Here is a 230,686-nt window from a genome sequence, read left to right on the forward strand (position 1 = left end):
CATTTACATCAATTCTACGAGATAAAATATGTTCAGTTTGAACCCTTGTAATCGTTGCTGTCTCCTCAGTTTCTATTTCGATTTTTGGCCCGAAAAATGCTGGTTGCTCTTTGAGACTTGACAATGACATGCTTAGTCCACCAATGGCTGCTCCAAGCGGAATGTATTTTTCACCAAAGAAGGAAGCGACCGCTGCAGTAGGACTGTTTCTTACAAGATTTCCTAGCTGATTCCGATAATCCTGTTTAATTTCAGCAACTTTATTTAAAACATCATTTTTATATCCAATATGACCGTTTCCAAACATATCTGCCATTGCTATAGTTTCTTTAATTATCGCAACAGCGGCTTAGCCTTAATTATGGGCTGAGCAGGTTTTTTATATGTTGAGGACTGTGCAACAGAATATGTGCCTTTATCTAAATTAAATTTTGCAGGAACACCTTCCAATCCATCGAGATCAATATTTTCAATCGGATTATTACTCGCAAACTGATAAGGTGTCAGCTCTGGATATTCAGCAGTTATCGGATCCACACTCCTAAACCTACCCAACCTTGCATCATAAATCCGCATGCCATAATCCTGTTGGCCATTTACTTCAGCATCATTCTCCTTGCCGTTAAAGCCGTAACGGTAGGCTTGTGCACCTGGATTTGTAAAATCGCGGCCTTTCATCGCCATACCAAAGGCATAATAATCGCCAGCGGTTAATACTTCGGCTTTAAAACCTCCGCTTACCGGTATCTGCTTATCGGTAATGGTAGCCATAGTATTGCCCAAATGGTTATTTAACTCGTAGGTAATGTTACCTGTAGTTGCCCATACATCGCCTCCGCTCTGTACCGCTAAATTAATGTTTGGTTTCCACATACCCAAACGGCTGCTGCCATATAAATCCTGTTCGCGCCAGTTGCTGGTATTGCCCGCATTATCATAAACAGCTAAGGCATTGCCCTGGGCATCGCGCACATAAAAGGTGCTGGCTCCATTGCCTACCTGTTTACTTACGCGGTTTCCGGCAGCATCGTAAGTATATACTATATTTCCTGAGTTTTTGGTAATCTGTTTAATCTTGCCATAAACGCTCCACTGTATATTGGTTATGCCTTCGCCGGTGTCTCCAGTTAAATTGCCAATCAAATCGTAAGTATAGTTGCTGTTGCCAATATCGGTTCCGTTGGTTATGCCTTCTGTATCGGTTACACTTAACAATTGATTGTTTTTTAATCTGCCATTGGCATCTGTGTTATAATGATAGCTCAGATTATCCATTGGTCCGCTCTGGCTGTTACGGCTAAGCGATGAGATGTTTCCGTTTGCATCATAAATAAAGCTTTCTTTAAAAGCCGAGTTAGCGGCATCGAAACTCCAGTCGTTAACTCCGCCTAATGCTTGTTGATTTACATTTTTTAAACGGTTTAATTGATCGTAACCATAGGTATAACCAACTGTTGCACCATTGTTTATTTCAGCTATGGCATAGGTACTGTTGCTAATGTTACCGTTATAAAAGTTACGGCCAGCGATATTGCCGTTGTTGGCCTGGTGTTTATAATTAAAGGCATTGCCCGCAACAATTGGGCTATAATCTCCCTGGTAGTAGCCCAGGCTATAGGCCAGGGCATCTTTAGCGATGTCAGTTCCATCATTACCTATATCATTGGTATTTAAAGTGCTTCCGTTTACCCCTTTAAGCCAGCCTTGCAAAGTATAGGCATAATCTACACCCTGTACCAAAGCACCCTCAGGGCCAAGCTCCATACGGGCTAACGGGCCATGCAGGTAATATTGGTAACTGGCATTTAAGCGTTGGTACGGGGCACTTAAAGTGCTGCCAAAACCATAACTCGATACATTGGCCTGCGTAGCGGTATAGGCTTTGGTTAAGCGGTTTTCGGCATCGTATTCATATTTATAGTAAAAGCGGTCTTTAAAAGCTGCAGTTGATGGATCGGGGTTATGCTGGTAAGCCAGAAAGTTTACCTTGCCGCTTACCAAATCGTATTCGTAGTCGAGGCGTTTTAAACCCAATCCTTTTACCTGTTGGTACAGCGTTTTTACATTGCCGGCCACATCGTAGCTGTAATAGGTTGCATTAAAATTAACATCGCTACCATTTTCACGGTAAATGCTGGCCGTTACACGCTTACGTAGGTTATTTTGTGTTAAACCTATAACCGAACCGCTAATGGTGCTTGGGGCATCGTAAACGGTATTGGTAATCTGGCTGTTTGTACCACTAAAATTTATATTCAGTATATCAAACTGATCTAAAAACTTACCGTTACTATTTACCAGGTAACCAGGCGCACCCAGGCTATATCCGTTATGTTTCTGCCCAACTTCAGTAATACGGCCAAGGGTTTCATCGTACCGGGTATAACTGTAATCGTTATTATCCAGCTGTTTAGCATTTTGACTAAATGTTAAACGGCTTAATTTATCGTACCAAAATTTGCTGATACCTCCATCAGGTGTACTTTGCTGCACTACTTGGTTAGTGGCATTGTAGGTATAGGTAGTGGTTAATACATGTGCAGGGTAAATGCCATGAAACTGTGTTTCTTGTGTACTGTTATCGGCAATGGTAGTAGGATCGCCGGGAGCTGGCACATTGAAACGGTAGTTGTAGGGGTTGTTTACATCTACTACTCCAAAACAAGGGCTATTTGCATTTTTGGCAATTTCATCGCCCGTCATTAACCTGTTCTGGTATATCCTTAGATATTTTAGCAAAGCAAAATTATCGGGCATTACCACATTACCTGAGCCATTGGTGCTAATGGCCCAACCACAACCTGCGGCTGGTGCGCCTGTTACAGCTGCATATTGCTTGCCATTAATCCAGATCTGTAATGCACCCCTAGCTAAATCTGCTCCCTGAACTACAATATGGCTCCAGGGCTGCAGTGGTATTATACTACTTACATCGGCCGTAACATGGTTGCTTAAGGTAATGGCTACACTGCTTGCTGCGGTTTGGTTTAGAGTAAAAATATCAACATTTACCAGGTTTCCATTCTGGCATGCCTGTAACAGGTATTTCATATCTGGAGTAGTGGCAATAAACTGCCTTGCGCCAGGATTACCTGCATATAACCACATTTCGATGGCATTATTTCCTGTTCCCTGCAAGGCTGTACTTAAACTTCCTAATGCGGTATTACGATCTGATGCTGTTGCAGGGCCATTGTAATTACAGTTTTCATTTACCAAGCCATCGCGATTGCGGCCTACTTCTTTTATTTCGGTATCGCCTAATAACACTACACCTTCTGGCGGCACGGTGCGTACAAGATTGCCTGCCAAATCGTAGTAGTACAGGGTATAGTGATAGAGCTGTTGTTCGGCCTGTAAACGTACATTTGCCTTGGCCGAAGCAGCTGTGCTGATGTAGGCATTTATAAATTTGGCTCTTTCTTCGGCTATGTAGGCATTGTATAATTCTTCACCCTGACTAAATGCTACATTAATTAAGGAACGGGCGCAGGCAAAAACATCTTCCGGCACGGGTACAAATGGAGGTTCGTTGCAAAGCATAGCTTTATTGCTATCATCGGCAAAAGATTTATACTGATCGTAACCCATTACAAAACCAAACTTGTAATTCATAAAATTGGTTAGTATGGTTGGATAATTGCTCCAGCTGGTATTGGGGGTGCTTGTAAACAAACTGTTCATTTCGGCCAGCGCTGTATTATATTCGCCTTTGGTAATGCAACCATTTGCCTTTGGCTGCAAAAACACAGGTAGCTGAATATCTTTCGCCAATAAATATCTACAATTATTACAACCATTTAGCAGCGTATCTAACGCGCCCTGAGTAAGGGTCATGGCATTACCGTATGTATTTTTTAGATAGGTAAAAAGTGGCTGACCATTAGCTGCATTAGTTAAAGCCGTTATTTTATCACAGATATCAGATGAGGTAGCTGAAATAACCATATCTGTGGCCTGCTGTTTTACTTCGCTAGGATAAAAACCATCTAATAGCCAAGGGTTAAGATCATTGGTAAAGGGATTATTCGCATTTAAACCTAAAGTATATTTAATTACATCAACAACATTTGAGCAGGCATGACCATTAATCATCAAGGCAGGGTTATTATCTGTTACTGCAAAGCTGCTTGCACCAAAAGGATGCTCAAAATCGCCACCACGGCTACACAATTCAATTAAATTCGCCCTTAGTTGCTGGGTTAAATTAGCATAATTAACCAGTCCGGGCGCCAGTTTTTCCATCCAGGTATCGGCATTGCCAGTACAGGCATCAGTAAGTTGTGCCGCCAGATCAGCATGAACCTTAGTATCTTGCTGGCCATCATCCAGGGTAGGTATGGTATAATCTACATTATCAAAACGGCTGATTTTTGATGAATAAACATTGCATGGCGTTGACGTTGGAATATAATTGGGGTTTAGAAAATTTGGGAAGCCAGTACCACCAAGACCATAACTTATCTCTACTGTCGAATTAGGATACCATGCATAATTGTTAGGGCCGTAAATATAAAAATCATCATAATATCGTACGGTTTTAGAATACTCTGCTCCCAGGCTACCCAATGGATCATGTTGCCAGGTATTCAGATTAAAAATAACCCTGCAGTCAAAGTAATCTCTGTAGTATTCACCTCCATTAGTTCCTCCATTGGTATATGTGTTACCATCAACAAATACAGCATTTGACCAGGTATAATTACCTGAATAATACTCCCATACATTATCGTAGCTTACAGGGGCACTGTTGCTCATCAGGTTTACAATATCAATATGGCTATGAAATGTTCCTCTTGTAAAATAAACATATCCTCCACTTAAAGGCCTTTCGATAGAAAAATTACTAACAACCGAATTAGGATCAGAGGTACCTCCCCTAACATACATAATATCTTGCAGCCCGTTATAAATCGAATCGTATGTAGTAAAACTTACCTCACCTGTTTGGTCATAACCGCTTAAATCACGCACGGTATGTGTACCCGGATTAGTCGGTGGCGCCAAACTAACCGGTGTACCAATCGTGCAAGCGGATGTGCCACAATATGCTTTACTTACCTTGGCCACATACTTATTTTTAAGGTCGAGATACATTCTGCGGTACATTTCCCATTCTCTATCATTTACACGACAAGAATTGTTTGGGGTACAATTTGTCCAATTATCGGTATCATTGCTTGTATTGGTGTTGCCATTGGTACAGTAGAGCATAAAATCTACTACCTGGCTTAAATTTTTAACCGCATAAGGGCGCGCCAACACATTGCTGCTGTAATTAGCTAAATCGGCTGCCATATTATTGATTTCTCCTGCTCCTAATCCTCCATTAAAGAAAGGATCGTTGTTTAACAACCAATTTGAAGCATTGGTATAACTATATCCCGCTACCGCAGCCGTTTTTTCTTCAAGTTTATTGTCCCATATTTTACTGGCAACATTTAAACCACAGAACAAAAGCTTGCAGTGTTCTGGATGGTACTGTAAAAATTGCTCGGCCCAAATAGGTTTCCAGTATTTCACTAAATCTTCGAGCGTAAAGCCAGTAGCATAAGGCGTAGTTACCTTTCCATCTACTTTGGTTACCTGATATTCTGGATCAGTTACATTATCATTATCATTAAAAACACCATGTTTAAAATAGATTTTAAGCACATTAATGCTAAGCTCTGTTAGGTTTCCATTGGCATCAAGGGGTGCATATTGCCCGCCAGGAGAAACATCGGCAAGCATTGGTTTTCTGTATATATCGCAAGGTGAAGCTGGTGTGCTGGCACATGCAGTCTCCAGGGAATTTACATAAGAATTAAGTACCGCATATAATCCGCTGATATAAGTAGCGTAATCTAAAAGATTATCGCGTTCGCCAAGGCTATCGAGTCTTGCGTTAAACATGGCGGTAAACTCAACCTGCGAACCTAAATTTTCTTTTGCAGTTTTACAATCAGAAAAACACCCGCTGAAGTCGGCCTTGGCCAATTGTTGTAAAACATAAAATTGTTTCTTCTTTAATGTACCATTTCCCTGTCCCTCTGTTACGTAAGCTTTGGTATATTTCTCAATTACGTCTTTGCTTAGCTTTAAATCGAAAGTAATGTAATATGCTCCTATCTTATTAAAATTTATGGCTAAGCTACCAGTAGCTAATCCTATAGCCGTTTGGTCAGAAGTTTTTGATCCAATGGCTATTGTTGGAGGCGGTAAAACAGTCGAAGTGGGATAAATGGTATTTCCACAATCGTCTTTTACAGTAATCTGCAAATCATAATAGGCATTACTATATGGCTGAAATGCTCCTCCTGGGTATCTACTGATAAGTTTCTCTACATCATACGAGATAGTAGCCGGACCAGTAAAAGTTGCATTATAAGTAGCGGTTGCGCTTAAATTTAAATTGCTGCCACTAAAAACAAATTGCTTAGGATTTATGAGGTCTACATTAACCTGTTGAGACGAAGGTTTATTGGGTAAAGCATCTACATTAGCTGGTGTACCAGCTGCCAATGCTGTAGCGATTGTTTTACCTGCTGCATTTACATAACTTACCGATGTTTGTCCGTTTGCATCTATCACTGTATTTTTAAGATAGTGATCTGCATAACCTACATCATTTCCAAATAATCGGTCTAACTCCCACTGACTTGGTCTATCGTAAAAATATTGTGTGGTATGTTTTTCAGTTTGCCCTGGTTGAAAAACCTGACCAACACCTCCCTGAGATTTTATTCTGCCGGTGTTATCTGGTGTATACTCTGTAACCGAGATGGGATAACCTCCTGCATTGGGAATATATTTATTATATAGTTTTTGACTATATGGCGCAGTTGATAAAAACTGGTTATTACCCGAATAGTATTTAGATGCACCATATTCAGTACTTAACGGATCAGGCGTAATTTCGCAATTTACAATATTTAGGTTAGCGAAGTTGTAACTGGCACCAGCATTGTTTCTATTAAATGCTGGAAAATAGTGTAGGTATTGAACAGCAGTATTTTCATCTTTAAACGGCGCCGGTAATATGCTTGCTGCAGTACGGCCAAACTTATCGTAAATATTTTCCTGTACTACAGCAACATTATCGAAATTGTTAAGTGTAGCGGTTTGCCGGTTGCGTAAAGTACCATCAAAATAACTAACTACTTCTTTTTTCTTTCCATCTTCGGCGTAAGTTGCTGCGTATTGCCAATTTAAATTTTGCTGATGCCAGGGGGTTTCCCATACTGCATATGAGATATCATCCTCTTTCTTATAAAACCAATTACCCTCATCTCTAAGCCCATCGGGCATATAGGCAACCTGCCTCATCCTAACGGCAATGTACTTGGAATTGTAAATTAATGAAATGGTATAATTTTCCTGGTGTGTGGTAACCCTAGTGGCATTATTACGGAACATTTGGGCAATTTGCTCATTATCATAGTAATTACCTTGATGAAGAGCAGCGGCCATTTGTCCAAATTCACCATCTTCATCTATGGGTACCCATTCTATATCGTATTCTTGGGCACCAACAATAGGAGACCACGACAATGCAAGCTGATGATTATTATTTGTTGGTGCACTTGATGTACTTAAACGTTGCATAGCTCCACCAGAACCACTCCCTTGAGTTGTTTGTCCGTTTATACCTAGAAATAGGTACTTTTTAAAAGCATAAGTACGATCTATATTAATCTGATTGGTTAATTGCAGAACTGGTGGAAGCTGATTGCCATATTCAGGACTGCTAATATCCAATACATATACCTTTACATAGTATCCGTTTTCGAAAGCATAAGTGGCAGTTCCTTTATAGGTAGCGCCTGATTTTTTATCGTAGTTAACTAAAAGAAATGCCGAATCAATACGTGTTGGCTCTACCTGTGTTGGGCTGCTAAAATATTCTACCCTGAACTTTAATTTGCAGCTGAAAGACTGGCTAATATTTTGATCTGCTAAAATCTGTAACGTAATTGCGTTGTGTACCGATATGTTGGTAATTTCGCTCCAGTTAAAGGCTGGATTTTTAAATTTCTCATCCTTTACTAAAACCGAATCGCCGACTTTGATTGTGCCTTTCAAAAAATTTTGATAAGGTTCTACAGCAGCAAATACATGTTGTTGAAGGAGCAACAACAAGGATAAAGCAAAAATAAACCGAAGTGTTTTTAACATATTCTTTTTTTATTCTGATACTTAATATTTTTGTAGCTAATTGTTTAGCCTATTTATTCTTTAATTAGATTTGCTTCTGTCAGCTGAAATAATGCAAATTAAATTTCGAAATGATTGGTACCGTCTTAACGGGCTCAATAATCCTTAAATAGATCCTTCATCATACCAATACTTATAAAATGATAGCTATAAATTGTAGTCGATCATTTAACTTACCGCAGCTCGGGAAGTACTATTAATTCGTAATCCTTATACTTTTCTGCGGGTACATAGCTCTGTGGCTGTTTTTTTTCAACAAAGCGGCCTACATGGAATAAACTTGCATTTACCTGTGTGTCGGTCATAATTTCGAAACTGACCTTTTTATCTTTTTTATTGTTTAGGGGATCATCAAAATTACTTAAGCGCATTACAATCTTATTTGGCTTTAACGTAAGCGAATCGTAGGTTAACTCATATAATTTGCAGGTAATGTGCGTCGGGTTTATCAGAGAAATAGTCCAATATTGTTTATCTGTACGCCTATCCCATAACTGGTATTTCTCCTCTTTAAACTGCTTTATCAGGTTAGATAGATCTGGAAAAACTAGCGGTGCCATCTCCCCCTTATTTTTGCCCAACATTATCTTTTTCTGGGCATGATCAACATAAACGAGTAGGCCATCCGCATTTATGGTTTCTGTTTGTCCTGATTGATAATAATATTGATCACCCTGTTTTTGATATATATAACCCAGATTGTGAAGGTTCTGAGTAGAATCTACAGGATTTGTAATGTTAATTTTTCCTGTTACTTTAAACTTCACGCCACTCGGATTAACCATTACCGAAATCTTAGTGAATTTTTCTACCAGTTTGGGATCAATATCTGTCTCCTTTTGCACGATGGCCGTTGTTGGCCAATCGTTGTGCTGTGTGAATCCCTTGATCAGGCTTGTTCCACCATAAGCAATTAAGCAGATGCCAAAAACAGAAATGCCAATAAAAAATATACTTTTATAAATTCTTTTCATCTTAATTACTTGCTGTTATTCTTTTACGGTATGAAGAATGGTTTTCTTTAATAGTTGCTATTCCCCTTTCGGTTTCTTTTTTCACACGGATTAATGAGCCTTCATCATCATACTCATAAAATGTAGCAAAAGCATTTTCATCAAGCTCAGCCATCAGCTTGTAATTCTTCTCATTATACACATAGGTTTTCATATGTGCATCATTAGGATGGATACGGATATCATCCAAATAAACCACAGTACCACTAGTTGGATAGATGTTTACGTCAAAGCGGTTGTTGCCAGAGCTAGAGGGAAGACTGAAGGTACCTACAACCTGTTTCCAACCTTCTACGGCTGCTTTAAAGTTAAGGTATACGGGAGTAGATGCATTGGCATTACCCACATTTACAGCAACCCTAATATCTCTATCCAGCGGTTGATTATCCTTGATCCAAAATGAGATAAGATAGGGATTGCCCGGCTTTGGCTCGAAGCCGCTGGGGTAAAGGCCGAAAGTAGGCATTAAGCTAAACTCGTACTTGCTGGTTTTTGTCAGGTAGGGCTTATTAACATCTTTTTGCTCGGTGAAATGTTTTTTGGTTGATAACCGAATGCCGGTATTTGGCAACCGTAGAGAATAATTACCAGAGTGTGCCTCAGCAGATACCCTAAATGTATTGTCGCCGGGATAAGCAACAAAAGGCTGTCCATTTATTAAAGTAAGCTCTTTTGTCGCGCTCGTGTCGGGCACAGTATTCATTCTAGAAACATCCTCAAAACTATTCGAGAAAATTTCTCTCCTCATGGCATTCGATGCTACAGCGGAAGGCAGTGCGCCGGCAAAATCGAAACTGGCAGCACTATATCTTTTTAAAGCATCCTGATTTTCTGCTTCCTGACCGTATTTATCGTATTGCTTAATGGTATTGGTACTCACCCATTTTGTAGCAGATGTATTGGTAACCCAATCGCCATTTTGAACAATCCAATACGACTTAAAAAAGTTTAGATAACCTGAATTCGATACGTTTATACCTTTTTTACCTGATGTTAAAATATTATCATAAGACCTGTTTTCCTGATAAACATTCTGCTGATATGGTCGCCAGTTTCCTTTCATCCCATGAACAAAGGGATTAAAATAGGTTTCATAGGTAAAACGCCATGTTTTGACACCATTAATCGTTCTAAAGGTTTGAAAATTTAATTGATTAGCGAGTAGATTTCCAGTAGAAAAAACAGTATTTAGGCTTGAAGCACTTGTTGCAGTTCTTAACTCGTTTTCGGTATTTTTATATATTTCAACCGACATAACCCCTGGATTTTCGGCCCAACTGTTATGTGGATTATATATATACCCATAATGGTCTATATTATAGCCTTCAATTTCTATCGTATGATATCCTTCATTCAAATATTTCGAACGAAGTGACCAGTAGTCAGTATTGTTAAAGCTATTATCGATAAAGTTGACCTCATCAATTTTTATATTTAATCTATCATCACCGGCAAAACCTACATAATAGTAATCACTTTTATCAACATAAAAAGTTGTTTTAAATCCGATAGCTTCGTTAAGACTTTCAGGTATGCCTGTGTCTGGCCAGATGCCCGTATTGCTTTCTCTATGTCTTAGATAATCGTTATTGAATCTGGCCCATTCACCTTCCAAATCCCCTTCGCCAAAACTTTCTACGTAAATACGGCAATTTTGCGAACCATGACCGGAATGTGTAGGTGCCAATATATATTTAAACTGACTTAATTTATTTTCCTTAATTTCAGTAGCCTGGCCTGTTCCGTCTACAGGCCATTCATCACTGTAAACTGTTGATGAGGCATTAAATACTTTTAGCGCTGAAAGCTCATTTGATGAAGCAATAGAGAGTACACCATCTTGAATAGGGTTATTTAGGCAGACAATGTTTTGTGCACTGGCATCTAATATATTTCGGAAACCTGAGCGCACTACTTTGAAGCTGTGATTTAAATCACCCCCTGTAATTGATGATAATCTTGCTCCTTTCTTATCTACAAGAATTTTACTCGGCTCAGCCCAAAAATATAATGGGCTTCCATCTATATTAACTGCCGGCCTATTATCTACAGCCCAATAATGCAGGCCTGTACCAAGATTCACCAATTCGTCTCCCTGGGTTAATAGATAACCATGCGGGCTAACCTCAAAATTGTTATTAAGTGTTACATTTTGCAGTAACATGCCAATATTTTGATAAGCCCCCCCCATTCTACGGTATGGCCAATATGCTGGTAGGTTTACGGTATAATAATTTTTGTTAAATTCATTCTGTGTTTTGGTAACCAACGGCGCCCCTGTAGTACCATCATAAGCTACATTTTCTACTGTTATTGAAGAGCCGTTCTCCTTTTTAGTAACTTTTGATAATATTCCATTGGTTTGTATAACCTTTACCGCGCATGCAGATCGGAATAATTTATATTCGTTGTTTGCATTTACAGGAAGATGCGGAAGCGGCACAATAATGAACCCAACGTGTATTATATCTGCACCGATACCAACTGATGTACCAGAATTTATACTCTCCTGCTCCCTAAAGTCGGTAAAGAACTCTATATCCCTGCCAACCACTGCATCAACTACATCTCCATTACGCTTTACAACTTTAACTTTATTGTTAAGTTTTAAAGATTTTTCTTTTTCATTATCTACCTGGTAGTGGTACTCATTAGAAGAAATTTCTGCTGAAGAAGCGTTAAATACCCGATCTGCACTGGGCTTGCCATGCATATCATTTAACTCAATACTATATCCTTGAGACATGGTTTGCTCTTCGATACTTTCTGTTTGAAACCAGGAGTATTGAGCTTTTGGTCTGGAATTTTGGGATTCGATAGGCAAAACAGTAACCCTGACAGGAAAATCTTTAGCGGTGTAAAATTCGTGTACGGTATAACCTGTTGCCGGAATATTGGGCTGCGCACCCGTGCCTTCCAAATCTTTTACAACAATTCTGCTATAACCAACGCTTGGTGCGGGGTATAATGATTCGCCAAAAGGTGCTTCTAGCTCAAAAAAGTTATTTACGGCGCCTTTTATTTTTTGAATGTAGGGTATGGGTTGTTTTAATGCATTCTCATCGTTTCCAACAGAGGGCTCGTAAGTTGCAACACCACTACTAATAGTACGTCCATCATCACCTTTTGTGGTATACTCATAACGCTGACCATAAGTACCTTTTGGAGCCTTTCCATCAGTAAATGTGTCCCAATCATCCTCGATCTGGATCTGTTTCACCCTTGCACCACCTCCTGTTTTGGATGTACTTGCTTTAGCGATTCTGGCAAAACTTTGGGCCGGATAAAAATTCTCACAGAAGCCTTTTCCTCCTCCTCTCGCAGCCCTGCTGTAAAAACCTTGCCATAGTTCGCTCAAATTTCTTGTCGCACTTGAAATTGCTTTCCATACTGCAGCTATACCAGGAGTACCATTTGATACCCTATTTTCATATCCGGGATAGGCATATCTAGGATATTCGTTTTTTAATTTTTGCCAGGCAGCAAAACGGATTGGATTAGTGGTTACCTCATCTTCCGTAACGTCTGCAAGTTCAATAGTTGCATGATTGTTTGAAACATTTACATGCTTTACCTTGGCGTATGCCGATACAAAATCGTTATCGTTTCCTTCGCTAGGTGCATTTGAGGTGCTCATTTTAATGGCCGATTTCGTATATATATAATCTGAACCATTTAGATATACCCTTTTAAACCAATCAGTTGCATCTCCTGTATCTGTTTCAGGAGGAGTTGAATCGATAGGTAAAACGATCGAATTATGGGTATCGGTTATGTTTTTCCCCGCAACAAAGTCAAAAGGCACCATGGTTGTAGCCTTTTTATCCTGTACATAAGCATAATCATCAGCTTCATAGGTTACATTAATCTTTCCTCCTGAAGGTAGTTCAATTCTATTTAGATGCCATAAAGCTGCTGCCTGATCAGCTCTTTCCCTGTTTTGATCTGAATAAGGATATTGTTCGTTGTTTAATGAACCGTAGTTGTTAGCTTGATTTTTATATACACCCCATCGGTCTACCATTTGAGCGCCATAAGCTGCGTTCGCGTCATAATGAAAAACATAGGGATGATTAGCTCCTTTTTGTGTAGAGCCATATTCGAACCACACTTGCTCTAAAGTAAGTTTTCCTCCTCCATTAACAGTATTTGGTACACCAGGACAAAGATTGTAGTTATATTTAAACTTTATCACCTTAATGGGCCTATCCATATTGGCTCTACTATACAACCGTATTTCTCTTAAACGTTTCTGTCTTACAGACGGATCTTTAGCCCCATCAACATTCTGAACACCTAATGCATCCTCTCTATCCTCGGTTATGAAATAGGCAATTTTTGTTTTTGATTCGATAGAATGAACATAATATATCTCCTTCTCTCCATAAATAATACTCCCTTTATCGTCTTTAGGATCGGCAAGTAAACCTCTATTTAAAGCAGCCTCAGGATTGCTACCTAAATTATATGGCGTGCGCCATTTATAGGAATCAATTTTAGAATAATTAAATTTAATAGCTGTACCATTATCATCAGGGGTAATGCCATCCCCTTCTTTATCCACATAATCAGGAGAGAGTATACCGGTTAAGAGGTAGCTACTGGCATAGCCAGGCTGCGTATCCCAATGAAAATAGTTATCAGTGCCATTAACCCCAGATGTGTTAACATTATATAAATTACTAGAAGAGACCCGTCCATTTGTATTATTTACACCATTATCAACGGCAAAGGTAATTTCTTCCTGTCGTTTATTATAAACAGGCAAACCATATACACTTCTTTGTCCTTGCTCATTTAAAACAGTTATTTCGGAAATATGGTGTGCCTTTCTGAATTCGTTATTTATCCGGCTACTAGAATCGGGGATGATAGATAAATTTGGATAAAACGCCCCGAAATTATTAAACGGATAATTTTTTATCATTTTATCTAACCCAGCCTTACTTGCTTCGGCAGCTGTAAGATAACTTATTGCTGTACTTTGTTCTTGTCTCTTATTCTTTTCAATCCGATCGTTTACCTGATAGATGTTACTGGCAATAGAATTGCTCGTTTTAAATGCTGCATTTGCAGTTTTTCCCCAGGTATTTATCATTAAAGGTTCTGTACCATGGATTTTATCATGCATGGCTACATCTTCAATATTCTTTTCATCAGGTTTACGAAAAAACACGTGTTGTTTTTGAGGTTCATTAATGTCTTGATCTTGAAAATCACCTTTAGTTGCATATGCATTATCCCGGGTCCATTTCCCTGTTGTATTCGTTGCGGATTGCTTAAATAGCGTAAACCCAATATGCGTATTGGTAAAACCAAATCCCAAATCAACACCGAAAGAATTATTTTTTGAGCCGTCTACCGCCTGATTATCGTAAAACATACCTGATCCACCCCGGTAAAGCCTAAATTGACCCGAGCCCACTTGGCTATTGAAAGTAAAGATATCGGGTGTTGCAATGGGCAAAGCCAGATTTGGTAATTCTGGGATGATAGGATTTTCTTTCTCCCTGATAAAATCATGCAGTGCGTTTACATCGTTTTTCCCTCTTTCTGAATACAAAAAGCCATATTCCGGATTTTTCGCATGATGATTTGCAACCCACAGCTTTTTCCAATAACCTGTAGCACCACCACCCCAAAAGATAGCGGTCTCTGATGGACCAGCATCTACGCTAAATGAATAATTTTCAGAAGCGTAAGCTTTTTGCACCTTAAGTTGTATAGGTTCTGTATTGTAAGAAACCGATCCATTAAAAACATTTAAAGCAGCTGAGTTAGCGCCAAAATTGAATGTTTTTAAACCCGCCCTACTATTATAACCTAAACTGGAAGTGAGGCCAGAATTTATGGCTTGTTTTTCATCTCTATTACTAGCAATTGAGGCAGAGATATATGGTGAAACGTCTACTCCCGAAGCTGTATTTGATAAAACCCCGAGCCCTAAATTAGAAGTAAGCAGGCCGCTACTTCCAAATGAATACGATATACCAGCATTGGCTCCGATTTCTGCTCCAATACCTGTATAATTGTCGCTAAAAATACCGAACGTAAATGAACCGCTAATTTTAAGTTTTTTACCAGCCAGGTCTTTTGTTTCTGAAGCTAAGCGGTTTACGTACTTACCTCTTACTTCCATTTTTCCCGTTAGCCTTCCTCCAACGGTAATTCTATCCCTATTCTGCTGCTCGGTTAAAAGTAAATCTCCATTAAAATCGTCGGGTATACCTCTTAGTTGCCTATTAATGGAACCCACATTTAAATTCCAACCTAAGCCAACCCAACTGGCCTCATCATCCATACTTACGCCCGATTGATAATTTAAATTAACAGGATAACCATCTATATCCATTAAAGGGATATTATACTTAAAATCGCCACTAAAAACATCAACCATATCAGAAACACCAGCTGGTTGAAAAGATTGGCTTTCTGGTTGTGATGGTCCGGATGTCAAAGCATAAGCTGAAAATGGTTCAATTAAATTTAAAACCCAAACGGCCAATAAAACTCTGGCAATTTTTTTTGTATTACTCCTAAATCTATTATTCATTCTACTTTACCCTCAATTGATAGGTTTTTCCATTAATATTTTTTGCACTAAAAACAAATGTCCCTACTGTTTCTGCTATTTCTACCTTATCAAATAGCACCACATATTCAAAGCAATTTTTTATTCCATTGGCTACTGGAACAACACCAACTGGATATATTTTTTCAAGACCTTTTAACTTGTAAAAACTGCTATCCTGCCCATAGGCCATCACCTCAATTATTTTTTTTGCACCTTGATCGCTCAATTTCATCTGATTAAAAATCCGTACCTGATAGGCTATTTTCGTTGAATCGTCTACAGCATCTTCTTGTTTTACCTGTATCATTAAATCTTTATCCTGCTGTTTAACTGAAGTAGTTTTTCTTTTGCAGGCAGATAAAGCAAGCATAAACAGTACTATAAAATATATTTTCCTCATTCTATGTTCTTATAAATAAATCTTAAACTTTTTGGTGTACCATCTGGTAAGTAGGCTGTCATTACATATGAATAACCTTCTTTAAATGAAAAATTACGACTAAGGTCTATGTTAATTTTGTTCTGGCCCTTTTTCAGTTTAATGGTTGGTAGGCTTCTTATCTTTGATTTGGGATCAGTTGTACATACAATGTTAAAACGCAACTTTTGTTCTTGATAAGAGTTAATCATAGAAAATCGAATAAAACCTTCTGCTATATAAAAATTACCCTTAACCAAATTCTCTATATCCCTATATCCATAATCAGTTGGGATAACCGCGCTCACCGTATCCTGACAATTCACCTCAAACGACCAGACATCTGATCGGTTGATGATGGTTTGATCGCGGTAGGCGCTTACCTGCCAGGCATATTTTTTACCGGCAACCAATTCTTTTGAATTTGGCGGATAAACCAATAAATTGGCTACTATACCTTTCTGGTTTACAATCGGCAGGTTATAATTTAAGGCTTCAACCGCATTCTGTTTATCTTTAATCTCGACGAGCATGACCTGATAAAGCAAACCATCCATTTTGGGTATAGAGGGCTGCCAGGTAAGCAATGGGCGTTTTTCACAAATATCATCTTTATCATAGGGTTCAATCAGATCTAAAGGTGCTGGTGGTGTAATTTCGTGGTTAAAGGTTTGATCGATAATGATCTCTTCGCTTGAAGAAGCTGAATAAATATTAAACGAATATTCGTAATCGCCCTGCGGAAAGTATTGGTTACGCCTGATAAAGTTTGCGGTTGCATTCTGCGCCATTGCCAGGCTGGCTGTACGGGCCACTCCGGAAGGAATAATATTGTTGCCTGGTGCGATGGTAAATACCCCAGTTTGTATGGTGGCAATTTTTCCGGCACGTGCTTCTGTTACTGTAATGTTCATCCTTACCGATTTCATACCGGAAGCATTGTATATTGATGCCCTGAAAAGGCCATTTAGCGTAGTGCCGTATACCTCTGGAACAAACACAATACTGGTTTGAGCTGAAACAGCTGTGCTGATGGAAATAAAAAAACAAATAATCTTAATTTAAGCTTGCTCATTGTTTATCGAGATAATAGTGTATAGATATTTCTCCCCTGTTGGTAGAAAAAAGATCAGGATAAGTCGGGGTAATCAAGTTTTTGCGGATATCTACATATGCCGAGATATCAAAATGTTTCTTTAGCATAAACTGGATACTTTGTTTAATGCCGGCCTGGCGTGCCAGCTTCTGATTATCGAGATAACTCAATCCGCTCGACATTGAAACACCTCTGAATAACTGGTATTGTAGCGAAGCATCTGAATTGAGCATATTGCCCAATATGGTATTGGCATTCAGTTCACGGTTATAAAAAAGGTTTCCAGAAAGTGAAAAAGCTTTAAATACTACTGTTTGTACATAGTTTAGCTGTAAAAGACTAGAATTACCCAATGATAAAGGATTAGCTATTTCTTGTTGTGCAATACTTATATGGCTAAAACCGCGTTGACCAAAGAGTTTATAATTTGAATTGAGATCGAGCTGAAGTTTTTTAGAAGCATAAACAGGGGTATTGCCCTGCGATACCTTATCCACACCATTATCAATATATTTTAAACCTAAATTGGCCGACCGGGAAATGCGGAACCTCGAATCGATCTGAATGTTGTGGTTGCTCCAATGTGAATTGTCGGCAGCACTAATCGGCATATTCTTGAAATCAGAACGTAGCGAAAGTGTCATTTTCTTATGAAAAAAATCTTTACGGATATTACCACCAAACCTTAAATTTAGATTACCGATGCCCTGTTGCCCTGGATTTTGGAAACCAGAACCTGCATAATTAACAAATACAGTGCTTCTTAATCCAAGTTTTTTAGAATCGATGGCGTGGTTTAGGCCAACCGACATGGTTTGAAGAAAATCATCCCTGAAATAATTTCCATTGGTATTTCTATCAATCATTAACTGATCCGGACCAAATGCAGCGAGCTCTTTATACTGGGTAGAAGATTTAGACACATCGAAGGTAAGGGTACCTGCCTTACTAAAGTTAAAAGCCTGACTAAGGGTAAACACCATGTTATTGCGCGGCAATGAATTTTGTGCAAAGCCAATATTACCGTTAAACTGCCTATCATAAGTGCCTATCCAAGAAAGCTTACCTGAGCCGAATGAAAAATTGGTAGTAGGTACACTTAAATAACTGTATAGTTTTGGAATAGCATAGGTAGAGGCATTAAAACCAACATCTTTTGTTGAATTAAGGTCGCGGTTTGTACTCAGTCCCACACTAACCGGCCCTCTTGGGGTACGCAGAGAGAAATTGAACCCGTTTAAAAAAAGATCGCGGTTAAGGAAACTGCCGGGCAATTGATGACCAAAATTACCCGCCTGGAATTCGCGCAACTGGGCATAACCTTTTTGTAAGAAGCCCATATCCTTTCCTTTGGCTAGCTCTGACACAAAAAAGTTTTCGAGTTCGCGCTGAGAGATTTTACCCTGGGCAACTTTTTCGAGCAATTCGAGTTTTTCGGGATCGAGCCCGCTCTCGTAAACCGATTGCTGGACTTTTTGGATTTCGGTAAACAGTTCCTGCTTTTTAGCATTTAAAAGGTTGGTAAGCGAATCCTGCCCATGTTGGCTAAGCTGTTTGCTCCCATTCTGCGCCTGATTTTTAATTTCATCTGTAAACTCGTTCAATTTCCCTTTCAGTTCCAATTCATCCATTTTAAGCATGCTCCTTAAATTTTGTGGATTGTTTAAATAGGCCTGCAGTTTTGGGGAAGCAGAAAGATCGATGTTTTTAGCAATTTTACCCTCTATCTTTTTGCGAAGAAAAGATTCGGCAGTTTGTCCGCTTAATATGTTTTTGCGCAGATTACGGTACTTATCCAGGTCGGCCTTAAAAAACTCGTTAAAGCTGGGTTTAGGTAAATTGAATTTAAAAAGATTGCCCTGATCGAACCTAAAATCGCGCATGGCGGTATAATTATTGGCCAACGAAAGATCGATTGGGATATTGTATATTTTTAGCTGCCCCGCAAAGGTTACGTTGTTCAACAGGTTTTTACCATTGGCAGGGTTCTGTGTTTTGATGTATTGGGTTTCATTTCCGATTGAAACATCACTTAATTGGATCTTATTTCCTTTTTTAAGACTGTCCTTTTTTAATAGCTTGGCAATATCCGATTGTTTGATACGCTGATCAGCCTGTGCCAACACTGACTTTTTAGTGGCCTGGATTTTTTCCATAGCCAAAGAATCTACTTTGGAAAGTTTCTTCTTCCCAAATTTAAGCGTATCGATGAGGGTCTGCTTCGTTTTGGTGTATTGCGCTGCAACATCTGCTGAAATATTTGCAGGTTGCACCTTAAGATTCTTCTTCAGGGAATCTTTTTTTATTATACCGGTTAAACCTGATGGATCAAAACGTTCTTTTATCTGTGTGGCGATCGCTTTCTTGGCTGTTTCGATTTTCTGTGCGGCCAGCGAATCCAATTTCGGGATTTTCTTCTTGCCCGATTTCAGGCTATCTGCTACGGCCTGCCCAGTTGAGGGAAGCTGCGCAAAAAGCTGTACCGATTGCAGACAAAAGAATACCAGTACAGTAACTGTTATTACGGCTTTGTTCATACATTAAATTTAGCATAGCGCTTTATTAAAGGCTTTTCCCTGGCATTTAGGGTAAGACAGAAATAGACATTAATAAAGCGTTATTTAGTTTGTTTGGGAGTTTGAGAACTCAATTTCGAATATCATGATAAAAATGGCGGCAAAAAAACTCAATAAAGCCCTTTTCCACAAACAGGAACTTTCTGCTGACGAAAGTGACCTAATGTTTGATGAAACTCCCAATATTCAATCTGCATGATTGCAAAAACCTGGTTAATCTTCTGCCTACTGCGTCCATATAATGTGTCTGTAAACTTCATAATCATCATTTTTTTAAATTTCTTTGCTTGTTTTTTCTGGATTTAACCGTTGGCCTTAGTTGTTTGGCACTGGTACTATTACAGTTTAACTGTTGCATTTTCAAGGACTTAATTTCCTTGTCCTGTTCAATCAGATGGAGGGTGAGCTCTTCGATCTTTTTAAGTAGAATTTTGTTCATCTCGCCAAGTTCAATTCCGTTCTTTTCTGCTTCTCTGGCCGAAGGAACCTCTGGCAGGTGTTTGTACACCTGTATAAATTTTTCAAGCTCAGGTAAGGGTAGCAGCTCATATTTTGGCGCAAAAACATAATCGGGCATTGCATCAACATCAACCCTGATCTCTCTGGCCCTGATCTTTCCGTTTACTGTTAGCTTCTCGGAGGGTAGATCAGTCCCTATACCCACACTTCCATCAATTACATTCAGGTTGCCAACATAAGTATGGGCATTGTCTCTTATCGTATTAAAGATGGTCACTATGCCACCGTTATCATTCAAGTTGTCGTCACTGATAGAACCAAGTTCCAATGAGCCTGCTAAAAAGTTGCTCACTTTAAAAACCCCCAAATCTGCACCTATTGCCGCTTTTACCCATATTTGGCTTTCTCCTCCAAAATTTAATAGCGCAAACTGCGGTTGCAGCCATGCTGCATAGCCCATACTATGATGCTCCTGAATAGAAAAATTCTGTGAATTGATAAACTGTATCCTTCCCGATACCAATGAAGGCTTATGTGCTGTGGTATGTTTATACGTGTACTCAAATTCGCTGTGCAAACCACCAACTTTAGCCACCAGATACCATTTTCCATCAGCAGGTAAACTGAACTGCTGGGCAGATAAGCTCATACCGCTAAAGAGAGCTAAGATTAAAATGTATAAATGTTTCATTTGATTTTTCCTTTAAGTTCGGATATTTCCTTTTGCTGCCTAGCCAATACTTCGGCCTGCTCGTTCATTTTACGCTCGTGTTCGATCAGGTGTAAAGTGAGTTCTTCTATCTTTTTGAGCAGCAACTTATTCATTTCACCAACGGCCATACCGTCTTTTTCAAACTCCTTTGCTGATGGAATTTCGGGCAAATGTTTATTAACCTTGATATACTGTTCAATTTCGCCAAGTGAAAGCTTACGATAATTTTCTTCAAAAACATAATCTGGTGCACCCTGGCCGTCAACCCGAATTTCGCGGGCTTTGATTTTGCCGTTAACCGTAAGTTTTTCACTAGGGTTGTTCATGCCAATCCCTACGTTACCAGCACTGTTCCAAATGCCACCGGGCAGTTTAATATTAGGAGCACCAAAACCACCATCGTAGCCCAATTCTATCGTTCCATTCCCTACGCGGATAAAATCGACCCTTGATCCAGAATCGTGGAAACCAATAGTGGAATAATCTAAACCATTGAGCAACATGGTGGTTTTACTAGCCCAATCGCTAATGACTGGTGACGAATTTTCTAAAATATTGCCAAGGCTCAAATAACCGTCTGTATTGTGAATAACACTATTGCTGCCCAATACCATTGCACCACCCTGTACATGTAATTTTGCACCTGCATAAGCTGTACCCGTGCCGATACCAATATTTCCACTAGGGCTAATAGAAAGCCCATTAGAAAATTGATTGTTAGCATAAAGTGCCAAACCATTGTATGTAGTAATCATTGCTGTACCATTATGGTCATCACCTGTAATAGTCATTTTTCCTCCCCAGAGATCGAATTTCTCCCGGGGGCTGGGTGTTCCTAAACCTAAAAAACCATTAGCGGCAACACGTAACACCTCACGATTGGCCTGATCAAAGGGACTGGTATGTATAGCCAAGCCAACACTACGGTTAAACCCTAAACCAGGATCTTCACTTACCGCGTAAATACCCACACTTTTTTCTGGTGTTAGCTGATCGGCATCATTTCTTCCAAAAAGCTGAATACCCCATTTATATCCTGCGCCATTCGTTCCTCCCGGATTGGCACTGGTATAAGGTGTTTGGATAAGTAATAAATTATCTATTGTTGAGCCAGATGCGTTGCCATCGGTAAAAGCATCCATTTTCCTGATATGCAGTTTAGCAAAGGGGGTAGGCGTACCAACACCCACACTACCGGCAAAATAGCCCTGTCCATCTGCCCTTACACTAAAAAGGCGGTTACCAGCCGTTACGCCATCAAAATAAAAATTATGAGCACCATTTGGATTATCAGTTAAAGCCCTGAAAATGCCAGCCCCATAACTATATGTACTTCCCAATTGATGGCCTGTAAAAAAAGACTGCCCAGCAGAGGTTTCAATATTGATATTGCCCGAACTGAGTACACCATTACTTTCGGTAAGTATTCTTAACCAGGGTTGTTGAGGATTACCATTGGTTTTGCGTAAATAGAAATTCTGATCAAAAAAACTCCCAGCCATCTGCATGGCATAATTATTAACCTCATTGGAATGTCTTACATCAAGCAAATGCCACCAGCTTGAAGCGCCTGCGGGGTAATTTACCGGCGACTCCGTTTCAAAAAAGCCCGAAACGGCACCAGCATTACCCTGTAAGCCCGCGTCGTTACGTACACCAGTTTGTGCCATAACACCCTGTATTCCAAAAAGAAAAAAAATGATAAAATACTTTAATCTAACACACATTATTTATTAATTTTTAGTAGTTTTTCTATTTCCGTTAAGCGCTCTGCCTGGCTTTTCAATTCTTTTTCCTTTTCAATTAAATGCAGGGTGAGTTCTTCTATTTTTTTCAGCAGGAGTTTATTCATTTCACCAACAGCCATTCCGTCGCGTTCGAATTCTTTTGCAGAAGGTACTTCTGGAAGATGTTTGTTCAAACGGATGTATTTTTCAACCTCGGCAAGTGAAAGTTTATGATAGGTATCTTCAAATACATAGTCAGGCGCACCCTGCCCGTCAACCCGAATTTCGCGAGCCTTGATTTTTCCTTCAACAGTAAGTTTTTCTGCCGGCATCAATGTGCCAATACCAACGTTACCGTTTGGCCATATGGTCATTCGGGTCTGTAGACCATCGCCTTCACGAGTGTAAAACTTCAGGCCTCCCCTGTCAACATGCTGTCCAACTCCATAGTAAGCCTCTACCCTTGCATTTTCTATCCCGAAATCTGAATTGAAAAACCCTAGGCTGCCATAATCATGGTCTGCTCCAGAGGTATTGGGATTTGGAGTATCTGCCCTACTAAGAGCGAGATTGGCATAGGTATGGTTGTTTTTTGCCGTTATACTGGCAAAGGTCTCTCCTTGTGAAGGGATACCCAAAAAATTCCGAAGACTCGTTACATCAAACTTTCGGACAAATTCATCACCCGAAGAGGCAAAAATCCCGGTAAGCGCTGTTGAGCCCACTTCAAGCATGGCCTGAGTCCTGAAATAGTTAGCTTTTATATGACCTCCATCGTCTCTTCTTGCCATCGTATAGGCATTAGCATCATAAGCGTAGCCTACAAAAGCAGAATTCCCAAGTTCCGAAATCAAGGCTAAACGATCCCAAGATGTGTGCTGTATACCGGCGCCCCAATCCCAGTTATTCCTTACCCATACCGCATTACTGGCAGTTTCAAACATTAGCTGGGCATTTCTGGAAGGTTGCCCTAAGCTGATTACCTTAAAATTAGAACTGGTTACCGAACCGTGAGGCGTATTGGTAAGTGTTCCTCCCGCTGTTTCAAATTCATATAGACCAGGTTCCTGATAGGCATTAAAATCTGTGCTTCCGGGCACATAAGTGCTCAATGCATATGGGCCAACAAATGTCCTCATAGAAACAACAGGGGGCGAATGATCTGCAGGTACGCTGATATCCCGTAAAGAATAGATATTTATCTTATTCCGACCTAATGTTTTATTTTTATTAATGGATCCAGCATCAGCCAAGAAATAACTATACTGTTGCGAAAATACAACAGTCGCATTGCACATCAATAAGATATAAAACAATATTCCCTTGATTTTCATTAGTTTTTATTTTTTATACTTTTAGCCTCAGTACTTTTTTTCAGTTTATCGATATCCATCTGCTGTTGACGGATCATTTTTTCCTGATCAATTAAATGCAGCGTGAGTTCTTCTATCTTTTTTAGCAGCAGCTTATTCATCTCTCCAATGGCCATTCCATTGCGTTCGAATTCTTTTGCAGAAGGTACTTCTGGAAGATGTTTGTTCAAACGGATGTATTTTTCAACCTCTGCAAGTGAAAGTTTATGATAGGTATCTTCAAATACATAGTCAGGTGCTCCCTGGCCATCAACGTGTATTTCAAGAGTTTTGATTTTGCCGTTAACCGTAAGTTTTTCGGTTGGATTTAAGGTATTAACACCTACATTACCATTACCAGCTATTATGATATCATCGCCATAAAACCATTCGGCAGGTTTACCATTTTTATTAAATGCTCTACGCGTCCCTAAAATCATTTTCCCTGTAGCATCGCCATTGTTACTATTTCCAGCTACCGTAATAATCCTTCCCTGGCCCCAAGGATTACTTCCATCAACTGAAGCCGGCACAACAAATTCTATCTGTGCACCCCTATCGGCTATTCTGCCACCTGTATTTGCCTGTACAATTAAGCCAGTACCAGCAAACTGATAGTTATTACCACCATCTATTGTTGCATAAGCGCCATTGAGATGTAGTAAACCCAATGGATTAACGGTGCCAATGCCTACGTTACCTACGTTGAAATAACTTGGAATGATATTGTTATTGGCAAGCTGGATGACCGGATTTCCACCACTATTGGCGTTTGTAATTCTTAAGCCATTACTAAAACGGTGAGTGGCCCAACCGTCATTCAGGTCAACAATATCTCCATCATCAGCAAGCTTTATTCCCCCGCCCGTAATATTGCCTGTTGATACTAACAGGTTACCTGAAACAGCAACATCACCACCGGCAACTTCTAATTTTGATGTAGGATTAGCGGTACCAATCCCAATAAAGCGGTTGTCTGCGCGGATATGAAAAATGTCGTTATATTGAATATTATTATAGTGATTGCTTATTGTAAAGTCATTCCCTGAATAATCTGTATACCCCAGCGCCCAGTTTCCATTATAATTTCCAACAGAGGGATCATTTTTTGCGAGACGTACCCCTCCCCAACCATTCGGCTTAACAATCAATAATCCTTCGGCCCAGGGAGCATATTTTGCCAGTATTTTCACATCATCCTCGAAAATACCGGTACCGTTTACATGAAGTCTAGCATTAGCATTCATGGTACCAAGCCCAAGGTTACCTGCCCCATCCAAATGAAAGCGGGGAATACCCTGCGTAAATAGTTTTATCCCTTGAAATCCCGATAAATAAGCGTAGGGAGGAACACCATTTCCTTCCCCGTACCAACCTAAACCGTAATGAGATACATCTTTACCTAAGTAATTAAATCGATCTGGAGGATTGTAGGCCACTGCAGGTATATGCACACCTGCCTCAAAGGTTTGGGCAAAGCAAAAACTGTGAATATGGATCAAAAAAATGATTAACAAAAAACTTAAAAGTTTTTTGTTAGAAAGGGTACAGAAATAGGCTTGGTCCATCATGATTTTTTTCATTTTTATACCATAGTATAACAGCCTCAACATTTAACATGAGCTAACTGCACATTACTATCCATTACATAAAAAATATTTAGGGTAGGTCGACTCATTTTTATACGTTTATGATCGATCTATCCAGTAATTAGTTTGTTTGTGGAGTGGAGAACTCCGGATCGAAGATGAGAGAAAAAAAAGAGATTTTATATAGCCAAGCTCTTCCATTACACGTAAGTGGTATTATGATACCACGAATACGATAAAATGTATGATGAAACCTGTTTTTTACCAATCGTACCTTGCAGATTATTGTATTAAACTTTAACATGAAATTTAACTGTATTACAGTTTATAATGATTCTGCAAGCCTGGATTTGCTGTTTGACTATATTATGCTGATTATTAGTTCGTAGAATACTGATATTATTATCAAACCATGAATCTTCTTTTACCTGAAAATTGCCAATAGGGTTTAAAGTAATCACCGCTGCAGTGCCAGAATCTGGAAAAGCATTTTAAGCATTTGCAACGACAACAGTGAATACAAAAACAGAAATTACGAGCGCTATAAATTTCATTTCTTAAAGGATTTTAGTGTTTTCTCTAATTCAGTGATCTTTAAACGTTGGGCATCCAATAAGTCTCCTTGCTTTTCATTTAGTTTGTGCTCCTCAATGATATACAAAGTGAGTTCTTCAATTTTCTTGAGTAACAATTTATTCATTTCTCCCAGTTCCAATCCATTCTTTTCAGCTTCAATAGCGCTGGGTATTTCTGGCAAGTGTTTGTTCTTTTTAATATAACTTTCTAACTCCTCCAACGGTCCAACCTTATAATCCTCTTCAAAAACATAATCAGGCATACCCAGCGCATCAACACGGATTTCCCGTGCTCTGATTTTACCATTAACGGTAAGTTTTTCGCTTGGTGCAGTTGTACCAATGCCAACATTGCCTTTGTGGTATACATTACCCATTGCATCAAAAGAATGATACAAATTTCCACTGTAGTTTCCACAACCATAGCCCGCACAAGAGTTTCCATAGATTCTAAAAGATTCCGTTTCATCATCATTAAGCTGAAGCTCTAACCAATTGGTATTCGATGCACCTTGAACTTTCCTTAACCGGTAAGGATCGGAGTCATCTCCACCATCTGCATTTCTAAAGGCAATCTCAGGCGTGCTAATAATTCCTCTTACATCCAAAGCTGTTGAGGGTGATGATGTACCAATTCCAATATTTCCATTTCCATTCATAGTCATGAGTTCATTTTCCGCACCCTGATTATTATGGTTATAAAAAGTAAATCCGCCATTAGATCCACCTCCTCCCTGATTGGAAATAAAACTTGCCTCACCCCTACCACCCGACCGGTTAAAACCGATTAACATTTTTCCTGTTCCGTTCAGATAGCCAAGGTTTCCGATAGCTGAATTCGGATCGATGTTACCACCAAATACGGCAGCTCCCGAAACCTCTAAGGCCGCTGCTGGATCCTGCGTTCCTATCCCAAGCCTGCTAGAAGAAAAAAAGCTTGGAGTATTAATAGAGTTAGACAACTGGATTACAGGTGTCCCTCCAGAATTTGCATTATTAATCCTAATTCCATTGCTGAAACGATGGGTTGCCCAACCGTCATTCATGTCAACCATATCACCATCATCACCCAATTTAATTCCTCCTCCTGTTGCATTATTAGCAGAAACATAAAGAGAACCAAACGATCTGATGTCGCCTGCCACATCAAGTTTAAAAGCCGGATTCTGATTGGCTATCCCGATATTACCTGTTGGCAGCATAAAAAGCCCCTCAGTTGTTGCATTGCTATCGCCAGGCTGCAAACCGAAGGTACTCGAGTTGTTTAGCAGACCTAAACCATAAACCATGTAGCTGTTTCGGATTAGCGATATATGAAATAAATTCCCTTGCTGAGCAGGGCGCACAACCTGCAAAAAACCATACCTGGATGGGTCGTAAGCATCTCCAACATCAAGCGAAGAATTAATCCTGACCCCGTTAGTGGTTGTATTGCCCCGATCGGTTACACTTTGTAAGGTTTCTTGCGCATTCAATTGCAAAAAACCACCAAAAACGGCTAAAACGATGCATGTTAATCTCAATTTGTAATTTGATTCGCGTTTCATTCTTTAATATTTTATCTGTGCTACTAATTAATAATTAATCCTACTTATTTGATATATCATGTACACTAAATGAACACGTTATTTCCAACAACCGGTAATCAATCGGTAAGCATTTAGTTTGTTTGTGAAGCTTGAGAACTCCAGATCGAAGATGAACGAAAAAAAAGAAATTTTATACTGCTAACCCCTGCTATTACACGTAAGTGGCATTATGACACCATGAATAGGACAAAATGTAGGATGAAACTGTCATTTTTTTGTTATTCAGGTTTACAGATTATATATTTGATCTACAATAGCTCTCCTTATATGAAATTTAACTGTATTGCAGTGGATGATGATCCCGCAAACTTAGAACTACTATGTGATTACCTCACCACACTTGATAATTACGAACTCATAGAAAGCTTTACCGACCCTATAAAAGCGATGAACCATATTGTTGCTGGAGATAATGTTGATATTGTTTTTATGGACATTGAAATGCCAGGTCTTTCTGGAATAGATTTAGCTAAGATTATCCGGAGTAAAACAAGAAACCTGATTTTTACAACAGCCCATTCTAAATACGCACTAGATGCATTTGAAATCGAAGCTGATGCTTTTCTCCTCAAACCTTTCTCTCTAGGCCATTTTGCCACAGTATTGCATAAATTACAAAGCAGACGTATTCTCCCTATCCAAGAGAAGAAAAAAATTGATGATCAGTATTTCTTTATTAAAAGTAAAAATGATAAATCGAAATTGGTGAAAATCAGGTTTGATGAAATTATAGCAATAGAAAGTATTCAGAATTACATTTCAATATATACCACTCAAAAAACTGTTGTGGCACACATTACCCTTATAAAAATTAAAGAGATACTTAAGAATAATAACTCATTTATTCAGATACATAGATCATTTATTATCTCAAGAAACTATCTAGAGGAAATAGAAAACAACCTGGTAAGAATGAAAAACGATCTATTGCTAACTATTGGAGAGAATTACCGAGATGAACTTATCGGTTTTGTAAAAACAAAAACAATTAGGACTGGCCGGAATTAGTAGATTAGGAAAATACGTTAACTTTTAAGGGAAAATTGCTACTATAATTTCCCCTTTAACTCAATATTTGCTTCAAAATGCCTTATCGATGTTTAAAAGGATGTTCGATAAACTTCTGATTAGCCTGTAGACGTTTTCTTTTTTTATCACGTGAACGAAGGTGTTTCTTTAGGTTATCAATTTTCAAAATTGTTGATAAAACGCCTGTTAATCTGTCCTTAAATCCATTTCGAATAGGTTAATTTTGTAATTGATATGAATACGCCCGACCCGGACAACCAACTTCTTTTAGATTTTTTAGCCACCACCAACCAACCTGTTTTTTTAACCGGTAAAGCTGGAACGGGTAAAACTACCCTCCTACGCAAAATTAGGGATACCACAAAAAAGAATTTCGCCATTGTTGCACCTACAGCTGTTGCGGCAATAAATGCTGGTGGCGTAACACTTCACTCCTTTTTTCAAATTCCTTTCGGCCCTTTGGTTCCGGTTGTTGATGAAAATGCTGAAACGAATTTTAAATACTCTGCTGAAAAAACAAGGTTATTACGCTGCCTTGATTTATTGATCATTGATGAGATTAGTATGGTTAGGGTTGATCTGATTGATTTTATCGACCGTACTTTAAAACGTGTTAAGGGTGCTAACCGTCCATTTGGCGGCGTTCAGGTATTAATGATCGGCGATCTTTACCAGCTCTCTCCTATTTTTCATGATGCCTGGCATATCCTGGGCAATTACTATTCCAGTCCCTATTTTTTCGATAGCTTGGTTTTCAGGTCTACGCCAATGCTTACGTTTACCTTAGATAAAGTTTACCGTCAATCAGACCCCATATTTCTTGATATTTTGAACGGAATGCGAGAAAATAGTCTCAGTGCTGACCTTCTTGCCAAACTGAATGAACGTTACGACCCATCTTTAGATCAGGAATGGAAAGATGATTACATTACTTTAACTACACACAACCAATTGGTTAACGAAATTAACCAGGGTTGTTTAGATAAATTACCCGGAGAAATTTTCGAATTCAATGCGGCCGTAAGTGGCGATTTCCCTAAAGATGCCTATCCTACCGATGAAAAACTCCAGTTAAAGCTGGGTGCACAGGTTATCTTTATCAAAAATGATTCATCGGGGAAAAAGCAGTTTTACAATGGGAAAGCGGCAAAAATTACAGCAATTAGCGAAGATTCGATAAAAGTAACTTTCACGAACAGTAGCAGGGAAATCGAAGTAGAAAAAGAAATCTGGCAAAATGTTAAATATAGCCTGAGCGATGAAGAAAATAAAATTGACGAAACCAGCACCGGATCATTCGCTCAATACCCGTTTAAACTGGCTTGGGCCATTACTGTACACAAAAGCCAGGGATTAACTTTCGATCAGGCGATAGTTGATGTGAGCACTGCATTTACCCACGGACAGGCTTACGTAGCACTGAGCCGTTGCAGAAGCTTGGAAGGACTTATCCTAAAATCGCCTGTAGTTTCCGAAAATATCATTACCGATGCCAAAGTAATCAGTTTTACAAAAGCCGCTCACCAAAATAAACCTACGGCCGATCTGCTGGCCCGTTATACGCAGCAATATGCCTGGGGGCTGATTCATGAGCTGCTGGATTTCTCACTGGTTGCCAAAGATTGGGAAAAACTCGGGCGCTCCAAACTAATCGACAAAGACGAGAAGAATGCCTTTTTATCTATTTACGAACAAGGAAACCAGATTCTTCAGCACGAGATCTTTAAAGTAGCCAGGAATTTTATTGCAAAGGAATTTTCGAAAATAAACACCGATGAAAATCCGGCAAATGAAACTGCTTTTATGGAACGTTTGCAGAAAGCGTCTGATTATTTCGTTCCAAAGCTGGAACAACTCATTACCTTAATGGCAAGAATTGTGGCCATCAACTTTTATAATGATACACACTCGGATAAATTGCTTACGGTATTAAATGATTGTAAAGATGCCCTTGAGATCAAGCTGGCTTTATTTAAAATTTCGTGGACCCCATTTTCAATCAAAGATTATATCAGTACTCTGCACGCAGCAGGCAATAAACAGCCAGAGAAAAAATCGGTTAAACCAAGCATTAAGCCCAAAGAGATTTCCAATCCGCAGGTTTATAAAAACCTGGTCGAATGGCGCAAAACAATCGCGCAGCAGCGTGGCACCCCCGATTATGCCATACTTTCTGACCTAGCATTACTTTCTATTGCCGAAAAAATGCCCAGAACTACCGACCAGCTGGCGGCCCTTAAAAGCGTAGGCATTGGCAATGCAAAAGAACTCGGCCAACAGATTACCCGCATTGTAAACGCCCATTTAGGCACCAGCGAGTTATTTTAAAAAAATTTAGTTCTTCACGCTTTTTTTAATACTTTCGCAACCCCATTTTAGCCGCCAGCCACAGCATATCAAACCATGAGTAAGTTTTTATACGGAATCGATTTTGGAACAACCAATTCGGCACTTTCCATTTATGATGAAGAAAAGAAAGAAATTGTAGATACGATTTCTATCCCTTCATTGATTTATTTTACAGAAGTAAAAAGTCTTGTTGATGGCGAAAGCCATATTGTTGGCGAAAAAGCAATAGATGCCTACCTGAGCGATGGCATGAAAGGCCGTTTTATCAAATCCATCAAACAAATCCTCTCGAGAACTACTTTTACCGAAACCCGTATCCACAATAAAAGATATACAGCATCCGATCTGGTAACGTTAATTCTTAAAGATTTGAAAGCGAAAGCTGATCAGATTATTGGTGAAGATTGCCAAAAAGCCATTATAGGCCGACCGGTTTTCTTTGATGACGACAATACGATGAAAGATACCCTGGCACAAACCAGGTTAAAAAAGGCAGCAGAAAGTGCCGGTTTTACCAATGTCCGTTTTCAATTTGAACCTATCGGTGCAGCCTTTGCCTACGAAAAAACCATCAGTAAGAAAGAACGCGTTTTAGTAGCCGATTTAGGTGGAGGTACAACAGATTTTACCTACCTGATTCTCGATCCGGATAAAGTTGGCAGCAAAGACCGTAAAAACGACATGATTGCATCTGGCGGTATCTACATTGGAGGCGATAGTCTTGATTCTGCATTTATGTGGGATAAAGGCACACCATATTTCGGAAAAAACACCCTATATGAGGCTACACCTGGCAAAGTTTTAAATGTACCTAAATCGCTTTTTGCAAATATTTGCACCTGGGATAAAATGAACTTTTTTAACGGTTTAAAAATTCAGAAAGAGATGGAGGAATATTATTATTACTCAGGAAACGATCCGAAATTTAAAAATCTGATCACCTTGATCGAAAACAACCTGGGTTATTCCCTGTTCAGATCGATAGAGAAAACTAAGATTGAACTTTCTGACCAACTTCATTCTACCTTCGCCTACAGCAATATGGAAATCGAGATTAATGAGAATATTTCGCTCGGGCAGTATAATTCCATCATCGAAAAAGACATTGATAAAATCGATACTTACCTGGATCAGTTTATGGAAACATACAAAATCAACCCTGTTGACATTGATTGTTTGTTTTTAACCGGAGGAACATCGATGGTTTCGGCCGTACAAAATCTGTTTAAAACCAAATTTCCTCACATTCCATTAAACTCTGGCGATAATTTTAAAAGTGTAGCCAAAGGACTAGCCTATAGCGGTTATCTGTTTGAGGATTAATTATACAACCTGTCATTCTGAACGAAGAATCCTAGGACGCTGCAAGAAGAAATGCTGATTTGGATTTGGAGCGCAAGGGTTTGCAAGATGCAGAAACCCTTGTTCCTAAACCAGATTGAGCGGAATAGCCCGCAGCGCAGCGAGGACTATAAGCGAAAGCGAGACTGAAGCTGCCAAGAACCACCGGATGCTCATTTCCTGACTCTATTTCGATCGGTGAGACACCTACCGATAGGATAAGGCTTTATGGTACTTGGAGACAGAAACCATAGCGATGGGGATAAATAGATTTATTATTTGGAGCGCAATGCCTGTACAAAACACTCCCTTTTTTCCCGTTTTTCGCTTTTACGCTTCGCTTCCTCGTACCTCGTTGCTGCAGGGTAACGCTGCAACCGGGGCTAGGTGGCTAATTCATTATTTCATTTTTAGGGTTTGTAAGGTGCAGAAACCCTTGTTCCTAAACCAGATTGAACGGAATAGCCCGCAGCGCAGCGAGGACTATAAGTGAAAGCGGGACTGAAGCTGCCAAGAACCACCGGATGCTCATTTCCTCATTTTAAAACACTAATATTTCGGTCAGCGACGACAGAGGACAAGGGAAACATTTCCTAATGCCTATTGTATTAGATATTACCAGTTGACATGTTCTACCCGCACAAAACTCATTTTCTTTACGTTACTTCACCACCTCATCATCTATTTTTCAATTTCCGACCATTCAAAGAGCGGATTTTCTGATGGCGTTTTAGCCTGTTTCATTAAAGCATAGAGTACTTTAACTGTTTCAGGATTTTTTGCCGCAATATTATTCTTTTCGCTGATATCAGCTTTTAAATTATACAGTTCTAACTTTTCGGCAGTACCTTTTTCTTTAAAACGGATCAATTTCCAATCGCCTTTGGTTAAAGCTTCTTTCAAACCGCTTTCATTAAACTGCCAGTAGAAATATTCATGTTCTTTAACTGCTTTTTTGCCACTTAATAATGGAGAGAACGATAAGCCATCTATATTTTTGGGTGATGTTGTACCCGTAAGATCATCGATCGTTGGCAGTACATCCCAAAATGCCCATGGCGTAGGATTAACCTGCCCCGCCGCAATTTTGCCAGGCGCTCTTACAATCAGTGGTATGCGGATCCCTCCTTCGTACAAATCTCTTTTTACGCCCCTAAATTCGCCACTACTGTTAAAAAATACCGGATCAGCACCACCTTCTTTATGCGGGCCATTATCACTGGTAAAGAAAATGTAGGTATCGTTATCCAAACCTAATTTTTTGATCAACGCTACAATAGTACCTACATCGGCATCAAGCTTATTTACCATTGCCGCAAAAGTAGCATGTGGCTGCGCCTGACTGTTGTAGTTTCCTTTTTTCTCAAAAGGAGTTTCGGGCGGAAATTTACTCGAACCATCTGCATTCTGGAACCTCTTCAATAGTGTTGCAGGTACTTTTAACTCCGCATGTGGAACTGTTAACGGCAGGTATAAAAAGAAAGGCTGATCTTTATTGGCATTAATAAAATCAACAGCTTTATTTACAATCAAGTCTTCAGTATATTTTGTAGTATCAACAGGTACTTCTACTGTTTTACCGCCAACAATTTCGTACAAATGGTTAGTGTAATAATGGTGTGCATGCGATTGATCCAAGTATCCGTAAAAACTATCAAAACCTTTTAAATGTGGCGCACCTTTGCTGTCTTCATCACCTAAACCCCATTTACCAAACATACCTGTTTTATAGCCGTTTCCTTTTAAGCGTTCGGCCAGGGTAGTATCTTGCGCACGTAGCGCAGCAAGGCCATCTTTGGCTTTTGCATTACCTCTTATCCAGGCGTGTCCATGGTATAACCCGTCATCAGCGCACACCTTGAAGGTGCGCAAACGGTATTTCCAGAGTAGAAACGTGTAAACTTAATTCCTTCTTCGGTAAGCTTATCCAGATTTGGCGTAGGGATTTTAGAATTCGGATTAAAGCTGTGTACGTTACCATAACCCAAATCATCGGCCAGTATAAAAATAATATTGGGTTTCTTTTTACCTTGTGCCTTTACAGCAATAAAACTCGCCATTAGCATAGCAAAAGCTATAAATTTGAATGCATTTAGTAAGGAAAAAGATTTCGTAAACGCTTGCTTCATCATGATTATATTTTCGGTAAATATAATTTTTTTCAAATAGACTATAAGTTTACTAGTTTTTTATATTACTCGTGCAAAACCAACGTAGATACCGAATTGTAAATGCTGAAATACAACCACGTAACATATTTAAGAATATTTTTCTTCTTTAGATTAAGATTTTATAATTTAGCAGACGTAAAAATTGGTGCGGCTGATAAAATAGATGCAGTAAGCAAAACTTTACGCGTTAGGCGCGCAAGCAATTAATGTGGTGAGGTCTGGAATACCTGTTCATCTAGAAGAGATGAAATCAAGCTGATGAACATTTCTTTGGCAGACGCACCAATTTTTCATTCAATTTAGGTTAGGCGGCTAAATTGTGATACCGAGATGCCTTTGTGCCGCCTAAAACTCGTACTAAAATTGGTGGTTTGTTCAAAACCCAATAATTCAGCTATTTCATCAACTGTATAATCACTATGAAGCAACAATTCTTCGGCTTCGCGCATAATACGATCTTTGATGAGCACTGTTAGGCTTTTCCCGAGCACACGATCTAAAAATTTATTTAATTTACCTGAACTCATGCCCATGCCTTCTGCATAAAATTGAATGGACCTTTCTTGCTTATAAAATTGTTCTAAAATTGCCCTAAACCTTAATACCTGCTGTAAATCATCTAAAGTTAAAGCAGCAAGATAGCCATCTAAACCAGCTGTAAAACCCAGAAATAACGATAAATATTGTGCTAAAAAGGGCATATCTTTTTTAATATTGATCTCTCTTTTTAGCTGATCGAGTAAACTATAAGTTTTAATTGATTTGTGCGAATCAAGATCCCTGAAAGATAAATTTAAGAAGAGATTCTTAGCCTGAGGATCTAAGTGCTGAAGTAAAAATTCTGCATACAATAAACTGCTAAAACTTAGCCAATAACCTGAAGTAATTTCTCCATCGAGCCTAACCAGGCCTTCTTCCGGAATAAAAAAAATCCTACCTTTTAACAGGGGATAATCGCCAGAATTCATACATAAAAAGCCATTTCCCTCGCGTACAATCAACATACGCATAGGGTATATTGCATGCAATGCATGTTCTCTTTTAAAAAAACCGTTAATTGGCTCTAGCTGTATCATAAAAACTTAAGGATAAACAACAGTAAGATCAAATTTATCAGATTTGGTTACAAGTTGCTAAAATAAATTTATTATAATGATAAAATGCTATCTGCAATACGGGTTAAACATCAAATCGCTAAATCATCATCAATCTTTCAGTTCAAGAATCAACACATTTATTGCAATTGATAATGTTTGGTGCAATTCAAAAGAAACTTTTATCCCCCTTCTTAAATTAAATCCATTTATTAAGCCGTTTTGATAAAATAGAACTTCTTCTCCAATATCGCTCATGATTTTTCCAAAACCCTCATTTTCATTATAATATTCTATTGTACCTTTTGCGCTTGTCACCATTTTTCGACACTTTTGTATTAACTATTTGTTTAGCCCATCAAAAAATTGTGCCAAATAATAATAGACTTACAAATAAAATAGGATACAAGAAACATTCCTTAATAACTATTTTACACAGATAGCACAATTACCTTAATGGCCTCTACACCATTCTGCGTAAATTCAATATCAAACTGAACTATATTATTAGGTTTAATGGGATCGACCACACCGTGGGCAAAAACACTTACTTCTCTCCCTCCATTTGATGGTGTAATACTGCCAACACCTTCTTTTTGGTTATAAAACTTTACTGTACCTAACCTCATCGAATTACTGAATCAGTTTTACATTAACTGCAATAGAACCTTTTTTCCCTTGTTCGATTTCGAACTCTACCCGGTTATTCTGACTTATTTTATCAGTTAAACCTGTAACGTGAACAAAAACTTCTTCCCCGTCTTCTGTTATGATGAAACCAAAACCTTTAGATTCATTATAAAATTTTACTGTTCCCTGCATTTTGATTTAGATTTTAAACCATAAACATACAAAAAACCAAAAAGATTTACTTATTAAATAGATTTCCATACTAAATCGATAGATCAAGCTATAACTAACGATGATTTTAGTGTTGGCATAACCAAAACATATGTAAAAAAGCCAAAGACAGAATTTATAGCTTTCCTATTTTTTATATATGATACACTCAGCATTAATAAATAAATAGGATTTGAATAAAAACATCGATAAAAACAAGCAATATTTTACCAGTATCGAAATTTCGATTGGCATACAATAAGCTGTTAGTCTATATTTATCATTGCATAGTCCAGCAATCCCTAAATTAATAAGGGACTGATGTAAACACCAAAAATGAATTCTGTTTTTTATTCGGATACCGAATTTTGCCGCATCATCAAAATAAACCATTCAAGGAGAAAAATTTCTCCTGAAAAAGTATTTGAAAATTGAACTAACCCTTTTTTCCGCTAAAAATCACAAAGAAAACACTAAAACCACCTAAAAGGAAAACTATTCCAAGAATCAAATTTACTTTATCGCCCATTCCGTAATTTACAGATTAAAATGACAATGACAATAGTCTGACATAAAATAAAACTTAGGGTTGTACGATTTTAAGCTAGATTACTTTTTCATGCAGGTTCTGATGGGTTTGATTTTGTAATGATATAAGCTGATCATTAACCCCGATTTGCAAATTTTAAATCTCTCCGGCCTAAAAGACTCGAGCCCCCGTTCGCATAAATTTTGATACAATACCACTACCTATAAAACTATATCCTATATTTAATAAAAATCCATTAACCAAATAAATGAAAACAACTTTTACCCTACTGTTATCTGCTATTGCATTAGTATTTATATCGGCAACAACACTAAACAAAAACATTTACGAGCATAAGGCTTTCGAATTTTTTCCTAAACATAAAATAGACACACCAGATCAGGACCGCTTTGTAAAAGTTACCCTGGCACAAGGAGAATTTACTGAACCTACCGAAATGACCATCCTCCCTAACCTGGATATTTTGGTAGCACAGCGCAGAGGTGAAGTATTGATTTATAAAAATCAGACTAAAAAAATTAAAGAAGCAGGCAAGCTTGATGTTTATTTTAAAACGAGCACTCCAGGAGTAAATGCAGAAGAAGGTTTGTTGGGCATGGCTGCAGATCCAAAATTTGCGGTTAATAAATATATCTACCTTTTCTACAGTCCGTTTGATAAATCGGTAAACCGACTATCCAGATTTAAGTTAATAAACGATCAGATTGTAAAAGAATCAGAAAAGGTCATTTTAGAATTTTATTCTCAACGCGAAATCTGCTGCCACACCGGTGGCTCTATTGCTTTTGGATCTGATAATTTATTGTATGTTTCAACAGGCGACAACTCTACTCCTTTTGATGCACCTAAACAACAATATGTAAATAAAGGCTATGCCCCGCTCGACAACAGAAAGGGATTTGAACAGTACGATGCCAGGAGATCGGCTGGAAACACCAACGATTTACGGGGCAAAATTTTAAGGATTAAAGTAAACGAAGATGGAACTTACAGCATTCCTGATGGTAACCTTTTTTCTAAAAACGATCCAAAAGCCAGACCAGAAATTTATGTTATGGGGAACAGAAACCCTTATCGTATTTCTGTTGATCAGAAAACTAACTTTTTATACTGGGGCGAGGTTGGGCCTGATGCGAGTAATGATGATGATTTAAGAGGTCCTAGAGGCTACGATGAAGTAAACCAGGCCCGTAAAGCGGGTAATTTTGGTTGGCCCTTATTTATTGGCAATAACTATCCTTATAAAGCTTACGATTATACCAATGGAACAAACGGGAATGCATTTGATCCTGCAAAACCAATTAATAACTCGCCAAACAATACGGGATTGGAACAACTTCCGCCAGCACAACCTGCTTATATCTGGTATCCATATGGCGAATCGAAAGAATTTCCACAGGTTGGTGCAGGTGGCCGCACGGCAATGGCCGGTCCGGTGTATTATGCCACGGCAAATTCAGCATATCCGGCTTATTATAACGGAAAACTGATCATTTATGAATGGGTACGTGGATGGGTTAAAGCAGTTACGATGAATGCGCAGGGCGATTACCTGAGCATGGAGCCCTTTATGTCTAAAGTCTCTTTAGCAGCACCTATTGATATGGAATTGGGGCCTGATGGGAAATTATACATCCTCGAGTATGGCAAAGGATGGTTTACCAAAAATCCTGATGCTGCAATTACCAGAATCGATTACCTGAAAGGCAACCGCCCACCTTTAGTTGTAAGCCTGAACATTGCAAAAACCAGTGGTTTGCTCCCTTATAAAATGACGGCAACTGTTACCGCTAAAGATCCTGATGGTGATCCTTTAACTTATGTATGGAACTTAGGAAAAGGAATAACCAAAGTAACCACTACGCCAACCCTTCAGTATACTTATACTAAAACAGGCGAATATCCGGTAAGCGTTACCGTAATAGATAATAGTAAAGCCTCGGCAAAGAGCCAGGTAATACCGGTTTTTGCAGGTAACGAATACCCAATTGTAAATATTGACTTAGCTGGAAATAAGAGTTTTTACTTCCCTAATAAACCGGTTGATTATAAAGTTTTAGTAAGCGATAAAGGTGCTAAAGTGAATAACAATCGTATATACATTTCAAATACTTATACCGAAGGAACCGATTTAGCTGGCGCACAATTAGGGCACCAACAGGCCGCACAAACTATGATTGGCAAAGTACTAATGCTAAAATCTGATTGTAGTACCTGCCACAAAGAATCGGCTGTTTCTATCGGGCCAGCCTTTGAAAAAATTGCAGCAAAATATAAGAACGATAGTAAAGCGGTTGATTATCTGGCTTCAAAAGTGATTGGCGGTAGCCACGGCGTATGGGGAGAAGTACCAATGCCTGCACATAGCACTATGAAAGAAGCTGAAGTGAAAAAAATTACGGAGTGGATTATGACTTTGGGTAATAAGGAAGCTGTTAAAGCATCGCTCCCAACTTCTGGCAAAATTGTTCCGTCAGCAGCTACTGATAAAAAGAAATCGGTACTAACCCTGAAAGCAACTTATACGGATGCAGGTGCTGTGGGTTTAAAACCTTTAACCACTACAAATGTCATCAATCTTAAAAGCAGTATCATTGATGCCGATGATATTAAAGATTTTGGAGGTTTTCAGCGAAAAGATGTTTTTGGAGGTGAAAAACTTGTCTTAACTAAGGATAATGGCTGGTTAGCCATTAAAAATATCGATTTAACTGGCATTTCGGGCTTTGGTTTTTCTTTCTTAAACCTTGATCAAGGTGCTGATGGAGAAATTGAAATCCGGTTGGATGATAGTAAAGGCATTATGATCGGAAAATCTACTTTTAGAAAAAGTATCCCGATCAATATGCTTTCGGATGGAAAATTTCATTCTATTTATTTTATATTCAAAGAATTAACAACGAATGACAAAAAGAATAGGCCAATTATCCAATCGATAACAGTAGAGCCGAAATAGGTCTATAAATAAAATTATTTTGATGCTGCGTCATTCCCGCGAAGGCGGGAATCTTAATGCAAATAGAAAATACCACTAAAGCATTAAGATTCCCAATCAAGTTGGGAATGACGCATCTACAAAGTATTACTATCCAATTAAGCACTTCGGGTTTTTTATTGTAAAAAAATGCCGATTAATACCCTTCATTAAATCAGCAATAATATCTTTGCAGCAAATCCCGATGATTTACATGCAAAACATTAAAAACATTATTTTCGATTACGGAAACGTAATATTTGATATCGATTTCAGAATTGCTCAGGCTTCTTTTCAAAAATTGGGTATTACCGATATTGAAAATTTCTTTGCCCACAAAGCACACAATAAACTATTTGATGATTTTGAAACAGGTGCAATTTCTCCTGCCGAGTTTAGAGCAGGAATTAGAAAAGCTGCAGGAAAGCCAGAATTAACCGACCAGCAGATTGATGATGCATGGAACAGCCTTTTAATTGGAACCATACAGCAAAACCACGATTTATTGCTTGAAGTAAAAGAAAAATACCGTACTTTTTTGTTAAGCAACAACAACGAAATCCACTACGACTGGATCATCAATTACCTGCAAGCAACCTTCCAGATCAATAATTACGATGATTATTTTGAGAAAGCTTATTTCTCCCAGCACATGAAACTGCGTAAACCCAATACCAATATTTTTGAACAGGTATTAAAGGAAAATAATCTCGATCCGGCCGAAACCTTATTTATAGACGACAGCCCTCAACATATTGAAGGCGCCAAAAAAGTAGGATTAAATGCATTATTAATGACCGAAAAACCGGCACAACTGGGCGCCTTTTTAAAAGCGAACGGAATTTTGTAAATTAGTATATGTCGGAAAAAAAGTTTAAGTCGCTAAAAGAGTTCTACCCTTTTTACTTATCAGAACATAGCAATACCACATCGCGTATTTTACATTTTATCGGTACCGGATTGGTTTGCCTGGCTTTCTTTACCGGCTTTCTTTTTCACAATTGGCATTTCTTTCTGGCCATACCCGTATTGGGATATGGTTTTGCATGGGTTGGGCATTTCTTTTTCGAGAAAAACAAGCCTGCTACTTTTCAATATCCAGGTTATAGTTTAGCTAGTGATTTTATCCTTTTTTACGACCTGTTAACGGGAAAACAATCTTTTGTAGTGAAGAAATAGTTTTCAGTAGTTTAAAAAACTACCTTTCAACATAAACTCGATTGAAGCGGCATCCCCCAATCCTTCATTGGGGATATAGCGCAAAGCGAGGTTGCATGTTCCGAAGGACTACTGCATGTTCATTTCCAAAAAAATAATGATAATTATAAGATATGAAAGATGCTGATCCCGATGCAAAATCGGGACAGTATGACGATGCGTAAACAAAAACAGTTGGCAATTTTCAATTGGCAGTATCAATTACCGCCCAAAACTGAAAACGACCAACTGTGAACTGAAAACTGAACTACAGTTTCCTTCTTTTTAATTCTCTTTCAATCAAACCTAACTCACGGCCTGTTTGTCCGGCCACCGAAGTATTTTCTTGTGCTCTTCTGAATAAATAAGGCATTACCGCTTTAATTGGCCCGTAAGGAACATATTTTGCCACATTATAATTAGAATCAGCAAGATTAAAGCTTAAGTTATCACTCATCCCCAACAACTGGGCAAAATATACATGAGGATGATTATGCGTTATATTTTTTTCCTCCAAAAGGTAAGTTAATAAGCGGCTGCTATCTTCATTGTGCGTTCCGGCAACAATGGCAATGTCTTCAATATGATCAACACAATAACGTAAAGATTCATTGTAATCGCGGTCTGAAGCTGCCTTATCTGGCTGAATTGGCGAAGGATATCCCATTTCTGCTGCACGTTTACGTTCTTTTTCCATATAGGCACCCCGAACCATTTTCACGCCCAGAATAAAACCATCAGCTTTGGCAATCAAATGGTCGGCTTTCATATCGGCTAACTTATCATGACGGTACATTTGGTAAGTATTGTAAACAATAATCCGTTCACGGTTAAATTTACGCATCATCGCTAAGGCCAATTCGTCGATTGTATCCTGAATCCAGGTTTCCTCAGCATCGATCATAATTGGTACGCCTTTATCGAAAGCTGTTTGGCAAATCATTTCGCAACGTTGTTTTACCTTCTCATACTCAGCCACTTCACTGGCATTTAGGGTTTCTTTAGCATCTAGTTTTTGCAATAAGGCAAAACGGCCAATTCCGGTAATTTTGAAAACCGTAATCGGAATTTTAACATCACCATCAGCACGGATAATGGTACGGATAATTTCGGCACAGGTTTCGTCAAAAACCTGCTCTTCTTCTTCTCCTTCTACCGAATAATCTAAAATGGTGCCTACACCACCTTTATGTAGTTGTTCAATGGCCTTATCACATTCGGCAATGGTTTCGCCACCGCAAAACTGCTGAAAAATAGTTGCTTTAATAGCGCCCTGGATCGGCAAACCGATATTTAAAAAGAAGTTTGTAATGGCCGGACCAACTTTAGTAAGAAAATTACTTCCGATCATTTTAAAAAGCCAGTATGCTTTTTTTAGTTCGTGGTTAGATTTTTGACGGAAAGCTATTTCCGTGTTGTCGAAATTTGGTTGTTTGTTGGGGGATAAGTCCATTTTTACTTTAATAATAAGTCAGATTGGTGCAAAATTATAAAAAGCATTGGTTGTTAAAACTAAAAACCTCTAAATAATCGTATTTTTGCAGAAAATGATACAATTCAAATTAGAGGGCGAATTTATTCCATTAATCCAACTGCTAAAAGCAAGTGGATTGGTTGGCAGTGGCGGTGATGCCCAAACCGTTGTTGAGGATGGTTTAGTAAAAACTAACGGTGAGGTCGAATTCCGCAAACGCTATAAGGTTAGAGTTGGAGATATTATTACTTTTGGCGAAAATAAAATAGAAATTATTTAATGGAACCACTAACCAGCGCAGGCCACACCCTTTATTTCGAAAGCAGTTTAACAGCACTAAAAACACTTTTAGAAAGCAATAAATACAGCAAAGTTTTTGTACTAGCTGATGAGCATACCAGCGAGATCTGCTTACCGCTATTCCAGTCACTTTTAGATGATTTTTCGGAATTTGATCTGATCGAAACTTCAGCAGGAGAAGAAAATAAAAATATTGATTTTTGTATCGGTATCTGGAAAACCCTTTTGGATTTTGAAGCCGACCGCAAAAGTTTGATGATTAATTTAGGTGGTGGCGTGATTACCGATATGGGTGGATTTATTGCTTCAACTTATAAAAGAGGTATAGATTTTATCAATATACCCACTACCCTTTTATCGCAGGTGGATGCTTCGGTAGGTGGCAAAACAGGGATCGATATCGACAATGTAAAAAACATGGTAGGTACCTTTACCTTGCCACAAATGGTTTTTATCGAAACTGCATTCTTAAAAACATTACCACAGCGCGAGCTGTTATCGGGCTTTGCCGAAATGATTAAACATGGCTTGATTTATGATAAGCCATATTACGAAAAATTAAAAGAAAGTAATTACTTAACCCCTTCGGCAGAAGATATTTATCGGTCTGTAGAAATTAAAAACGAGGTGGTTACTATCGATCCGCATGAAAAAAACCTGCGTAAGATTTTAAACTTCGGGCACACTATTGGGCATGCCATAGAAGGTTATTCTTTAGCGAATGACGAGAATCCTTTAACACATGGCGAAGCCATTGCCATCGGATTTGTTTGTGAGGCAGCTTTATCAATCAAAAACAGCACGCTAACGAAAGCGGAACTGAATGATATTAGCGGATATATCTTATCGTTATATCCTAAATACCAGATTAAAAAAGAAAGCTTCGATACCCTTTTAGAATTGATGCAGAGCGACAAAAAGAATGAAGATGGAAACATCCTCTTTTCGCTTTTAGAAAGCACAGGTAAATGCACGTTTAACTGCCGTGTAAGTACAGCTGATATTTTAAGCAGTTTAGATTATTATAACAGTTTATAAAATGAATTTTACCGGAAGTGATATTTCTGTTATCGGGCTATTTGGTTTCGTAATCGTTTTAACCTTGGTTGAAATGTATTTCAGCTATGCGCACGACAGAAAATTATATACCAAACGCGATACCTGGACGAACATTTACCTGATGACGGCCGCTATTGTGATTAATTTAGCAACAAAAACAGGTACTTTTTTTCTACTGCAATACTGTTATCAATTCCGTTTGTTCCAAATCCATAACATTTGGATTTACTGGTTTGTTTTGATTTTAGCGCAAGATTTCCTATATTGGTTTTTGCATACAGTTGGCCATTACGTACGCTTTTTCTGGGCGATGCACGTTACGCATCACTCGTCTGAACATTTCAACTTAACCACCGGGTTCCGTTCAACCGTTTTCGAGCCATTGTACCGTGTTTTCTTTTATTTGCCCCTGGCTTTTATGGGTTTCACCGCTGTTGATATCCTTTTTGCTTACCTGGTGACCCAAATTTATGGCAACCTGGTTCACACACAGTACAACATTAAGCTTCCCAAATGGTACGGGTATATTTTCGTAACGCCATCACACCATCGCGTGCACCATGCCAGTAATGTACGTTACTTAGATAAAAACATGGGTATGGTTTTAATTCTTTGGGACAGATGGTTCGGCACTTTTCAAGAAGAGTTACCAGAAGATGTGGTTAAATACGGTTTAACTACTCAGCCTGAAGATACTGGTGCGGTTAATATTATTTTCCACGAGTTTATTGCATTGAGTGCTGATGTTAAAAAAGCGCCAACTTTTATGGATAAAGTGAAATACATTTTTAATCCGCCTGGATGGAGCCATGATGGAAGCACCAAAATTGCTAAAATTATGCAACAGGAATTACGTGAGGAGGAACAGAAAAGATACGAAGCACTGCAACAGGACAAAGTAAAAGGGCTTAATGATCGAGGAGAATTAAGTTCTACAGGATAAAAATAATCTAAAGGTCTGTGTCTCCACAGACCTTTTTTGTTAATATTTCATTTACTTTTTTAGCCACAGATGCACGCAGATAAACAATGAAGAATTTTAGTATTCGAAAAATCTGTCATTCCCAGCGCAGCGAAGAATCGATAACTGTGGTGAACAGGTGTTTCATCGTTTGCATGTACTTCATTACGCTTTTATTGATAGTACTCAATTAGTACAGTCGTCATTCCCGCGCAGGTGGGAATCTTAATACTTTTGCATTAAGATTCCCAATCAAGTTGGAAATGACGATCTCGCGCTTCTGATCATGTCTAATCAATTTTCTAACCCTAACCATATAAAAATCCGTTTTTAAGCCATTTCAAGAAGCAAAAAGACCTATCAATAAACTAGTCCATTTTTAACAAAATTAAATTTTATTAAAAATATTTTCAATTTCCTATTGACAAATTAAATTTTGTTACTACATTTGGCTCAACAAAAAAAGAAATGCAAATTACAAACACATATTACTTTGGTTACTTTTACTATTTTAGTGAGAGCCGGGGCTAATATGCAAAAAGATATATAACAATATTAAAATGTATAAAAAAGTCCCGGCAAACAGCCGGGACTTTTTTGTTTTAACGCAAAAATGGAAACGACAAAACGAGTAGCAATTCAGGGTATTAAAGCATCTTTCCACGAGGAGGCCGCCTACAAATTCTTTGGTAAAGACATTGAAACGGTTGAGTGTAATTCTTTTAAAGAAACCTGCGACAAACTAGAGCAAAACGATGCCGATTTCGTAGTAATGGCTATCGAAAACTCTATCGCCGGCAGTTTATTACCAAACTATACACTGATCAGAGATTTTGGTTTTTCGGTTGTGGGAGAGGTTTACTTACCTATCCAATTGCACTTAATGGCATTACCAGGTGTAAAGTTTGAGGATATTAAAGTGGTTACTTCGCACCCTATTGCCATCCGCCAGTGTATCGATTTCTTTTACGATTATCCGCACATTAAAATTGTAGAGAGCAACGATACTGCTGCCTGTGCAAAAAGGATCCAGGAAGAGCAATTAACCGATACCATGGCCATTGCAAACAGTTTAGCTGCAGAACTTTACAGTTTGAATATCTTAGAACGCCGGGTAGAATCGAACAAGAAAAACTATACCCGTTTTCTGATTCTTAAAAAAGATAAAACAGACGAAGGAAAGAAGATAAACAAAGCATCGATCTGTTTCCAGGTTGGCCACAAGGCAGGCTCACTGGCAACGGTGTTAAATATTTTCGCAGAACAGGATGTAAGCTTAACAAAAATACAATCTATGCCTGTTTTAGGTAAAAGAAACGAGTATTACTTTTACGTCGATTTAGAATGGCCAAGTACCGAAAAATATGATAAGGCCATTAGAAAGGCATTAAAATATACGTCGAACTTTAACATCCTGGGCGAGTACCAGAAGAACGATAAAGTATAAACAGCTAGCCGTAAACAATTTTCAGTTGACAATTCAATATAACAATTAAACAATATAAAATATAACCCGGACTTCCGACTGTGGACTAAGGACTTTAAACAACCCCATCATCATGAAACTTAATTTAAACATTCAACCTCTAAACACCTGGTTAAACGTAAACAACGAGCCATTAATCATTTCTGGCCCTTGTAGCGCTGAAACTGAAGAGCAATTATTAACTACAGCGCACTTATTGGCTGCTACCGGTAAAGTATCGGTATTGAGAGCTGGTATCTGGAAACCACGTACCCGTCCGGGAGAATTTGAAGGTATCGGAAGTATCGGTCTAGAGTGGTTAAAACGTGCTAAAGCAGAAACAGGTTTACCAACGGCGGTAGAGGTTGCAAATGCAAAACACGTTGAAGAAGCTTTAGCAGCTGGTGTAGATATCCTTTGGATTGGTGCACGTTCTACTGTAAATCCTTTCACCGTTCAGGAAATTGCTGATGCTTTAAAAGGCCATGATGTTCCGGTATTGATCAAAAACCCGGTTAACCCCGATTTACAGTTATGGATTGGTGCAATTGAGCGTATCAATGGTGCAGGAATTACCAAAATCGGTGCTATTCATCGCGGTTTCTCTTCATTCGAGAAAAGTTCATTCCGTAACGAGCCAATGTGGGAACTTGCTATCCAATTAAAAACGCTTTGCCCTGAATTACCGATCATTAACGATCCAAGTCACATTTGCGGTAACCGCGAGTTAATCCCATACATTTCTCAAAAAGCATTAGATTTAGATATGCAGGGTTTAATGATCGAATCTCACGTAGATCCTTCAGTTGCCTGGACAGATGCTAAACAACAAGTTACACCAGCTGCTTTAGCTGAATTGGTTGACCGTTTAACTGTTCGTGAACCAGAGGTTGCAAACGAAGCTTCTGCTGATAAATTAGCCGAATTACGTAAGTCAATCGATAAAATTGACGATATCCTATTGCAGAAATTAGGCGAACGTATGTCTATCGTAGCAAAAATTGGTGAGTTTAAACGCGATAACCAGGTAACTATTTTACAGGTTAACCGTTGGGATGCCATTATTCAAAAAGGCCAGGCTTTTGCAAAAGCTTTAAAATTAGATTTAAACTTTACCGAAAAATTCTTAGAATTGGTACACGGTGAGTCGATCCGTAAGCAAACTGAAATTATGAATGCTGGTAAAGCTGAGCAAGGTATTGCTGCAGAGCAACATACTGAAGTTAAAGCATAATAAAGGTGGAGGGTTGAAGGTTGAAGATGGAGGGTAAAACCAAAGCTGAAAACCAAATGCCAGGAATCTAGCATTGCTGTCATCCTGAGCCTGTCGAAGGACTTATAATTATTTCGACAACTCAACATGATATTAAAACAAATATAATGTGGTGTCAGATGGAAACATCTGACACTTACATTTGAGCATAAAACAGAATAAAATGTCGAAAAACGCCTTAGTTTCTTTTAAAGGAACCAAGAATATTAATACGGAAATCCAATTAACAGGCTCGAAAAGCGAATGCAACAGAGCTTTAATTATTAGCGCTTTAAGCAAGAAACTGGTTAAAGTTGAAAACCTTTCCAATGCTGCCGATACGGTAACTTTAAATGGCATCCTTAATCATCTTGAAGAAGAATTAGAAGTAGAAATCCAGGAATCAAAAACAGTTGATGTTGGCCCTGCAGGAACCGCTATGCGTTTCTTATCGGCTTATCTTTCGGCTAAAAACGGCAATTTCTTACTTACCGGGACCGAACGCATGAAACAGCGCCCCATTGGTATTTTGGCAGAGGCTTTAAAAACCATCGGCGCTGATATTTCTTATGCAGAAGCTGAAGGTTTCCCACCATTGAACATTGTTGGCCCTTTAAACCAAAAAACTGCTGAAGTTAAAATTAAAGGCGATATCAGCAGTCAATATATTTCGGCCTTGCTGATGATTGCCCCTATCCTACCTCAGGGTTTAACTTTAGAAATTGAAGGTGAGCTTACCTCTAAACCATATGTAGATATGACTTTAGATATGTTGGCTGAAGTTGGCATTGCGCATTCTTGGAACGGAAATTCAATTTCTATTAAACCACAGGCTTTTAAACCAGGCAATTTGGTTGTAGAGCCCGATTGGAGTGCAGCATCGTACTGGTATAGCATTGCAGCATTAGCTGATGAAGCAGAAATTAGTTTACCTGCATTAAAAGAAAAAAGTTTGCAGGGCGATAGCCAGATCAAAAATATCATGAAGATTTTTGGTATTGCTACCAGCAAAACCGATAATGGAATTGCCATTAGCAATTTAGGGCTCACTTTAGATACAAAAGAAGTTCTAGACTTAAAAACCTGTCCGGATTTAGCACAAACTATTGTAGTTATTGCAGCAGCTTTGGGCAAAAACATGGCCTTTACAGGCTTAGAAACCTTAAAAATCAAAGAAACAGACCGTATTGCAGCCCTTCAGAACGAATTGGCGAAAATAGGTGTTACTTTTACAGAAGATAATCTGGTTTATACTTTAAACACAGACAACCTTCACTTTCCCGATAAAGTTACTTTTGCAACCTACGAGGACCACCGTATGGCAATGGCTTTTGCTCCTCTTGCCCTTTTGATCAACGAAGTTGAAATTGAAGAAATGCAGGTAGTAGAAAAATCTTATCCTTATTATTGGGAAGATTTGAAAAAAGCGGGATTTGATGTTAATATCAAGTAGCAAGAAGGAAGTATCAAAAACCAAGTATTAAGATTGGGTGTTAAAATCCAATCAAGAATTTAATCAATCTATAATTCAATCAAAAATAATGGCAGGCAACTCATTCGGACAACTATTTCGCATCACAACCTTTGGCGAATCTCATGGCGTAGCCATTGGGGTAATTATTGATGGCTGTCCGGCGCAATTAGATATCGATATGGATTTTATCCAATCAGAACTTGACAAACGTAAACCAGGTCAATCCAAAATCACCACTCAAAGAAAAGAAAGCGATACCGTTCAGATTTTATCGGGTGTATTTGAAGGGAAAAGTACCGGTACGCCAATTGCACTTTTAATTCCTAACGAAGATCAACGGTCAAAAGATTACGGTCATAATGTAGATGTTTACCGCCCCAGCCATGCCGATTATGTTTACGATGCAAAATATGGCATCCGCGATCACCGCGGTGGCGGCCGTTCTTCTGCCCGCGAAACTGCTGCCCGTGTAGCTGCAGGAGCCATTGCAAAACTATTTTTAAAGCAACAGGGCATAGAAATTTTCGCACACGTAACTTCAGTAGGCACAATAGAAGCGCCTAATTTAGAAAGCAATGATTTATCTGATTTATTGCAAATTAGAGAAGAAAATATTGTGCGTTGTGCTGATCCTGCAACTGCACACGAAATGATTGAATTTATTGATTCGGTTCGTAAAGATGGCGATACCGTTGGCGGAAAAATAGGCTGTATAGTAAAAGGCTGCCCTGCCGGCTTAGGCGAACCTGTTTTTGATAAATTGCATGCCGATTTAGGCAAAGCCATGCTCAGCATTAATGCCGTTCATGGTTTCGAATACGGCTCTGGTTTTGCCGGAAGCGAATTAAGAGGATCACAGCACAATGATATCCCTCAGCCAAAAGCTGCTGATTCGAAAGTTTTTAAAACCACAACCAATTATGCTGGAGGTATTTTAGGTGGCATTTCTAACGGAATGGACATTACCTTTAAAGTGGCATTTAAACCTGTAGCAACCATTATGCATAACCAACAAACCATAAATGCAGCTGGCGAAGCTTCGGAAATTAAAGGTAAAGGCCGCCATGATCCTTGTGTGGTACCCAGAGCTGTAGTAATTGTTGAAGCCATGGCAGCACTCGTTTTAGCCGATCAATTTTTAAGAAACAAAGCAAGCATTATTTAATTTTTGTTAATGAGAACCATCACCTTCTTATTGCTATTAATCAGCATGAATAGCTTTGCACAAAGTTATGCTGAACAGATCTCAAAACATCGTGAAACCTATAAACAGGATTTCATTAAAGATGGGCGGTCACCGCTCAAGAAAAACGACCTGCAAAACCTTCACTTTTATGATGCAGACAGTGCGTATAAAATTTTGGCTGACGTAGAAATACTGAAGAATGAAAAGGTTTTCAAAATGCCTACTTTTAACGGCTCTAGTAGCGATTATTATAAATATGCACATGTAAATTTCGTTCTGAATGACAAAAAAATTCAGATGACTTTATATAAAAGTGTTTCTTTATCAACCAACCCAGTTTATAAAGACCACCTCTTTCTGCCTTTTACTGATGAAACCAATAATAAGGAAACTTATGGAGGAGGCAGGTATATCGATCTAGATGCAAAAGAAATCATAGATAATCACATCGAAATCGATTTTAATAAAGCCTACAATCCTTATTGTGCCTATAGCGACGGATACCGTTGCCCTGTACCACCAGAAGAAAACGACCTACAATTGGCCATAAAAGCTGGCGAGAAATTATACACTGGCGAAAAGAAACATCAAAAATAAATTTAACTTTGCGTTATTGATAGAACTTTAGCTAGACTGTATTATAACCTATATTTTAGCGTAACTTTAACCAAAAATACCTGTTCTATAAATAAATTATATATCCTATATCTAAATGACGTACAGCTGCTTAATTGTTGATGATAATGAAATTGAAAGAGATGCAATAGAAATGCATCTTAAAAAAATCCCATCATTAAATATTATTGCTGTTTGTAGTAATGGTATAGAAGCTTCCCAAATTTTATCAACCACTTCTGTGGACATTGTTTATTCTGATATTGATATGCCGGAGCTTTCAGGTATGGATTTACTAAAGAGCCTAAAAAAGCAACCGTTATTTATTTTTATCACGTCATTTAGCGAATACGCGGCAGAAAGCTTTAACCTGGATGCCCTGGATTTTATTGTTAAGCCCGCAACATTCGAGCGCATATTAAAAGCTACCAATAAAGCAATCGAATATATTGAATTGAGGAAACAAGTAAATAAACTTCCAGCTGAAAATTTAAACGACTACGATAAAAAAGACGATGATTATTTCTTTTTTAGGGAAACAAAAGGCATAACCAAGCTGAAATATAATGATGTAATTTATATTGAAAGTATGGGCGATTTTTCAAAGCTGTTTACCAGTATCGACAAACATGTTATTTTGGTAAGCCTAAAAAATCTAGAAAAACAACTGCCTTCGAAAATTTTCTCAAGGGTACACAAACAGTACATCATTAATATCAACCACATTGCAACCTTAACCAATCATGAGGTTCATTTAGATCATAACTTTCTGGTTCCGATAAGTGCCACTAACAGGCAGGAATTATTGGAAAAATCAATTGACAAGAAAATTCTGTCTAGATTTTTAAAATAAGTTATTTCTGCAAGATTATTTTAAAATAACTTCCACCTTCAGGATTAATATCAGCGCTAATTTTACCATCCATCATGCTAATAAAGGTTCTGCAGAGCAATAAACCTAAACCAGTACCTTTTTCTTTATTTGTACCCAAGGTGCTCATCCCCGCACCTAAATAACCTGGCTTATTAAAATGTTCCACCTGTACAGGGGTTAAACCGATGCCTGTATCCGAAACTTTAATTTCTAACGCATTTCCAACAGGACGAGCACTAGCTGTGATGGTACCACCATTTGGCGTAAATTTAATTGCATTACTGATGATATTGCGAATAACCAGTATGAACATGTTCGAATCTGCTTTACAAAATGTTTTGGCTGGCACTAAATTCTGAATAGCCAAATGCTTTTGATTAGCGTTATCGTGCAAAGAAAGAATAACGTCATTAATCAGGTCATGAACGTCCAATGATTCTAAATACGGGTTAAAACCCTGCATCTGGCTGGCTGCCCAATTGAGAAGGTTCTCCATCATTGTGGAGGTATAAGTGAGGTTATTTTTTAGTGACGCAGCGTATCTGTTTAACTTATCCTGCTCGATATTTCCACCTTCTAACAACTGCATAAAGGAAATTAATGAATTAACAGGTGTACGCATATCATGGCTTACTACACTAAAAATGCGGTCTTTAACTTTACTTAACTGCTCTAATTCTCGTTTTTGCGTATTGATAATCTTATTCAGCCTTGTTGTTTTGCGCTGGTTAAAAAATATAACAACGGCAATAATCAGAATAAGTGTTGTGGCTATGGTAAGGAATAATTTAACACGTTCATCAAATTTAATCTGCTGTACCTGTTTACTAATCTGTTTATCCTTTAGTCCGGCTGCTAGCTGTGCCGCAAATTTAGCATTAGCAAATTTGCTATCCTGGGCCAAACGCTGGATATCGAGATCAGCTTTTGCTTTTTGAAAAGTTAGCAGACCCAACGCTTTTTCTTTATCACTCAATACTAATTGTTGCCTCTTTAGTGCAAGTTCCTGTTCTCGTCTTTTTAACTCCCCTTCTGTCAGTTTTTGCTTCAATAAATAGTTGCGCTCTTTAATGCCAAAATCGAGCTGCATTTGCCTTCTGGTAATTTCTTTTTCCTTTTCCTGGTCGAAAATTTTATCTCTAACAGCAATATACTGCCTGTAATAGGCTAAAGATTTGTTATAATCTTTTTGTTTTTCATATACGGCACTTAGTCCTAGAGTAGATTGTTTTTCAATATCCAGTAGTCTGTTATCTTCTGCAATTTTTAAGCTATTATTGAGTAATATGATTGCATTTTCAAAATCATTTTCTTTTTGGTAAAAGTTTCCCAAAGCATATAAACTTGATGCATAAGCTTCTTTATCTTCTCCTGTTTTATTTAACTCAACCGATTTTTGATACGATTTTAACGCCGCATCCTTTTGCCCTATTGAAGCGTACAAATCGGCCAGATCCCGTTTAACGGTAGCTATTAAGCCCATATCTCCAATAGCTTCTGATACCTTCAACGATTTGTTGTAATATGCCAAGGCCAGTTTTATTTTCTGGCTGGGCATTACATTCATCTCCTTTAATTCACGTTCAGAAGCTTCAAAATAATTGGTTCCGATCAGGCCATAAACAACCGCTACACCTCTAGTATTTTCGCCATCTTTAGCAAATACTTTTAGCGCCATGTTCATGTAAACCAATGCCTGACTCTGATTTCCCAAACTTTGGTAAATAGTAGAGATATTGGTATAACAACTGGCCATATCGGTTTCATTGCCCATTTTTTCGTAGATAGCTATGGCCTTTTGATTAACTTCCAGTGATTTAACATAATCAGGAATGCTGCTATATAAAGCGCCCAGGTTGAGGTAAGTACCCGCTACCATATCCAAATTTCCTACTGAAGAAAACTCATTAACGGCATAATTATAGTTTTCTTCTGCTTTTTGATAATCAGACCTTCCATGATACATTAAACCCCTCCGGTAATAAGCCATGGCAGAGAATTTTTTCAGATTTTTCTCATGCGAAAGCTGAATGGTTTTATCCACATATTCTTCTGCTTTCTCTACATTTTTCATCCGCATGTATTGGCGGTAAACCTCCGTCAATATTTTGATCTTAGTAGAATCTAATTTTAGATTCTTTAAATTTAAACTTAAAAGGCTATCCAGTTTTTTCTGCGGTGCACCCACCTGACCAAAGCTGGCTGTGCACAAAAATGAAAAAAAGAGGAACAGCATGCCTTTTTTAAAAAAACATGTTTTACTAACTAACTGAGCATTTACAAGATAGCGCTTCATTTTCAGATCAAACTAATAACTTGTTTTTATCGGAAAACACGAAAAATCTTGAAAACTACAGCGTTTTAAATCCGGGATGAGATAAAACATTCTGAAATAACAAAATAGTGTTTGATTTATAAAAGTAAATAAAAAACTGATCAATAGGTAACGAGTTTTTTACCTTTTCATCAAAATCTCAAATCATTTAAGCATAAACAAAATAAGAAACTGATTGTAAACCTTTTAAATTATTCAGATCATTAAATTTTATACCCTAGTTATTACTTTATTAAAAAAGTGAAGGATATTTTACTGGGTTTGCATCATGCATCATCTGGTAAATGGTTTCGATTACATCATCAACTGATGGTTTACTGAAATAATCACCATCCGATCCAAATGGCGGACGATGCGCTTTAGCCGATAATGTTTTCGGCTGACCATCTAAATGGAAATAACCTTTTTGTTCTTCCAGTACCTTTTGCAGTATATATGCAGATGCACCTCCTGGAACATCTTCATCTACAACCAATAATTTACTTGTTTTGGCAAGAGAATTTACACAAACCTGGGTAGTATCAAAAGGTAAAAGCGTTTGCGGATCTATAATTTCTACAGAAATACCCAACAAGCTCAATTCTTCTGCTGCCTCCTGAACAATTCTTAAAGAAGAACCATAGGATATTACTGTAATATCGGTTCCTTCTTCTAAAACCTCTGCTTTGCCTAATGGAACAGTAAAATCGCCAACATTACTAGGTAGTTTTTCTTTAAGCCTGTAACCGTTTAAACACTCAATTACTATTGCAGGTTCATCAGCCCTAAAGAGGGTGTTGTACATTCCGGCAGCTTGGGTCATATTTCTTGGTACGCATAAATGCATTCCTCTTAAAGAACCTAAAATCATGCTGATTGGTGAGCCTGAATGCCAGATTCCTTCCAATCGATGACCACGGGTACGTACAATAACCGGTGCTTTTTGAATCCCTTTGGTGCGATAGGAAAGCGATGCTAAATCGTCGCTAAGAACATTCAATGCAAAAATTAAATAATCAAGATATTGTATTTCGGCAATCGGCTTTAAGCCCCTCATGGCTAAGCCTATACCCTGCCCCATAATGGTCATTTCTCTAATTCCGGTATCGGTAATTCTCAATTCACCATATTTGGCCTGCAAACCTGCAAAACCCTGATTTACATCACCAATATTTCCTAAATCTTCTCCAAAAGCAACTAAACGTGGATCGCGCGCAAAGTTTTCGTTAAAACAGGCATTAAGTACTTCCCTACCGTCAACCATTTTCGATTGCTCATCATATGCTGCATTAACCACAGCAATCATATCCGGGCTTTCTTTACCGTCTGTGTGTAGTTTAGAGTTGTAACGGTCGTAATTAAACTTATCTTGTTGTTTATACCATGTTAACAGCTCATTGCGCTCCGGAGAGCTAAAACCAGCCGATAAACGTATCGCTTTTCGTGCAGCAGTATATACTTCCCGACGTTGTGCATCTGCAGTTGAAGCCAAATTTGCAGCAATTTTAGCCAGTTCAGGTTGATGTTTAGCTATACCACTAATTAAATCAACAACTTGTTTTTGTTCTGGTTTAATACTATCCAGAAACTCATTCCAGGCTTCTTTTTGTGCATTACGTACATAAACCTTTGCATCTTTTTCAACCGCTGCAATTTCTTCTTCGGTTGCTACCGCCGAATCGAGCATCCAGGCCCGCATTTTCAGGATACAATCATGCTCATTTTCCCAAGCCAAACGGTCTTTTGATTTGTACCTTTCGTGCGAACCAGAGGTGGAGTGCCCCTGGGGCTGAGTAAGTTCGGTAACGTGAATTAAAACAGGCACATGTTCTTCTCTACAAACATTTATTGCTTTTTCGTACACCTCGCATAAAGCTGGATAATCCCAGCCCTTTACTTTATAAATTTCATATCCCGGCTGATCAGCATCACGCTGAAAACCTTTTAAAACTTCTGAGATATCTTCTTTTGTAGTTTGGTATTTTGCCGGAACCGAAATGCCATAGGCGTCATCCCAAATCGAGATGGCCATGGGGATCTGCAAAACACCTGCAGCATTAATGGCTTCAAAAAATACCCCTTCCGAAGTTGATGCGTTACCAATAGTACCAAAAGCAACCTCATTTCCGTTTACAGAAAAGTGTTTTAAGTAATCGAGCTCTTTATTCTGTCTGAATAATTTAGATGCATAAGCTAAACCTACCAAACGGGCCATCTGGCCACCTGTTGGAGAAATATCTGACGAGCAGTTTTTAATCTGCGTTAAATCGTTCCAGCTGCCATCTTCATTAACAGATTTTGTTGCAAAATGGCAGTTCATTTGCCTCCCACCCGAAAATGGATCGGCTCCATCAGTGGGATTGGCATAAAGCTGTGCAAAAAATTCTTTAATAGTGGAAATGCCTGTTGCAAAGGCAAAAGTTTGATCGCGGTAATAACCCGAGCGCCAATCGCCGTTTTTAAAAGCTTTTGCCATGGCAACCTGGGGCACCTCTTTACCATCACCAAAAATTCCAAATTTAGCCTTCCCTGTTAATACTTCCCTACGGCCTAAAATGCTGGCCTGCCTACTTTCAAAGGCTATTTTATAGTCGTTTATGACGATAGATTTAAAATCGTTAAAACTGAGTTCGGAAGCATCAATAGTGTTGGTCATCAATTTTTCATTCGGCATAGTAATCAAAGATTGGTTGCGGCAAATATATACAAAATTAAAAGTTTGCCTTTATCCTCCATTGTAAAATTATATATGGATTTGTAAAATATATTTGGAATAGTTTTTGTTTTAATATGAAAACATTAAATTTGTTTTAGAATTTTAAAAAATAAATTACAACCACATAACATGAAAAAGATCTTAGTATTATTCGCTTTTGTTTTAGGTTTAAGTGTTGCTGTAAATGCACAAACTAAACCTGCAGAGTTTAAATTCGAATCGGAAACTCACGATTTCGGTAAAATTGTTTTGAACAAACCAGTAACTTACGATTTTAAATACACCAATATTGGCGAAGAGCCTTTAATTATCACTAAAGCTGAAGCAAGCTGTGGCTGTACAGTACCTAAATACACTTCTACGCCATTAAAAAAAGGCGAAACTGGTGTAATTTCGGTAACGTTTAACGCTGCTGCTGGTCCATCAACTTTTTCGAAAGCCGTAACCATTACTTCAAATGCTAAAACACCAATTAAAGTGCTTTACATCAAAGGTGAAACGGTTGCAGCAGCTTCAAAATAATTTTTTTAAACGATAATATTTAAAAAGTCCCGATTTTCATCGGGACTTTTTTATTTTTGTGCCATGCCAAAAATTTCACAAAAAGGTGTGCAGATGCCTGCATCGCCAATCAGAAAGTTAACTCCATTTGCAGATCAAGCTAAAAAAGATGGTAAAAAAGTTTTCCATTTAAATATTGGTCAACCAGATATAGAAACGCCAGAAGGAATGTTAAACGCCATCAAAAACATTGATTTTAATGTTTGGGCCTACACTCCATCAGAAGGTACACTTGCATACCGTTTAAAACTTACCGAGTACTACAATAAACTAGGCTACAATATTACACCAGAAAATATATTGGTAACAGTTGGTGGCTCTGAAGCCATTACCATAGCCATGCAAACCTGTGTAAACGAGGGCGATGAAATTATCATTCCGGAACCTTTTTATGCCAATTACAATGGCTTCGCCTGTATGAGCAATGTGGTTGTAAAACCAATACTTTCTTATATTGAAAATGGTTTTGCATTACCACCGATTGCCGAATTCGAAAAATTGATTACTGAAAAAACCAAGGCGATTATTATCTGTAATCCCAACAATCCTACTGGTTATTTGTATTCAAGAGCAGAATTAGAGGCTTTAAAAACACTTTGCGTTAAATACGATCTATTTTTATTCTCAGATGAAGCTTATCGCGAATTCTGTTATGATGGAAGGGAATTTATCTCGCCCATGCACTTGGACGGCTTAGATGAAAATGTTGTTATTATGGATACGGTTTCTAAACGTTACAGCGCTTGTGGTGCACGTTTAGGCTGTTTAATTACCAAAAATAAAGACGTTATTGCATCAGGGTTAAAATTTGCACAGGCAAGATTAAGCCCAGGTATGGTTGAACAAATTGCCGGTGCCGCAGCTGTAGATACGCCAGATAGTTATTTTGAAAAAGTAAATACTGAATATACTTTACGCCGTGATACTTTGGTTGGCCGGTTAAATCATATTGAAGGCGTTTTCTGTCCTAATCCAGGTGGTGCATTTTATGTAGTAGCAAAATTCCCTATTGATGATGCCGATAAATTCTGTCAGTGGATTTTAGAGGACTTTAGCCACAATAACCAAACGGTAATGATGGCGCCGGCAACCGGGTTCTACTCTACCCCTGGTTCTGGTAAAAACGAGGTTCGTATGGCATATGTATTAAATACCGACGATTTAAATGCTGCTATGGACTGTTTGGAAATAGCATTGAAGCAATATCCAGGAAGAATAGGTTAATTGTAAAAATTATTAAACCGATTAATTGTTGAGCACAGACTCAGTTTTAACAATTAATCGGTTTAAACAGTTAAGGAGGTACAGTTAATTTTATATTTTGCATATCTAGCAATAAAAAACAACCCTAAATAACTGCAAAAAAGCAGAACTAAGGGAGTTTAATCCCACTACTCATCCGCTTCTGGTGCATAGGAACTAATCCGATAACCACTCCATTTTAGCAAGGCAATAAGCGTACTGCAACGGTTTTGCGATCACGACAGCATTTAATATCAAAACCCATCCTAATGACCGGGTGATAACCCTGATCGTTATCCCAAAGGATGATTATTTTAATAATTGTTTATTCAGGAGAGATTTTAGGCGTAATAAAAAACAGAAATCAGACTGGTTCTTTTATTAATGAATGCAGAAGAGATCCATCCTATAGAACTGGCGTTTGCTTATAAATTGACTAAAAGCAAACAGATAATCTTATGTTATGGGTCTTGACGGAGAGAGAAAAGTGGGCTTCCCAAACCATAACCTCATAATGTTTCTCACGCCTTACGTTGAAATGGAATTACAGCAGAAGCCCACTCTTATTTTGGAAAGCTAAAGGTAGCAATTCCGCTATAAGAAATGGGATAAAATCTGCTGTCCTGCTCCAACGGCGTGAGATTTGAGGTTGCAAGACTCTTAATTTTACCTTTACTGGTTTTATTTTTTTATTAGGTAAATATAGATAAAAAAAGCCAAATGTCAAGTAATTGCATGACGATTTAAAATAAAATATAAAAGACATTGCCAATTATATTTTTATTAGCAATGAAATGATTAGTGAGAAAGAAAAAATAGTCCTGAAAAAATTCGGTCAGCATTTAAAATCGTTAAAGGAGAAACAGAAACTTTCTTATCGTGAATTTTATAAGAGAAGTGGAGTTAATACCGGAGATATTATTAAATATGAAAATGGAGAAACCAGCCCAAGTTTTATTACAATAATGAGATTGGCAATAGGTTTAAAAATCCATCCAACAGCACTTCTTGATTTTAATTTTGGAATAGACTTTAGCGCTGGGCTGGAATAGTATAAGTCTTCACAATATAGTAGCAAATATGAAGATATGAGCCATCAAAGGAGGAAATAGCAAATTACGCAACGCTAACTATTAAAATAAAATCACCAAAGCGGGAAAAACGATCTTGATAGCATACTAAAGAGTATCCGAAACTAGTATCAAAATAATTAATCAAAGTTTTCCTTTAACACGCTCTCGTTTTTCGTGGCTTAAAGGTTATTTACTTCAAAACCGCGATAGCTAAGCATTTCCGCATTATGCGAAACAATTAGGCGAAGTTTTAATCTTTCGATGATTGCTTTGGCTTGAGCAATATTTCTTTGCATATCGTTTATTCCCCTAATTTCAATTCCCCCAGACATTAGTTTAAATTTGCTGGGCTCAAACTTATCAATAAATTGCTGTAGATCTGGGCTAATCTTTGCCTGACTGTTTTGCATAATCAATTATTAATCTTTTGCCACAAAGCAAGACAAATCGTTTTAACTTATCAGCATTTTCATATTAACTTATTAAGAAATGTTAACAAGCACTTTCTTTCCTGTAATCACTTCCCTTGCATTGATAATTGAGGTTATTTCAATCAACATACAGATCGATAATTAATTCTAAATCTAGCCGCATGACATAAACATGACGTTACCTTAACTTTCAGGTGATATACAGCCAATAGTTTTGCCGTAAAACCTGGACATGCGCACGATAAAAAGATTGACTGAACTCAATTACTATTTCTTTACTGCAATGTCAATACTTCTGTTGGCACTCATCTTTAATTTTAGCTTTTCTAAAATAGATGGCTTCCTCATTTTTAACTGGTTTCATCCAACCTGGCTGGATATTTTTTTTAAGTATGTTACTAATCTCGGAGATGGCTTAATCAGCATTCTGGCTGCGGCTATTCTGCTAGCATTTCGGAAAAAGAAAAAAGCAATTACTGTGGCTCTTGCTTATATTTATTCGGGACTGCTTATCCAGATCGCAAAAAGGATATTCCACATGCCACGGCCGAAATATTTTTTCGAGCAAACTTTATTTCAGTATACTCATTTTGTTGATGGGGTAAAAATGCATGATCAAAATTCTTTTCCTTCAGGTCATACCGCATCTGCTTTTGCCTTGGCCACAGTATTGGTTTTGGTTTTCAGGAAAAAGAAAATCTCTCCTTATTGTTTATTTTTCGCATTTTTAATCGGTTATTCACGCATATACCTGGCACAACATTTTCTTATTGATGTATTTTTTGGTGCAATAACCGGTATAATCTGCGCAGTGGTGAGCTATCATCAAGTATACGATCTTCAACTTTTCAGATCGGCTAAGCTAAACAGAAGATATAAACAGCTTAAAATTACCAATCAGGCTAACCCCATTTAAGTGAAAGAAATACCTGTTAAACTTTGGCTTTTTATAATGGTTATGACTGTGATCAAAGTGATCATAGCCTCAACAATTGCCCTTGGAAACGACGAGGTATATTATTGGACATATGCTTTAAATCTGGAATGGAGTTATTTTGATCACCCTCCATTTGTGGCGTGGTTAATTAGAACAACAACTGCAAATTTATATATCCACAACGAATTAGCGGTTCGGCTAGGTGCCATAATATCATCCACAATAGGTACAATAATTGTATATAAAATAGGTAAATTACTCCTTAATAACCGTGTTGGCTGGTGGGCTGTTTTGCTTTATTCTTCGTCTTTTTACTGCAGCATTATTGCGGGGACATTTATTTTGCCAGATGGCCCTCAAATGGTTTTCTGGTTGTGGAGTATCTTTTTGCTGCTTAAAATTACCAAATCTGTTCACCAGGGTTTACCCACATTAAGTCTCTGGTGCTGGTTCGGGGTGGCAACAGGTCTTTGTATGATGTGTAAAATTCATGGTGTCTACCTGTGGGTGGCCGTTGTACTGTTCGCTCTGTTTAGCAATAGAAAATTGATGGCGCAAAAAGGCATGTATTTTTCTGCCTTAATTAGTTTAATTATGGTATCTCCATTCATCATCTGGAATATCCAGCATCATTTCATCACCTATACCTATCACAGTAACCGGGTTAGCCTGTTCCATGCTGGCATAAATCCATTGGCTTTCGCCAGAGAAATCAGCGGCCAAATATTTTACAACAATCCTATTGTTTTTTTTCTGGCATGGATTGCAGTTTTTAGCTTCATCAAAACCAAACACCATCTTAAAAGCGAAATACAGCTGCTATTATATTGTGCGCTACCACTTATTGCTACGCTGGTTTTTCTTTCCATTTTTAGAGATACATTGCCGCATTGGTCTGGCCCAGCCTATAGCTGTTTAATATTTCTCTCGGCATTGAAACTGGAGTCTTTTACCTTATCAAAAGTAAAAGCCATTATTGCTGCTAGTATGCTGTTTTTCTTGTTCGTAGTAAGTGCAGGTCTTATCGCAATTAATTTTTACAAGGGCACACTTTCACCGCAAAAAGACCCCATGCATTTAGGCACGGGCGATCCCACCTTAGATTTATACGGCTGGAAAGAGACTGGAAGAATAGTTGACTCTGTTTACCATGCAGATAATAAATTATCGCAAAGGAATAAGACAGTCAGAACTATTGTGATTACAAAGTGGTTTCCTGCAGCACATTTAGATTTTTATGTTTGCATCAGAACTGGTCTGCAAACCTATGGCCTTGGAGAAATATTCGATCTTCACCAGTATTATTGGTCGAACCAAAACAAACAGAAATTATCTGTTGGCGACAACGCATATTACATTGTCCCTTCTAATCTTTACGATGAAAACAGTATAAATTTTATCAAATCTCAATTTAAAAATTGCAAACCACCAATTATTGCACCTGTTTTCAGAAACGGTGTTATTTGCAAAAACATCTTATTATTTAGGTTAAATGGCTATAAAAGATAGTACAATTGCAACTATAACGAACTAATATTAATGTTTAAAATCTAATTGCACCAGAGCTGAAAATGCAATAAATTAGCATAGAAATTAAAGTCAATCTGATTTGGCAATTAGCGAACCTCTTCCTAAAAATTTAGATGATACCCAATAACAAAGTATATCCGCTAAGCATACTGTTCCTGACGCTTTTATTCAGTTCTCTATCTTCAGTAGGGCAGATTGTACTCCATGATAAAAAATTTCATGTAGACACTAAAATATTTTCGCAAACCGATTCAGGCGCACTGAAATTAGATATTTATTACAGTGGCAAAATAACAGAAACTAAGCCAACAGTACTTTTTGTATTTGGCGGAGGTTTTGTAATGGGGCGCAGAGACAGCAAGTTATTTGATCAATACTTTAACGCTTTAATAGCGCATGACTATAAAGTAGTTTCAGTTGACTATCGACTAGGTCTTAAGGGCAAGAAATTCCCCAGCCCATTTAATACTTCTAATTTAAAGGCAGCTATTGATACCGCTACTGCAGATGTTTTCGACGCGACAGCTTATCTGATCAAAAACGCAAAAGAACTCGGTATCGATACGGCTATGATCATCCTATCAGGATCAAGTGCGGGTGCTATTACGGCACTACATGCCGATTATAACAAGCGAAATGCGACAGCGTTATCGGCTAAACTTCCACCGCATTTTCAATACAAAGGCGTAATTTCTTTTGCCGGCGCAATATTAAGTTATCATGGCGCCCCCAAATATGCCATAACTCCAGCACCTACCATGCTTTTCCATGGTACAGCCGATAAACTTGTACCCTATAACAAAGTGAGATTACTTAACAGGGGCTTTTTTGGCTCCAAGTATCTTGCACGCACTTTCAGTAAAAACGGGTACCCTTATTACTTTCAGTATGTGCAAAATATGGGGCACGAGATAGCTGGTTCACCGATGGTTGAAAACCTGCCAGATATTTTGTGGTTTATAGAAAATTACATCATTAAACAAAAACGCTACTTTATGGAAGTAGACTTTAAAGATGCCGACAAAAAACCTACTTTTAGCATACCACCTGCTTTAAAAAAGAGGTAGCGTAGCGTGCTTCTTTATCTTAAGGTCAATATCAAAAACTATCTCTTTATCTTAACAGATTAGTTTTCATGTTCTCCGGCCTCCCCGGTCAGTATCTTTTCCATTTCTATCATCATCTGCTCGGCCAGGCGTTGTTTAGCTTGCAATTTAGAAAGATAAGCATCTGCAAATGTTACTTCAAGCTCATCCATAATAAAAGCATATTTTGCCTTAAGTTCTATAAGATCAATCTGAAGCTTCTTGGAAAGATTTTGCATGCTACAAAGCTAAAAAAAGGGAGGTTATAATTTCAGATAAAGCTCTTATTTTTCTTTTTTTAAAAAAAATACACCAAATAGACAAACTCATTAAAACAATCTCCTAATTCTTTCGTTTATAAATTGATTCCGGCGTGGTTTCCGGAATAGTTTGTTTGGTTAGTTGATTAGGGATCACTCCCAAAGTGAATCCCTTTTCTTTTTTACGAAGCTTTCTATCTATTGAGCATAGTTTCCAGCCAATATTTTCTAAATTCAGCCTTTCAAATCGATTATACAATGGAAGAAATCAGATGGGGCATTATTGGATGCGGAGATGTGACTGAAGTAAAAAGTGGACCAGCTTTTAATAAGGTAAACAACTCCAAACTTGTTGCTGTAATGCGCCGCGATGCAAAGAAAGCTGCTGACTATGCCAGGCGACACCAAGTGCCTAAATGGTATGATAATGCTTCTCAACTAATTAACGACCCGGAGGTGAATGCCATTTACATTGCTACACCACCCCTACAGCACGAAGCTTACACTATTGAGGCTTTAAAAGCCGGCAAGCCAGTATATGTAGAAAAACCCATGACTTTAGATGCCAAAGCTGCTCAACGCATGACTGATGCCGCCAACAAATTAAATGTGAAGCTTTGCGTAGCTCATTACCGCCGGGCTCAACCCATGTTTTTGAAAGTTAAAGAACTATTGGCTACACATACCATTGGCGATATCCGTTTAGTCCGTTTAAAAATGCTCCAATCGCCGAACCCCACGCTTATTGCAAAAACAGCCGATAATTGGCGGATCAATCCGGCCATTTCTGGTGGTGGTTTATTCCATGATCTGGCTCCGCATCAATTAGACCTGATGACTTATTATTTCGGCGCTGTGAAAAATGCGATGGGCATTGCCACCAGGCAGCAGGAAAACACCGAGGTGGATGATCTGGTTGTGGGTAATATCCTGTTCCAAAACGGAGTTGTTTTCACTGGTAGCTGGTGTTTCTCTGTAGCAACACAAGATCTGGCTGATGTTTGTGTAATTTATGGTTCAAAAGGTCAAATCAATTTCCCTATGTTTGGCAACAAAATTACGGTTACTGCCAATGAAACAGAAGAATTTATATTTGAGCCTTTACAGCATGTACAACAACCTATGATTGAAAAAGTAGTTAATTATTTTTTAGGTAAAGGAGAAAATCCATGCAGTGGTGAAGATGCACTAATAACCATGAAGTTAATGGATGATTTTACGCGGAAGTAAGAATAATTCGACGAAGGATCATTTTAATTGAACCATGTTAGATATAAAAGGGTACTTCTTGTTTTTAGTTTATGCGATATAAATGGCTTAAAGTCAGTTTATACTATTTTTTTTCGCTCTTTATCTGTCATAATCCTAAAATTATTGAGAAACTGAAATCTACGTATTATGATGCCTATAATTCTATTGTAAAACGATTTCTTACAGTTTTGTGAAGAGGTGGCATCTTTCTTATCTAATAAATATGGTAAAATATTCTTAGGTATTCTCCAAAAATCAGGAGGAGGATTTTCTTTGAAAATAAACAGATAAAGTTTTAATGTTTCCAAATACCAATCCTGATGTTTATTGTATTCTACAATCCCACCCACATTGGGATAATGATGTAAATTCCGACCCAAAACCAATGGGCAGAATTTTTCCCAGTACTCTACCGTATATAGCAGGTGCATATGCCATACCTTATCAACCACAACAGAAGGCGATGCCCCGTTCTGCGATATGCAACAGAGATATACAAAACGCTTATACTCTGCTATCGCCAATAAAGTGAACCGCCTTGTCCACCCCTCGGTAACTGCTAATTTGCGTGAAAAAGGGATTGCAAAATCTTCATTATCTGGCGAATAGGCATAAATTCGTTGCCACAAAGGATCGTCTGCATAATTTACCTCTCTTTCATCAGGTAATATCGTGATATATTCAGGTTTCATCATCAACTATTTAGCAGCCACAAGAAACTGAAGATTCATAGATATAAACGGTTTTGGGATAATAATACCTGTTAAGCAACTGGCAGAAATCGTCGAACCTTTCCTGTAGGTTAGTGTCCAATAAATTTAATGTAAAATCCAATGCAGGTGAGGGGCCAAAAGAAACCGAAAGTTCACGGTTAACAATCTGTATATCGGTTATAACCTTCCATTGGATAAGGGCAGCATGCTCATAGTAATGAAGTCCTTCTTCACAAACCATTAATAGCACTGTTTTTTCTTCACGCTGAGCCCAATAACCCACTACCCTTACGGTTACTAATATAAAAGTTAGTATAGCAGAAGCATAAAGGGAGATAGATAAGTTCCTTTTATCTTCCGAAAAAAAGGAAATAATAACCATAACAATAAATGAAAATAAAAACAAGGTGGCCGTACAAGAACAATTTCCAGGGTCCCAAGCCTTTTTATACAAAATCATTTCATCTTTTACCATAAGCCTCAAAATCTGAAGATAAGAAAATAACAGATAAAAAGCTGAATTTTAGCGCTAAAAGTCTTAGCATTGATCGATCAATGCTAAAACAAAAACAACCATTCTTGTTGCCACAGCTTAAATTTGTAGAAGCTGAAAGCCAATCGATTGCTATTATTAACAGCCTAAAGTTTAGAAAGCAAAAGTTTTACCGAGGCTCTTTTTTGATAGTTTGGGTCGAAATGAACATATTTAATTTTCCCTGAACGATCGATAATGTAAGTTGCAGGAACGGGTAAAGTATGTCGGGTATTCCCATTGTTATCTTCTAAATTTATACCATAGCCCTTGTATTTGGTAAAGGTAGCTTCATCCATAACAAAATTAACATTGTAGGCCTTCATAATCTCATCGTCTTTATCCTGAAGGATAGAAAAGCCAGCATTTGTTTTTTTTATGGTTTTATCAATGTTTTCTTTCGTTTCGGGTGTAACGCCGATCACGTAAGCATCTTTTCCACTTAATAAGTTTAAAGAATCTTGCAGCTCTTTAATGTGTTTATTACAGTATGGGCACCATTGACCGCGATAAAAAAACAGTACAACAGAACGGTGCGCTTTAACTGCACTTTTCAAACTCACGGTTTTACCGTTTTGGTCAACTCCGCTAAACATAGGCGCTTTATCACCCTCCTTTAAACCTTTTTGTGCTTTTGTTTGCAGCGATAATACAACAGCTAACGCTGTAAATAAGATAATCCTTTTCATGTTGTCTTTATGTTTTTTCTTCTTAGTCGAATCAGCAGTATTAACCTTACAGCTAAATTAATTTTTATTGATTTCTTTTTCAATCTTCTCCGTTAATGTTTTTTTAAAGGCTTTATCCAGTTTAAAATCGCCGTTTTCAAAACCTACAAACAACTTATTAATCAATATACTCTGCCGCTGATAAATTTTGCATACCGAACAGCCTGCCAGGTGTATATGCAATTGTAGTGTTTCGGCAGCGGTAATTTTTCCGGCAATTCTTTTTTCGATCAAAAAAGTAGCTTGTTTACAGTTATAGATTATATTTCTCAGCGCACTCGTCATATCAGTTCCATTTTTTTTGAAGGCAGGCCCTCAGGTTAAGTTTTGTGCGGTGCATAATTACCCAGAAATTAGCCGCAGTGAGTTTAAGTTCGTTACAGATTAGCTCGGAGGCCAGATCATCCATGTGTTTCATCGAGAATACCGAGAACCATAATCCGGGAAGTTTGGCCAAACATTCATTCAATATGCTACTCAGCTCTTTCATCATCAAAGGATTGCCTACCTCCAAGCCAAATGCTCTCGGATAGTCTTTTTCAGTCCAATGTCCTGATTCCGCATCAAAAAAATCCTGCCGTTCATCTTCTACATTTATTATCTTTAAATTAATAGCAGATTGTTTTCGGTAAAAATCGGCAATCTTGTTTTTAAGGATGGCTGTTAACCATGTTTTTTCCTTACTATTGCCCTCAAAACCATCTAATCGCTGCAAACCTGCCAAAAAGGTATCCTGCACCAGATCTTTGGCCACATCTTCATCCCTTAATCTCGACATGGCAAAGCCATAGAGGTAATCGGCATATTTTTCAACCCAGCTTAGTGGGTCTGAATAATGGCTCTTGACTGCATATTCCTTATCCGTTTCGTTTTGCATATTTTGGTATTATCTTATTTAAATATACTCCTTAATTTATTGGTTGTACGAGATGAAATAACCTTACAAATTATTTTATTTTTTTTAGAGGTGCTTGTTTAACTGATTGGTCTAAAAAAAATCATCCTGATTTAAAGTAATTTCTAAAGTTGTACGTCTACTCTTGATAACAAACCTAAAAACATTTTATTATGATAGCCGTTTTCAAAACAAATGTATCCACGGATAGCGAATTAAACGTAATCAGCCCATTGCTGAACAGCCGTTTCAAAGAAATTAAATGGAATATCGATTTATGGGATTCTGATAAAATCCTTCGGGTAGATTCGCCAAGAGATTGGACAAAAGAAATTACCGAGCTCTTTAACAGCATTGGTTTGCGCTGTATTAACCTCGAAATTTTTCATTCAGCGCCTTTTTAAACCTATTTTTCTTTAAAAAGAGTATGGATTCTGCTGCTTAAAAACTCCTTCAGGTTTAATTGTTGCAGCCTCGTTATTGGGATTGCTTCCATAAGGCATATCTTACGGCGTTCTTTTGACCATTTTGTAATAGATTATCGTTAAATTGCATCATCTATTGCATCAATCCCTAATGAAAGAAATTACCGATATCATAAAGGCATATCAAAAGGCAACGAAAGAAAAGAAAAAAACAGCCCTCGCAACAGTAGTTAAGGTAGAAGGTTCTTCTTATCGCAGGCCAGGTGCCAGGATGCTGATTACTGAAGATGGCCAATTAACAGGAGCCATTAGCGGCGGTTGTTTAGAAGGCGATGCCTTACGGAAAGCACTTTCGGCAATAGTACAGCAAGAAAACAAACTCATTACTTACGATACTACAGACGAAGATGATGCCAAATTTGGTGTACAGTTGGGCTGCAATGGCATTGTACACATTCTGTTCGAACCCATTATAGAAACGGACGACTTAAACCCCATCGCTATTTTAACCGCTTTACAAAGCAAAAGGGAAAACGCTGTATTGGTTACACTTTTTTCGTTAGCGGATAAGTTGCAATTGGGCACGAGCATGCTTTTTAGAAATAAACCTATCCTATCTAAAATCCCAAAATCAATCAGTGATGAAGCAATTAAGGATATCCAAAAAGTTTCTGAAAATAAACTGCAACATTTAAGGTCTATGAACTCGGCAGTCAACAGATTGATGCCTTTCTGGAGTTTATCCAACCTCCAATTTCATTAATTATAGCAGGTGCGGGCAATGATGCACAGCCTTTGGCAGAAATGGCTTACCTTTTAGGCTGGGAAGTAACTGTGATAGATGGAAGGCCTGCCCACGCCACACTTCAACGTTTTCCAAATGCAACCAAGGTTTTAGTGAGTAAAGCCGAAAATGTGTTACCACAAATTCAGATAGATGGGCAAACAGCTTTTGTACTGATGACACATAATTACAGCTACGATCTCGAACTACTTAAATATCTATTGGGTACAAATGCACCATATATTGGCACACTAGGGCCTAAGAAAAAGCTAATCAGAATGTTAGATGAACTGGATTTAGCAACCCCAATAAACGAAACACGAGTGCACGGGCCCATAGGGCTTGATATTGGCGCAGAAACCGCAGAAGAAATTGCCATTTCTATCCTCGCAGAGATTAAATCCGTTTTTACCGGGGCATCGGCTATATTCTTAAAAGAGAAGAAAAAACCGATCCACGTTTACGAATAAAAAAATAATTAAGCAATTGAAAACGGGCATCATCATATTGGCAGCAGGCAACTCTTCACGTTTAGGAAGACCAAAACAGCTTTTGGACTACAAAGGAAAAACACTCTTAAAAACGATAATAAATGAAGCTTTAGAAACAAATTGCAAACCTGTTATTGTTGTTTTAGGTGCATATGCGAAAGAAATAGCCGGCCAACATCAGCATGACCAGATTAACTTCGTTATTAATGAAAGCTGGAAAAATGGAATGGCCTCAAGTATTGTTGCCGGACTTTCAACCTTGGTTAAAAAAAATAGTGAAATTGAAAGCATCATTATTGCTATAGCTGACCAGCCTTTTATAAAAATGAGTAACTTTAATAACTTAATCGAAAAGCAGAAAGAAACAGGCAAAAATATCATTGCCAGTGCATATAATGAAACGATTGGAACTCCTGTTCTCTTCAAAAAAGACTACTTTGAAGCACTTTTATCGCTTAAAGGGAGCGAAGGGGCAAAAAGCATATTAAAGCAGTATCCGCAGGATCTGGAAACAGTAGCTTTCGAGCATGGAGGAATTGATATTGATACAGAAACAGATTACAATAATTTAATTAGCCAGCAATGATAGCAGATTCTTTTGGAAGAGTACACGATTACCTACGGATATCACTTACAGATAACTGCAATTTTCGCTGCTTTTATTGCATGCCCGAAGAAGAATACGACTTCACCCCTGCTTCCCGGCTCATGCAAACCGAAGAAATTATTAAGCTGGCAGAAGTTTTTGTAGCCAATGGCGTAAAAAAAATCAGGCTTACGGGCGGTGAACCATTGGTGAGAAAAGATGCTGCTCAAATTATTGCGGCATTGGGTAAACTTCCGGTTGAGCTTGTAATTACCACAAACGGAACCCGCATTGCAGAAATGTTGCCTGTATTAAAAGAAGCAGGTATTAAAACCATTAACATTAGTCTGGATACATTACAGCCTGAGAAGTTCTTTATGATTACCCGAAGGGATGTTTTCCATCAGGTACGCAGCAATATCGAACTGCTTTTGCAGCATAAAATAAGGGTGAAAGTAAATATGGTGGTGATGAAAGGCCTTAACGACAACGAAATTAACGATTTCATCAGTTGGACCAAACACAACCCCATCCAGATCAGGTTTATTGAGTTCATGCCCTTTAGCGGTAATAAATGGACGAGCAATAAAATGTTTTCTTTAGATGAAATCCTATCCGTGGTTGAAAAAGATTTCACCGTATTACCTGTTAAAGGAGAACCGCACGATACGGCCAAAAGTTTCATGATCCCTGGTCACGAAGGTTCGTTTGCCATTATCAGCACCATGACCAATCCTTTTTGCGATACCTGTAACCGCATGCGCCTAACCGCAGATGGCAAACTCAAAAACTGCCTGTTTTCGGATAGCGAAACCGATCTGCTTACTGCATTGCGGAAAAATGAAGATGTGCTTCCGTTAATCCAAGCGACTATATGGAGCAAAAAGAAAGCATTAGGCGGGCAGTTGGCGGGTGATTTCGAAAAAATTGATGCAACTACTATTCAAAACAGAAGTATGATTACCATTGGAGGATAAAATTTTCATGATCAGCGTAAAAGAAGCAAAACACCTCATTTCTCAACATATAAAAGCATTAAATCCCATTTCTATTGACTTGGCAAAAGCATCAGGGCTCATTCTTGCAGCCGATGTTTATGCAAAATATGATATTCCCGCATTTAGCCAGTCAGCAATGGATGGCTATGCGTTAAAGTTTGAAGATCGCGAACAAGAGCTCAGCGTGGTTGGCGAAATGGCTGCTGGAACAGCAACTAACATTACAATCCAAAAGGGCGAAACCAGTAGAATATTTACAGGTGCTCCGCTGCCCAAAGGTGCCGACACCGTAGTGATGCAGGAAAAAATTACAAGGATAGATGGAAAAATCACCTTACAGGATCCCAATTTAAAACCTGGCTTAAATGTACGCGATAAGGGTTCGGAGATAAAAGCTAGCGCATTGGCTATGGAAAAGGGGGATTTTCTTAGTCCTGCCGCTATTGGCTTTCTGGCAGGGATTGGCATTAACGAAGTTAGCGTTTATCCCATGCCAAAAATTTCGATTATTGTAACGGGAAAAGAATTACAGCAACCGGGTAAGCCTCTTGAATTTGGACAGGTTTATGAATCGAATTCCTATTCTCTTTCTGCTGCTTTAAAACTTGAAGGGATTGAACAGGTTGCCGTTTATGAAGCTGACGATGATCTCGGGATCTTAAAAAACGTACTACTAAATGCAACAGCAAACAGCGATGTTGTTCTGTTGACAGGAGGTGTAAGTGTTGGCGATTATGATTTCGTAATTGAAGCAGCCTCACATTGCGGCATCAAACAGATTTTTCATAAAGTGAAACAGAAACCAGGTAAACCTTTGTACTTTGGCACAAAAGATCAGAAGCTAATATTCGGACTTCCAGGCAACCCTTCATCTGTACTCAGCTGTTATTATAATTACGTATTACCATCCATAAAATCCTTATCACATCAAAACAATAGTGTTATTGAGGTTCAGGCAGCGCTTACACATCCCTATTCCAAGCCTGCGGGACTAACACATTTCCTAAAAGGCAAATATGAAAATGGACTGGTCACCCCGCTCAGTGCGCAAGAATCTTACCGATTAAGCTCCTTTGCACAGGCCAATTGCCTCATCTGCCTCGATGAAATACAAGAACACTTTAATAAAAGTGACATCCTAACTGTAATGATTTTACCAAACTAAACCATGCAAGAAAGTTTTATACTCTTTTACTGTTTACTTTTTATTGTTGCTTTTTTATATGCTTCAGTAGGGCATGGCGGAGCAAGCGGCTATCTTGCATTAATGGCTATTTTTGCTGTTTCGCCCGCCATCATGAAGCCTACGGCATTATTGCTTAATCTGTTTGTTTCTTCCACTTCCTTTATCCAGTTTTATCGCGGTGGCCACTTTAAGTGGAAAACCTTTTGGCCTTTTGCCGTTGCCTCTATACCACTCTCTTTTGTGGGCGGTATGATGGTTATTGAAAGTTCCATTTATAAAAAGATTTTAGGGTTGCTTTTACTCATCCCGGTCATCCGTTTTTTCTTCTTTAAAAATACCGATCCTAAAGATTTCAAACCATCAAATATTCCTTTATCACTTACTATTGGCGGAATTATCGGTTTGCTTTCGGGCATGATCGGCATTGGGGGCGGAATTATCCTTTCCCCTGTCCTATTATTGTTAAAGTGGACAGATCAAAAGCAGACGGCGGCAATTAGTGCAGCGTTCATCTTTGTTAACTCAGTTGCTGGTTTAGGCGGCCAGCTGATTAAAGGCTTCCAATTTAACAGCCACATGCTCGCTTATGTTGGGGTAGCTTTTGTTGGTGGCATTTGCGGCGCTTATTTTGGCGCTTTAAAATTCCCGCAAACCGTTTTAAAAAATGTTCTGGCATGTGTATTGGCACTAGCTGCTTATAAATTACTATTTACACATGCGTAATATGAAATACCTTTTCATCGCCGTATTATTTTTAAGTTTTGTAGCAAATGCCCAAGAAAGCAAGCAATTTATAATCGAAGGGAAGGTTAAAAAGCCATTAACAATCACTCTAGACAATTTAAGTACTTATAAATCCGTTAATTTGGATAGTATGACGATTTTTAACCATTTGATGCAACGTAAAAACAGTATCAAAAACATTAAAGGTGTGCTTTTAAAAGATATTTTGGCCAAAGTAGAAATAGACGCTGTTTCACCAAAAACACTTAGCGAATACTACCTTGTTTTTACCGCAACTGATAACTATAAAGTAGTGTATTCGTGGAACGAAATTTTTAATTCACCAACCGGAAACCAACTGATGGTTTTAAGTAATTATGATACCGATCCAGTCAAGACTGAAAAAGGGAATATCGCCATTATTACACCCAGCGATTTCGCTACAGGAAGAAGATTTGTAAAAGGATTGAGTAAAATCAGCATCTTACAGGTAAATTAGCACCATGGAAATCGAAATAATCAGTTTTGGCCAAATTACCGAATTCATCAAGAATCAAAAGGTTGATATTGCAGGCATTCGCGATACCGATACATTTAAACAATACCTCGAAGATCGATTTCCAGCCTTAAAAGGTATGAAATACAAACTTGCCTTGAATAAAAATATTGTTCAACAGAATACGGAAATTTTAAACCAGGCTACAATAGCCATAATGCCACCTTTTTCTGGTGGTTAAGCAATATGAGTGCAGAGCGATACAATAGGCAGATTATCCTTAAAGGGTTTGGGGAGGAAGCACAACAAAAGCTTTTAAGGGCAAAGGTACTTGTTATTGGCGCTGGAGGTTTGGGCTGTCCTGCGCTGCAATACCTGGCTGCTGCTGGCATTGGCCATATTGGCATTGTTGATGATGATACCATTTCATTATCCAATTTACATAGACAAATTCTTTTTACTACAGCCGATATCGGAAAGCCGAAAGTAGAGATTGCGGCAAAGCGCCTGCAGGAAATGAATACCCAGATCGGTATTATCCGTCATCCAATCCGTTTGCAGAAAAACAATATCCTCGATATTCTATCCAGATATGATTACATATTAGATGGTACAGACAATTTCGAATCCAGATACCTGATTAACGATGCCTGTGCACTGCTTAACAAACCACTTATATTTGCCGCAGTTTCGGGTTTTGAGGGGCAGTTAGCCATATTTAACGCTCCAGATCATTTTACTCCCAGCACCAATTACCGCGATATCTTCCCCATTCCCCCGATAAAGGAGAAATAGCCAATTGTGCCGAAAATGGTATTTTAGGTGTATTACCAGGTATATTGGGTACCATGGCAGCCGCAGAAACCATCAAACTGATTGCCAAAATTGGGCAGCCGTTAACCAATAAAATATTAAGTTATAATTTACTCACACAAGAACAATACACCATCAATATCAGTCACGGAGGCGGTTATATCCTGCCTAAAAATGTTGATGAATTTTTAAATATGGATTATCAGGATACCAGCGAAGGACCACAGGGGTATATAGAAATTGATGCCAGCGAACTGGTTAAACTTCAACAGTTAGAATCGACAATTTTAATCGATGTACGTGAAAGGCACGAAGTACCGATATTGGATAAACAAATCTTTACACAGGTCCCAATGTCGGAGTTTGGCGCTTTTATGAGCAAAGAGTTTTACCAAAAACATGTGGTTTTAATCTGCCAGCATGGAATCAGAAGTGTAGCAGCAGCAGAGGCCATGCAGGAAAAATACGGTGATGCCAAAAAGATTTACAGTTTAAAAGGTGGTATTGTAAAATGGAGAGATCATTTTCTCAAACCCTAACATGAGCGAAAAAAAAGTTAAAAACATATTTGTTGATGGTTCAATAGCACCTGCTTTTATAGCCGATAGCATTGCCAAGCACAATAGCAAAACAGCTATTGGTGGCCATAGTATTTTTATGGGCCAGGTGAGAAAAGATGAAATTAACGGCAAATTTGTTGCAGCAATTGATTATACCGCATACGAAGACCTCGCGCTTGAAAAAATGCATCAGATCAGGGAAGATATTTTCCAAAAATATCCATTAAACTGTATGCACATTTATCATAGCTTAGGCAGGGTTAAAGCAGGCGAGATCTGCCTCTTCGTTTTTACTTCATCGGCACACCGCAAACCTGCAATAGCAGCCTGTAGTGAAGTAGTAGACCGATTAAAAGCTGAATTACCGATCTGGGGAAAAGAAATATTCGAAGACGAAACCCACCAGTGGAAAGAAAATATTTAATATGGTAAACATCACAAAAAAATCCAATACCTTAAGGATTGCCATTGCAACCGCTACTGTAAAGGTATCGAAACAGGAAACCATTGATGCCGTTGAGCAACGCAAAATTCCCAAAGGTGATGTATTTGAATTTGCCCGTGCAGCAGGATTATTCGGCGTAAAAAAAACAAGCGACGTGATTCCGGATTGTCATCCGCTTCCGATTGAATACACTGCTATTACTTACGAAATTGTGGGTTTAACCATCATTATTAATGTTGAAGTACATACCATTTACAAAACAGGTGTAGAAGTTGAAGCGATGCATGGTGCCTCGGTTACGGCCTTAACCATGTACGATATGTTAAAACCAATTGACAAGGGAGTCGAAATCGAAAATATCAGGTTATTAAAAAAATCGGGAGGAAAATCTGACCTTAAAAATGCGAAATTCCCTGAAATAAAAGCTGCAGTAGTAGTCTGTTCAGACTCTATTTTCGAAAATAAAGCACAGGATAGCGCTGGCAAAGCAATTATTTCGAGGCTCACCCAATGGGAAATCAATGCTGAGAAATATGAAATCGTACCCGACGAAATCAATATCATCCGGAATAAAGCCAGTGAGTTAAGTAAAAGCGGCTATCATCTGATCATTTTTACAGGAGGAACCGGCCTTTCACCACGCGATGTAACTCCTGAAGCCATTGCGCCTTTAATTGACAGGAACATTGAAGGGATTATGGAAGCCGCCCGCCGTTATGGCCAGGAACGCATGCCTTATGCTATGCTTTCGCGTGGTGTAGCAGGTTTTATTGGTGAGACATTGGTGCTTACTTTCCCAGGCTCGAAAGGTGGTGCAGAAGAAAGTATGGATGCGCTTTTCCCACAGGTTTTACATTTGTTTAAGGTTATTAAAGGGGAAAAACATTGATCCTAGACTTTATTAACCAGATTGAAAATCCGGGGCATAGATCAAGATCAACAATATTAAATCTAAACAGCAAAAATATTTTTTGTGATAAAAAATTAAGTCCTACTTTTGCGGCATGTCGTCTAAATATAAGATTTTATACTTTTTCCAGAATTCTGATACTGCTATTCTAGAAATTCAACGTCTTGGTTTGCCCGAGAATGCTGATGCAGAAGCGACCTACCACTGGCTTTACTTTGATAAAATTACAGGCTCTTTGATTAAATTATGGTTCAGATCGATGGATTCTTCTACCGAAATTGAAGAACGCTATTTTGAACAGGGTTATCTTAAATTTAATAAAACAGAGGCTACATACATCGAAAAGCACAATTCTTCGCAACAAAAACTCAATAATATGGGCAATAGAGCTATTGGAGATGAAATAAGTGTTTTATTAGAAAATTATCTGAAATAATTTAAGCCATCTCTGGCAGTTCTGATTCTAAACCAACTTTATTTAGAGGATAACGGGAGGCATGAAAATCCTGAAGCGACTGACAAAAACCAGGGTACCATTCTTGTTTTTGCATACTTTCTAAAAGTTGTGCACAGGCGAGTACATCAGCATCAGCCTGGTGCAGTGCCTGGGCTACAAAATTAACCACATTCCAAATACCTTCCATCATAAAAAACCTAAAGGCAGATAGAATTGCAGACCATTGCACTTTTTTAGCCAGTAGTAAAAAGAAACGCGATACAGGGCTGCACAAACGTTTAAAAGCCATGTAATCATCTTCGGCGCCCTCCAGGTTTAAAAGGCCATCACTGTAGGGCAGATTTACAATTTCTGCAGCAATTTTATCACGACCATAGAAATAAACACTGCCTGCACAAATGGAAGATATCGATATTAACGCCAGATGATCGTAGATTTCGGGATGCATTTTCAACTTTCCATTACGTACAAATACTAATCCGCCCTTTTTTGCAGTGCCAGCTTGTGTATTCATAGCTGATAAACTTAAAAGCTCAAATTCGCCTGCAAAATTAAGTGCCATTACAAACTGTGCCGCAGCCATAAAAGTACCCCGATCTAGCGGTTTATTGTTTATAACAGGTTCCTGAATTGAAAAAATAGAAAGTTGCAAAAATATTTAATTTGTTTGGTTCCGGCCGAGTAGATCGACATTGGCAAAAATAAAAATCCAATTCAAAAAACAACGATATAGATAGTGAGTTAAGTTGATCAGAATGGTAATCAACTAGAAATGAGCAGGAAATTTTTTCAACCTTTTTGTTCAGTAAATCGTATCCCTAAGTTCGATAGTGTAATAAAGTATCCGTGCAAAAAAAAAGCAGGACTAAATCCTGCTCAAAATCTTTTGGGGAAGAATTAAACAACTCTTACTTTCACTGCATTAAGGCCTTTTTTGCCTTCTTGAACTTCATATTCAACTGTATCATTTTCTCTGATTTCGTCAATCAGGCCTGATGCATGCACAAAAATCTCAGATCCGCTTTCTTCTTTAATAAAGCCAAAGCCTTTTTCTGAGTTAAAAAATTTTACTGTTCCGTTTTTCATTATACTGGATGTTTTTAAATTAAAAACCAAAAATAGGATTAAAACCCAAAAACCAAAATTACTGGCAAACAAAATTGCTAATTATGCACAAAAAGATTTACAACTGTAAAAATTATTGCTGCTATTTTACAGTCTAAGCTTTTAACCGTGAATGTTTGCGGGTTAAAAAGATTTTCCCTGCGTAATAGAAGAATACCAATTAATTGGGTGCGACCTTAAATTCATGCCATCACTTTCAATATGATACAAGATAATAGGCATACTAAAATCGACAAAACGTTCTACCTGTCTGGAAAGTTTACCGAGAAAATCCATGCTCGATATGCCCTCCTTTAAATGAACGTAAATTACACTGCCTGTTTTAAACTCAAAGCGTTCTACCACTCCTGGCCACTCTGTTTTTATCCTGGTGAGGAAAGCTTTGATTTTGGTTTCTTCTTTTAGATTTTCCATAAGCTTATCAGGTTTTTTTAATATATGCTAATTTAAAAAATTATTCCAAATTAGGTTAATTGTAACAGGACCTATACAATTCTGGATATTAAAATTCAACTCCTGTGATTCGCTAGCCTAAACTTTTTTCAGAGGCTTAAATACAAGAAAGATTTCTCTAAATGCTCCGGTAAATATGAAAGCTGTTTTGATAATTGGACTATGAACGGGCAAAAGTTCTGTCATAGGGTTATTCAAACACAGATTTATTAAAATGGGATTGTATGTATAAAATACTTTGTTACTCCCTTTCAAAACTAGACAATAGATGAAATTAAAAAAGCCCTTCAATCCTGAGAGGGCTTTTTCATAGTCGTCTATCCCTATAAGTAGGAATTTCAAAACTAATTAATGCTTTTTATATTTTTTGGGGTTGAATAAACTGAACAGATTTTTTTTTTGGCTTAATTCATCTTTATTTTTTCAGCTAAATATGCCATTTAAACGACTATAATACATTATTACTCTACTCCCTTTGCATTAGTAGGAATAACATACAGCGATTTTGAAGCCGTAATAAAAAGCAAGTTTTTATCTTTTCCACCAAAACAAACATTACCACACCACTGTTCAGGCACTTCAATATGACCGATTTGTTCGCCTGTTGGTTTGTAAATATTCACCCCTTTTCCGGTTACATAAATATTTCCCTCACTATCTAAAGTCATCCCGTCAGAATGCTGGTTAAGAATAAGTTGTCTGTCTGCTAATTTGGCATCGGTACCAATACGATAACGATAAGTTTTATTCGCATCCATATCGGCCACATACAAAAATTTACCATCTGGAGTACCTACAATACCATTAGGTTTAATCACATCATTAGCAACGATAACAGCTTCTTTTTTCCCTTTTGGCAGATAGTATACCTTTTGGCCTTGAATCTCCGGTGCTTTTCTACTCCAGTAATCGCGCTGATAATAAGGATCGGTAAAATATATTCCACCTTTAGCATCCAACCAGATATCGTTCGGACCATTTACCTTTTTACCTTCATAATCGCTGAAGAGCACTTTTATCTTCTTGTTTTTATCGATAGACCAGATCTGGTTATGTTCGTCGGCACACACAATCAAGTTTCCTTTCTTATCAAAATAAGTTCCGTTTGCCCTACCCGATTTATCCATATATAAACTCAAATTACCATCAATGTCGTATTTCCAGATCTTATCGTTAGGTTGATCAGTAAAAAAAACGTTTCCCTGTTTATCAACAGATGCACCTTCAGTAAACTTAAACTGCGACGAAATCAACTTTAAACTATCCTGGACAAAAAGGTTTTTTCCTGCACTTTGTGCAAATGAAATGGTGCTTAAGGCTATGAAGGCAAAAAAGACGAAATATTTTTTCATTTTTATTTTTTAAAAAAACCTGATAGGTTTATAACGATATCAACTTACCCGTTTTCCTTTCAGCAACATATTTAATGCATCGTTCAGCGTTCCGGCTTTTTGCACTTCGCCTTCATTTACAAAATAAATTTCGTCGGCATTTTCAATAGTATTTAAACGGTGAGCAATAATTACCAATGTAGTTTCTTTTGATAGTTTATTTAAAATGCTTCCCAAAAGTTGTTCGGTTATGGTATCGATATTGGCTGTAGCTTCATCAAGAATCAATAATTCAGGATTTCTAAGCACGGCACGCATAAAAGCTATCAGTTGTTTCTGTCCCAAACTGATACTATCTGATGCTGAAGTAATCTGTGTATTTAATCCTTCATCAAATATGGCTAAAAGTGCATTCAGGTTGGCCTCTTCAATTATTTTCTCCAGCTGCTCATCACTTACCTCCTTATATAAACTGTTGCCATATAAAATATTCTCTTTTACTGATCCAGTAAATAAAAATGGCTCTTGCAATATGAAACCGATTTTTTGTGTCCGTTCTTCTGCAGAAAATGAACGGATATCCCTGCCATTTAATAAAACAGTTCCTTTTGTGGCATCGTATAAACGGGAAATTAATGAAGCAGTTGTAGTTTTCCCACCTCCGGTTGGTCCAATTAGGGCGTAAGTTTTACCTTTTTCGAACCTTAAGTTAATGTTATGCAGGATTTCTTTACTATCATCATAAGAAAAATGAACATTTTTAAACTCGAGCAAAGCAGCATCTGAGGTAATATTTTCGTCAACTTTAACCTGTTTTAAGTTACTCTCTAATGATAAGATCTGTGATATCCTGTCCCAACCTGCCATGGCAACCTGAAAACTGGTCCAAAGTGCGGCCAACTGCCTCAGTGGATTATAAAAATTGGTGGTATAAGAAATATAACTCACCAATAAGCCCAAGGTGAAATTGCCCTTAGAAATTAAATAAACACCAAAAAGTAAGGTAATTAGTTGTGCAATACTCGATAATAGCCCATAAACAGGTACAAAAATATTGTTGGCCAAACCTGCACCAATCGCCGTTTTATAATTTTCGGTATTGGCTTCGTTAAAACGTTTCCTAAAATAATCTCTGCGGTTAAAGGCAATAATCACTTTAAAGTTGTTCAGGCTTTCCTGTATTTCGGCGCTCATTCCGCCAACACTTTTTAAATTTTTAGCATTTTTTCCCTTTACCCAAGGCGATAAAGCCACTGTAAAAAGAACAATTACAACCGCCGGCGAAAGTGTTGCCGCACCAAGTTCCGTGTTAATTGAAAGCAGGAAAATACCTGCGCCGATCATGGTTACAATACTGCCTATAAACTGCATTAGCGACTGCGAGAAAAACTGGTTCAGCTTATCGGTATCGTTATTCACCCTCGAAATCAGATCACCTGCTTTATTCTGGTTAAAAAAAGAAACAGGTAATTCCTGTAATTTATTAAAAATGGCATTACGTAAAGTGTATAACATCCGCTGGCCTACTCCGCCCATTAACCTGGTTTGAGTGTAACCGGTTACCATGGCAATCATATACATTACCAATAGTATACCACCAAAAACAAGAACACCATGAAACTGTTTAGTGCGGATATAAGTATCAACTGTATGGCCGACCAACAATGGCCCTAAAAGCAATAAGCCTGAATTTACCAAAATGGCAATCAGTGCCAGCCAAAGGTTTTTACGTTCGACTGAAATGAGTTTAAGCAGGCTTTTCAGTGCTTTAAAAGTAGATTGCTTTTCCTGCCTGGTACTAAGCTGGTTAAGATTGTAGTTCATAATTACTGGTGCTCTGTTGTGAATTGTAAATCTGAACATATTCCGGACTGCTTTTCAGCAATTCCTGATGGGTTCCTTCTGCAATGATTTCGCCCTGCATCAGCAAGATCACTTTATCGTAATGTTCAACAGAAGCTATTTTTTGTGTAATGGAAAGTAAAGTTAAACCTGGATAATTTTGTTGGATGTTCTCTAAAATCCTTTTCTCCGTATTGGTATCAACACGGGCCGTAAAATCATCAAGCAATAAGATCTTCGGATTCACCGCTAAAGCCCTGGCCAGCATAATCCGTTGTTTTTGTCCACCCGAAAGGCTGTTTCCCCGTTCAGAAACAATGGTGTTCAACTGATCGGGTAAAGCGCTTACAAAATCTTTAAGTTCGGCAGTAGCAATGGCCTTAGCCAGCGATTCGTCTGTAACGGTATCGCTAAAGGCAATATTTTCCCTAATGCTCATGTTGAACATAATGCTGTCCTGAAATACAAAACCAACCTGTTGATGGAAATTCTCCTGATTGTATTGTTTAATCTCTTTACCATCAAACAATACCAATCCCGAATCGGCATCTATCAAACCTGTTAAAATATAGAGCAATTGTGTTTTACCCGCAGCCGTAGGCCCAATAATGGCCGTTTTAGAGCCCGCTTTTGCAGAAAACGAAACCGATTTTAAAACCGGTTTTTGACCGAAATTCATGTTAACATCTTTCACTTCCACATCGCCCTTTAATTGTGTTGTCAGCGTACCTGGATGTTTAACCTCGATAGCATTCAGCACACTTTCTATCCGCTGATACGATGCTGTAGCCTGTGCAATAACATTGCTCATAAAACCGATTACCAAAATAGGAAATATGATGAGCGTGAGGTAACTGCTAAAAGCCGTAAACTCTCCCAACGTCATCGAATTGGTAATTACAAAATGACCGCCCAGCACCAAAATGCACAAACCAGATAAATTGGCTGTAAAAACAATAACTGGGATCAAGGCTGCAAACATCCGCAGAATGGATATCCCTAAATCTCTCGCTTTGGCATTTGCATCTAAAAATTTATTGTATTCTAAAGTTTGAGAGTTAATTACCCTTATTAAAGCTGAACCTAAAATACTTTCGCTGATTACTTTGTTCAACCAATCGATCACTTCCCTGCTCTTTTTGAAAAGCACTTTTACCTTGCTTAATACATAAAAAAATGCACCGCCAATAATCGGCACAATCGCAATTACACAAAGTGCAAGTTTCCAGTTGATCATTAAGAGCAAAATACTCGCCCCAACAATTAAAAATATAGATGAACAGATAGAAACGATAGCCTGCGAAACAAACATTTTGATCGAATCGGCATCGGCCGTAAGGTTAGTCAACAGCTTTGAGGGGTTAGCCTGAATAATGTAGGCATGGCTTTGTCTCGAAATCTGATCAGACAGCCTTGTTCTTAAATCTCTTGCTACACGTTCAGAAGCATAGGTTTGTACAATGCTCTGTAAATAAGTAAAAATAAAAACCAGAACAATGGCCAGCGAAAATTGAAGCAAGATGGATTGAAGATTGAAAGTTTTGTTGGTATAAGAATCGATACCACCGGCAATAATCTTTGGTAAGAGTAAGTTGATGCCGTTACTGAGCAATGCAAACAGGATTAGCATAAAAATTAAGCCCCTGTAGTTTCCAAGTAAACTGAAAATACTTGGCTTTTTGGCTTCTTTGGTTTTTTCCATATCAAATGAAGATACCTTAAATTGTAGGTTCCAAATTTAGCCGAATTAATTGATATCGATTGTAAGAAAGATATTAAGGAAGAAATATATTTATGAATGAGCGAAATAACTGTACAAGAATTAGGTCCATTCAGTCATTCGCTCATTCAACAATTAACCGATTTAACGGTTTAAACAATTAACCACTTATTTACTTTCCTTCAAAACCATATCAATGGTAATGGCAGTGGCCACAATTGCTACCTTCTGGTTGCTTTCCGCATAACTGGGATCGATAGAAACATTGTATTTATCGGCTGTGGTAAAAACTTCTTTCAAAGCGCCAGCCCATTTTTTATTTATTTTGCCCATTTCGGCACCTACATTATTGGTAATGCTGAAATTCCAGGCTTTCCAATCGCCAGATATTTTTGCAATCTCCTCGCCCGATGTCGGGCTCGAAATGGTAAAAGTTGGCTTGAAGAATTTAAATTTTTGTTTAATAATACCCACTTCAACACCTAAGGGATCGGTAACGATAATTTTCGACATCCAGAATGTCCAGCCTCTGGTAATGGTAGCCTGCAACTGGTCGTTGGTATCGGTAATTTCTAATTTAAAAGGCATCATTCGCTTATCAACCAACAAGGTTAGAACCTTGTGCCAGCCAGAAATACGCTGTTTAATAATCCCGATCTGAGCACCCTGATCGTTGTAAACTTTGTACTCGTTCGCAAACTTTAAAAAGTTTACTTTCTCGTCAATAAAATATTCATCGCTTAAAAAAAATGGAGGAATCTGCTTGTTCATATTGTAGATTTAATATTAGATAAGTTGCGAAAATATATATTTTTTTCGATTACAAGATCAAATAAGGTGTCTTCGTGGGTCGTCATTCCCAACTTGATTGGGAATCTTAAAACTTTAGCTAGGTTTACATATCGCTTTAAGATTCCCGCCTGCGCGGGAATGACGACCGTTCTTCTATAATCTGTTGCTGGTAGCCATTGCGCAAGGCCGAAGTAAAGAACATTTTTTCTGTTTTGCTCCGGTACCTTTCCAACAGATTTAAAACCAATTTGCAACTAAACATTGCTACCTTTGCAGCAAAAGCCATTGAAGAAAATGGTTAAACCCAAAACAAATGATTGAAATAGGAAAATACAACGAGTTAAGGATTTTAAGCAAAACAGAAGCCGGATTAAACTTAACCGACGGCGATAAACTAGTGGTACTGCCTTACCAATATGTTCCAAATGGTGTAGAAATTGGCGATAACATTAATGTTTTTGTATTTGTGCAAAAAGACGGCCGCTTAACAGGAACTACTCAAAAGGCATATGCCGAAGTGGGCGATTTTGCTTTTTTGAAAGTAGTTTCTGATGGTGATGATGGCGTTTTTATGGACCTCGGTATTGATAAAGACGTATATGTTCCGGATCGCGAGCAAAAAAGGCCCATGCAAAAAGGCTATAAGTATGTGGTTTACCTATATTTAGACGAAAGTACCGGTCGCTTGTTGGCTTCTTCTAAACTGTATGATTTTGTTGAAGAAGAGGACTTCGATTTCGAAGAAGGTGACGAAGTAAGTTTATTGATTACCGAAGAAACCGATCTTGGTTTCAATGCCATTATCAACAATACTTATATCGGTTTGCTATACAATAATGAGGTTTTCGATAATATCCAACCAGGTGATCTGCGTAAAGGCTGGATCAAGAAAATCCGTGTGGAAGGCAAGATCGATTTAACCCTGCAACCTAGCGGTTATGGTCATATCCTCGATTCGAAAGAGATGGTGTTAAAAGAACTGAAAAAAAGTGGTGGTGTGATTGAATTGGGCGACAAAAGTTCCCCAGAAGATATTTACCATCGTTTCCAGATCAGTAAAAGTGCTTTCAAAAAAACCATTGGTTCATTATACAAAGAGCGCTTAATTGTACTTTCTGACGATTCGATCAGATTGATTACAGACGATGAGACAGAATAATTTATTTCATAAAATCATTACGATTGGTCGTCATTCCCAACTTGATTGGGAATCTTAAAGCGCTTGCATTACGATTCCCGCCTGCGCGGGAAAGACGACCAATCATGAATTAACCAGTAAAACTTACTATAAATCTAATTCAAATTAAACTTCTCGCTCTGAATTTTCACTGTATTCGAGGCCGAAACAATGGCCACGATCATAATTCCGATTACAATAGCTAAAATAACCTGCAAGGTAGAATATATCTTTGTTCCCGAAACGAAGATCTTTGAACCTTTAATCAGATCATTCCCAACTTTAGATTGTATTTTAATGAGCGCCGAAAGTTTAGCCAAAGTCTGGTTTGTAGCTTCCCTACCCAACGACTCATAAATTGCCCTCTCCTCTGTACCAGCCATGTTCAAAATTTTAACCTCCAATCCTTGCTGAACCGTTAATGCCCTTTTAAGATCGTTTAGAAAACTTTTTTCCTGCTTTACCAATAAAGTAAGTTCATATTTATTAATTACTGAATCTATTTTACGGTTGTGTTTATTCATTTTAACCAAACCCGCTGAGGGATGAATAATGTTGTTACCCAATAATATATCTTGAAGGATCTCTTTTTTATAATAAAGGTTTTCGGCAATAAAATATAGGTCTGTTGCCGGAACAAGCCTGTCATTGTACATGGAAATAAAAGATTCGTTAATCTGCTCTACACTTTTATCTTCCAAAAAGCGGATCAACAAGGTGCAGCACATGATGCAGAAAAGCAGGAAAGCTATTTTTAGCTTGTTTTTAAGACTAAAGGCAAATTTCATAATATAATTGGTTAGTATCTAAACTTCACTTGCTTTGACCGTCACCCTGAATTCATTTAAGGGTCTTGTAGCAGGAAAGATGTTGAAATAAATTCAGCAGACGATAGCTACTAAAAGTAATCCTCCTGCGCGGTTTTCGCGAAAAGTTGTGGCGCAAAATTGACTAAATATAACTCTTTTTTTGCTCGTGTTACAGCCGTGTATAACCAGCGGAGAAAATCGAGATCAATCATTTCTTCAGTTAGATAACCCTGATCAGCAAAAACAGCATCCCACTGTCCACCCTGTGCTTTATGACAGGTTACCGCATAAGCAAACTTAATTTGCAGGGCGTTATAAAAAGGATCGGCCTTAATGGCCAGCATCCGTTGCCTTTTATTGGCAATGTGTTCGTAATCTTCATTAAGTCCATCAAACAACTTTTTATTCTGCTCGTAAGGTAGATTTGCACTTTCTAAATTTAAGGTATCTAACATTACTTTGCAGCTAATCTGTCCTGCAGCGGGGAAATCCATAAACTCTAAAGTGGCATCAGCAAAACGGAATCCATAACGTTCTTCTTCTCCCCTCACGCGAATCACCTTTGCCATATCACCATTGGCAATAAAAGCCGTATCCTCGTTCTCTGGCAGCCAGAAATAATTGTTGCGCACCACCATAATCTGATCGCCACCTGTTAACTCTTCCTCGCGATACAGCAACCTTGCTCTAATCTGCTGGTTATACACATTGGCCGATTTATTGGAACGGCAAACCACCAGGGTATTTTCCATGCCGAATTTGCGGTAAGCATATTCCAGTCCTTCAACTAAACGTGCCCCAGGCATATTATAGATATCTGTATAACTTTTAGTCAGGAATTTAGGCATCGGATTTTCAGGATTTTTAGCAATCTGATTTCTCAACATGGTGGCATTGGCCAAAATACCCGATTTCTTTCCTTGCCTAACCACTTCCTTTAACTCGACAGATGACACGGTTAACGCAAATTTATCTTTGAGGTACTGTTCGTTCAGGGCCGGGCTATCTAAACTCCCCACGGGGGTAGCTGTGCCGTATCGCCTACAAAAAGCAAAAAACAATTTTTGGTGTTATATACAAACTCGAGCAGATCTCTTAATATCGAAGAACCTGTTTCGTTAAATTCATCGGCTATCATAGAAGCCTCATCGATAATAAACAATGTATTTTCGGCGAGGTTCGGTGCCAACTGAAACTGCATTTCCGGCGATGCTGCAGAGCGTTTGCGGTAAATCCGTTTATGTATAGTTAGCGCCTTCCGAAAAGAATATTGACTCATTACTTTCGCGGCCCTTCCGGTTGGTGCCAGTAACTCACTACGCAGGTTAAATTGTTTCAAGACCTTTACCAAAGCTGCTACAGAAGTAGTTTTACCCGTACCTGCATATCCTTTCAGCACAAAACAGCGGTACTCATCGTCCTGTTGCAAAAACAACGCCATCCGTTCGCAAAAAAGCAATTGCTCCTTAGTTGGGCTATGTTCGTATGCTGAAGCAATAAGCTGGCTTTTATCCTTGATCATTTAGGGTTTTGATTCTGAATTGGTAAATTATATAAAATTCGCTACCTGAAAATTGAAAAACTGGTTAATCCGTTAACGGTTTACGGCTATCGTTCATAAAAAACATTTTTTTGTTTTGAAAAGCAATTGCAATGCTAATCGGTTCCGGCAGTCCGTCTTTCCGCTATATCCCCGATGAAACCTATGAAACACTTAATGGCCCTTAAATCGGGGATGCCGCTTCAATACGGTTTAAGCGGCAAAGATAATGCTCTTTTTTAAGGGCATTCTGCCTAAACAATAAAACAATGTAACAATCAAGCAATTTTCGTTATAAGAGAAGTGTTTCAATGCGGTGCGCCATTACCATATTTTGTTTTTTGCTATAACTGAAAATAGTAAAATGGCCATCCTGAGAGGCTACCAAACCAATAGACTGTGGCTGATCGTTAACAAACTGTGCCACAGAAAAATGCCGCGTACCACCAAGTTGTCCTGGATAAAGAATTTTATCTTCACCACCAACAATGGGCTCCGAAAATGCAATCTGTTCTACCGTTGGTTTACCTTTAGCACGGCCGATTTTTGCACCAAATGCAATCAGATCAAATTCTTCGTTGATGATTGTTGCACCATCAACCGCTGTTAAACCCGCCAAATGATCAACCTCGCGACGCACAGCCCCCTGCGAAAAAATTTCGCTCTGATTACCGCTCTGTTTCGCCAGGTTGGATAATCCACAGAATGGAGGTTCTATCAAATACTGTATCGGGTGGATAATCGATTCTTCCCATTTCGTATCGCCTTTCGGCACAATTAACAAGGCTCCCCCCGACCATGCGCACGCATGGAAACCGAAAATTGAATCAAAATATTGATCGGATCATTCCAGCTGGCTAAAACAGTGAGATCTAACAAGGCCTGTAAAATAGGCGGGCAATCCTTATTCGTACAACTTCTATCGTCTACAATGCGGATCTGCTCCCCTTTTAGCACAGCAACGTTGGTAAACTTACCAATGCCATAAATCCTCCTGTGTTTAATTACAATTAATCCAGGTTCCGAAACATCAACCACAAAACAAAAGTTCGGAATATTAAGGGTTGTGCCCCAGATATAAAGTTCGCCATCTTCTTCCCAAACGCCCAGATGGATACCAGAGCGTTCAATCCCAGGTGCTATTTTGGTTAAGGTATTGGCATTTAATGCTAACTTTTTGGCAAAATGCAATGGTTTCGAGGTTTGTTCAGGAGGTAAAAAAGCAATCGAAATCCGTGGCGAATGCCCCTCCTCCTTACGTAAGCTGCTCCAAAAAGCAACATCAATTATTGCTTCAATTATTTTTTGACCTGGTTGAGTAGCCAAATCTATCTCACCTTGTGCAATTGCATTTTTATGCAATTTAACAAAATGTTGCTCAATAGTTGCTGCAATCGTGTTTGCCGCTTTGTAGGTAGGCTTGTAACTCATGTTCCGAATTTAAGCCGAATATTTCGATTTTTGAATATCCTAAAGGTTTGATTTTGGTAAAAAAACACAGACATTTTTACCACAGACTTTCACAGATGAACACAGATATTTTTGATGTTCTTTTTACCGCAAAGCGCACAGAGATAAGATTAACCACAAAGACGCAAAGAACACGAAGTTAACTGTATATTTGAGCGAATATTAATTCACTCAAGTGTCTCTTGTAGTAGAAAAAAGCGTTGGTTCATTGGGCAATTGGTAAGGAAAATGACTAGGAATTGTTTCCATGAACTCCGTGTTTCCGTGGCAAAAAAACTAAAGCACTGGGGGCAAAACCAAAAAATTCACCCCCATCTTACCGTTAATCCTCAAAAAAGTCTATTTTTGTTTCAATGAGTAACAACAGTCTCTTATTAGTCGATCCGGATTTTAAAGCTGATGCATCTGCAAACTGCCATTTATTATTAAAAATAACGAATGACAGCTTTTCTTATGCTGTGGTAGGTAAGGGTACGGAAGAGATTAATATTATTTTTGATAAACAAGGCTGTGAAGATGTACAGAAAGAACTAAAATCTGCATTCGAAACCGATCGTTATTTATCATTAAACTATGCAACGGTAAAAGCGGCAATACATACGTCGAATTTTATTTTTATCCCTGATGAATGGTTTGATGGCGAAAACCTGACCGTTTATTCAAAATATTTAGGTTCCGATGCTAAAGTTTATACTAAACACAACGATAAGCTGGGTTTTAATACTATTTTTTGTTTAGATGAGGATTTGAAAGCAAATTTGCCTGAAAAAACAGATTTATTTCCCCAGTCTGAACCCCTCATGGCTTTATTTAACCATTTGGCAGACGAATCTTTATTAATCGATTTTACAGCAGTATCTTTTAATGTATTATACATAAAAGATAAAAAGATTGTTTTTCAAAACCATTATCAATCAGAAAATGCAGAGGAGTTTAATTATTTCCTGTTGTTAATGATCGAACAACTGGATTTAAGTGATACTATTCCCGTTTATTTACAAGGAATTATTAACGAAGATGATGAGCATTACAACTGCTTATTAAAATATTTTAACCAACTTTATTTCTTCCTTCCTGCTGGAAAACAAAATAGCGAGCTATTGGCCGATATGCCTAAGCACTATTTCAGCGGCCTACTTGCTTTAGATTTATGCGAATAATTGGCGGCAAATTAAAGGGCATCCGTTTGCAGCCCCCTGCAAATTTACCGGTACGCCCAACTACGGATATGGCCAAAGAAGCGCTTTTCAATATCCTCAACAACAAATATGATTTCGAATCCTGTTCTGTTTTAGATTTATTCTGCGGTACCGGAAATTTAACTTTTGAATTTGCCTCGCGTGGCGCAGAAAGTATTTTAGCAGTTGATATGGATTATGGCTGCGTAAACTGGGTTAAAAATACCGCAAAACAATATCAGTTCGATCAGATTGATGTGCGTAAAGGTGATGTTTTTAAATTATTAAAACAGATGACCGGCGCTTACGACCTGATCTTTGCCGATCCACCTTACAATATGCCTAACATTCCACAGATTCCGGTAATGGTAAAGGAGCAACAATTGCTTAAGCCTAATGGCTTGTTAATTGTAGAACACCAAAGTAACATGAAACTGAACAGCCAGCCCGGCTACACCGAAACCAGAAAATACGGCAATTCATCGTTCAGCTTTTTTGAGTTATAGTAGTTCAATCGTTCATTGGTCATTAGTTCATTGGTTAATGGCGCATCGTTAATTTATTTTTAGAATTGAGCACACAGCGCGTTATGGCAGTCTTCAGTCCTGCTTTTCATTGCAATCAGGCTTAAAATGAGCGGTCTGCTCCAGCTATAGTGCTGCTGAACTTCTTAATGTCCTTAATTTCTTAGCGGTAAAAGATTAAGCCAGGTGTATTACGTAAATCTGTGTTTCTGTAGGAAAAAATACCGAAGACCCTGAATCGTCATGCTGAATTTATTTTACAAGTAGAAATAGTGTTTTCAATTGTCTTGTAGCTACTACGTGGTCAGCATCTTTTAGTATAAAGACCCTGAATTAAATTCAGGGTGACGACCGACTTAATTTGAGATGAATCCAACTTCGTCCTTTCGCCATAAAAATCTATATTTGAATCATGAAGATAGCGCTATTTCCAGGCTCATTTGATCCGATCACTATTGCTCACGTAAACATTTTACAACGTGCCACTCCACTTTTCGATAAAATTGTAGTGGGTATCGGACTAAACAGTTCTAAACAGAATTTCTTAAGTGCAGAGCAGCGTCTCCAGATTTTACAGACTGTTTTTAAAGGCTATCAAAATATCGAAATCCAAACTTACGAAGGTTTAACAGTAGATTTCTGCAGGAAAATTGATGCCAAATATATGGTACGCGGTATCCGTTCAGCATCTGACTTTGAATATGAAAGAGCCATCGCACAGATCAATCAGACCATGATGCCCGAAGTAGAAACCATTTTACTTTTAAGCAAACCCGAATATTCTGCCATTAGCTCTACCATTGTACGCGATATTTTAAGAAACCACGGCGATGTAAGTCCATTTGTGCCTAAAGAAGCACTTAAATTTTTATAATTTTTAGTGATGTAGTGTCTGGTGCTACGACCTGACAGATAGATGCATTTACATACATATTTCTAATCTGCATTTTGTGTCAGATAGAAATATCTGACACCACCATCATAAACTTCAACCACTAAAAAAATGTCAGTCTGGGCAGAGTCGAAGCCTTTTACCCTATCCTTGCTCATCCTCCTTTACAGTAGTTTAATATTATTTAAATTTAAAATGTAACGTTTTAAAGAATCGGTTACCAATGGGTTATAATATTAAATGAAAGAAGCAGAAAATACATTCCTCACCCTGATCAATCAGCACAAAGCGATTATACATAAGATTTCTAAAATGTATATGAACAGTGCCGAAGAACAACGTGATCTGTTTCAGGAAATCGTATTACAGCTATGGAAAGCCTATCCCACTTTTAAGGGCAAGGCCAAATTTACCACCTGGATGTATCGTGTCTGTTTAAATACAGCTTTAATCTATTTTAAAAAGGACAATAGAAAAGTAGATAAAACACCATTGGATGAAAATATTGATGTAATAGATGTAAATGAAAGTGCCGAAAAGGAAGAAAAACTAGCCTATCTGTATACTGCCGTGCAAGAGCTGAATGTGATAGAAAAAGCATTGATATTTCTCTTCCTCGAAAATCAATCTCATCGCGAAATTGCCGAAAACCTGGGAATTAGCGAAGTAAATGCACGGGTTAAACTCAACAGAACTAAAGAAAAATTACAATTCATCATAAAGAAAAACGGTTATGAATTTTGACGAAATTAAAAATGAATGGAATACTGAAAGTCCGGAAGGAAACAACATTTCTACCAGCATGCTTAAAATAAAACAGGCACATACCCCAATTGATAAAATAAGAGGAAAAATGAAACATGAGTTTTTCTACCAGATTTTCTTTTTGATGCTCATGGCCTTTGTTCCTTACCTTTTTGGTTTCTCATCGGTAATGAACCAGGTATTTTTAATGTTTTATGCCATCATCTGCGGATTTACAGCTTATTATTTTTTTAAGTTTTACCTGTTCTATAAAAACTCTTACGATATGAGTTTAGATACACGCAAAAACATCCTCTGGTTTTTCTACGAAATGAAACTGAATATCGAACTGTATAAAGCCCTCACCTACATTATTGCCTTTATCGGCATCGCATTCATTACAGTTTATTTGTTTATAGAAAAGGCTTCTATTTTCAATAAAATTTTAGCTAAGCTTTCACCTGTTTACATCTTATTAAACTGTTTTGTTACCATTCTGATTATTGGCGTCATAACAGAACTATGGGCCTGGTTTTATTACGGAAAATACCTAAAACAGGTTAAAAAGGTAGTTGATGAGTTGGATTATGAATAATCTGTGCAGTCAGATGTTACCATCTGACTGATAAAGGACCAATTCATTGATTTTTAGATGAATTTGCATGCGTAAGATAGCAATATCTGACACCACAAGATGTGTAGTCGGATGTTACCGTCTAACGCTTTGGGAGTTCTTACAAAATCCCGCCAGCCCTCAGCACATCCATAATTGATGGAAAAGTATTTTTAACTACTGGCGAAATGTGGTTTTTATCAAGCCAAACTGCTTCATCAATGCCTTCTTCTTTTTGAGGAATCAATTTTGGTTCGCCTTTAACCTTCATTTTGTACCAGTTAGTTTTCTTGATTACCATTTTAGTCCCAATTGGGTAAACATGATAGGTTTTACAAAGTTTTTCTTCGCGCTTAAAAACCCTGATTCCACACTCTTCCTCTACCTCACGAACAGCGGCTTCTTTCATTTTTTCACCTTCTTCTAATTTCCCTTTGGGTAGATCCCACTTTTTGTTCCTAAAAATAAACAAAAAATTACCATTTGCACTCTCTACCAGGCCACCAGCGGCCTTAATAATGGTACAATCTTTCTTTAATTTTTTAAAGGTTTCCTGAGGATTTTTTGTCAAGAAAATATAACTCTTTTTAGAGCCATTTTTTAGTTTTTTGTAGAACGTTTGCAGATTGAAATCCTGAAATTCTAGTTGTTGAATTTTTTCTTTTTGCTCTGGCAAAAAGTCTGATATAAACAAAGTGTTATCGTTGATATAAATTCTATAATTTCTTGGCATATATTTTTAACACACATTAAATAGAGAATAGTGCTTTTTTTTTATAGCAACCTGCTCCTTTCCCGATTACATTTAAAGAGTTCTTTCTGCGAAACCTATATATTTTGCAATGCTCTAAAAGTAGAAAAATTGTTGGGTTATTTATAGGATATAAAAAAAGGTTACAACAATTAATGTTGTAACCTTATCTAAATTAACGCTCTCAATCAAAGATTGATGCAAGGCTCTCACCCCTTGCTTGATACAAATATAGAATAATTTATTAAACTGATAAAAAAAATCAAAAAATATTTTAGCAATATTAAAACACCGACCCTAAACAACTGAAGACTAACAGATTATATTTAAATAAAAAATCTTCCTCCTTCAAAACCCAGATACACTAGATTGTAAAAAAAATGGTTTAATAGTAATAATGGAACATTTGAACGGAAAACAGCGTTTATAATTCCGTCAAGGATAAATATTTTTCATAATTTTAGCTTTTTAATCTACTATGCCCATACCTTCATTATCAGAAAAAGATCTGGAAGCATACCGAAGTGATCTTTCTAAACCGGAAAAATCAACAGGCGAGCTCTTCATCAAATTAAATGGGCTTTATCAGCGTTTTGCCAGTAACGAACAGCTTTTGGCAGATTTCGAATATGTTTCGGCACTTAATAGCCTCGAAAATAGCTATGCTTCAAAAAAAGAGCATTTTAACAAAGAAATTATTGAGCTTAAAAGGCAGTTTAAACAACTGGATAACCGCATTGTAGCCGCAGAACAGAAACTTCGCCACGGCATCCCCGAAGACCTGTTGGTAATGGACAAAATTATTGCCGAACAGGAATCTATTGTAGAAGATCAGGAAAAACTGAACAAAGCCGAAACCCATATTGTAGAGCAGGTACGGAAAATCGATATCGAACATGGTAAAGAGCTTCAAAAATTAGAACAGCAACAGAATAACAGAGAAATTCCTTTTAAAAGCAAGTTTTCTGCCTTTAATGAACAGATCAAGAATGCTGAAAAAGAAATTACTTTAAAAGTTAGCGGTTTTTCGCTCCTTGCGATTATCGGTATTCCTTTAATTATAGATTTATTTTTTGGCATGATAGGCCTGCCTACCTTCGCCAAGAATACAAACAACATTATCTTTAACCATTATATTTTTCTGATCAGCCTGATATTGGTCGAATTATTCCTTGCCGATAAAATCAGAAACAGGATTTCACGGATATTATCGATATCTTATCTTAAAGATTCGCTGAATACATTGGGTAACCTATTAACCGAAAACGAAAGACAGCTAGCCAAAGTAGAATCCGAACACCACATCACGCTGTCCGAATTTTTAAAGAAAAATGGAGATGCTTTAAATTATTGAGCCTATCCTTAAACAAAAAGGGATTTAGAAATATTGCAATCTCTAAATCCCCATAATTTTACTCTGGCCTGAACTACAATGTAGCCATATCAATCACAAACCGGTAGCGCACATCACCTTTTTGCATCCTATCGTAGGCATTGTGAATATCTTTTATATCGATAAGCTCGATATCAGATACAATGTTGTTTTCTGCACAAAAATCCAACATTTCCTGAGTTTCGGCAATACCGCCAATACCTGATCCGGCTAAACTTTTTCTGCCACCCAATAAACTGAAAGCAGCAATTTCTGCTGGTTTTGGTGGAACACCCACACAAATATGTGTACCATTTGTCCTTAACAAAGAAAGGTACATATTAAAATCATGTTCAGCAGATACAGTATCCAAAATAAAATCGAAGGTACCTTTAGCTGCTTTAACCTGTGCAGGATCGGTAGTTACCACAAAATGGTGTGCTCCTAATTTTTTAGCATCCGCTTCTTTTTTTGGTGAAGTACTTAATACCGTTACCTCAGCGCCAAAAGCTACACCAAATTTCACCGCCATATGGCCTAAACCACCTAAGCCAAGTACAGCCAGTTTATGGCCTTTTCCTACTTTCCAGTATTTTAACGGCGAATAAGTGGTAATACCTGCACATAAAAGTGGTGCTACGGCAGCAAGATTTAATTTATCTGATACATGAAGTACAAATTCTTCCCTTACTACAATCGTATCCGAATAACCACCATAAGTTGGTGTTTTACCATCTCTTTCAAAACTATTGTATGTTTGTGTATTTCCTTCTAAACAATATTGTTCTAAATCTTGTTTACAGTTTTCGCAAACCTGGCAAGAATCTACCATACAACCTGTACCAGCAAGGTCGCCCACCTTAAATTTCTTAACGTGATCTCCAACCTTCACTACCCTGCCCACAATTTCGTGACCAGGAACCATTGGGAATATTCCTGGAAACCAATCGTTTTTTATCTGGTGCAGATCTGAGTGGCAAACTCCACAGAAAAGTATTTCGAACTGCACATCATGGGGACCTACTTCCCGGCGCTCAAAATTCCAGGGTGCAAGATCAGTTTCGGCATTTTGTGCCGCATATCCTTTTGTTGCTATCATAAAAATTTAAATTAATTAGACCACAACAAATGTAAACAGCAGTTTGTTAAGAATAATTACGCAAATCAAATAAATCATTGCAAAATTCAAACAATCAATTACAACATCAATCCCTTTAATTGGGCATACTGCAGCAGCATAATGGTTTTACCATCCTTTATTTCACCAGATTTTATCATTTCAAGCGCCTTTTCAAATGGTAATTCCAAAACCTCTATATCTTCATTTTCTTCTTGCAGTCCTCCTCCATCATGCAATTTCATATCGTATGAATATGCTGCAACAAAAAAGTATAATAGCTCGGTAACCGAGCCGGGCGACATATAGGCCTCGAACACTTTTTCTACCTGATCGATCCTAAATCCGGTTTCTTCTTCAGTTTCTCTTCTGATACAATCTTCCGCATTATCCTCATCCAATAGTCCGGCGCAGCACTCAATCAGGTAACCCGTACCATTTCCATTAATAAATGTTGGTATCCTGAACTGCCGGGTAAGTACAACCGTTTTAAATTGTTTATTATACAATAAGATTGTAGCGCCATTACCTCTATCATAAGCTTCTCGTTCTAAAATAGATTTAGTGCCATCAATCCCCATCATTTCGAAAGTTACTTTTTTAAGTGTATACCAATTATCTGATAGAATTTGGGTATTTAGGATATTAATATTTTTCATAAAATGATTATTTTTGATTGATTATGATTATTTTTGATCGAATTAAATCATTATATATGACATTTCAAAAAAGGGCGCATAAAATTCTCGAACTTTTAGAGGAGCTTGGCGAGGTTGATATTAGGCAATTAGCAGCTGAGATTAATGTTTCTGAAGTTACCGCAAGAAGAGACCTGACCATTATGGCAGCTAACGGACTGCTTTACCGTACCCATGGAGGTGCAATGAAAATAAGTGAATTAATAAAACCAGTATCATTTGCCAATAAGGCTGTAGTAAATTTAAAAGCAAAAGATGCGATCTGCAAAAGGGCTGCCGAAGACATTATTGATGGTGATGTTATATTTATCGATTGCGGGAGCACAGCTTTTAGGTTATGTCAGTTTATCAAAAACAAAAAAATAAAAGTGATTACCAATTCTCTACCGGTAGTAAATGAACTACAGCACAGTGCCGTAACCATTAACCTTATTGGAGGTGAGGTTGATACAACCAGACAAGCTGTTCATGGAACGATGGCATACGAACATATTACCAGATATCACGCTTCGAAAGCCTTTTTAGGTGTAGATGGGATCACTGCTGAGGGATTATATGCAGGCAGTGAGCACGAGGCTTCCAATACTTTAGCTATGGCATCGCAAAGCGATTGCGTTTATATGCTTTGCGATGCCAGCAAAATAGGAAAAACATCATATTTAAAATTTAATGATTTATCGCTCGTAGATATTTTAATTAGCGACTATAATGCGCCCGAAATAATAGAATTCCAGTCCAAAGGGATATCAGTACTTTCAGTAAAGGTATAAAACTGACGAATAATAGATTGGGCATTCAAAAAGCTAAATATGAGTCTGGTTAGCGGGTGGCGAGTACTGAAATAATCGGATCTAAAACAATTACACCCGAGTTTGGTTAAGACAGCCGGTTTTTAATGAACGTTACAGAAAGTTAACAACATGATAATTATAATATAATGAGCGTTGCTTTTAGCCCCTACCATTCTTTATTACACTGATTTACAGGAAGTCGCAAGAAACAGCTTTTAGCATCCATCAAAATTTCCGATATTTGTAGTATTGGAATGTCGAAATCAAATCCCGATTCCTACATTTTTCTTCCCCAATGTAAAACAAAGGGGTTTAATAAACGTTATGACAAACACAAATAAATCTGTAATTTTGAGCCATGTATAATAAAAGTGATATTGAATTAAAGGTAGCGGAATTTTTATTACAGATAAAAGCAATTAAATTACAGCCAAACAATCCCTTCACTTGGGCATCAGGCTGGAAATCGCCAATTTATTGCGACAATAGAATTACCCTTTCCCACCCTCAAGTTAGAACTTACATCCGCCAGAAACTGGCACAGGCCATACAAGAAGAGTTTGGTTCGGTAGATGTTATTGCAGGTGTTGCAACCGCAGGTATCCCACAGGGCGTTTTAGTAGCTCAAGAGCTTGGCTTACCTTTTATTTATGTAAGAGCGAAGGCCAAAGAACATGGCACTGGAAGTTTAATTGAAGGTGAAGTGGTAGAAGGTCAGCGTGTGGTAGTGATTGAAGATTTAATTTCAACCGGAAAAAGCAGTTTACAGGCTGTTGAAGCACTAAGAGCTGCAGGCTTATCGGTAGCTGGTTTAGCAGCAATTTTCACTTATGGTTTCGAAAAAGCAGACGAAAATTTCGCAGCTGCAAAATGTCGTTACTTAACCTTATCAAACTATGGCGCTTTAATCGATTATGCTGCCGAGCACAGCATTATTGCCAAAAGTGATATGGAATTATTGAGCAAATGGCGTTTAAACCCTTCAGAATGGGGACAAGGACAGGTTTTGAGTTCGGAGTCTTAAGTTTTGAATAAAAAAAAAACCAATAAAAAATATATAATGACTGTTATTGAAAGCACAGTAGAGGTAAATAAACCGGTTACAGAGGTTTATGCATTTCTATCCAATATGAACAATCATCAGCAACTGATGCCAGAAAATATCTACAACTGGGAATCTACTGAAGATGATGCACGGTTTACCATCCAGAATATGGCAAAATTGGCTATTAAGATTTCTAGCCGTATCGAAAACCAAGAAATAACAGCAATTCCGAGCGAAAAAGCACCTTTTGATGTAGAATTAAAATGGACGGTTACAGATAACGGAAATGGAACAACTACAGCCAAACACATCATCTCAGCAGATTTGAACATGATGATGAAAATGTTGGCATCTGGTCCACTACAAAAACTGGCTGATCACCAAACGGAAAAACTGAAAGAGATCTTAGGTTAAAAAAGTGATTGCATAGATTTAATTGACTGCACAGATAAAGAAGACGAGCTCATCCTCGTCTTTTTTTTATGCGTAAAAATTCTATTGTGTTCTTATAACAGTAGATTATTTTAATACCTTAGTTTTCGGAATAACTTTAAACTATGAATCTCAGATTTCTTCAGGTAACAACTCTATTTTTTGTCCTTGCTCCTATTTCCAAAACATTTGCTCAATCCCTTACCGCTTTAAAAACCGAATATTTGGTTAACCCCATCGGCTTAGACAATCCTAACCCGCGTTTTACCTGGCAAATGAACGATGCCAGCCAAGGTGCCAAACAAACAGCCTACCGCATTCTTTTAGATACCGATTCGGCCTCGCTTGTTAAAGCCAATGCAAAACTTTGGAATACGGGTTGGGTTAAATCAGATAATCATCTGGTTATTTATTCTGGCCCGTTACTAAAACCTTTTACTAAATACTTCTGGCGAGTAGATATTGCAGATGGAAGGCAAAAGAAATCGAACAATACATCTATCGCCAGCTTTGAAACAGGCATGATGAAAATGGAAAACTGGCTGGGCGCCTGGATTTCGGATACCGAGAATATCCAACTTAAACCTGCGCCCTATTTCAGAAAGACCTTTATTGCAAATAAAAAAATCAGGTCGGCCAGAGCCTACATCGCCGCAGCTGGCTTGTACGAACTCTCTATCAACGGCAAAAAAATCGGCAATCATCGAATGGACCCGATGTACACCCGTTTTGATAGAAGAACATTATACGTTACCTACGATGTAACTCCGGCCATCAGCCAGGGCAAAAATGCCATCGGTGTTTTACTGGGCAATGGATGGTATAATCATCAATCAACTGCAGTTTGGTACTTCGACCGCGCACCATGGCGTAACAGACCCGCTTTTTGTCTTGATATACGTATCACTTACGAAGATGGCACAACCGAAATCATTAAATCGGGTAAAGAATGGAAAACAGCTTTAAGTCCGATTATTTTTAATAGTATTTATACCGCCGAACACTACGATGCCCGCCTGGAAAAAGCAGGTTGGAACATGCCAAACTTCGACGATACAGATTGGAAAAATGTGATTTACCGTTCAGCTCCCTCTAAAAATATTGTTGCGCAGGCTATGCACCCTATCCGCAATGTTGAACAAATAGCTAGCAAAAGTTTAAGGAGGTTTAACGATACCACATACCTATTCGATCTGGGCAGAAATATTTCGGGAGTAAGCAAAATCACGGTAAGTGGCCCGGCAGGAACGGTGATAAAACTGAAACATGGAGAGCGTTTATATGCCAATGGGCACGTGGATATATCGAATATTGACGCCCATTACCGTCCAACTGATAATACTGATCCATTTCAGACGGATATCCTGATTTTAAACGGGAAAGGTGAACAAAGTTTTATGCCTTATTTCAATTACAAGGGTTTTCAATATGTAGAAGTAAGCAGTTCTATTCCCATCGAATTGAAAAAAGAAAATCTGGTGGGTTACTTTATGCATAGTGATGTTCCAGTTGTTGGTGATGTTAAATCTTCAGAATCGATTATTAATAAAATCTATTACGCCACCAATAATTCTTACCTGTCGAATCTTTTTGGCTACCCTACAGATTGTCCGCAGAGGGAAAAAAATGGCTGGACGGGCGATGCTCAGATTGCGATAGAAACTGGTCTTTATGGATTTGACGGCATTACCATTTACGAAAAATGGCTAGCCGATCACCGTGATGAACAACAGCCAAATGGTGTTTTACCTTCCATTATCCCTACCGATGGCTGGGGTTACGAATGGGGTAACGGACCAGACTGGACCAGTACAATCGCCATTATTCCATGGAATGTTTACCTGTTTTATGGCGACAAGAAACTACTTGCCGATTGTTATGAAAATATCAAAAAATACGTAAACCACATCGATGAAAGCTATCCAACTGGTTTAACCACTTGGGGTTTGGGCGATTGGATTCCAGTGAAATCAAAATCTCCTGTCGAACTTACCTCTACCTGTTATTATTATGCTGATGTGGTTATTTTGGCAAAGGCAGCAAAAATTCTCGGTAAAAATGATGATTATGAAAAGTACATCGCCCTGGCAAAAAAAATTAAGGATGCCTTTAATGCAAAATACCTGAACAAAGAAAAAGGAATCTACAATACTGGTATCCAAACTGAAATGAGCGTTCCGTTGTACTGGAAAATTGTTCCTGAAGAATCGATTGCCCTTGTTGCTGAAAACCTGGCCAAACGCGTAGAAGCCGATGGTTTCCACTTGGATGTGGGATTATTGGGCACAAAAGCCATTTTAAATGCATTGAGTGAAAACGGCTATAGTGATATTGCTTATAAAGTTGCCGCTCAAAAAACCTATCCAAGCTGGGGCTGGTGGATGGAAAATGGCGCCACCACTTTATACGAGAACTGGCCTATAGATGCAAAATCGGATATTTCTATGAACCATATTATGTTCGGAGAAATTGGTGCCTGGTTGTACAAATCGCCAGGTGGTATTAAGCCAGATGAAAAACAGCCTGGCTTTAAACATGTGATATTGGATCCTCATGTTATGGAAGGCCTAAATTCTTTTGAAGCCAGTCACATTGGTCCGTATGGCAAAATTGTAAGTGCATGGAAAAGAATTAATAATGGAATCAGATACGACATTACCATTCCAGCGAATTCTACAGCGACCATTAATTTGCCACTTACACGTGGCATGAATATTTATATAAATGGTAAAATAAACAACATTGGGAAGATAGATTTAGAAGCTGGTAGGTATATAATCGAACATAAAGTCCAAAAATAATCCAGACTTCGTAGGTTTTGAAACCTGCGAGGTCTAAATCTACAAGATTAATTATTCACAATATCTAGGCCCAATGAGGTAACTTAGGTAGTCAATATTTTTGGAAAAGCGGGGTTCGGCACACTTGGGTTATGAAAGTCCCGCTATCCGCTTCAAAGCCTTGGCTCGTTCCTCGCCTGCGGGTTTTACGCTGCTATCGGGTTTATTAATGATAAGTCTGTTGTTTTGGCCACACATCATACAGGCCTTGAGATATCTTCCAGCGATGGATGCTGCGTTAGGGAGTTAACGATTGGCAATTTATCATACAAACCTCGCAGGTTTAAAATCCACATACGACAAAATTTCAGCACAAAACACTATAAATCAGTAATTTAGTCATTAAAATAAAAATATTACCGACAAAATTTCCGATTGTAAAATCAAAATGGATGTGGCATTTGTTTTGACTTAAAAGGGATATGAACTTCAACAATTTTACTATAAAAGCCCAGGAAGCAGTTCAACAGGCTTCTGAAATAGCCCAAGGCAATCAGCAACAGGCTATTGAAACGGCACACCTGCTTAAAGGTTTGCTTACTGTTGATGAAAACGTGGTTTCTTATGTTTTAAAGAAATTAAACGTCAATCTAAATTCATTAAATCAAAATTTAGATGCAGAAATTGCCAAGTTCCCAAAAGTGAGTGGAAGCAATGTCTATCTGTCATCTAACGCAAATAGCGTTTTACAAAAAGCGCAGACGTTTTTAAAAGAGTTTAAAGATGAATTTGTATCTGTAGAGCATCTATTATTGAGTATCTTAGCCGTTAACGATAGTACTTCTAAATTATTAAAAGAACAGGGTGTTAACGAAAAAGATCTTAAAAAAGCCATTATTGAGCTGCGTGGAGATAACCGTGTAACCGATCAAAATGCCGAGGCCACCTATCAGGCCCTGAGCAAATATGCAAGGAATTTAAACGAATATGCAGAAAGCGGAAAACTAGATCCTGTAATTGGGCGCGATGAGGAAATCCGTCGGGTAATACAGATTTTATCGCGCAGAACCAAGAACAACCCTATTTTAATTGGCGAACCTGGTGTAGGTAAAACCGCCATTGCCGAAGGAATTGCTTTTAGGATTATTAAAGGTGATGTACCTGAAAACTTAAAAAGCAAAGTGGTTTATTCACTAGATATGGGTGCTTTAATTGCAGGAGCAAAATACAAAGGCGAATTTGAAGAGCGTTTAAAAGCCGTAGTTAAAGAAGTTACCCAAAGCGATGGTGATATTATCCTGTTTATCGATGAGATCCACACTTTGGTAGGTGCTGGTGGCGGTGAAGGTGCTATGGACGCAGCGAATATTTTAAAACCTGCCCTTGCCCGTGGAGAACTACGTGCCATTGGTGCAACAACTTTAGATGAATATCAAAAATATTTAGAAAAAGATAAAGCGTTAGAACGCCGTTTCCAAAAGGTGATGGTTGAAGAACCTGATACCCAGGATGCGATTTCTATCCTCCGTGGCTTAAAAGAACGTTATGAAACACATCATAAAGTAAGGATTAAAGATGAAGCAATTATCGCAGCCGTAGAAATGAGTCAGCGATATATTTCAGACCGTTTCTTGCCAGATAAGGCCATCGATTTAATGGATGAAGCTGCATCTAAATTGCGCATGGAAATGGACAGTGTGCCCGAAAATGTGGATGCTTTAGACCGAGAAATTATGCGTTTAGAAATTGAACGTGAAGCAATTAAACGTGAAAAAGACGATAGGAAGGTTAAAGAACTTTCAGAAGAAATTGCTAACCTATCAGCAGAGCGTGATGAATTTAAAGCGAAATGGCAAGGTGAGAAAGACTTGGTAGATGCCGTAAATAACGAACTGGAGCAAATTGAGCACTACAAATTAGAAGCAGAACAAGCTGAACGTGCAGGCGATTACGGTAAAGTTGCCGAAATCCGTTACGGAAAAATTAAGGAAGCCCAAGATAAGGTTGAAAAACTTAAAGCCGATTTAGAAAGCCAGCAAAGCAATAGCCGTATGCTTAAGGAAGAGGTTACTGCTGATGATATTGCAGGTGTGGTAGGCCGTTGGACAGGTATTCCGGTTACGAAACTGATTGCCAGTGAGCGCGAAAAACTGCTTCATTTAGAAGAAGAATTACACCAGCGTGTGGCTGGTCAGGACGAAGCAATTGAAGCTATTTCTGATGCCATCCGCCGATCGCGTGCAGGCTTACAGGATAAACGCAAACCAATTGGATCTTTCATCTTTTTAGGTACTACTGGTGTAGGTAAAACGGAGCTTGCAAAAGCCCTTGCGGAATTTTTATTCAACGATGAAAATGCCTTAACCCGCATCGATATGAGTGAATATCAGGAGCGTCATGCCGTATCGCGCTTAATTGGAGCGCCTCCAGGATATGTGGGTTACGATGAAGGCGGGCAATTAACCGAGGCCGTTAGGCGTAAACCTTATTCGGTAGTATTGCTTGATGAGATTGAAAAAGCACATCCGGATGTATTTAACATCCTGTTACAGGTATTAGATGACGGGCGTTTAACCGACAATAAAGGTAGAACGGTGAATTTTAAAAATACCATCATCATCATGACCTCAAACATTGGTGCGCATTTAATTCAAGATAATTTCAAAAACTTAAGCGATGAAAACCGTGAGGAAGTAATTGCAAAAACCAAAAACGAATTGTTCGAGGTATTAAAACAGACCATTCGCCCAGAATTTTTGAACAGGATTGATGAGCTGATTATGTTTACCCCGTTAAACCGCAGCGAAATCAGAAATATTGTAAGCTTACAGTTTAAACATGTACAGCAAACATTGGCCGAAATGGGTATAGAAATGGAAGCCAGTGATGAAGCTTTAGATTGGTTGGCACAATTGGGTTACGATCCGCAATTTGGTGCTAGACCGTTAAAAAGAGTGATTCAAAAAAGAATCTTAAATGAGTTGTCGAAAGAGATATTGGCGGGTAAGATAGATAAAGACAGCAAAATTAAGTTAGATATGTTCGATCATAATTTTGTGTTCCTGAACCAAAAAGCTGATTAAAAACATAATAATCAAATCCCATAGATTAATTTCTATGGGATTTTTTTTCGTTTATCATTCACCCATTAAAGTAACTAACATGATAGTTCGTTTTCTTGTTTTTTGTTTCAATAATGATTATTATTGATTACACACAAAAACACAAATAAAATGAAACCTAAATTAATCATCATGGCGCTGCTATGCGCCGTCAGTTGGCGCAGCTATGCCCAAGCTGAAAAGGGATCCGGATTTATTGGCGGAAGTCTGAGTTTTGGAACTTCTAAGCAAAACAGCTCATCACCTAGCTTAAACACATTTACCCTAACGCCAAGAGGAGGTTATTTTTTAGCCAATAATTTTGCCATTGGTTTAGAAATTCCCTTAAATCTTTCGAAGCTCAGGGGTGAAAATTATATCGCATGGAATGAAGAATACGGGTATTACGAAGAACAGCTTGGGGTAAAGGAATTTAGCTTTGGTTTTTCTCCTTTCGTACGCAAATATATTGATGTTAAAGAGCGCTTCAAGTTTTTTATGCAAGCTAATCTACTCCTTCAAATCAACACCTTTAACAGGATCGATGATGAAGGTTACCTGATCAGAACTGATGCTAAAATAAAGGGATGGGGTGCAAGTGTAAGTCCTGGCTTCAGCTATTTCATATCCAAACATGCAGCATTGGAATTTTCATTGCCCGTTGTATCTTTCTTCCATCAAAATTACTATGCAGAAGAATCGCTTTACAACTACGACAAAACCAATAACCTAAGGCTCGCCCTGCAAAATTTCACACCGACATTTACTTTCAACTATCATTTTTAATATTTAATAAGATGAGAAACATATTTAGCTGGTTAAGCCTAAAAATTTTAGGCTTAACCCTTCTATTAACCAACGCATTTAATGTGAAGGCACAAACTGCAGAGATCAACGAAATAAGATATTATAGAAGTATTTTCCCCGAAGAAAACGAGAAACCCGAATATATCGGCGATGAAAAAATAGAATATTACCGGAGCATTTTCCCAGAGGAGAACGGAAAGATCAAATCTATAGGTGATAAGAAATTTGAATACTATAGAAGTATTTTTCCTGAAGAAAATGGAAAAATTAAATCTATTGGCGATATTAAGTTTGAGTATTATCGGAGCATCTTTCCAGAGGAAAACGGCAAATTAAAATCTATCGGCAATACGACAATTGAATACTATAGAAGCATTTTTCCCGAGGAAAATGGAAAAATTAAATCTATCGGCGGCACACAGATAGAATACTATAGAAGCATTTTTCCCGAAGAAAATGGCAAGATTAAATCAATTACAGGTAAAACCGATTGCGATTTTATTTCCTCACCTATCGAACTGTATTACTTTATCCTGAATGCAAATTCGAAGTAAAATACAATCCGTTCATTCTTATACCGAACACCGATCTAATAAATCAGATCGGTGTCTTTTTTTATCACTGGCAATCAAAAACTTAACACAAAAATAACTAAACACATAGTTTTATATTGTTTTTTTATGCTATCATTGAATACACAAAAAACACAAATGAAAATGAAAAAACAATTATTAACGTTGGTAGCGGTATGCGCTATCGCCATGGCAGCTCATGCCCAAACAGAAAAAGGATATAACCTAATCGGCGGAAGTTTTAATATTTCTTCATCAAAAACAGAGTCGCCAAATTACGAGAAAAGGAATTATTACACCATTAACCCAAGTTACGCACATTTCTTTTCTAAAAACTTAGCAATTGGATTAACTGCAGGTTTTAGTTATAGTAAAAATTTCAATAGTAATTTTGATTCTAATTTCAACACAACCTCTACAAGAACAAGTAAACAAAAAAGTTTCTCAGTGGGTCCTGTAGTGAGATATTATATAGATATTGTTGACAAACTTAAAGCCTTTGGACAGTTTAGTGGAACGATTGGTATTGTAAAAACTAATGAAACCAGTACCTATACTTATAATTATCCACCTAGTTCAAAATTCACACAGTACCATGCATCTATACAGCCTGGCCTAGCATTTTTTCCGACTAAAAAACTGGGCATAGAGCTTGGCTTCCCTTTATTATCGTACAATAAAATTGATTACGACGGTAAAGAGCCTTCAAATATTTGGTACGAAACAGAAGCATTTGATTTTGGGTTTAACACTTTTAACCCATTTCTTGGATTTAACTTTCATTTTTAAGCTAATAGAGACTGTTCTACAAAGTTAATTTCGAATCTAATCTGCCACACTGTCCCAAGGACTCCTACGGAGAGCCTGTCGAAACGCTAAAAACATATATTTTGGCTAGTCCTTCGACAGGCTATCATTTACATACTCCGGTCGTCATTGCCTACAGTTCATTAAAAATCTTCATGCCATTTATATTGATTTTTATGAAATAAATGTTCCTCAGGATTGACAAAATCTATTTTGACGAGGCAGTCTATTTTCTATTTCTTCTTCGTTTCAATATTAGGCAAGAAACCAGTTAATAAACCGATTAAGGGTAGAAACGCACAAACATTAAATACATATTCTATACTGGTAGAATCAGCTAGTTTCCCTAGTAATGCCGAACCAATACCGCCCATGCCAAAGGCAAAGCCAAAAAACAGACCGGCAACCAAACCAACTTTCCCCGGGATTAGTTCCTGTGCATAAACCAGAATTGCGGAGAATGCCGATGCTAAAATCATCCCTATAGGGACGATGAGCACCCCTACCCAGAACAAGCTGGCGTGTGGTAATAATAGTGCAAATGGAGCAGTTCCTAATATGGAAGTCCAGATTACATATTTCCGTCCTATTTTATCGCCTATTGGTCCGCCCAATAACGTTCCGGCAGCTACAGAAAATAAGAATACAAATAAATAGATCTGTGAGGTTTGTACCGAAACATGAAATTTACCGATCAGATAAAAGGTGAAATAGTTAGTCAAACTCGCCATATAGAAATATTTCGAGAAAATCAGCAAGAGTAAAATACAAACCGAAAAAATTACCTTAGTTCGCGAAAACTGGTTCACAACAGTCTGAATATTCATCTTTTTACTTCTCGAAAGCATAAATCCTTTATACCAGTTACCTACATAGGTTAAAATCATAATGGCAAGGAGTGCAATTACCGAAAACCAGATCACGCTGAACTGCCCGTAGGGAACAATAATCCAGGCCGCCAATAGTGGACCTAAAGAACTACCTGCATTACCACCCAACTGAAAAACAGATTGTGCCAATCCCCTCTTTCCTCCAGATGCAGCGTGCGCCATCCTTGAGGCTTCGGGATGAAATATAGAGGAACCGATTCCGATAAAAGCAACAGAAATTAGCATGGTATAAAAATGACCTGCTTGTGATAGCGAAATCAAACCGATCAAGGTAAACCCCATCCCTACTGCCAACGAATATGGCTGAGGTTTTTTATCGGTATACAAACCTACAAATGGCTGTAACAAGGAAGCAGCCAATTGAAAAGTAAGCGTAATTAAACCAATCTGCGAAAAACTTAAATGATAACTGGTTTTAATAACGGGGTAAATTGCAGGAATTAACGATTGTATGGTATCATTAAGTAAATGCGAAAAACTTAAGGCGAAAAGTATCGGGAAAACGGTTTTTTCAATAATGGATGTGGTAGTAGTATTCTCAGTCATGACGGTAGATTATACCGTCAAAAATAGCGATTATAAATTTTTAAACTATACGATATGTCCTTGCAAAAACCAAACATTTTGATAAAGTTTTGGTTTTATAACTATGGAAAAGAATGGAAAAATTGTTGGTTTATGCGGAAGTCTAAGAAAAGGCTCTTATAATGCAATGTTGCTTAAAGTTGTAGGTAGTTTAATTCCCCAAAACATCCACTTCGAAACGGTGACTTTTGAAGACGTTCCTATTTATAACGCAGACCTTGATTTACCAGAAACTAAAGAAAGCCCAGCAAGTGTGGTAAAACTTAGAGATGCTTTAGCCACTGCAGATGCTTTTATTATTGTTTCTCCTGAATATAATTATTCTATTCCCGGTGGATTAAAAAATGCCATCGACTGGGCGAGCCGTGGAAAGGATTCGCCCTTAATGCATAAACCAGTTGCCTTAATGGGCGCAACACAGGGAATGTGGGGAACAGTTAGAATGCAAACCGCGTTTTTGCCTGTTTTTACCTTTTTAAATATGAATCCGGTATTACAACCAGAAGTTTTAATTGCTCAGGCTCAAAACAAATTCGATGCTGAAGGAAATCTGACAGACGAGAGAAGCATCGATATTATTAAAAGGAAAATAGAAAATTTAATTTCTGCTTGTAAGGTTTAACTCAAAACCGCAACAACTCTTCTGCAAAATCTGCCATTTTAGACACAAAAAAATCTGACATTTATACAAAAAAAGTCAGATTGTCAATCTGTCATGTCTAAAAAATTAATCAATCGATTGATTTTTGGTCACACGAAAATAATATTGACTTAACACTAATTTTATATCTATTTATCAATTAGGCAGTTGCCCAAAAACTGATTTTTTGATGACGTAGACAAAGTTTTTTGGCACAAGTGTTGACTTTTATTCAAATATAGTCAGAAATTAAAAAAGTAAAATTGACTATATTTTAATAACAAATAAATAATAAAAAGATGAAAAAACTATTATTATCTTTAGTAGCAGTAGCAGGTTTAGTTTATGGTGCACAAGCACAAACTGAAAAAGGAAATTTTATGTTAGGCGGTAATGTAGGTGTAAACTCTACAAAAGTAGACGGCGCTCCAAAAGCAGATTTCAGCTTTAGCGTATTACCAAGTGTTGGTTATTTTATCAGCAATAATTTTGCTATCGGTACAGGTGTTGGTTACGAATACGATAAAAAAGTAAGCAACAAAACTCAAGAAGGTACTTTTAAAGTTGCTCCTTTCGGTCGTTACTATGTTGGTTTATCTGATCAATTTAAATTCTTCGGACAATTATCAGTGCCATTGGCATTTGGTGAATTAAAAGCAACTGACGCTAACGGCGATAACGCAGTTAAATTGGGTAGTACAACCAAAATCGGTGTAGAACTTGCTCCAGGATTTGCTTTCTTCCCAACAAAAAGAATCGGTATCGAACTTTCAGTTAAAGGTTTAAGTTATGAAAACTACACTTTAAAAGCAGAAGGAACTGGTGCTAAAGTTAAAACCAATACTTTTGGCTTAAACGCTGATACTTTCGCACCAAGGTTAGGTGTACAGTTCTACTTTTAATTAATTCTCCCTTAAGGGAAACTTAATAAAATGACTTTTTTTTTCGAAGAGCGTCCCGGTTTACCATCGGGACGCTTTTTGTTTTATTTCTTTTCGCGAATGGCCTTAAATTCAGATCCCTCTTTCCATTTAGGATAGGAATCTTCATTACTAATGCGATACCCCATATCAAAAAGCATTCGAACATCCTCTATAATACCTGATAAATCCCATTTTTTGGCATCAAAATTATCCTGTGGCGAATGGTAGCGGAATTTGGTAAAATCGGCCACCTGCTTTAATCCCCATTCCCTACCGTTTTTAATGTTATCTACCCTGAACCTGTAAACAATGAAGGCACACCAACTTTGGCCAAATTAAAATGATCTGAACGGTAATACAATCCCGATGATGGAACAGGATCCGGAACGATTACCCGCCCCTGCTTTTTAGCCGCAGCAGCAGCATAATCTTCCAGTTCTGACTGGCCAAAGCCATACACGACAATATCTTTCGTTTTACCTGCAATGCCCATCATATCCATATTGATATTGGCAACAGTTTTGGCTAATGGAAAAACAGGATGTTTGGCGTAATACTCAGATCCTAAAAGGCCTTGCTCTTCTGCTGTATAAGAAATAAACAAAATGGTACGCCCAGATACTTTAGGCAACTTTTTAAAGGCCGAAGCAATTTCGAATAAAGCGGCTAAACCTGTTGCATTATCAACCGCACCATTATAAATAGAGTCGCCTTGTATTTTCTCTCCTACACCTAAATGATCCCAGTGTGCCGAATAAATAATAGCTTCATCTTTACGCTTATCGCCTGGTATTTTAGCCAGAACATTATAAGTAACCGATTTTTTGATCGTATTTTTAACCTTTAGTGAGGTAGTAATATTTAAATCAACAGCTTTAAAACCTTTTTTACGGGCACTTAAAGCCAATTGATCAAATGATTTACCATCCAGTGCAAATAGCTGTTTCGCCTTATCTAAAGTAATCCATCCCTCTACTACAGCCCTGCTCATTCCATTGTCTTCGCTTTGCAGCGTAAGTTTAGATTTCGACCAGCCACTACGCACAACTGTCCAGGGATAAGCTGCTGGCTCTGTATCATGAACAATAATAATCCCAGTAGCTCCTTGTCTTGCCGCTTCTTCAAACTTATAGGTCCATCGGCCATAGTAAGTCATATTTTTACCTTTAAACAAGGTCGAATCGGCAAAGCCTGGATCATTAATCAACACCACCACTGTTTTTCCCTTTACATCTAGGTTTGCATAATCGTTCCAGCCATACTCGGGCGCAACAATGCCATAGCCAGCAAAAACCAGCGGTGAGTTACTCATACTTACCTCATCTTGCACACGGCGGGTACCGGCCACAAAATCGGTTAAATAATTTAAGGTTAACGATGCTGTTTTTCCTTTGAGCACCATTTTATCTTCCGGCACAGATTTAATCTCTACCATGGGTACCTCCTGAAAGAAACTATCTCCATTACCAGGTTGCAGGCCCAGTTTTTCGAACTGCGTTTTTAAATAATTAATAGTTTTCGTTTCTCCATTGGTAAACGGTTTTCGCCCTTCTAAACTATCAGCTGCAATTACAGATAAATATTGGGTTAAACTCGAATCATTAATGGCTTTTACGGCTAAAGAATCGACACTAATATCAGTGCTTTTTGTGCCTTGCTTGCAGGAACTAAAAAAAAGGAGCGCACAACTGGAAAGTAGAAGGATTTTTTTCATTTATAAAGAATTGAATTTTAATAAAAAATTGCATTTGCTGAAAAATACGAAGAAATTAGGAGTTTCTGTGTTTATCATCCCAAATTTGAGGGTCTACCGCGGATCTTGCAGATTTACGCTGATAAGACTTATTTCTTAATCAGCTTAAATTTCTTTAACTGCTGCCCGTTTTTATTGATCACACCAACATAAACACCTGTTGATAAAGCGTTGAGCAAAAAACGGTTCGAACTTGTAGCCTTTTCCTCAAAAACCTTCTGTCCTAAGATGTTAAAGATAGATAGGCTATAATCTTCGAACGATCCGCTCAAAATGGTTAAATAATCGGCTACCGGATTAGGAAAGAAAGAAAATTCATTGTCTTTCAGGTACACTACTGATACCAGATCGCTCTGCACCTGGCCGTTGGCAGTTTCGAAAGTAACGCGGTAAAACTGGATTCCGGCTTTTGGCTTTTCATCAAAAATCGTATAATCGAGTTGATTTGAAATTGGCTTGGTCTGCTGTAAAACACTAAAAGTATTTGGTCCTGTCTGTTTTTCCCAAATGATATTCTTTAAATCCAAAGTAGTGCCGACACTTAGATCAATTCTTACCCGGTTATCATCAGTCAAAGATGCAAACAAGTTTCTTACATAACAGGCAATTCCCTGCTGCGTATAATCGATGGTATAACTTTTTAAACCTGTAAAACCTATCCCGTTAGCTGCCACCGCAAAATATTTACTATTAACCTTGTTTGCGTCAAGCTTAATTATGGTATCAGTAAGGGTTAGCACTGGAGAGAGGATATTATCTACTACATTATATAACGTGTAATCTTTTGCCCCAGGTTGTGGATTCCAGTTGAGCGCAATTCCATCTTTGCATGCATAGCCAACGTTTAACACCCTTGGACTCGAAATAACAAAAGATTGGCTCAATATTATATTGCCTTCCACTTCCATTTTTATCATTGCTTTAGCAAACAAATCAGGAGCATTCCAATGGTAAAAACCTTTACTTAAATCGACACCAGCAGCAATTGTTTTCCATGTGACGCCTTCATCATAACTCACTGATAGGTTTCCTGTTTTGCTTGTATAAGTATTCTCCCACCGGATGTAGTTATCTTCATTGGCAAAGAAGTATTCGTTTTTTTCAGGACTAATAAAGGAAAAAGTGTTTTTGAATATGTAACGATAAGCCAATGCAAAAGGTTGGTTATTGCCCTGTGTAATTCTGTTACCCTTAACATGAATATTATAAGCACCTGTAGTGGGATTATCGAGCGTAATCTGCTGAACGTTATTGATAATATCTGCCTTACGAACTGCCGGTTTTGAGAGGGAATCTAAATGAGGAAAACTACTTAACACCCAGGGTAGCGTTAAATTTCCTGCAGGATTTTCGAGGCTTAAATCCAATCCATTAACCAAACTTTGCGCTGCATTTACAACTGCTGGTGGATCGTTCCAGGTAATGGTCAGTTTTACTTCAGCTACATTAGCCGGAATGGCCAAGGGAATAAGCAAATCCTGATTTCTGGCCACTTCGTACAATAACGCCCTATTTTCGTCTAAAGTTTTTAACGATTGTGCTACATTGAGCTTTCCATAACCATACACAAAATCAACCTGTGGTGTACCTAAATCATCGGCAGAATTAATTACTGTCGCTCTGATTAGTGACGCGGGAGCCGCTTTTTTATATTTCTGCTGATAAAATTGTTCTAACATAGCAATCGATCCACTAGTAATTGCTGCAGCGCCTGATGTTCCGTCTTCACCTAAAGCAACAAGTTCAGGTTTTACACGACCATCATAGGCAGGGCCTTTACTGCTTAGATTTTCGGAAATATTTTCTCTGTTGATACCTCCTATCACTAATAAATTTTTCGCCTGCTTAAAATTTCCCGTTAAATTGGCACGAGCAGTCATACCTTGATAAAATCCAACAGAAGGTGTAGTTGTTCCTTTATTTCCGGCAGAAAAAACATGGATCAAAGTATCGGTTTCGAAGATCTGTTTATCATAGGCCGCTGCCTCCATTCCGTAATCGTTATCGATATCAGTACCATAAGAATGATTTTGAACTTTAATCTGAAGTTTGTTTAAATCGGTTATTAGGTCAGGCATCAGATTAGTGAAATCAGAATAGGCAAGTTTGGCCTTTGGTGCTGCCCCCAAACCCCGGATAAAGGAATTACCGTTTCCTAATGCTAAGGTTGCCATAATGGTAGCATGAGTAGTTGGTGTTTTACCAATAGTGGCCCCTGCAACGGTTTTTCCCAATAAATCAAGGTCCGTAGCATCGTACATCCCTTCTTTAAAAGAAACATTTATACCCGTGCCATCAACACCGGAAAAAGATTTCGGGCGTTAGAAATCTGGTTTAAAGCCAGGTCTAGTCCATTAATTACCACTTCCTCTTTAGCCACAGGCAAAACATCGGCGTATAAAACATCGCCGAGTTCTAACAACAACATTAAATCAGCTGGTGAGAGGTAAACTGTACAAATGTTGTTTACGTTATCGGCTAATTTTATCTTTTGGCTTGCAATAGCCTTTGGTAACGCATTTATATTTTTGAAGGCCAGCCGAACCAGGATAGAGTCGTTCTTTTTATTGCTTTTACTGAGTACTTTCATCAATCTATCGCTAACCTTCCAAAGTCCATTGGCTTGTTGCTGCGAAACTATACTATTAGAAAAGTTAGAAACATTTGATTTTTCGACAATAAAATAATCGCCTGAGAGACGTTTTTTGGGTTTCAACAATTGAATTTCTGCAGTTGTTAAAGTACGGTTGAACCTAACCAAAATAGGCTGATCGTCACTTAGTTTTAAAGTATTGCCTGTTTTTGAAACATATTTTTCAAAATATTTTTCTATTCCGCCAGGTTGTATCTGTGCGTTTAAACTAAGAACAGACAGACAAAAACATATAAATAAAAATACAGTATTGACTTTCAAATATTATTTTATTGTAAAATTTTGTTTACATCGTTTATCTTCTCTAAATTAGCATTTATAAGGTAATCCACAAATTTTATTAACTAACTTATTCAACCTAAACTAATTTAATTCTATTCAAGATGAAAACAAACAAATTTTTATCGATTGCAGCCGCATGCTTTTTAATCACCAACCTATACTCGTGTAAGAGTAATAATACAGAAAATGCAGTTGAAAGCAAAACTGATATTTCAGCCGACAAGTTATCACAGATCAAATCTTTAGGCTTCAGTACTAATAACATCCGTAAAATAGATGAAGGATATTTGGTAGAGGGTGATATTCTTTTAACTGAGAATAACCTAACTGAAACTTCTACTAGTGCAAATTTAAACATTGCCGAAACCGAACAGTACCGAACCACAAACCTGGTTAAATCATTACCACGTGTAATTACCGTTTCGGTAACTAACCTTCCTCAGGTATATAGTGATGCCGTAAACACCATGATTTCGAGATACAACTCATTAGGCTTACGCATTACTTTCCAAAGGGCAAGCGCAGGTACAACCGGAAACATTAATGTTGTAGGTTTTAACGAAGGTCCGAGCGGTGGTTTTATTACCTTAGGTTCTGCAGGTTTCCCTACCTCATCCGGAAATCCATACAACCAGATCAGAATGAATACCAATGCAGCTGCTTATGGCACCAACCCCAATTTACTTTACCTTGCTTCTGTGATCCAACATGAAGTTGGTCACTGCATCGGTTTCCGCCATACCGATTACATGGACCGCGCCTTTAGCTGTGGCGCAAGTGGTGCGGGTAACGAAGGTGCATCAAATGTTGGGGCAGTTAGAATACCAGGAACTCCTTCAACTCCTGATGCTGGCTCATTTATGTTAGCTTGTTCTAATGGTGGTAACCGTACCTTCAATGCAAATGATGTAATTGCCGTAAATTACCTTTACAAATAAGATCAAAAAAAACAAGGATTACCTAAACTTAAGATATGGCCTTCCGATGTAAAAATCGGGAGGCTTTTTTTTAAAAGGGAAAATTGACGACACAAACTAAAGATGCGTTAAATAAACTCAGCCAACGCTAATAAAAAACCAGGCTTAATAATGTTGAGTTTTGGTTTTGGAGCGCAAGGTTTCTACAGGACCATAAGTTTCTTCCCGTTTTACGCTTATACGCTTCGCTTCCTCGTACCTCGTTGCTGCAGGGTATCGCTGCAACCGGGGCTAGGTGGCCAAGGCAGCATTTCATTTTTGAGGCTGCATGAGCACCTATTCCGTTCCTAATACTAATCGGGTAGATTGACACGGCTAATAGGATTAGCCTCTCAATGACGACTCATATTGAAATAGACCCTGAAATAAATTCAGGGTGACGCTACGATTAAAATTAGCCTTATAATCACGTTTTATCGTTATAAAAATGGCCTACGTTTCCATAGGCCATCAAAATAAACTATTGTAATAAAACTATTTTCCGTTCTGTTCGATATCTCTATCCATTTCTACCAGATCAACATCACTTGGTTCAGAAAAATCGCCGATTAAATATTTGTTAAAATGATCAGCCAGTTTCCAGAAAGCATACTCTGTCATATCTCCAAAACCATGGCGCTGACCAGGAATAATCAAGAAATCGAAACGTTTACCTGCTTTCATTAGTGCATTGGCTACGCGGATTGAGTTTGCCGGGTGTACATTGTTGTCTACATCGCCATGCATCAATAACAAATGACCCTTCAGATTTTTAGCCAGATCAGGATTTTTATCAATGCTGTATTTAAATGAGGTATCCCCTTTTAACGAAATGGTTTCTTTTACGCCATGGTGTTTTTCGCTCCACCAGCGGTTGTAAATACTATTATCGTGGTTTCCTGCATTCGAAACAGCAGCTTTAAAGAAATCCGGATAAACCAACATAGCAGCTGTCGACATAAATCCACCTCCAGAATGGCCTGTAATGCCCACTTTAGATTCGTCTATGTATGAATACTTTGCAGCCAATTGCTCAATAGCCGTTTTCTTATCTGCTAAACCGTAATCCCGCAGATTACCATAACCGTAAGTATGGTACCATTTAGACCGCGAAGGATTTCCACCACGGTTTCCCACTGTAATTACAATATAACCAAATTGAGCTAACCTTTCGGTACGGTCCATACTTTTGCTGAAAGCTTTGTTTACAGCTTCGGTTTGTGGCCCCGGGTAAACATATTCGATAATCGGATATTTTTTATTGGGATCGAAATCGAAAGGTTTATACATTACGCCATACAGATCAGTTATTCCATCATCTGCTTTTACTTTGAAAGGCTCTGGGAATTTGTAACCCGCCGCCATAAGCAATGAAAGATCTGTAGTTTCAAGATCCATTACTTTTTTGCCTGCTCCATCATAAAGTGTAGCTTTTGGCGCAGTATTTACTCTCGAATAATTATCTACAAAGAAAGTATTGTTATCATTCATATTCGCCACATGGTCAAAATCACCCGCATTTAATAATTTCATGTTCGAGCCATCAAAATTGATGCTATATAAATGTAAGTAATAAGGATCTTCTTTACCTTCCCTACCATTTGCCGTGAAATAAAGGATACGTTTTTTCTCGTCGATATTTACGATATTTTCACAGTGGAAAGCACCTTTTGTAATCTGGTTTTTCAGCTTCCCATTTTCGTCAAAAAGATAAAAATGTGCCCAACCATCGCGCTCACTCCAATGAATTAGCTCTTTACCATCATTTACCAAGCCTGGGCGGTTAACTTCAACATAGGTATTAAAACGTTCGTCGATTAAAGGTGTTACTTTCCCGGTGGCAATATCAACGGTCCCGATGTCTATACGTTTTAAATCGCGACTGGTGCGTGAAAAATAGAACCTGCTATCGTTCCCCAACCAAATAGATGGCCGAAATTCGTTATCACGGTCTTTATTTAACGATGGTTTGCTCCAAACCGAAACACTTTGATCTTTAAAAGCCGAAACATTGAGTTTTTTATAAGATTTTGCAGCAAAATCGAATAACAAAACTTCATCCTGAGGGGCTTCGGCCTCTCCTGGCATCTGGTATTTATAGGTTTCTAAAGTTGGCCGACCAGGTGTAACACTATTAATTACCCAAAGATCTTTAACCTTACGCGAATCAGTCCTATCCAACACAAAATATTTCGAATTCGGCGACCAAAGCACATAAGCACCGCGGCGTTTTTTATTGTTTTTTTCGTTCTCTACGTTATTCTCACCATCGCCATCACTTCCATAAGAATAGAATTTAACCCCGTCTTTAGTAAGCTGATGCTCTACAATGGTACTATCATCTTCATTTTTAACTGCTTTTTTGTAGTTCTCTTTATCCATCCAAAACAAGTTGTAATTACGGGAGAAGATAATGGCTGAAGAATCGGGTGCTACCGATCCCCATGATGGTTTTGGTTTTGGTTTACTGAAATTTGGCACTTCAGTTAATTTAGCACTTGCCAGTTCGTATTTGAAAGAAAATATTTTTTTCTGCATGGAATCAGCCGCTTTTTTATCTTTTCTATCTTTTTTTAGCTCATCAACAGTGCTTTTTATTTCGAAAGAAATGCTTTTTTCGTCGGCAGCAAATTTTAAGTTTTCGAGCGGTAAATGTTCTGCATCAAATGGATCGCGAACAATCAGGGTAATATCAGCCGCTAGTTTAGCATTATCAAACATTATTTTTTTGCTTTTTGATGCAGGATCTACCAGGTACCAAAATTTTCCTTTTGGACTTTCAAAAGTGTACCAGAAACGGTTGCTCAATTTTAGCCAATGTGGGTCTACAGCAGTAGAGTAAACCATTTTTTTTAGTTTATTTGGCGAAAAACGCGAAGCAAGCTGATAATTTGCTTTAGGTTGTTGTTGAATATTTTCGGTAATGGTAAATGTTTTATTTTGTGCAACAACAGTTAAAGATAAAAACTGCGCACACAACAGGAGTTTATAAAGTTTATTCATTAAAATTTGTTTGAGCCGCTAAATTATTTAATTAAAGGATATTAAGCAGGTTTTGATATGTAATAAATGCGATAGTTAGTGTAATTTCCTGCAACTGAAATTAATTATTAACACAATTTATTTTGATGGATAAATAATTAAGGGATTTTATAGTTTTGTAACTATATATCCTAATAATGAAATACAGCTTTTTAACACTAATAACAGCCGGAGTAATCTTATTTGCCAGCTGCCAATCTAAATCTCAGACAGAAAATTCTACCACTAAAGATTCTTCTGCGCAGCGCACCAAAACTGCTGCAAGCTCCGGAACACCAGTTGATGTTTCGAAAATAAAAGTGGCTGATGCCAAAACCATCTTAGCCAGAAAACAAGTTCCAATTTTATGTTACCACCAGGTAAGAAACTGGAAACCAACTGATGGCAAAGTAGGTAAAGATTATATTGTAGAAATCCAGAATTTTAAAGATCAGATGAAAATGCTTGCCGATAGCGGTTATCATACCATTTTACCAGATCAACTTTACGCTTATCTAAATACTGGTGCTGCCCTGCCGAGTAAACCGATTATGTTAACTTTTGATGATACCGATATGGACCAGTTCACCGTTGTACGCCCAACTTTAGATAAATTGGGTTATAAAGCTGTTTATTTTATTATGACGGTTTCGATTGGTAGAAAAGGCAAGTTTGTGGATTACATGACGAAAGAGCAGATCAAACAACTTTCTGATGAAGGAAATATTATTGGCAGCCATACTTACGATCATAAAAATTTCAAAAAATATGCAGGCAAAGATTGGGAAGAGCAATTAGACAAACCAACCAAAAAACTGGAAGAAATTACGGGTAAAAAGATGACAGAATTTGCCTACCCTTTTGGTTTATGGAACGCGGAAGGTATTCCTGAGCTTAAAAAACGTGGTTTTAGAATGGCTTATCAGTTATCGACCAAACGTGATGAAAAAGATCCGTTGTTCACCATCCGCAGGATTATAGCCAGCGGTTACTGGTCGCCAAAAACATTAAGCAACAGCATTAAAAACAGCTTTTAAATAAGATCGCTACATTCTATGAAAAGTTTCTTGCTCTATGGTGCCATTTCTATACTACTTTTAACCTCTTGCCAGCCTTCTAAGGCTTCAAAAGAAAAAGCAGCTGAAAATACTACCGAAACGGTTAAAATAGATTCTGCAAATGCCAAACCTGCCGATAACAAAACTATTTTGGCGCGGAGAGAGGTGCCCGTTCTGTGTTACCATCAGATTAGAAACAACATTGCCAGCGATAGTAAAAGAGCTCACGACGATATTATTGCCCCTGATAAATTTAAGGAACACATGAAAATGTTGGCCGATAGCGGTTACCATTCTATTTTGCCCGATCAACTGTATAATTATTTGGTTTACGGTGCTAAATTACCCGAAAAGCCAATTATGATCACTTTTGATGATACAGACGAAGATCAATTTACCATTGGGAATACCACATTAAAAAAGTACGGTTTTAAAGGTGTTTATTTTATCATGACGGTATCAATCGGCAGAAAAGGGCGGATTAATTATATGACCAAAGAGCAGATTAAACAATTGTCTGACGAGGGAAATACGATTGCCAGCCATACCTACGATCATAAAAACTTTGCTCAGTTTACCGACGAAGACTGGACAACCCAAATTGATGCCCCAACTAAAAAACTGGAAGAAATTACTGGCAAAAAAGTGGAATACTTCGCCTATCCTTACGGTGTTTTTAAAGCTTCAACTTTACACAAGCTAAAAGAGCATGGCTTTAAAGCAGCATTTATACTTTCGACAGCGCGGGATGAAAATTACCCACTTTATACCATTAGGAGAATAATCGATCCAGGAAGATACACTACAAAAAACCTATATTATAGTATTAACAAGAGTTTTAATAAAACAAAATTATAGTTTCAACTGTAAATAGTAAGTAATCAATTCCTTAGCTCATGAAATATTCTTTTCTTTTTTGCCTTTTAGGATTACTGATCATATCTGCTTGTAACAACCCTAAAAATGGAGCCAATACCACTGAAACTACAAATGATAGTACGGCGAATGCAAAGGCCCAACTTACAGAAAGTTTTTACAAGAGATTGGAAGGTACCATCGCAGGCAAAAAAGTAGTGATGCATTTGCAAAAGGTTGATGATGATGTAAGTGGTACTTATTATTATGACGGCGCATGGCTTAACCTATCAACCGATACTTTAATCGGGAAAGATAGCATAGTACTTACTGAATATAGTTTTTATGAATCATATTTCACGCCTGATTTTAAATCGCCCCATTTAGCTTTAAAATGGAATGGAAATGGTTTCAGCGGCCATTGGGAAAGTGGCGATAAAACCAAAAAATACCCGATAGCCTTAACAGAAAAATATCCGGAGGGCAGCTATCCTTTCAGTGCCGGAATTTACAAAGACTCCATTAAGGCATTTTCCGATCAGCCAAAATCACCTACAGCAGAAATCAGTTTTGAATACCTGGAAAGCAAAAGTAATGATGAATACGGCAACTGGCTAAACTCAGAACTTAAAAAAATTTCAGGAGTAAAATCACAGGTCGATCGCTCAATCGGTTTCAAAAATATTGCAGCTGCCTATTTCAAAGACTATAAAACCCAGGTTGCCGAACAACAAAAAAATGGCCGCGACAATGATTTCCAGGCATGGATGAATTATACCAACAACAGTCAACAATCGGTTAATTATAACGATAATGGCTACGTAGTAATCGATTTGCTAGCTGATGCCTATACTGGCGGTGCACATGGCAATTATAGTAGCACCATGTTTTGTTTAGATGTGATGAACAAAAAACAATTGGCGCTAAACGATATCATAAAAATAGATTCGAATACCTTACAAAGCATTTTAGAACGCAATCTTCGTAAAGAATATAACATTAAAGCCAAAGATGCATTGAGCACCATTCTTTTTGATGACTTTATAAAACCAAATAACAACTTTTATTTCAATGCCAATGGTATCGCTTTTATGTATAATCCATACGAAGTAGCGAGTTATGCCCAAGGGCAGATTGTGGTATTTATTCCTTATTCGGATTTAAAGACTTATCTGGCACCGGCTTTTGCAGAGCGGATGGGAATTAAATAGCTCATCAGGTTACAATTGGCAGTTCTCAGCTTTCAGTTAATTGGAAACTGTAAACGACCAACTTAATCCTGCTTATCATTTTAAATCAGCGGGAATAAATGTAAAAGAAGCTTCAGAACTAACTGTGAATATAGAACCGTTACCTGTACACATAGAACTGAAAATTGCAAATTGCCAACCGAAAACTTTATAATATTTCTTTCACAATATAATCTTTCCCATTAAACTTAAAACTTTCGCCTGTAGCTTTTCCAATCAAAAATCGCCCGATTGGCGAAACCTGTGATACTGCGAAGAATTTCTGTCCATCGGTATTTAATTCACCTGCACTGATGCTGATGTAAAAATTACCTTCTGAAGTGAGCACTAAACTCCCATTTTTAACCAATCGGTCTGATTCTACATTTTCGATCTGCTGTAAAGCAATTTTCTGTTGGCCTGCTTCGTACAGTAATTTACTGTTGCGGTCCATCTCCTGCTGCATCATTTCGCGTGTGGTCTCATATTTATCACCCGCACTGCTTTTCGTATCATCGTTTGATGCCTGTCTGGCCTGCTGGAGCGAATATTCGATATTTTCTATCCTGTTTTGTATAAAAGTTAAGCAAAGCTGGTAAAGTTTAGATTTTAATGCAGACATATAATAATGGAAAGTATAAAACGGATGTATTAAATTGGAATATAGACTATTTCCTTAAGGCAAAAGCCTGTTTTAAAACAGATTCGATTTTCTTTTTAGGAATATCTTGAAGGTGGTTGACCAATAAAATTTTCATTCTGGCTCTTTTCTCCTGCAACAAATCTTCGTGTTCAATTTTATTTCCATCAACAAAACCAATGTAAGGCTGATGGAGTTTTTTGTGCGTCCAAAGATAACAGAACATTTTTCCTTTATGGTAATAAAAAGGCATTCCGTATTTCCAATGCTCGGTGATATCAGCATAGCCGATTAAAAGCGACCTTAAATATTGAAGGCAACTTTTAATCGGCTCATCTTTTTGGTCAAAATAGTTCTCTAACGGACTTAGCATAATATTAAATAAATAGAAAAATCGTCATTTCGACCGAAGTGGAGAAATCTTTTAAATTTCATTTCAATATTTGCGTCAAAGATCTCTCCATTCCGCTAAGCTCCAGCCGGGATGACGAAGACTCAGGACTAAAGACTCAAGGACTACCCCTCTATCCACCTCACCTTTTCTTCCATCGGAGTCCGGTTTGGTGCCCATGGTTTTTCGTTATGATAGCCCATGTAAAATAAGCCGATGCACTTTTCATTTTCGGCCAGGCTTAAGAAATCGCCTAAATCGTCAATTAAAGGTGGAGAGCTCCAGTAAGCGCCAACTTGTAAACTTTCGGCAGTTAACGCCATATTTTGAACCGCGCAGGAAACCGCGGCCAACTCTTCCCACTCGGGTATCTTACCACTCACCTGCATATTGATGGCAATAATACAATCAGCCTGACTCGTCTTTTCTGCAAAACTATCATACTTTTTCTGAAGAAATTGTTGAGGGGAAACCAATGCTTTATATAGTTTACCTAGCTCCTCTCCTAGTTTAGTCAATCCAGCTTTTCTGATTACGACAAAGCGCCAGGGTTGGGTTAATTTATGTGTTGGGGCATAATTGGCAGTCTCTAAAATCTGATTGATCACCTCAACCGGAATTTCTTTTTTGATATAGCTAGCAGGAAAAATACTGCGACGTTCTTTTATAACTTTTGAAATGATGTCGTATGTTGTACTCATTTGGCAAATATAAGGTAAAAGGCTTACGGAAGAAGGTAGAAGGCTAAAAGCCAATAAAGATTTGACGCTATGCTAACTGAAAATAAGATATAAGGCAGGAAGATGGAGGGTTTGAAAGCTGTTAACTGCCAACTGACAACTGTTTCCTGATCTGTTTAACTTTCGCGAAAAAGGCAATGCTTTCTTTATCCACCAGGAAATCCATGGTCTGCAGCAGCTCTTCCTTAATCCAACTGTGTTTGACATTTAAATTGGCCAAAATGTTTAAGCAATGTGACTTTACAGCTACAGGAATCTTTTCATCAATTAACCAGGCAAAAACAACCGCTACCAAATGATCGGTATCATAATCGGCAAGAATCTTCTTAATTTCTATTGAGGCGTTTTTCTTGGTCATAAGGGCCATAATTTTCACATAATGCCTCAATGCCGATAAATTGTTTTGTTGCGGAAATTTCTCTAAAAAATAAAATACGTAAGGCAGAAATCTTTGCTGGTGGTTAGTAAATACATTTTCCAAAATCCATGCGGACCTGAAACCGATCTGTTCGTCATGATAAAAACTTAAATCGATCAGATCTTTTACCGAAAATGTGTCTTCTGAGGCAATTGCGGCTAATTTTTCTACTTTGCTTTTCTGAAGGGTTGTTTTTATGGTTTCGAGCAAGGTATGATTTGGCATGGGACTAAAATAAATATTTTACGACAAATTACCTTGAGATTGGTCATCATTCCCAACCTGATTGGGAATCTAAGTGCTATATGTTACGTGCATTAAGATTAGCTTCGCTGAGCACTTCGTGGTTCCCGCATGCGCAAGAATGACGTGCTCTTAGTTTAATTTTCTTATTAAGTTTTAGCTTTCCTGAACAAGATTTTAAGCCATTGGCCAAAAGCCTCTCCCCTTTGTAAAATAAACCCGGTAGTAGCGAACACGGAGAGTAGCGGAGTAAAGCGAATAACGGGGCCTCACTCGCCATAAAGAACCAAACCCTCCATTTCCTAAGCCTTTTAATATTCCAACACATTTCAACTTTTAAACTTTCCAACAATCCAACCATTAAACACCTTCCTACCCTCAACCTTTTTCCGTATCTTTGCGGCTTATTTCAATTATAGCATGATTTCAGTTTCTAATTTATCGTTACGATACGGCAAACGCACATTATTTGAAGATGTTAACCTAAAATTTACCCAGGGCAACTGCTATGGTGTAATTGGAGCTAACGGCGCAGGTAAATCTACTTTTCTAAAAATTTTATCAGGAGAAGTTAGTCAAACCTCCGGTAGCGTGGCTTTTACTCCAGGCGAAAGAATGGCGGTTTTAAAACAAAATCACTACGAATTTGATGAGTTTTCGGTATTAGAAACCGTAATGATTGGTCATAAAGAACTTTATGCCATTATGAAAGAGAAAGATGCCATTTATATGAAAGAAGATTTCTCTGAGAAAGATGGCGAACGCGCCGGAGAGCTTGAAAATCTGTTTGCGGAAATGGATGGCTGGAACATGGAAAGCAATGCTGCAACCATGCTGAGCAATTTGGGTATAACAGAAGATAACCACTATAAACTGTTAAAGGAACTCGATAATACACAAAAAGTACGTGTATTATTGGCACAGGCCCTGTTTGGCAACCCGGATATTTTACTACTGGATGAGCCTACCAACGATTTGGACATTGAAACCATTGCCTGGTTAGAGAACTTTTTGGCTGATTACCAGAACATTGTATTGGTTGTATCGCACGACAGGCACTTTTTAGATGCAGTATGTACGCATATTGTGGATATCGATTTCGCTAAAATGAGCATTTATACCGGTAACTATACCTTCTGGTACGAATCTAGTCAGCTGGCACTAAAACAACGCAGCGACCAGAATAAGAAAATGGAAGATAAGGTGAAAGAGCTCCAGGAATTTATCCGCAGGTTTAGTGCAAATGCTTCTAAATCAAAACAGGCTACTTCCCGTAAAAAAGCTTTAGATAAGATTGATATTACCGAAATTAAAGCATCGAGTAGAAAATACCCGGCCATTATATTCAACAATACCGGTCGTGAGGCTGGCGATCAGATTTTACAGGTAGAAAACCTGGGTAAAAACGGAAATGATGGTGTGTTATTCGATAAAATCACTTTCATGGTTAATAAAGGCGATAAAATTGCCATATTATCTCAGAACAGTTTAGCTACTGCCGCATTTTACGATGTTTTAACGGGCAGAGATACAGACCATAAAGGTGAATTTAAATGGGGGTTACCATTAGTACAGCAGATATTCCGAATGATAACTCTGAATATTTTGCAGGTAAAGATGAAAACCTGGTAGATTGGTTGCGTGAATACTCAGGCACTGATGCTGATGAACAGTTTGTCCGCAGCTTTTTAGGTCGAATGTTATTCTCTGGTGAAGAAGTACTTAAAAACGTGAAAGTGCTTTCAGGAGGAGAGAAAATGCGTTGTATGTTCTCCAGAATGATGTTACAACAAGCTAACTTATTAATGTTTGATGAGCCAACCAACCACTTGGACTTAGAATCTATCGAAGCTTTGAACAATGGTATGAAAGATTTTAAAGGTACCATATTGTTTACCTCACGAGATCACCAGTTAACAGAAACTGTTGCCAACCGCATTATTGAAATTACACCAAAAGGCACTATCGATAAGTTGATGACTTATGATGAATACATCAATAGTAGCGATGTTGCGAAATTAAGAGAAGAGATGTATTCTTAATTACACTTAAAATATTTGTTTTAAAGCCACATGCATACCATGTGGCTTTTCTTTTATAAAAAAATCAGCACAGCTGTAGCGTTTTCGTTCCGTTAATCGTTTTACAAGAAAAAAGCGTTAATGGCCATTAACCAATTTTGTTTAAAAATTGATTTAAAACATTAAAATGAAAACGGATTTGAAAAATTTTAGCACTACAACAAAAATTATACTCTCTCTCCTTGCTATAACTTTAACCATAACTGCCTGCAAAAAGGATTTTAACAACGATCCGATAGAAGCTGCCGGTATTGGCTTTGTTCATGCATCGCCAGGAACAGCTGCTCTTGATTTTATATTGGATAACCAAAAAATAAACAGCTTTACTTACACTAAAGATTTGGGTTATTATGCAGCTTATCCTGGAACAAGATTGGTAGGCGTTGCTAAAAAAGATTCTTTAAAATACTTAACAAATGCTACAGCTACATTAAAATCGGGATTCTTTTATTCGGTTTTCGTGGTAGATACTTTAAAATCTACAAAACTTTTGATCCTTGAAGATGATTTAAAAGCACCTGAAACTGATAAAGCTAAAGTTCGTTTTGTAAACTTAAGTCCGGGTTCTGCTCCGTTTGATTTAGCAATTGCAGGTACAGATGCACCTTTATTTACTGCTAAAGCATTTAAAGAGTTTACCACTTTTAGCAATATTGCACCAAATGACAGCTATACTTTCCAACTAAAACAAGGCGGAGCGGTTAAGGTTAGCTTACCAGCCGTTAAAATCGAAAAAGGCAAAATTTATACCATCTGGGCTAAAGGTTTATCGAGCAAAACCGATAGTACAGGCCTTGGTTTATCAGTGATGACAAACAAATAAAAATATTTCACCCTACCTGTGAAAACGAAAATTGACATCACCCAAAAATTGGGTGGTGTTATTTTTCTTAAATTTACAATAATTAATCATGATAAACCTTTAATAAATAGTCCTTTACAAGGGTGATAAAAAAAATACTCAGTTTTGAGGAAATTTTAAAAGGCTGTGTAAAAAACGACAATAGCTGTAAAGAAATGATGTATAAATCATTTTATGGCTATTTAATGGGCATAATTTTAAGATATACAAAGAATCCTTCGGATAGTGAAGAGCTTGTAAATGACAGTTTTATCAAGATTTTTAAACATGTTGGTGGCTTCAAAGCGCCGAAAAATCCGGAAGAATTACAACGATCGTTTAAAGGTTGGATTGCCCAGATTGCTTCGCGGACGGCGATAGATAAGATCCGGAGTTCTAAGGTTCAGTTTTATGTTGATGATTTAGCAGAAAGTGAACATCCTGTTACGCAGGTTTCGATTGCTTCGGAGCTACACGTTAATGATATTTTGAATTTACTAAATCACTTACCAGATACGCAGAGACTGGTATTTAACTTATATGAAATTGAGGGCTTTGCCCACGATGAAATTTCGAAGATGTTAAACATTCCGGAAAGTTCCAGTCGTGTTTACCTCACACGTTCTAAAAATAAGTTACGTACCCTTTACCTAAATACCATGGTTAATTCATACGAAAAAAATGGATAAGGAATTAATTGAGCATATTACCGCGCAACTCCAAAACCATGAGGAAACATACCCTGATGGTGCCTGGGAGCGCTTTTCGGAGAAAAAAAATAAGAAAAGAGGCATTACATACTGGCCTTTATGGGCTGCTGCTGCCTTAATTTTCATCTTCGGAGCTGTATTTTTTGCACAAAACAATATAGATCAGAAAAAGATGTTACAATAGCTAAATCTAAAGCAGACCATAATCCTGCTCATGGAAATACAGATATCTTAATTTCGCCGAAAAATATTAAACCACCATTAAACAATAATGTTAACAACCATACAGCAGCTGTAACTAATTTAGTTGGTAATCACCCTACCAAGACTACAGAAAATTTAAAACCAATATTGGAACAACAGCATGGCTATGGATCTATCAATACATCAGAAGAATTAGAATTAAATCCTATTAATAACAATTTATTAGATAATAAACTTTCTGGTATAAATCTTTCAAATTTAAAATCAAAAGAATTTAATATTTTAACAGAAAAGAAAAAGCCTCAACCCAGCCCACAAACAAATTTTGAAAAGTTGCTTGCTCATGATAGTTATGCAAACCAACAAAAACCTGCCAATAAGGCAAGTGGGAGCTCTAAATGGCAACCTGACGTATACATTGCCCCTGCTATGGGTAACGACAATAAGGTAACCATGAATTATGGATTTTCTTTGTCGTACGCCATTGCCAATAAATTATCAATAAGTTCTGGCGTATCATATGCTTCTATTAGTACAACAGAATCGTTAGATGCCTCTGCACCACAAACCTTATCGGGCAAAAACCTAGCTTCAGTTGATGCTAAAGTGCGTGGAATTAATGTTCCTTTAGAATTAAAGTACAATATAAGTGATAAACTTTATACCAATATTGGGGTATCTGCACTTGCTGTTTTAAATAATTCGCAGCAAAACAGCTATATCGTAAACCAGGTTCAAAGCTTTTCTTCTCCGGCGATAAACGGTTATGCAGATTCTAAAACCATGATCGTGAAAGAAAAAACTGTTGAGCCGCAACCCGAAGCTACTATAGATCCTGATAAATATATCGGATTCTACAATTTCTCTTTGGGTTATAAGCAAAAAATATCCAAAAAGAATAATATCGCTATTGAGCCCTTTTTAAGGCTGCCCATGAAAACTTTTTCTAAAGAAAACCTTAACCTCACCAATGGTGGACTGCGATTGAAAATCGATTTTTAAAAAAACTAAGATATTTAGTATATTTGGTTAAATACCTCATATGAAAAATATCAAGCCATACCCTACCGAAGAGGAGTTACCTCCTATTAAAACGCTTAATGAGGTCGATTTTTCTGCTACATACAGTTATGCAGATTATATGCGCTTCGAATTTGAGGAACGCTTAGAAATCATTAAAGGACACTTATTCAAAATGAGTCCTGTCCCTTCTCGAATTCATCAAGGAATTTCAGCCAACATTTTTGTCCCTATATACAATATACTCAAAGGGAAACCATGTCGTGTCTATTCTGCTCCTTTTGATGTACGTTTGGCCAAGAAAAGTGTAAATGATAAAGAAGTTTTCACCGTAGTGCAGCCTGATATCGTGGTAGTTTGCGATCCGGCTAAATTAGATAACCGTGGCTGTATTGGTGCCCCGGATATTGTTATCGAAATTTTATCACCTGGCAATAATAAAAAGGAACTGATTAACAAATATGAAGTCTACGAAGAAGCAGGTGTTAAAGAATACTGGATTATAAGTCCTTCTCACAAAACATTTTTCAGGTATATCCTTGATAATAATGGCAAGTTCCAGCCTACCAAACTGCTCACTGAGGGCGAAGAGGTAACTACCAAGATTATACCTGGCTTTAAACTTGTTTTAGAAGAGGTTTTTCAAGATTAGACCTGGATATCAACAAAAGAAGTCAAGTTTAAAGGGCAATATGCTATTAAACTTGACTACTTTAAAATCGATTATCTATAATTTAGTGACCTGAATGACCATCAGCTCCGTGAGCATGACCATGAGCCAATTCATCTTGAGTAGCTTCACGTACATTTAAAATCACACCGTTAAACACTAAATTTTTACCCGCCATTGGGTGGTTTAAATCTACTGAGATAGTTTCGTCGTGAACAGCAGTAACACCTGCTCTAAACTGGTTACCATTGTTATCTTGCAATGGAATAACATCACCAACATTTGGTAATTCGCCACCAGCTTCAGTAAACATGGTTTTTGGAAGGTCGGCAAAAGCCCCTGGATCGATATCGCCATAACCATCTGCAGCAGATAGCTCGAAGGCATATTCATCACCAGTCTTTAAACCAGTTAAATGTTCTTCAAATTTAGGCAACATCATGCCAACGCCATATAAAAATACTAAAGGATTTTGTTCGTCAGCTTTTTCTACAAAAACTTGTTGTCCTTCTTCGTTAGTAGTATGCAATTCGTAAGTTAACGCTACTACAGAGTTTGGTGAAATATTCATTTAAATTAATTTATTGTAAATACTCTAATGCGTCCTCAACAGTGTTAACCGGCAACTGGCATACTTTATTTCGGCAAATATAAACTTTTGTTTCATTGCTTTGCTTACCTTTTAACAGCGGCAAGTTACTTTTTGTTCCGCCCAATGTAATTTTGTTCGGAATATAATGTCCGCTTAATGCTAATTTAATACGATCGGTTTCTAAACCAGTAATAGCGATTTCGTTTATGCCATAAATTTCGTTTAACAATTGAATGGCCCAGTTTGAATAAGCAGAACCGTAACTTTTAATCTTCGAATAAACCGCAGCAAGCATTTCTGAAGCTTTTTCGGTATATTCTTCTACATCAAAAAGCAAACCCAGTTTTTTTAAATTCTGCGCCATGGTAGAGTTTGAAGCTGGAATAACATTATCCATTACTTCATGTTTACGGGCAATTAAATCTTCGCTTTCTGCAGAGGTATAAAAAAACATTGGCGAATCTGTATCCGTAAAATTAGCGATAACATAATCGGTCAATGATTTTGCCTCTTCTAACCATTTTTCATCAAAATCAGCTTCGTACAAGGCAATCAGTGCTTCAATAAAAAAGGCATAATCATCTAAAAAGCCTGTAATAGAAGCCTTTCCGTTTTTATAATTGCGATATAAGCCTCCATTTTCTGGTTTTAAGTGGTTTAAAATAAAATTGGCCGCAGTTGAGGCTTTTTCGTAATATGATTGATGATTTAATACTTCTGCTGCATCTGCCAAAGCTTTAATCATCATACCATTCCAGGCAGTTAAACATTTATCATCCAAACCTGGCCTGATTCTTTTGCTACGGGCTGCCAATAATTTTTCTTTAGCTAAGTTTACCTTATCATAAAGCACCTCTGCTGTAATGTTAAATTTAGCAAGTAAATCGTCATCGCTGATCGTTTTACGTAGGATATTCATTTGTTCTTCTTCCCAGTTACCTTCTTCGGTAATGTTGTAATAAGCACCAATAAATTGAGCATCTTCTCCCAAAACCTGGTCGAATTCTGCTTTATCCCAGATGTAAAATTTGCCCTCTACCCCCTCGCTATCTGCATCAAGTGCCGAATAAAACAATCCATCTGCTGAAGTCATCTCATCAGAAACCCAATTTATGGTTTCTACAACCGTCTGTTTAAAAGAATCGAACTTGGTACATTGATAAGCTTCTGCATATAAACTGATCAATTGTGCATTATCGTAAAGCATCTTTTCGAAATGTGGCACATGCCATTTATCATCAACAGAATAACGGGCAAAGCCGCCCCCAATCTGATCGTAAATACCGCCTCTGCTCATTTCTTCGAGCGTATGGCAAACAGCTGTAAAAACAGATTCATCGTCTTTTAAAAAGCCATAACGTAATAAAAAGACCCAATTATTTGGTAAAGGAAATTTTGGTGCACGGTTATAACCTCCGTAACCAATATCGAAATGGCGTTTCCATGGATCTATAATTTCAGTTAAATGTTCAGGAGTATACGCTTCTGCAGTAACTGCAGGGATTATCTTTTCGCTGTCTTTAATGCCCGAGGTTAACCGCTCAGCATATTGGATAGCCTTATCGGGTTCATTTGCCCAAAGTGCAGCAACATTTTCGAGAATATTGATCCAATCGTTTTTCCTAAAATAGGTTCCGCCATAAATTGGACGCTGATCGGGCAAGCAGATACAGTTTAAAGGCCAGCCTCCACTACCTGTCATGAGCTGGATGGCATACATATAAATCTGATCAATATCAGGCCGCTCCTCACGGTCAACCTTAATGCAGATAAAATGACGGTTCATCACTTCAGCTACTTCATGGTTCTCGAAACTTTCGCGTTCCATTACATGGCACCAATGGCAGGCCGAATAGCCAATGCTCACCAATATGAGTTTATTTTCCGTTTTTGCCTTTTCTAACGCTTCTGCGCCCCATTCGTACCAATCAACAGGATTATGAGCATGTTGCAACAAATATGGTGAAGAAGCGTGGATTAGGTTATTGGTATCAGACATAGATGCTAATGTAAAATGTAAGCGGGAAAGAGGAATTTTAATTTGAGGTGTAAATCTATTAATAATCTACAAACCTGTTTCTATTTAGTTTTTGTTTTTATACTTTAGTTGGAAATCTAGGCTTACAACAAATGAAAATCACCCATACCGAAATATACCGCTTTAGCATACCAATGGAACCTTTTGTGATTGCAACCGGAACCATGCATTTTGCCCAGAATGTATTAGTTAGGATTTATACCGATACAGGTATTCACGGCATTGGAGAATGTTCTGCTTTCCCGATGATTGTAGGTGAGACACAGGAAACCTGTATTGCGATGGCTAAAGACTTCGCTGCCATTTTAAAGGGTAAAGATCCTTTAGAAATTCCAGAGCGAATGAATGATTTATTGGGTTATGCCGATCATAACAATACTATTAAAAGCGCTTTTGACATGGCATTATTTGATATTGCGGCCAAAAATGCAAAATTACCACTGTATAAATTTCTTGGCGGAACCAAACGCACCATAGAAACTGATATGACCATTGGTATCGACACACCAGAGGGAATGGCTGCTACAGCGTTGAAATATAAAAGCCAGGGTTGCCGTATTCTAAAGATTAAGCTGGGCAAAAATGTGCATGATGATATAGAAAGGGTAAAACATATCCGCGAGGCAGTAGGTGAAGATTTGATTTTACGCCTGGATGCCAATCAGGGCTGGAGTTTTGATGATGCTTTATTTGCTTTAGGCGAGTTAGAAAAATACGATATTGAGTTTTGTGAGCAACCTATGCGCACCTGGTATGATGATCAATTACCAGAGCTGAATGTAAATTCGCCGATTAAACTAATGGCCGACGAGAGTTGTTACAATCACCACGATGCCCGGAAACTGATCAATAGCCAGTCTACAACCTATTTAAACATTAAATTTTCAAAATCCGGAGGCATTTTAGAAGCACAAAAAATCCATGAGGAAGCCTTACAACGGGGCGTAAAATGTATGATTGGAAGCATGCTCGAAACCAGGATTGCCTTAAGTGCGAATCTCCATTTTGCTTATGCCAGTCCGAATGTTGAATTCTTCGACCTCGATACGGCTTTATTGGGGCATTTGGTAGATCCGGCTGTTGGCGGTCTCACTTATAATGGTTACTTTCTTGATGTTCCGGAAGAAATCGGTATCGGCGCTGAAGCAGATGAATTTTTCTTAGCGGAATGCGAAAGTTGGACGGTTTAGCTCAGTTGTTTATTGGTTTCCCGCCTGGTGTCTTTAGGAGATTAAATTATCCATTAGCTAATCACCGGTTCATTATTGATTAACGACCTATTGAGCCTACTAAACAGATTGCTTCGTCGGCTGAAAAAGCCTTCTTGCAATGACGAAAACGGTTATGCATCATGCTTAATGAGCTAATAAACTGTAAACCAACAACTAATGAACTAACAATCTATCTAACGCCAAACTATCGCCATTAAAAGCATTAAAATCAACCACATGACCAATGCCATTGATTTTGGCTTTATCAGAGTGCTGCCAAAATTTCCAGCGGCTTTTATCCATCCTTAGTTTTGGTTGATAATAATGGGCGATCCATAAGGGATAATCATCAAAATGATCGACTAAATAATCTTCATAAAATTTAAGCCCGGTATAAACAATCGGCCTAACTTTGGTTTTCATTTCTACATAATTCAGAAAATCGGACAGCTCTGCCCTCATTTTCAAAGGAGAAACGCCATCTAGAGATTCAATATCCACAACTGGTGGTAAATCCCCTTTCTCGATTTTTACTACCTGTAAGAAAAATTTAGCCTGCGTTTTACCGTCTTTTTTTGGTCTGAAAAAATGATATGCACCGCAAATAATCCCTGCTTTTGGGGCTTCGCGCCAATTGCGTTGAAAATAAGGATCAACCAGCATTAATCCCTCTGTGGCTTTGATAAAGGCAAAACGGATACTGACCTCATCTTCTTTCATTTCCTTTACCTTTTGCCAGTTTATTTTACCCTGGTAATAAGAAACATCAATACCATGAATAGTATATTTTTTGGGGATTTTGATGTTAAAACTTTCGTAGGTTCTGTAATTTGGGTCTTGCCCCCAATCTTTAACCCAGCGCCAGGTAGCCACAAAACTTCTTAAAACATAACCGTAATAAAATGGGGATAGTAAAACCAACAATAAGCCTGCAATAACCAATTTAAGTTGAACCGAAATACCACCTTTCTTTTTTCTGCCCGTTGCGGATTTTCTGGCTGCAGGTTTCCTAACGGCAGGTTTTCTGGCAACTGGACTTTTGTTGATTGGGGTTCTTTTCTCTGGCGGCATTTGATCGGTTTCCGGATGCAAATTTGTAAAAAATTATGGGATATTCTTTGCTCATATTTTTTAATCTAACAAGCGGATATTGAATTCAGATGATTAATTAATATCTGGCTTTTGCTATTTTTACTGCATCTAAATACACCATGTTTAAACTTATTTTCAACACCTATAAAACATCATTCAGCGGATTAAGCAAAGAAACCTGGCTTTTAAGTATTGTAATGATGTTTAATAGATGTGGAAGCATGGCCGTTCCGTTTATGGGCTTATACGTTACCCAAAGTTTACACCGCTCGGAAATGGAAGCTGGTTTGATTATCACCTTATTTGGCGTAGGATCAATTCTGGGTTCGGCAACAGGAGGAAAATTGACCGACATGATTGGTTTCCGACCGGTACAGATCCTCTCGTCGATAGTAGGCGGTTTACTTTTCATCCTATTTTCTACCATTACTCACTTTTACAGTCTATGCATTTTAACTGTTGTTATCAGCTTTTTTTCTGAGGCATTCCGTCCTGCGAATTTCACGGCGGTTGCACACTACGCTGCAGAAGGGGCTATAACAAGATCGTACTCTTTAAACAGACTTGCAGTAAACATCGGTTGGTCAGTGGGTATTAGTTTAGCAGGAATTATTGCTTCAATTAATTATAAGCTTTTGTTTATTGTTGAAGGTGGGGTAAGCATTATTGTTGGTTTATTAATCTTATCGTTTTTGCCACAAGTGAAAGATTTTATTAAAAAGGCTAAAGAAAACGCCAGCAACATGGTTATTATAAAACCATGGGAAGATGTTTTCTACGTAAAGTTCATTCTGCTTACTACTGTTTTTATTACCTGTGCTTTCTTAATGTTTAGGGTTGTTCCGGTATTTTTTAAGGAACAATGGCATATCGATGAATTTCAAATTGGAATTATTATAGGCATCAATGGGGCCGTAATCGCTTTGTTTGAAATGATCATGATCAACAAGATAGAAGCCAAAAGATCGCCAATGTTTTTTATTATTGTTGGTGCGGTTCTATTTTCAATTTCATACATTATTTTAAGTGCCCCCGTTAGTTTCCATATTGTTGCAGCAGTACTTACCATTGTAGTTTTTACCTGCGGAGAGATGCTCACCTTACCTTTTATAAACACCATCGTAATTAGCAGAAGTAACGAACATAACAGAGGCTTATATGCCGCAGGTTATACCTTGAGTTGGTCGTGTGCGCAGGTTGTTGGCCCATTATTTGGTTTCTTTGTTGCTAAAAACTTAGGTTATAACTGGCTTTGGCTGGGGTTGGCTGGTATGCTTTTATTATGCACATGGGGTTTTAACACACTGAATAAAAAACAGGCAAAAACTGTTTTACAAAAAAGTGAAGCGCAGCTGGAAATTGAATAAAACCTCCAGCCGAACAGCAATTATTTAACTTTCTGGGCTTTTACACCTTCGTTGGTAATTTTTACAGGAAGAATGTTGCCATCGGCATCAAACTTCATTTCATCAATACAGGTTACGCGATGATTGCCATCGGTTTCGGTTAAGGGACGGCGGTGATAAACAATGTAATATTGTCCTTTTTTCTCGTTAATAATTACAGAGTGATGGCCTGCACCTGTAGCAATGGCCGCATCTTGCTTTAAAATTTTGCCAATCCGCTTAAACGGACCGAAAGGCGAATCGCCAACAGCATATGCTACTGAATAATCGGGACCAGTCCAGCCGCCTTCGCTCCACATAAAATAATATTTACCATTTCTGATGAACATATATGGCCCTTCTACGTAGTTATCAGGTGTAATTTCTTTAAAAGTTGTACCATCTTCAAAAGGCAAAAAGCCAGTAAAATCTTTATTCAATTTTGCAATATTGCAATGTTTCCAGCCACCATAAATTAAATAATACTGGCCGTCTTTATCTTTAAACACAAACTGATCAATAGGTTGGGCGCCATTATGGAATATATCTACTAAAGGTTTCCCTAAATGGTCTTTATATGGCCCCTCTGGTTTATTGGCAACGGCTACGCCAATTCCACCAATTTCTTTATCACTCTGAATATCGTTGGCACCAAAAAACAGGTAATATTTTTTATCTTTTTGAACAATTGCAGGAGCCCACATGGCTTTGTTGGCCCATTTTACAGCGGCAGTATCTAGAATATGCGGGTGTTTTTTCCATTTCACCAAGTCGTCTGATGAAAAGGCATCTAAAAAAACCTGTTCTTTATACCTGGCCGAATAAGTGGGATAAACCCAATACTTATTCTTAAAAATAGCAGCATCAGGGTCTGCGTACCAACCTTGAAATATTGGATTTCCAGACTGGTTAATCGTTTTAGCATCTTGAGCTAAAGAAGTAAGTCCAGATAAAAGTAAAAGAGATGAGAATAGGTATTTCATGGGTACAATTTATAAAAAAATATGTGGTTTAAAAATTTGGGGAAAGGTTTAACCGCAAAATATGCGAAGAACACTGAGTTTCAAATTTAAGAAGAGTTTTTGGAAAGCAACTGCAGTGCTTATCGGTTTCGATAGCCCCGCTCCCGTTCCTGCTCCGATGAAGAATCGGGAACATCCACTCAGATCGGGTTTAGATGGCAGGGATAGCGATGCTATTAGCGTTTTAAAGCAAATGCCAGGAACAGGCTCCGCTTCGAAGAACCAGCCGCTGTTAAAACGAAATGAGGACTATTAGCGGTGGCGGGACTGCAGTACCTATGAAAAACAAACCGCTCATTTCCCAGCCAAATAAACCCGCTTAGTAGATGAGGTAGGCCTTCTATTCCGTTCGGACTGACCATAAAAGTTAAATTTATTAAGTTGTTTTGGAAAGCAAAACCTGTAACAATTCGGTCAAACCTGCCCCGCCATTTGTTTCAAATCCTCGCCCTCATACTTCGGCCTGCGGGTTTTACACTACGGTCGGGTTTAAGTGGTAAGATTGGCAATACTATTCAAGTTTTATAGCACATGCAGGAACAGACTCTGTTTCGAAGAACCAGCTGCTGTTAAATAAACCCGACAAAGCTAAATAGCCCGGAATGAAGTGCAACGAAATGAGGACTATTAGCGGTGGCGGGACTACAGTACCTATGAAAAACAAACCGCTCATTTTCAAAAAAATCAAGTTTTACTTTCATAAAAAATCCCTGCTTATATAAATAGGCAGGGATGCTCTTCGACTCCGCTCAGATTGACAAATTAAGCGTCTCTATTTGCTCAGCTCAGCGAAATATTTATGGAATAGCGGCAATGTTTCTATTCCTTTATAATAATTGTAAATATCATATTTCTCATTAGGAGAGTGTAGTGCATCACTATCTAAACCGAAGCCAAAAAGCACCGATTTAATACCCAATACATCTTCGAACAGCGCTACAATAGGAATACTGCCACCGCCACGTGTTGGAATGGCTTTTTTACCAAAACTATCTTCAATTGCCTTTTCGGCTGCCTGGTACGCAATACTATCAGTTGGGGTAACCACTGGTTCGCCACCATGGTGAGGCGTAACTTTTACCTTTACATTTTTGGGTGCAATGCTTTCGAAATGTTTGGTAAAAATCTCGGCAATTTCTTCTGAGCTCTGGTGCGGAACCAAACGCATAGAAATTTTTGCATTGGCTTTACTAGGTAATACGGTTTTTGCGCCCTCGCCAATATAACCGCTCCAAATTCCATTTACTTCCAAAGTTGGGCGGGTACCCGTGCGCTCCAGCGTCGTATAACCTTTCTCCCCCAAACTTCTTCAATATCAAGATCCTTTTTATATTCTGCTTCATCATAAGGTGCAGAATTTAAGGCTTTTTTCTCTCCATCTGATAATTCTACAACTTTATCGTAAAAAGCAGGAATGGTAATGTGGTTATTTTCATCATGTAAAGAAGCAATCATTTTACAAAGGATAGTTGCCGGATTGGCTACTGCCCCACCATAAACGCCTGAGTGTAAATCGCGGTTCGGACCAACTACTTCTACTTCCATGTAAGCTAAACCGCGTAAACCGGTTTCTATTGATGGATGCTCCATGCTAATCATCGAAGTATCAGAAATTAAAACCACATCGGCTTTTAAACGCTCGGCATTTGCATTTACAAAAATACCCAGATTAGCAGAACCTACTTCCTCTTCACCTTCGATCATAAATTTAACGTTGCAGGCCAGCGTGTTGGTTTCCATCATCAGTTCGAATGCTTTTACATGCATATAAAACTGTCCCTTATCATCGCAGGCACCACGGGCATAAATTTTGCCATCGCGTACAGTGGGCTCAAAAGGTGGTGTATGCCAAAGTTCTAATGGATCTGCCGGTTGAACATCGTAATGACCGTATATTAAAACTGTTGGTAAAGAAGCATCTATAATTTTTTCGCCATAAACAATAGGATATCCTGCGGTTGGGCAAATTTCTACCTGATCAGCACCTGCATCCTTTAATTTCTGTGCAACATAATCGGCAGTTTTTAAAACATCGCCTTTATATTTAGGATCGGCACTAACCGATGGAAAACGCAATAACTCAAACAACTCATCTAAAAAACGTTGTTTGTGCGTTTCTACGTATTTTTTAATCTCTTGCATAACAAAATTAGTTTGAGCAAATATAGGCTTTACCAAATAAAAGGCACAGTAAACCGTTAAATTATCCCACATAGGCATAAAACTTTGCTTATCGTCAGATAGTAATGCGTTTAATTAAATTTTAAAACTCTAAGTCAATGTGTTATCTTAAAACTTAAAACCGTCTTTTAATAGATACAAAAAAATGTTTTAATGTTGTAAAAAAAAATGGCATAACCTTATTTATATTTACTTTTTTGTAAATTGCGCCAATAACAGATATCCTTAAATCCTGTACGAAAGAATTTTAACAATGAAGTTTAGCGCAAAAGTTTTTCTATATCTGCTGCTGCTTCTTGTTGCCCGCATTTCTTTGTTCGCTCAAGGTACAACTCAACCCCCAACTCGTGTAAGTTGCCCGGAAGCAGCGCAATATTATTCTAAAGACAGTATAAATATTGTAACCTTTGGAGCCAGTACGGTAGAAGGCGTAAAAGGTCTTGGTTTTCAAACCATGCTCCAGAACAATTTTTTAAATTGTTATACGAACAAGATAGTGGATATTACCAATCATGGTATTGGGGGCCAGACTACTTTTCAGGGATTGCTCAGAATTGATAATGCAATAGCCAATAGAACCGGCTTTATTGTGATTGATATGGGGATTAATGATGCTGTTTCGATTGCTGCCGGCAAAGGAAGTGTAGCTGAAACCGTAGCTAATATGCGCGTTTTGATTACAACAAGCCTTAAACAGAAATTAATCCCGATTTTGTGTACGCTTCAGTTTGTTGATGATAGGACCATTAAAGGTTATGTTGCTGTAAATACCAACATCAGGAACCTTAATACGGCATACAAAAAATTAGCAACAGAGTATAAAATATATTTAGCTGATGTAAATGCGGCAATGAGACGTGATTTTTCACTTTATCAGGATGCATTTCATCCAAATGCACGCGGTTATAGATTGGTGAGCTATGTTATTTTCGACACCATTAATAAAGCCATTTTTGATAAATTTTTGAAGTTTACCGTTACTCAGAATTACCCAAATCCTGCAGCAATGCAAACGTTTATTGATATCGTTTTGCCAGAAACGGATAAGATTAACGTGCAGATTTACGATTTAATGGGCCGATTGGTTAAAACTGTAGTAAACGAATACCTTAATACAGGAAAACACACTTTAGAAATCAATACCTCTACTTTTGTTCCTGGTATTTATTTCTTCAAAATCTCTTCCGATTCCGGTCAATACAATTCTGCAAAAAAGTTTATTGTAGCGAGGTAACAAAAGATTTAAACATGAGTCTATTTATAGATTAATATGTTTTATATCTTTAACCATGGCTACTGAAACCGTTTTCACCAATGAAGTTATTGATCTTGATCTTCTTCCCAAATACGAAGACATTCTGTTAAGCAGGCCACATCCCGATTATTGGAAAATCATCTGTATTAATCTGTTGATCTTTTTTGGCCTACTGGGAATAACTATTGGTATACTCCTATTTTTTATTGATGAACTAAAACCAAACGCAAAATGGATTATCCCGCTTTATTTGTTTTTCCTAGCCATCTTTTTGCTACTCTATCGCGCCAGCTTTAAGAAACGGGGCTATGCTATCCGCACACACGATGTAATATATAAGAGTGGGATTATTGCCGAATCGACAACAATTGTTCCTTTAAACAGGATTCAGCATATTGAATTAAATGAAGGGATTTTTTCCAGAATGTACAAATTAGGGTCATTACAGCTATTTACCGCAGGTGGCCAAACCGGGCATATCCATATTTCGGGCATCGCAATTGACGAAGCAAAGCGTATTAGAGATCTGCTGTTGAAAAAACTAGACCTGCTTGAAAACCCAACAACTGAATTGAATCTTAATGAATAACGATTTTAGCAAACCACAGCGCGAATCGGCCTTTGGTATTATTATAATGGGCGCTCATACCATGCTAAAAATTGGTAAAGCGAGTTTTTTCTTATTCGTTATCGCATTTGTAAAAATGTCGAGCACTTCTTTTGCCTATCTCATATTAGGCATTTCTGCTATCGTTGTATTCAGTTTTATATTCGCCTATTTATGGTACTTAAAATTCACATTCTTTCTAGATAAAGAAAAACAGGAATTTGTGGTGAATAAGGGGATATTCAATCGCGACCAGGTCATTATTCAACTCGATAAAATACAGCAGGTTAACATTAACCAGAATATTCTGCAGAAAATTATTGGTGTTTATGGGTTAAAAATCGATACTGCCGGTACTCATGGAGAAGAAGTAAGCATAAGAGCTATTGACGAAACCTCGGCCTACGACCTTAAAGAACATTTATTAAATGGAAAAGCAGCAATTGAAATACAATCGGAAATTGAGCAGGAAAATGGCAAGACAGAGGAAGCACCTTTTTTAAAAATAAGTGCCTGGACTTTATTTAAAGTTGGACTTACCTCTAATTACGGACAAAGTTTGGCTTTACTTGCTGCTTTTTTTTACACGGTTATTTACGAGGGAAGGCAGTTGCTTGATGCTTTTAAAATTAATAAAGATGAAATTCAGAGCACAGTAACGGGTATGTTAACCATTGTTACAGTTTTTATCTTAATTGCATGCCTTTTAATTGTGCTGTTAATTATTAACCTGGTTAGAACCTTTTACAAATATTTCGAACTAGAAATTAGCGAGCATAAAAACACGCTGTTACTCTCTTCAGGACTGATTGCAAAGAAAAATACACTGATTAGCCCAAATAAAGTCCAGATTACAAAATACAGTCAGAATTACTTTCAGAAAAAGATGAATCTGCTAAACATAAGTTTAAAGCAGGCTCATTTTGGCCAAAGTAAAAAAGGACATGAAATACAGGGAAACACTTTAGAAATTCCTGGATGTAATGCTGGTGAACGGGATGAATTGTTAAAAATGATATTGGGCCAAACACCTTTGAAATCAAAAATATTTATCCCTGACTGGCGTTTTTTGAATTTACCGATTTTCTTTAAACTGATTTTACCAGTTGCGGCATTTTTAATCATTGCGTTTAATATCCCCGAGGTTAAACCTTACATCACTGCATCAATTGTTTATTTTATAGTTGGCACTTTGATGATTTATATCAGCTACCGCCGGCATCGGATTTCCGTAAGTCAAGATTTCATTATCAAAACCAGCGGAATTTGGGATATTTCGAATGAAATTGTACTGCCAAATAAGATTCAGGCCATTACCACTTTTCAGTACCCTTGGCACAAAGGCGTGAATGTTGGCCACCTCACTTTACATACAGCTGCAGGTCAGATTCACTTTAAATATGGTAATTATACCGAAATTAAACAATTGGTAAATTACTGGCTGTATCAGGTAGAAAGCGGAAATGAAGATTGGATGTGAACCATACAGTTGTCCCGGCTGCTAACCAGAACAACTGTTATTGCTTAATTAATTATCATATGCAGCAGCAAACTCAGCAGCAAAATCTTTAAGCTTAATGCTACCTAAAATAGGTCTGTTTTTATAATAATCTACAAAAAGTTTATTGCTTCTTATCGCGTCGCCCATTTCTACATAGTTTTTGGCTATTTCTTCAGGTAAACCGGCTCCTACCATTCCGTTAAATGCATCTTCATCGCTAAATTCTATCCATGGCAATTCTGGTTTACCAACTGCAGTACCTAATACTTTTGCAACATCTGCAGGCGTACTTTCATCCTCACTGGCTACATACTGTATGGTTTTACCTGTAAAATCACTTGCTAATACTTCAGCAGCTGCTTCAGCAATGTTACGGGGGTGCACCAAAACAAGTTTTGCATCGGTACCAAAATTAGATCCCAATATATTTGCATACTTAACCATATCAATGTTAGCTAAAAAGTTAATGTAAAAATAACCAGCACGCAAATGTTTTACATCTACCTCATTTAATGCAGCAAAAATATTTTCTACATCATGCAAGCCGGCAATCGGACCGGTTCCATCTGGCAGATCTGCACCTACACTACTTAAGTTCACCACTTTTTTAACCCCCGAGTCCTTTATAGCAGCAGCATAATTTTCGCCGATACCCTTAATATATGCTCTGAAATTTGGTGCTGCAAAATTCGGCGGCACCATGGTGTAGATGGCATCAGCCCCGGTGAAAGCATCCTTTAAAAATTCAATATCGCTTACACTACCAATTAATGGTATTGCGCCCAGCGATTTAATTTCTTCAGCTCTACCAGCGTTACTGCTAATAATTTTTACTTCATGGCCTTTAGCCACCAATATTTCGGCTAGCGGCTTTGTAATATTACCTGTTGATCCTGTTAATGTTATTTTCATCATTTTTTGTTTTTAAATATTGTATACAAAGCTATATTTGTACATACTTTTATACAAGTACTTACCCCAAAGTATGTAACTATGACAGCGATTAAAGAGAGTTCGACCCGTAATTTTAATAAAGGTGTAGCATTAACCAGCTGCCCTGTTACTTTTGTAATGGAGAAAATTGGTGGTTATTGGAAGCCGATTATTATTTTTCATTTAATGAGTGGGCCAAAACGTTACAGTGAGTTAAAACGTGCGATACCACAGATTACGGAGAAAATGCTTATACAGCACTTAAAGCAATTGCAAAATGACGACCTTGTTCATCGAGATGCGCAAGCCATTATTCCGCCTATAGTTACGTACAGCCTCACAAAATCGGGACAGGATCTATTTCAGGTATTAGATTCGATGGTAGATTGGGCCATTAAAAATGGCTCTGTTTAACTTTCATATGTGCTCATCTGGGCAATCAAATGACGAATAAATATATAGATAGGTGTTAAACCCTCAATAGTAGCAGAAAATAATGATATAAACCTTAGTGAAGCATTACCCCCGCGGTAAGAAGACAAGACGAAGCGAAACACGTGAACCAACTTGATTACCTTCACAGGTATTCCGCTCCGAAAAGAAAATTAGTCGATAAATAGACGAAATATTTTTTATTGGTTGAAAATGAAAGGACGGTTTTTCATTGGAGATTGCAGTCCTACTGTTCGCTGTAGCCCTCATGCTTCGGGGCTGCCGCTGCCATCAGGTTTACGAACAGCGTAGGTACAAAAGCAGCCTCAAATGAAATACGAATCTAGCTTTTCTAAAAACCAAAAGAAAATTATTTTAAATATGCGGGAGGAACCTACAGTATCATAATTCCTTTGATATTACCTACTTGTTTATAAACAGCTATCACTTCATCAGCATTTTGCACACGCTTTTTTACCGTAATCGAAACATATTTCCCAGTTTTTGAGGCATGTTCAATAAACTCATCATCAGGTAAAATGGCACGTAAATCTTGTATTTTATCTAGTCCGCCAGTGATAATAAATTTAAAATTGTAAACACCAGGAAACTGCTCAACACTTTCCAGTTTCTCTTTTAAATTAGCATAAATATCTGTATTTGCTCCATCAGGGATATCAGTAAATTCAATATCCTTATTTATTCTTTTCTCTTCCATAACGAAAGCATATCAAATTCTATACCCAAATAAACAAGGTGCAATTCTGACAGAATAAATGTTTATTTTAATTAAAATACCGCCATTTTGAGCGAATGGAAGAGACGAATGGCTAATACCCTATAGGTTTGCCTTTTATTCTCAAACAAACATGCAGGATAGCTTCTGACCACGAAGTAGCTATTAGACCTAAAAATTAATAAGAACAGCTAATAAAACGAGTTCAGAATGACGAGCTATAAAATTAAAGCTATGGGTTTTAATCCCTCAATATTAGCACAAACCCAATTTACATAAACCTTGGCGAAGCGGATACCGGCCTTGCGGGCAATGCCTGCAGCAGTATGAGCAAAGCAAAGGACTAACGAAACCAATGAAATACGGATGTAGCTTTTCTCAAAATCAATCAAAACAAGTTCTTTTTACCATGTTAGGCTATAAATTTCAACAAGTCTAACGGCATGAGGGATTCTGAAACAAGTTCAGAATGACGAGCTGTAAAATTAAAGCTGTGGGTTTTAATCCCTCAATAGTAGCACAAACCCAATTTACATAAACCTAGGCGAAGCGGATACCGGCCTTGTAGGCAATGCCTGCAGCAGTATGAGCAAAGCAAAGGACTAACGAAACCAATGAAATACGGATGTAGCTTTCCTCAAAATCAATCAAAACAAGTTCTTTTTACCATGTTAGGCTATAAGTTTCAACAAGTCTAACGGCATGAGTGATTCTGAATCAAGTTCAGAATGACGAACGATAAAATATTACTTTTGGTTTTTAACTAATTACTAACAACTTTGGCAAAAAGCGATAGGAATTGTTATTTTTGAGCCTCAAAAAAAACAGGAGCCGATTTGGATTATTTAGCAGGATTAAACCCACAACAAAGAGCAGCAGTAGAGAACACAAAAGGACCGGTAATGATTGTTGCAGGTGCCGGTTCGGGCAAAACCAGGGTAATTACCTTTCGTGTAGCCCACCTTATTCAAACCGGTACCGATCCATTTAACATTCTGGTGCTAACCTTTACCAATAAAGCGAGTAAAGATATGCGCGAGCGTATTAGTAAAGTGGTTGGTGCAGAGGCAAAAAACATCTGGATGGGTACTTTTCACTCTGTTTTTGCAAAAATTTTACGGGTAGAAGCCGAGAAAATAGGTTATCCGAGCAATTTTACCATTTATGATACCGATGACAGTAAAAATGTAATCCGTGCCATTTTGAAAGAAATGCAGCTGGATGATAAATTATACGCCGCGAACTTTGTTTTTAATAGAATTTCATCAGCTAAAAATAATTTAATTTCCTGGGGCGAATATCAAGCTAACGACCAGATACAGGCGGAAGATATTCAGAACAAACGCCCTTTGATTGGTCAGATTTACGAAACTTATGCCAAACGCTGTTTTAGAGCGGGTGCAATGGATTTCGACGATTTATTGTTCAAAACCAATATCCTGTTAAAAGAACATCCTGATGTTTTAAACAAATACCAACAGAAATTCAGGTACCTGATGGTGGATGAGTATCAGGATACCAACTTTTCGCAGTATACCATTGTGAAAAAACTGGCTGCGGCTTATCAGAATATTTGTGTGGTAGGTGATGATGCACAGAGTATTTACGCATTCCGTGGTGCAAACATCCAGAATATTTTAAATTTTGAACGCGATTATCCTGATTTAAAGGTTTATAAATTAGAACAGAATTACCGCTCTACCCAAAATATTGTTGATGCAGCGAGCAGTATCATTGCCAACAACAAAAACCAGCTCGAAAAAAACGTTTTCTCGGATAATGAACCCGGCGACCGCATTAAGGTTTCGCGGGCTTTTACCGATAACGAAGAGGGCAAATTAGTTGCCGAAGCCATTATTCAGGAACGAAGTACAAAAGGATATCAACACAACGATTTTGCCATTTTATACCGTACCAATGCGCAAAGCAGAGCGATGGAGGAAGGTTTACGCAAGCTAAATATCCCCTACCGGATATATGGTGGTCAGTCTTTCTACCAACGCAAAGAGATTAAAGATTTAATTGCGTATTTCCGTTTAACTTTTAATCCGAAGGATGAAGAGGCTATAAAACGCGTAATTAATTACCCTAAGCGTGGTATTGGCGATACCTCGATTGATAAAATTATTGTTGCGGCAGATCAGCATGGAAAAACCATGTGGGATGTAATTTCGAATGCACACGAATATGTAGACGGGCGTTTAGCCAATCAATTGAACGATTTTGCAACAATGGTGCAAAGCTTCCAGGCAGAGGCTAAAAAGTTAGATGCTTATGATACCGCTTTGTTTATTGCCCAGCATGCTGGTATTTTAAAAGAATTATATACCGATGACAGTGTTGAAGGACGTGCGAGATACGAAAATATTCAAGAATTATTAAACGGTATTAAAGAGTTTGCGGAGCGCGAAGACATTGAAGAAAAAGGGCTGGATATCTTTATGCAGGATGTTGCGCTTTTAACCAACGATGATAAGGATGGGGACAAAAATAAGGATACCGTTTCTTTAATGACGATCCACTCGGCCAAAGGTTTGGAGTTTAAAAACGTGTTTATCGTAGGATTGGAAGAAAACTTGTTCCCATCACAAATGTCGTTAACCAACCGCACTGATTTAGAGGAAGAGCGCCGTTTATTTTATGTGGCCATTACCCGTGCCGAAGTAAAACTGACACTTACATATGCCACTTCACGCTACCGCTGGGGAACTTTAACCAACTGCGAACCAAGCCGTTTCATTAACGAAATTAATCCGAAATTTTTAGAATTGGATGTAAAACCAGCCAAGTCGAACAGTTTTGAAGGTAATTTTGATGATGATCGGAAAACATGGACCTCGCAGCCGCGTGATTTCTTTAGCAAACCAAAACCAGCGGCCGGCGCAACTACTTCTGCCCCGCCAGCACGTCCGAAAACAACATCGCTCCTGGCAAAAGCACACGTACCAACCCCTGGTTTTACCCCATCGCAACCACATGAATTTCAAGGCGGTATGGAAGTTGAGCACGAAAAATTCGGCTTTGGAAAAATTATCAGTTTAGAAGGAGCCTTGCCTGATGTTAAGGCTACAGTATTCTTCCAGGGTTTAGGCAACAAACAATTACTCCTTAAATTTGCAAAACTGATGATTGTAAAATAAACACAGATTTCCATTTAGTCACGGAAATCAACGGAGATTCGTCATCCTGAACTTGTTTCAGGATCTTAACAGATTAACATAATAGATGCTGAATCAAGTTCAGCATGACGAGTGCTATTGAAATTATGCCCAGCGATGTATGCTCAGCGCTTTTCTATCTGCGTCCTTTGCGGTTAAAAACACCATGTTTAAAACTTGAAAAACCACAAAATTATCCTTATTATTGGAGTCGGTTCTCCCGATTACAAACCATGCAACTTACTAGGTTAGAAATTAAAGGTTTTAAGAGCTTTGGCGATAAAGTGACCATCAATTTTAATGAGGGTGTTACCGCTATTGTTGGCCCTAATGGTTGTGGAAAATCAAACGTAATCGATGCCATGCGCTGGGTTTTGGGCGAACAGAGTACCAAAGCACTTCGTTCAGAAAAGATGGAGAACATCATTTTCAATGGAACAAAAAACCGTAAACAGGCACAGCTTGCCGAGGTTTCATTAAGCTTTGATAATACAAAAAACATCCTTCCTACCGCCTATTCGCAGGTTACCGTAACCCGTAAACTCTATAGAAATGGCGATAGTGAGTACCGCTTAAACGATGTTCAATGTAGGTTAAAAGACATTACCGACCTTTTTCTGGATACCGGTATCGGCTCTGATAGTTATTCGATTATTGAGCTGAAGATGGTTGATGAAATTATAACCAACAAAGAGCATAGCCGGAGGTCGCTGTTTGAAGAAGCATCAGGAATTTCTAAATACAAATTACGTAAAAAACAGACTTTTAGCAAGTTAAAAGACACAGAAGCCGATTTAGAACGGGTTGAGGATTTACTTTTCGAAATCGAAAAAAACCTTAAAACCTTAGAAAATCAAGCGCGTAAAGCTGAACGTTATTATAAGTTAAAAGAGCAATACCGCGAATTGAGTGTTCAATTGGCTACGCACCGCATTGCCTTCTTCCGTACCGACTTAAATGCATTAGAAACCCAGGAGCAAAATCAGCTTGTAAACCGTACGGAACTTAGTACTAAAATAGATACCGGAGAAGCCGAACTGCAAAAACTTAAACTAGGCAGTATCAGTCAGGAAAAGAACCTTTCCATACAACAAAAGGCTACAAATGAGTTTGTTTCCAAAATCCGTGCTTACGAGAGTGAGAAAAAAGTAAAAAACGAGCAGATGCGCTTTTTACAGGAAAAAGAAACACGTTTATCTGGCGAGCTGGAAAAAGACAAAAACCAGGTTAACCACATTAAATACAACATCAAACGGTTAAACGAAGAGGTTTTAACAGAAACGGAGGTTTTTAACCGGTTGGAATCTGATTTAAAAAGCTTAAAATCTACGCTTGATACTTTACGCGAGCAACAGCAGACCGAGAAAAACAGGATTGATAACCTGATCAAATCGGTTAACGAGTTGCAAAACCAAGTATACCAGTCGCAAAAAGAAATCGATATCCTAAATATCCAAAAAGATGCACTGGTGCAGGAAACCAACCGGAATGTTGATGATACCGAAACCAAAACGTTAGAATTAAAGGCTTTCGATCATGCTTTGGCCGAACTTGATATTCAGGTAAGAGAAAAGCAAGCCAATATTAAAAACCTAACCGAAGCTGAAGAAATCTTAAAAGAGAAATTAGCCGCTTCAGAAATCAACCTGAGTGCGAACAAAGAAAAACTTACGTCCGAAAACCGTAAAAAAGATGCCAAGCAGAACGAGTATAACCTCACGAAATCTTTGGTAGACAGCCTGGAAGGTTTCCCTGAATCGATCCGTTTTTTAAAGAAAAATAATGCCTTTGCTAAAAGTGCCTTGCTCCTTTCTGATATTTTATTCTGTAACGAAGATTACCGCATAGCGATAGAAAATTACCTGGAACCGGTAATGAATCACTACGTTGTTGATCAATATGCAGATGCAGTTCAGGCCATTAACCTCTTAACTGATGCCAGTCGTGGCAGGGCAAACTTTTTTATTTTAGAGAATGTTCCTGATAAAAACCCTGTTATTGGCACTCACGAAGGGCTTATTTCAGCTTTATCAGTAATAGAGGTCGACAAAAAATACCAACACCTTTGCAACCTGCTTTTACAAAATGTGTACATCGCAGTAGCTGAACAAGAGAATTTATTTAAAGCCACGCCAACCGAAAGCTTAACCATATTGGCTAAAAACGGAAAATATGCCCAAACCAAATTCACTTTGGCAGGTGGATCGGTAGGTTTATTTGAAGGGAAAAGAATTGGTCGCGCCAAGAATTTAGAAAATCTGGCAAAAGAAATCAAAGTGTCCGAATCGCTGATTAACCAGTACGATGCTGCAATTAAAGCAGAAACAGAGAATATATTTAACCTGAAAGAGGCTTCAAAAATCAATCAGATCAATACTTTGCAACAAGAAATGAACCGTTTAAACAACGAACACATTTCTGTGCAAACCCGCCGCGATCAGTATCAGGAGTTTATTACCACCAGCGAAAACCGTAAAACAGATATTGCTCAAAAGATCGTATCGATAGAAAAAGCCTTATCTGAAAAATTGCCAGCATTGGTTCAATTGCAAAAAGACCAGCAAGAAGCACACCTTAATTTACAGGAACAACAACTAAATTACCAGGAAATTGCCGACCAGGTAAACGAAAGTGCAGGCAAATATAACCAGGATAATATCCGTTTCCACCAACAACAAAATAAATTATCAGGCTTAGAAAAAGATTTGGATTACCGTTTTGTACAGGAAGAAGCTTTAAATAAGCGCATTGCCCAAAACGATAAAGAATTACAGGAAACACTGACCCAAATTACGGCAACCTTACAGCACACTGATCTGAACGACGATACACTTTTAGAAATGTATCAACAGCGTGAAGAGATGGAAAAGGGACTTGCTGAAGCCGAACAAGCTTATTTCACGAGCAAGGGGAGCATAAACGAAGTTGAAAACGACCTGACCAATATCCGTAAAACCCGAGAAGAAACTGATTTCTTATTAACCGAAATCAAGGATAAAAAGAATGCATTAAAGATAGATCTGAATGCCTTAAAAGAGCGATTAGCCGTCGAATTCAACATCGATATCAATGATCTTCTAGAAACAGATACCGAAATTGAAGCTTTAGAAAGCGAGTTCGATCTACGCCAAAAGGTAGAGCGAATGAAACGCCAGCTCGACGAATTTGGTGCCATTAATTCTATGGCAATGGAGGCCTTTAAAGAAATGGAAGAACGTTATACTTTTATCCAGAATCAAAAAAAGGACCTTAATGCAGCCAAAACCGATCTTTTACAAACCATTAAAGAGATAGACGATACGGCTAAAGATAAATTTATGCAGGCCTTTACCCAGGCCCGTGAGCACTTTATTGTGGTTTTCCGCTCTTTATTTAATGAAGAAGACAGCTGCGACCTGATTTTATCAGATATCAATAATCCTTTAGAGGCTGATATCGATATTGTTGCCCGTCCGAAAGGGAAAAGGCCTTTATCTATCAATCAGTTATCTGGTGGAGAAAAAACATTAACGGCTACAGCCCTGTTGTTTTCACTTTACCTGTTAAAGCCTGCTCCTTTCTGTATTTTCGATGAGGTTGATGCCCCGTTGGATGACACCAACATCGATAAATTCAATAATATTATCCGTAAATTCTCTGATCAATCGCAGTTTATCATCGTATCGCACAACAAACGGACCATTGCCAGTACCGATATCATTTATGGGGTAACCATGGTAGAACAGGGTGTTTCGAGGGTGGTAGCGGTAGATTTAAGGGAAGTAGCAGCGTAAAAGTGGAAAGACTAAAACTAAGCCTGCAAAATACGGAAGAGCTATATTCTGAGCACTATTCCAATTTGTAAATTAAAGCAACAACTTTTGGCGACCTTGTGTCCTGCTGTACACTGTAGCCTCGCGGAAAAGCTCGGTCTGCCGTTGCCATCAGGTTTATAAACGCAATACAGTGCTTTTAACAACGTTTTCCTTTCTATACGCCAATAATTAATATCTTTAGAAAATTTAAACAATACGTCGTTGTGAGGCAATGACAACAATACTTATTATTCATGAAAATCCTTTATATCATTCCCTTAGCCATGATGCTAAGCTGCTGTTCATCAGTAAAGAACCAAAGTACAACAAGTAACGAAAAGCTCGATACCCAATTGCTTAAAGATGTAGAAGTGCTGTCTTCAGATGCTTATCAGGGCCGGAAAACAGGTACCAAAGGTGCAGAAATGGCACGGGCTTATATTATCGCACGTTTTCAGAAACTGGGTTTAAAATCCTATCCGCAACATGTAAATTATGCCCAGGAATTTACCTTTAATAGCAGAAACAGCGCTAAAGTAAACGGAACCAACATTATTGGTTACATTCCCGGAAAAGGTAACAATGCCATTGTAGTATCAGCCCATTACGACCATTTAGGCGTAGTAAAAGACGAAGTTTACAATGGTGCCGACGATAATGCCTCAGGAACTGCAGGATTATTAAAAATTGCCGCCTATTTTGCTAAAAACAAACCGAATAACACGATCATCTTTGCTGCTTTCGATGCGGAAGAAATGGGCTTACAGGGTGCAAAGGCGTTTGTTGGCAATCCACCGGTACCCATTAACACTATTGCCATTGATCTGAATATGGATATGATCAGCCATAGCGATAAAGGCGAACTTTATGTATGCGGAACTTTCAAATATCCTGATTTAAAGAAGTATGTAGATACGACTAAAACCAATATCAAATTACTTTTCGGCCACGATGATCCTAAACAAGGTCACGATGATTGGACAAACCAAAGCGACCAGGGCGCATTTAATGCTAAAAATATCCCATTCTTATATTTTGGTGTAGAAGATCATAAAGATTACCATAAACCAACAGACGAATACTCCACAATAACGAAACAGTTTTTCAGCAATGCAGCAAGTGCTGTATTAGATGTTGTAAAAAGTATCGACAAACAAACGGGCTTACAACAGTTGTTAAAAGATAAAATGATTATGATGGACAATCCAAGAAAATCGGAAAAATTTTAAAAAACTGATTCATAAAAATTTAAACCTGCCCCATTCGGCAGGTTTTTTTATGCTTTACAAATTTTAAAACAAAAATTATTAACCTGTTTATCAAATAGTTAAAAACAAAACTATAAAAATAGTTTGAAAACTATTTTTATAGTAGTAACTTCAATTAACCAAACTATAAAAATAGTTGCTATGATAAAAGAACTCACAAAAGCAGAAGAACAGATCATGCTCATCCTTTGGGAAATGGGCGAAGCCTTGGTAAAAGACGTGATCGAAAAAATGAACGATCCCAAACCTGCCTACAATACGGTTTCGACTGTAATCAGGGTTTTGGAAAGTAAAGGTTTTGTAAACCATAAAGCCATCGGTAATACACATATCTACTTCCCCATTATAAAAGAAACTGATTATAAACGTTTTGCGTTCGACAAAGTAATGAACAATTACTTCGAGAACTCTTACGAAAGCCTGGTTTCGTTTCTGGTGAAAGAAAAAAGTATGAGTACCGAAGAACTCAATGAAATTATCAAATTGGCAGAGAAACTTAAAAAAGACAAGTGATGAGCTGGCTATATTATTTACTCGAAGCAAATCTATACCTCATTTTATTTTATGGGTTTTATAGATTATTTCTCCACAGGGAAACCTTTTATACATTAAACAGATACTACCTGATTTTCAGCTCAGTGCTGGCCTTTATGCTCCCCTTTTTTCAGTTGGGATTTTTGAAAAAAGAGATAGTCATCAGTTATGCTACATTTACCGGAATTCCGGAAAAACCTTCACTCTTCACCATTGAAAATGGCTTATTGTTATTGTATGCAGTCATCTCACTGGTTTTAATCTTAAAAATATGCCTGGGATTACGCAACCTTAAAAGCATTATCACTAAAGCCAAAAAGACTAAAGAAAACGGTATTACCTTAATTGAGATCGAAAACTCAAAAATGGCATTTTCATTTTTCAATTTCCTGTTTATTGATCCCGAACTTGATCAGAAAACTACCATTTTAAAACATGAAATGGTCCATATCAGGCAAAAACATAGCGTAGATATCCTGCTATTCGAACTGATCCAGATTTCCAGCTGGTTTAATCCAATAACCTATCTCATTAAAAACGATATCAAGCTCATTCACGAATACCTGGCAGACGAAATAACAACCAATAAAGATATCGCCAAATACGAGTATGCCATGTTCCTGATCCAAAATTCCTATGGCAATCAGAAAGTTAGCTTAACCAATCATTTTTTTAACTCGTCATTATTAAAAAATAGAATAAGTATGTTAAATCAAACCAAATCAGCAAAATGGGCCAGGCTCAAATTGCTGTTTATCCTTCCGCTAACCGGATTGATGCTATGCCTGTCTACGATGGCATTTACAAAAGATTACGGCACCATCCAGCTGGGACAAAAAAAGGAAAGCTTAAGTATTGCTTTACAGGATACTACCCGTAAAAAAGCAAAACAGATTAAGCTGGTGCCACCTCCTCCACCGTTACCACCAAATGCCGCCAAGGCAAAAAAAACAGCTCCGAAAGTAGAAGTAATCCGTTTTAAACCACCAGTGGTTAAAAAAGATGGCAAAAGGTTGCCCCCGCCCGTAGTGATTAAAGATGAAAAAGTGGCACCTCCACCCCCACCTGTTGAGCCAAAACCAGCCAAAAGCGGAAATGACAGCGAAACCATTACCGGTATAGCTGTAATGAATGATAATAATAGGGCACAATCTATTACAAGTACTTCACCAGCAGAACAAAAGGAGTTAAAATCTGTAACTGTTGTCGGCTACCCAAGTACAGGCAATAAGAATACAGTTCCGGTTAAGAAGGTAAAAGGAACAAAGATCGTAGAAGTTATAGTTGTGGGTCAGCCCAGCAAAAAGCAATAACTACTGCGGTACGTAAACCACATATTTAGTCTCAAAGAAATCTTCCTCAAAATAAGCTGAAAGCGGATATAATTCTGCTTTCAGTTTTGATTCTTTGATCTCTTCAGCCAAATCACCGCCTTTTAAATACAAAATCCCATTTGGAATGGCATTTAATGAGTCTTTTTTAAATTTGCCCTGTATCCATGGATAGAATTCGCCTAATCGGGTTACTGCTCTCGATACCACAAAGTTAAATTTCTCTTTAATCTGTTCTGCTCTTAAATGGTCGGCCCTTAAATTCTCCAAACCTAATGCCGATGCCACTTCTTTTACCACTTTAATCTTTTTTCCAATAGAATCAACCAGATAAAACTCCGTTTCAGGAAACAAAATGGCCAATGGAATGCCCGGAAAACCGCCACCTGTACCCACATCTAAAACTGATTCGCCGGCTTTAAAAGTACACACCTTAGCTATCCCTAACGAGTGCAATACATGGCGCTCATATAACTCTTCAATATCCTTTCTCGAAATTACGTTAATCTGTGCATTCCAAAAACTGTATAAATCGAACAATTGAGAAAATTGAGCAATTTGTTTTTCACTTAGATCAGGAAAATATTTTAAAATGATATCAGGCTTTACGTCAAGCATATTGTAATTACTAAAAGATTATTAAATTATTTCCAGTTTACCTTTTTCTTGCCAAACAAGGCTAAAAATCCGTTCAGGGTTAAAAATAGAAACAAAAGTATGTCTAAAATCGGGAACCACCAACGCAAATCGCTATAGTTTAAGCGTTTCAGCAATTTTGGGTAAATAAACACCTGATGATGATACTTAATCCGAGGATTCCTAAGGCTACATATTGGGCCTCACGACTAAAAAACATACATGCAGCAAAGAATGCATAAAACAAAAACTGAAAAACAATCTGAAGACTTAAAATAAACTTATGCTTCGATTTATAGAGTTTTCCTGCGCCAAAATGACGTTTTTTCTGCCTCAGATAACCTCTCCATGTACTATTCGGTTCGCTCCAAACATGGCTATCGCGATGTAAACGAATCTCGGTATTATATTTATTGGCATGTGCATTTACAAATAAATCATCATCTCCTGATGGGATATGCATATGCGCCGCAAAGCCTTTATTTTTGAAAAATAGTGCTTTTTTATAGGCCATATTGCGTCCAACGCCCATGTACGGCATTCCTTTTAGCGCAAAAGACAAATAATTTACTGCCGTAAAAAAGGTTTCGAAACGGATAAGTGCATTCAACAGGCTTCTTTTTTTAATATAAGGAGAATAACCCAATACAATTTCTGTATTTTCATCAGCCGGCTGTTGCATGTCCATCAACCAATGTTCAGAAGCAGGCGTACAATCGGCATCGGTAAAAACCAACCAATCATATTTGGCAGCTTTTATACCCATGGTTACGGCAAATTTTTTGCCTGCAATAAACTTATCGTTATCTAAAATCTTAACTACTTTCAGGTTGCGATGCTTCTTCTCTAATTGTTCTAAAAATTCTTCTGTGCCATCCCAGGAGCGGTCGTTAACCACCACAATTTCAAACTCCGGATAATCCTGACTTAATAATACAGGGAGGTACTGCTCTAAATTTACAATTTCGTTTCGGGCACAAACGATCACACTTATTGGTTTTCGGGCAGATAATGGTATCTCTTCGATACTCACATTGGCCAATTTTAAATGAACAAAAAGTACATAATAAAGCTGAACCAACAGGCAAAAAGCCAGTATCGAGAGCAGAATAATTTCAAGCAGGGTTAATATCACGATGGTAAAATAAATAGGCGCAAATTTCTCATTTTTAATCTGTAAATCACTTTTATGTGGATAAAAAATTAAACAAAAATATGCCCTCAATTTTTGCTATTTTTGGCAGATTTTCGATGAGAAAAAACACATATGAACCGTCTGCCTTCAAAATAGCGATTAGTTTTAATAAAACGTGTTTTGAAGGTGGTAAGCTCCATCTTACAATTGGAGAAAAATAAATAGAAACAGATGAAATTTAGTTTACAGGCTAACGATCCACTATCTAAGGCCAGAGCTGGAACAGTAACAACTGCTCATGGCGAAATACAAACCCCTATTTTTATGCCTGTGGGCACTGCCGGAACGGTAAAAGCCGTACACCAGCGCGAACTTAAAGACGATATTGACGCAAAAATCATTTTAGGCAATACCTACCACTTATATTTAAGACCAGGTCTAGATATCCTCGAAAAAGCAGGTGGATTACATAAATTTATTGGTTGGGACCGCCCGATTTTAACAGATAGCGGTGGTTACCAGGTATACTCTTTAAGTAAAGTTCGTAAAATTAAAGAAGAAGGTGTTACTTTTCACTCCCATATTGATGGATCGAAACACCTTTTCACGCCAGAATATGCAATGGATATTCAGCGTACAATAGGTGCTGATATTATTATGGCCTTTGATGAGTGCACGCCATACCCATGCGATTATACTTATGCAGCGCAATCCATTAAAATGACGCACCGTTGGTTAAAACGCTGTTGTGCCCGTTTTGATAGTACAGAACCTAAATATGGTTTCGACCAAACCCTTTTCCCTATTGTTCAAGGTTCGGTGTATAAAGATTTGCGTATAAAATCAGCAGAGTTTATTGCCAGCATGAACCGTGAGGGCAATGCTATTGGTGGTTTATCTGTTGGTGAACCAGCCGAAGAGATGTATGCCATGACAGAAGTGGTATGCAATATATTACCAGAAGAAAAACCACGTTATTTAATGGGTGTGGGCACGCCGATCAATATTTTGGAGAATATTGCACTGGGTATCGACATGTTCGATTGTGTAATGCCAACCAGGAATGCCAGAAACGGCATGCTTTTTACCAGAAATGGAATTATAAATATCAGAAACAAAAAATGGGAGAACGATTTCTCTCCATTGGATGCAGAGAGCGATCTTCATGTTGATTTAGTAACCAGTAAAGCATATTTAAGACATTTAGTACATAGTAAGGAGATGCTTGGCGCTCAAATTGCTACCTTGCATAACCTGCACTTCTATCTTTGGCTGGTAAAACAAGCCAGGGAAAAAATTATTGCTGGTGAATTTTACGAGTGGAAAAACAAAATGGTTAAAGTATTAGGCAATAAGCTATAAAATGAATCTGTTAAAAGGAAGGATAAAAATCATCGATCAGTATATTATCGGGAAATACCTGGGTACATTTATTTATACCCTTGCCATTTTTGTGATCATTATTGTTGTGTTCGACCTATCTGAAAAGATGGATGATTTTATGAAAAGTGGCCTGAGTTTTTGGGGAATCCTCTCTAAATATTATGCAGGCTCTATTCCTTTTTATGTGAATATGCTTTCACCCCTGATCAATTTTATTGCGGTAATTTTCTTTACTGCAAAAATGGCCGATCAGACTGAAATTGTACCAATTTTAAGTGGCGGCGTGAGTTTTAACCGCTTTTTATTCCCTTACCTGGTGTCGGCTACGATTATTTTCTCAGCCAACTTACTTTCAAATCTATACATCCTCCCTTATACCAATACCCTAAAAAATAGTTTCGAGAATACGTATGTAAAACGTAATGATCCTTCCACAAAATCAAACATCCATATGAAACTGGATGACAAAACCTATATCTACATTGATAATTTCGACAACAAAACGAATTCGGGATACCGGTTTTCTTTAGATAATTTTAGTGGAGATGTACTCACCAAAAAGATCGTTGCAGAAAATATAAAATGGGATTCACTTAAACGAAAGTGGCAGTTAAATAACTACTCCATCCGTAAGATTGACGGCTTAAAAGAAACCATGATTTATGGCAACGGGAAGCAAAAAGACACCATACTCGATATGCGTCCGGATGATTTTTCAGCATACGACAATGTGGTGCAAAATTTAACCACTAAGGAGCTTTCTGATAAGATCAGGAAAGAAAAAATCCGCGGAACCGGGATAATGAACGACCTTCAGTTTGAAAAGTATAAACGCTACCTACACCCGCTTTCTGCTTTCGTATTAACGCTGATTGGCGTGGCGCTCTCGTCACGCAAAGTACGTGGAGGCGTTGGTGTATCTTTAGGTATCGGAATCTTTATTAGCTTCGCTTATATTGTATTTAATCAGTTCACGCAGATGTTTTCTACTAAGGGTGGATTACCTCCTTTTGCTGCTGTTATTATGCCTACATTATTCTTTGGCTTATTAGGTTTTTACCTATTGAGAAAAGCACCAAAATAACGATGGACGTTACCAAAAAGAATTTACTCATCCTTCATCTTACTGTATTTGTTTGGGGCTTTACAGGTGTGCTCGGCAAATTAATTTCTATCGATGCAGTGCCCATGGTTTGGTACCGGGTATTGATTGCCGCAGCTACACTTTTTGCGTGGTTTTTAATCACCAAAAAGAACATTAAGATCACTAAAAAACAGTTCATTCAATTCTTTTTAACAGGAGGAATTGTAGCCATTCACTGGATATTTTTCTTTCACGCCATTAAAGTTTCTACTGTTTCGGTAACCTTGGTCTGCCTCTCTTCCTTTACTTTATTTACAGCAATTTTAGAACCGTTGATTAAAAAACAGCCGATACAAATGGGCGATATTCTGATCGGTTTATTAATCATTCTGGGAATATACATGATCTTTAAATTTGAAGGAAAATATACTTTAGGAATTGTTTTTGGCTTGCTAGCGGCAATTGCATCGAGCCTTTTTTCAACCATAAATTCTACTTTGGTACAAAAAAGCGAACCTTCCATCATCAGTTTTTATGAGCTTATTGGTGCCTTATTCTGGATCACTTTATATCGCTTATATGATGGCACGCTGCTGCATACGGCATTTAACTTAAGTGCTAAAAACTGGTTCTACCTGATTCTTCTCAGCACGCTTTGTACATCCGTTGCCTATGTTGCAGGTGTTGCGGTAATGAGAACTTTATCGGCTTTTAGAGTAGCATTAATTACCAACCTGGAGCCTGTTTACGGAATAGTATTAGCCTTCGTTTTTTTTCAAAGCAAAGAGCAAATGACTGGTGGATTTTATATCGGCGCAACGATTATCCTGGCCTCTATTTTTCTCTATCCGATCTACAAAAAGAGAAAAAATCAATTGTAGATACAAACCATATAATTCAAAGTTTCTATTGAATCGTATCAACTTAACGGACAACTTCAGCTGTATTTATTGACCGCATTTATTTTTTATTGATCAGGCTCAATACCCAAATCCTCTTCTTTAAATCTCTTGATAAAGCTAAGCAAGAGCGCAATAAGAAAGCTTATTAAAGCTAGTCATCATTACGTTTACTTGGTATTATAAAAACCTCCAGTTCGCCTTATACAGACGTACAAAAATCAAATCATCAATAGCAGCGAACAACCGTCCGAAACATCAAAAATTTAACGGGTGAGGTATGCCACATGATTAAACTCCATCAAACCATCACAACGAAAACGACAGATATAAGTAAGAAGAATTACAGCTTAAACAATGTAATCTATTCAGAAGTGAAAGACCAAAAATAGTGATTGACCATAGTCATGCATATCACCACGAGGATAGAATTATTCATGTAAAAACATACCTAAACCGAGAATGAATCGCCACTCCAAATTATTGATCTGAATTAATGTTTATGGACAGAATTCATTAATCAACTAACGGAAGTAGTGATCAAATAAAACCCTTAATTTAGGACTATATTTAGCGCAAAAAAAAATGAAAATTATAATAAAAAATTGATCAAAATAACCACTATTTCAAAGCCAAAATAGCAGCGTAATTATAAGTTTTTATTGCGCTATTTACCATATAGATTTAGCAAAAAACAAGCCTATAAAAAAGGCAAAAATCAAAGACAATAATTAACAAAATTCATCACAGAAAGCGGATAATTAAAGTGATCATAAACCGTAGTAAAAAGTTAATTTAAATAAGCAAAAACGGAACGAAAACAACAAGAAAAAAGAGTCAAAATTCTTGCTTAAAATCGACACCAGATGCAAGGTATTTTCTAGTTAAATTCCATACAACCCTGAATTACCAAATCATAAGTAAACCAGAATGAATTGTCTAAACCATCCTAATCTCCAGTTCAGGATAGTTTTCAACCACAATAAAATCTGGCCAACCGAGTGCAAAAAGATAAGGTATTTCAAGCTCAATCAGCATAAAAATATTGGTAAAAATTACAGTTGTAAGCCTAACTTTTAGCTTGCTTTTTCCCATGCCAAAGAGAAAAAGCCATTTATTTAGAGTTTCAAGAGAACAAAATCTAAAAGAGAAAAAACCTCGTTTAAGCATTAACAGACACGTTTTTTAGCGTAAAATTGAAAATTTCCTTAAAACATTCTGAAAACACCTCTACTCATGAATATCGTCAGGAAATTGCATTATAAGGTCAAATTATTGCAGATTTTAGGGTTTAAAAGGGCCAAAAAATATACAATTTCTGTCTTCGAGATCAAATTTTGCACCAGAAAATGAGGCTAAAAATTGTAATTAATGCACAATTTAAGCTAACCGAACTGGCATTTCACCTGCACAATATTCATCAAAATCAGATAACAAATGAGAAAAGCAATAGGAAATACCTGAAAAAAACCGTTCAAGTAATTGATAAAAAATAATGACATTTTGTCATAAAAATATAATCTCAAATATTCACAAGAATTTTAAACAGCCTATTTACGCTATACATTTTGCTTTAAGGTATCACATACAGCGCACAATTCTGAAGCAGATTTCAGCATGCTTAAAGTGAATTTTAAAGCAGATGATCCCAACCGAAATCCAGACAATCTTCCCAGGATTTAAAGCTTAAAAATATTTGCAATAATCACAAAAATCCAACGGCATTTTAAGCTACTAACTAAGCTTGATCGATTTTTGAAAAACCATACAAAAATTTAAAAAGGCAGTAAAATTTTTAAAGAAAATCGATTAATAAGTGTAAATTAAATTAATAAATATAATGTGTTCAAAAATATTGATCAAAGCTCAAATCAGCTATAAAATTCAATAAAAAATAAAGGCAAAAACAACAAATAAAGGATTTATATAAATTTAATTAATATTTAAAAATCAATAAGTTAAACAATTTTATATAAATTAAATATTTACAAAAATCAACAGTTTCAAATTTCAAAAAACTAAATATTTTAGCAAAGAATTTAGATGAATTTAAATAAACAAAACAAAAAACTAATTATCAAGTACTTAAGTGCAGCTACATTAAGTTTAACATCACTATCGGTTTTTGGACAGATTTTCAGCACTGCACAAAACCCACTTAGTGTAAAATGGAACTATATTTATTCGGGCGGCTTTAAAATCATCTATCCGCAAGAACTGGAAAAAGAAGCCCAAAGAATGGCCAATACCCTACCCTTTATCTACCCCAAAATCGGGCTCGGTTTAAGGCAGCAAAAAACCGTTATTCCACTCCTACTCCAGAACCGCGGAACCGTAGCAAACGGCTTCGTTCAGCTTGCACCTAAGAAGTCTGAATTCTATGCAACCCCACCTCAGTTTTTCGACAGCCAGGATTGGTTAAACAACCTGGCAGTACATGAGCTAAGGCACATTGCCCAGTTTGACAAATTGACAGGAACGCAAGCACACCCCTTCCCTGAACTGGTTTACTTCGCTTACTTTGGTGCAGGTATCCCTACCTGGTTTTTCGAGGGCGACGCAGTGGTTAACGAAACTGCCCTGACTAATTCGGGCAGAGGCAGACAGCCCAACTGGATTATGCCATATCGGACTTCAATTTTGGAGGGCAAAAAAATCTCTTACAGCAAAGCCTATTTTGGCTCGAACAAAGACGTAACTCCCGGCTACTACCAAACCGGATATTTGATGGTATCGGATATGAAAGAAAAATATGGACAGTTCATTTCCGATAGCATACTTAGCGACATTAGAAAAAGACCTGTAAGGCCGTACCCCTTTTCGCAGAGCTTAAAAAAATTTACGAAGCAAAATTCCAGAGCCTACTTTCTTTCCACCCAAAACAAGCTTGCTGAAAAATGGAAAATACAGGACGAAAAATCTGTTACAGAAAGTTATGAAAGCTTAAATAAAAAAACCGATTTGGCAACCGATTATTTCCTTCCTGTCCGGCTAAATGAAACCCAGGTATTAGCGCTAAAAGAAAGCAAAACAGACGCACGATATTTTGTGATTATTAATAAGGATAAATCGGAGCAAAAATTATTCGGAATTGGTTATCAGGAACAGCCTTGGTTTAGTTTAAAAAACGACCTTTTAATTTGGGATGAAATACGCTACGATCCTCGATACAAACAGCGGAGCTATAGTGTAATCTGCTCGTACAATTTAAAGACTAAAAAATTCAGTAAATTAAGTAGTAAAAGTAGGCTTTTCTCTCCCAGCCTTTCTAACGACGGGAAGAAAATCATCGCTTCAAAAGTAGAGCTAAACAATCAGTTTAACCTGGTTGTACTGGATGCTAATTCGGGAAAAATTATAAGGACTTATCCTAACCTTGAAAATGAAATCTTGCAGACACCTTCCTTCGATGAATCAGGAAATAAAATTACTTATATCAGTGTTAGTGAGAAAGGAAAGACTTTATGGCTGATTGATGGAGAAAAAAAATCAAAGCTGATTTCGGACAGCAGACAACAGCTAAGCCGACCGGTTTTTATAAGCAACAAAATTGTTTTCAATGCGCAATTTAATGGGATCGATAATATCTACAGCATAGATCCTGATTCGAAAAAAATAAATGCGCTCAGCGCCTCCAAGTATGGAGCCTTTAACCCTACCGAAACCACTAATGGAAAAATTATTTTTAACAATTATAAAATTAATGGTTACGAAATAGCCGAGGCCGCATTAACAGAAAAACCAATTGGCAAAAACAACTTTATCGATTTCTCAGCAGCTGCAGAAAAGCAGGAAAATGTAGGAAATGTTTTCGACAAGATACCAGACAGCACCTATCAAACAAAACGCTATCATCAGGCTTTAAATCTTTTCAGTTTCCACAGCATTATTCCCGTGATCGACAACGAATATGTTTTTGGTTTGGAGTTACAATCAAACAACCTGCTTAACACGATGGACTTTTATACGGGCGCAAAATACCACCGCGATTTAAAACGTTTTGAGTACACAGCAGATATTAGCTATAAGGCACTTTATCCTGTATTTAGTGTATTGTACCGCAACCGTCCGAAAAGAGCGTTCTACAGGACTAAAAACACGACACAACAAGGCGATTGGAGGGAGAACTATATCAAACTTAATGCGTCGGTTCCGCTTTCGTTTAACATGCGCAATGAGAACTATGTTTTTACGCTAAATACGGCAACCAGTTTTACGCAAAGATACTTGCCAGAGAATATGCCTACCGGTTTTATACGCGAGCTTAAATTTCCGCTGGAATACAATTTCACTTTCAACCACAATGTACGCACTACGGAAAGAGATATTGCACCCAAGTGGGCGCAAGTGTTTAGGGTAACCTACAATCACCAACCTTTTGACAAAAATTTAAAAGGAGAAATTTTAGCCCTCGAAAGCTTCCTTTACTTTCCAGGTTTTGCAAAAAACCATTCATTTTTAGCCAGCTTCAATTACCAAAAAGCAAGTGGGGTAAATCAGTACGCAACCGAGATTGCAACCGTTTACGGATACAACAATATTTTGGCGAAAAGTAAATTACAAAATAGTCTGCTTTTCAATTATCGTTTCCCATTTGCTTTTCCCGATTGGGAGTTGGGTCCTCTCGCTTATGTTAGAAATTTTAGGGCAGGTTTATTTTGCCATTATGAGAACATTGGAAAAGGCACAACCTTTAACGATCCGAAAACTTATGGGGTAGAATTAAACACCAGTGTAAACCTTTTGCGCTATCAACCTGTTGTAGATCTAGGAGCAAGATTGGTTTTTGTTAATCAGATTTACAATCAAAATCCGATATTAGAGTTTTCATTTAATTATAGCTTTTAAAACCATGAGTGCAAAAACAATTTCGATCATTATACTGACAGCATTGCTAACCATTTTTTTAATGGTGAATACCGAACCTGTAGATTTCGATTTCCTGGTTACCACTGTCCCAGTTTCTAAACTTCTGGTTATCGGTATCTGCATCATCATCGGTTTTATCATTGGCTTTGTTGTGGGCCGACCAAGAAAAACGGTTAGCAGTTATGATGATGAGATCGAAAGAAACAAACCCACTTCGAATAAAAAAGAATTGAGTGAAGAGGACAGAGATTATATCAGCTAAGAGTTAGGATTTGTAGGGTCCTACGATCTGATACTCAATAGCAAAATCGTCATCTCAACTGGAACGCAGTGAAATGGAGAGATCTGCTTCGATAGATCTCTCGGTTTCGTTACACTTCGCTCGAGATGACGGCGACTGGGGATAATGCTCTTCTTAAACTTTCTGTCAATCACATTGGTTTTTATGCAATAGATTATTTATCGAAATGACGGATATTTTTTTTCGTAATTAAAGTGCCGACATTACCTCGCCATACAATAATCCACTACCTCCACCATAATGCTGGATAATTTTCAGGCCGGGTTTAATCCCTGTCAGTTTTGATCTTAATGCTTTTTCACATTCAGCATCAATTCCGTTTCCGAGCAGAACAAGATCAACCTGCTGTTCTTTGCAAATGGAAATTGCCTCATCATCTGAGCATATGCAGATACCTTTCCACTCTGGTCTTGCGTTTAACAAGCGGTTCATTACTGCAGTAATTTCTGTATCCCGGCCAATATAAAGTATAGTAGTTTGCATAGTCTTAAGTTTAAAAATATATCAAAAAAAGAAATCGCCATTCCGATCGGTACACCAATTTTCATCGGTAGGAAAAATTTGGTCTCTACTCCAAGATTTCTCCTCCAAAGGAGTTCCTTTGAAACACTTCTGTCGAAATGACGATTTTTCTAAATTAATTCAGTTCCATGGGAACATCCATTAGTAAAACTTCTGCTCCAGCAGTATTGGCTTTAAAACTGATGCTATCTGTATCCCAAATACCTAAACCATCTCTTTTGCTTAACACTTGCCCGTTTATGGTTACTTCTCCATTGATAACGAAAGCATAAACACCGTTTCCAGCTTTTTTGATTTTGTATTCAGTTTCAAAGCCTTCATCAAACTTACCTAACGAAAACCAGGCATCCTGGTGGATCCATACACCAGCATCATCAGCGTTTGGCGATAAAATCTGCTGAAAATTATTGTGCCTTGCTGCAACATCCAGTGTTTGCTGATCGTAACGTGGGGTAACGTTTTTCTTGTTCGGAAACAACCAGATCTGCAATAAATTTAATTGCTCATCTGCATTTGCATTAAACTCGCTATGGCTAACACCTGTTCCGGCACTCATTACCTGGATTTCTCCATTTTTAATTACAGCCGAATTACCCATACTATCTTTGTGTGCAATAGCACCAGCCAATGGAATGGTAATAATTTCCATATTATCGTGTGGGTGCGAGCCAAAGCCCATTCCACCATCAATACTGTCGTCATTTAAAACCCTTAAAACTCCGAAGTGCATCCTTTCTGGATTGTAGTAATTAGCAAAACTGAATGAATGGTGTGCATCTAACCAACCATGATTAGCATGACCGCGGGTGTTTTCTTTGTGCAAAATAAACTGTGACATAAATTTCCTTTCTTATTTATGATACAAATCTACATCAGCGATGTTTGCCGGGCGTTGATGTAGGATAAGAAAGTTTAGCGCGTTTAGTGTGCAGGGTGTTTAGTATGTCTGGCAAGCACCGCATCGCTGTTAAGCTCTCTCAAGGCATCTAAAGCTACCCAGTTTGCTTTTTTATTGTTTTGAGCAAGTATGTTGTTTGCGGTTTCGATAGCCTGCTCATGCAGGAAAGCATTTCGTTTGCCAATTTGCCTCAATGCCCAGTTTATGGCCTTTTTAACAAAATTCCGGTTATCATAAGCCTCTCTTTCAATAATTGGAAGAAAACTTAAAAAAGTTTCGTTGGGTTCTTTTTTAAGGTGTACAGCTGCCTCGGCCATCAACACAAAACTGGTACGTTTCACAAATTCTGCTTCGGCCTGGGCAAACTCAAAAACCTTCGACTTAAAATAAGGCGTTTTAACGAAAAGATTCCCACAAGCCTGGTCACATATATCCCAAGAGTTGAAATCTTTTGTCCACGCATTTATTTGCGCTTCTGCGACTTCTTTATAATCACCGATAAAGGTTGCTAAAAGCCGGGCCTCATGAAATCCGGTTTCCCAAAGCAATAAAGATAGCGCTTGGTTTTTACCAATATGTTTGGCCAGCTTCCTTATATTTGGTACCCTGATACCGAAAGCTTTGGAAATATCGATCCCAAAATGAGCCATCTTTTTTAAATAATCAGGCTCGCTGATGGATTCTAGCTCGGAAAGAATAAAAGTAATATCGTTCATGGTATCCTACAAAAATCCTGCTGTTATTCCATAAAAAAATCTGTTGAAGACACAGCTTTGCGTTTTCCTGAATTAAGGCTATATTCTAGCTCCAGGGTATATCCACCGCCACCTTCAAGAAATAATAGTTCAAAAGGATGATACCCTTTTTTTAATGCAATTTGCGCAGATTTTTCAATGGCAAAGTGCATTCCATCATTGTCAATCAAGGTTTTATTTTGCATTTTAAGCATACTTCCATCATCAGACCGTAGGAAAAATGAATAAATACCATCTTCAGCAGCATAAAAATAACCTTGATGGCGGGTAGCAAAACTTCCTGCTTTATTTTGAACAGGAATCTCTATGGCCGGCGTTGTTGCCACCTCAGTTTTATCAGCCTCAGATATTAAATTTACAGTCTTATAAAATTTCGGGAAATAGCTAAACGCTAAGCCTGGCTTTGGATTTTTAAGTTGAACAGCATTTAGATAATTACTTTGCACATAGTTTATCGTAAAAACATCACCCATTCTACCATTCGCACCAAATATTACCGCCTTAATAGTTAGATTTTTATTAATGTACACTGGTTTATCATAACGCAGGCTGGTTATTTTGGGTTCAGTTCCATCGGTAGTGTAGCGAACAACCGTATTTTGAGGCATTTCGATACGGAGAGATGTAGATGTAAGAAATACATTATGATCCGTAAAACCCTTAAGATCAGCAAAGCGGTAATTAATCCCTAATTTACTCAGAATTTCATATTGCTGTCCCATTTTCCAACTAAACCTATCAAAATCCTGCTGATGACCCCATAAAACTTCGCTCATCGCCAACATGCGTGGGAAAACCATATATTCCAGCCTTTGTTCTGATGGAATGTATTCTGTCCAAATATTGGCCTGCCCACCTAAAACATATTTCTGCTCGTTTTCGTTAAGTCCGAAGCCAACCGGATTAAAGCCATACACCTTTTTCAACGAATGACTATCTTGTTGTGCATCAAAATAGCAATATTCGCCTGGAGTCATAATTAAACGATTACCTTTCTCTGCAGCATGTTTAGGGGCCGTCGGAATCCAGGTACGCCAATACATCAACGTAGCAGTTGGCGAAACGCCACCATCTAAAATTTCATCCCAGCCAATCAGTTCTTTACCCAGGCTGTTGAAGTATTTTTCCATCCGTTTTACGAAGTAACTCTGGATTTCATCAATATTCTTAAGGTTTTCCTTATGCATTAATGCTTCACATTCAGGAATATTCTTCCAGCTACTTTTTTCAACTTCATCTGCTCCTAAATGAATATACTTCGAAGGAAACAGATGGGCTATCTCCTTAAAAATATTTTCAGCAAATTCGAAAGTAGTTTCTTTACATGGACAGATTGGATCTGTGAAACTTTTTTCCTTTTGCACCGATCCCGTTGAGGTTAACCACGGAAACTGTTTTGTTGCGGCTTGCATGTGGCCGGGCATGTCTATCTCGGGATAATTTCAACCCCTTTGCTGGTTGCATATGATACCAGTTCTTTGATCTCTTCCTGCGTATAAAACCCACCATACATTCTTTCCCCATTTATCATTTTGAAATGTTTTTCAGGAATATTGTAATCTGGATTGGTAGTAGCCAGTTTTAAACAGGCAGAATCTTGATTATTTAATTTTCTCCATGCCCCTTTAGCCGTTAGCTCGGGATATTTCTTGATTTCAATTCGCCAACCCTGATCATCGGTAAGGTGCCAATGAAATTTATTAAACTTATAAAAGGAAAGCCGATCGATAAAACGATGAAGGTAATCGATGTCAAAAAAATGACGGGAAACGTCTAAATGAATGCCACGCCATGAAAATTTGGGGCGATCGTTTATTTCCAATGCAGGTAATGTCCAGGTATTATTGGTTTTAAAAGCATTTGCAGCAGCCAACTGCTTAAGGGTTTGTACTGCCCAAAAAGCACCCAACTTATCGCTTACAGTAATGATAATCTGTGTAGGAGCAATACGCAAGCTATAGGCTTCTGGTTTTAAATTGGTATCCTTGGTGAACAAAACCCTATTGGCAGCACCATTCGCCCGATCTTTTTTGAGCAGATAAATCTCCTGGATGGCAATCGAAAAAATACTATCAGCATTCGCTGAAATGGTGGTGCTGGCAGAAAAGACAAAATTACCCGGCAATAGCTTGAGCGATTCGGGCTGAGGAACAATACATAGTTGTGCAAAAGTAGATTTAGCAATAAAGAAAAGTGCTAAGCCAAGCACCAAGCTAAAATTATTTATTTTCATCAGGAATATGTTTTGGTCAGGCGATCGAATATTTTTTTGTGAAGATTACCTAGCAGCCCGAAATTACACTTATCAGTTATTAAACTCAAAGTTACCTTAAAAATTATACAAAAAAAGCGAGACAAACACGTCTCGCTTTGATTTATTGACCTTACTTAAATTTTTCATTAAGTATGCTATCCATTAAAATGATATTCTTTTGAGGATCATTTTTGTACAATTTGAAATCGCCCTGCATCACTTTATATTCCTTTGTTCTAGCATAATTTTTCTGCTGTATGCTATCAATTTTTGCCGCCTCGGCCCTATTAAAAATAAGCATTTGCATGTTAAATGTTTGCTTTAATTCTGTTTTCTTACCAGACATCATGCTCATTGAAACCCCTTTAGAATAATCAATTTGTACGCGCCTATCTTTAGCAGACCATTCGTAAAAAACATCTGCAGTAGTTTGCGGACTAAAAGTTGGCTTACCAAATTGCTTCTCTAACTGTTTAACAAATTCGTTGTAAACAGTATCAGATTTAATTTCTGCATCGGCCAAAATCGCTACAGTTTTATTATTGTGGGTTAAAAAAGCGATCCTATTGAAGTATATGTTCTGATAATATGCAATACTATCTATAATCTTACTGTAATACGCTTTACCGTAAAAGGAATCTTTGCCATTCCAAGCCTCTAATTTATAAGCAACCGGATAGTCGAAAGGCATTGAATAGCCTTTTTTCACGTAATAGGAATCATCATTTACATTTGAATCTATTTTGGATTTTAAAATTTCAAGAGGGTTTTCTTTGAAATTAATTTTTTCCAAATTCAGTCCCGCTTTTTTTACAGAAGTTGAAGAACCTTTATCATTTTGATTGCAAGAAAACAAAACCGTACTCAATAACAATAATAAAAAGCTTTTCATCAAGTTCTTTCAAATTAAAACACCCTATTATACCCAAATATTGAATAAAATATTTTTTTTAATGCTTATGATTTTATCCGTTATAAAATTATTAAGCCAAAGCCTGTTCAATATCAGCTAAAATATCGTTGATATGCTCCAAACCAATTGATAAACGGATGGAACCTTGCTCAATACCAACTTCATTACGCTGCTCTTCAGTAAGTTTGCTGTGCGTACTGGTTGCAGGGTGTGTTGCTATAGAGCGCGTATCAGCTAAATTTGCGGAGATGGAGAACATCTGCAAACCGTCCATAAATTTACGTGCAGCATCTATACCACCTTCAACCACAATGGTTACAATGCCTCCACCCTGTTTCATTTGCTTTTTGGCAATATCATACTGAGGGTGTGATGGTAAAAACGGATACTTTACCAGTTTAATTTTCGGATGTTTTTCTAAATATTCTGCAACTTTTAACGCATTTTCGCAATGGCGGTCCATACGGATGGCCAAAGTTTCTAAACTTTTAGATAAAATCCATGCGTTAAAAGGCGATAACGCCGGTCCGCTGTGACGGGCAAAACCAATCACATCAGCAATTAATTCTTTAGTACCTAAAATAACGCCTCCCAACACACGACCTTGACCATCAATATATTTCGTAGCTGAATGAATAGAAATATGTGCCCCAAATTTAATGGGTTGTTGTAGATATGGCGTAGCAAAGCAATTATCAACAACCAACAGTACATTATGTTTTTTAGCCAGATCGCCTAAAAATTCAAGATCAATGATATCTATACCAGGGTTAGATGGTGTTTCAACAAAAATCATTTTGGTATTAGGCTTAATCAAAGCCTCCCAGTCTTGTGGTTTATCTAAATCTGCATAATCGAAAGTTACACCCCAGTTAGAAAACACATTGGTTAATAACTGATGCGTAGAACCAAAAACAGAACGGCTTGACACCAAATGATCGCCATTTTTTAAGAAAGCACCGAAAGTAGTAAAAATAGCAGCCATACCGGTTGCCGTAGCAAAACCATCTTCTGCACCTTCTAAAAGGCACATTTTTTCGATAAACTCTGATGTATTTGGATTTGAATAACGGCTATATACATTCCCTTCCTTTTCGTTGGCAAACAAAGCACGCATTTCTTCTGCATCTTCAAACTTATAACTCGAAGTCAGATAAATTGGCGATGAATGCTCTTTGTGTAAACTACGTTCGGTTTGAGTGCGTATAGCTATGGTTTCAAAATTTTCGGATTTCATTTTTAAGTATCAAGATTTGAGTATCAAGGGATGGGTATCAAGATTTGAGTATTAAGTATCAAGATGTGGTGTGAGAACAAAACCGTCATCATAATTTTTTAAGATTTGCTTCTCGATACTTGCTACTTGTTACTTTATCCTCCCAGCCTTGTTATTTGTTTATTTTATAAGTAAAATTAATAGTTGCTGAACGGCCTAAAATGTTCGATACGGAGCAGTATTTATCGAAAGTCATTTGTAGTGCTCTTTGTACTTTGGCCTCGCTTAAATCGCCGAAAAGCTCGAAGTTGATGTCGATCACATCAAAAATCGGGGGCATTTCTTCGTCTTTACGTGTGGCGTTGATGGCAATTTTAATGTCGTTTAAGGGTTCTTTTTGCTTACTAAGTACATTTACCATATCTATACCACTGCAGCCGCCCAAACCAATTAAAAGCATTTCCATAGGCCTAAAACCTTTACCCTCGCCGCCAATAGCAGCTTTTGCGTCCAATTCTACAGTAAAACCACTTTCGTTTTCTGCTTCAAAATTAAATTTACCGCTTTTGCGGACCAGATTGATGTTCATTTTGTTAGTATCAAGTAGTTTGTATCAGGTATCGAGACAATTTACTAACCTTTTCTTAGTATCAAGTAGTTAGTATTAAGTATCAAGGCCATTACTACAAACCTTATTTTTTATTCAATTCTTCTTATTTTTTGCAATAAAACGCTAAGCTCAAAACGCCGTGCACCATGCAAACTAAATATTGTAGAATACTAAATTGTTTTGCTCCAGTTCGGGCAATTTAACCGCTTCGGGGAAAATTGCAAAAACCGACGAGCCGCTACCACTCATTAAAGCGAATGTTGCGCCTGCATCGTATAAACTGGTTTTTATTTGACGAATTTGGGGATACTTTGCGAATACCGATAGCTCGAAATCGTTAATAACCTTATTTTTCCATGTTGTTGGAGGCAAATGTATGATTTCTTTTAACGATTGCAAAGGTTTTTGCGGTTTTACATGCGCATAAGCATCGGCCGTACTAACGTGTACGGGTGGTTTTACCAAAACTTTATACCAGGCTGACAAATCTAGTTCGCACTTTTCAAATTCATCGCCTTTATTAAATGCGTAAACAGGTTTATTTTTGATAAAAAAAGCACAGTCTGCTCCTAACTGGCGGGCGTAATCTTCCATTTTATCAACAGCTATGCCCAAACTGAACTTATCATTTAATAGTTTGATGAGAAAAGCACAGTCAGCTGAACCACCGCCCAAGCCTGCACCCACTGGTATGTTTTTCAATAAATTGATCTGCTGTGCAGGAATATCATAATCCTTTTTCACTAACTGATAGGCTTTAAAACACAGGTTATCATTAGGGTTGCCAGGAATATCGATACCATGAATTTTGCAAGAGGTTACCTCCGCATCAGTAATTTCGACGGAATCCTTGATATTGATCGGATAAAAAACGGTTTCAAGGTTGTGGTAACCGTCAGCGCGTTTTTCGGTGATATTTAAGCCTAAGTTTATTTTTGCGTTGGGAAAAGATAACATTCTAGTCGTGAGTCTGTAGTCAATAGTCTTGAGTCCATAATCTCTAATCAAGCTGGAAACTCATTCTACAAACATACAAAAGTGTTTTTTACTGCTTGTTTTTCTTTTCATTTTATATCGCTAGGCTCTTTGGATCGCAACAGCAGTAATCATCACTCACTTTGTTCCCGTGTTCCGCTTTTATGCTTCGCTTCGTCGTACCTCCTTGCTGCAGGGTAACGCTGCACCCGCGGCTAAGGGGCCAGTGGCTACTTCTATCGGGGTTGATGAAGAAACCGTAAATTACAAACCTGATTGTAGTGGAAAGCCCACAGCGCAGCGAGGACTTGAAATGAAAAGCAGGACAGGTGGTCCGCCATTGGCACAGCACATTCATTTCCAAAAAACAATTATCATTACAATGTTAGTAAGTGAACAGTGTGTATAAAAATGATTCCGAACAGCTGATAAATTTTAGATATTTGTAAATTATCAGAACAGTATGAAACAATATTTAGATTTAATGCAGCATGTGCTCGATCATGGCGCTCAAAAGCACGACCGTACCGGTACTGGAACCATAAGCGTTTTTGGATATCAAATGCGCTTTAACCTTCAGGAAGGTTTTCCGATGGTGACTACAAAGAAACTGCACTTAAAATCTATTATTCATGAGTTAATCTGGTTTTTAACTGGCGATACCAATATTAAATACTTAAAGGATAATGGTGTTCGTATCTGGGACGAATGGGCTGACGAAAACGGCAACCTAGGACCAGTTTACGGCTCGCAATGGAGAAGCTGGCCAACACCAGATGGACAGCATATCGATCAAATTACCAATATCATCAATACGATAAAGAACAACCCCGATTCGCGCAGGATTATTGTTTCTGCATGGAACGTTGCTGAAATCGAAAATATGGCTTTGCCTCCTTGTCATGCCTTTTTTCAATTCTACGTGGCCGATGGGAAGTTAAGCTGCCAGTTATATCAGCGCAGTGCAGATATTTTCCTTGGTGTACCTTTTAATATTGCGTCTTATGCTCTGTTAACCATGATGGTGGCACAGGTGTGCGGTTTAGAAGCCGGAGATTTTATCCATACCCTTGGCGATGCACATTTATACAACAATCATATCGAACAGGCTAACCTGCAGTTAAGCCGCGAGCCAAAAGCATTGCCAACCATGAAAATCAATCCTGATGTAAAAAGCATCTTTGATTTCAAATTTGAGGATTTCACGCTGGAGAATTACGAAGCGCACCCGCATATTAAGGGGATAGTGGCGGTGTAACATTTGTTCACTGGGTCATTAGCCATTGGTTCATTTGTCTGAGGTAATTTCAGATATTTGATATCTGAAGATTGTTATTCAGAACTATATACCACTATATACCGAATTACAAACAATCCACTTAAAGCTTAATGCTTATATTAAGTATATTGGTAAAAATATAAACAAATCGTAACTCAGCCGTCGATGCATGTCAGAATCAAGCGTAACAAACTATGCTTAATGTGTTATGCAGACACTAATAAACTAATGACCAATGACCAATGAACCAAAACGCCCTTCGCTTTCAATAGCCGTAGCGGTAGGCGAAAATTTCGCAATCGGCAAAAACAACCAGCTTTTATGGCACATGCCGGCCGATTTAAAGTTTTTTAAACAAACCACTTCAGGACACACGGTTGTGATGGGCCGTAAAACCTTTGATTCAGTTGGCAGACCGTTACCAAACCGCAGAAATATTGTGATTACCAGAGATACCAATTTACAAATCGATGGTGTTGAAGTGGTAAATGGCTTAGATAAGGCTTTAGAGATTACCAAAACAGAAGAAAAACCAGTATTTATTGTTGGTGGAGCAGAGATATACAGACAGGCTTTACCTAAAACGCAAACACTTTATTTAACCACTATCCATCATAATTTCGACGCGGATACTTTTTTCCCAGAAATAGACCGGAAAGAATGGAAAGTTATCAGCAGTGAACCTCACAAAGCAGACGAAAAAAACAAGTACGACTATACTTTTGAGGTTTTGGAAAGGATTAACTCAATTTAACTGCAAAGTACGCGAAGAATTTTGCAAAAAGCGCAACTTTATTTTATAAGCTGTTCGATTCTTCATCGGAATAAAACGGACAGCAGGACAATCGGGGCCGAAGAAACGCGGGTTTTGCTTTTCAACAAAAGATCTATAAATCACCTTAGAACTCATAGATGAAAAGATGCTTCGTGCCTTAGCATGACAGAGGTTGAAAAAGTTGAAACATCAGCCGGGGGAAACTTAATCCCAAAAGCTGCTACAATTGCTTTCCAAAGCAATTTCATTCTAAATTTAGTTCTCCGAAATAAATTCTGCACGATGAATCTCGAAGGATTATTGCCCGATAAAAATTAATGTTAATAAATTATCAATTAAGGGGTTCTATAATTTAAAAATTTAATTAGATTTGCCGACTTGTTAAAAAACAGCGAAAGACAAAATTATTTTAAACAAACAATGCAAGGAAAAGGTTTTATTAAGTTTATAGCGATAGTATTGGCTATCGTTTGTGCGTACGCACTTTCTTTTACTTTGGTAGCATCCAAGGTAGAAAAAGACGCAAAAAACGCTGCGAAGGGTGATTTAGCCAAAGAAAAGGCTTACTTAGATTCGATGAGTACCGTAAAAGTTTATCCAGTTGTTGGATTTACTTATCAAGAGGTAAAAGCGAAAGAGATTAATTTGGGTCTAGACTTAAAAGGCGGTATGAACGTAACGATGGAGATATCGTTGGCGGAGTTGGTAAAATCATTGGCGGGTAACCCTACTGATGCAAACTTCAACAAAGCAATTCAAAACGCACAGATCCAATTAAATGCCGGTGGTAAAGATTACATCAAAATTTTTGTTGATGAATTCGAAAAATTAAGCCCTGGAGTAAAACTTGCAGATTATTTTTCTAATCAGGATAACGCATCTCAGTTAAAACCTAGTGCAAGCAATAGCGATGTTGAATCTTTCTTAGAAAAAGAAGCAACCAGTGCTATCGATCGTTCATTTACAGTTTTACGTTCGCGTATTGATGGTTTCGGTGTAGTTAGTCCGAACATGCAAAAACAAGAAGGTAGCAACCGTATCTTAATCGAAATGCCAGGTGTACAAGATAAAGAGCGTATTGCTAAACTTTTACAAGGTTCTGCCGAATTACAGTTCTGGCAAGTATACCAGGTACAAGAAGTTGCACCATTGTTAGAAAACATTAATAAAATTTTAGCGGCAACATTAAAAGCTGATGCACCAGCTGCTAAAGATACAACCGCTGCTCCGGCTGCTGGTGGTAAATTAGCAGGTTTAGAAAAAGCTGCTGCTAAAGATACTACAGCTAAAGGCGGCAAACTTGCTGGTTTAGGTAAAAAAGATTCGAGCGCGGTTAAAGCCGAACTGATTAAATCTAATCCATTGTATGCTGTTCTTAACCTTCCGATTTACCAAGGCCAAAACGGGCAACAACAATTAATGCCAGGTGCAGTTGTTGGTATGTCGTTACAAAAAGATACTGCAAAGGTTAATGCTTACTTAAAACTTCCTGAAGTTGCTGCATCTATTCCGTCTACGATGAAATTTATGTGGAGTGTTAAACCTAGAGAAGGTTCGAAAATTTTCGAATTATATGCAATTAAAGTAGTTAGTGCCGATGGCAAGCCAGATTTAGGTGGTGAGGCAATCAGCGATTCGCGTGCGGATTTTGATCAAAAAGGCAAACCAGAAGTAACCATGTACATGACCAGCGAAGGTTCTGCAAAATGGAAAAAAATTACTGCCGAGGCTGCTGCTGATCCAAACAACAAAAAATCTATTGCAATTGTATTAGATAATCAGGTTTATTCTGCTCCTACCGTGCAAAACGAAATTGCTGGAGGTGTTTCATCAATCACTGGTAACTTTACTCAGGCAGATACTAAAGATTTATCTAACATCTTAAAAGCTGGTAAATTACCTGCTCCTGCACGTATTGCAGGTAGCTACGTAGTTGGTCCAACTTTAGGTGCACAAGCTATTCACGATGGTTTAATCTCATTCGTAATTGCCTTCATCGTAATCTTAATCTTCATGGCGTTGTATTATCACCGTGCAGGTTGGGTTGCTAACTTCGCATTGTTAATCAACTTATTCTTCATCATTGGTATCCTGGTATCACTTGGTGCAGTATTAACCTTACCTGGTATTGCTGGTATCGTTTTAACCATTGGTTTATCGGTAGATGCAAACATCCTTATTTTTGAGCGTGTACGTGAAGAGCTTGCGCATGGCAAGAACACTGCTTCGGCAATTAAAGAGGGCTTTAAACATGCAATGCCTTCAATTATCGACTCAAACGTTACCTTATTTATTTTAGGTGCTATTCTTTACGTTTTCGGTAGCGGTCCGGTTCAAGGTTTCGCAACTACCTTATGTATCGGTATTCTTTCATCATTATTTGCTGCTGTAGCCATTTCGAGAGTAGTTTTCGAATCTTTATTAAACCGCAAAATCGATGTAAGTTTCGATAACAACATTACCCGTAACGCATTTAAAAACATCAGTTTCAACTTTGTTGGCCGTCGTAAAATTTACTACGTAATCTCTACCATCATTATTATTGCTGGTATTGGTATGTATTTCAAAAATGGCGGTTTAAACTTAGGTGTAGACTTTAAAGGCGGTAGAACTTACTTGGTTCACTTCGATAAAGCTGTTAACACTGAAGATTTAAAAACTAAGTTAAACCCGGTTTTCGGTAACGAAACGCCTGAGGTTAAAACTGCAGGTGAAGATAGCCAGGTAAAAATTACCACTACTTTCCACATCGAAGATCAGGATATTAAAACTGATAAAGTTGTAGAGGATGCTTTAAACAAAGGTTTAGCAGGTTCTAAATATGAAATCGTAAGCTCACAAAAAGTAACGCCTATCATTGCAAGTGATATTGTAAACGGTGCTTTCTATGCGGTATTGATCTCATGTTTATTCATGTTTATCTACATCGTAGTACGATTCAAAAAATGGCAGTATGGTTTAGGTGCGGTAATCGCATTGTTCCATGATGTGTTAATGGTATTATCTTTCTACACTATTTTAGATGGTATTATGCCATTCTCATTAGAAATTGGTCAGGATTTTATCGCAGCAATTTTAACAGTAATGGGTTACACCATGACAGAGACTGTTGTTGTATTCGACCGTATCCGTGAGAAATTAAAAGAATCTGGTAAAGAAGATTTACATGGCGAAGCCCGTAACAATTTAATCAACTTCGCGTTAAACAGTACATTAAGTCGTACCATCTTAACCTCATTAACCGTATTTTTCGTATTATTGGTAATCTTTGTTTTCGGTGGCGATAGCATCCGCGGATTTATCTTCGCGTTGTTAATCGGTCGTATCATCGGTACATACTCATCACTATGTATCTCTACTCCGATCGTAATTGATCTGGGTAGCTCTGCCGAGAAAAAATAAGAGGTTAATTTCTTAAAATATATAAGCGCTCCGATGTATCGGGGCGCTTTTTTTGTGCCCGCTTTTTTACTACGAAGGCACAAAGTTTTTTTTCGAAAAGCTAGGGCTGTGGTTCTTCGGTTCCGATAGTCCTGCTGTTCGTTTTATCCCGATGAAGAATCGGGATGCCCACTCCCATCAGGTTTATTTACCTTTAGTCAGTACAATAAACCACAAAATCGCCCTTCGTCATCCCAACGTTATATCTCTGGTAAAACATCAATTGATCAGCTTAAAAGCTCATGTTTTAAACCTTTTGGCTATCTTTTTGTTACATTAGCAATTAGATAAACCGATACAAAATGGATTTACAACTTCCTAAAAGCGAATACCCTAGAGTAGTTATAGTTGGCGGTGGATTTGGTGGAATAGAGTTAGCTAAACGTTTAAAAAACAAACCCTTTCAGGTGGTTATGCTCGATAAACATAACTATCATACTTTTCAACCCTTACTTTATCAGGTAGCTACAGGAGGTTTAGAAGCAGATTCCATAGCATTCCCCTTAAGAAAGATTTTTAAAGGTCAAAAGAACCTGATTTTTCGCGTAACCAAAGTTACAGAAGTTAACGCAGCAGAAAACTGTTTACAAACCGACATTGGTAGAATCAATTACGATTATTTGGTTATCGCCACGGGCTCTACCAGTAATTTCTTTGGTAATAAAGAAATTGAGGCCAATGCAATGCCAATGAAATCCATCCCCGAGGCGTTGGATTTGAGAAGTTTGATTTTACAGAATTTCGAAAAATCACTGATCGAAAAAGATGTACATAAAAAAAGTGCCCTATTAAACTTTGTTGTAGTGGGCGGTGGCCCAACAGGTGTTGAAACCTCAGGGGCTATTGCAGAGCTTAAAAAACATGTTATTCCGAACGATTATCCAGAAATGGATTTTAGTAAGGTGAATATTTACCTGATCGAAAATTCGCCAGAATTACTGGGTGTTATGTCGCCACAGGCACAGAAAAAAGCCAAAGATTTCCTTACCGATATGGGCGTTCAGATCATGAACGAAACCAGGGTACTGGGTTATGACGGACATACACTCACTTTACAGGATAAGGCACCAATTCTAAGCTCTACCGTAATTTGGAGTGCGGGTGTTAAAGGACAAGTATTAGCTGGTTTAGATAAAGCTGAAGTGGTAAGAGGTGGTAGATTGAAAACTGATACGCAAAATTTAGTGGTGGGCTATCAAAATGTATATGCCATTGGTGATGTCGCCGCTATCATTGATGAAGAAACGCCTAATGGTCATCCAGGAGTTGCGCCAGCAGCTATTCAACAGGGTCATCATTTAGCGAAAAATCTGATCAACATCAAAGAAAATAAACCGCTAGAGAAATTTAAATACTTCGACAAAGGCTCTATGGCTACAGTAGGCAGAAACAAAGCCGTTGTAGATATTGGAAAAATCCGTTTTCAAGGCGTTTTTGCATGGTTTACCTGGATGTTTGTACATTTAATGACCTTGGTAGGCTTCAGAAACAAAATTATTGTTTTCGTAAACTGGGTTTGGAGTTATTTCAGTTATGATCGCGGGACCCGTTTAATTATCAGAACCTTTGCAAAAGATCGAAGTGTAGATTATAGAGATGAGGTACCAGCAGTAAAAGAAGAAGTTAAGGTTTCTTAGTCTTTAGTCTTTAGTCTTTAGTCTTTAGTCTTTAGTCTTTAGTCTTTAGTCTTTAAGGCAACTTTGATGATAAAAAATTGTTTCTCTTTTCTTTGCGAAAAACTTTGCGCATTTTGCGGTTAAACCAAAAATATGAGCCAAAACAACTTCAAATTAGTAGAGTGTCCACGTGATGCCATGCAAGGATTGCACGATTTTGTTCCAACCGAACTTAAGGTTGAGTATTTGAACCTCTTGCTTCAGGTAGGTTTCGATACACTCGATTTTGGAAGTTTTGTATCACCGAAGGCCATTCCACAAATGGCAGATACAGCTGAAGTTCTGGCGCAATTGGATCTAGGCAACACGAATACTAAACTTTTGGCCATTGTAGCCAATTTAAGGGGCGTAGAAAGCGCTGCAAAGCATCAGCATATCAATTACCTTGGATTTCCCTTTTCTATCTCTGAGACCTTCCAACAACGTAATACCAATTCAAGTATTACACAATCGTTAAGTACGGTAGAAGAAATGCTCTCTCTTTGTGCTAAAAATAATAAAAAAGCGCTCGTTTATCTCTCGATGGGCTTTGGAAATCCTTATGGTGATGAATGGAATTATGAAATTGTAGAAAAATGGGCCGATGTACTCGTGAGTAAAGGTGTAGAGATTTTGTCGTTGGCAGATACCGTTGGCATATCCACGCCGGAAAAGATAGCCACTATATTACCTAGATTAATTTCAAGATTTAACGGCACAGAAATCGGTATTCATTTACACTCCACACCTGTTGAACGGTTCGAAAAGATAGAAGCCGCTTATCATTCTGGCGTAAAACGTATTGATTCGGCTTTAAAAGGTTTTGGCGGCTGCCCCATGGCCGCAGATGACCTCACAGGTAACATTGCTACCGAAGATGTAATTGGCTATTTGAATGCACAAGGAGAAAATTTAAGCCTTAACATGGATAAATGGAATGAGGCAATGGTTTTATCGGGGAGAATTTTCGGGTAGGTTTTTCTTAACCAGCAAACACTGATTTACTCACAATAAAGATTACTTTCTAAAAATAATTCGCTTGTCAACATTAAGTGAATATCAATGATCTCCCATATATAGATTTTCGCGGTAATTAGTTAAAATTAAAAGGAAGAGTGAATCTCACATCAATAAGCTTCCCATCTTGCTTACCAGGTTCCCATTTTTTCATCAATTTTACTACTCGTACTGCCTCAGCATCTAAAAGTGGGTGAACACTTTTAATTACTTCTGGATCGATTACATCACCATCCTTGGTTACAGTAAAGCGAACAACTACTTTACCTCTCACTCCTTCTTTTTCCAATTCCCGTGGATACTTTGTATTTTTTGAAATAAATTCCGAGAGTGCAGACATTCCTCCTTCGTAAGATGGTGCTCTTTCTATGAATGCCATACCTTTTTCACCTGTTACTGAATTTGTTACTTTAACAAGGTCAGGAGCTTTTTTTAACGCACCATTTTCATCCCATTCTACAACGTTGATCATTTTGCCTTTCTTAAAGACAGATTCCATTTTTTTCTTTCCATCTGGATAAAACCAAACAAAATTTCCATCTTTAATATCAGGATTAAGCGAAGAGTATGTCCCCTCCATTTGTGTCGTATCTGTGCTATAAAAATCTTTCACAAAGAAAGTTCTACGATCTGTATTCTCTTTTATAATTCTGTAATAATGTTTATTTGCCTTATCAGTTTTCACCCATTTAGAATCAAAATAGACAGTATCTATTTTCTGGGCCTTTGATACCATTACCATTCCAAAAAATGATAGTATCATAAATGTTCTTTTCATTATTGTGAACTAGATATTTTTATTATTATAAAATCTCATGGTGGAACAATTGCCATTTTTCCAATCGAAATAAATTTGACTTAATTTGAGTTATGAAATCGTTTTTTAAGGTAATCTAAACTTTCTTTACCATTTTAAAATGCTGTATACCAGCTTCCTCAAATTGCTCTCCCTCAGCTACAAAACCAAACTTAGCGTACAAACTCATAGCATCTAACTGCGAGTTCAGGTAAATATAATGCGCATCCTCTGGCAGATCAGATAATGCCTCGGCAATCAAGGCACGACCTACCCCTGTCCTCTAAAATCCTTTAAAACCGCAAAACGCTCCAACTTATAACCATTATCCGTTTTACGCCATCTGCAGGCACCACAAGGCTGTCCGTTATTGGTTGCCAGAAAATGTATAGATTCATCTTCATGTTCCCATTCCAATTCGGGCGGACAGTTCTGTTCGTCTACAAATACAATCTTACGGATAGCAAATACTTTATCTAAATCTTCGGGATGATTAACTTTTTGAACGTGGAGACTCATTATCGTGGTGTTTAAAGTGTTTATTCGATTTTAATTTCATTTCATTTAACGCCTCGGCAACATCAATTGAATGCGAACAATGAATATCGGCCTCTTTTTTGGCAAGAGTGGCAATCGTAACGTAAAATTTATGCAATTGATCCAATTCTTTTTCGCTCAAGTCTTCAATATCTACCATCCGGTTACTTGCGCCTTGCTGTGCAGCAATCAGTTCATTCAATTTCAACTGAATGGCCTTACCATCTTTATTCTGCGCTTTCTGGATTAAAAAAACCATCAAAAAAGTAATAATTGTTGTACCCGTATTAATCACCAATTGCCATGTTTCAGAATAATTAAACAAAGGGCCGGTTAATGCCCAAATGATTACAATCGTCGTTGCAGCAATAAATGCAATCGAGCTGCCCGTAAATTTGGTTGCCGCATTAGCGAACCTCTCAAAAAAGTTATTTTTTTTTGTTTCGTTTTTAGATTTTGCCATTACAATTTGTTTGTTTAAATATAACCATAAAACAAACAAAAGCGCCATAAGTTTTTAAACCCATGACGCTTTTATGATTATTGAATGATTGATTTTTTGAATGATTGAATAAAAATCCAATCTTAAAAAACTATCAAAAATTACAGTTTATCGTTAACGTTAATACAGTTTAGATCTTCAAAAGCAGTAGTTAAACGCTTAACAAAAGCTTCTTCACCTTTACGTAACCAAACACGTGGATCGTAATATTTTTTATTTGGCTTATCATCGCCATCAGGGTTACCAATCTGGCCTTGAAGATAAGCTTCGTTCTTTTTATAGTATTCTAAAATACCTTCCCAAAATGCCCACTGCATATCAGTATCGATATTCATTTTAATTGCGCCATAAGAAATTGCTTCCCTGATTTCTTCCTGAGTAGAACCAGAACCACCGTGGAATACGAAATTGATTGGTTTCTCTGCACTTAAGCCGAATTTTTCTTTGATAAAATCCTGAGAATTTTTCAAAATTATTGGTTGCAATTTTACATTACCTGGCTTATAAACACCATGCACGTTACCAAAAGCAGCAGCAACTGTAAAGCGGGGAGAAACTTTGCTCAATTCTTCATAAGCATAAGCCACTTCGCTAGGTTGAGTATATAATTTAGAGCTATCTACATCGCTATTATCTACACCATCTTCCTCACCACCTGTAACACCAAGTTCGATTTCGATAGTCATATTCATTTTAGCCATGCGAGCTAAATATTTAGCAGAAATTTCCATGTTTTCTTCGATCGACTCTTCCGATAAATCCAACATGTGTGATGAAAACAAAGGTTTTCCGGTTTCAGCGAAGAATTTTTCGCCGTAGTCTAAAAGTCCATCAATCCAAGGCAATAATTTTTTAGCCGCGTGGTCGGTATGTAAAACCACGGCAACACCATAATGTTCTGCCAATAAATGTACATGTTTAGCAGCCGATACAGCTCCTAAAATACATGCTTGCAATTTCTCGTTATCTAACGATTTACCAGCATAAAACTGGGCACCACCATTAGACAATTGAATCATAACAGGCGAATTTACTGCCTTAGCAGTTTCCATTACTGCATTTACCGTATTGGTACCGGTAACGTTTACTGCTGGTAAAGCAAACTGATGTTTTTTAGCCTGCTCAAACAATTCTTGAACGGCATCTCCGTAAATTACGCCTTTGTAGCCTTTTAAACTCATTTCTTGTTAATTTTATTAAGTCCGAAGTTATAAAAAAAAATAACATTACAAGCTTTTCTTACCACAGAATTATTTGCCTAACAGCAAAATAAAGCCTATTTAGTGTAAAAAACACATTATCCTTAGTGTAAAAAAGACACACCTCAGTTTTCAGTTTGCAGTTGCCAATAACCAAATACCAGTTTTCAATTACCTGCACAATTGGCAATCTACTATCAACCAACTAAACATTGACTATTTTTACATCTAATAAAGGTTCGACTTTATTTTATTTTTCGTTTCTTTGCAATCCAATTCTTCAAAAAATTATATGGCTTGGTTTAAGAGAGAAAAAAAAGGTATCATCACCACAACAGAAGAGAAAAAAGAAGCACCAGATGGCTTGTGGAATAAATGTCCGAATTGTAAAAAACCGCTACATCAGGCAGAACTTCAGGAAAACAAATATGTTTGCCATTACTGCGATTACCACCTGAGAGTAGGCTCAAAAGAATATTTCGAGGTTTTATTTGATAATAACGAGTTTAAAGAGCTGTTCCCTAACCTAACGTCTGGCGACCCTTTGAATTTTAACGATAATAAACCTTACACCGATAGAATTAAAGAAAGTCAGGCTAAAACGGGCTTAAAAGACGCTATCCGTGCCGGTGTTGGTAAAATCGAAGGACAAGACCTCGTAATAGCCTGCATGGATTTCGCTTTTATCGGCGGGTCTATGGGTTCTGTTGTGGGCGAAAAAATTGCAAGATCGATCGATTACAGCATCAAACATAAAATTCCGTTCCTGATGATCTCAAAATCAGGTGGTGCACGTATGATGGAAGCCGCATTTTCATTAATGCAAATGGCTAAAACATCAGCCAAACTTGCTTTATTGGGCCAGGCTAAAGTTCCTTACATCTCTTTATTAACCGATCCGACTACTGGTGGTGTGACTGCGTCATACGCCATGTTAGGCGATATTAATATTGCTGAACCAGGAGCGCTGATCGGTTTTGCTGGTCCGCGGGTAATTAAAGAAACCATCAAAAAAGATTTACCGAAAGGTTTCCAAACTTCAGAATTCGTTCTGGAGCACGGTTTCCTTGATTTTATTGTAGATAGAAGAGCCATGAAAGCTAAATTGGGCGCTTTTATTAAAATGATGAACAACTAGTTGGTTCATTGGTCTTGGTGCCAAAAAATGAATTCATAATATTTAGAAAGCAGGGCTTGAATAACATCGGTTAGTTCAGTCCTGCTTTTTGCTTCAAGTCCTCGCTACACTCCGGGCTTTACGCGGCAATCAGGTTTATTTAACATGAGCAAGTGGTTCTTTTGAGCGCGGCTCATAACGAGTCTATTAAACTCCCCCCAAACTTAATACACATGTGGGCGCAAACTTTAAATCCCTCTAACCTTTCCGAAGAACGCATCCGGCATCAGAAGATTTGGAAGCAAATGCAAATAAATCTTTGTTGCAGTCCGTTTTAATAAGTATTGAAGTAAGAAATCCTACGAGTATGCAGGAATAAACAAAAAACCACTACCCCTCACACGGCTTAAGATTGCGTTTAAAGGTTTATTTAGGATTTGCGACAAAGATTCGCAAGCCTTGATTTTTGTTTCCTTTTATTAAGAAAAAGAAAGAAGCCCGTCTGGCCAAGACAAAACCGCTACTTTTTTTCTTATTTTTAAACTAACCAAACCATAACTAAAATGAAAAAGATATTCTTATTAATCTCCCTGATCACCGTTACGCTCGTTATACAAGCGCAGGAGAAAAAAGCCAAGGCCCCTTATGATGAAACTTTAGCTAAAAAACTCGGGGCCGACAACTACGGCATGAAAATGTATGTGCTGGTTATACTAAAATCGGGTACAAACATTACAGAAACAAAAGCAAAAACCGATAGTTTATTTGCAGGCCACATGGCTAACATGGGCAAAATGGTCGAGATGCAAAAACTCGTAGTTGCTGGTCCGATGGGTAAAAACGATAAAAATTATCGGGGAATTTTCATTCTAAACACAAAATCGATCGAAGAAGCCAAACAATTGTTAGAAAGCGATCCGGCAATAAAAGCCAAGTTACTGGAACCAGAATTATATAATTGGTATGGCTCTGCAGCCTTAGCTGAGTATTTGCCATTTCATGATAAGATCCAGAAGAGTAGTTTTTAGGGTTGTTTGCTAAATGGTGATAGTGAGGTCAGATGTTACCATCTGACCTTTCATTTTTTTTATTGAATCATTAACTATTGTCTTCGATTTCCAGGTTGATGGCCACCAACTTCAATCCTTATTTCAACTATATATCCTCAGGCCTTACAAACCAAGGGTAAAAGATTGCTTCGTCGGCTGAAAAAGTCTTTTCGCAATGACGATCCTCATACTGCAACATTTCCATTAACATCCTTCAACCCTACTCCTTATTTCATAAATTAGCTTATCAAATAATCAACCCTAACTCATTATGAATAAAAAACTACTATTTTCTGCGCTATGGCTATGCACTTCAACCTGCATATTCGCGCAAGACAAAAAAATAATCGACAATATTGTTAAAGAAGTGAACGAAAATTCTCAATTGGAGAAACTTGCGCACGAACTTTTAGATGTTGTAGGGCCACGTTTAGTTGGTTCACCACAAATGAAACAGGCCAACGATTGGGCAGTTAAAAAATATAGTGATTGGGGCATCTCTGCCAAAAATGAAAAATGGGGCGAATGGGCAGGTTGGGAAAGAGGCATTACCCATATCGATCTGGTAAGTCCGCGTGTGCGCACTTTAGAAGGCACGCAATTGGCCTGGAGCCCATCAACCAATGGTAAAGCCATTAATGCAGAAGCGATTATTTTGCCAGAAATTACCGATTCGGTATCTTTTCAGAAATGGTTACCCAATGTAAAAGGTAAAATTGTATTGATTTCGATGAACCAGCTTTCTGGCCGACCAGAAAAAAACTGGGAAGAATTTGCCACAAAAGATTTATTCGAAAAATTTAAAAAAGAAAAAGCCGATGCCACTAAAGCATGGACAGCCAGTATAACTAAAACGGGTTTAACCGCAAAAACGCTTCCTGTAGCTATAGAAAATGCAGGTGCAGTAGCAGTAGTGATCAACAATTGGTCGCAGGGTTTTGGCGTAGATAAAATTTTCGGTGCAAATACTAAAAAGATCCCAACCTTAGATTTATCTGTTGAAGATTATGGCCTGGTTTACCGTTTGGCCTTAAATGGAGACAAGCCTAAATTAAGAATCGAGGCAGATGCTAAGAAGTTGGGCGTAGTACCTACTTTTAATACGATCGCAGAAATTAAAGGCACACAGAAACCGAATGAATATGTTATGCTATCGGCACATTTCGATTCGTGGGATGGTGCAAGCGGTGCTACCGATAACGGCTCGGGTACCATTTTAATGATGGAAGCCATGCGCATTTTAAAGAAAATTTATCCTAACCCAAAACGTACCATTTTGGTTGGCCATTGGGGTAGCGAAGAGCAGGGCTTAAACGGCTCCAGGGCTTTTGTAGAAGATCATCCAGAAATTGTAAGCAATCTTCAAGCTTTATTTAATCAGGATAACGGTACTGGCCGCGTGGTTAACATTGGCGGACAGGGTTTTGCCAAATCGAAAGATTACATTACCCGTTGGCTGGCTGCAGTACCAGACACCATTAAAAACCAGATCAAAACCAACTTTCCAGGATCGCCTGGTGCAGGAGGCTCAGATTTTGCTTCATTTGTAGCTGCCGGGGCTTTAGGTTATTCATTAAGTTCTACCAGCTGGGATTATGGCACATATACCTGGCACACCAACCGCGACAGCTACGATAAGTTGGTTTTCGATGAAATCAGAAGCAATGTAATTTTAGCTGCCATCATGGTTTATATGGCATCAGAAGATCCTGAAAAAACTTCAACCGAAAAAGCAACCGATTTACCTGTTAACGAACGTACAGGCAAACCAGCAACCTGGCCTGTTCAGACTAAATCTAATAGAAAAGGTGGTATGTAGATAAAGAATAATTTAAAAGAGCATTTGGAAACAGGTGCTCTTTTTTTGCAATTCTGAATATGCAGTCATTCTTAGTCATCGCCAGCTCGTCATTCCCGTGAAAACGGGAATCCTAAAGCTTATTGCGCTTCATTAAGATTCCCGCCTGCGCGGGAATGACGGCCGATTTTAAAATCTATCAATAGTAGTATTAATTTTTTTTACTCCTCTTTCTTCTGAAATTTATAAAACAGATACCCTAAAAAAGGCAAAATCAATACACTACCTAATAAAAGAGCCAAACCTAAACTATAAATGGTTTTTTCAGGTCCGGCAGTTTCTAAAAGCGAAATCGCATTTCCGCTTTTTAAACGGATGAAATTCGGGAAATGGGCATAGCTTATTGCCAGGAGGATCATCGTCACCTGGAAGCCTGCCAAAATGCGTAAAACCTTGGTTTTTCCTTTAATCAACAGGTACCATAACAACACAAGGGATAAACTGGCCGAAATAATGGCCAATAAACCGACATTACTCTTAAAAACCCATTCAATTAAAGGAATTCCATCACGCTGTGCAGCAATAAATACCATTGCACCAAAAACTACAGCTGCCACATTCATAAATTCGGCCTTTATAATAAACCGGCGTTTATCATGTGCTTCCTTCGTTTCACCTATAAGGTAAATCGCAGCAAGAAAACCACAGAGCGCGACAGTAAATAAGCCTACAGCAACAGAAAACCAGTTTAACCAGCCAGAAATATAGGCCGTATAGAAATCGGTTGCCTGCGTATCGATATGCCCCGAGATTAAACTTCCTGCAATAATGCCGAGAAATAATGCGGTAACAAAACTCGAATACCTGAATATACGGTTATAAAACCACTGCATATCATCTTTAACAGCATCGTAATGGCGAAATACAAAGGCGGTGCCGCGCGCAATAATTCCGATAAGCATAATCGCCAATGGAATATGCAGATAAACAGACATGGTGGTATAAATATGCGGAAAACCTACAAAAAGGATTACAATGGCAATAATTAACCACATATGGTTTGCCTCCCAAACCGGGCCAATGGCATGATACATGGTTTTACGCGTCCTGCTCCTGTTTTTGGTTGAGGTAAAAAGCTCTATAATACCAGCGCCAAAATCGGCCCCACCCAATAAAAAGTAAAGCAGGATAGCCATGCATAAAAATATAATTACAACTTCTTTCATCTGCTCTTATTTATTAGATTCGGGATTATTGTACAATACAGGAACCATTTTAATCTGGCGGTAAAGCAAAAATGTTACGATAATGCTTAAAGAAACGTAAATTGCCGAGAAGATATAAAACGAGTAAGCAATACCAGGCATCGGCGTAACGGCATCTTTAGTGCGCATAACGCCATAAATAATCCACGGTTGCCTACCAACCTCCGTCACTACCCAACCAGCCTCTAAAGCGATGTAACCAAGTGGAATGGCCACAACAAATAATTTCAACAAGCAGCGTTTCTCGGTTAGAGGTTTCTTTTTAAATAGAATAAAGAAATAAGTTAAGGATACTAAAAGTAGCAGCGTGCCAATTCCCACCATAATCTGGAAAGCATAATGGGTTATAGCCACTGGAGGATGTTCGTTTTCAGGAATCTGATCTAAGCCCTTAACTTCAGCATTGAAATCGCCATGAGCCAGGAAACTTAATACCCCTGGTACCTCGATTGCACCTTTCACCGTTTTATCTTTCTCGTTAACAATGCCACCAATCAAAAGTGGTGCAGGCTTTTCTGTTTTATACAACGCTTCCATTGCAGCAAGCTTAGCAGGTTGGCGTATGGCAACATCTTTTGCAGAGAGATCGCCACTTAATGGCTGTAACAAAGCAGCAATGCAGGCAAATACAGCAGCTATTTTAAAAGCTTTTAAATGAAAATATGCATTTCTGTTCCGTAAGATCATTAAAGCATGAACGCCTGCCACAGCAAATCCTGTAGCGGTAAATGCGGCCAGGCACATGTGCAACGCCTGACTAAACCAGGCTTTATTAAACATGGCCTGTATGGGATCGATATTAAGGTATTGCCCGTTTACAAAATCGAAACCCGTCGGGCTGTTCATCCAGGCATTTGCGGCAACTACCAAAATCCCAGAGGCCAAACCACTTACGCCAACTACCATTCCTGTAAACCAATGGAACCATTTATTTAGCTTATTCCAGCCATATAAGAAAAAGCCAAGGGCTATAGCTTCGATAAAAAAAGCTGTTCCTTCAAGAGAAAAAGGCATTCCGAATATCGGTCCGGCATGATCCATAAATTTTGGCCAAAGTAATCCTAATTCGAAAGATAACATGGTACCCGATACCGCACCAGTAGCAAAAAAAATGGCTACACCTTTGCTCCAGGCCTTTGTAAGGTTTTTATACACCTCATCGTTTGTTTTAAGCCATTTATAATGCGATACGGCCATAAAGAAAGGCATAACCATGCCGATACAGGAAAAAATGATGTGGAAGCCTAACGATAAGGCCATTTGGGAACGGGCTGCAATAAAATCATCCATGGGCTGTAGATTTTGAATTGTAACAAATATAGTTGTTAAACACTAAAGCCTACGGTAATTCAATGACGTTGAAAGAATTATTTTAAATATAGAACGTTTATAAATTGAAAAAAGATTTGGTTGTTCGTTGCTACATGAACACCAAATTTCAAGGTTGTCATCCTGAAGGATAATTTATTTTATAAAAATCTACGAATGATAGGGGTGGTAATGAATTATATATTGCGTGTCGTCATTCCCAACTTGATTGGGAATCTTAATGCAATGAGCTTTAAGATTCCCGCCTGCGCGAGAATGACGATCATTCTAGTGGATTCTTTCAATGTATCGGAGTCGAAGGATTGTCCATGGAATTAATTCGTTCAAAAATTTATTAGCAAAAAAATTCCTTTCCCGATAAATTAGGTCATGATAATAATTACCGCTTATAAGATTGCTTCGGCGGCTGAAAAAGCCTTCTCGCAATGACGAAAATCTTCTAAACCCCTTTCAGCTCATCATAAGCAGCAGTTAAACTCCTTTGTATGCCATCTCCCTGCCATTCAGGTGCATTTGGAATTGTAGCTGTTTTTAAGATATCTTCTTTGCTTTTGCCAGCTTTAATTTCTCCGCCAACAAAAGTTAAAAGATTCTGAAGGTAATTTTGAAAAGCTTTAACATCTGCTTTACTTCCTGTTACTTTTTCGGGGTCTAAGCTGTGCCCCCAGATAAACAGGGTATCATTATCAAACTGGGCTAAAATTTTATCCAACGCAGTGATCCAATTGCCAATGTGTGCCCCATTTTCTCTATCAATATAAGGAAATTTACGATTGAAGACTAAATCGCCCACATGGACAATATTGGCATGCTCAAAATGGTAAACGGCATCGCCATTGGTATGGCCAGAACCATAATAATAAGCTTTTATGTTCTCATTCCCTACTTTTGCTGTCCACTTTGTTCCAAAAGTAGCATCGGGTAGTAATTGCTTATCTAAATTATTTGCTTTCTCTGCTGCTCTTTTTTGGTTCACCAGTGAGTTTTGATGTGCCACAACTTTCTCGGCTAAACCTTTAAAGGAGATATTCCCGGAGGTATGGTCGCCATGATGATGCGTATTAATTAGGTATTTGAAAGGTTTTTCACCTAGTTTTTTTAATTCTTCGATCACATGAGGTGCAGTAGCCGGAAATTGAGCATCTACCACTACAAAACCATTGCTAGAATTTAGCCATCCTATTGTACCACCTTGCTCTGTAAATATACCTACATTATTACGCAATGGTTTAAAGTTATAAGCACGTAACAATTCTTGCTGTGCAAAAACATCTGTTTTATAAATTGACAGTAAGGCCATTGCCAATGCCGAATTCTTAATAAAATTTCTTCTTTCCATTTTGGGATTAAGCTAAAAAAACCACAGCAATTGCCGTGGTTTAAATTTAATCATTTTGTTCGTTAATTATATTCTGAGCTATTATATTCCTGAACCTGGTGTCGGTCCCGGCTCGTGCCCAGGCCCCAGTGGATTATTCTTGCGTTTATCATCTTTGTTAAAAAGATTAGTGGTTATTTTCGATGATTTATTTTCATCTAAAGAATCATGATCTCTCACATCTCCTACTTTTTTATCTAGCAAATCGTTCTCAACAACTTTACCTTTTTCCTTATTTGTTTCCATAGCAATTGTAAATTGATGTATTAAAGGAACAAGTGAAAAATAAGATTGTTTTTTCTTAGCTGTTTTGGGAATGGGTTTGGCGATTTAAATTTTCTAGTCTTAGTGTTTCACGAATACCTCTCCATTAATTTTATTCTTTATATTTCCGTAGCAAAAAACTAAAGTCTTAGCGAGACGTTAAGACTAGTAAGATTGATGATAAAAAATTAGTTTAACGGTTGGTGAGTCACCAACCAAGTAATCGGGTTTTTCCGGCAAATAAGATGCAGAAATAAATTCAGCATGACGCAATGCCTAACCTAGAGCAATAAAAAGAAGATACCCGCTGCAAATAATAATCGAAATCAGGCCCTAAATTTATATTTAACGCCCCATCAAACGCAGCATAACATCTTCCAACTGGTGATTTCCCTGTTAACCAAAGCGTTCCTTTACAGCGCGAACAAGTATTGGCCTCTTTAGAAAAGCCGTTAGCATTAATACCATGTTTACCTTTCGCAATTACAGCATTGCTCCGGGAAGGTTTCCTAATTCGTGAATGCAGCCGAAAGAATGAAATCTTCTTTTATGGATTTTATTGAAATGATTTGAAGATTCAAACGAAAATGGATTAAGGATAAACTTGTAAATGTGTTTCCTTTCTTCATTTAATTTTTCTTCCTGTTTCGCGTTCTCTAGATTTTGATTGTTTTGGCTCTTTTCCATGACGATATAGATTGTTGAAAACATGGTTAGTTTTCAGGGTTAACAATTTTAATCAGAATGCCTTTTTAAACTGCACAATACATTAGTAAAAAAAGCTTTTTAAAATTTGCTTAACCTTATACCACGGGGAATTTGATAAGGTTTCGTTCTGGAACTACATTAAAATGGCGTGAATAGCCTTTATCTTGATTAAATATAAGTCTTATTTTTGAATTTTGCAAGAGAATTTTACTGATTTAAATAGTCAGTTGAAGGCACCTCGAAATTGATTGTTTTTTTTGAAATCAGCCACGGTGGCATTTAGGCAAATACAGTCCTGCTCTCCACTTTATCCCGGCGAAGAATCGGGATGCCCATTCCGATCAGGTTTAAGTGGCACAGCCTTTAATACTATTTTGGGCTGCAGCGTGCAGAAGAAATTAGGCATTAAGCTATTTAACCGCTAATAGCTACACTAGCCTCTGTATATAAACCTGGATGGTGTGTAAAGCCCACAGCGTAGCGAGGACTTGAAACGGAAAGCAGGGCTAACCTTAAAATGAAATGCTGTCTTTGCTTTCCAAAAAAAAATAGACTTCAAACTATGCTTTATCGCATAAAAAAAGTCCCGATTCTCACCGGGACTCTCCTATTTGGTTAATGATATTTTAAGCTAAAGCATTTTGCTTTACTACCATTTTAACTTTTTCTATTACATAATCTAATTCTTCCTTTGTAGTGTATTTGCTAAATGAAAAGCGCACGGAAGGGCGATTTGGATCGGCGTTAATACCATTTAACACATGTGAGCCTATATTTGAACCAGAAGAGCATGCGCTGCCACCAGAAGCACAGATACCATTGATATCTAAATTAAATAACAACATGTCGGCCATGTCCATCTCCGGGAACGATACATTCAATACAGTGTACAAACTTTTATCGGCATCGGTTTCGCCATTAAAAGCAATTCCTGGGATTTCGGCAATTAACTGTGCTTTCAAATAATCTTTTAAGCCCTGAATGTATGATTGATGCTGATCCATTTCTGCATAAGCAATTTCTAAGGCTTTAGCTAAGCCCACAATACCATATACATTTTCGGTACCACCACGCATATTGCGTTCCTGCGCTCCACCATAAATCATTGGTGGAATTTTAATGTTGCTATTTACATATAAAAAGCCAACACCTTTAGGTCCATGAAGTTTGTGTGCCGCGCAAACAATAAAATGGGCTTTAAGCTCGCGTACGTTATGCGGGTAATGCCCCATGGTTTGAACGGTATCGGCATGGTAAATGGCATTGTATTTCTCGCAGATATCGCCAACTTTAACCATATCGGTCAGGGTACCCAATTCGTTATTGGCATGCATCAACGAAACGAAAGTACGTTCGTTATTTTGAAGCAGTTCTTCCAAGTGGTTATAATCGATGTTTCCTTTTTCATCAATATTAACGAAACTTAATTTATCGATCTCACCATTTTTAAGCATCGTATTTAAAGTATGCTCAACAGCATGGTGCTCTATTTTTGAAGTAATAGCGTGTTTAATTCCATAGGCTGAAATTCCACAACGGATAGCTGTATTATCGGCCTCGGTACCTCCAGAAGTAAAAAATATTTCTGATGGAGATGCATTTAAGAGGCCAGAAACGGTTTTACGGGCTTTCTCTACAAGCGTTCTCACCTCGCGGCCAAGCGCATGAATGGCAGATGGATTACCGAAATAGTTTTCCATCACGTTTGTCATTTCTGCGATTACTGCCGTATCTAAAGGCGTTGTGGCCGCATTATCTAAATAGACCCTTTTCATTTCTACGAATATTTAAAAGTTAGTATTGCAAAGATGCCTTGCTAAGGGCGGTCTCTGTTTAAATGTTCGGGGTTTAATCGTTTTATTAAACCCCGAACGTGTTATGCTTAATCCTGAAATCCTTTAAGGATTAAAGGTGTAATATTTCTTTAATGTCAGAAATAATTTTGTTCGCCAAATTCTCGGCGATGGTTTCATTTTCTGCCTCACTGTAAATCCTAATGATCGGCTCAGTATTAGAACGACGCAAATGTACCCAAGTTTTATCAAATTCTATCTTCAAACCATCAATTGTACTGTATGGTTGATTTTTATATTTTTCTTCTACCTGTTTTAACAAATTATCAATATCCATTTCTGGCGTAAGGGTAATTTTGTTTTTAGAGATGTGGTATTGAGGGTAACTAGCGCGTAATACTGAGATTGATTTACCAAATTTAGCTAAATGCGTTAAAAACAAGGCAATACCAACTAAGGCATCCCTTCCATAATGCGATTCAGGATAGATAATACCGCCGTTTCCTTCACCACCAATAATGGCATTGGTAGCTTTCATTTTGTTTACCACGTTTACCTCTCCTACTGCCGATGCGTTATATTCAGTACCTGCATTTTCAGTTACATCGCGTAAAGCGCGTGTTGATGAAAGGTTTGAAACTGTATTTCCTGGTGTATTTTTCAATACGTAATCGGCTACTGCTACCAAAGTATACTCTTCACCAAACATGCTACCATCTTCGTTCACAAAACATAAACGGTCAACATCAGGGTCTACTACAATACCTAAGTCGGCATGTTGTTTCTGAACTTCTTTCGATATTTCAGTTAGATTTTCAGGAAGTGGCTCTGGATTGTGCGGAAAATGTCCGTCTGGAGTACAATATAATTCTACCACCTTGCTCACACCCAAAGCTTTTAATAAGGCAGGTATAAAAATACCGCCAGTTGAATTTACACAGTCGATTACTATTTTAAAATCAGCCTTTTTAATTGCCTCAACATCAACCAATGGTAATGCTAAAACTTTATCGATATGCTTTTGAAGGTAAGTATCGTTTTTAATTACTTTACCTAGTTTATCTACATCAGCGAAATCAAAATCAGCACTTTCTGCTAAATCTAAAACTTCTTTTCCGTCAGCATCGCTAATAAATTCTCCACTGGCATTTAATAATTTTAGGGCATTCCACTGTTTTGGGTTATGGCTTGCGGTTAAAATGATTCCGCCTCCTGCTTTTTCATCAGGTACAGCTACTTCTACAGTTGGCGTAGTAGATAACCCCAAATCGATTACCTCAATACCCAGGCCTTGTAGCGTTCCGATAACCAGGTTATTCACCATCTCACCCGAAATACGGGCATCACGTCCTAAAACTATTCTTTTATTGCCTGTTTTTTGCACCACCCAGCTACCGAAGGCAGCTGTAAATTTCACAATATCAAATGGGGTTAAGCCGTCTCCAGCTCTTCCGCCAATGGTTCCTCGTATTCCTGAAATCGATTTTATTAAAGTCACTTTATATAATTTATTTGAGGCTCAAAAATAAGAAAAAAAACAAGATAGCCGTTATTTCAACCTACCTGTGCAAGTTAATTTACATTGTTTTTATAAGATCAATTTTATAGAATTAGGCAAAGCGCCAAAAACAAACGTGTGTTTAATTGAAATGTTCGATTGATTTTTTTTGCTAATATTTTCAGGCTTTAAATAAAGATGATAGGCAAAAACAATAGTGGTGAATTACAAGTTCATTTGCAATGCCATAAAAAAATCAATTCATAATATTCTTGCAACTTTATTGCATAAAAACAAATTCTAACTTTACTAGCGATTGTAAAACCTTATATTTGCATCCTTTTAAGATACAAACGGCTTTTATATGCAGCGCAAGTGGTTTCAATATTGGTTTAATTCGCCATATTATCATATTCTTTATCAACAACGAAATGATGCTGAAGCCGAGTTTTTCATTGATAAGCTCACGCATTTTTTAAATCCTAAAGCCGATGTTAAAATGCTCGATATTGCCTGTGGAAAAGGCCGGCATTCTATTTACCTGAATAAAAAAGGCTTTGATGTTACGGGAATAGATTTATCGGAACAAAGTATAAAGTATGCAAAACAATTCGAAAACAGCAAATTACACTTCCTTGTTCACGACATGCGGAGGCTGTTTTACATCAATTATTTTGATATAGCTTTAAATCTATTTACCAGTTTTGGTTATTTTGATACAGAAAAAGACCATGTAAATGCGCTTAAAACTTTTCGCAAATGCTTAACTGCCGATGGTATTTTGGTGCTTGATTATTTTAACACCGAAAAGATCATCCGTAATTTAAATTCCTGTGAAACGAAATCACTTGATGGAATAACTTTTCACATTACCAAAAATGTTATTGATGGGAAAATTATTAAAAAGATAAATTTCGAAGACAAACAAAAGGTATATAATTTCGAAGAAAGGGTTCAGGCATTTAGTTTTGAAGATTTTCAGCGTATGCTTACCAAGGCCGGGATGGTGATTGAAAAAACTTTTGGCAGCTATGGTTTAGCTGATTTTGATGAAAACAGCTCAGATCGGTTAATTTTAATTTGTAAAAAAGCATGATAGAAAGCATACAGCAATTTGACGTAGAATTGTTTTTGAAAATCCACCGCGGGCTTTCAAACAGTTTTTTTGATTGGCTGATGCCTTTAATGCGTAACCGATTCTTTTGGTCTCCACTTTATCTTTTTATTGTTATTTTTTGCATCAAACAATATAAAAAGCAGGGCTATTACATTATCGGCATGGTGCTGTTCACCTTTGCTATGGGCGATTTAATCGCCTCGAGGGTTGTAAAGCCTTTAGTATCGCGTGTAAGGCCATGTAATGATTTAAGTTTGGCGAACGATATTATTCACCGTGTACCTTGTGGAAGTGGCTTAAGTTTTCCTTCGGCGCATGCTACCAATCATTTTGCCATAGCTGTTTTTTTAATCTGCATTTTTTATAGCAGATGGAAACCTATTTTACCTATTGGTATCTTCTGGGCATTTATTATCAGTTTTGCGCAAATATATGTTGGCGTTCATTACCCCGTTGATGTAACCGTTGGCGCCTTGTTAGGTATAACAATAGGCATTATCTGTTCGATAATATTTAAAAAATTACAACCTGATTTTTAACTTATGGAAATCTGGAAACTCTGTGTACTCTTTTTTTGTGCCTTTTTAGGCGGAACAGCTATCTTTTTGGTTAAAAGTGATAAATCTAAATTACTTAAACTAATTTTGTCTTTCAGTGGAGCCTATTTATTTGCCATTACGGTTTTACATTTGATTCCAGATGCCTACAGCGGGCCCGACAAATGGCAGATTGGCATTTTTATCCTTATTGGTTTCTTATTACAAATTTTCTTAGAACAGTTTTCAGAAGGTGTAGAACATGGTCACATCCATAAACATCACGATGGGCATGTATTTCCTTTCGGGGTTATGATCAGCTTGTGTTTGCATGCTTTTTTAGAGGGAATGCCATTGGCAAAAGAGCAACATAATGAACTTATTTTTGGAATTTCATTACACCATATCCCTGCAGCCTTTGCATTAGCAAGTATATTGATGCAGAATCATTTTAAAAAAAGCAGCATTGTATTTTATCTAGTTATGTTTGCTATTATGGCGCCCCTTGGTTTTTACGTAAGTGTTGGTTTAAGCAACGGCACTATTGGAGGCCTTGATGCTTATTTCAATAAAATTATGGGCATTGTAATTGGTATCTTCTTACATATTTCTACCACCATATTGTTTGAATCGAGTGCCGATCATAAAATCAATACCCGTAAAATGATTGCCGTTTTATTAGGGATTGGTGTAGCATTGATCGGTTTCTTTGCCGGGCACTAGTTCAGTTGGCAGTTTTCAATTTTATTATATTAATGATGAGCAAAATTGGGCGCTCAATAAACATGAAGAGATTACTGATGTGCTAAGTTTTGTTTCGATGGGGTTTGAGGTAACACTAAGTGATGTTTATTATCGTGTTCGTTTTGGTCAGGAAAAACGAGACAAAAATTGAGAAGTGTGAACTGAAAATTTCCAACTGCCAACTGCATCACTTCTTCTCTTTCTTCTTCCCATAACCCCATGGACAGTGCTTACATTTATTTTTACAGCAATAACCCCGCTTTAAATGGTAGGATTCGGTAAAAACCATTAACCCATCTTCGTTAAAGTAAAAATCTTCGCCTTCTTTCATAATAGTTTGATTAAAGATTCTGAAACGAGTTCAGAATGACGATCCCTAAGGTTAATTTAATATTTTAACTTCTAGTTTATTTTTAAAATAATCTTTAAGCTGTTTTCCGTCGCCATGCAAAGTCCACACTTGTTTTGGTTTAACTTTTTCTATGGTTTCTAAAATTGCATCCCAATCGGCATGATCGGAAATATAAAGTGAAATCCCGTTTTGTTGCTGCAGATTCTTCCATCCAGAGGCAAAGGCCCGTACTACATTAATCGCCTTATGGTAGCTGTGAAAAACCATTGGAGGAACAATATAAACCTGATGTTCTTGATTATTTTTCATCTCCTTTCTATCGTACATTTTGTAATTCCCTACTTTTATGCCATAATCTTCGTAGATTTTAACAAAGGGCATAATACTGTGGTGAACCATCACATTCTTAGTAGGGCAATACTCGTTGAGCAATTGAATAATCCGTTGGCTTTTGCCCAGAGCGTAAGAACCCAACATAATATTCGCACTGGTTTCGTTCAGCTTTTTAATTTCATTTATGGGAGATGGATGTTTGGTTTCTGGATTGGCAAAGGTACTTTCTGTAATTAAAACGTCTGCTTCTACAAATTCAAAAGGTTCGCAGGTATTATCTGGTTCAATCTTATAATCACCTGTATAAAGATATTTTATGCCCTTATATTCCATTAGTACCTGTGCAGAGCCTAAAATATGTCCGGCAGAATAAAAAGTAATGGTAACCTCTTTTATTTTGAATGGCTCATGATAACTTTTAGTAAAAAAATCAACTGCTGCGAATTTGCGGTAACGGTGTTTCATAAAAGTTGCGGTAGCAGCGGTACAATAAACATTCTGGCTTCCACCTATGGCATGATCGCCATGCGCATGCGAAACCACAGCTTCTTTAACTGGCTGTTGTGGATCGAGGTAAAAATCGCCGTAAACACAATATAAACCCATTGGGGTAATGGTAATAAAATCTGCTAAAATCATATAGGATTAAGGCATTTAAGGATGATATGATTGGAGTAGATAATTAAACATTGGCACTTTTAAGCGCTTCCGCAGCTTTTAAAAATTGTTGGTGTAAGGCTAAAACCTGTTCAATTATTGATTGCTGTTCATCATTAACAATAAAATGATCGGCTATTTTCGATTTTTCTTCATCGCTCAATTGTTTATCCATACGTGCTTTAACCTGCTCTGCCGTTACTCCATCACGTAACATTACCCGCTTCATTTTAATGTCGTAAGGAGCAGTAACCAGGATCGTGGTATCACACATCTTGTAAGAACCACTTTCGAAAAGCAGCGCTGCTTCTTTAAGCGTATAAGGTGTATTTGCAGGTATGGTTTCTTCCCAGGCATCGAATGCTCTAAAAACTGCCGGGTGAACCAATGCATTTAATTTTGCAAGCGCTTCTTCGTTATTAAAAACAATGCCGGCAATGTGTTTATTGTTCAGTTTTCCATCTTCAAAATAACTATCATTGCCAAAAGCAGCTTTAACCCCTGCTACTAGCACCGCATCTTTACACATGATCTCTTTGGCCACAGTATCAGCATAAAACACAGGGATTCCCAATACTTCAAAAACCTTACAAGCGGTAGTTTTACCACTGCCTATACCTCCTGTTATACCTACTTTATACATTATTTTTCTACAATGAAATCTATTTTAGAAGGGCTTACACTCACCAATTTACAATAATCTGGAAATTCGGTTATTTTTACCGTAAACTGGCGATGCCCTAAATTTTGCCATTCATCAACATCAATGGTTGCGGTAATAAAACTTTCATCAACCTGATCGTAATTGCTCAAGGCCACTAAAAAGGTTACTTTAACTTTTTTAGGGTAAAGTTTAATGCTGTTATAGCTTCGATTATTGGTGATTTTTAAAGGTACCTCGATAGTTTTTTCAGTAAATTCATCAACAGGGAGCTTAACTTCTACAGATGATGGATAAATGCTTACATTTTTGTGGATGCTGTGCTGTAAAGCTACTCTCGTAGTGCTACTACTCTGTATCTTATCCTGTTTAAGCGTATCGGTTGGCCAAAATTTTAACTTTGAAAGCTCCTCCAACGGGCCAGCCACCTTTACATACTTGGGATTGAGGATAATTTCACTGGAAATACCATATTGTTTAACAAAACTCAGCTTATCTATCAATTTTACCGGAACTTTTTTCACCACGCGTTTAGTAAAATCGAAATAAAGGGTATCGGGTTTAACAGAAATTACTTTTTGGGTACTTTCTAATTGCCTGTTGATATTAAAAAGCTGATCGGAAAAAACAATAAAATCTTTGGTATTGAGCTGACTCAGACTAACAGAAACAGAAGGAGGACTGATCCTTAAACGGGCAAACAGTAGCTGCCAGCCTGTTCCTTCTACCTGTAAATCTATCGTATCTGATTGCAAAGGATAAAATGCTCTTTTGGTGGGGGTATTTTTAAAAACCAATACAGTTTTTGCTACATAAATATATTTGTTGTTTAATGCCATAAAAAGCCATGCAGCTATAGCCAGAAGCAAGCAGGCCAATAAGCTAAATACGCGTCTTTTTTCAATCTTCGTTAACCTAATGAAGGGCATAATAAATTAATGTTAGCTGTAAGCTGGAAAAATATTATCCAAAATGCATTTAATCAAATGTAGTAAAACAAAAACAGTCCCGAAAGTTTTCGGGACTGCGCTTAAATTTTATTAATTTATTAGGCTTTAGGCGCTACAACTGCTTTGGTTGCATCTAAAGAAACCGCTGATTTATCGAAACGGATCTTTACACCACCTTCAACCTCAATTAAAAAAGTTGTTTCATTCATATCGGCAATGCGACCGTGAATACCTGCAGTAGTTACGATTTTATCTCCTTTTTTTAATTCTTCAACCAATTTTTTATGGTCTTTCGCTTTTTTAACTTGTGGACGGATCATGAAAAAGTAGAAAACTACCATGATGAGTACCATTGGTACAATTGTAGTTAGCATGTTACTACCACCTGCTGCTGCCTGTAATATTACTGTTGATGTCATTTCTTATTTATTTGTGTTTTTGTGAAATTTGATCCTTATGGATGATGCCATAAACAATCGAACCAATTTATTTTTTAGCAAGTACCTCACCTACTAAATGAACAGTGGTTACTGTTGGATTTGCATTTGATGTTACGGTTACTACTTTATCTTGCATGCCCATTTTGCCTTCGCTATTAAAAACTACGCTAATTACACCTTCCTTACCCGGCAAAATAGGCTCGCCTGGTACCTGAGGAACAGTACAGCCACAAGTTGCCGTTGCATTTGAAACAATCAGCGGACTTTTACCTGTGTTTTTAAGTTTGAAATCGTGCTTTACTTTTTCGCCTTGTGTTATTTTACCGAAATCGAAAATATCGCGTTCAAAAACAATAACAGGTGCATCTGCCGGAGCAACTTTAGCAGTTTTTGATGTATCGTTGCCAACAGAAACTGCTGTAGCGGTTTCGCTGGTTTTATTATTTGCATTACGACATGCCACAAATGAAAGTGCAGCAATAGCCAAGATAAATGTTCTTTTCATTTTTAATCTTCGATTAATCCACGGCCAATCTTTTTAATAGTGTTGTTTTTCTTAAGATCGCCTAAAATTTTGTCTAAAATACCGTTAATAAATGAATTACTCTTCGGTGTACTGTAATCTTTTGATAACTCTAAATATTCATTGATGGTTACTTTAACCGGAATAGATGGAAAATTTAACAGTTCACAAATGGCCATTTTCATTAAAATGGTATCCATCAATGCAATACGCTCCGATTCCCAGTTTTTGGTTCTATCGGCAATCATTTCCTGGTATTTTGCATCGTTCTGCAAAGTATATACAAAAAGATCCTGAACAAATTTGCTGTCTTCAATCCAATCGGCACTAATTTCGGTTAATTTATTTTTGAAAGGATCTTCAGATGTAAAGTTTTTCAGGGTTTTGGCTACCATACCTTTCATCACTTCATGATCTACCTGCCAGTTGATAAATTTCTCTTCGAAAACCTGTAAAATGGCCTGGTTTTTTAAGATGATTTTACGGAAAATGTATTTGATGATGTCTTTCGATGATTCTAAACTTTCGTTCGGATCGGCAAGATAATCGGCATATTCTTTTGATGCTTTTAAAGAATTGTAGACGGTTTTACGGATTTCTGGATCGAAACCCCAATCTACCTTATATTTTTTTATCGCAGAAGCATACTCGGGATTTTGCTGCAATAAAACACTAAACTTATTGTGTAGCAATTTCATATTAGGATTAATATCCTCTGCTGTTTTAATAAACTTATTTGCGCGCTCTGCAGCGTCGTTAGCAGTAAATTCGGTAACTTCTACCATTAAAGATAACATCCAGATGTACATTTCGTACACGCTATCGATGCTCTGCATTAAAGTTTTTAAATCACCTTTAATGTCTTTTTTGTCTGCCATGTGCCAAGCAAAAATATTTTGCAAAGCTTTGATTCTTAAGTGCCTTCTGTTTAACATGAATGTAAGAACGAGTGTGGTTTTTTAAAACCTGTTTTAATAATTATGATTTAATATGACGATTTAATTTTTTTAATGTCTGCAATCCGCTTCTCGGCTATGCGATTGGCAGCAATATTTGTTGATATATTTTCAGTTTTACTTAACTTAATTACACTGCGCGTAGCATCGTAAATATTCTCTGTAAGCTGTACTGTACGTTTTTTACCAAAACCAGTTAACTCCGAATAGCAGGAAATTAATCCACCAGCATTGATCAGATAATCAGGTGCAAATAAAATTCCTTTCTTCAAAAGCAACTCGCTATCTAAAACTTCATCTTTCAACTGATTGTTTGCTGAACCTGCAATAATTGCAAATTTCATTTTTTCAATGGTTTTGTTGTTAACGGTAGCACCCATTGCGCATGGGGCATAAACATCGGCATCGGTTGTAAAAATTTTATCGGCCTCGATCGGTTTTGCTTTATATTTCCGGGCAACGTAAGTTAATTGCTCCTGGTTAATATCGCTAATCAAAACCTCGGCATTTTCTTTTCTTAACAGAGCAACCAGATGCTCACCAACATTTCCGATACCTTGTACTACAATGGTTCTTCCAGCCAGCATATCTGTACCGAAAACTTCTTTAACACTAGCTTTAATACCTAAATAAACACCCTGCGCAGTAAAAGGGGCTGGGTTGCCTGCACCGCCGATAGACTCGGGAACACCAGTAACATAATTGGTTTCCATACGGATATATTCCATATCGCGTGTATTGGTACCCATTTCTTCTGCGGTAATAAATTCGCCATTTAGGTTTTTAATAAACCTACCATAGCTACGCATTAAAGTTTCTGTTTTGTCTTTTCTGGAATCGCCTATAATTACACCTTTTCCACCACCCAGATTTAATCCTGTTATTGCAGCCTTATAAGTCATTCCACGCGATAAACGCAGCGCATCTTCTAATGCTTCGCTTTCTGTACTATAGCTCCACATGCGTGTTCCACCTAAAGCAGGACCCAATGTAGTATCGTGTATAGCAATAATTGCTTTTAAACCTGTATCTGGATCGTTGCAAAAAACCAATTTTTTATGGCCATAGGCACTTAATTGATCTAAAATTGAAAAATCTGACGGAGAATTTGCTGGCATATTGAACGTTCGGATAACCTGCTGCAAAATTAAAATAAAAAACCATTATTACGTGTATTTAACAAAAATACAATAAAATTTATTCGATGGAGATGGTTTTTTGGGCTAAACCTGGCAGATTTGCGAAGCCTGTAAGATCTAAACCACAATACAATTAGGTAGCCGTATTATTTTAGAAAAGCAGGGTTCGGTACATTTGGGTTACAAAAGCCCCGCTATGCACTTCAAAGCCTTGGCTCGTACCTCGCCTGCAGGTTTTACGCTCCTATCGGGTTTAGGAGGCAAAGACATCTGAAGTTTGAGGTAGTGCCAAAACGCTGCGTTAGGGATTGTAAGGGTTCAGTACCGATTCTTCATCGGTACCGCAGCAAAGCGGAGCCCTGAAAAGCCCGCCCCTTGCGCAGCTTGGGTAACGCCCAAATTAGTAAGCCGTTAATTAGCCCTACAAACTCACAGCCTCCAAAACTCGAAGATTGGAAAGAGTGTCATCATTTTTTAAAGCTTAGACCAGAATAGATAAATATGTATTATGAAATAACAAAATTAGCTAAGTTTGTATAGAATGAAACATTTAAGCCGATTAAACAAATACTTTCTTAAATACAAATGGTGGATTATACCCGGAAGTATTTTTGTGGTAATTTCTAATATTTTTGGGGTAGTGCCTGCCCAGGTAATTGGCTATGCTGTTGATCTGATTACCGAAAACATTCAGCTATTTAATCTCTTTTATGGTTTCGATCGGCAGGCCATTATTTACGACATATTTAGTAGTAACCTTTTATTTTTTGGATTGCTGGTTATTGCACTCTATTTATTACGTGGACTGTTTCTGTTCTTTATGCGCCAAACCATTATTTTAATGTCGCGGCATATAGAGTTTGATATGAAGAACGATATTTACCAGCATTACCAGGAGCTGAGCTTAGGTTTTTACCGCAGAAATAATACTGGCGATTTGATGAACCGCGCTACAGAAGATGTTAACCGCGTAAGGATGTACGTGGGTCCGGCAATTATGTACACCATTAACACTTTTGTTTTATCGGTGCTTATTATCTGGTCGATGTTTGATGTAAATGCCAAACTGGCCATCTATTGCCTGTTGCCCCTCCCTTTTCTGGTGGTGATTATCTACTATGTAAATACGCTGATCTTTAAGAAAAGCGGGAAGATACAGGAGCGTTTATCAGATCTTTCCAGTTTTGTACAGGAACGTTTTTCGGGGATCAGGATTATTAAATCATATGTGCGTGAAGATTATACACGAAATATGTTCTCCATCCAGAGCAACGATTATAAAAAAGATTCGATGAGCCTGGTTAAAGTATCGGCATTGTTTTATCCTACCATGCTTTTATTAATTGGTTTGAGTACCATTTTAACCATATATATTGGCGGTATCCAGGTAATGAATGGCAGTATCACCGCAGGGAATATTGCCGAGTTTATCATTTACATTAACCAGTTAACCTTTCCGGTAACCATGCTGGGCTGGGTTACTTCTTTAATCCAACGGGCTGCTGCCTCACAAAAAAGGATAAACGAGTTTTTAGATATCCCATCTGACATTCAATCGGAAGAAACCGCTGAAATTGAGTTAAGTGGAAATATCAAATTTAATCATGTGAGTTTTACCTACCCTGACACAGGCATTGAAGCTTTAAAAGATGTGAGTTTTGAGATTAATAGTGGCGAATTTGTAGCCATCATCGGAAAGACAGGGTCAGGAAAATCGACATTGGCCAATCTGATTATGCGGATGTATGATGTAGAAAATGGCGTGATAAACATTGATGGAAAGAATATAAAAACGCTAAACCTTAAAAACTACCGTAACCAGATTGGCTTTGTACCACAAGAAGTTTTCCTCTTTTCTGATACCATAAAAAACAATATAGCCTTTGGCTTAGACAAGGTTACGGATGAAGAAGTGCATGCGGCAGCAAGAAATGCCTCGGTTTATACCAACATTATCGACTTCGAAGAAAAATTCGAAACGATGCTGGGTGAACGGGGAATAACGCTCTCTGGAGGACAAAAACAACGCGTTTCTATTGCAAGGGCATTGATTAAATCGCCTAAAATTTTAATCTTCGATGATTGCCTTTCGGCGGTTGATACTAAAACGGAGGAAGAAATACTACAAAACCTCGGTAAAATCATGGCCGGAAAAACAAGTATTTTAATTGCCCATAGGATTTCGACCATTAAAAATGCAGATAAAATTTTGGTACTGGACAATGGCAAAATCATTGAGCAAGGCACACACAATGAATTACTTAGTCTAAATGGCAGCTATACCGATCTTTATAACCACCAACTTTTGGAGGAGGAAACGCGAACTATTTAAATTGTATTAAAATTGTATTTTGAACTTTAAATATTTGCTTTATATTTACCGAAACCAAAAACCAACATCAATACCAACCATGGGAGAATTCGACAACAAGGAAAGAGAAGAAGTTTTTTCAAAGAAAGTAAGAGCAGGTAAGAGAACTTATTTCTTCGACGTGAAGGCTACAAGATCGGGTGATTATTATTTAACAGTTACCGAGAGTAAGAAAAGATTAGAAGACGGTGTGTTTGTAAAACATAAAATCTTTTTATACAAAGAAGATTTCGAAAAATTTGCAGAAGGATTAAATGAAACTGTTGATTACATCAAAACTCACCAGGATGTGGTTGAAAAACGTTATGAATATTCTGAAAATGGAGAACATAGCGCTAAAGCAAGCGACGATTTTACTTTTTAAGTAATTATAATTTCAAATAAAAAAGCCTCCCGATTTTAAAAATCAGGAGGCTTTTTTTATCTGTGTACAGTTTATTTTTTATTTTACACCTACACTGCTAACGGCTATAGTAAGAATTAACAGGAAATAACTTATTGTTAACACAATGGTGAGTATTCCCCAAAATTTAAAAAGCGATTTTACATTCGCAATGGCATCGTTTAAATTTTCCTGATCGCCAAATAACACACCTTGTTTACCCTTGGCTGAAAAACGGAAAAGCAATAAACTTGGGTAGAAAAAGAGTAAGGCCAATAACAGGTAAAATATGGTAATCCCTGTAGCTCCTATACTGGCCAATGGTCCTAATTGATTGAGCATTGCAGGATTTGCCGTTATTGCGGCCCCTATTCCAAATGAACTTAAGGTTAAAAATGCAGAGAGAACAAAACCCACAACCGATAAAAATCTGGCCCATTTACTCATATCGTAAAAATAGCTCCGCATTTCTTCAGTAACAACCAATTTTACTTCCTGGGGCACTTCATTTTCAAAATCTTCCATTTATCTCTATTTATTTTTGGCTAAACATAGATAAAATATAGATTTGATACAATAGCAAGGGTTTAAATAAAGGTTTTAAAAGCTTATCTTTGCGCGGAATTTGAGGCGGAGAGCGGAGCATAGACATTGACTATGAACCATCGACCAAAAAACTATTGACTGTAAAATAAATACTAAAATATAAATGGCATTACAATGTGGTATAGTTGGTTTACCAAATGTTGGAAAATCGACTCTTTTTAACTGTTTATCAAATGCAAAAGCGCAGGCTGCAAACTTCCCCTTTTGTACTATTGAGCCCAATGTTGGCGTAATTACAGTACCTGATGATAGATTAACCAAACTGGCCGAGTTGGTTAAGCCAAACAAAGTGCAACCGAATACAATCGAGATTGTAGATATTGCAGGTTTGGTAAAAGGTGCATCGAAAGGCGAAGGCTTGGGAAACCAGTTTTTAGGAAATATCCGTGCTACGAATGCAATTATTCACGTTTTACGTTGTTTTGATGACGGAAATGTAATTCACGTGGATGGCTCTGTTGATCCGATTCGTGATCGTGAAATTATTGACACCGAGCTACAACTTAAAGATTTGGATACCGTTGACAAACGCATTCAAAAAGTGGAAAAAATGGCTAAAACTGGTGGCGATAAGGACGCAAAACGTACTTATGAAATTTTAACGGTGGTTAAATCTCATTTAGAAAGTGGTAAATCAATCCGTACAGCGCCATTGGCTCAAGATGATTTCGATTTTATTGAAGATTTAGGTTTACTTACGCAAAAGCCTGTAATGTACGTTTGTAACGTTGATGAAGCATCGGTAATTAATGGCAATAAATATGTTGATCTGGTTAGGGCAAGTGTTGCTGATGAAAATGCGGAGGTTTTAGTGATCTCGGCTAAAATTGAATCAGAAATTGCTGAACTGGATAGCTACGAAGAGCGTCAGGAGTTTTTAGCTGATTTAGGCTTAACTGAATCAGGCGTAAATAAATTAATCCGTGCAGCTTATAAATTATTAAACCTTTATACCTATTTCACCGCTGGTGTACAAGAAGTTAGGGCCTGGACGATTACAAAAGGCTTTACTGCACCGCAGGCTGCTGGTGTAATCCATACTGATTTTGAAAAAGGATTTATCCGTGCGGAGGTAATCAAATACAACGATTTTGTAACCTTAGGTTCTGAAAATGCCTGTAAAGATGCTGGTAAATTAGGTGTTGAGGGAAAAACCTACGTAGTGGAAGATGGAGACATTATGCACTTCAGGTTTAATGTATAACCCCTAAATCCCCTAAAGGGGACTTTACAATATAGAGCCACTTGAAAGAGTGGCTTTTTTGTTGAAGATTTTTTTTGCCACGGAGACACAGAAAGCACGGATACCCACTCGATTGTCACGCTGAGTAGAGTCGAAGCGTATTGAAGCGCTTAATTAACCACAGATAATACGGATTAACACAGATAATCATTTTTACAAACTCTTTCTTCAAATCTTAGCTACTAAGGCACAAAAAAACGGAATTATATTGCTGTGCTCAGCCTAAAATATTAGCAGCTACATTGCCAATAAACCCGATTAAAATGGAAAGCCCACAGCGCAGCGAGGACTTGTAATGAAAAGCGGGAGCAAGCTTTAAAATATCTACTGCCATTGCTTTTCAAATGCAAAATGGATATTTGTTATTTTAGTCCCAGGAAAAAATTGTTATTTGCGATAATAAATTAACACTCATGCAAAAAATAAAATCCAAACTCACAATATTTATTATCGTAACCTCTTTATTTACATTAGTAGCTCAGTTTTTACCACGTTTTTCTCTATTTGACTGGCTATATCTTTTATTAAGTCCTTTCAGTTTCAGTTTCAAAATCCCACAGGTTATTTCTTACGAAGCATTCAATCTAATCTTTCGCCTGTTGTTTTTGATAAGCGGAATACTGTATTATACTAGTAAAGGAAAGCAATGCTCGTTGGCGCGTTTTTTATTTTCGGTCATCTTGATCGATAGAGCTGTAAGAATATTAAAATTCCTATTGCCGATCATATTTTCTTTCAGTGATTTTATGGCACGTCGCGACTTTTCTGATATCTTACTATCACTTATTGCCAATGTGTTCTGGGCATATTTATCATTTAGGGTATTGAGCTTTTTTAACACACAAAAAAAAATACACTTAATAATAGAAGACTATGGCGGGGATTTGGTAAATTATGTTGTTGAAGCAAAAAACTGGCAAAGGGTATTCCATTTAATAATAGACAGTATTATAATGCTTATTGTTTTTTACCCTCTGCTTGAAACCATAGCCCGAATTAAATTTTTAGTTTTGTTATTGGATAAAATCAGTTTAGTTATTGGTGATAAAGCGTTAGTAATACTAATATTTGCCTCTTTTAAATTGATTTTTTATTCATTCTTCGAAAAAATATTTCAGTCATCGCCGGCAAAATTTATTACTGGAACAAGGGTTGTAAACAAAAGTGCCGAGATGCTTAAGTTTAAAACCATTATGATAAGGACTCTATCTAGGTTTGTACCATTTGATATCTTATCGTTTATATTTGCCAATACTGGATGGCATGATCAATGGTCGGACACTTTGGTTGTTAAAGAAGAAAATATCGCTATACAAGAATAAAGTATTTTTGAGTTTGGTGTCAGAATCGAACTGACTACACTGGTTTTGCAGACCAGTACACATCCATTGTGCATACCAAACGATTTAAAAATAAAAAAGCCGCTTATTAAATCTGTAATAAGCGGCTTTTAAATCTCTTCTATATCTTTTAGCAGATAAACAAAGTCCACCCATTACTTTTTGAGTAACAAAAACACGAGTTTAAACAATATTTTTCTGTTATATTTTTCACGATGTAAAGATAAACATAATTCTTAATTAACAAACAGTAATTAAAATACTTTGATTGAAACTTGTATTTTACATTAAGATTACCTCCGCGGGACTGACGACTCTTTTATCAATATTACAAAATATATTCTATGTAAATGAGCGAAATTCGCGGGGAATAATTATCAATTAAACCTCTAATCCGTAAGCGGCCAACTGTACTTTGGTATCTTCGTAATCGGTATGATGAATGCCTCTTAAACCCAAACCTTCAGCAACCTGTACAAAAAGCATCCGATCGTCTATATATAAACTTGTTTCTACATCGCTCTGCGAAATATCGATGGCCACCTTAAAAATATCGGCATCGGGTTTACGAAAATGCACAAAACTTGATGATACGAAGAAATCAACAAATTCATTCAGTTTAAAGGTATTGATGCGGTATTGGTTTAGCTCCCTTCCTTCGTTACTGATTACGGCTACCTTTAGGTTATATTTCTTTTTTAAATCGCAGATTAACTGAATCATTTCCGGGTAAGGAAGCGATTTTTTAAACATAAATTCTTTAAAATCATCGTAACTAAAATTCCGCTCTTCGAAGAAAACGATACGCTCCAGGTATTCATCAAGCGTTAGTTTACCCACTTCATAAGTATCGAAGGTAAGGTGGTGGCGCTCTTCGAGATCAACAGAGTCGAGGTTAAAAAGTACCGAAGCCTCTCCCCTTGCATGCCTATCCCAGCCATTGGTTAACAAAACGCCCCGATATCGGTAAAAAGTGTGGTAATTTTCTTTTGCATGATTTAAATTTAAAGTAAAACGCCTTTTAAAATTAATACGGCTACACTGAAATAGATTACAATACCGGTTACATCTACCATTGTAGCTACAAATGGTGCTGATGAGGTTGCAGGGTCGAGTTTCAGCTTTTTCAAAATAATAGGCATCATCGAACCGATTAAACTGCCCCACAAAACAATCCCAACGAGGGTAAAAAATATGGTAGTTGCGATTAAAAACCAATGTGGGCCATAATTATAGAGGTGTAATTCTTGCCAGGTTACAATGCGGACAAAACCGATCGTGCCTAAAATAATACCCAGTAAGGCTCCTGAAACAAGCTCTCGGCGCATTACGCGCCACCATTCTGCAATGGTTACCTCACCTAAGGCCATGGCCTGGATAATTAATGTTGACGCCTGAGAACCGCTATTGCCACCGCTACTCATAATTAATGGGATAAAAAGCGACAGTACTACCGCCTTTTCGAGTTCGATTTCGAAGTGCTGCATGGCTGTTGCGGTTAACATTTCGCCCAAAAACAGAATGATTAACCAACCAGCCCGTTTTTTCACCAGTTTTAAAATTGGGATATCAAGATAAGGCTCATCCAAAGCCTCGGTACCCCCAATTTTGTGCATATCTTCGGTATATTCTTCATTGGCAATCCACAAAATATCATCAACGGTAACAATACCTAACAGGATGTTATTTTCATCCACTACAGGTAAAGCTACTCGGTTGTTCATCCTGAAGATATTGATTGCATCTTCCTGAGGATCATTTGCTTTTAAGGCAATAAAACGTTTATCGGTCAGTTCACCAATAATGGCTTCAGGATCGGCCAATAAAACCTCACGTATCCTGATATCATCCAGCAACACACCTTCTTTATCAATTACATACACGACATCGATGGTTTCGGAGTTTTTTCCGTAACGCCTGATATGCGCTAAAACCCTACTGATAGACCATTCAGGTTTTACGGCGATGTAATCGGGCGTCATTAAACGGCCAATACTATCTTCTTTATAACCAAGGAGTGCGAGCGATTCTTTACGTTCTTCGGGTGGTAAAAGTGTGATCATTTTTTTTACCACATCACCTTTTAACTCGCTAAAAAGTGCGGTACGATCATCGGGTGGCAGATCTTTGATGATCTGATTGAGTTTATTGCCCGAAAGTTTTTTAATGATGCGCTCCTGGGTAGGAAAATCAAGAATCCGAAAAACATTTACTGCCCTATTAAGGGATAAGGTTTCGATAAATTTAGCTGCATATTGTGGAAGTTCATCAATCAGTTCTTCAACATCCGAAATATTCAGTTGATCGAGATATTGCTTTAAAGCCTTATCATTTTCTTTTTCAAGTAGTTCCTGAATTTCTTCCACAACCATTTCTTCCATACACAGCTATTTAATTTGTTACATGCCTAAACCTCAATTAACGGTTCGCAAAGGTGCATTTTTATTTCTTAAAAAGCCAATGGTGTAGGTTTAAAATCGGTCAGAAAGGTTTCTTAAAATAAAAATAATAGGGAATAAAGTGAATATAGGAGCTTGCTGCTTTATGATTTAATCATTTTTTAACATAAAAGATACCTCAACGTTGGAAGTTATTTTTGATAAGCATTTACAGATTAAAAATAACCTTAATTTTTAATGAAGTGACTGGTTTGATTTTCGTGCTACATATCACGCATTGGGTTTCAGTTTGGGCTATTCGCCTACTTACCCCGTATCGTTGTTCCTTCAGATGTCATAACTATCCTTTTTATTGAGCCGTCTGGGTTATAAAAAAGGCGATCTATGCATACTGATCTGCTAAAGCTGTTGCCGTCTCTTTGTCTTGCTCCATTATGATAGATAAAATACCAATTACCCTTGAACTCAATAATGGCCTGATGATTTGTCCCACTGTTGCCGGCAACCTCGTTCAAAATCCCCCTGTAAGTATATGGCCCCTCTATTTTTTCTGCGGTAGCGTAGGCAATCTTTTCGGGAAACCCAGAGGCATAAGAAAGGTAATATTTTTTCTTGTACTTATGTATCCAAGGTGCTTCCTCGAACTGCATGCCATCAAATTCGATCCTACCTACTTTCCCATCAATTTCTATCATATTCTTTTTTAGTTTAGCGTAATAGCATACGCCATTTCCCCAAAAAAGCCAGCCTTGGCCATCATCATCTATGAATACCGTTGGATCTATACAGGTCCAGGAATGCTTAGAGGCAAAACAGTCAGCATTTGTCAGCAAGGGCTTGCCCAGCGCATCGCGGTATGGGCCCTGGGGCCGATCTGCCGTTGCAACACCGATGCCAGAACCGTTTGTACTAATATACCAGTAATATTTGTTGTTACGTTTAATCACCTGGCCAGCGTAAGCACTGCCACTTTTATCCCAACTGAAATCCTCCAGTTTCAAAGGAGTAGGATATTCTGTCCAGTTTTGAAGATCAGTAGTAGAAAATACGCACCAATCTTTCATTTTATAGCCCTTTTGGCCACCCGCAAAGTCATGCCCTGTAAAAAGCCAGAGTGTATTATCCACAACAATTGCGGCCGGATCGGCAGTATATTTATGGTTAATAATAGGATTACCATTAGATCGAAAATTAAACAGGGAATCGGTCACATCCTGTGCATTAGCAATAGAGATTAGTAGTAGTTGCAGGCCAATCGAGTACAAAAGTATCCGGAAATGGTAAATAGATCTATTCATGGTCGTGTTTGTTATTTTTGTTATTTCTGTCTTGTTGCCAGTTCTTTGGGTAATCCTGGCCATTTTTGCCCTAAACGTTGTGCTTCTTTTGCGGTGATATTGATTACCGTTCCATGTCGGGGATTGAAGTTTTTAATAAAGGATTGCGGTGGGGCAAATAGGAATAGATCTGAACTACGCTGAAACTCATAACGGTGGTCGCGGTACATATCGTACATCAGGACATAATCTGATGAGTTATTTAGTTTAAATATACCCGAACCTTCAACTGAAATATGTTTCTCTGCGTAGGCATCGAGGTATTTAAAGTCCTCTATCCACGGCCCTTGCAATGTCTTTGCCGTTGCCTGTTGGATACCGTTCTTGAATTCTTTTCCATTTTCGTCTTTGGTATTACCCTTGTAAAAGAAGTGATAAAGGCCATCTTTGTATATGATGTCGCCATCAATTGCTCCATATTTTGCCTTGAACATCAGTTTTGGTTCTTCTTCAAACGCAGTAAAGTCTTTGTTTGCATAGGCACAATAAAAATCAAGTGCAGGATCATTCTTCAACCGTACCGTAAAATAAACCATATACTTATTTACCGAAGGATCGTAGATGGTTTGCGGAGCCCATACCCATTTTACATTAGGAAACTTTTTTGGATAACTTTTTTCCAGGTCGATGATGTTATGTTTCCAGGTGATCAAGTCGCTTGATCTCATCATAACAATGCCTGGATTGTGTTCCCATCCATTCTTCACGGTAAACATGTCTGTTGCTACCAGGAAAAAATCGTTGATGTTCTCGCCGCGCAGCAAGTGTGGGTCGCGGATACCGCCGGTAGCAGAGATCAGCTCAGATGATATGATTGGCTGGTTATTATTCAAAGCTGACCAGTTTATCGCATCGGCACTGATGCCATAACGCAATTGTTCCTGTAACTCTTTTGGCCCCGTTCCTTCAAAATAGGTAAAAAGGTAGGCGTCAAATGGTGGATCCTCTTTCGCAATCCTGATTTTAAAAGATTTCGTTAACGTTTCCTTTCCAAGGGTAAGGTTTGCTGTTAAGATTACATCTACCGCTTTACCAGCTCTGGGTGCACGTTTGAGTAGTTTCCCGTTATTGTCAACATAGGATGGATTGCTCGATTTCCAGCTGATTGTAGAGCCGTTCCCACCCTTAATGGTTAGTGGCAGATCCCATTTTAGGTTCTGCGTAAAGCCGATTGGGATGAGGAGTGCTTTTTTGTCCTCATTAAGTTTTACCCGAACAGATGTTACCGACTGCGCCCCTGCAGTCTGTGTACTATATATAACCGCAAGGGTAATAATAACGGTTTGGATCAATTGTTTCATTGTTTTAGTATATCTGTTCAATTTTTAAATTTAGTGCCAGGTTTCTGGAATAATGCCAACCGTTAGGCTCTGGTAAGATGGAAACTTCACCATTCTTCTGAGTATAATATTCATAGCTGTCATACATTGAAGATTCGATTTTGGTTCATATTCTATTTTTTTATTGGATTGATTCCTTTGAGCGTTGGAATGATCTTCCTAATTCTTCCATCGGATTCAAATTCCATTCGGTCAATACATACCTCTCTATTGTATCCAGCATCCCTGCCCATTTTTATCCCATTTGGAAACTCGAACCGATGGTACACAATATACCATTCGTCTTTTTTAGGCAACTGGATTACAGAATGATGTCCGGTTCCATAAATCCCTTGAACGGTATCTTTTGCTAAGATGAGGTTATTATCAGGAATAGTAAGTGCACCAAGTGGAGCGCTGGCTGTAGCATAACGCACTCTGTAATCGGGACTCCGCGTATCGTTCTCCGACCACGAAAAGTAATAGATTCCATTTCGGTAAAAAACGTTTGTTCCTTCGCGAAATGTATTATCTGGTTTAAGAATAGTGAGGGTTTCTGATTTGAGGCTAACCATGTCTTCGTTCAATTCGGCGGCAGCCATGAACCCGTTTCCCCAATAGAGATAGCTTTTACCAGTTTTCGGGTCTGTAAAAACATCGGGGTCTATGGTCAATCCTTTGGTAATTCCCGCAGGTCGTTGGTCCACAAGTGGCTTTCCACTATCAATAAAAGGCCCTGTAGGAGAATCTGATACTGCGACTCCGATCTTCAAAGCTGCAGTAAAATAATAGAAGTACTTATATTTTCCGTTTACCTTTTTTTCGGCGATACAAGGAGCCCATGCATTACGGTCTGCCCAGGTTACATCTTTTCCCAACTGCAAAATAGTACCTTCATCTTTCCATGAAACGAGGTCTTTTGATGAAAAGACCTTAAAGTAGTTACCTGTCCAGTTCTTGAAACCATCGGTAGTAGGATAGATATAATAACGTTTTGTTTTGTTGGAATAGATGATGTCAGGATCTGCATAATGCCCAGTGAGCACAGGGTTTGCATTGTTTTTAATTTGGGCAACAACGGTCTGCACAAATAGCATGGGTATAGCCAATAGTACCGCTCCCACCCGTGATGAGTAGCATTTAAAATTCATTAAAAGCGCCTGAAGGCCAAAAAAAAGAAAAAAATACTGTTTTGCGAGTTTTTGAGTCCTGAATTTAACGTCTAATTTATTTTTTGCCGATACCTGCATTCGGTCGCGAACAGGGTAGATTTTGATAATCATACTTGATATTTGGTTTTGAAGTTGTCTGACCGTAGAGCTTAGTTTTACAGTAGAAATATAAAGACTAAAATAAATAATAAATGTTATAACAACGTTTATTATTTGGTTTTTTATTTTTGCATGAGGAAGAAACTAATCAAGTGCCCGTTTTTGTGACAAAATTGCTCATACTGTCGTAAAACAGTGCTGCAATCACCGAGTCTCTTCCGCTTCAATAAATTTTGGATCTCTTTTAAAAAAAAATAAACCAGAAAAAGATTCAAATGTTAATATACAGGCGAAAACTAATAATGAGCTGATGAGAAAATATATATTGGTTGTTGAAGACAACAGTGATATAAGAGAAATCGTTTATCTTCTCTTAAGTGAAGACTACGAGGTACATTTTTGTGAAGATGCAACAACATTCCGAAACACGATATTTAAGAAACGTCCCGACGCTGTGATTTTAGATGTTATGCTGCCTGACGGAAACGGGATTGATTTATGCTGTGAAATAAAGTCAGATTACAGAACGGGGCACATCCCGGTATTGATGATGTCTGCAAATTCCTCTCTTGAAGAAATCAAAAAGAAATGTGATGCCGACGATTTTATCCCCAAACCCTTTAATATTGATCATTTCATTAATAAGGTTGCGGTTATGGTAGCTTAATTTAGAGATATCTTTGTTACTAACTCATGCATTGGTAATATGCAAATAAAACTGTAAGAGACCGGATAAAGGCTGAACAAAACTTACATACCATATTTTTTTTTGCATAAATGAGGTTTCCATCTTATCCTAATTAATTTTTAACGGTAAAATGCAGGTCATTTAACTAAAAAAAATACAAAGTAATATTTCAAAGCCTTCACAAAGTGAAATCCGTAGTCGTTTGTTCAGAAATTGAGTTTGTTTAACTTTTATTTTATCTGATCTTACTAAAATTTGCCTGCAAACCAAACCTTATGGTATTTCTTAGCGGACTCTGAACTGATCCCATCAGATAGGAGAAATCGAAGGTAAAACGGCTATAACGAACTCCCAAACCAAGGGTAAGGTAAGAAGCGTCTGCCTTTTGAGGATTTTGATAAAGGTAGCCTGTACGCAGGTATAGTGTTTCTTTAAAACTGATTTCTGCACCTGCAGATATGCCCACCTCCTGAAGTTCTTCCCTAAAACCTCCAGGAGCATCGCTAAAAGAGCCGAATATACCCGCAGGAACAGAACGGTCAGGATCTTTACCTTTTACTATATTTCCATCAGCATCGTAAATGGGTTGGGTAGGCGCCATCAATTTGTTAAAATCGAGGGCAAAACTAACTTTTGTTGGGCCTTCTCCCATTTTCAGTGCAGAACCTATTTTAAAATTTGCCGGAAGGAAATACGATTTTAACGAAGTGCCATAAATCATCTTGGTACCAATATTAGAAAGGCCAAGACCAAAACTCAATATTGCAGGGGTTCCACCTAACTGGATTTCCGACTTTTCAAGCGCAGAAACATCTACCGCCACCGCTTTACCTGCCCTAACATTATTAACTGCCCCTCCTCCAATTAAGTTACTGTTAATGTAACGCAAATTACCTCCAAGGGCAAATCCGGGACCGAGTTTTAATGCATAGCCTATGTCGAGAGCAAATTCGTTTGGATTATAAACGCCGAGATCCTGAAAATTATCATCACTAAAATTTACATTTCCGATTGAAAAATACCGCAATGAAGCCGAAACCGTATTCCGCTCATTTAATCTGTAATAACCTGTAAGGAACGAAATACTCATACCTGAAGCAAGCTGTTTGAGCCAGGGGCTGTATGAAAGCGAAACACCGATATCTCCATCAGGCAGAAATGCCAGTGCCGAGGTGTTAATTGTGCTGGCGTTAGCATCGGCATTAAGCGCAACCCCGGCATTCCCCATTGCCGCTGCCCTGGGCTGTGGCGTAATAAGCAGGAATGGTACCGCGGTATAAATATTACTTAATCTGCTCGCATCAGCCTGGATACCATTAATGGACTGGGCATTAAGACTATAATGCAATACAACAAGACTTAAAAAGAGCCAATACTTAAAAGGCTTAACCGATAAATAATTTTTCATAATAGTTTCCTGATAATGGACTGATTCATTCTGTTCGTTCTTATGCCCAAGTGCCAAGCAGTATGTTTGCAGCCTGTTCTGCCTATCTAATTGTTGTCGTTATTATAACTGCAGATTTCCATTGCCCGGATTACAGCGCCATTAACGGTTTGCCTTAAGCCGAGCGTAATGTTATTTTTCTCTCCCTCTTTAAGGTTCAGCCAACATTCGGGTATATAGAATTCCCTTTGTGGACCAGCCTCCCAGTGGCGGCCTATGTTATGGCCATTTATATAAATAAATCCATTACCAGAAGCATTGATAAGAAGCCTCCATGTTCTTTTTCCATCATTTTTAGGCAATTTAAATTCTGCCCGGTACCAGGTTAAAAGTGCATTTTGTTTTCCTTTGGGTTGCAGGTTATTTCCCTTGCGTGGGATCTGAAAAGTGGTATCCAGCGGTACAACTTTCCATTGCTTGCTATCAAAGCCATTTTCAGTAAATTTTTGCGCTATACCAGATAAGTTAGCAGAATAATCCCACTCCAACTTTTTGTTAATCGCTGTTGTACCATCAGACAGGCCCGCAATGCGGATGCCGCAAAGTTCTTCCATCGGAAAATATCCATGTTCATGTCCTATATTCTCGTAAACCAGCCATACTTCATTATGGTCTTCTTTCAGTAGCCCGGTCAAATCGAATTGGTTATCGTATTCGGTTTCTTTTAAAAAAGTAAACGATTTATCGCGTTGGCGGGTAACCTCTGAAACCCACTTTTCAGCAGGAAATATACGGGGAGCAATTTTGCCGTTAACTTCCATATTTATGATATCCCTCGAATAGGTGTTGAATAACATTCGTGTATATTTACCAACTTCTTGTTTATTCAGGTTGAAACCTGAGCGGTAACGAACGTAGCGCAAATCATTTATCTCCATTTCAGGTAAAGATTTTCCCTGGTATAAGGGGTGCCAGAGGCCTTGTGCATCTTCATTGTATTGTTGTACTGATTTAAAACGAAAGCTAACCGGCAAGGATACTTTTGCTATTGGTGCCTGGTAATACCACCAGATGCCTTTTTCAGCACCGCCTGTTGGAGGAATAATCAATACTTTTGTTTCAAGTGGTCCCAAATCGTAACGGATTAAAAGATCGGTTAACATTCCCTTTGTTGTATCGGCTTCATTTTTACTTTTAATCAGGACTTTATTTTCATCCTGATCGATGTTGTACATAGGCTGTCCGGTATCGCTTTTACCCGCTTTAACTGTTGCAGTACCGCTATTACTTTGTTCTGTAGAACTGTTGTGCATAAATACAAAGCGTGTTCCATCTGCAGATATACGTTGTGCACCCACAATTTCGGCCGGAGCACTTTCAAAGCTGCATAAGCCACCTTTTGAGTTAATAAGCTCATGCCCATATTTTTTAATGAAATCACCTAAATTTTGTGCAGCATAATATTTTGGAGATAATGCTCCATTTTCACGGATCGCTGCGTTATAATCATAAGTTGTGGTTTGCCCCCGGGCACCCCAGCCCGCAAAATGCGTTCCTCCAACAAACACATAAGGGAAAATACCTGTGGCACCTCCTGCAATTGACATCATTGCGAGGGCATAAAAATGTTTGTCGTTAGAGTAATGCTCTTCACTCAGTTTCCCTCCTACTGTTGCAAACCAACCACCTTGCAGCTCAGTAACGAATCCAGGGGCATCGGGCTGCTGTTGTTTTAAATCGCCCATGCGTTTTGCACAACTAATAGCATCTTTCAAACCAACATAATAGTTATCGCAATCGAAAACCTGCGATAATAAAGGATCTTTGCTTCCGCGGGTTTCAGATGTTAGGCAGGTAAATACAGGTATCGTTATCCCCGTGCCGCGCACACAGTTGTACATACGTTGCAAGGCATGAGATTTGTTTGTTGTTTTGTGTGCATTGTACTCATTTTCTATCTGTAAAAGAATAATTCCTTTCTTGCCTTTTTGTTTCGCGGTGATCTGCTCTTTCTGAATAACTTTACATACCGCTTTATACCAGTGATCGTGCCAGTCCAGATAACGGTCATCAGCACTTCGCAGCCAAAAGCCCTCCACATCATCAGGACGGAACTTAGCCAGCCAGCGGGGATAGCCCCTCCTGCAAATTCGGCACAGATAAATGCCCCTGGCCGGATAACAGTATAGAAACCAAACTCTTCCTGAGCCATACGAATCCAGTCTGTAAGATCTTTGAAATTAAACTGAGAATAGTCATTCAGCCCCTTCGGCATATTTAACTCACAAAGATTCCATGGAACATATGTTTCAACTGTGTTAAAGCCTGCCGACTTTATTTTGGAGAAACGATCACGCCAGAGTGCTTTAGGTGTACGGAAATAATGAAAAGCGGCACTGTAAACAAAAGTTTGTTTGCCTTCTATGTATAAACAGGCCCCATCGTACCTGATTTTATCAGGAAAGGGAAAAGACTTCTGCGGTTGAAGGTTTTGAGACTTTGACGACAGGGTTATTGCCATCATGATCAGGAACTGAAAAATTGTTTTTTTGAACATTCGAAAAAATAGGTGTTTAAATTCTAATCTGGCTGAGAGTAGATACTTTTACAATTGACAAAGCAAAATGAAAACAATACTCTGTCGGTTTGTTGTAATTGAATAAAAAGGCAGCAAATACCTCGACATTGCATCCTTTGGCCTTACGCGATTAACATTTAACTTTTTTATTATAAAATTAACTGCCAATAAAAATTACGGTACAAAATCGCATTGTTCCTGTTCATTAGTTTTTTAAGCTGCCATGCAAATCATGGTTAACATCTGTAGATAATAATTTAACAAATGAGCCAATATATTTATACATAAGCTACTAATTTCGTTAACATAAGGGGTTGAAAGGTGCTGCATCGATCATAAAATCACTAACCAAATACCATAATATGAGAACACTAAATTACCTAACAGGCATTATGCTGGCTGTTTTAGCGCTAGGCTGCCAAAAACAAAAGATTGAAAATCCTACAGTCCTTCAATCTACAAAACGAGCGGTTACCATGCCAACCGCCACGAGTTATCCCAATTATAATACTTCGCCACAACCTGCAGACCAATCGGGGGTTGGTAGTACCGCAGTCCAGCTTGCTGCTAAATTTACACTGGGATGGAACGCCGGTAATAGCCTGGAAGCCATAGGTGGCGAAACCTATTGGGGTAACCCCGCACTTACCCAGGCAATGATTGACCAGGTAAAAAGAAGTGGCTTTACGGCAGTACGGCTTCCCTGTTCATGGAACCAGTATATGGCCAACACCAGTACTGCTCAGCTTCAGCAATCGTGGCTTAACAGGGTAAAAGATGTGGTCCAATACTGCGTAAATGATGGTTTATACGTAATCCTGAATATCCACTGGGACGGAGGGTGGTTGGAAAACAACTGCACTACAGCCCAACAGCCCTATGTAAATGCCATGCAAAAAGCATTCTGGGAACAGATTGCAACACAATTGCGCAATTTTGATGAACATGTTATTTTTGCCAGCGCCAATGAACCAGCAGTTTCTGATGCTACAGGAATGGGCGTACTGTTATCTTATCATCAAACTTTTGTAAACGCGGTTCGATCTACCGGTGGTAAAAATAGTTACCGTACACTTGTAATTCAGGGGCCTAGTACCAATATAGACCATACCAACAACCTGATGAACACCTTACCAACTGATTCGGCCCCTAACCGATTAATGGTAGAAGTACACTACTATACCCCGTTCAATTTCGCAGGACTACCAGATGACGTAAGTTGGGGAAATGCCTTTTATTATTGGGGTAATGGTTACCACTCCACCACTGATGCTTCGCGAAATGCTACTTATGGAGAAGAAGCAGATGCCGGACCACAATTTGCCCTGATGAAAACTAAGTATATTGATAAAGGTATACCCGTTATACTTGGAGAATACGGCGCAATCAGGAGACCTAATACTTTATCAGGTGATAACTTAACTTTACACCTGGCTAGCAGGGCTTATTATATCAACCATGTTACCCGGCAAGCGGTGCAATACGGATTAAAGCCATTTTATTTTGATGATGGCGCTTCAGGAAACAATGCATTCAGGATCCTGGACAGGCAAAATATTGGTGCAGCTGACCAACAAGCTTTGGCAGCGGTTGTACAGGCAGGCCAAAATGCCAATACTTCAAGCATTCAGGCCGGGCAAATTTACCAGATTTACAATAGGTATAGCTTTAAAGCCCTTGAAGCTGCCGGTTGGGGCAGCTCAAACGGAACAGTTGCACAGCAATGGTTATATGGTGCAGGCGCTAATCAACAATTTAAGGTAGAGGATGCAGGCAGTGGATTGTTTCGTCTTACCCCAGTTCATGCACCTACAAAGTGCCTGGAAATTAATGGCTGGAGCACCGCTGATGGTGGACAGGCCGTTTTGTGGGATTACAATGGCACTGCGAATCAAAAATGGTCTATTCAGATAACCGACAATGGTTATTACCGGATATCGAATGCCAATAGCGGGAAAGCGCTTGATATGACAGGCTCATCGTTAAACAATGGAACTGCTGCTGTACAATGGTCGTACTCCGGAGGAAGAAACCAGCAATGGGGATTTGTAAAAATCTAAAGATCAAAGTCTCCAGTTAATCTTGCTGACACAACCATATACAATAAAGGCTTCATCTTAATCGATGAAGCCTTTATTATTATTTAACGTATTATTATTTAACGGGAAAAGGTCAAGGTCCCAAAGCCTAGCTGATCATAGCCCCCACTATTTGGCCCATAGTCTCCGCCTCCACCCTCAGGCCGTACTTTTTCGGCGAATTGGGTCGTATACGTAGCTGTTTTACCTTTTACCTTCACATAATAATTGTAAACCAGCTCCCATCCCGGGCGGATGTTACCCCTACCACCACTTGAGATAACCGTTTGATTTGAATTTTCGCAGTTATTATAGGTGGTAAAGGGAACAGTATTGGTTGTATTGATATTATAGGCGGCTATGTATTCGCTAACCCCTAAAAGTGGCGGATTAACATGGCTCCAGGGGTTATAATCAAAAAAGTTCTGGCCCTGATTATACAGCATCTGGCAAAAGGTTCCGAAAAGGGGAACCTCCATTGTAGCATGGCCCTGATCTCTTCCAGCCTCCTGTGCCTGATCCATACCATTAGGATAAGTTGCTGTTGTTACCCTTCCGATGTAGGCGGTACCGGTTCCACTGTGCTGGTAATAATCTATAGCATAATTAATCTTGGCCACATCATCACAAAGAATGCCAATAGCTAACACCGTGCATAAGTTAGACATATCCCAGTTAAGCCAGTAATGGGTACCGCAGGTGTTGTTATGCCTGTTCAAAAAATCGCTCGAAACCGGATAATATACATTAAGCATGAAATTTTTAAAAGCGGCGAAATCTGCTGCAGACCAACCGCTGTAACCACGCATAATTTCTGCAGCATTTGCCCATTGGTACCCTTGCAATCCTGCAGCCAGTTGTTTATTGCTATCACCATCAATATACTTGCATTTAACTGCCCAAGCATTCATAATGGCTACGGCATTTGCACCACAGGCTGCATCTCCCTTAATTTTCCATCGTAAGGCATTTTGATAAGCTGCCGCAGCATCCTGACATGCCAGAATGTAATTTTCTCCTCTTCCGCTTGCTGCTCTTCCACGTACGATTGTATCTACCGGCCGTGGTACATAAGTGGCAGCAGAGCGACCATTAGCTACAAGTTTGTTCCAACCATCCAGCCAGGGTTGTGCCCCTGCATTTACCTTGGTTGTCATTCGGATAAAATCAGCTGCAGAGTGAAGCATCCCTGGGTGTACAACAGTAGTTACCCGCCCAAGGGCAGTAGCAACCATTTGTTTTCCGGGCGCCAGACCGGTGCTCAAATTTGTAGTATCCTCAGCGGCAATTGGTTTACTGCATCCAAATGACAGGAATGCGATGCATAGCATGATTTGATTCATTTTTGTTTTCATAGGGTATATATAAATGAAGATTAAATACTATTATTTAAAGTATTCTCAATAGTCAGCTTATTTTAAACGGTTATACGCTTTTTTAAAGGCAAAGGTTGCCCAATTGGCCGTAACCAGATGTATCAAGTACTGTTCCATACTCCGCTTGTCTTTTGTAATACATAGTGATATGCTTCTACCCTATTGTAATTTTACGGAAACTCACAAAAACAGCATTAAAATTCTCATTTACAAATATTTACAACCATTAACAGTGATTTTTTTCAACTTTATTTCTTATAAGACAAAATCAGTATTTTTCTATACTCTTTCCGCTTAATTTTTCTTAAAAAATGATGTAACAACTTGAAGTTGTGCAATTTCAGCAAAAAATCAATTGTTTATTTGCAAAACCAGGACAGTTCAAGGATTTCATTGCGTAGACTAAATTATTCAGTGGTATCAGGAGACAGTGCAGTTGCCAAAACTCTTTCAGGAATAGTAAAATACAAAGATTGGATCACCATACAGGTTGACCCAATCTATAACTGTTAAGCAATTAATTATTTTAAGCTTAAGTAATTTTAAGGGCATTAGCGTAGGAAGCCTGTGGCTGATTTGCAGGAAAATAAACCTTTAAACCTTGTGAATTTCTTTCAAAACGCAAATTTTCTTTGGTAGCAAGCAGTTGCACAGTGTTTATTTTTCCGGGATAATTTAATGATCCTTCGGCCAGACTGGAAATCAAAACCGAACCTTCAGCAGGCCAGGCCATAACCGTAGCAAACAATTCTTTTTCTTTAACGGCAAACCGGATATCTTTATCACTAAAAGGTACACCTTTGCCTTCATTAAATCCTTGCGCGCTTAATTTAGGTGATTTTTCCTGTGCAGGTCCTTCTCCAAAAATTTTCCATGGCCGGGTGCCATATATACTGTCTCCGTTCGCTTTCATCCATACGCCAATGTCTTCAACGATTTTTCGCTCCAGCTCATCTATTGTACCATCGCCGCGCACAGGAATATTGAGCATCAGATTACCATTTTTGCTCACTACATCAATCAAGGTATGGATTACGGTTTTTGCAGTTTTATAACCATTTCTGTTATAAATTCCCCGTTCGTAATGCCACCCCCTATACAGGTATCGGTTTGCCAAGGCAGGGGCTCAATGTTGTTGCTCTGCCCACGTTCTATATCCCACACCATAGCCTTACGCTGTGTTTCATTAAGTATTTTTCCGGTAACTACTGCATTAAGCTTGCCTTTGTTCTTAATACTTTTGTTGTAAAGGTGTGCTGCAATTTTCAACCCTACATCACTAATTGGCCACATGGGCAATTGCGAATCGTCAAAATATACCATATCCGGGTTATATTTGTTGATCAGATCGATAGTGCGGTTATAAAACTTGTTGATGTATGCACTGGTAGGCGGGGTAACACCATTGCCCCAATCCCATTGACTATGTATTGTTCCGTTATTCTGGCTATTTTGACTCAGCTGATGGTCTTGTGCATAAAGTTCTTGCGGATCAAGACCATCCCACCATTTACCTTTCCCATCTGCTTTTGTCAGCTTCCCATCGTATGGAACACCTGCCAGAGGGCCGTTTTTGTCTGCACGCTGGCTAGTTTCAAACCAACTCCATGCGTGTGCAGCATGCACACTAACTCCAAATGGCAATTGATGCTTTTTAGCCGCAGCAGCCCATCCGCCAATGATGTCTTTTTTAGGGCCTACTTTGGTAGAATTCCAGTTCTTCTGGTATTTACTGTTATAAAGATCCAGGTTATCATGGTGGTTGGCCAGCGCCATAAAATATTTGGCCCCGGCGCTTTTATATAGTGAAACAAGCGACTCAGGGTCCCAATTCTCTGCTTTCCAGACATTGATTACATCTTTAAAGCCAAATTTAGAAGGATGCCCATATTTCTCAATATGATATTTATATTTCCAGCTCCCCTCCATATACATTTCCCTGGCATACCAATCGCCAGCTTCTGGTTGGCACTGAGGCCCCCAGTGTGCCCACATGCCAAATTTCGCATCTCTAAACCATTCAGGGGTTTTATAATTAGCGAGCGACTCCCATGTTGGGGAGAATGGTCCTGCGAGGATCTTCTCTACAAACTCTTTTGCTCCATCATTATTTGACTGAAATCCGGAAAGTTTATTGGAAAGTAAAACTCCGGGAATACCAATAGCAAGGCTTTGGATTAGTTGTCTGCGGTTCATAAAATTTGGTCAGTATTAATTGTGGAAACAAATTTATCGCAGCAAGCTTCAATATCTTTGTATTTAACAGACTATTTTTTGCAAAATTCCGACATTCCCTATAAGTTCATGTATCCGTTTGTATAGAAATAAGTGTATTTTTTTATTCAAAATGCAAAAAAAATAAGTTTTCAAATCCTATATTTGCAGCCTTGCTCCCGTAGTTCAATGGATAGAATTATGGTTTCCGGTACCATCGATATGAGTTCGAATCTCGTCGGGAGCACCTCACGAGACAAATCAGTTTTTATGCTGTTTGTCTCGTTTTTTATTTTACGCAACTCACTATTAATCAACTACATTAACTCAAATCTTTTCGTTCAATCTAGGTGTTCGATAACCATTCTCATGATACACCAATTTTTCGGGAAAAATTGCAGCGATTATTTCACGTTTTAGGTCTTATTACTGGGGAAATAAGTTTGGATAAACTCGCAATGGAAAAGTTCATGAAGAAAGCTAAAATAAAAAAAAGGCATGTTTGGTTCCGCTGACGTTACCGCTGAAGAAAGTACGCTTTTAAAAAGGCTTTTAAAAAAGTATACCCCTTTAACAAAAAAATAATTAACTTCAAACAATCCAATGATATGACAACATCTTTCAAGCCCATTTTTTATACCCTATCGATTATTATATTTCTGGGATGTAATGGCAAAAAAGAGTTGAGCCCAGTAATTCAGCCTGCAGGTATTCTTCAGAGCAGTGATCAGATCTCAAAGTATATCATGCAATACGTCAACTTCGACTCTGATTTTAGTGCGTTTGACACACAAGGAAAATCGATGGATAAGCAAACATTTCTCAACGAAGTACTATCCGGCAGTTACTTACCTTTAAGGCTAAAAACCCAAACAGGTGAAAACTCATATCAGCTGCACAAAATTAATGTGCTAATTGAAGACTCGCCAAAATATTATCTGATAGACCAGGCCCGTCAGGGTCTTTTTCAACTTTCGCTCGTCGGCAAGCCCGCACCAAAGTTTGAATTTGTAGATTTAGCAGGACACAAATACAACAACCAAAATACCAGGGGAAAAATCCTTGTAATGAAATTCTGGTTTATAGGCTGTGTCGCCTGTGTACAAGAAATGCCTGAAGTGAATAAAATAGTTGATCGCTACCAGGACCGTAAGGACATTCTTTTTGTTAGTCTTGCATCAAACAAAGTCGAACCATTAAAGAAATTCCTTAAGCAGGTAACATTCAAATATCAAACTGTAGCAGATGCCGACCATTACATGATCGATTCTATCGGTACCAAGGTATTCCCTTCACATCTGATTATTGGCAGGGACGGCAAGATCAGGAAATTCACGCTACAGTATACCGAGGTTGAAGAGCTGCTAAAAACCCTTTAGCAATGAAACAAATTGGAAACGGGAATAGCCTAGAGCAGCAGAAACCATTTTAATTCCGCCATATTATTTACCTTGACACTATTTAAGGTAGACTTCATAGCTTTTAGATTCGCCGGCCTACCGTTTAATTGTTGTTCAAATATTTTGGGATCCAGCTTCACTTCGGTAACTTTTGTTGCAAACCAGTTTGTATTATCATGCGGTAAAGCTACTCCCAAAATCATCCCTGGCAGACCAGAAAATAATTCGGGGCCTCTCTGAGAAAGTATTTTTTCAGTAAAAAAGGCAACGACATAAGTCGAGTCAAGGATCAAACTGTTCGCTCTTCGACAACTGTAGCCCGCTATATCTCTTACTTCATCCGTAAGCGGTCTTATCCGTCTATAACTTTACAATGCCTCCTTAATAAATAAGGAGGCATTTATTTACGTTTTTTAAAAAATTTGATCAAAAAATGAATGTTCGATAAATGATATCATTTTGATTTTGAGCTGAGTAGTTTGACCATTTTTCAAAAACAATGTCCTCTACCGCAGCACCAGAAATAAAACAAACTAAAAAACAAACACTTACATAAATTCAGAATCCATTTCTAGCATCAATTTATTTTTTTCTTTGACATTAGTTATCGAAACTATTTTCCTAATATCCTCAATTAAAGTGTGTGTCAACGGAACATGGTGGAGCTCCTCACGAGACAAATCAATTTTTATGCTGTTTGTCTCGTTTTTTTATTTTACGCAACTAACTATTAATCAGACGTATTAACTCAATCTTTTCGTTCAATCACCAGCTTCATTTTAAATAAGCTTTCAATGTCTTAAAAAAGCCGACTAATACCACCGCTAAAAAGCAGTATCAAATTTAAAAATTTGCTGTCT

The 230,686-nt window shown here is 37.9% G+C and carries 196 protein-coding genes, 1 tRNA gene and 7 pseudogenes (1 of these 204 only partly in view); 100 read left to right on the forward strand and 104 right to left on the reverse strand.

All coding sequences use genetic code 11. The features are described from left to right. From H9N25_RS11860 to H9N25_RS11920, 13 genes are all read right to left on the reverse strand, one after another. Positions 1-316 carry the start of a hypothetical protein gene (locus H9N25_RS11860; protein ID WP_190329038.1) on the reverse strand. The gene continues 317 nt to the left of window position 1, outside the view, so 316 of the gene's 633 nt are visible here — the first part of the coding sequence; the start codon lies at positions 314-316; the stop codon falls past the left edge of the window. Positions 317-333: 17 nt separating this feature from the next. After that, a complete protein-coding gene (locus tag H9N25_RS11865; RefSeq protein ID WP_190329039.1) occupies positions 334-8,157 on the reverse strand; it encodes an RHS repeat domain-containing protein in 7,824 nt (2,607 codons plus the stop codon). Positions 8,158-8,369: 212 nt separating this feature from the next. Next, positions 8,370-9,170 (reverse strand): hypothetical protein, encoded by an 801-nt coding sequence (locus H9N25_RS11870; RefSeq protein WP_190329040.1) that lies wholly within the window; start codon positions 9,168-9,170, stop codon positions 8,370-8,372. 1 nt (position 9,171) lies between these two features. After that, the gene (locus H9N25_RS11875) at positions 9,172-15,762 is read right to left on the reverse strand and encodes a carbohydrate binding domain-containing protein (protein WP_190329041.1); all 6,591 of its coding nucleotides are present in this window, start codon (positions 15,760-15,762) and stop codon (positions 9,172-9,174) included. Between the two features lies 1 nt (position 15,763). After that, positions 15,764-16,183, reverse strand: a complete 420-nt coding sequence (locus H9N25_RS11880; protein ID WP_190329042.1) for a hypothetical protein — start codon at positions 16,181-16,183, stop codon at positions 15,764-15,766. Continuing rightward, on the reverse strand, positions 16,180-17,202 hold the full coding sequence (locus tag H9N25_RS11885) for a DUF928 domain-containing protein (RefSeq protein ID WP_190329043.1): 1,023 nt from the start codon (positions 17,200-17,202) through the stop codon (positions 16,180-16,182). Before H9N25_RS11885 ends, H9N25_RS11880 begins: the two co-directional genes overlap by 4 nt. A 70-nt stretch (positions 17,203-17,272) precedes the next feature. Continuing rightward, positions 17,273-19,834 carry a TonB-dependent receptor gene (locus H9N25_RS11890; protein WP_190329044.1) on the reverse strand — a complete coding sequence of 854 codons (2,562 nt, stop codon included), beginning with the start codon at positions 19,832-19,834 and terminating at the stop codon, positions 17,273-17,275. Between the two features lie 149 nt (positions 19,835-19,983). Next, positions 19,984-20,133 carry a hypothetical protein gene (locus tag H9N25_RS11895; protein WP_190329045.1) on the reverse strand — a complete coding sequence of 50 codons (150 nt, stop codon included), beginning with the start codon at positions 20,131-20,133 and terminating at the stop codon, positions 19,984-19,986. A 5-nt stretch (positions 20,134-20,138) separates the two neighbouring features. Beyond that, positions 20,139-21,023, reverse strand: a complete 885-nt coding sequence (locus tag H9N25_RS11900; RefSeq protein WP_190329046.1) for a hypothetical protein — start codon at positions 21,021-21,023, stop codon at positions 20,139-20,141. After that, positions 21,020-22,771 carry a hypothetical protein gene (locus H9N25_RS11905; protein WP_190329047.1) on the reverse strand — a complete coding sequence of 584 codons (1,752 nt, stop codon included), beginning with the start codon at positions 22,769-22,771 and terminating at the stop codon, positions 21,020-21,022. The genes H9N25_RS11900 and H9N25_RS11905 overlap by 4 nt, the downstream gene beginning before the upstream one ends. Beyond that, on the reverse strand, positions 22,771-24,105 hold the full coding sequence (locus H9N25_RS11910) for a tail fiber protein (RefSeq protein ID WP_190329048.1): 1,335 nt from the start codon (positions 24,103-24,105) through the stop codon (positions 22,771-22,773). Before H9N25_RS11910 ends, H9N25_RS11905 begins: the two co-directional genes overlap by 1 nt. Further along, positions 24,105-25,706 (reverse strand): hypothetical protein, encoded by a 1,602-nt coding sequence (locus H9N25_RS11915; RefSeq protein WP_190329049.1) that lies wholly within the window; start codon positions 25,704-25,706, stop codon positions 24,105-24,107. The genes H9N25_RS11910 and H9N25_RS11915 overlap by 1 nt, the downstream gene beginning before the upstream one ends. A gap of 556 nt (positions 25,707-26,262) precedes the next feature. Beyond that, positions 26,263-27,834, reverse strand: coding sequence for a tail fiber protein (locus H9N25_RS11920; RefSeq protein WP_190329050.1), 1,572 nt, complete (start codon positions 27,832-27,834; stop codon positions 26,263-26,265). A 309-nt stretch (positions 27,835-28,143) separates the two neighbouring features. Here H9N25_RS11920 and H9N25_RS11925 point away from each other — a divergent pair, with 309 nt between their 5' ends. The 3 genes from H9N25_RS11925 (at position 28,144) to H9N25_RS11935 (ending at position 32,577) form a co-directional block, all read left to right on the forward strand. Beyond that, on the forward strand, positions 28,144-28,884 hold the full coding sequence (locus tag H9N25_RS11925) for a LytR/AlgR family response regulator transcription factor (protein WP_190329051.1): 741 nt from the start codon (positions 28,144-28,146) through the stop codon (positions 28,882-28,884). Positions 28,885-29,139: 255 nt separating this feature from the next. After that, positions 29,140-31,233 (forward strand): HRDC domain-containing protein, encoded by a 2,094-nt coding sequence (locus H9N25_RS11930; protein WP_190329052.1) that lies wholly within the window; start codon positions 29,140-29,142, stop codon positions 31,231-31,233. Between the two features lie 75 nt (positions 31,234-31,308). Continuing rightward, the gene (locus H9N25_RS11935; protein ID WP_190326016.1) at positions 31,309-32,577 is read left to right on the forward strand and encodes an Hsp70 family protein; all 1,269 of its coding nucleotides are present in this window, start codon (positions 31,309-31,311) and stop codon (positions 32,575-32,577) included. 699 nt (positions 32,578-33,276) lie between these two features. Here H9N25_RS11935 and H9N25_RS25045 read toward each other — a convergent pair. The 6 genes from H9N25_RS25045 to H9N25_RS11960 all read right to left on the reverse strand — a co-directional run bounded on the left by H9N25_RS25045 (position 33,277) and on the right by H9N25_RS11960 (position 36,682). Then, positions 33,277-34,467 (reverse strand): sulfatase-like hydrolase/transferase, encoded by a 1,191-nt coding sequence (locus H9N25_RS25045; RefSeq protein WP_255524449.1) that lies wholly within the window; start codon positions 34,465-34,467, stop codon positions 33,277-33,279. Further along, the gene (locus tag H9N25_RS25050; RefSeq protein ID WP_255524450.1) at positions 34,410-34,760 is read right to left on the reverse strand and encodes a sulfatase-like hydrolase/transferase; all 351 of its coding nucleotides are present in this window, start codon (positions 34,758-34,760) and stop codon (positions 34,410-34,412) included. Before H9N25_RS25050 ends, H9N25_RS25045 begins: the two co-directional genes overlap by 58 nt. A gap of 305 nt (positions 34,761-35,065) precedes the next feature. Next, a complete protein-coding gene (locus tag H9N25_RS11945) occupies positions 35,066-35,842 on the reverse strand; it encodes a helix-turn-helix domain-containing protein (protein WP_190326017.1) in 777 nt (258 codons plus the stop codon). Positions 35,843-35,971: 129 nt separating this feature from the next. Further along, a complete protein-coding gene (locus H9N25_RS11950) occupies positions 35,972-36,181 on the reverse strand; it encodes a cold-shock protein (RefSeq protein ID WP_190326018.1) in 210 nt (69 codons plus the stop codon). 110 nt (positions 36,182-36,291) lie between these two features. Next, positions 36,292-36,489, reverse strand: a complete 198-nt coding sequence (locus tag H9N25_RS11955; protein ID WP_167294968.1) for a cold-shock protein — start codon at positions 36,487-36,489, stop codon at positions 36,292-36,294. Positions 36,490-36,493: 4 nt separating this feature from the next. Continuing rightward, the gene (locus H9N25_RS11960) at positions 36,494-36,682 is read right to left on the reverse strand and encodes a cold-shock protein (protein WP_167294969.1); all 189 of its coding nucleotides are present in this window, start codon (positions 36,680-36,682) and stop codon (positions 36,494-36,496) included. An 815-nt stretch (positions 36,683-37,497) separates the two neighbouring features. Here H9N25_RS11960 and H9N25_RS11965 point away from each other — a divergent pair. The 3 genes from H9N25_RS11965 (at position 37,498) to H9N25_RS11975 (ending at position 41,403) form a co-directional block, all read left to right on the forward strand. Further along, positions 37,498-40,206: a PQQ-dependent sugar dehydrogenase gene (locus H9N25_RS11965; protein WP_190326019.1), complete on the forward strand. Its 2,709-nt coding sequence runs from the start codon at positions 37,498-37,500 to the stop codon at positions 40,204-40,206. A 232-nt stretch (positions 40,207-40,438) separates the two neighbouring features. Then, complete coding sequence (locus H9N25_RS11970; RefSeq protein ID WP_190326020.1) at positions 40,439-41,074, forward strand: HAD family hydrolase; 636 nt, start codon at positions 40,439-40,441, stop codon at positions 41,072-41,074. Positions 41,075-41,082: 8 nt separating this feature from the next. Further along, positions 41,083-41,403, forward strand: coding sequence for a DUF962 domain-containing protein (locus tag H9N25_RS11975; protein ID WP_190326021.1), 321 nt, complete (start codon positions 41,083-41,085; stop codon positions 41,401-41,403). Between the two features lie 286 nt (positions 41,404-41,689). Here H9N25_RS11975 and H9N25_RS11980 read toward each other — a convergent pair whose 3' ends face one another. Continuing rightward, a complete protein-coding gene (locus H9N25_RS11980; protein WP_190326022.1) occupies positions 41,690-42,874 on the reverse strand; it encodes a proline dehydrogenase family protein in 1,185 nt (394 codons plus the stop codon). Positions 42,875-42,968: 94 nt separating this feature from the next. Between H9N25_RS11980 and H9N25_RS11985 the strand changes: the two genes are divergently transcribed. The 9 genes from H9N25_RS11985 (at position 42,969) to H9N25_RS12025 (ending at position 52,060) form a co-directional block, all read left to right on the forward strand. Then, positions 42,969-43,175, forward strand: coding sequence for an RNA-binding S4 domain-containing protein (locus H9N25_RS11985; protein ID WP_090497219.1), 207 nt, complete (start codon positions 42,969-42,971; stop codon positions 43,173-43,175). Then, the gene (gene aroB / locus H9N25_RS11990) at positions 43,175-44,233 is read left to right on the forward strand and encodes a 3-dehydroquinate synthase (protein ID WP_167294974.1); all 1,059 of its coding nucleotides are present in this window, start codon (positions 43,175-43,177) and stop codon (positions 44,231-44,233) included. Before H9N25_RS11985 ends, aroB begins: the two co-directional genes overlap by 1 nt. Before the next feature lies 1 nt (position 44,234). Further along, positions 44,235-45,197 (forward strand): sterol desaturase family protein, encoded by a 963-nt coding sequence (locus tag H9N25_RS11995; RefSeq protein ID WP_190326023.1) that lies wholly within the window; start codon positions 44,235-44,237, stop codon positions 45,195-45,197. 631 nt (positions 45,198-45,828) lie between these two features. Continuing rightward, a complete protein-coding gene (locus tag H9N25_RS12000; protein ID WP_190326024.1) occupies positions 45,829-46,662 on the forward strand; it encodes a prephenate dehydratase in 834 nt (277 codons plus the stop codon). A gap of 112 nt (positions 46,663-46,774) precedes the next feature. Next, entirely contained in the window at positions 46,775-47,914 is a 1,140-nt protein-coding gene (locus tag H9N25_RS12005; protein WP_167294978.1) for a chorismate mutase, read from the forward strand. Between the two features lie 202 nt (positions 47,915-48,116). Next, positions 48,117-49,385, forward strand: coding sequence for a 3-phosphoshikimate 1-carboxyvinyltransferase (gene aroA / locus H9N25_RS12010; protein WP_190326025.1), 1,269 nt, complete (start codon positions 48,117-48,119; stop codon positions 49,383-49,385). A gap of 88 nt (positions 49,386-49,473) precedes the next feature. Further along, positions 49,474-50,571: a chorismate synthase gene (gene aroC / locus H9N25_RS12015; protein WP_190326026.1), complete on the forward strand. Its 1,098-nt coding sequence runs from the start codon at positions 49,474-49,476 to the stop codon at positions 50,569-50,571. A 9-nt stretch (positions 50,572-50,580) separates the two neighbouring features. Then, a complete protein-coding gene (locus H9N25_RS12020) occupies positions 50,581-51,189 on the forward strand; it encodes a DUF1684 domain-containing protein (RefSeq protein WP_190326027.1) in 609 nt (202 codons plus the stop codon). 115 nt (positions 51,190-51,304) lie between these two features. After that, positions 51,305-52,060, forward strand: a complete 756-nt coding sequence (locus H9N25_RS12025) for a LytR/AlgR family response regulator transcription factor (RefSeq protein WP_190326028.1) — start codon at positions 51,305-51,307, stop codon at positions 52,058-52,060. A gap of 1 nt (position 52,061) precedes the next feature. Here the strand turns inward: H9N25_RS12025 and H9N25_RS12030 are convergent, their stop codons facing one another. Together H9N25_RS12030 and H9N25_RS12035 are read right to left on the reverse strand one after the other, a co-directional pair. Continuing rightward, on the reverse strand, positions 52,062-54,317 hold the full coding sequence (locus H9N25_RS12030; protein WP_190326029.1) for a tetratricopeptide repeat protein: 2,256 nt from the start codon (positions 54,315-54,317) through the stop codon (positions 52,062-52,064). Positions 54,318-54,648: 331 nt separating this feature from the next. Further along, positions 54,649-57,069: an alpha-ketoacid dehydrogenase subunit alpha/beta gene (locus H9N25_RS12035; RefSeq protein ID WP_190326030.1), complete on the reverse strand. Its 2,421-nt coding sequence runs from the start codon at positions 57,067-57,069 to the stop codon at positions 54,649-54,651. A 171-nt stretch (positions 57,070-57,240) separates the two neighbouring features. Between H9N25_RS12035 and H9N25_RS12040 the strand changes: the two genes are divergently transcribed. The 3 genes from H9N25_RS12040 to H9N25_RS12050 all read left to right on the forward strand — a co-directional run bounded on the left by H9N25_RS12040 (position 57,241) and on the right by H9N25_RS12050 (position 59,966). Continuing rightward, positions 57,241-57,633, forward strand: a complete 393-nt coding sequence (locus H9N25_RS12040) for a DUF1573 domain-containing protein (protein ID WP_167294985.1) — start codon at positions 57,241-57,243, stop codon at positions 57,631-57,633. 63 nt (positions 57,634-57,696) lie between these two features. Continuing rightward, positions 57,697-58,896, forward strand: coding sequence for a pyridoxal phosphate-dependent aminotransferase (locus tag H9N25_RS12045; protein WP_167294986.1), 1,200 nt, complete (start codon positions 57,697-57,699; stop codon positions 58,894-58,896). Between the two features lie 812 nt (positions 58,897-59,708). Then, positions 59,709-59,966: a helix-turn-helix domain-containing protein gene (locus H9N25_RS12050; protein WP_167294987.1), complete on the forward strand. Its 258-nt coding sequence runs from the start codon at positions 59,709-59,711 to the stop codon at positions 59,964-59,966. Positions 59,967-60,166: 200 nt separating this feature from the next. On the opposite strand, the gene H9N25_RS12055 is transcribed toward H9N25_RS12050, so the two are convergent. After that, positions 60,167-60,397 (reverse strand): hypothetical protein, encoded by a 231-nt coding sequence (locus H9N25_RS12055; protein ID WP_167294989.1) that lies wholly within the window; start codon positions 60,395-60,397, stop codon positions 60,167-60,169. Between the two features lie 253 nt (positions 60,398-60,650). On the opposite strand from H9N25_RS12055, the gene H9N25_RS12060 reads away from it, so the two are divergent. From H9N25_RS12060 to H9N25_RS12070, 3 genes are all read left to right on the forward strand, one after another. Continuing rightward, a complete protein-coding gene (locus H9N25_RS12060) occupies positions 60,651-61,334 on the forward strand; it encodes a phosphatase PAP2 family protein (RefSeq protein WP_190326031.1) in 684 nt (227 codons plus the stop codon). Then, the gene (locus tag H9N25_RS12065) at positions 61,335-62,864 is read left to right on the forward strand and encodes an ArnT family glycosyltransferase (protein WP_190326032.1); all 1,530 of its coding nucleotides are present in this window, start codon (positions 61,335-61,337) and stop codon (positions 62,862-62,864) included. 134 nt (positions 62,865-62,998) lie between these two features. Next, positions 62,999-63,952, forward strand: coding sequence for an alpha/beta hydrolase (locus H9N25_RS12070; RefSeq protein WP_190326033.1), 954 nt, complete (start codon positions 62,999-63,001; stop codon positions 63,950-63,952). Between the two features lie 59 nt (positions 63,953-64,011). On the opposite strand, the gene H9N25_RS12075 is transcribed toward H9N25_RS12070, so the two are convergent. Beyond that, the gene (locus tag H9N25_RS12075; RefSeq protein WP_167294993.1) at positions 64,012-64,209 is read right to left on the reverse strand and encodes a hypothetical protein; all 198 of its coding nucleotides are present in this window, start codon (positions 64,207-64,209) and stop codon (positions 64,012-64,014) included. A 279-nt stretch (positions 64,210-64,488) separates the two neighbouring features. Here H9N25_RS12075 and H9N25_RS12080 point away from each other — a divergent pair, with 279 nt between their 5' ends. Then, positions 64,489-65,460 (forward strand): Gfo/Idh/MocA family protein, encoded by a 972-nt coding sequence (locus H9N25_RS12080; protein ID WP_190326034.1) that lies wholly within the window; start codon positions 64,489-64,491, stop codon positions 65,458-65,460. A 98-nt stretch (positions 65,461-65,558) separates the two neighbouring features. Here H9N25_RS12080 and H9N25_RS12085 read toward each other — a convergent pair whose 3' ends face one another. The 5 genes from H9N25_RS12085 to H9N25_RS12105 all read right to left on the reverse strand — a co-directional run bounded on the left by H9N25_RS12085 (position 65,559) and on the right by H9N25_RS12105 (position 68,331). Continuing rightward, on the reverse strand, positions 65,559-66,176 hold the full coding sequence (locus H9N25_RS12085; RefSeq protein ID WP_167294995.1) for a glycine-rich domain-containing protein: 618 nt from the start codon (positions 66,174-66,176) through the stop codon (positions 65,559-65,561). A gap of 7 nt (positions 66,177-66,183) precedes the next feature. Next, entirely contained in the window at positions 66,184-66,576 is a 393-nt protein-coding gene (locus H9N25_RS12090; protein WP_190326035.1) for a hypothetical protein, read from the reverse strand. Positions 66,577-66,833: 257 nt separating this feature from the next. Further along, positions 66,834-67,415: a peroxiredoxin family protein gene (locus tag H9N25_RS12095; protein ID WP_190326036.1), complete on the reverse strand. Its 582-nt coding sequence runs from the start codon at positions 67,413-67,415 to the stop codon at positions 66,834-66,836. A gap of 57 nt (positions 67,416-67,472) precedes the next feature. Then, complete coding sequence (locus tag H9N25_RS12100; protein WP_190326037.1) at positions 67,473-67,739, reverse strand: zf-HC2 domain-containing protein; 267 nt, start codon at positions 67,737-67,739, stop codon at positions 67,473-67,475. A 1-nt stretch (position 67,740) separates the two neighbouring features. Beyond that, a complete protein-coding gene (locus H9N25_RS12105; protein ID WP_190326038.1) occupies positions 67,741-68,331 on the reverse strand; it encodes a sigma-70 family RNA polymerase sigma factor in 591 nt (196 codons plus the stop codon). Positions 68,332-68,522: 191 nt separating this feature from the next. On the opposite strand from H9N25_RS12105, the gene H9N25_RS12110 reads away from it, so the two are divergent. The 14 genes and pseudogenes from H9N25_RS12110 (at position 68,523) to H9N25_RS12165 (ending at position 77,202) form a co-directional block, all read left to right on the forward strand. Beyond that, positions 68,523-68,753: a hypothetical protein gene (locus tag H9N25_RS12110; RefSeq protein WP_167295000.1), complete on the forward strand. Its 231-nt coding sequence runs from the start codon at positions 68,523-68,525 to the stop codon at positions 68,751-68,753. Between the two features lie 172 nt (positions 68,754-68,925). Beyond that, on the forward strand, positions 68,926-69,537 hold the full coding sequence (locus H9N25_RS24610) for an XdhC family protein (RefSeq protein WP_223833362.1): 612 nt from the start codon (positions 68,926-68,928) through the stop codon (positions 69,535-69,537). Between the two features lie 41 nt (positions 69,538-69,578). Beyond that, positions 69,579-70,028 carry an XdhC family protein gene (locus H9N25_RS24615; RefSeq protein ID WP_255524451.1) on the forward strand — a complete coding sequence of 150 codons (450 nt, stop codon included), beginning with the start codon at positions 69,579-69,581 and terminating at the stop codon, positions 70,026-70,028. A 16-nt stretch (positions 70,029-70,044) separates the two neighbouring features. After that, positions 70,045-70,635 (forward strand): nucleotidyltransferase family protein, encoded by a 591-nt coding sequence (locus H9N25_RS12120; RefSeq protein WP_190326039.1) that lies wholly within the window; start codon positions 70,045-70,047, stop codon positions 70,633-70,635. After that, a complete protein-coding gene (moaA, locus tag H9N25_RS12125) occupies positions 70,632-71,612 on the forward strand; it encodes a GTP 3',8-cyclase MoaA (RefSeq protein WP_190326040.1) in 981 nt (326 codons plus the stop codon). Before H9N25_RS12120 ends, moaA begins: the two co-directional genes overlap by 4 nt. A 7-nt stretch (positions 71,613-71,619) precedes the next feature. After that, on the forward strand, positions 71,620-72,798 hold the full coding sequence (locus tag H9N25_RS12130; RefSeq protein WP_190326041.1) for a molybdopterin molybdotransferase MoeA: 1,179 nt from the start codon (positions 71,620-71,622) through the stop codon (positions 72,796-72,798). A gap of 3 nt (positions 72,799-72,801) precedes the next feature. Then, positions 72,802-73,542, forward strand: coding sequence for a sulfite exporter TauE/SafE family protein (locus tag H9N25_RS12135; protein ID WP_190326042.1), 741 nt, complete (start codon positions 72,802-72,804; stop codon positions 73,540-73,542). A gap of 1 nt (position 73,543) precedes the next feature. Then, positions 73,544-74,041 carry a molybdopterin-binding protein gene (locus H9N25_RS12140; RefSeq protein ID WP_190326043.1) on the forward strand — a complete coding sequence of 166 codons (498 nt, stop codon included), beginning with the start codon at positions 73,544-73,546 and terminating at the stop codon, positions 74,039-74,041. A 4-nt stretch (positions 74,042-74,045) separates the two neighbouring features. Further along, complete coding sequence (locus tag H9N25_RS12145) at positions 74,046-74,279, forward strand: MoaD/ThiS family protein (RefSeq protein ID WP_167295007.1); 234 nt, start codon at positions 74,046-74,048, stop codon at positions 74,277-74,279. A 5-nt stretch (positions 74,280-74,284) separates the two neighbouring features. Further along, positions 74,285-74,934: pseudogene (locus H9N25_RS24620) on the forward strand (HesA/MoeB/ThiF family protein); the annotation flags it as partial. A gap of 111 nt (positions 74,935-75,045) precedes the next feature. Then, complete coding sequence (locus H9N25_RS24625) at positions 75,046-75,390, forward strand: rhodanese-like domain-containing protein (RefSeq protein WP_407947455.1); 345 nt, start codon at positions 75,046-75,048, stop codon at positions 75,388-75,390. Between the two features lies 1 nt (position 75,391). After that, positions 75,392-75,835, forward strand: a complete 444-nt coding sequence (locus H9N25_RS12155) for a molybdenum cofactor biosynthesis protein MoaE (RefSeq protein ID WP_190326044.1) — start codon at positions 75,392-75,394, stop codon at positions 75,833-75,835. 1 nt (position 75,836) lies between these two features. Continuing rightward, positions 75,837-76,745 carry a bifunctional molybdenum cofactor biosynthesis protein MoaC/MoaB gene (gene moaCB, locus H9N25_RS12160; protein ID WP_190326045.1) on the forward strand — a complete coding sequence of 303 codons (909 nt, stop codon included), beginning with the start codon at positions 75,837-75,839 and terminating at the stop codon, positions 76,743-76,745. Between the two features lie 115 nt (positions 76,746-76,860). Continuing rightward, positions 76,861-77,202, forward strand: a complete 342-nt coding sequence (locus tag H9N25_RS12165; RefSeq protein WP_167295011.1) for a hypothetical protein — start codon at positions 76,861-76,863, stop codon at positions 77,200-77,202. A 1-nt stretch (position 77,203) separates the two neighbouring features. On the opposite strand, the gene H9N25_RS12170 is transcribed toward H9N25_RS12165, so the two are convergent. The 7 genes from H9N25_RS12170 to H9N25_RS12200 form a co-directional block, all read right to left on the reverse strand. Further along, complete coding sequence (locus H9N25_RS12170) at positions 77,204-77,875, reverse strand: hypothetical protein (RefSeq protein ID WP_169502339.1); 672 nt, start codon at positions 77,873-77,875, stop codon at positions 77,204-77,206. 245 nt (positions 77,876-78,120) lie between these two features. Next, positions 78,121-78,309 carry a cold-shock protein gene (locus tag H9N25_RS12175; protein WP_025142821.1) on the reverse strand — a complete coding sequence of 63 codons (189 nt, stop codon included), beginning with the start codon at positions 78,307-78,309 and terminating at the stop codon, positions 78,121-78,123. A 162-nt stretch (positions 78,310-78,471) separates the two neighbouring features. Beyond that, positions 78,472-78,762 carry a hypothetical protein gene (locus H9N25_RS12180; RefSeq protein WP_029277549.1) on the reverse strand — a complete coding sequence of 97 codons (291 nt, stop codon included), beginning with the start codon at positions 78,760-78,762 and terminating at the stop codon, positions 78,472-78,474. 500 nt (positions 78,763-79,262) lie between these two features. Continuing rightward, on the reverse strand, positions 79,263-80,153 hold the full coding sequence (locus tag H9N25_RS12185; RefSeq protein WP_167295013.1) for an SMP-30/gluconolactonase/LRE family protein: 891 nt from the start codon (positions 80,151-80,153) through the stop codon (positions 79,263-79,265). Between the two features lie 39 nt (positions 80,154-80,192). Beyond that, a complete protein-coding gene (locus tag H9N25_RS12190; protein ID WP_190326046.1) occupies positions 80,193-81,956 on the reverse strand; it encodes an ABC transporter ATP-binding protein in 1,764 nt (587 codons plus the stop codon). After that, the gene (locus tag H9N25_RS12195) at positions 81,940-83,676 is read right to left on the reverse strand and encodes an ABC transporter ATP-binding protein (protein ID WP_190326047.1); all 1,737 of its coding nucleotides are present in this window, start codon (positions 83,674-83,676) and stop codon (positions 81,940-81,942) included. Before H9N25_RS12195 ends, H9N25_RS12190 begins: the two co-directional genes overlap by 17 nt. Before the next feature lie 186 nt (positions 83,677-83,862). After that, positions 83,863-84,465: an LURP-one-related/scramblase family protein gene (locus tag H9N25_RS12200; RefSeq protein WP_190326048.1), complete on the reverse strand. Its 603-nt coding sequence runs from the start codon at positions 84,463-84,465 to the stop codon at positions 83,863-83,865. Between the two features lie 334 nt (positions 84,466-84,799). Here H9N25_RS12200 and H9N25_RS12205 point away from each other — a divergent pair, with 334 nt between their 5' ends. Further along, positions 84,800-85,645 (forward strand): CvfB family protein, encoded by an 846-nt coding sequence (locus tag H9N25_RS12205; RefSeq protein ID WP_190326049.1) that lies wholly within the window; start codon positions 84,800-84,802, stop codon positions 85,643-85,645. A gap of 134 nt (positions 85,646-85,779) precedes the next feature. On the opposite strand, the gene H9N25_RS12210 is transcribed toward H9N25_RS12205, so the two are convergent. The 4 genes and pseudogenes from H9N25_RS12210 to H9N25_RS25300 form a co-directional block, all read right to left on the reverse strand. Beyond that, positions 85,780-86,451 carry an MCP four helix bundle domain-containing protein gene (locus H9N25_RS12210; protein WP_190326050.1) on the reverse strand — a complete coding sequence of 224 codons (672 nt, stop codon included), beginning with the start codon at positions 86,449-86,451 and terminating at the stop codon, positions 85,780-85,782. 110 nt (positions 86,452-86,561) lie between these two features. Continuing rightward, a pseudogene (locus H9N25_RS12215) lies at positions 86,562-87,994 on the reverse strand (ATP-dependent DNA helicase). A 310-nt stretch (positions 87,995-88,304) separates the two neighbouring features. Then, positions 88,305-88,787: a hypothetical protein gene (locus tag H9N25_RS25295; RefSeq protein WP_330221033.1), complete on the reverse strand. Its 483-nt coding sequence runs from the start codon at positions 88,785-88,787 to the stop codon at positions 88,305-88,307. 2 nt (positions 88,788-88,789) lie between these two features. Next, positions 88,790-89,443, reverse strand: a complete 654-nt coding sequence (locus tag H9N25_RS25300) for a putative sensor domain DACNV-containing protein (RefSeq protein ID WP_330221034.1) — start codon at positions 89,441-89,443, stop codon at positions 88,790-88,792. A 392-nt stretch (positions 89,444-89,835) separates the two neighbouring features. Between H9N25_RS25300 and H9N25_RS12225 the strand changes: the two genes are divergently transcribed. The 5 genes from H9N25_RS12225 to H9N25_RS12245 all read left to right on the forward strand — a co-directional run bounded on the left by H9N25_RS12225 (position 89,836) and on the right by H9N25_RS12245 (position 93,415). After that, complete coding sequence (locus H9N25_RS12225) at positions 89,836-90,642, forward strand: DUF3822 family protein (protein ID WP_190326051.1); 807 nt, start codon at positions 89,836-89,838, stop codon at positions 90,640-90,642. Then, on the forward strand, positions 90,633-91,166 hold the full coding sequence (rsmD, locus tag H9N25_RS12230; RefSeq protein WP_190326052.1) for a 16S rRNA (guanine(966)-N(2))-methyltransferase RsmD: 534 nt from the start codon (positions 90,633-90,635) through the stop codon (positions 91,164-91,166). The genes H9N25_RS12225 and rsmD overlap by 10 nt, the downstream gene beginning before the upstream one ends. Before the next feature lie 430 nt (positions 91,167-91,596). Continuing rightward, positions 91,597-92,058, forward strand: coding sequence for a pantetheine-phosphate adenylyltransferase (gene coaD, locus H9N25_RS12235; protein WP_167295023.1), 462 nt, complete (start codon positions 91,597-91,599; stop codon positions 92,056-92,058). A 258-nt stretch (positions 92,059-92,316) separates the two neighbouring features. Beyond that, complete coding sequence (locus H9N25_RS12240) at positions 92,317-92,820, forward strand: RNA polymerase sigma factor (RefSeq protein WP_167295024.1); 504 nt, start codon at positions 92,317-92,319, stop codon at positions 92,818-92,820. Further along, complete coding sequence (locus H9N25_RS12245) at positions 92,810-93,415, forward strand: hypothetical protein (protein ID WP_190326053.1); 606 nt, start codon at positions 92,810-92,812, stop codon at positions 93,413-93,415. Before H9N25_RS12240 ends, H9N25_RS12245 begins: the two co-directional genes overlap by 11 nt. A 139-nt stretch (positions 93,416-93,554) precedes the next feature. Here the strand turns inward: H9N25_RS12245 and H9N25_RS12250 are convergent, their stop codons facing one another. After that, a complete protein-coding gene (locus H9N25_RS12250; RefSeq protein ID WP_167295026.1) occupies positions 93,555-94,166 on the reverse strand; it encodes an NUDIX hydrolase in 612 nt (203 codons plus the stop codon). Positions 94,167-94,662: 496 nt separating this feature from the next. On the opposite strand from H9N25_RS12250, the gene H9N25_RS12255 reads away from it, so the two are divergent. Then, positions 94,663-95,538, forward strand: a complete 876-nt coding sequence (locus tag H9N25_RS12255; RefSeq protein WP_190326054.1) for a hypothetical protein — start codon at positions 94,663-94,665, stop codon at positions 95,536-95,538. Positions 95,539-95,611: 73 nt separating this feature from the next. Here the strand turns inward: H9N25_RS12255 and H9N25_RS12260 are convergent, their stop codons facing one another. Together H9N25_RS12260 and nudK are read right to left on the reverse strand one after the other, a co-directional pair. Further along, positions 95,612-96,655 (reverse strand): NAD(P)-dependent alcohol dehydrogenase, encoded by a 1,044-nt coding sequence (locus tag H9N25_RS12260; RefSeq protein ID WP_167295028.1) that lies wholly within the window; start codon positions 96,653-96,655, stop codon positions 95,612-95,614. Between the two features lie 98 nt (positions 96,656-96,753). After that, on the reverse strand, positions 96,754-97,332 hold the full coding sequence (gene nudK / locus H9N25_RS12265) for a GDP-mannose pyrophosphatase NudK (protein WP_190326055.1): 579 nt from the start codon (positions 97,330-97,332) through the stop codon (positions 96,754-96,756). 56 nt (positions 97,333-97,388) lie between these two features. Here nudK and H9N25_RS12270 point away from each other — a divergent pair, with 56 nt between their 5' ends. The 8 genes from H9N25_RS12270 to H9N25_RS12305 all read left to right on the forward strand — a co-directional run bounded on the left by H9N25_RS12270 (position 97,389) and on the right by H9N25_RS12305 (position 107,688). Then, a complete protein-coding gene (locus H9N25_RS12270; RefSeq protein ID WP_190326056.1) occupies positions 97,389-98,141 on the forward strand; it encodes a DeoR/GlpR family DNA-binding transcription regulator in 753 nt (250 codons plus the stop codon). Positions 98,142-98,520: 379 nt separating this feature from the next. Next, positions 98,521-99,186 (forward strand): orotate phosphoribosyltransferase, encoded by a 666-nt coding sequence (gene pyrE / locus H9N25_RS12275; protein ID WP_167295031.1) that lies wholly within the window; start codon positions 98,521-98,523, stop codon positions 99,184-99,186. A 36-nt stretch (positions 99,187-99,222) separates the two neighbouring features. Beyond that, on the forward strand, positions 99,223-99,621 hold the full coding sequence (locus H9N25_RS12280; protein ID WP_184465601.1) for an SRPBCC family protein: 399 nt from the start codon (positions 99,223-99,225) through the stop codon (positions 99,619-99,621). Between the two features lie 143 nt (positions 99,622-99,764). Further along, positions 99,765-102,440: an alpha-L-rhamnosidase gene (locus H9N25_RS12285; RefSeq protein WP_190326057.1), complete on the forward strand. Its 2,676-nt coding sequence runs from the start codon at positions 99,765-99,767 to the stop codon at positions 102,438-102,440. Positions 102,441-102,901: 461 nt separating this feature from the next. Continuing rightward, positions 102,902-105,502 (forward strand): ATP-dependent chaperone ClpB, encoded by a 2,601-nt coding sequence (clpB, locus tag H9N25_RS12290; RefSeq protein ID WP_190326058.1) that lies wholly within the window; start codon positions 102,902-102,904, stop codon positions 105,500-105,502. A 150-nt stretch (positions 105,503-105,652) separates the two neighbouring features. Then, complete coding sequence (locus H9N25_RS12295; RefSeq protein ID WP_190326059.1) at positions 105,653-106,306, forward strand: outer membrane beta-barrel protein; 654 nt, start codon at positions 105,653-105,655, stop codon at positions 106,304-106,306. Between the two features lie 11 nt (positions 106,307-106,317). Then, positions 106,318-106,881 (forward strand): hypothetical protein, encoded by a 564-nt coding sequence (locus H9N25_RS12300; protein WP_190326060.1) that lies wholly within the window; start codon positions 106,318-106,320, stop codon positions 106,879-106,881. A gap of 162 nt (positions 106,882-107,043) precedes the next feature. Further along, positions 107,044-107,688 (forward strand): outer membrane beta-barrel protein, encoded by a 645-nt coding sequence (locus tag H9N25_RS12305; protein ID WP_190326061.1) that lies wholly within the window; start codon positions 107,044-107,046, stop codon positions 107,686-107,688. 251 nt (positions 107,689-107,939) lie between these two features. Here H9N25_RS12305 and H9N25_RS12310 read toward each other — a convergent pair whose 3' ends face one another. Next, the gene (locus tag H9N25_RS12310; RefSeq protein ID WP_190326062.1) at positions 107,940-109,142 is read right to left on the reverse strand and encodes an MFS transporter; all 1,203 of its coding nucleotides are present in this window, start codon (positions 109,140-109,142) and stop codon (positions 107,940-107,942) included. A 103-nt stretch (positions 109,143-109,245) separates the two neighbouring features. Here H9N25_RS12310 and H9N25_RS12315 point away from each other — a divergent pair, with 103 nt between their 5' ends. Both H9N25_RS12315 and H9N25_RS12320 read left to right on the forward strand, forming a co-directional pair. Then, a complete protein-coding gene (locus tag H9N25_RS12315; RefSeq protein ID WP_190326063.1) occupies positions 109,246-109,803 on the forward strand; it encodes an NADPH-dependent FMN reductase in 558 nt (185 codons plus the stop codon). Positions 109,804-110,120: 317 nt separating this feature from the next. Next, the gene (locus tag H9N25_RS12320) at positions 110,121-110,723 is read left to right on the forward strand and encodes an outer membrane beta-barrel protein (protein WP_167295040.1); all 603 of its coding nucleotides are present in this window, start codon (positions 110,121-110,123) and stop codon (positions 110,721-110,723) included. An 83-nt stretch (positions 110,724-110,806) separates the two neighbouring features. Here the strand turns inward: H9N25_RS12320 and H9N25_RS24630 are convergent, their stop codons facing one another. The 4 genes from H9N25_RS24630 to H9N25_RS12335 all read right to left on the reverse strand — a co-directional run bounded on the left by H9N25_RS24630 (position 110,807) and on the right by H9N25_RS12335 (position 115,411). After that, positions 110,807-110,995, reverse strand: coding sequence for a hypothetical protein (locus tag H9N25_RS24630; protein WP_223833365.1), 189 nt, complete (start codon positions 110,993-110,995; stop codon positions 110,807-110,809). 38 nt (positions 110,996-111,033) lie between these two features. Then, on the reverse strand, positions 111,034-112,458 hold the full coding sequence (locus H9N25_RS12325) for a M28 family metallopeptidase (protein ID WP_223833366.1): 1,425 nt from the start codon (positions 112,456-112,458) through the stop codon (positions 111,034-111,036). Between the two features lie 128 nt (positions 112,459-112,586). Then, the gene (locus H9N25_RS12330; protein WP_190326064.1) at positions 112,587-114,758 is read right to left on the reverse strand and encodes a S8 family peptidase; all 2,172 of its coding nucleotides are present in this window, start codon (positions 114,756-114,758) and stop codon (positions 112,587-112,589) included. 20 nt (positions 114,759-114,778) lie between these two features. Beyond that, positions 114,779-115,411 (reverse strand): hypothetical protein, encoded by a 633-nt coding sequence (locus H9N25_RS12335; protein WP_190326065.1) that lies wholly within the window; start codon positions 115,409-115,411, stop codon positions 114,779-114,781. Between the two features lie 122 nt (positions 115,412-115,533). On the opposite strand from H9N25_RS12335, the gene H9N25_RS12340 reads away from it, so the two are divergent. After that, the gene (locus H9N25_RS12340; protein ID WP_190326066.1) at positions 115,534-116,370 is read left to right on the forward strand and encodes a M57 family metalloprotease; all 837 of its coding nucleotides are present in this window, start codon (positions 115,534-115,536) and stop codon (positions 116,368-116,370) included. Positions 116,371-116,883: 513 nt separating this feature from the next. Here H9N25_RS12340 and H9N25_RS12345 read toward each other — a convergent pair. Further along, positions 116,884-119,391: a S9 family peptidase gene (locus H9N25_RS12345; protein WP_190326067.1), complete on the reverse strand. Its 2,508-nt coding sequence runs from the start codon at positions 119,389-119,391 to the stop codon at positions 116,884-116,886. A 176-nt stretch (positions 119,392-119,567) separates the two neighbouring features. On the opposite strand from H9N25_RS12345, the gene H9N25_RS12350 reads away from it, so the two are divergent. From H9N25_RS12350 to H9N25_RS12360, 3 genes are read left to right on the forward strand one after another with little or no spacing between them, the layout of a single operon-like run. Continuing rightward, positions 119,568-120,446, forward strand: coding sequence for a polysaccharide deacetylase family protein (locus H9N25_RS12350; RefSeq protein WP_190326068.1), 879 nt, complete (start codon positions 119,568-119,570; stop codon positions 120,444-120,446). 18 nt (positions 120,447-120,464) lie between these two features. Beyond that, positions 120,465-121,325: a polysaccharide deacetylase family protein gene (locus tag H9N25_RS12355; RefSeq protein WP_190326069.1), complete on the forward strand. Its 861-nt coding sequence runs from the start codon at positions 120,465-120,467 to the stop codon at positions 121,323-121,325. A 38-nt stretch (positions 121,326-121,363) separates the two neighbouring features. Beyond that, positions 121,364-122,533: a DUF3298 and DUF4163 domain-containing protein gene (locus H9N25_RS12360; RefSeq protein ID WP_190326070.1), complete on the forward strand. Its 1,170-nt coding sequence runs from the start codon at positions 121,364-121,366 to the stop codon at positions 122,531-122,533. Between the two features lie 187 nt (positions 122,534-122,720). Here the strand turns inward: H9N25_RS12360 and H9N25_RS12365 are convergent, their stop codons facing one another. The 4 genes from H9N25_RS12365 to H9N25_RS12380 all read right to left on the reverse strand — a co-directional run bounded on the left by H9N25_RS12365 (position 122,721) and on the right by H9N25_RS12380 (position 124,965). Continuing rightward, positions 122,721-123,173 (reverse strand): 3-oxoacyl-ACP synthase, encoded by a 453-nt coding sequence (locus H9N25_RS12365; protein ID WP_190326071.1) that lies wholly within the window; start codon positions 123,171-123,173, stop codon positions 122,721-122,723. Positions 123,174-123,219: 46 nt separating this feature from the next. Further along, a complete protein-coding gene (locus tag H9N25_RS12370) occupies positions 123,220-123,564 on the reverse strand; it encodes a DUF1801 domain-containing protein (RefSeq protein ID WP_190326072.1) in 345 nt (114 codons plus the stop codon). A 143-nt stretch (positions 123,565-123,707) separates the two neighbouring features. Further along, entirely contained in the window at positions 123,708-124,283 is a 576-nt protein-coding gene (locus tag H9N25_RS12375; RefSeq protein WP_167295050.1) for a nitroreductase family protein, read from the reverse strand. A gap of 121 nt (positions 124,284-124,404) precedes the next feature. Next, positions 124,405-124,965, reverse strand: a complete 561-nt coding sequence (locus H9N25_RS12380) for a hypothetical protein (RefSeq protein ID WP_190326073.1) — start codon at positions 124,963-124,965, stop codon at positions 124,405-124,407. Between the two features lie 438 nt (positions 124,966-125,403). Between H9N25_RS12380 and H9N25_RS12385 the strand changes: the two are divergent. The 6 genes and pseudogenes from H9N25_RS12385 to H9N25_RS12410 all read left to right on the forward strand — a co-directional run bounded on the left by H9N25_RS12385 (position 125,404) and on the right by H9N25_RS12410 (position 130,491). Next, a pseudogene (locus H9N25_RS12385) lies at positions 125,404-127,025 on the forward strand (ABC-F family ATP-binding cassette domain-containing protein). Positions 127,026-127,191: 166 nt separating this feature from the next. Then, the gene (locus tag H9N25_RS12390; RefSeq protein WP_190326074.1) at positions 127,192-127,887 is read left to right on the forward strand and encodes a DUF4397 domain-containing protein; all 696 of its coding nucleotides are present in this window, start codon (positions 127,192-127,194) and stop codon (positions 127,885-127,887) included. 122 nt (positions 127,888-128,009) lie between these two features. Further along, positions 128,010-128,594, forward strand: a complete 585-nt coding sequence (locus tag H9N25_RS12395; protein ID WP_167295054.1) for an RNA polymerase sigma factor — start codon at positions 128,010-128,012, stop codon at positions 128,592-128,594. Then, positions 128,587-128,799 (forward strand): hypothetical protein, encoded by a 213-nt coding sequence (locus H9N25_RS12400; RefSeq protein WP_190326075.1) that lies wholly within the window; start codon positions 128,587-128,589, stop codon positions 128,797-128,799. Before H9N25_RS12395 ends, H9N25_RS12400 begins: the two co-directional genes overlap by 8 nt. Before the next feature lie 167 nt (positions 128,800-128,966). After that, complete coding sequence (locus H9N25_RS12405; RefSeq protein ID WP_190326076.1) at positions 128,967-129,821, forward strand: hypothetical protein; 855 nt, start codon at positions 128,967-128,969, stop codon at positions 129,819-129,821. 40 nt (positions 129,822-129,861) lie between these two features. Further along, positions 129,862-130,491 carry a Uma2 family endonuclease gene (locus H9N25_RS12410; RefSeq protein ID WP_190326077.1) on the forward strand — a complete coding sequence of 210 codons (630 nt, stop codon included), beginning with the start codon at positions 129,862-129,864 and terminating at the stop codon, positions 130,489-130,491. Positions 130,492-130,573: 82 nt separating this feature from the next. Here H9N25_RS12410 and H9N25_RS12415 read toward each other — a convergent pair whose 3' ends face one another. Both H9N25_RS12415 and H9N25_RS12420 read right to left on the reverse strand, forming a co-directional pair. After that, on the reverse strand, positions 130,574-131,080 hold the full coding sequence (locus H9N25_RS12415) for an FKBP-type peptidyl-prolyl cis-trans isomerase (protein ID WP_167295057.1): 507 nt from the start codon (positions 131,078-131,080) through the stop codon (positions 130,574-130,576). Between the two features lie 10 nt (positions 131,081-131,090). Beyond that, entirely contained in the window at positions 131,091-133,100 is a 2,010-nt protein-coding gene (locus H9N25_RS12420; protein WP_190326078.1) for a thioredoxin domain-containing protein, read from the reverse strand. Positions 133,101-133,231: 131 nt separating this feature from the next. Between H9N25_RS12420 and H9N25_RS12425 the strand changes: the two genes are divergently transcribed. Further along, a complete protein-coding gene (locus tag H9N25_RS12425; RefSeq protein ID WP_190326079.1) occupies positions 133,232-134,329 on the forward strand; it encodes a mandelate racemase/muconate lactonizing enzyme family protein in 1,098 nt (365 codons plus the stop codon). 195 nt (positions 134,330-134,524) lie between these two features. On the opposite strand, the gene H9N25_RS12430 is transcribed toward H9N25_RS12425, so the two are convergent. Then, the gene (locus H9N25_RS12430; RefSeq protein WP_167295062.1) at positions 134,525-135,421 is read right to left on the reverse strand and encodes a glycoside hydrolase family 25 protein; all 897 of its coding nucleotides are present in this window, start codon (positions 135,419-135,421) and stop codon (positions 134,525-134,527) included. Between the two features lie 140 nt (positions 135,422-135,561). Here H9N25_RS12430 and H9N25_RS12435 point away from each other — a divergent pair, with 140 nt between their 5' ends. Then, positions 135,562-136,809, forward strand: coding sequence for an MFS transporter (locus H9N25_RS12435; protein WP_190326080.1), 1,248 nt, complete (start codon positions 135,562-135,564; stop codon positions 136,807-136,809). A gap of 20 nt (positions 136,810-136,829) precedes the next feature. On the opposite strand, the gene H9N25_RS12440 is transcribed toward H9N25_RS12435, so the two are convergent. Further along, positions 136,830-137,810 carry a glycoside hydrolase family 43 protein gene (locus H9N25_RS12440; RefSeq protein ID WP_190326081.1) on the reverse strand — a complete coding sequence of 327 codons (981 nt, stop codon included), beginning with the start codon at positions 137,808-137,810 and terminating at the stop codon, positions 136,830-136,832. A gap of 61 nt (positions 137,811-137,871) precedes the next feature. On the opposite strand from H9N25_RS12440, the gene H9N25_RS12445 reads away from it, so the two are divergent. Further along, complete coding sequence (locus tag H9N25_RS12445; RefSeq protein ID WP_190326082.1) at positions 137,872-138,105, forward strand: hypothetical protein; 234 nt, start codon at positions 137,872-137,874, stop codon at positions 138,103-138,105. A gap of 516 nt (positions 138,106-138,621) precedes the next feature. Here the strand turns inward: H9N25_RS12445 and H9N25_RS12450 are convergent. Next, positions 138,622-139,991 (reverse strand): annotated as a pseudogene (locus tag H9N25_RS12450) (dipeptidase). 292 nt (positions 139,992-140,283) lie between these two features. Between H9N25_RS12450 and H9N25_RS12455 the strand changes: the two are divergent. The 3 genes from H9N25_RS12455 to H9N25_RS12465 are packed head-to-tail and all read left to right on the forward strand — an operon-like array spanning position 140,284 to position 143,372. Continuing rightward, on the forward strand, positions 140,284-141,264 hold the full coding sequence (locus H9N25_RS12455; protein ID WP_190326083.1) for an SGNH/GDSL hydrolase family protein: 981 nt from the start codon (positions 140,284-140,286) through the stop codon (positions 141,262-141,264). A 55-nt stretch (positions 141,265-141,319) separates the two neighbouring features. After that, a complete protein-coding gene (locus tag H9N25_RS12460) occupies positions 141,320-141,874 on the forward strand; it encodes a PH domain-containing protein (RefSeq protein WP_190326084.1) in 555 nt (184 codons plus the stop codon). Further along, positions 141,867-143,372: a PH domain-containing protein gene (locus H9N25_RS12465; RefSeq protein ID WP_190326085.1), complete on the forward strand. Its 1,506-nt coding sequence runs from the start codon at positions 141,867-141,869 to the stop codon at positions 143,370-143,372. The genes H9N25_RS12460 and H9N25_RS12465 overlap by 8 nt, the downstream gene beginning before the upstream one ends. A 48-nt stretch (positions 143,373-143,420) precedes the next feature. On the opposite strand, the gene H9N25_RS12470 is transcribed toward H9N25_RS12465, so the two are convergent. After that, a complete protein-coding gene (locus H9N25_RS12470; protein ID WP_223833367.1) occupies positions 143,421-144,308 on the reverse strand; it encodes an NmrA family NAD(P)-binding protein in 888 nt (295 codons plus the stop codon). A 78-nt stretch (positions 144,309-144,386) separates the two neighbouring features. On the opposite strand from H9N25_RS12470, the gene H9N25_RS12475 reads away from it, so the two are divergent. Beyond that, complete coding sequence (locus H9N25_RS12475; protein WP_167295070.1) at positions 144,387-144,740, forward strand: winged helix-turn-helix transcriptional regulator; 354 nt, start codon at positions 144,387-144,389, stop codon at positions 144,738-144,740. A gap of 412 nt (positions 144,741-145,152) precedes the next feature. On the opposite strand, the gene H9N25_RS12480 is transcribed toward H9N25_RS12475, so the two are convergent. Continuing rightward, positions 145,153-145,476 (reverse strand): DUF493 family protein, encoded by a 324-nt coding sequence (locus tag H9N25_RS12480; RefSeq protein WP_190326086.1) that lies wholly within the window; start codon positions 145,474-145,476, stop codon positions 145,153-145,155. A gap of 854 nt (positions 145,477-146,330) precedes the next feature. On the opposite strand from H9N25_RS12480, the gene H9N25_RS12485 reads away from it, so the two are divergent. From H9N25_RS12485 to H9N25_RS12505, 5 genes are all read left to right on the forward strand, one after another. Further along, complete coding sequence (locus H9N25_RS12485) at positions 146,331-148,634, forward strand: ATP-dependent helicase (protein WP_190326087.1); 2,304 nt, start codon at positions 146,331-146,333, stop codon at positions 148,632-148,634. Between the two features lie 251 nt (positions 148,635-148,885). Continuing rightward, positions 148,886-152,425, forward strand: a complete 3,540-nt coding sequence (smc, locus tag H9N25_RS12490) for a chromosome segregation protein SMC (RefSeq protein ID WP_190326088.1) — start codon at positions 148,886-148,888, stop codon at positions 152,423-152,425. Between the two features lie 275 nt (positions 152,426-152,700). Further along, complete coding sequence (locus H9N25_RS12495) at positions 152,701-153,675, forward strand: M28 family peptidase (protein WP_190326089.1); 975 nt, start codon at positions 152,701-152,703, stop codon at positions 153,673-153,675. Positions 153,676-153,855: 180 nt separating this feature from the next. Then, positions 153,856-154,227, forward strand: a complete 372-nt coding sequence (locus tag H9N25_RS12500; protein ID WP_167295076.1) for a BlaI/MecI/CopY family transcriptional regulator — start codon at positions 153,856-153,858, stop codon at positions 154,225-154,227. Then, on the forward strand, positions 154,227-155,561 hold the full coding sequence (locus tag H9N25_RS12505; RefSeq protein WP_223833368.1) for a M56 family metallopeptidase: 1,335 nt from the start codon (positions 154,227-154,229) through the stop codon (positions 155,559-155,561). The genes H9N25_RS12500 and H9N25_RS12505 overlap by 1 nt, the downstream gene beginning before the upstream one ends. Here H9N25_RS12505 and rsmG read toward each other — a convergent pair whose 3' ends face one another. Then, complete coding sequence (gene rsmG, locus H9N25_RS12510) at positions 155,562-156,197, reverse strand: 16S rRNA (guanine(527)-N(7))-methyltransferase RsmG (protein WP_167295078.1); 636 nt, start codon at positions 156,195-156,197, stop codon at positions 155,562-155,564. It lies immediately after the preceding gene. A gap of 148 nt (positions 156,198-156,345) precedes the next feature. Beyond that, a complete protein-coding gene (locus H9N25_RS12515; RefSeq protein ID WP_223833369.1) occupies positions 156,346-157,440 on the reverse strand; it encodes a glycosyltransferase in 1,095 nt (364 codons plus the stop codon). Positions 157,441-157,581: 141 nt separating this feature from the next. On the opposite strand from H9N25_RS12515, the gene tgt reads away from it, so the two are divergent. The 3 genes from tgt to H9N25_RS12530 are packed head-to-tail and all read left to right on the forward strand — an operon-like array spanning position 157,582 to position 160,698. After that, positions 157,582-158,712, forward strand: coding sequence for a tRNA guanosine(34) transglycosylase Tgt (gene tgt, locus H9N25_RS12520; RefSeq protein WP_057933434.1), 1,131 nt, complete (start codon positions 157,582-157,584; stop codon positions 158,710-158,712). 1 nt (position 158,713) lies between these two features. Further along, a complete protein-coding gene (locus H9N25_RS12525) occupies positions 158,714-159,817 on the forward strand; it encodes an LptF/LptG family permease (protein ID WP_190326091.1) in 1,104 nt (367 codons plus the stop codon). 2 nt (positions 159,818-159,819) lie between these two features. After that, entirely contained in the window at positions 159,820-160,698 is an 879-nt protein-coding gene (locus H9N25_RS12530) for a DMT family transporter (RefSeq protein WP_190326092.1), read from the forward strand. A 957-nt stretch (positions 160,699-161,655) separates the two neighbouring features. Here the strand turns inward: H9N25_RS12530 and H9N25_RS12535 are convergent. Next, a complete protein-coding gene (locus tag H9N25_RS12535) occupies positions 161,656-161,811 on the reverse strand; it encodes a hypothetical protein (RefSeq protein ID WP_190326093.1) in 156 nt (51 codons plus the stop codon). A gap of 948 nt (positions 161,812-162,759) precedes the next feature. Between H9N25_RS12535 and H9N25_RS12540 the strand changes: the two genes are divergently transcribed. Together H9N25_RS12540 and H9N25_RS12545 are read left to right on the forward strand one after the other, a co-directional pair. Beyond that, positions 162,760-165,564, forward strand: a complete 2,805-nt coding sequence (locus H9N25_RS12540; protein WP_190326094.1) for a TolB family protein — start codon at positions 162,760-162,762, stop codon at positions 165,562-165,564. A gap of 4 nt (positions 165,565-165,568) precedes the next feature. Then, positions 165,569-165,847: a lipopolysaccharide assembly protein LapA domain-containing protein gene (locus H9N25_RS12545; RefSeq protein ID WP_167295082.1), complete on the forward strand. Its 279-nt coding sequence runs from the start codon at positions 165,569-165,571 to the stop codon at positions 165,845-165,847. Between the two features lie 228 nt (positions 165,848-166,075). Here the strand turns inward: H9N25_RS12545 and H9N25_RS12550 are convergent, their stop codons facing one another. The 9 genes and pseudogenes from H9N25_RS12550 to ispE form a co-directional block, all read right to left on the reverse strand. Next, on the reverse strand, positions 166,076-166,369 hold the full coding sequence (locus tag H9N25_RS12550; RefSeq protein ID WP_190326095.1) for a response regulator: 294 nt from the start codon (positions 166,367-166,369) through the stop codon (positions 166,076-166,078). Positions 166,370-166,523: 154 nt separating this feature from the next. Beyond that, positions 166,524-167,246: a pirin family protein gene (locus H9N25_RS12555; RefSeq protein ID WP_167295084.1), complete on the reverse strand. Its 723-nt coding sequence runs from the start codon at positions 167,244-167,246 to the stop codon at positions 166,524-166,526. A gap of 83 nt (positions 167,247-167,329) precedes the next feature. Next, complete coding sequence (locus H9N25_RS12560; protein ID WP_190326096.1) at positions 167,330-168,022, reverse strand: DNA alkylation repair protein; 693 nt, start codon at positions 168,020-168,022, stop codon at positions 167,330-167,332. A gap of 23 nt (positions 168,023-168,045) precedes the next feature. Next, complete coding sequence (locus H9N25_RS25450) at positions 168,046-168,507, reverse strand: PA14 domain-containing protein (RefSeq protein WP_407947456.1); 462 nt, start codon at positions 168,505-168,507, stop codon at positions 168,046-168,048. 5 nt (positions 168,508-168,512) lie between these two features. Next, a pseudogene (locus H9N25_RS25455) lies at positions 168,513-170,294 on the reverse strand (family 20 glycosylhydrolase). 151 nt (positions 170,295-170,445) lie between these two features. Beyond that, entirely contained in the window at positions 170,446-171,207 is a 762-nt protein-coding gene (locus H9N25_RS12575; protein ID WP_190326099.1) for a hypothetical protein, read from the reverse strand. A gap of 91 nt (positions 171,208-171,298) precedes the next feature. After that, positions 171,299-172,465 carry a trans-sulfuration enzyme family protein gene (locus H9N25_RS12580; protein WP_086547091.1) on the reverse strand — a complete coding sequence of 389 codons (1,167 nt, stop codon included), beginning with the start codon at positions 172,463-172,465 and terminating at the stop codon, positions 171,299-171,301. Between the two features lie 151 nt (positions 172,466-172,616). Further along, positions 172,617-173,033, reverse strand: a complete 417-nt coding sequence (locus H9N25_RS12585) for an OsmC family protein (protein ID WP_190326100.1) — start codon at positions 173,031-173,033, stop codon at positions 172,617-172,619. A 174-nt stretch (positions 173,034-173,207) separates the two neighbouring features. Next, positions 173,208-174,011, reverse strand: a complete 804-nt coding sequence (gene ispE / locus H9N25_RS12590) for a 4-(cytidine 5'-diphospho)-2-C-methyl-D-erythritol kinase (protein WP_190326101.1) — start codon at positions 174,009-174,011, stop codon at positions 173,208-173,210. Between the two features lie 169 nt (positions 174,012-174,180). Here ispE and H9N25_RS12595 point away from each other — a divergent pair, with 169 nt between their 5' ends. The 6 genes from H9N25_RS12595 to H9N25_RS12620 all read left to right on the forward strand — a co-directional run bounded on the left by H9N25_RS12595 (position 174,181) and on the right by H9N25_RS12620 (position 182,154). Then, positions 174,181-174,438, forward strand: coding sequence for a hypothetical protein (locus H9N25_RS12595; RefSeq protein WP_190326102.1), 258 nt, complete (start codon positions 174,181-174,183; stop codon positions 174,436-174,438). A gap of 54 nt (positions 174,439-174,492) precedes the next feature. Continuing rightward, a complete protein-coding gene (locus H9N25_RS12600) occupies positions 174,493-175,287 on the forward strand; it encodes a thymidylate synthase (RefSeq protein WP_190326103.1) in 795 nt (264 codons plus the stop codon). A gap of 256 nt (positions 175,288-175,543) precedes the next feature. Beyond that, complete coding sequence (locus H9N25_RS12605) at positions 175,544-176,062, forward strand: dihydrofolate reductase (protein ID WP_190326104.1); 519 nt, start codon at positions 175,544-175,546, stop codon at positions 176,060-176,062. Positions 176,063-176,503: 441 nt separating this feature from the next. Next, complete coding sequence (gene secDF / locus H9N25_RS12610; protein WP_190326105.1) at positions 176,504-179,485, forward strand: protein translocase subunit SecDF; 2,982 nt, start codon at positions 176,504-176,506, stop codon at positions 179,483-179,485. A gap of 341 nt (positions 179,486-179,826) precedes the next feature. After that, positions 179,827-181,161, forward strand: a complete 1,335-nt coding sequence (locus tag H9N25_RS12615) for an NAD(P)/FAD-dependent oxidoreductase (protein WP_190326106.1) — start codon at positions 179,827-179,829, stop codon at positions 181,159-181,161. A gap of 132 nt (positions 181,162-181,293) precedes the next feature. Further along, the gene (locus H9N25_RS12620; protein ID WP_190326107.1) at positions 181,294-182,154 is read left to right on the forward strand and encodes a hydroxymethylglutaryl-CoA lyase; all 861 of its coding nucleotides are present in this window, start codon (positions 181,294-181,296) and stop codon (positions 182,152-182,154) included. Positions 182,155-182,272: 118 nt separating this feature from the next. Here H9N25_RS12620 and H9N25_RS12625 read toward each other — a convergent pair whose 3' ends face one another. The 5 genes from H9N25_RS12625 to fbaA form a co-directional block, all read right to left on the reverse strand. Further along, a complete protein-coding gene (locus H9N25_RS12625; RefSeq protein ID WP_190326108.1) occupies positions 182,273-182,974 on the reverse strand; it encodes an energy transducer TonB in 702 nt (233 codons plus the stop codon). Positions 182,975-183,089: 115 nt separating this feature from the next. Next, positions 183,090-183,254, reverse strand: coding sequence for a GNAT family N-acetyltransferase (locus tag H9N25_RS25065; RefSeq protein ID WP_255524454.1), 165 nt, complete (start codon positions 183,252-183,254; stop codon positions 183,090-183,092). 8 nt (positions 183,255-183,262) lie between these two features. Then, positions 183,263-183,511: a GNAT family N-acetyltransferase gene (locus H9N25_RS25070; protein ID WP_255524455.1), complete on the reverse strand. Its 249-nt coding sequence runs from the start codon at positions 183,509-183,511 to the stop codon at positions 183,263-183,265. Next, on the reverse strand, positions 183,486-183,992 hold the full coding sequence (locus H9N25_RS12635; RefSeq protein ID WP_167295097.1) for a low affinity iron permease family protein: 507 nt from the start codon (positions 183,990-183,992) through the stop codon (positions 183,486-183,488). Before H9N25_RS12635 ends, H9N25_RS25070 begins: the two co-directional genes overlap by 26 nt. 140 nt (positions 183,993-184,132) lie before the next feature. Further along, positions 184,133-185,212 carry a class II fructose-bisphosphate aldolase gene (fbaA, locus tag H9N25_RS12640; RefSeq protein ID WP_167295098.1) on the reverse strand — a complete coding sequence of 360 codons (1,080 nt, stop codon included), beginning with the start codon at positions 185,210-185,212 and terminating at the stop codon, positions 184,133-184,135. A 310-nt stretch (positions 185,213-185,522) separates the two neighbouring features. On the opposite strand from fbaA, the gene accD reads away from it, so the two are divergent. From accD to H9N25_RS12655, 3 genes are all read left to right on the forward strand, one after another. Then, positions 185,523-186,368, forward strand: a complete 846-nt coding sequence (accD, locus tag H9N25_RS12645) for an acetyl-CoA carboxylase, carboxyltransferase subunit beta (RefSeq protein ID WP_029276271.1) — start codon at positions 185,523-185,525, stop codon at positions 186,366-186,368. A 542-nt stretch (positions 186,369-186,910) separates the two neighbouring features. After that, positions 186,911-187,375 carry a YciI family protein gene (locus H9N25_RS12650; RefSeq protein WP_190326109.1) on the forward strand — a complete coding sequence of 155 codons (465 nt, stop codon included), beginning with the start codon at positions 186,911-186,913 and terminating at the stop codon, positions 187,373-187,375. Positions 187,376-187,667: 292 nt separating this feature from the next. After that, on the forward strand, positions 187,668-189,215 hold the full coding sequence (locus H9N25_RS12655; protein ID WP_190326110.1) for a M20/M25/M40 family metallo-hydrolase: 1,548 nt from the start codon (positions 187,668-187,670) through the stop codon (positions 189,213-189,215). A gap of 200 nt (positions 189,216-189,415) precedes the next feature. Here the strand turns inward: H9N25_RS12655 and H9N25_RS12660 are convergent, their stop codons facing one another. The 6 genes from H9N25_RS12660 to glmM form a co-directional block, all read right to left on the reverse strand. Further along, positions 189,416-190,420, reverse strand: coding sequence for a cytochrome d ubiquinol oxidase subunit II (locus H9N25_RS12660; RefSeq protein ID WP_190326111.1), 1,005 nt, complete (start codon positions 190,418-190,420; stop codon positions 189,416-189,418). A gap of 6 nt (positions 190,421-190,426) precedes the next feature. Next, positions 190,427-191,749 (reverse strand): cytochrome ubiquinol oxidase subunit I, encoded by a 1,323-nt coding sequence (locus tag H9N25_RS12665; protein WP_190326112.1) that lies wholly within the window; start codon positions 191,747-191,749, stop codon positions 190,427-190,429. A 478-nt stretch (positions 191,750-192,227) separates the two neighbouring features. Then, on the reverse strand, positions 192,228-193,127 hold the full coding sequence (locus H9N25_RS12670; protein WP_167295104.1) for an MBL fold metallo-hydrolase: 900 nt from the start codon (positions 193,125-193,127) through the stop codon (positions 192,228-192,230). Positions 193,128-193,208: 81 nt separating this feature from the next. Then, complete coding sequence (locus H9N25_RS12675) at positions 193,209-193,412, reverse strand: hypothetical protein (protein WP_190326113.1); 204 nt, start codon at positions 193,410-193,412, stop codon at positions 193,209-193,211. 1,352 nt (positions 193,413-194,764) lie between these two features. Next, a complete protein-coding gene (locus H9N25_RS12680) occupies positions 194,765-195,913 on the reverse strand; it encodes a cysteine desulfurase family protein (protein ID WP_190326114.1) in 1,149 nt (382 codons plus the stop codon). 130 nt (positions 195,914-196,043) lie between these two features. Continuing rightward, positions 196,044-197,429, reverse strand: coding sequence for a phosphoglucosamine mutase (gene glmM / locus H9N25_RS12685; RefSeq protein ID WP_167295107.1), 1,386 nt, complete (start codon positions 197,427-197,429; stop codon positions 196,044-196,046). A gap of 364 nt (positions 197,430-197,793) precedes the next feature. On the opposite strand from glmM, the gene H9N25_RS12690 reads away from it, so the two are divergent. From H9N25_RS12690 to H9N25_RS12700, 3 genes are read left to right on the forward strand one after another with little or no spacing between them, the layout of a single operon-like run. Then, a complete protein-coding gene (locus H9N25_RS12690; protein ID WP_167295108.1) occupies positions 197,794-198,525 on the forward strand; it encodes a class I SAM-dependent methyltransferase in 732 nt (243 codons plus the stop codon). Next, positions 198,522-199,085, forward strand: coding sequence for a phosphatase PAP2 family protein (locus tag H9N25_RS12695; protein WP_190326115.1), 564 nt, complete (start codon positions 198,522-198,524; stop codon positions 199,083-199,085). The genes H9N25_RS12690 and H9N25_RS12695 overlap by 4 nt, the downstream gene beginning before the upstream one ends. 3 nt (positions 199,086-199,088) lie before the next feature. Continuing rightward, a complete protein-coding gene (locus H9N25_RS12700) occupies positions 199,089-199,805 on the forward strand; it encodes a ZIP family metal transporter (RefSeq protein ID WP_167295110.1) in 717 nt (238 codons plus the stop codon). Positions 199,806-200,013: 208 nt separating this feature from the next. Here H9N25_RS12700 and H9N25_RS12705 read toward each other — a convergent pair whose 3' ends face one another. The 8 genes from H9N25_RS12705 to H9N25_RS12740 all read right to left on the reverse strand — a co-directional run bounded on the left by H9N25_RS12705 (position 200,014) and on the right by H9N25_RS12740 (position 205,816). Then, on the reverse strand, positions 200,014-200,157 hold the full coding sequence (locus tag H9N25_RS12705; protein WP_167295111.1) for a DUF5522 domain-containing protein: 144 nt from the start codon (positions 200,155-200,157) through the stop codon (positions 200,014-200,016). A 51-nt stretch (positions 200,158-200,208) separates the two neighbouring features. Next, entirely contained in the window at positions 200,209-201,150 is a 942-nt protein-coding gene (locus tag H9N25_RS12710) for an exonuclease (RefSeq protein ID WP_190326116.1), read from the reverse strand. 43 nt (positions 201,151-201,193) lie between these two features. Next, positions 201,194-201,811 carry a dephospho-CoA kinase gene (gene coaE, locus H9N25_RS12715; RefSeq protein WP_190326117.1) on the reverse strand — a complete coding sequence of 206 codons (618 nt, stop codon included), beginning with the start codon at positions 201,809-201,811 and terminating at the stop codon, positions 201,194-201,196. Then, positions 201,811-202,758 carry a YbbR-like domain-containing protein gene (locus H9N25_RS12720; protein ID WP_223833370.1) on the reverse strand — a complete coding sequence of 316 codons (948 nt, stop codon included), beginning with the start codon at positions 202,756-202,758 and terminating at the stop codon, positions 201,811-201,813. Before H9N25_RS12720 ends, coaE begins: the two co-directional genes overlap by 1 nt. A 119-nt stretch (positions 202,759-202,877) precedes the next feature. Next, positions 202,878-203,198, reverse strand: a complete 321-nt coding sequence (gene yajC / locus H9N25_RS12725) for a preprotein translocase subunit YajC (RefSeq protein ID WP_184466845.1) — start codon at positions 203,196-203,198, stop codon at positions 202,878-202,880. A 67-nt stretch (positions 203,199-203,265) separates the two neighbouring features. Continuing rightward, the gene (locus H9N25_RS12730) at positions 203,266-203,724 is read right to left on the reverse strand and encodes a DUF1573 domain-containing protein (protein ID WP_190326118.1); all 459 of its coding nucleotides are present in this window, start codon (positions 203,722-203,724) and stop codon (positions 203,266-203,268) included. A 2-nt stretch (positions 203,725-203,726) separates the two neighbouring features. After that, a complete protein-coding gene (gene nusB / locus H9N25_RS12735; protein ID WP_167295116.1) occupies positions 203,727-204,677 on the reverse strand; it encodes a transcription antitermination factor NusB in 951 nt (316 codons plus the stop codon). 50 nt (positions 204,678-204,727) lie between these two features. Continuing rightward, positions 204,728-205,816 (reverse strand): Glu/Leu/Phe/Val family dehydrogenase, encoded by a 1,089-nt coding sequence (locus tag H9N25_RS12740; RefSeq protein ID WP_167295117.1) that lies wholly within the window; start codon positions 205,814-205,816, stop codon positions 204,728-204,730. 562 nt (positions 205,817-206,378) lie between these two features. Here H9N25_RS12740 and H9N25_RS12745 point away from each other — a divergent pair. After that, a complete protein-coding gene (locus H9N25_RS12745; protein WP_190326119.1) occupies positions 206,379-208,169 on the forward strand; it encodes an ABC transporter ATP-binding protein in 1,791 nt (596 codons plus the stop codon). Positions 208,170-208,248: 79 nt separating this feature from the next. After that, complete coding sequence (locus tag H9N25_RS12750) at positions 208,249-208,572, forward strand: DUF3276 family protein (protein WP_167295577.1); 324 nt, start codon at positions 208,249-208,251, stop codon at positions 208,570-208,572. A 78-nt stretch (positions 208,573-208,650) separates the two neighbouring features. On the opposite strand, the gene H9N25_RS12755 is transcribed toward H9N25_RS12750, so the two are convergent. After that, a complete protein-coding gene (locus H9N25_RS12755; RefSeq protein WP_190326120.1) occupies positions 208,651-209,115 on the reverse strand; it encodes a hypothetical protein in 465 nt (154 codons plus the stop codon). A gap of 184 nt (positions 209,116-209,299) precedes the next feature. On the opposite strand from H9N25_RS12755, the gene ychF reads away from it, so the two are divergent. Beyond that, entirely contained in the window at positions 209,300-210,400 is a 1,101-nt protein-coding gene (gene ychF / locus H9N25_RS12760) for a redox-regulated ATPase YchF (RefSeq protein ID WP_190326121.1), read from the forward strand. Positions 210,401-210,852: 452 nt separating this feature from the next. Next, positions 210,853-211,761 carry an RDD family protein gene (locus H9N25_RS12765; protein WP_190326122.1) on the forward strand — a complete coding sequence of 303 codons (909 nt, stop codon included), beginning with the start codon at positions 210,853-210,855 and terminating at the stop codon, positions 211,759-211,761. A gap of 399 nt (positions 211,762-212,160) precedes the next feature. On the opposite strand, the gene H9N25_RS12770 is transcribed toward H9N25_RS12765, so the two are convergent. The 5 genes from H9N25_RS12770 to H9N25_RS12790 form a co-directional block, all read right to left on the reverse strand. Beyond that, positions 212,161-212,730 (reverse strand): HAD hydrolase-like protein, encoded by a 570-nt coding sequence (locus H9N25_RS12770; protein ID WP_223833371.1) that lies wholly within the window; start codon positions 212,728-212,730, stop codon positions 212,161-212,163. A gap of 53 nt (positions 212,731-212,783) precedes the next feature. Continuing rightward, on the reverse strand, positions 212,784-214,160 hold the full coding sequence (gene mgtE / locus H9N25_RS12775; RefSeq protein WP_167295123.1) for a magnesium transporter: 1,377 nt from the start codon (positions 214,158-214,160) through the stop codon (positions 212,784-212,786). Between the two features lie 320 nt (positions 214,161-214,480). Beyond that, on the reverse strand, positions 214,481-215,476 hold the full coding sequence (locus H9N25_RS12780; RefSeq protein ID WP_190326123.1) for a glycoside hydrolase family 43 protein: 996 nt from the start codon (positions 215,474-215,476) through the stop codon (positions 214,481-214,483). 20 nt (positions 215,477-215,496) lie between these two features. Then, positions 215,497-216,816 carry a glycoside hydrolase family 43 protein gene (locus H9N25_RS12785; RefSeq protein ID WP_190326124.1) on the reverse strand — a complete coding sequence of 440 codons (1,320 nt, stop codon included), beginning with the start codon at positions 216,814-216,816 and terminating at the stop codon, positions 215,497-215,499. 152 nt (positions 216,817-216,968) lie between these two features. Further along, positions 216,969-218,117, reverse strand: a complete 1,149-nt coding sequence (locus H9N25_RS12790) for a family 43 glycosylhydrolase (RefSeq protein WP_190326125.1) — start codon at positions 218,115-218,117, stop codon at positions 216,969-216,971. Positions 218,118-218,415: 298 nt separating this feature from the next. On the opposite strand from H9N25_RS12790, the gene H9N25_RS12795 reads away from it, so the two are divergent. Next, complete coding sequence (locus H9N25_RS12795; RefSeq protein ID WP_169502360.1) at positions 218,416-218,772, forward strand: response regulator transcription factor; 357 nt, start codon at positions 218,416-218,418, stop codon at positions 218,770-218,772. 256 nt (positions 218,773-219,028) lie between these two features. On the opposite strand, the gene porV is transcribed toward H9N25_RS12795, so the two are convergent. From porV to H9N25_RS25465, 3 genes and pseudogenes are all read right to left on the reverse strand, one after another. Continuing rightward, positions 219,029-220,201 carry a type IX secretion system outer membrane channel protein PorV gene (gene porV, locus H9N25_RS12800; RefSeq protein ID WP_167295127.1) on the reverse strand — a complete coding sequence of 391 codons (1,173 nt, stop codon included), beginning with the start codon at positions 220,199-220,201 and terminating at the stop codon, positions 219,029-219,031. A gap of 86 nt (positions 220,202-220,287) precedes the next feature. After that, the gene (locus H9N25_RS25460) at positions 220,288-221,493 is read right to left on the reverse strand and encodes a hypothetical protein (RefSeq protein WP_407947457.1); all 1,206 of its coding nucleotides are present in this window, start codon (positions 221,491-221,493) and stop codon (positions 220,288-220,290) included. 186 nt (positions 221,494-221,679) lie between these two features. Then, positions 221,680-222,737: pseudogene (locus H9N25_RS25465) on the reverse strand (beta-galactosidase); the annotation flags it as partial. A 383-nt stretch (positions 222,738-223,120) separates the two neighbouring features. Between H9N25_RS25465 and H9N25_RS12810 the strand changes: the two are divergent. Next, positions 223,121-224,818, forward strand: coding sequence for a cellulase family glycosylhydrolase (locus H9N25_RS12810; RefSeq protein ID WP_190326127.1), 1,698 nt, complete (start codon positions 223,121-223,123; stop codon positions 224,816-224,818). A 98-nt stretch (positions 224,819-224,916) separates the two neighbouring features. Here the strand turns inward: H9N25_RS12810 and H9N25_RS12815 are convergent, their stop codons facing one another. The 3 genes and pseudogenes from H9N25_RS12815 to H9N25_RS12820 form a co-directional block, all read right to left on the reverse strand. Continuing rightward, positions 224,917-226,179: an alginate lyase family protein gene (locus tag H9N25_RS12815; protein ID WP_223833372.1), complete on the reverse strand. Its 1,263-nt coding sequence runs from the start codon at positions 226,177-226,179 to the stop codon at positions 224,917-224,919. Between the two features lie 565 nt (positions 226,180-226,744). Beyond that, positions 226,745-227,125, reverse strand: a complete 381-nt coding sequence (locus H9N25_RS25305; RefSeq protein ID WP_223833770.1) for an alpha-L-fucosidase C-terminal domain-containing protein — start codon at positions 227,123-227,125, stop codon at positions 226,745-226,747. A 42-nt stretch (positions 227,126-227,167) separates the two neighbouring features. Then, positions 227,168-228,408: pseudogene (locus H9N25_RS12820) on the reverse strand (alpha-L-fucosidase); the annotation flags it as partial. A gap of 193 nt (positions 228,409-228,601) precedes the next feature. On the opposite strand from H9N25_RS12820, the gene H9N25_RS12825 reads away from it, so the two are divergent. Further along, a tRNA-Arg gene (locus H9N25_RS12825) sits at positions 228,602-228,673 on the forward strand. Between the two features lie 361 nt (positions 228,674-229,034). Continuing rightward, positions 229,035-229,805, forward strand: coding sequence for a TlpA family protein disulfide reductase (locus H9N25_RS12830; RefSeq protein ID WP_190326128.1), 771 nt, complete (start codon positions 229,035-229,037; stop codon positions 229,803-229,805). Positions 229,806-229,834: 29 nt separating this feature from the next. On the opposite strand, the gene H9N25_RS12835 is transcribed toward H9N25_RS12830, so the two are convergent. Then, positions 229,835-230,119: a GLPGLI family protein gene (locus H9N25_RS12835; RefSeq protein WP_407947430.1), complete on the reverse strand. Its 285-nt coding sequence runs from the start codon at positions 230,117-230,119 to the stop codon at positions 229,835-229,837. Positions 230,120-230,686 lie beyond the last annotated feature (567 nt).

Source organism: Pedobacter riviphilus, assembly GCF_014692875.1.
GTDB classification, from domain to species: domain Bacteria; phylum Bacteroidota; class Bacteroidia; order Sphingobacteriales; family Sphingobacteriaceae; genus Pedobacter; species Pedobacter riviphilus.

Coding starts and splice junctions, on each gene's coding strand:
- H9N25_RS11865 (WP_190329039.1), bottom strand. CDS start 8,157: ATGTTAAAAACACTTCGGTTTATTTTTGCTTTATCCTTGTTGTTGCTC.
- H9N25_RS11870 (WP_190329040.1), bottom strand. CDS start 9,170: ATGAAAAGAATTTATAAAAGTATATTTTTTATTGGCATTTCTGTTTTT.
- H9N25_RS11875 (WP_190329041.1), bottom strand. CDS start 15,762: ATGAATAATAGATTTAGGAGTAATACAAAAAAAATTGCCAGAGTTTTA.
- H9N25_RS11880 (WP_190329042.1), bottom strand. CDS start 16,183: ATGAGGAAAATATATTTTATAGTACTGTTTATGCTTGCTTTATCTGCC.
- H9N25_RS11890 (WP_190329044.1), bottom strand. CDS start 19,834: ATGAACAAAGCCGTAATAACAGTTACTGTACTGGTATTCTTTTGTCTG.
- H9N25_RS11895 (WP_190329045.1), bottom strand. CDS start 20,133: ATGAAGTTTACAGACACATTATATGGACGCAGTAGGCAGAAGATTAAC.
- H9N25_RS11900 (WP_190329046.1), bottom strand. CDS start 21,023: ATGAAACATTTATACATTTTAATCTTAGCTCTCTTTAGCGGTATGAGC.
- H9N25_RS11905 (WP_190329047.1), bottom strand. CDS start 22,771: ATGTGTGTTAGATTAAAGTATTTTATCATTTTTTTTCTTTTTGGAATA.
- H9N25_RS11910 (WP_190329048.1), bottom strand. CDS start 24,105: ATGAAAATCAAGGGAATATTGTTTTATATCTTATTGATGTGCAATGCG.
- H9N25_RS11915 (WP_190329049.1), bottom strand. CDS start 25,706: ATGAAAAAAATCATGATGGACCAAGCCTATTTCTGTACCCTTTCTAAC.
- H9N25_RS11920 (WP_190329050.1), bottom strand. CDS start 27,834: ATGAAACGCGAATCAAATTACAAATTGAGATTAACATGCATCGTTTTA.
- H9N25_RS11925 (WP_190329051.1), top strand. CDS start 28,144: ATGAAATTTAACTGTATTGCAGTGGATGATGATCCCGCAAACTTAGAA.
- H9N25_RS11930 (WP_190329052.1), top strand. CDS start 29,140: ATGAATACGCCCGACCCGGACAACCAACTTCTTTTAGATTTTTTAGCC.
- H9N25_RS11935 (WP_190326016.1), top strand. CDS start 31,309: ATGAGTAAGTTTTTATACGGAATCGATTTTGGAACAACCAATTCGGCA.
- H9N25_RS11945 (WP_190326017.1), bottom strand. CDS start 35,842: ATGATACAGCTAGAGCCAATTAACGGTTTTTTTAAAAGAGAACATGCA.
- H9N25_RS11950 (WP_190326018.1), bottom strand. CDS start 36,181: ATGGTGACAAGCGCAAAAGGTACAATAGAATATTATAATGAAAATGAG.
- H9N25_RS11955 (WP_167294968.1), bottom strand. CDS start 36,489: ATGAGGTTAGGTACAGTAAAGTTTTATAACCAAAAAGAAGGTGTTGGC.
- H9N25_RS11960 (WP_167294969.1), bottom strand. CDS start 36,682: ATGCAGGGAACAGTAAAATTTTATAATGAATCTAAAGGTTTTGGTTTC.
- H9N25_RS11965 (WP_190326019.1), top strand. CDS start 37,498: ATGAAAACAACTTTTACCCTACTGTTATCTGCTATTGCATTAGTATTT.
- H9N25_RS11970 (WP_190326020.1), top strand. CDS start 40,439: ATGCAAAACATTAAAAACATTATTTTCGATTACGGAAACGTAATATTT.
- H9N25_RS11975 (WP_190326021.1), top strand. CDS start 41,083: ATGTCGGAAAAAAAGTTTAAGTCGCTAAAAGAGTTCTACCCTTTTTAC.
- H9N25_RS11980 (WP_190326022.1), bottom strand. CDS start 42,874: ATGGACTTATCCCCCAACAAACAACCAAATTTCGACAACACGGAAATA.
- H9N25_RS11985 (WP_090497219.1), top strand. CDS start 42,969: ATGATACAATTCAAATTAGAGGGCGAATTTATTCCATTAATCCAACTG.
- aroB (WP_167294974.1), top strand. CDS start 43,175: ATGGAACCACTAACCAGCGCAGGCCACACCCTTTATTTCGAAAGCAGT.
- H9N25_RS11995 (WP_190326023.1), top strand. CDS start 44,235: ATGAATTTTACCGGAAGTGATATTTCTGTTATCGGGCTATTTGGTTTC.
- H9N25_RS12000 (WP_190326024.1), top strand. CDS start 45,829: ATGGAAACGACAAAACGAGTAGCAATTCAGGGTATTAAAGCATCTTTC.
- H9N25_RS12005 (WP_167294978.1), top strand. CDS start 46,775: ATGAAACTTAATTTAAACATTCAACCTCTAAACACCTGGTTAAACGTA.
- aroA (WP_190326025.1), top strand. CDS start 48,117: ATGTCGAAAAACGCCTTAGTTTCTTTTAAAGGAACCAAGAATATTAAT.
- aroC (WP_190326026.1), top strand. CDS start 49,474: ATGGCAGGCAACTCATTCGGACAACTATTTCGCATCACAACCTTTGGC.
- H9N25_RS12020 (WP_190326027.1), top strand. CDS start 50,581: ATGAGAACCATCACCTTCTTATTGCTATTAATCAGCATGAATAGCTTT.
- H9N25_RS12025 (WP_190326028.1), top strand. CDS start 51,305: ATGACGTACAGCTGCTTAATTGTTGATGATAATGAAATTGAAAGAGAT.
- H9N25_RS12030 (WP_190326029.1), bottom strand. CDS start 54,317: ATGCTGTTCCTCTTTTTTTCATTTTTGTGCACAGCCAGCTTTGGTCAG.
- H9N25_RS12035 (WP_190326030.1), bottom strand. CDS start 57,069: ATGCCGAATGAAAAATTGATGACCAACACTATTGATGCTTCCGAACTC.
- H9N25_RS12040 (WP_167294985.1), top strand. CDS start 57,241: ATGAAAAAGATCTTAGTATTATTCGCTTTTGTTTTAGGTTTAAGTGTT.
- H9N25_RS12045 (WP_167294986.1), top strand. CDS start 57,697: ATGCCAAAAATTTCACAAAAAGGTGTGCAGATGCCTGCATCGCCAATC.
- H9N25_RS12050 (WP_167294987.1), top strand. CDS start 59,709: ATGATTAGTGAGAAAGAAAAAATAGTCCTGAAAAAATTCGGTCAGCAT.
- H9N25_RS12055 (WP_167294989.1), bottom strand. CDS start 60,397: ATGCAAAACAGTCAGGCAAAGATTAGCCCAGATCTACAGCAATTTATT.
- H9N25_RS12060 (WP_190326031.1), top strand. CDS start 60,651: ATGCGCACGATAAAAAGATTGACTGAACTCAATTACTATTTCTTTACT.
- H9N25_RS12070 (WP_190326033.1), top strand. CDS start 62,999: ATGATACCCAATAACAAAGTATATCCGCTAAGCATACTGTTCCTGACG.
- H9N25_RS12075 (WP_167294993.1), bottom strand. CDS start 64,209: ATGCAAAATCTTTCCAAGAAGCTTCAGATTGATCTTATAGAACTTAAG.
- H9N25_RS12080 (WP_190326034.1), top strand. CDS start 64,489: ATGGAAGAAATCAGATGGGGCATTATTGGATGCGGAGATGTGACTGAA.
- H9N25_RS12085 (WP_167294995.1), bottom strand. CDS start 66,176: ATGATGAAACCTGAATATATCACGATATTACCTGATGAAAGAGAGGTA.
- H9N25_RS12090 (WP_190326035.1), bottom strand. CDS start 66,576: ATGGTTATTATTTCCTTTTTTTCGGAAGATAAAAGGAACTTATCTATC.
- H9N25_RS12095 (WP_190326036.1), bottom strand. CDS start 67,415: ATGAAAAGGATTATCTTATTTACAGCGTTAGCTGTTGTATTATCGCTG.
- H9N25_RS12100 (WP_190326037.1), bottom strand. CDS start 67,739: ATGACGAGTGCGCTGAGAAATATAATCTATAACTGTAAACAAGCTACT.
- H9N25_RS12105 (WP_190326038.1), bottom strand. CDS start 68,331: ATGCAAAACGAAACGGATAAGGAATATGCAGTCAAGAGCCATTATTCA.
- H9N25_RS12110 (WP_167295000.1), top strand. CDS start 68,523: ATGATAGCCGTTTTCAAAACAAATGTATCCACGGATAGCGAATTAAAC.
- H9N25_RS24610 (WP_223833362.1), top strand. CDS start 68,926: ATGAAAGAAATTACCGATATCATAAAGGCATATCAAAAGGCAACGAAA.
- H9N25_RS24615 (WP_255524451.1), top strand. CDS start 69,579: ATGGCTTACCTTTTAGGCTGGGAAGTAACTGTGATAGATGGAAGGCCT.
- moaA (WP_190326040.1), top strand. CDS start 70,632: ATGATAGCAGATTCTTTTGGAAGAGTACACGATTACCTACGGATATCA.
- H9N25_RS12130 (WP_190326041.1), top strand. CDS start 71,620: ATGATCAGCGTAAAAGAAGCAAAACACCTCATTTCTCAACATATAAAA.
- H9N25_RS12135 (WP_190326042.1), top strand. CDS start 72,802: ATGCAAGAAAGTTTTATACTCTTTTACTGTTTACTTTTTATTGTTGCT.
- H9N25_RS12140 (WP_190326043.1), top strand. CDS start 73,544: ATGAAATACCTTTTCATCGCCGTATTATTTTTAAGTTTTGTAGCAAAT.
- H9N25_RS12145 (WP_167295007.1), top strand. CDS start 74,046: ATGGAAATCGAAATAATCAGTTTTGGCCAAATTACCGAATTCATCAAG.
- H9N25_RS24625 (WP_407947455.1), top strand. CDS start 75,046: ATGGATTATCAGGATACCAGCGAAGGACCACAGGGGTATATAGAAATT.
- H9N25_RS12155 (WP_190326044.1), top strand. CDS start 75,392: ATGAGCGAAAAAAAAGTTAAAAACATATTTGTTGATGGTTCAATAGCA.
- moaCB (WP_190326045.1), top strand. CDS start 75,837: ATGGTAAACATCACAAAAAAATCCAATACCTTAAGGATTGCCATTGCA.
- H9N25_RS12165 (WP_167295011.1), top strand. CDS start 76,861: ATGTCGTCTAAATATAAGATTTTATACTTTTTCCAGAATTCTGATACT.
- H9N25_RS12175 (WP_025142821.1), bottom strand. CDS start 78,309: ATGAAAAACGGAACAGTAAAATTTTTTAACTCAGAAAAAGGCTTTGGC.
- H9N25_RS12180 (WP_029277549.1), bottom strand. CDS start 78,762: ATGGAAAATCTAAAAGAAGAAACCAAAATCAAAGCTTTCCTCACCAGG.
- H9N25_RS12185 (WP_167295013.1), bottom strand. CDS start 80,153: ATGAAAAAATATTTCGTCTTTTTTGCCTTCATAGCCTTAAGCACCATT.
- H9N25_RS12190 (WP_190326046.1), bottom strand. CDS start 81,956: ATGAACTACAATCTTAACCAGCTTAGTACCAGGCAGGAAAAGCAATCT.
- H9N25_RS12195 (WP_190326047.1), bottom strand. CDS start 83,676: ATGGAAAAAACCAAAGAAGCCAAAAAGCCAAGTATTTTCAGTTTACTT.
- H9N25_RS12200 (WP_190326048.1), bottom strand. CDS start 84,465: ATGAACAAGCAGATTCCTCCATTTTTTTTAAGCGATGAATATTTTATT.
- H9N25_RS12205 (WP_190326049.1), top strand. CDS start 84,800: ATGATTGAAATAGGAAAATACAACGAGTTAAGGATTTTAAGCAAAACA.
- H9N25_RS12210 (WP_190326050.1), bottom strand. CDS start 86,451: ATGAAATTTGCCTTTAGTCTTAAAAACAAGCTAAAAATAGCTTTCCTG.
- H9N25_RS25300 (WP_330221034.1), bottom strand. CDS start 89,443: ATGAGTTACAAGCCTACCTACAAAGCGGCAAACACGATTGCAGCAACT.
- H9N25_RS12225 (WP_190326051.1), top strand. CDS start 89,836: ATGAGTAACAACAGTCTCTTATTAGTCGATCCGGATTTTAAAGCTGAT.
- rsmD (WP_190326052.1), top strand. CDS start 90,633: ATGCGAATAATTGGCGGCAAATTAAAGGGCATCCGTTTGCAGCCCCCT.
- coaD (WP_167295023.1), top strand. CDS start 91,597: ATGAAGATAGCGCTATTTCCAGGCTCATTTGATCCGATCACTATTGCT.
- H9N25_RS12240 (WP_167295024.1), top strand. CDS start 92,317: ATGAAAGAAGCAGAAAATACATTCCTCACCCTGATCAATCAGCACAAA.
- H9N25_RS12245 (WP_190326053.1), top strand. CDS start 92,810: ATGAATTTTGACGAAATTAAAAATGAATGGAATACTGAAAGTCCGGAA.
- H9N25_RS12250 (WP_167295026.1), bottom strand. CDS start 94,166: ATGCCAAGAAATTATAGAATTTATATCAACGATAACACTTTGTTTATA.
- H9N25_RS12255 (WP_190326054.1), top strand. CDS start 94,663: ATGCCCATACCTTCATTATCAGAAAAAGATCTGGAAGCATACCGAAGT.
- H9N25_RS12260 (WP_167295028.1), bottom strand. CDS start 96,655: ATGATAGCAACAAAAGGATATGCGGCACAAAATGCCGAAACTGATCTT.
- nudK (WP_190326055.1), bottom strand. CDS start 97,332: ATGAAAAATATTAATATCCTAAATACCCAAATTCTATCAGATAATTGG.
- H9N25_RS12270 (WP_190326056.1), top strand. CDS start 97,389: ATGACATTTCAAAAAAGGGCGCATAAAATTCTCGAACTTTTAGAGGAG.
- pyrE (WP_167295031.1), top strand. CDS start 98,521: ATGTATAATAAAAGTGATATTGAATTAAAGGTAGCGGAATTTTTATTA.
- H9N25_RS12280 (WP_184465601.1), top strand. CDS start 99,223: ATGACTGTTATTGAAAGCACAGTAGAGGTAAATAAACCGGTTACAGAG.
- H9N25_RS12285 (WP_190326057.1), top strand. CDS start 99,765: ATGAATCTCAGATTTCTTCAGGTAACAACTCTATTTTTTGTCCTTGCT.
- clpB (WP_190326058.1), top strand. CDS start 102,902: ATGAACTTCAACAATTTTACTATAAAAGCCCAGGAAGCAGTTCAACAG.
- H9N25_RS12295 (WP_190326059.1), top strand. CDS start 105,653: ATGAAACCTAAATTAATCATCATGGCGCTGCTATGCGCCGTCAGTTGG.
- H9N25_RS12300 (WP_190326060.1), top strand. CDS start 106,318: ATGAGAAACATATTTAGCTGGTTAAGCCTAAAAATTTTAGGCTTAACC.
- H9N25_RS12305 (WP_190326061.1), top strand. CDS start 107,044: ATGAAAAAACAATTATTAACGTTGGTAGCGGTATGCGCTATCGCCATG.
- H9N25_RS12310 (WP_190326062.1), bottom strand. CDS start 109,142: ATGACTGAGAATACTACTACCACATCCATTATTGAAAAAACCGTTTTC.
- H9N25_RS12315 (WP_190326063.1), top strand. CDS start 109,246: ATGGAAAAGAATGGAAAAATTGTTGGTTTATGCGGAAGTCTAAGAAAA.
- H9N25_RS12320 (WP_167295040.1), top strand. CDS start 110,121: ATGAAAAAACTATTATTATCTTTAGTAGCAGTAGCAGGTTTAGTTTAT.
- H9N25_RS12325 (WP_223833366.1), bottom strand. CDS start 112,458: ATGAAAAAAATCCTTCTACTTTCCAGTTGTGCGCTCCTTTTTTTTAGT.
- H9N25_RS12330 (WP_190326064.1), bottom strand. CDS start 114,758: ATGTACGATGCTACGGACCTTGATTTATTGGGAAAAACCGTTGCAGGG.
- H9N25_RS12340 (WP_190326066.1), top strand. CDS start 115,534: ATGAAAACAAACAAATTTTTATCGATTGCAGCCGCATGCTTTTTAATC.
- H9N25_RS12345 (WP_190326067.1), bottom strand. CDS start 119,391: ATGAATAAACTTTATAAACTCCTGTTGTGTGCGCAGTTTTTATCTTTA.
- H9N25_RS12350 (WP_190326068.1), top strand. CDS start 119,568: ATGAAATACAGCTTTTTAACACTAATAACAGCCGGAGTAATCTTATTT.
- H9N25_RS12355 (WP_190326069.1), top strand. CDS start 120,465: ATGAAAAGTTTCTTGCTCTATGGTGCCATTTCTATACTACTTTTAACC.
- H9N25_RS12360 (WP_190326070.1), top strand. CDS start 121,364: ATGAAATATTCTTTTCTTTTTTGCCTTTTAGGATTACTGATCATATCT.
- H9N25_RS12365 (WP_190326071.1), bottom strand. CDS start 123,173: ATGTCTGCATTAAAATCTAAACTTTACCAGCTTTGCTTAACTTTTATA.
- H9N25_RS12370 (WP_190326072.1), bottom strand. CDS start 123,564: ATGCTAAGTCCGTTAGAGAACTATTTTGACCAAAAAGATGAGCCGATT.
- H9N25_RS12375 (WP_167295050.1), bottom strand. CDS start 124,283: ATGAGTACAACATACGACATCATTTCAAAAGTTATAAAAGAACGTCGC.
- H9N25_RS12380 (WP_190326073.1), bottom strand. CDS start 124,965: ATGCCAAATCATACCTTGCTCGAAACCATAAAAACAACCCTTCAGAAA.
- H9N25_RS12390 (WP_190326074.1), top strand. CDS start 127,192: ATGAAAACGGATTTGAAAAATTTTAGCACTACAACAAAAATTATACTC.
- H9N25_RS12400 (WP_190326075.1), top strand. CDS start 128,587: ATGGATAAGGAATTAATTGAGCATATTACCGCGCAACTCCAAAACCAT.
- H9N25_RS12410 (WP_190326077.1), top strand. CDS start 129,862: ATGAAAAATATCAAGCCATACCCTACCGAAGAGGAGTTACCTCCTATT.
- H9N25_RS12415 (WP_167295057.1), bottom strand. CDS start 131,080: ATGAATATTTCACCAAACTCTGTAGTAGCGTTAACTTACGAATTGCAT.
- H9N25_RS12420 (WP_190326078.1), bottom strand. CDS start 133,100: ATGTCTGATACCAATAACCTAATCCACGCTTCTTCACCATATTTGTTG.
- H9N25_RS12425 (WP_190326079.1), top strand. CDS start 133,232: ATGAAAATCACCCATACCGAAATATACCGCTTTAGCATACCAATGGAA.
- H9N25_RS12430 (WP_167295062.1), bottom strand. CDS start 135,421: ATGCCGCCAGAGAAAAGAACCCCAATCAACAAAAGTCCAGTTGCCAGA.
- H9N25_RS12435 (WP_190326080.1), top strand. CDS start 135,562: ATGTTTAAACTTATTTTCAACACCTATAAAACATCATTCAGCGGATTA.
- H9N25_RS12440 (WP_190326081.1), bottom strand. CDS start 137,810: ATGAAATACCTATTCTCATCTCTTTTACTTTTATCTGGACTTACTTCT.
- H9N25_RS12445 (WP_190326082.1), top strand. CDS start 137,872: ATGCGAAGAACACTGAGTTTCAAATTTAAGAAGAGTTTTTGGAAAGCA.
- H9N25_RS12455 (WP_190326083.1), top strand. CDS start 140,284: ATGAAGTTTAGCGCAAAAGTTTTTCTATATCTGCTGCTGCTTCTTGTT.
- H9N25_RS12460 (WP_190326084.1), top strand. CDS start 141,320: ATGGCTACTGAAACCGTTTTCACCAATGAAGTTATTGATCTTGATCTT.
- H9N25_RS12465 (WP_190326085.1), top strand. CDS start 141,867: ATGAATAACGATTTTAGCAAACCACAGCGCGAATCGGCCTTTGGTATT.
- H9N25_RS12470 (WP_223833367.1), bottom strand. CDS start 144,308: ATGATGAAAATAACATTAACAGGATCAACAGGTAATATTACAAAGCCG.
- H9N25_RS12475 (WP_167295070.1), top strand. CDS start 144,387: ATGACAGCGATTAAAGAGAGTTCGACCCGTAATTTTAATAAAGGTGTA.
- H9N25_RS12480 (WP_190326086.1), bottom strand. CDS start 145,476: ATGGAAGAGAAAAGAATAAATAAGGATATTGAATTTACTGATATCCCT.
- smc (WP_190326088.1), top strand. CDS start 148,886: ATGCAACTTACTAGGTTAGAAATTAAAGGTTTTAAGAGCTTTGGCGAT.
- H9N25_RS12495 (WP_190326089.1), top strand. CDS start 152,701: ATGAAAATCCTTTATATCATTCCCTTAGCCATGATGCTAAGCTGCTGT.
- H9N25_RS12500 (WP_167295076.1), top strand. CDS start 153,856: ATGATAAAAGAACTCACAAAAGCAGAAGAACAGATCATGCTCATCCTT.
- H9N25_RS12505 (WP_223833368.1), top strand. CDS start 154,227: ATGAGCTGGCTATATTATTTACTCGAAGCAAATCTATACCTCATTTTA.
- rsmG (WP_167295078.1), bottom strand. CDS start 156,197: ATGCTTGACGTAAAGCCTGATATCATTTTAAAATATTTTCCTGATCTA.
- tgt (WP_057933434.1), top strand. CDS start 157,582: ATGAAATTTAGTTTACAGGCTAACGATCCACTATCTAAGGCCAGAGCT.
- H9N25_RS12525 (WP_190326091.1), top strand. CDS start 158,714: ATGAATCTGTTAAAAGGAAGGATAAAAATCATCGATCAGTATATTATC.
- H9N25_RS12530 (WP_190326092.1), top strand. CDS start 159,820: ATGGACGTTACCAAAAAGAATTTACTCATCCTTCATCTTACTGTATTT.
- H9N25_RS12535 (WP_190326093.1), bottom strand. CDS start 161,811: ATGGGAAAAAGCAAGCTAAAAGTTAGGCTTACAACTGTAATTTTTACC.
- H9N25_RS12540 (WP_190326094.1), top strand. CDS start 162,760: ATGAATTTAAATAAACAAAACAAAAAACTAATTATCAAGTACTTAAGT.
- H9N25_RS12545 (WP_167295082.1), top strand. CDS start 165,569: ATGAGTGCAAAAACAATTTCGATCATTATACTGACAGCATTGCTAACC.
- H9N25_RS12550 (WP_190326095.1), bottom strand. CDS start 166,369: ATGCAAACTACTATACTTTATATTGGCCGGGATACAGAAATTACTGCA.
- H9N25_RS12555 (WP_167295084.1), bottom strand. CDS start 167,246: ATGTCACAGTTTATTTTGCACAAAGAAAACACCCGCGGTCATGCTAAT.
- H9N25_RS12560 (WP_190326096.1), bottom strand. CDS start 168,022: ATGAACGATATTACTTTTATTCTTTCCGAGCTAGAATCCATCAGCGAG.
- H9N25_RS12575 (WP_190326099.1), bottom strand. CDS start 171,207: ATGAAAAGCTTTTTATTATTGTTATTGAGTACGGTTTTGTTTTCTTGC.
- H9N25_RS12580 (WP_086547091.1), bottom strand. CDS start 172,465: ATGAAATCCGAAAATTTTGAAACCATAGCTATACGCACTCAAACCGAA.
- H9N25_RS12585 (WP_190326100.1), bottom strand. CDS start 173,033: ATGAACATCAATCTGGTCCGCAAAAGCGGTAAATTTAATTTTGAAGCA.
- ispE (WP_190326101.1), bottom strand. CDS start 174,011: ATGTTATCTTTTCCCAACGCAAAAATAAACTTAGGCTTAAATATCACC.
- H9N25_RS12600 (WP_190326103.1), top strand. CDS start 174,493: ATGAAACAATATTTAGATTTAATGCAGCATGTGCTCGATCATGGCGCT.
- H9N25_RS12605 (WP_190326104.1), top strand. CDS start 175,544: ATGACCAATGAACCAAAACGCCCTTCGCTTTCAATAGCCGTAGCGGTA.
- secDF (WP_190326105.1), top strand. CDS start 176,504: ATGCAAGGAAAAGGTTTTATTAAGTTTATAGCGATAGTATTGGCTATC.
- H9N25_RS12615 (WP_190326106.1), top strand. CDS start 179,827: ATGGATTTACAACTTCCTAAAAGCGAATACCCTAGAGTAGTTATAGTT.
- H9N25_RS12620 (WP_190326107.1), top strand. CDS start 181,294: ATGAGCCAAAACAACTTCAAATTAGTAGAGTGTCCACGTGATGCCATG.
- H9N25_RS12625 (WP_190326108.1), bottom strand. CDS start 182,974: ATGAAAAGAACATTTATGATACTATCATTTTTTGGAATGGTAATGGTA.
- H9N25_RS25070 (WP_255524455.1), bottom strand. CDS start 183,511: ATGAGTCTCCACGTTCAAAAAGTTAATCATCCCGAAGATTTAGATAAA.
- H9N25_RS12635 (WP_167295097.1), bottom strand. CDS start 183,992: ATGGCAAAATCTAAAAACGAAACAAAAAAAAATAACTTTTTTGAGAGG.
- fbaA (WP_167295098.1), bottom strand. CDS start 185,212: ATGAGTTTAAAAGGCTACAAAGGCGTAATTTACGGAGATGCCGTTCAA.
- accD (WP_029276271.1), top strand. CDS start 185,523: ATGGCTTGGTTTAAGAGAGAAAAAAAAGGTATCATCACCACAACAGAA.
- H9N25_RS12650 (WP_190326109.1), top strand. CDS start 186,911: ATGAAAAAGATATTCTTATTAATCTCCCTGATCACCGTTACGCTCGTT.
- H9N25_RS12655 (WP_190326110.1), top strand. CDS start 187,668: ATGAATAAAAAACTACTATTTTCTGCGCTATGGCTATGCACTTCAACC.
- H9N25_RS12660 (WP_190326111.1), bottom strand. CDS start 190,420: ATGAAAGAAGTTGTAATTATATTTTTATGCATGGCTATCCTGCTTTAC.
- H9N25_RS12665 (WP_190326112.1), bottom strand. CDS start 191,749: ATGGATGATTTTATTGCAGCCCGTTCCCAAATGGCCTTATCGTTAGGC.
- H9N25_RS12670 (WP_167295104.1), bottom strand. CDS start 193,127: ATGGAAAGAAGAAATTTTATTAAGAATTCGGCATTGGCAATGGCCTTA.
- H9N25_RS12675 (WP_190326113.1), bottom strand. CDS start 193,412: ATGGAAACAAATAAGGAAAAAGGTAAAGTTGTTGAGAACGATTTGCTA.
- H9N25_RS12680 (WP_190326114.1), bottom strand. CDS start 195,913: ATGAAAAGGGTCTATTTAGATAATGCGGCCACAACGCCTTTAGATACG.
- H9N25_RS12690 (WP_167295108.1), top strand. CDS start 197,794: ATGCAGCGCAAGTGGTTTCAATATTGGTTTAATTCGCCATATTATCAT.
- H9N25_RS12695 (WP_190326115.1), top strand. CDS start 198,522: ATGATAGAAAGCATACAGCAATTTGACGTAGAATTGTTTTTGAAAATC.
- H9N25_RS12700 (WP_167295110.1), top strand. CDS start 199,089: ATGGAAATCTGGAAACTCTGTGTACTCTTTTTTTGTGCCTTTTTAGGC.
- H9N25_RS12705 (WP_167295111.1), bottom strand. CDS start 200,157: ATGAAAGAAGGCGAAGATTTTTACTTTAACGAAGATGGGTTAATGGTT.
- H9N25_RS12710 (WP_190326116.1), bottom strand. CDS start 201,150: ATGATTTTAGCAGATTTTATTACCATTACCCCAATGGGTTTATATTGT.
- coaE (WP_190326117.1), bottom strand. CDS start 201,811: ATGTATAAAGTAGGTATAACAGGAGGTATAGGCAGTGGTAAAACTACC.
- H9N25_RS12720 (WP_223833370.1), bottom strand. CDS start 202,758: ATGCCCTTCATTAGGTTAACGAAGATTGAAAAAAGACGCGTATTTAGC.
- yajC (WP_184466845.1), bottom strand. CDS start 203,198: ATGACATCAACAGTAATATTACAGGCAGCAGCAGGTGGTAGTAACATG.
- H9N25_RS12730 (WP_190326118.1), bottom strand. CDS start 203,724: ATGAAAAGAACATTTATCTTGGCTATTGCTGCACTTTCATTTGTGGCA.
- nusB (WP_167295116.1), bottom strand. CDS start 204,677: ATGTTAAACAGAAGGCACTTAAGAATCAAAGCTTTGCAAAATATTTTT.
- H9N25_RS12740 (WP_167295117.1), bottom strand. CDS start 205,816: ATGCCAGCAAATTCTCCGTCAGATTTTTCAATTTTAGATCAATTAAGT.
- H9N25_RS12745 (WP_190326119.1), top strand. CDS start 206,379: ATGAAACATTTAAGCCGATTAAACAAATACTTTCTTAAATACAAATGG.
- H9N25_RS12750 (WP_167295577.1), top strand. CDS start 208,249: ATGGGAGAATTCGACAACAAGGAAAGAGAAGAAGTTTTTTCAAAGAAA.
- H9N25_RS12755 (WP_190326120.1), bottom strand. CDS start 209,115: ATGGAAGATTTTGAAAATGAAGTGCCCCAGGAAGTAAAATTGGTTGTT.
- ychF (WP_190326121.1), top strand. CDS start 209,300: ATGGCATTACAATGTGGTATAGTTGGTTTACCAAATGTTGGAAAATCG.
- H9N25_RS12765 (WP_190326122.1), top strand. CDS start 210,853: ATGCAAAAAATAAAATCCAAACTCACAATATTTATTATCGTAACCTCT.
- mgtE (WP_167295123.1), bottom strand. CDS start 214,160: ATGGAAGAAATGGTTGTGGAAGAAATTCAGGAACTACTTGAAAAAGAA.
- H9N25_RS12780 (WP_190326123.1), bottom strand. CDS start 215,476: ATGAATAGATCTATTTACCATTTCCGGATACTTTTGTACTCGATTGGC.
- H9N25_RS12785 (WP_190326124.1), bottom strand. CDS start 216,816: ATGAAACAATTGATCCAAACCGTTATTATTACCCTTGCGGTTATATAT.
- H9N25_RS12790 (WP_190326125.1), bottom strand. CDS start 218,117: ATGATTATCAAAATCTACCCTGTTCGCGACCGAATGCAGGTATCGGCA.
- H9N25_RS12795 (WP_169502360.1), top strand. CDS start 218,416: ATGAGAAAATATATATTGGTTGTTGAAGACAACAGTGATATAAGAGAA.
- porV (WP_167295127.1), bottom strand. CDS start 220,201: ATGAAAAATTATTTATCGGTTAAGCCTTTTAAGTATTGGCTCTTTTTA.
- H9N25_RS25460 (WP_407947457.1), bottom strand. CDS start 221,493: ATGCACAACAGTTCTACAGAACAAAGTAATAGCGGTACTGCAACAGTT.
- H9N25_RS12810 (WP_190326127.1), top strand. CDS start 223,121: ATGAGAACACTAAATTACCTAACAGGCATTATGCTGGCTGTTTTAGCG.
- H9N25_RS12815 (WP_223833372.1), bottom strand. CDS start 226,179: ATGAATCAAATCATGCTATGCATCGCATTCCTGTCATTTGGATGCAGT.
- H9N25_RS25305 (WP_223833770.1), bottom strand. CDS start 227,125: ATGAAAGCGAACGGAGACAGTATATATGGCACCCGGCCATGGAAAATT.
- H9N25_RS12830 (WP_190326128.1), top strand. CDS start 229,035: ATGACAACATCTTTCAAGCCCATTTTTTATACCCTATCGATTATTATA.